The sequence below is a fragment of the Pseudomonas sp. GW456-12-10-14-LB2 genome (assembly GCF_002884345.1).
GTDB lineage: Bacteria > Pseudomonadota > Gammaproteobacteria > Pseudomonadales > Pseudomonadaceae > Aquipseudomonas > Aquipseudomonas paraglycinae.
On record NZ_POHV01000009.1, the window covers coordinates 1 to 171446 of the forward strand.

Below are 171446 nucleotides of genomic sequence, written 5' to 3' on the forward strand. Positions count from 1 at the left end.
TTCTTGCGCAGTACTGCGCAAGAAGTTGCGCACTCGGCTACAGGCGACGGTAACCGGGGGCTGTAGCGATATCGGGCGGCGATTTCGCGAAACAAGTGCGCAAGAAGTTGCGCACCATGGCACATGGCTACTGTGCCTGCAGATCATCTAAACCCGAAATGGCCAATCCATCGCCCCTTTTTTCCATTGCGTCACTGGCACGCCACCCTCCGATTCCTTGAAAGTCCCTGTCCAGAGCCCACCCCGTTTAATGCCGGAAGGCCAGAGCGCGGCAAACCGTCTTATAAATGAAACACCGCCCTCAGCTATACTCCCCCGCATTTCGACCCGCCCCGAGGACTGACTGTGAAGAACTGGACGTTGCGCCAACGCATTTTGGCGAGCTTTGCGGTGATTATCGCCATCATGCTGCTGATGGTGGTCGTCTCGTATTCGCGGCTGCTGAAGATCGAGGCCAGTGAAAACAGCGTCCGTGACGACGCGATTCCCGGCGTCTATTACAGCTCGATGATTCGTGGCGCGTGGGTCGACAGTTACCTGCAGACCCAGGAACTGCTGGGCCTCAAGGAGGGGCAGGGCGTCAGCAGTGAAGATGCGGCCGATTACAAGGCTTTCGAATCCCGGCTTCAGGAACAGATGGCCAATTACCGTGGCACGGTGGTGACGGACGAGGACAAGCTCGAATTCGCGGCGTTCGAGAAATATCACGACGCCTACCTGAAAATTCAGGATGCGGTGCTCGATCTGCACAAACGCAATCTGGAAGCCGACGCCGTCAAGCTGTTCCACGAACAACTGACTCCGACCTGGTACTCGGGTCGGATGAAGCTCAACGACATCATTGGCGAGAACAAGAAAGTCGCTGACAAGGCCATGGCCAACATTGATGAGGCCGTGGCTGCGGCCAAGGTCAGCATGTTCGTCTCGCTGCTGGTGGCCGTGCTGGCCGCCGGGTTCTGTGGTCTGCTGCTGATGCGCGCGATCATGGCGCCGATGAACCGCATCGTGCAGATCCTCGACATCATGCGCACCGGCGATCTGAGCAGCCGCTTGAACCTCGACCGCAAGGACGAGTTCGGCGCCGTGGAAACCGGCTTCAACGACATGATGACCGAGCTCACTTCGCTGGTGTCCCAGGCCCAGCGCTCGTCGGTGCAGGTCACCACCTCGGTGACCGAGATTGCGGCCACTTCCAAACAACAGCAAGCCACCGCCACCGAAACCGCTGCGACCACGACTGAAATCGGCGCTACGTCCCGCGAGATCGCCGCGACCTCCCGCGACCTCGTACGCACGATGACCGAAGTCTCCACCGCCGCCGATCAGGCCTCGGTGCTGGCCGGTTCCGGGCAGCAAGGCCTGGCGCGCATGGAGGACACCATGCACTCGGTGATGGGCGCGGCGGATCTGGTGAACGCCAAACTGGCGATCCTCAACGAGAAGGCCGGCAACATCAATCAGGTGGTGGTGACCATCGTCAAGGTCGCCGACCAGACCAACCTGCTGTCCCTGAACGCCGCGATTGAAGCGGAGAAGGCTGGTGAATATGGCCGTGGTTTCGCGGTGGTCGCCACTGAAGTGCGGCGTCTGGCGGATCAGACGGCTGTCGCCACGTATGACATCGAGCAGATGGTCCGCGAGATCCAGTCGGCGGTGTCTGCCGGGGTGATGGGCATGGACAAGTTCTCCGAGGAAGTGCGTCGCGGCATGGCCGAAGTGCAGCAGGTCGGCGAGCAGCTGTCGCAGATCATCCATCAAGTGCAGGCGCTGGCGCCGCGGGTGTTGATGGTCAACGAGGGCATGCAGGCCCAGGCCACCGGTGCCGAGCAGATCAACCACGCGCTGGTGCAGCTGGGTGATGCCAGCAGCCAGACGGTCGAGTCGTTGCGTCAGGCCAGTTTCGCCATCGACGAACTGAGCCAGGTGGCCGTGGGCCTGCGCAGCGGCGTTTCGCGATTCAAAGTCTGATGAGCGAAATCACCGCCAAACGCAGCGCTGCACCGGTGGCGAAGCAGGCATTGTTTCTGCTGTTTCGCATCGGCAGCGAACGCTACGCCTTGCGCGCCACGGAAGTGGCCGAAGTGCTGCCGCGCCTGCCGTTGAAGCCGATTGCCCGGGCGCCGCACTGGGTGGCGGGAGTGTTCGCCTATCGCGGCACGGTGGTGCCGGTGATCGACCTCAGTGCCCTGACGTTCGGCCATCCTGCGCAAGCGCGCACCAGCACGCGTCTGGTGCTGGTGCATTACCGCGCGGACGACTCGCAACCCTCGCAATGGCTGGGGCTGATCCTCGAACAGGCCACCGATACCCTGCGCTGCAACCCGGATGATTTTCAGCCGTACGGCCTCGACAATCGTCAGGCGCCGTACCTCGGCCCGGTGCGTGAAGACGCCCAAGGGCTGGTGCAGTGGGTGCGGGTCAACGACTTGCTGGACGAGTCGGTGCGTACGCTGCTGTTCCCGACGCCACCGCTGGATCCGGCGCGGCTTGAGGAGCAGCCATGAGCAGCGACCAGCGCTTCTTCGATTTTCTCAAGGAACGCATCGGCCTCGATGTCGCCTCGGTCGGGCCGGCGATCATCGAACGGGCTGTGCGCCAGCGCATCACCCTGTCGCAAACGGTGAATGCCAATGAGTACTGGCAGACCCTGCAAGGCTCGCGGGATGAACAGCAGGCGCTGATCGAAGCGGTGATCGTCCCCGAAACCTGGTTTTTCCGTTACCCGGAATCCTTCGCCACCCTCGGCAAACTGGCGCGCAAACGCTTGGGTGAACTGAGCAACATGCGCGCGCTGCGCATCCTTAGCCTGCCGTGTTCCACCGGTGAAGAACCCTATTCGATTGCCATGGCCTTGCTCGATGCGGGCCTCAAGCCCCATCAGTTCAAGGTCGATGGCATGGACGTCAGCCCGTTGTCGGTGGACAAGGCGCGGCGTGCGCTGTACGGCAAGAACTCGTTTCGCGGTCAGGAGCTGGACTTTCGTGAGCGGCATTTTTTCGCCGAGAACGAGGGTTATCGAGTAAATGAAATCGTCCGCGAGCAGGTTCGCTTGCATGTCGGCAACGTGCTCGATCCGTCATTGCTGGTCAACGAGCCGCCGTTCGATTTCGTGTTCTGCCGCAACCTGCTGATCTATTTCGATCAGCCGACCCAGCAGCAGGTATTCGCGGTGCTGAAGCGCCTGACCCATGTCGATGGCGTGCTGTTTATCGGCCCGGCCGAGGGTAGTCTGCTTGGGCGGTTGGGCATGCGCTCGATCGGGATTCCACAGTCCTTTGCTTTCAGCCGTCACAGCGATCCACAACCCGAACCGTTGCCGGCGCCGACCGCGATTCCGCTGCCGTTACCTGTGCGCCAACCGCTGCGCAGCACGCCACCACCGCCGGTGCGCAACCGTCCGTTTGCTGGCGTGACGCCGTTGCCCGCGACGGCTAAAAGCACCAACCCCGACGCCGCGACTTTGCTGGCCAACATCGCCGCCCTGGCCAACGAAGGCAGAAGTGCCGAGGCCCGGGCCGCGTGCGAACAGTATTTGCGCAGCCATGAGCCGGTGGCCCAGGTGTTCTACTGGCTCGGCCTGCTGAGCGATGTCGCCGGCAGCGCCCTCGAAGCCCAGGGCTTTTACCGCAAAGCGCTGTACCTCGAACCGCAACACCCCGAAGCCTTGATGCACCTGGCTGCGTTGCTGCAGGCCCAGGGCGACACGGCCGGCGCCAGACGATTGCAGGAGCGCGCCGCCCGCAGCGACCGCACCGCCGACAGTGAGCGTAAACGATGATCCCGTCCGACACCTTGAACGTCACCCACGAAGACGCCCGGGCCATCGACGATTGCTGGAACCGCATCGGCATCCACGGCGACAAGTCCTGCCCGCTGCTGGACGAGCACATCCATTGCCGCAATTGCTCGGTGTATTCCGCCGCCGCCACGCGTCTGCTCGACCGCTATGCATTGCAGCAGGACGAGCGCGACCCGGTGGCGACCCAGGTGGAAACCGAGCTGAAGACCCGTTCGCTGCTGATGTTCCGCCTCGGTGAAGAATGGCTCGGCCTGGCCACCCGCAGTCTGGTGGAGGTCGCGCCGTTGCAGGCGATTCACTCGCTGCCGCACCAGCGCTCCCGGGCCTTGCTCGGCGTGGCGAACGTGCGCGGTGCGCTGGTGGCCTGTCTGTCGCTGGTCGAACTGCTCGACCTCGACAGCAACGCGGCCCCGGTGACCGGCGCGCGGATCATGCCGCGCATGCTGATCATCTCGGCCCAGGGCGGGCCGGTGGTGGTGCCGGTCGACGAAGTCGACGGGATTCACGCCATCGACGAGCGAATTCTCGATGCCGCGTCGCGGTCTGGCGCACAGACCAGCGCCAAATACACCCGAGGCGTGCTGCCTTTCAAAGGTCGCAGCCTGCGTTGGCTGGATGAAGAACAGCTGTTGTCCGCCGTGTCCCGGAGCCTCACATGACCCCCGAGCAAATGCGCGACGCCTCCTTGCTCGAGCTGTTCAGTCTCGAAGCCGAAGCCCAGACCCAGGTGCTCAGCGCCGGGCTGCTGGCGCTGGAGCGCAACCCGACCCAGGCCGATCAGCTCGAATCGTGCATGCGTGCGGCGCACTCGTTGAAAGGCGCGGCGCGGATCGTTGGCATCGACAGCGGCGTCAGCGTCGCCCACGTGATGGAAGATTGTCTGGTCAGTGCGCAGGAAGGCCGGTTGTTCCTGCGCCCGGAACATATCGATGCGTTGTTGCAGGGCACCGACTTGCTGATGCGCATCGCCACCCCGGCCAGTGGCCCGCAACCGGCGGACATCGAGGCTTACGTGGCGTTGATGGGCTGTTTGCTCGACCCGGCGGCACCGGCCGTGGTGCCCGCCGCTCCGAGTGCGCCACCGATGGCCGAGTTGCAGCTTCAGCCACCGACAGTGGTTGAATCGACCCCGGTTGAAATTCCCGTTGAGGTTGCCGAGCCGGAACCCGCGCCGCGCAAGAGCAAGCGCACCACCGAAGGTGGCGAGCGGGTGCTGCGGGTCACCGCCGAACGCCTGAACAGCCTGCTCGATCTGTCGAGCAAATCCTTGGTGGAAACCCAGCGCCTCAAACCGCACCTGGCCACCATGCAGCGCCTCAAGCGCATGCAGAACAACGGCCTGCGGGCGCTGGAAAGTCTCAACGTTCATCTCAAGGAACACGCCCTGAGCCTTGAAGCTCAAGAGGCGCTGGAAGACGCGCGCCGTTTGCTCGCCGAATCCCAGCAATTGCTGGCAGAGAAAAACGCCGAGCTCGACGAGTTTGCCTGGCAAGCAAGTCAGCGCGCACAAGTGCTCTACGACACCGCGCTGGCCTGCCGCATGCGGCCGTTCGCCGATGTGCTGTCCGGGCAGGTGCGGATGGTGCGCGACCTCGGTCGCAGCCTCGGTAAACAGGTGCGGTTGGAGATTGAAGGCGAGAAGACTCAGGTCGATCGCGATGTACTCGAAAAACTCGAAGCACCTCTGACGCACCTGCTGCGCAATGCAGTCGATCACGGCATCGAAACTCCGGAAGAGCGCCTGCTCAAAGGCAAGTCCGAAGAGGGCCTGATCCGTCTGCGCGCCTCGCATCAGGCCGGTCTGCTGGTGTTGGAACTGAGCGACGACGGCAATGGTGTGGATCTGGAAAAGGTCCGCCGCAGCATCGTCGAACGTCAGTTGTCGCCCGCGGAAACCGCCGCCCAGTTGAGTGAAGAGGAACTGCTGACCTTCCTGTTTCTGCCGGGTTTCAGCCTGCGCGACAAGGTCACCGAAGTGTCGGGTCGTGGCGTCGGTCTCGATGCTGTTCAGCACATGGTCCGCCAGTTGCGCGGTGCGGTGGTGCTGGAGCAGACGGCGGGCGAGGGCAGTCGTTTCTATCTCGAAGTGCCGCTGACCCTGTCGGTGGTGCGCAGCCTGGTGGTGGAAGTCGGCGACGAGGCCTACGCCTTCCCGCTGGCGCACATCGAGCGCATGTGCGATCTGGCGCCGGAGGACATCGTGCAGGTCGAAGGGCGCCAGCATTTCTGGCACGAAGGCCGGCATGTCGGGCTCGTCGCGGCCAGTCAGTTATTGCAACGTCCGGCCAGCCAGAACAGCGGCGAGACCCTGAAAGTCGTGGTGATCCGCGAGCGCGATGCGATCTACGGCGTGGCGGTCGAGCGTTTCATCGGCGAGCGCACGCTGGTGGTGCTGCCACTGGACGAACGGCTGGGCAAGGTGCAGGACATTTCCGCCGGGGCCTTGCTCGACGATGGCTCGGTGGTGCTGATCGTCGATGTTGAAGACATGCTGCGTTCGGTGGACAAACTGCTCAATACCGGGCGTCTGGAGCGCATTGCCCGCCACGGTAATCAGGCCGCGGAAGCCGCGCGCAAACGGATTCTGGTGGTCGACGATTCGCTGACCGTGCGCGAACTGCAACGCAAGCTGCTGCTCAATCGCGGCTACGACGTGGCCGTCGCGGTGGATGGCATGGACGGCTGGAACGCCTTGCGTTCGGAGGATTTCGATCTGTTGATCACCGACATTGACATGCCGCGCATGGACGGCATCGAACTGGTCTCGTTGTTGCGCCGCGACAACCGTCTGCAATCGCTGCCGGTGATGGTGGTGTCGTACAAGGATCGCGAGGAAGACCGCCGCCGTGGACTGGACGCCGGCGCCGACTATTATCTGGCCAAGGCCAGTTTTCATGACGACGCCCTGCTCGACGCGGTGGTTGAGCTCATCGGAGGAGCGCGGGCATGAAGATCGCAATCGTCAACGACATGCCCCTGGCGGTGGAGGCCCTGCGCCGGGCGCTGGCTTTCGAGCCGGCGCATCAGGTGGTGTGGGTCGCCAGCAACGGCGCCGAAGCGGTGCGCCTGTGCGCCGAAAACACTCCTGACCTGATCCTGATGGACCTGATCATGCCAGTGATGGATGGCGTCGAGGCAACCCGCCGGATCATGGCCGAGAGCCCGTGCGCGATCGTCATCGTCACCGTGGACCGCCAGCAGAACGTGCACCGGGTGTTCGAAGCCATGGGCCACGGCGCGCTGGACGTGGTCGATACCCCGGCCATCGGCGGCGGCAATCCTCAGGAAGCGGCGGCGCCGCTGCTGCGCAAAATCCTCAATATCGGCTGGCTGATCGGCGAGAAAACCGCCCGCTCACGCCCGGCACCTGCGACACCGCGCAGTACCGCCTCGCGCCAGCGGCTGGTGGCGATCGGCTCTTCGGCCGGTGGCCCGGCCGCGCTGGAAGTCTTGCTCAAAGGTCTGCCGCGCCACTTTTCGGCGGCCATCGTGCTGGTGCAGCATGTCGATCAGGTGTTTGCCGCCGGCATGGCCGAATGGCTGGCCAGCGCCAGCGGCCTCGACGTGCGTCTGGCCCGCGAAGGCGAGCCGCCGCAGGCCGGCGCGGTGCTGCTGGCCGGCACCAACCACCATATTCGTTTGCTCAAGAACGGCACGCTGGCCTACACCGCCGAGCCGGTCAACGAGATCTACCGCCCCTCGATCGACGTGTTTTTCGAAAGCGTCGCCAGTTACTGGAACGGTGACGCAGTAGGGGTTTTATTGACAGGGATGGGACGCGACGGGGCGCAAGGGCTTAAGCTCATGCGTCAACAGGGTTATCTGACCATCGCGCAGGATCAGCAAAGCAGTGCGGTGTACGGCATGCCCAAGGCTGCCGCAGCCATCGACGCGGCCGTAGAAATCCGTCCACTGGAAAAGATAGCGCCACGATTGCTGGAGATTTTCCCTAAATGAACACATCCATCCGCAATCCTGGCCCCCGCAGCACTCAGGTGACCGCCCATGAATGACTTACAGATCGATGACATCAAAACCGACGAGAACGCCGCCATGGTGTTGTTGGTGGACGATCAGGCGATGATCGGCGAAGCCGTGCGCCGTGGGCTGTCGAATGAAGAGAACATCGACTTCCACTTCTGCTCCGACCCGCATCTTGCCGTGGCCCACGCGGTGCGGATCAAGCCGACCGTGATCCTGCAGGATCTGGTGATGCCCGGCCTCGACGGCCTGAGCCTGGTGCGCGAGTACCGTAATCACCCGGCGACCAAGGACATTCCGATCATCGTCCTGTCGACCAAGGAAGACCCGCTGATCAAGAGCGCGGCGTTCTCCGCCGGGGCCAACGATTACCTGGTGAAACTGCCGGACAACATCGAACTGGTGGCGCGCATCCGCTATCACTCGCGCTCCTACATGACCCTGCTGCAACGGGACGCGGCCTACCGCGCGTTGCGGGTCAGCCAGCAGCAATTGCTCGATACCAACCTCGTCCTGCAGCGACTGATGAACTCCGACGGCCTGACCGGGCTGTCCAACCGCCGGCACTTCGACGAATACCTGGAACTGGAATGGCGCCGCTCGTTGCGCGACCAGAGCCAGTTGTCGTTGCTGATGATCGACGTCGATTACTTCAAGTCCTACAACGACACCTTCGGCCACGTCGAAGGCGACGAGGCCTTGCGCAAGGTCGCCACGGCAATCCGCGAGGCCAGCGCCCGGCCGTCCGATCTGCCGGCGCGTTATGGCGGCGAAGAATTTGCGCTGGTGCTGCCCAACACCTCGCCGGGCGGGGCCCGACTGGTGGCGGAAAAGCTGCGCCAGACGGTCGCGGCGCTGAAGATTCCGCACATTGCCCCGGCCGAAGGCTCGAGCCTGACCATCAGCATCGGCCTGGCAACCATGGTGCCGGAGTCGGGCAGCGACTGCCGGTTGCTGATCTCGGCGGCGGACCGTGGCCTGTACCTGGCCAAGAACAACGGGCGCAATCAGGTCGGCATCGAATAGGTACGCGATACCCTTGTGGGAGCGGGCTTGCTCGCGAATGCGGTGGGTCATTCAGCAATGATGTCGACTGATACTCCGCCTTCGCGGGCAAGCCCGCTCCCACAGGGATCTGTGTCAGGCCATGTCAAGTGAATCGCCTTAACAGCCGCCAGACGGGCTGCCGTGACAGCTTGATTACGTTATACTCGCCGGCTTTCAAAAGTTCGCCAACGAGTGCTGCCCGTCATGGAAATCAACCCGATCCTGAACACCATCAAGGACCTGTCCGAGCGCTCCGAAACTATTCGGGGGTATCTTTGACTACGATCAAAAGCATGAGCGTCTGATCGAAGTCAATCGCGAGCTTGAAGATCCTGCAGTCTGGAACAAACCTGAATACGCCCAGGAACTGGGCCGCGAGCGCGCTGCGCTGGCGCAGATCGTCGATACCCTCGACGAACTGAACGGTGGCCTGGCCGATTGCCGCGAGCTGCTGGACATGGCCGTTGAAGAGAACGACGAGGGCGCGGTCAACGACGTCGTCGAAGTCCTTCAAGGTCTCGAAGAGTCCCTGTCCAAGCTCGAATTCCGCCGTATGTTCAGCCACGAGATGGACCCGAACAACGCCTACCTGGACATCCAGGCCGGTTCCGGCGGCACCGAAGCCCAGGACTGGGCCAACATCCTGCTGCGCATGTACCTGCGCTGGGCCGACAAACGCGGTTTCGACGCGACCATCATGGAGCTGTCGGCCGGTGAAGTCGCCGGGATCAAGGGTGCGACCGTGCACATCAAGGGCGAATACGCCTTTGGCTGGCTGCGTACCGAGATCGGCGTGCACCGTCTGGTGCGCAAGAGCCCGTTCGACTCCGGCAACCGTCGCCATACCTCGTTCTCCGCAGTTTTCGTCTCGCCAGAGATCGACGACAAGGTGGAAATCGAAATCAACCCGGCAGACCTGCGGATCGACACCTATCGTTCCTCCGGTGCCGGTGGTCAGCACGTAAACACCACCGACTCGGCCGTACGTATCACCCACGTACCGACCAACACCGTGGTGAGCTGCCAGAACGAACGTTCCCAGCACGCCAACAAGGACACCGCCATGAAAATGCTGCGGGCCAAGTTGTACGAGCAGGAAATGCAGAAGCGCAACGCGGCGTCCCAGGCGCTGGAAGACACCAAGTCGGATATCGGCTGGGGTCACCAGATCCGTTCGTACGTGCTCGATGCGTCGCGGATCAAGGATCTGCGCACCAACATCGAACGCAGTGACTGCGACAAGGTGCTCGACGGCGACATCGACGAATACCTGGAAGCCAGCCTGAAATCGGGCCTGTAAGAAACGCAATACAGGATCGGCTGATTCAACTCGATCTCTGTAGGAGCCAGCCTGCTGGCGATCCCCGGGCCGAAAGGCCCGGGGGCAACGAACCTGTGATGGAATATTTAAAGACATGAGCGACCAACAACTCGACCAGGCCCTGCAACAGGAAGAAAACTCCCTGATCGCCCTGCGCAAGGAAAAGCTTGCTGCCGAGCGCGCCAAGGGCAATGCCTTCCCGAACGACTTCCGCCGCGAAAACTACTGCGAAGCACTGCAGAAACAGTACGCGGACAAGACCAAGGAAGAGCTGGCAGAGGCTGCGATTCCGGTCAAGGTTGCAGGTCGCATCATGCTCAACCGTGGCTCGTTCATGGTGATCCAGGACATGACCGGTCGCATCCAGGTCTACGTCAACCGCAAGACCCTGTCCGAAGAAACCCTGGCCGCGGTGAAAACCTGGGACATGGGTGACATCATCGCCGCCGAAGGCACCCTGGCCCGTTCCGGCAAGGGCGACCTGTACGTCGAGATGACCAGCGTGCGCCTGCTGACCAAATCCCTGCGCCCGCTGCCGGACAAGCACCACGGCCTGACCGACACCGAACAGCGTTACCGTCAGCGCTACGTTGACCTGATCGTCAACGAAGACGTGCGTCAGACCTTCCGCGTCCGTTCGCAAGTGATCGCGCACATCCGCAGCTTCCTGATGAAGCGCGACTTCCTCGAAGTCGAAACGCCGATGCTGCAGACCATTCCTGGCGGCGCCGCGGCCAAGCCGTTCGAAACCCACCACAACGCGCTGGACATGGAAATGTTCCTGCGTATCGCGCCAGAGCTGTACCTCAAGCGTCTGGTGGTTGGTGGCTTCGAAAAAGTGTTCGAGATCAACCGCAACTTCCGTAACGAAGGCGTTTCGACTCGTCACAACCCTGAATTCACCATGTTGGAGTTCTACCAGGCTTACGCCGACTACGAAGACAACATGGACCTGACCGAAGAACTGTTCCGCGAACTGGCGCAGCTGGTTCTGGGCAGCACCGACGTGCCGTACGGCGACAAGGTGTTCCACTTCGGCGAGCCGTTCGTGCGCCTGTCGGTGTTCGACTCGATCCTCAAGTACAACCCCGAGCTGACCGCCGATGACCTGAACGACATCGACAAGGCGCGCGCCATCGCCAAGAAGGCCGGCGCCAAGGTGCTGGGCTTCGAAGGTCTGGGCAAGCTGCAGGTGATGATTTTCGAAGAGCTGGTCGAGCACAAGCTGGAACAGCCGCACTTCATTACCCAGTATCCGTTCGAAGTGTCGCCGCTGGCCCGTCGCAACGACGACAACCCGAACGTCACCGACCGCTTCGAGCTGTTCATCGGCGGCCGTGAAATCGCCAACGCCTACTCCGAGCTGAACGACGCGGAAGACCAGGCCGAGCGCTTCATGGCGCAGGTGGCCGACAAGGACGCCGGCGACGACGAAGCCATGCACTACGACGCCGACTTCGTTCGTGCGCTGGAGTACGGCATGCCGCCAACGGCCGGCGAAGGTATCGGCATCGACCGTCTGGTGATGCTGCTGACCAACTCCCCGTCGATCCGCGACGTGATCCTGTTCCCGCACATGCGGCCACAAGCGTAAGTGTTTCAATAAAAAAGCCGCCTGAAATGGGCGGCTTTTTATTGCCTGTCTGGTACAAACGTATCAAATGGTTAATTTTGAAGAAAACAACAGAGGTATGCCTGTCGTGATCGGTGCAATGGCTCAAGAGGGTGCAGCGGGAATCGCCACTGCGGTCGCTGAAAGTGTTCAGTACCAGGGCCGCAAGGCCAGCCGGCAGGGCAGTGAACAGCGTCGACAGGACATTCTCGATGCGGCGATGCGCATTGTCGTACGCGACGGCGTACGCGCCGTGCGTCACCGGGCGGTGGCGGCCGAGGCCGGTGTGCCGCTGTCGGCCACCACGTATTACTTCAAGGACATCGATGACCTGCTCACCGATACCTTCGCCCAGTACGTCGAACGCAGTGCGGCCTACATGGCCAAGCTGTGGATCAACAACGAAGGCCTGCTGCGCGAAATGGTGGTCAGCGGTGACGGCAGCCCGGAGTCGCGCTCACAACTGGCAGACGATATCGCGCGGTTGATGGCTGATTACGTGCATCGGCAACTGGTCAACCGTCGCGAGCATTTGATGGCCGAGCAGGCGTTCCGTCAGGAGGCGCTGCTCAACCCGCGTCTGGCGGAATTGGTGCGTTCCCATCAGCAGATTCTGTTGCAGGGCACCTGCCAGTTGTTCCAGGTATTGGGCTCGCGCGAGCCGCAGCAGGATGCCAAGGTGTTGACGGCGATTATCGGACGGATGGAATATCAGGGCCTGCTCAACGACGCCGAGCCTTTGGCTGAAGAGGACATGCTCGGCATTCTGACGCGCTATATGCACCTGGTACTCGCGTCGGTGTAATTCTCGACCCTGATCGTTCCCTCGCTCTGCGTGGGAATGCCGCCATGGACGCAAAGCGTCCACTGTGACGCAGAGCGTCACTGTATGCATTCCCACGCGGAGCGTAGGAACGATCAGAAGAAACGGGTGTTCTAGGGAGTGTCGAATGAAAGCCTGGCGTGGCGTGCTGATCGCCTTGTCGTTCCTGCTGCTCAGCGGATGTCTGGTGACCTTCAAGGAGCCGCTGCCCGCCAGTGAACCGGCGCCCAAGGGCTTGCTCGGCCAATGGTCGAGCACCAATGCCTGGGGCGAGCCGATGAATCTGGAATTGACGCGCCTGGGCAACGATCGCTATCAGGCGGTTGCGTACTTCAAAGCCAAACCCCGCGAGCGTGAAGCCTATCCGTTCACGGTGTCGCGCCACGGCAACCGCTGGTATCTGTCGGCGAAGGTGCCGGCGCAATACGGCGGGCACTTCACCATCGCCGGCTTCGAGATCACCGACAAGCGCGAACTGGTGATCTACAACCTCGACCTCGAACAGATCAACCAGGCCATCGCCCAGAAGACCCTCGACGGCCAGGGCTTCCAGACCGATGACGGCGAGGGCGTGCAGGTCGACAGCCCGCTTGAAAAGGTCTTTGCTTACCTCGACGACCCGGCCAATTCCGACGTTTTCGTCGAAGCGGCGCGCTATCAGCATCAGGCCAAAGCCAAATAATTCAGTTCGTCACGTTTTCTACAGGAGTTTCGGGTGGACGATTACCAGCAGACGATACGCATTCTGTCCGATCGCATAGTGCTGGCGCAGACGCCGATCCGCGTGCTCGACGCGGTCAAGTGGGACGAGAACATCCGCAAGGGCTTCCTCAAGGCCAAGGGCAAGGAATTGCCGGCGGTGGATCGTGACTACTACCTCAACCGGCCGCTGTCCTTTGATTCGAGCAAGGTCAAGCTGGAATTCCAGAACATCGAGCGGGACATCACCCGCCAGCTCGGCCAGTTCAACCCGGTTGGCCAGATCATGCGCCGCATGTGCAAGGAATACCGAATGGTGGTGCGCATGCTCGAAGCGCGCGGCACCGAAGATTTCGGCCTGATTTCCCAGGAACTTTACGGCGCCGCATCCGACGCGTTCCACGCCGGTGACCCGACCCTGGCCGATCTCGGCCTGATGATGTCGGACTATCTGAACAACATCGACGGCCGTGGCGACCTGAAGGACGAACCGAAGACCCTTACCGCCAAGGACGCCGTTCACCTGTTGCAAACCCGCCTGAACAAGGTGTTCGGCGAGGCTGAAGAAACCATCCGCGTGTTCGAGTCCGACGGTATCGTCGCCGATGCGGCGGCGGGTGCCGACTACATCAAGATCCGCACCGACGCGATGTTCAACGACCGCGACGTGCGTGCTCTGGAAGTCCACGAAGGCCTGGTGCACGTCGGCACCACGCTCAACGGCTTGAACCAGCCGATCTGCACCTTCCTGTCCAAGGGCCCGCCCTCGTCGACGGTGACTCAGGAAGGTCTGGCGATCCTGATGGAAATCATCACCTTCGCCTCCTACCCGAGCCGCCTGCGCAAACTGACCAACCGAACCCGCGCCATTCACATGGTCGAGGAGGGTGCGGACTTCCTGCAGATTTTCGAGTTCTTCCGCGAGCAGGGCTTCGAGATGGCGGAAAGCTACGGCAACGCCAGTCGGGTTTTCCGTGGCTCGACGCCGACCGGTCTGCCATTCACCAAAGACTTGTCCTACCTCAAGGGCTTCATCATGGTTTACAACTACATTCAGTTGGCCGTGCGCAAGGGCAAGCTCGAGCAGATCCCGTTGCTGTTCTGCGGCAAGACTACGCTTGAGGACATGCGAACCCTGCGTCAGTTGGTGGACGAAGGCCTGGTGGTGCCGCCCAAGTACCTGCCGGATCAGTTCCGCGACATGAACGCGTTGTCGGCGTGGATGTGCTTCTCCAACTTCCTCAACCACTTGAGCCTGGACCGGATCGAGGCCGATTACTCCAACATCCTGTAGGCCCATTGATCATTCCCGCGCTGCGCGCGGGAATCCGAACCCTGCGAGGTTTCACCGGATGAGAATCCTCGGCATCCTTTGCCTGCTCCTGACCCTCGGCGGTTGCAGCTCCTTGCTGTTCTACCCCGAACCGGGTCAGATCTTCACCCCGGAAAAGGCCAAACTCGAATACCGCACCGTCACCCTGACCACCGCCGACGGCCTCAAGCTGAATGCCTGGTGGCTGCCGGCCAAACCGGGTGTTGAGGTCAAGGGCACAGTGCTGCACCTGCATGGCAACGGCGGCAATCTGCCAATGCACCTGGGCGGGAGCTGGTGGTTGCCGAAAAACGGCTATCAAGTGCTGCTGGTGGACTATCGCGGTTACGGCTTGTCCGAGGGCGAACCGAGCCTGCCGGCGATCTATCAGGACATCGATGCCGCCTTCGCCTGGCTGGACAAGGTGCCTGAGGTCAAGGGCAAACCGCTGGTGCTGCTGGGCCAGAGCCTCGGTGGGGCGATGGCGGTGCATTGGCTGGTGCAACATCCGGAAAGACAAAAACAGCTCAAGGCGCTGGTGCTCGACGGCGTGCCCGCCAGTTACCGTAGCGTCGGCCAATACGCCCTCAGCACCTCATGGCTGACGTGGCCATTTCAGGTGCCGCTGTCGTGGCTGGTGCCGGACGGCGACAGTGCGATCAACGCGATGCCGCAGCTCAACGGCGTGCCGAAACTGATCTTCCACAGCCTCGACGATCCGCTGGTGCCCCTTTCCAACGGCATCCGTCTGTATCAAGCTGCGCCGCCACCGCGCGTGCTGCAACTGACTCGTGGCGGCCATGTGCAGACCTTCGGCGATCCGGTCTGGCGTCAGGTGATGCTGCGTTACCTCGACGACCCCGAACACTTCAACGGCCTGCGCCGCCTCGGCGAGATCCCGAATTATCCGACACCCCCGAATTCTGAAGACGAACCACCAGAGAGTCCGCAATGAGTGAAGAACGTAACGCCATCCCGCTGATCATCACCGGCATCTGCAGCATCCTCGGCACCGTCGGTGCCCTGTGGTACTACGGCTACCTGCACTTCGCCAAACCCGAGGATGCGTTGCTGCTCAACGAATTCACCATGCTCAAGACCGTTCCCGGCGAAGACTACAAAGTTTCCCTGACCCCGGCGCCGCAAGTGGCGCAGTGCATCGATGGCGTGCTGGTGCTGTTCGACACCGAACAGAAAGGCCTGACCGGGGTGCTGGTCAACAGTCAGAAAAAGGCTGTGCGCTGCATGGGCCAAGAGACGCCGCAGAAGCTCGAAGAGTAAATGTGCGACGGACAAAAAAGCCCCGCCTGATCAAATCAGGCGGGGCTTTTCATTTACCGCTCAGCGAATCAGTGCGCGGTCGAGCTCACGGCCGAACGCGGCATCACTGGCTGGTTGTCGTTGGAAATGGTCACTTCCACGCGACGGTTCATCGCACGGCCCGAGACCGAGGTGTTGTCCGCCACCGGGTATTCCTTGCCGTAACCTTGAGCGACGATGCGCGATGGGTCGACGCCCATCTTGATCAGTGCAACCTGCACCGAGGTCGCGCGGCGCTCGGACAGCGACTGGTTGTAGCTCGCAGTACCGGTGCTGTCGGTGTAGCCCTCGACGATCACTTTGCGATCAGGGTTTTCCTGAAGGAATTGCGCCAGTTTGTTGATGTTCACCAGACCGCTGGATTTCAGGTCGGCCTTGTTGGTGGCAAACAGCACGTCACCGAAGGTCACCAAAGTACCGCGATCGGTCTGCTTGGCGTTGAGGCTGTCCTGCAGCTGCTTGATCTGCTGATCGCGAGCGTCCAGACGGGCCTGGGCACGTTGGGCGGCGGCGTTCTTCAGATTGGCTTCAGCGGTACGCAGAGCGATGGTCTGCTTGGCCACTTCCACGCGCTGGTTGGTCAGATAGGCCAGCTGGTCGACCTTGTGCTGGTCTTCCTTGTCCAGATAAGCCTTGTCGGCCTTGTCCAGGTAATCACTGGCATCCTTGGTTTCCAGCGCCGCGACTTTGCTGGCCTGCGGGTTGGCCTGCAGCCCGGCGTAGTTGGTGCGCGCCTGTTCCAGGTTCGGGTTCGGCGGCGTCGAGCAGGCAGCCAGGGCAACGCTTGCGGCCAGGAGAGCGGGGATCATCAGTTGTTTACGCATAATCGTTCGTCCTTTCTATCGATAAGAGTTTCAGCCTTGCGGTCGGGATGCGCGCTTACTGCACGGTGCGCTGACTTTCCTGACGCAGTTCCTGAACACCTTTCTGGGAATCCTTCACAGCTTGTTCGGCTTTCATCGCCTGAGCCTTGCGTTCAGCGACGCGGGCGTCCCACTCGGCCTGTTCGGCGAGGGTGCGGGCCTCATCATATTTCTTGTCGTGCATGGCGATTTCGGCTTGCTTCAGCTTGTCCTGAGCTTGCTTCATCTCCACGGCGGCGAACTCGGTACCGCCGGCGCTGACCGCGCTGTTGACCGCCGATTGAGTCACGGCGTACTGCTCGGTCGGTGGATTGCCGGCGCAACCGGCCAGCACGAAGCTGGTGCCGATGGCGAGAGCGGCCAGTTTCAGACCGCGCAGGTGGGAAAACGAGGTTTGGGTCTTCATGGTCTTCAACTCCATTGGTTAACTCCTTGAAAGCTTCGAAATCCATCCTGGTAGCGGAGCCGCAACCTTCATGTGCAAGTGCGTTTTGAAACGCTCGTTCCAGGCGTGGTTACCTGTTCCGACCGAAGGCATTTTTCAAAAGTTCAGAAAAGATGGCTCATCGCCAAAAAATATTCTGACCAAACAGACAAGGCTCTAAACCGGGAACTTTGGCGGGGGAGAATGGTACGCGCGGGCGAAAAATGGCGTAAAAGCGGAGGGAAAATACAGTCCCTGTGGGAGCTGGCTTGCCAGCGATGAGGCCATCCAATTCAACCCGTTTGCGGCTGAACTGACGCCATCAAGGGCAAACCATTCCCACCGTTTTGAAGGGTCAGGGATCAGTGTTTTTGCTTGCCGGCAGCCGCCGACAAGTCGTGCAGATGACGCCGCGACAGCGCGAGAAAACGCGGGGTCGGGCCAACATCTTCATACAGCGGATCGCCTTCCTCGTCGGTGGCGACCACGGTCGAACCTTTCACATACGGCAGGCTCGCTTCGAACTCTTCGAGGGCGGCGCCGATCAGCTCGCCGAGCAGTTCTTCGGCGTGGCGTTTGGGGTACATCTCGGCGATTGCCGCCAGCCGTGCGGCAGCTTCCACATCCAGATGAATCGTGTAGCCGGTATCGGTCAGGCGACCCTTGGCGGTTTCTTCCCAATGCTGGGCGAGTTCACGGATTTTCATAAAAACCTCATGTCGCACCTGCTCATGGCAGGTCTTGGTGAGTGTCCGGCGTCAGCCGGCGGCAAGCCGTTGTGCGGCTTACTGTTGAGACTAGCTTCAACGCTCAAGGTTTAAAGTCCCTTCGTCGTCTGCTTGTAAGAAGCGTTCCAGAGCGGCACTCTCTGTTCATCCACTCACTTGCGATCCGTCACCGATTACTGCTGGAGAGATGCTGATGACCGATATTGATGCACGCTTGCGCGAAGACGTTCACCTGCTCGGTGAGCTGCTGGGCAACACCATTCGTGACCAGTACGGCGAGGCGTTTCTCGACAAGATCGAGCAGATTCGCAAGGGCGCCAAGGCCGACCGGCGCGGCTCGATGGACGCCGAACTCAGCGCCAGCCTCAATCAATTGAGCGAAGACGAACTGCTGCCGGTGGCGCGGGCCTTCAACCAGTTTCTCAACCTGGCGAACATCGCCGAGCAGTACCAGCTTATCCATCGCCGCGAAGAGACCCAGGCCGCGCCGTTCGAATCCCGCGTGTTGCCGGAACTGCTCGCCCGCCTGCGCAACGAAGGGCACAGCGCCGAATCACTGGCCCGGCAACTGGCGCGGCTGGAAATCGAACTGGTGCTCACCGCGCACCCGACCGAAGTGGCCCGCCGCACGCTGATCCAGAAGTACGACGCGATTGCCGCGCAACTGGCGGCTCAGGATCACCGTGACCTGACCACCGCCGAACGCGAGCAGATCCACAACACCCTGCAACGCCTGATCGCCGAGGCATGGCACACCGAAGAAATCCGCCGCACCCGCCCGACTCCGGTGGACGAAGCCAAGTGGGGCTTTGCGGTGATCGAACATTCGCTGTGGCAGGCGATTCCCCACCATATGCGCAAGGCCGACCAGGCGCTGTTTGCGGCCACCGGTTTGCGTTTGCCACTGGAAGCCGCGCCGATCCGCTTCGCTTCGTGGATGGGCGGCGACCGTGACGGTAACCCGAACGTGACCGCTGCCGTGACCCGCGAAGTGTTGTTGCTGGCGCGCTGGATGGCGGCTGATCTGTACCTGCGCGACGTCGATCATCTGGCTGCCGAACTGTCGATGCAGCAGGCCAGCGAAGCGCTCAAGGCCCGAGCCGGCGACAGTGCCGAGCCGTATCGGGCGGTGCTCAAGCAATTGCGTGAGCGGCTGCGCGCCACGCGCAACTGGGCTCATGCATCTTTGACGGCGACCACGCCGGCGTCTGCCGATGTGCTGCACAATAACCGCGACCTGCTCGATCCGCTGGAGCTGTGTTTCAACTCGCTGCATGAATGCGGCATGGGCGTGATCGCCGACGGGCCGTTGCTCGATTGCCTGCGTCGGGCCGTGACTTTCGGCCTGTTCCTGGTGCGCCTCGATGTGCGTCAGGATTCGTCCCGCCACAGCGCGGCCATGACCGAAATCACCGATTACCTCGGCCTCGGCAAATACGAGGAGTGGGACGAAGAACAGCGCATCAGCTTCCTGACTCGCGAACTGCAAAACCGTCGGCCGTTGCTGCCGGCGCATTTCAAACCCTCGGCCGATACCGCCGAAGTGCTCGCCACCTGCAAGGAAATCGCCGCCGCGCCGGGGGCTTCGCTGGGCTCCTACGTGATCTCCATGGCCGGCGCCGCTTCCGATGTGCTGGCGGTGCAACTGCTGCTCAAGGAGTCCGGCGTACTGCGGCCGATGCGCGTGGTGCCGCTGTTCGAAACCCTCGCCGACCTCGACAACGCCGGCCCTGTGATCGAACGTCTGTTGCTGCTGCCGGGTTACCGCGCGCGGCTGCAAGGCCCGCAGGAAGTGATGATCGGCTATTCCGACTCGGCCAAGGACGCCGGCACGACTGCGGCAGCGTGGGCGCAATACCGGGCGCAGGAACGGCTGGTGGAAATCTGCCGTGAGCAGCAAGTCGAACTGCTGCTGTTTCACGGTCGCGGTGGTACCGTGGGACGTGGCGGCGGCCCGGCGCACGCGGCGATTCTGTCGCAGCCGCCGGGTTCGGTGGCCGGACGTTTCCGCACCACCGAGCAGGGGGAAATGATTAGATTCAAATTCGGCCTGCCGGACATCGCCGAGCAAAACCTCAATCTCTATCTGGCGGCGGTGCTCGAAGCGACCCTGTTGCCACCGCCACCACCGACGCCTGAATGGCGGCATTTGATGGACGAACTGGCCGCTGACGGTGTCGCCGCCTACCGCGCAGTGGTGCGGGAGAATCCACAGTTCGTCGAGTATTTCCGCCAGTCGACCCCGGAGCAGGAGTTGGGGCGCTTGCCATTGGGCAGCCGTCCGGCCAAGCGCCGCGCCGGCGGGATCGAAAGTCTGCGGGCGATTCCGTGGATCTTCGGCTGGACCCAGACCCGCCTGATGCTGCCGGCCTGGCTCGGCTGGGAAACCGCATTGAGCAAGGCGCTGGAGCGCGGCGAAGGCGAATTGCTCGGGCAGATGCGCGAGCAGTGGCCGTTCTTCCGCACTCGCATCGACATGCTGGAGATGGTGCTGGCCAAGGCCGACGCCGACATTGCGCAGTCCTACGACGAGCGTCTGGTGGAGTCGGACTTGCTGCCTTTGGGTGTGCACTTACGCGACCTATTGTCGCAGGCGTGTTCCGTCGTCCTCGGCCTGACCGGTCAGTCGCAGCTACTGGCACATAGCCCGGACACCCTGGAATTCATCCGTCTGCGCAACACCTACCTCGACCCGCTGCATCTATTGCAGGCCGAGTTGCTGGCGCGTTCGCGGCAGCAGAATGTCGAGCAGGGCAGCCCGGTGGAACAGGCGTTGCTGGTGTCTGTGGCGGGGATTGCCGCCGGTTTGCGAAATACCGGCTAAGGTTTTCTGCGTGGGGCGGGGCACCCGGGGCGAACCTCGGGTGCCGTTTATTGACTGTAGGAAAAATGCGGTCAGGCGACAGTTAATGATGGGGTTGCGACTTGGGGAACCGCGTCGCAAGGTCGCGGCGGGCGCCGGTTTCTCCGACTTTTGGCGTCTTGTGTGGGCGCAGCCTGCTGTGTATCTTGATCAGCCTTTGGCCGTTTGGGCGGCCACGACCCGTTTTATGAGATTGGCCCCACGAGGCGAATCCGTTGTTTTTTATATAAAAAATTGAGGAGCACATCGATGCGCGTCATTCTGCTGGGAGCTCCCGGGGCCGGTAAAGGTACTCAGGCTAAGTTCATCACCGAGAAATTCGGCATTCCGCAAATCTCCACCGGCGACATGCTGCGTGCTGCGGTCAAGGCCGGCACCGAGCTGGGCATCAAGGCCAAGAGCATCATGGATGCCGGCGGCCTGGTGTCGGATGACCTGATCATCGCGCTGGTCAAGGACCGTATAGCTCAGGCTGACTGCGCCAACGGTTTCCTGTTCGATGGCTTCCCGCGCACCATTCCTCAGGCTGAAGCGCTGGTGACTGCCGGTGTCGAGCTGGACGCCGTGGTCGAAATCGCCGTTGAAGACGAAGAAATCGTTCAGCGTATCGCCGGTCGTCGCGTTCACGAGGCCAGCGGCCGCGTTTACCACATCGTCTACAACCCGCCGAAAATTGCCGGTAAAGACGACATCACCGGCGAAGAGCTGGTACAGCGCAAGGACGACACCGAAGAAACCGTGCGTCATCGCCTGTCGGTCTACCACTCGCAGACCAAGCCGCTGGTGGAGTTCTACCAGAACCTGTCCGCCAAGAACGGTGGCAAGCCGAAGTACAGCCATATCCCTGGCGTCGGTTCGGTTGAAGCGATCACCGCCAAGGTGCTTGAAGCGCTGAGCTGAAAAACCTGATCCGCTGCATCATCCACGGCCCGCTTGCGGGCCGTAGTTGTTTATACTGGCGCACTTTTCCCCACCTGATTTACGGACACATCGATGAGCACCTTGCTGGCCCTGGACACCGCGACTGAAGCTTGCTCCGTTGCCTTGCTGCATGACGGCAAGGTCACGAGCCATTACGAGGTGATCCCGCGCCTGCATGCGCAGAAACTGCTGCCGATGATCCAGCAACTGCTCGCCGACGCCGGCACCACCCTGCAAGCGGTGGACGCCATCGCCTTCGGTCGTGGCCCGGGCGCATTCACCGGCGTGCGGATTGCCATCGGCGTAGTGCAAGGCCTGGCGTTTGCACTGGATCGCCCGGTATTGCCGGTGTCGAACCTGGCGGTGCTGGCGCAACGGGCTTACCGCGAGCACGGCGTGAGCCAGGTCGCGGCCGCCATCGATGCGCGGATGGATGAGGTGTATTGGGGCTGCTATCGCGAGACGGCCGGGGAGATGCGTCTGGTCGGCACCGAGGCGGTGCTGCCGCCGGAAGTCGCCGCATTGCCGGACGATGCTTCGGGTGACTGGTTCGGTGCCGGCACAGGCTGGGGTTATGGCGAGCGTATCGCGGTGAATCTGAGCGGTTCCGATGCGGGCATGCTGCCCCATGCCGAAGACCTGCTGACCCTCGCGCGATTTGCCTGGGAGCGTGGCGAAGCGATTCCGGCAGATGACGCCCAGCCGGTTTACCTGCGCGACAAAGTGGCCACCCCGAAAGCCCGCTGAGGCCATTTACCCTGTGGCATTCGCCACAGGGTTCTGCCGTTCCTGCCAATCGTCCGTTTCTAACCCCGCGCTTTAAACCTTTTGTCTTTTATGTGTTCTAGTTATCACTCGGCGATTTGCTAAGTCGGTCAGGTGCCGCTAAATTGCCATCATTGATACCGAGCATGACTTTATGCGTATAGACGGCGTTTCCACTCATTCCTACCCCATCAAGCGCAAGCCTCGCAAAGGCAATCCGGCGCTGGATGAGTCCGTCGACGATATCGACGGCGAGCTGGAATTCCCGACCGAAGAGCAACTGGCTGCCCGTGCCGCCAAAGCCACCGCCCAACGCCTGAGCAATCTGCCCGCCCGTCAACAAGACATGATTTATCACCGCGCGATGAAGAAAAGCGTGGCCATGGCCCTGGCCAGCTACCTGAGCACCGCCGGTTTTGTCGATTGGGATGCAGACGTGCTGGGCCTCGATCTGTACATCTGATGGAACTGCCTTACTACCTCGGTTGCCCGTCCTGGAGCGAAAACGCCTGGCGCGAGTATCTGTATCCGGTAGACGCCAAGACCTCCGATTTCCTCGGACTCTATTCGCAAGTATTCAACGCTGTTGAAGGCAACACGACCTTCTACGCCAGCCCGTCGCCCGTCACCGTGCAGCGCTGGTCCGAGGTGATGCCGGAGCACTTTCGTTTCACCGCCAAGTTTCCCGGTGATATCAGCCACAGCGGCGACTTGCGCGATCAACTGACCGCCGCTGAAACCTTCCTCCAGTTACTCAAGCCGCTCGGTGAGCGCGTCTCGCCAATGTGGCTGCAACTGTCGAAAAGCTTCACGCCGCATCGCTTGCCGGAGCTCGCCGCGTTCATCGATGCGCTGGATTGTCCGCTGGCGGTGGAAGTGCGCCACGAACAATTCTTCGCCAAGGGCGAGAGTGAGCGACTGCTCAATCGGCTGCTGCTGGATCGCGGCGTGGAGCGCATCTGTCTCGATCCCCGCGCGTTGTTCAGTTGCCTGTCGACCGAGTCGTCGGTGATCCACGCCCAATCGAAAAAGCCCCGCGTACCGACGCGTCCGGCAGCATTCACTCAATTCCCGCAGGTGCGCTTCATTGGCCATCCGGAGCTTGAGGCCAACGATCCGTTTCTGGTGCCGTGGGTGGCGAAGATCGCCGAGTGGATCGAAGAGGGGCGCACGCCGTACATCTTCCTGCACACCGCCGACAACCTCCTCGCGGCGAAGCTGGCGCAACGTTTTCACGCACAACTGATGCAACGTTTGCCTGGCCTGCGACCTTTGCCTGAGCTATACAGAGAACCCGCCGCCGAGCAACTTGGCCTGCTCTGAGGCGGATTTCTTTCCTGCCCAGGAGCCTGCCGATGGATGCCCAAGCCCGTAAAGCCGAAACCTTCAAAGCCCTGCACGAGCGCCCCGGGATATTCGTGATTCCCAATCCGTGGGATGCCGGTTCCGCGAAGATGCTCGCCAGTCTCGGCTATCAGGCGCTGGCGACCACCAGCGCCGGTTATGCATTTTCTCAGGGCAGAGCCGATGGCGGCCTGAGTCTCGACGATACGCTGGCCAATGTCCGGGCGATTGTCGCGGCCACCGATCTGCCGGTGGCGGTGGATCTGGAAAACGGTTTTGCCGACGCCCCGGCCGAATCGGCGCAAAGTCTGATCCGCGCAGCCGAGGCAGGCGCCGTGGGTGGTTCGATCGAAGATGCCACCGGCCGGGAAGACACGCCGATCTACTGCTTCGAACACGCGGTGGCGCGGATCGAAGCCGCGGTCTCTGCGGTGCGCACCTTGCCGTTTCCCTTCATGCTGACGGCCCGTGCGGAAAACTATCTGCACGGCAATCCCGATCTCAACGACACCATCCGCCGCTTGCAGGCCTTTGCCGAAGCCGGCGCCGACGTGCTGTACGCGCCGGGCCTGCACACCGCCGAAGAAATTCTGGCGGTTGTGCGCGCGGTGGCGCCGAAACCGGTCAATGTGTTGATGTCCGGCGGCTTGAAACTGACCGTGCAGCAGCTGGAAGAAATGGGCGTGAAGCGCATCAGCACCGGTTCGGCGCTGGCCCTGGCGGCGTTCGGCGAGTTTTTCCGCGCGGCTGAAGAAATCCAGCAGTCCGGCACCTTCACTTTCACGTCCCGTTCGATGCCGTACGCCAAGGCCAATCAATTCTTCAAGGGATGAGCATGGGGCGCTGGCTGGTGTTGGCAGGCCTGCTGATCATCGGTGGCGGGCTGATCGGCGTCTGGCGCGGTTGGCTCGATGTGCCGCCGCAGTGGAATCCGTGGGCGCCGCTGGACGTGCAGGCGACGCCCAACTGGCTCACGGGCTACAAGTTGATGCGCCTGCGCAGCGATCCGGCTTTGTGCGAGCAGGCATTGGGTAGCTCCGGCCTGCGGGTTTCGCCACAGGCCGACAGCTCCGATGCCAAATGCCCGCTGATCGGCGCCTTGCGCGTGCAGGGCGGCGGGGTGGGGCTCAGCAGCAGCTTTCTCGCCAGTTGCCCGTTGGCCGTGGCGTTTGCGATGTTCGAGCGCCATACGCTGCAACCGGCGGCGCAGCAGGTCTACGGTCAATCGGTGGCTCGGGTCGATCACCTCGGCAGTTTCGCCTGCCGCAACGTCTACAACCGTGAGAACGGCGCCCTGAGTCGCCATGCCAGCGCCGATGCGCTGGACATCGCTGGCTTCCGTCTTGCGGATGGTCGTGCGATCAGCGTACTCAAGGACTGGCCGAAGCAAAATCAGGACGCGCAGTTTCTACGTCAGGTGCGCGATGGTGCCTGCGATGCGTTCAGTGTGGTGTTGAGTCCGGACTACAACACAGCCCATCGCAATCACTTTCATGTCGATGTCGGGCGCTGGAGCGTGTGTCGCTGAGGGATCAGGCGGCGATGCGCAGGTTCTGCTGAACGATCGGGCGCACCCAGCCGTTATCGAAGTCCAGGGCTTTCTGCTGCTCGACGATTTCTTCCGGCGGGAACGGCGGGTACGGCTGCAGCAGATCCAGATCGAATTCGGCAATCGGCAGGTACAGCGGTTTTTTCTGCGGGGCAGGGCCCGGCTCCGGAATCGGCTGACCGTTGTTGATCACGACCGGACGAACCCAGCTGCTGTCGAAATCCTGCTGCTTTTGCTGAGTCTTGATTTCTTCTGGCGGGAACGGAGGGTACGGCTCGGCCAGTGTCATGTCGATTTCGGCGATCGGCAGGAACAGCGGCTCCGGCGGACGCACCTCGGTTTCAACCACATCGCATTCACGCTGGCTGACGATGTGCGCGTGCAGTTCGCTGCCGACGGTCGGTTCTTCAGGGCTTTGCAGATCAACCGGCGGGAAAGTGCCGCAGGCCGGCACCACATCACTCGATTGCTCGGCCAGTGCCTGGGCAAAGAAATCCTGCCACAGGTGGCTGACGCCGCCCAATGCTTGAGTGTTATGACGGCTGAAGTCGCCTGTGGGCGAAAGGTAGCCAATCGATGTGGGAAGAATGCCTGACATTTTTTTCGGTTGACGCTCAGCTCTGGCAAAATGCGCGTTGATTGGGTTATCGGCGGATTTTGCCGATCCTTAACTTTTTTGAGCGTGTTTTCCATGATTGAGCAACCCGCGGCCTGCCGCATCCATGTCGAGGCCCTCGGCCCGACGTTCGAAGCGCAGGCCGAGCAGTGGGCGCAGCGCCTGAACCTGCCGTTGCAGGTGGCTGACGGCGAGTTTGCCCTGCAGGTCGGCGAGCAGGGTTTGCAGCTGCAACAACTGGGACCGGATGCGCCGGGCCCGGTACGGGTCGACTTCGTCGAGGGTGGCGCGGCCCATCGCCGGTTGTACGGCGGTGGCAGCGGACAGATGATCGCCAAGGCGGTAGGCATCGCCCAGGGCGTGCGCCCTCGGGTACTGGATGCCACGGCAGGGTTGGGCAAGGATGCGTTCGTGCTGGCCAGTCTCGGTTGCGAGATGAGCCTGATCGAGCGCCAGCCATTGATCGGCGCCTTGCTGGAGGATGGTCTGGCCCGTGCGGCGGAAGACTTCGAGGTGGCGCCGATCGTGGCGCGGATGAAGCTGCTCAAGGGCAACTCCATCGACGTGATGCGCAATTGGGAGGGCGAGCCGCCGCAGGTGATCTACCTCGACCCGATGTTCCCGCACCGTGAGAAAACCGCGCTGGTGAAGAAGGAAATGCGCCTGTTCCGCCCGCTGGTAGGCGATGATCCGGATGCACCGGCCTTGCTGGAAGCGGCGTTGGCGCTGGCCACACACCGTGTGGTGGTCAAGCGCCCGCGCAAGGCACCTTGCATCGAAGGGCCGAAGCCGAGCCATGCGCTGGATGGCAAATCCAGCCGTTACGACATCTACCCGAAGAAAGCGCTCAAGGCCTGAGCTGTCGCATAAGAAAATCCCACGCATGGCGTGGGATTTTTGTTTTCAGGGTCGATAGGCCCGCATGAACAGCCCGACCACTTCCTGCACATGACTTTCTGCCGCCTCGCCGGTCAGTGGCTCACCGCAGCCGTACAACAGACGGAAATTCCCGGCGCCCTTGATCAGGCAAAAGAAGTGCTCGGCGGCGTTGTGCGGGTTGTCGATGCTCAGCACGCCGGTTTCGTGAATCCGCCGCAGCAAACGTTCCATGCCCTGCACCATGCGCTGAGGGCCGGCCTCGAAGAAGATCAGTGACAGGTTGGGATCCTGACTGCCCAAGGCCATGATCAGACGATGCAGGTTCACCGATTCATCGCTGTTGATCAGGTGGTGAAAGCCTCGCGCAATGTTCAGCAACACATTTTCCACCGCGATGCCGTCCGGCAATTCGAAAAACAGTGGCGGCAATTGCTCCTCGCATTTGGCCACCACGGCGGCGGAGAACAGCGTCTCCTTGTCGTTGAAATGGCTGTAGACCGTCAGCTTCGACACGCCAGCCTCGGCGGCCACCGCGTCCATGCTGGTGTTGGCATAGCCATGACTCAGAAACAGGATTTTCGCCGCCTCGAGAATCGCCTGGCGCTTGGCCGGATCCTTCGGGCGGCCGGGGCCGTTTGGAGCTGAAAGATTGTTCGACATTCTTCGCTTTTAATACTGGACTGGTGAGTTTGCTATTAATAACATACCGGCCAGTATAATTATTCCAAGCCTCCTTAGCGAAAGGTCCTTCACCATGTTCCGCCATGCGTTGTCCTTTGCGGTGCCAGTCAGTCTGGCGTTTTTATTGTCGGCATGTGGCAAGGAAGAGGTGACGCAAGTCAGCGTGCGACCGGCCATGGTGGTGCAGCCAGAGCCTTCGGCGCAGGCGATGGAAAGTTATCCGGGCGAGGTTCGCGCCCGCTACGAACCCGATCTGGCGTTCCGCATCGGCGGCAAAGTCAGCCGACGACTGGTCGAGGAAGGCCAGCGCGTGAAGGCCGACCAACCACTCGCCGAACTCGATCCGCAGGATGTACGCCTGCAACTGGAAGCCACCCGGGCTCAGGTCGCGGCCGCCGAAGCCAACCTGAACCTGGTGCGCGCCGAGCGTGACCGCTACAAGACCTTGATGGAACGGCAGATGGTCAGCCGCTCGGCCTACGACAATGCCGAGAACCTCTACCGCTCCGGCGAAGCCCGCCTCAAACAGATCAAAGCCGAATTCAACGTCTCGACCAATCAGGCCAGTTACGCCGTGCTGCGTGCGCCCCAGGATGGCGTGGTGGCCAAGCGTTCGGTGGAAGTCGGGCAAGTGGTCGCCGCCGGGCAGACCGTTTTTACCCTCGCCACTGATGGCGAGCGGGAAGTGCTGATCAGCCTGCCGGAGCAGAGCTTCGGCCGCTTCAAGGTCGGCCAGCCTGTCTCGGTGGAGCTGTGGACGCAACAGAATCAGCGCTTCGCCGGGCAGATCCGCGAGCTGTCGCCGGCCGCCGATCCGAAATCCCGCACCTTCGCCGCACGTATTTCATTCACCGCCGGCAAGGTCCCGGCAGAACTGGGCCAGAGCGCCCGGGTCTTCGTGCAGACCGCCGATGTCATCCCGCTGTCGGTGCCGCTCTCGGCACTGACTGCCGAAAACGGCGCGACCTACGTCTGGGTCGTCAGCGCCAACAACACCCTGAAAAAGACCCCGGTGCGCACCGGCCCGTTCGGTGAGAAAACCGTGCCGGTGCTCGAAGGCCTGAACGCCAGCGACTGGGTGGTCGCCGCTGGTGTGCATGTGCTGCTGGAAGGGCAGCAGGTGCGTCCGGTGGATCGCTCCAACCGCGTGGTCAATCTGGCGGACAAGGAGTAATCCCCGATGGGTTTCAATCTTTCCGCCTGGGCGCTGCGCAATCGCCAGATCGTACTGTTCCTGATGCTTTTGCTGGCGATCGTCGGCGCCTTGTCCTACACCAAGCTCGGCCAGAGTGAAGACCCGCCGTTCACCTTCAAGGCGATGGTTATTCAGACCCGTTGGCCCGGCGCCACGGCTCAGGAAGTCTCGCGTCAGGTTACCGAACGCATCGAAAAGAAACTGATGGAAACCGGCGAGTACGAGCGCATCGTTTCGTTCTCCCGCCCCGGTGAATCCCAGGTCACGTTCATTGCCCGCGACTCGATGCATTCGGTGGAGATCCCGGATCTCTGGTATCAGGTGCGCAAGAAAGTCAGCGACATTCGCCAGACCCTGCCGCCGGGCATTCAGGGGCCGTTTTTCAACGATGAGTTCGGCACCACCTTCGGCAATATCTATGCGCTGACCGGCGACGGTTTCGACTACGCGGTGCTCAAGGATTACGCCGACCGCATCCAGATCCAGCTGCAACGGGTCAAGGACGTGGGCAAGGTTGATCTGCTCGGTTTGCAGGACGAGAAGGTCTGGGTCGAATTGTCCAACGTCAAACTCGCCACACTCGGCTTGCCGCTGGCAGCCGTGCAGCAGGCGCTGGAGGAACAGAACGCTGTGTCCACCGCAGGGTTTTTCGAAACCGGTAGCGAGCGTTTGCAGCTGCGGGTGTCGGGGAATTTTCAGACAGTCGACGAGATCAAGAACTTCCCGATCCGGGTCGGGGATCGTACGTTCCGCATCTCCGATGTCGCTGACGTGCGGCGTGGTTTCAACGATCCTCCGGCACCGCGCATGCGCTTCATGGGCGAAGACGCCATCGGCCTTGCGGTGGCGATGAAGGACGGCGGCGACATTCTGGTGCTGGGCAAGGCCCTGGAAATCGAATTCGCCCGGATCCAGAAAAACCTCCCGGCCGGCATGCAGTTGCGCAAGGTCTCCGATCAGCCCGCAGCTGTGAAAACCGGCGTCGGCGAGTTCGTCCAGGTGCTGGTCGAAGCGCTGGCCATCGTGTTGCTGGTGAGCTTCTTTTCGCTCGGCGTGCGCACCGGCATGGTGGTGGCGCTGACCATTCCGCTGGTGCTGGCGATGACGTTCGCCTGCATGTATTACCTCGGCATCGGCCTGCACAAGATTTCCCTCGGTGCGCTGGTACTGGCGCTGGGTTTGCTGGTGGACGACGCGATAATCGCCGTAGAAATGATGGCGATCAAAATGGAGCAGGGTTTCGACCGGATCAAGGCTGCCAGTTATGCCTGGACCAGCACCGCGTTCCCGATGCTCACCGGTACGCTGATCACCGCGGCAGGCTTCCTGCCGATTGCCACGGCGCAGTCGGGCACAGGCGAATACACCCGCTCGATCTTCCAGGTGGTGACCATCGCCTTGCTCGCATCCTGGGTAGCGGCCGTGGTGTTTGTGCCGTATCTGGGGGAAAAGCTCCTGCCGGATCTGGCGAAGATTCACGCAGCCAAACACGGTACGGCTGACGGCCAGACGGATCCTTACGGAACGCCGTTCTACCAGCGGGTACGGCGTCTGGTGGAGTGGTGCGTACGTCGGCGCAAAACCGTGATCGTGCTCACCGTGCTGCTGTTCGTGGCGTCGGTGGCGTTGTTCCGGTTTGTGCCGCAGCAGTTCTTCCCGGCTTCCGGGCGACTGGAGTTGATGGTCGATCTGAAGCTTGCCGAAGGCGCCTCGCTGGCCAATACCACGGGTGAGGTCAAACGGCTGGAAGCGATGCTCAAGGATCACGCCGGCATCGACAACTATGTCGCTTACGTCGGCACCGGTTCGCCACGTTTCTACCTGCCGCTGGATCAACAACTGCCGGCGGCGAGCTTCGCCCAATTTGTCGTGCTGGCGAAAACCATCGAGGAGCGCGAAGCGCTGCGCACGTGGCTGATCGACACGTTGAACGAGCAGTTCCCGTCCCTGCGCTCGCGGGTCACGCGTCTGGAAAACGGCCCGCCGGTTGGCTATCCGGTGCAGTTCCGCGTCACCGGCGAGCACATTGAGGAAGTGCGTGCACTGGCCCGGAAAGTCGCGGCCAAGGTGCGCGAGAACCCGCATGTGGTGAACGTGCATCTGGACTGGGAAGAGCCGAGCAAGGTCGTGTACCTGAACATCGATCAGGATCGCGCCCGGGCGTTGGGCGTGAGCACGGCGAATCTGGCGAAATTCCTCCAGAGTTCGCTGACCGGTTCCAGCGTCAGCCAGTACCGCGAGGACAACGAACTGATCGAAATCCTCCTGCGCGGCACCGTGCACGAGCGCACCGAGCTGTCGTTGCTGCCGAGTCTGGCGGTGCCGACCGACAACGGTCGCAGCGTCGCGCTGTCGCAGATTGCCACGCTGGAATATGGCTTCGAGGAAGGCATCATCTGGCACCGCAATCGCCTGCCGAACGTGACCGTGCGCGCCGACATCTATGGCAAGGAGCAGCCGGCGACGCTGGTGAAGCAGATCATGCCGACGCTTGATCCGATTCGTGCCGAATTGCCGGACGGCTATTTGCTGGATGTCGGCGGTACGGTGGAGGATTCGGAGCGTGGGCAGAAGTCGGTGAACGCTGGCGTACCAATGTTCATTGTCGTGGTGCTGACGTTGCTGATGGTGCAGTTGCGCAGTTTTTCACGCACGGCGATGGTGTTTCTGACCGCACCGCTGGGGTTGATCGGGGTGACGCTGTTTCTGCTGGTGTTCCGTCAGCCGTTCGGGTTTGTGGCGATGCTCGGGACGATCGCGCTGTCGGGGATGATCATGCGTAACTCGGTGATTCTGGTGGATCAGATCGAGCAGGATATCGCCGCCGGGCTCAAGCCGTGGCAGGCGATAATCGAGGCGACTGTGCGGCGGTTCCGGCCGATTGTGTTGACGGCTTTGGCGGCGGTGTTGGCGATGATTCCGCTTTCTCGCAGTGTGTTTTTTGGGCCGATGGCGGTGGCGATTATGGGGGGGTTGATTGTTGCTACTGCTTTGACGCTTTTGTTTTTGCCGGCGTTGTATGCGGCTTGGTTCAGGGTTCGCAAGGAGTCTTGATTTGGTTTGGTGAGCTTGGCGGCCTTTGGGCCGACCAGGCTCTTGGGGTTTTGGGTGAATATCCGTTTCTGCGGGTGTTGCCGCTGGCGGTTCCGCTCTTACAGCGGCTCACTTTTGCAAACGCCCAAAAGTAAGCAAAACGCTGGGCCCCGGCGTTCGGCCCCTCGCTGGGGCTCGGGGTTCCTTCGTTCCGGGATTCATCCGGGGGCATCGCCTACGGTTTGCTTCGCTGCACCTCCTCTCGATGTGTTCGACTTCGTCGAACGGCGCTACGCGCCTACCCCCGGATAAACCCCTCCACTCAGCCGGCCGATGGGGCCGGCACGTCAAAAGCGTTACTCGAGCTAACGCTCATTGTGGTTTACGCCTTTATTTGCTCGTTGTAGGAGGGGGGTGTTCTCTCCTACATGTTTTTCAGACGCCTCCGATATTGAGTCGCTGTGTTGGCGGTGCTGTACTCGAGGCTGTTTTTCAGCCTTGGTTGAGCAGCGTTGATGAAGAAACCGCCGGTATTGAAGGGTCGGGCCGATCCAGTCTTTGAGTTGTTGATGCGCGCGCCTCACAAGCAGCGTCTGGCGGATTATCTTGCGTTGCTCAAGCCGCTGGATGATCAGGGGCGGTATCTGCCTTTTGAGGATTTGCGGTATCGCTGGGCCAGCGGGCTGGATTCGCGTTTGTGTTGGGCGTTGGTCAAGATGGCACGGGTCGCTCAGTACATTCATCTTCTGCCTTTGGGGGAACCGGCGCAGTGGGGGAAGTTTGTGCCGACGCCCACCGCGCAGAAGGCACTTTCAGTGGTTGATCGGCAAACTACGACGGCGTCGCTGGAGTACATGACCAGCCAGATAGGCGAGCGGGCGCATTTCAGTTATTTGCTTAACGGTCTGATCGAGGATGAGGCGATCAGCAGCAGTCAGTTGGAGGGCGCCGCGACCACTACCCGTGTTGCCAAGGACATGCTCAAGCAACGGCGTCAGCCGCGTACGCCGGATGAGCGGATGGTCATGGGTAATTACCGGATGATGAATTTCGCCTGGGAAAAACGTTACGAGCCATTGAGCGTGGAGTTGATAGCGTCGATCCATCGAGTCGGTGTCGAAGGCATTGATGACGAGCGGTATGACCCCGGGCTTTTCAGGACCAACGATGAAGTGGTGGTGCAGGATGGCGAAGGGAATACCGTGCACACGCCTCCGCCTGCCGCCGGATTGGGGAGGCGGCTGGATTTGCTCTCGCAGTGGATCAATCAATCACAGGGCTCACCTAGGCAAAAAAACTACCTGCATCCGCTGATCAAGGCGATCACGCTGCACTTTGCCCTGGGTTACGAACATCCGTTTCGCGACGGCAACGGGCGGGTCGCCAGGGCGCTGTTTTACTGGTTCATGTTCAAGCATGATTTTTCGGCCTTCCGTTATATCGCGATCAGTCTTTTACTGCGCAACGCGCCGGTGAAGTACGGGCGGTCGTATTTGCACAGCGAAGCCGATGAGCTCGATCTGACGTACTTCATCGAGTTTCAGTGTTCGGTGATTCTGCGGGCGGTGGAGGGGTTTACCGAGGTGTATCGCAAGAGTGTGGCGTACAGCGAAAACTTCGAGCACTGGCTGACCTGTTCGGGCTTTTTTGATCGGCTGACAGAGCGGCAGCGAGCGATTTATCAGGTGGCCAGAAGTGGGGTGGCGAAGGAGTTCACAGCGGGGAACGTCAAGGAGCACCTTGGTTGTGCCTACAACACAGCGGTGTCGGCGTTGAGCGGGTTGGTTGAGCTGCAGGTTTTCGAGAAGAAGAAAATGGGGCGCGAGTGGGTGTACTTTTTACGTGTATCTGCTGGTGGCGGATTGAACAACGGGAGTGAGACAGCTCACTCCCGTGTCGTGTCGGCTTAGAGCGTACCAAACACTTTTTTCGCCAGACTCGTCGCTGCAGCGGCCGGGTTCTTGCGGATGGTTTCTTCCTGTTTGCCGATCATTTCGAACAGGCCGTTGAGCGCTTGTTCGGTCACGTAGCTTTCGATGTTGGCGCTTTTCGCATCCACCACGCCGAAGGTCGCGGCCTGGCCGGCGAAGGTGTTGTATTTCTGGGCTACGCCGACCTTGTCGGTTGCCTGTTTGACGATGGGCAGGAATTTGGTGCGGATCTGTTCGCGGCTGGATTTGTCCAGGTACTGGGTGGCGGAGTCGTTGCCGCCGCTGAGGATGCCTTTGGCGTCTTCCACGCTCATTTTCTTCACGGCGTCGACGAGGATCGGCTGGGCCTGGGTGACGGCGGTTTCCGCGGCCTTGTTCATGGCGGTTTCCAGTTCGTCGACCTGGGCGCCCATGCCGAAGGCTTTCATCTTGCCGGCGACTTTGCCGAGTTTGCCCGGCAGTTCGATCTTCACGTCCGGGTTGTTGCTGAAGCCGCCCGGGGTGCCGAGTTGTTTGACGGCCAGTTGCGCGCCCTGGGTCAGGGCGTCCTTGAGGCCGCCGGTGGCGTCGCCTTGCGACAGGTCGCTGAGGGACAGGGCCAGTGCGTTGGCGGAGATCATCAGGCCCGCGCACAGGCCGGCGAAGCGAAGGGTAGGGCGGAGCATGGCGGCTTCCTTGTTCGGAGAGAGTTAGCGGGCGGCGTCGACGCGGATCTTCAGCGGCTGCGGATCCTTGCCATCGAGCTGCACGGCATGGTTTTCGGTGGTGATGAACATCAGCTCGCCGTTGACTTCGATGCGTGCGCTGACCGAGTAGCGGTGGCCGGGTTTGACCTGGGCCGGATCGTAGCTCAAGTGGAACGGCAGCGGCACCTGGCCTTTGACCGGGCCTTTCTGTTCGTCGAGTACCACGGCTGGAGCGTCGGCCAGCGAAACGTCTTGCAGGCTCACGCTCAAGGTCGCACTGGGTGGCAGGGCGATGCGTTGCAGGTAGAACACTTCGCCGTCGAGGCTGACTTTGCCGGCCGGTGAGGTCGACTGGCAGGCGCTGAGCAGGGTAGCGGCGGCCAGCAGGGAAAGTTTTTTCATCGGAGATCTCCGTATCGACGGCGCCAGAAGAAGCCTGGCGCCTGTAGGAATTTAGTCGCTTTGCACAGGGGCGGCGACCTGATCGGCCGCATCTTCGCTGCGATGCAGGGCTACCTGACGGATCGACAGGCGAATCTCCGCCGGCAACACCCGTTTGGCCGCACCCTCGGCCAGTTCGCCGAGCAGTTCGTGGTAACTCAACTTGCCGGCTTCGTCGCGACGCAGCACGTCGAGGTCGAGCATGGTCTGAATGAAGTGGCGGAACAGGCTCTTGTCGAAGAACTCTGGCGCGTTCAGACCGTGCAGAATCGACAGGCGCTGGGCCATGACCGTACACAGGTCTTCCAGTTCTTCGGCGCTGATAGTGTTCTGGCCTGCGTTAAGCAGCAACGACACGGTCATGTAAAAGCGTTGCAGGGTCTGGGCGATGCTCTTCGACAGCAGGGTCAGCAGCACAAAATGCCGCGAGCTCGGCGCCGGGCGCAGGTACACGTCTTTCTCGAAACGCAGCAGGCCTTGTTCGACGAACGCTTCCAGCCACTGATCGATCACTGCATCCAGTTCGTCCAGGGTCCAGCGGATGAACAGTTCCGATTGCAGGTACGGATACAGCGCGCGGGTGTAGCGCAGGATCTGTTCGCGGCTCATGCGCGATGTGCTCTGGAAGAAACTTGCCAGCAGCGCCGGCAGGGCGAAGATGTGCAGCACGTTGTTGCGGTAGTAGGTCATCAGGACGGCGTTCTGCTCGTCCAGATACAGAATCTTGCCCAGCGCATCGTTCTGCTCGGACAGCAGATCCATGTCCTTCACATGCTCGATCAGCGCGCGGCCATCGCCTTCCGGCAAGGTGGTGTGCGGCGAGTACGGGACCTTGCGCAGCAACGCCAGATACAGATCCAGCACCCGCGCCATGGCCCGATCGTCGAGTGCCAGGCGCGTAGTCGAGAGCAGCGCCAGCGCCACCAGGTTGACCGGGTTGATCGCCGCCGCTTCGTTCAGGTGCTGCGCGACTTTTTCGCCGAGGCGATTGGTGGTTTCGTTGAGCCACGCCGGTTTGTACTGTGGGCCGAGTTCCTGCTGGCGCCAGTCCGGCTGTTCGCTGTCTAGGAATTCCGCAAGTTTGATCGGCTCGCCGAAGTTCACCGCCACCTGGCCGAAACGCTGCTTGAGCGCGCCGATGACTTTGAAGATGTCGAAGATCGATTCTTTCTTCTTGCTCGCGCCACGCAGTTCGCCGAGGTAGGTGCGGCCTTCGAGCACGCGCTCATAACCGATGTACACCGGCACGAACACGATCGGCATCCGCGACGAACGCAGGAAACTGCGCAGGGTGATCGCGAGCATCCCGGTTTTCGGTTGCAGCATGCGCCCGGTACGCGAGCGCCCGCCTTCGACGAAGTACTCGACCGGGAAACCTTTGGTGAACAGGGTGTGCAGGTATTCGTTGAACACCGAGGTGTACAGCGGATTGCCCTTGAACGTGCGGCGCATGAAAAACGCCCCGCCACGGCGCAGCAGACTGCCGATCACCGGCATGTTCAGGTTGATTCCGGCGGCGATGTGCGGCGGGGTCAGGCCGTTGCGGAACAGCAGGTACGACAGCAGCAGATAGTCGATATGGCTGCGGTGGCACGGCACGTAGATCACTTCGTGACCCTGGGCGACCTTCTGCACGCCTTCGATGTGGTTGACCTTGATCCCGTCGTAGATCTTGTTCCAGAACCAGCTCAGTACCACTTCCAGAAAACGGATCGCGGTGTAGGTGTAGTCCGAGGCGATCTCGTTGCCATAGCGCAGGGCCTGGGCCTTGGCTTTTTCCGGGGAGATGTTTTCGCGCTCGGCTTCGTCGAGGATCGCTTGCTTGACCAGCGGCTGGTTGAGCAGGCCTTTGACCAGGTTGCGGCGGTGGGAAATGTCCGGGCCGATCACCGCAGCCTTGAGGTTGCGGAAGTGCACCCGCAGGATCCGCTGGGCCATGCGCACGGTGCGCTCGTGGCCCTTGTTGTGTTCGATCAGTTCGCGCAGGTGGATCGGTGCGGAGAATTGCACGCGGGTCTTGCGCCCCAGAATCATGATGCTCAGCAGCCGGCGCAGGCGTCCGGTGACGGCCCAGCTGTCGGCGAACAGCAGTTTCCATGGGCTGTTCTCGCTGTCCGGCGACTGGCCCCAGAACACGCTGACCGGAATGATCTGTGCATCTTCGGCAGCGTTCTGGCTCAGGGCGCTGACCAGGCGGGTCAGGGTCGGCGGCGCGCCGCGCTTGTCCTGGCGGCCGAGCCAGTCCGGGTCCGGCGTCAGGTAGAAGAACGCCGCGGGTTCGATCAGCGAACCCACGGACACCGGCAGCACCGGGCGCGGCAGACCGGCCTTGGTGCACTCGGTGTCGACCACCGCCAGATCAGTCAGCGATGGGTTTTGCAGGACGTAGAACACCGGACGACTGCGGTCTAGGTTGAGGGTGAACGACGACTGGTTGATCGTCTCGGAGCGAACCCAGAGATACAACAGTCGGCGCAAGGTGCCAAACACAAGACGGCGGAACGGGGAACGGGTCATACGGCTTCTGCGTGAGTGGATAAACCGAGCGTTTGCTCGGGAGGGCGACAGTTTGCCGGATTACTCGAAAATCGGCAAAAAAGCGGCGAAGTAATCTCCTGTTGAGAGTTTTGCCGCCTGTCATATACTCGGCGATCTGTCGCCGGGGCCCTTTTATGGACGTCGGACGCAGGCTGACGTTCCGCAAAGGCTTTCCTGCGAAAAGCCTGTTCAATAATAAAAAAGGAGTATGAACAGATGGCAACACGTGAAACCGGCAACGTGAAGTGGTTCAACGACGCCAAGGGCTACGGCTTCATTCAGCGCGAAGACGGGGTGGACGTGTTCGTGCACTACCGCGCGATCCGTGGCGAAGGCCACCGTTCGCTGACCGAGGGTCAGCAGGTTGAATACGCGGTGGTGGAAGGGCAGAAGGGGTTGCAGGCTGAAGACGTTGTAGGCCTGTAACGCAAATCTTCAGAACACCAAAAGCACTGTGGGAGCGCGCTTGCTCGCGATGGGGTCCTTTCAGTCAACATTGATGTTGAATGTCCGACCGCAATCGCGAGCAAGCTCGCTCCCACAGGTTTTGTGCATTGTCTGTTACGCAGTTTTCCAGGTGATCTCTTCTTCACCATCGGCGCTGATCCGGATCCAGCGATCTGCCGTCTCTTCACCTTCTTCCTCGACCCACGTCCCCGGTGCGCAGCGCACTTCGACGTTCAGCGCGGCAAAGGCTGCGCGGGCGCAGGCGATGTCGTCGTCCCATGGGGTTGCATCACTTTCCAGATACAGGCTGTTCCACTTGCCCACGGCTTTCGGCAGCCAGGTCACCGGGATGTTGCCGGCCTTGCACTTGTAAGTCTGGCCTTTCTGTACCCAGTCGCTGCACGGGCCGAGCGCGGCGCCCAGCCAGGCGGAAATGGCCTTGTGGTCGACGTCGGCGTCTTTCAGGTAAATCTCGATGTCCGGTTGGCGCATGGATGTCCTCACTGCGGGTCTGAAAAATCCATTCGCGGATTTAGCCGGCCCCGGGTCGTTGCCCGAGACCAAAAGTTATTGAAGAACGAAATAATCGTAGCGCATCGAGACAGTGGTCACGAACGGCTCGGGCTGTTCGATCACCGCCGCGCGGCGCTCGGCACTGGCGCGCCAGCCGTGGGGCGTCATCGCCAGCAGGTTGGCGCGATCCTCGGGCTTGTCCAGCGTCAGTTTGAATTCCAGGGTTTCACTGTGCGCCAGCGCCATGCCTTCCGGCACCAGGGCCAGATGCTTGTCGTCGGTGTATTCGCGCACTTCGTCGTACAGGCGTTCGCGCAGTTCCATCAGATGGCCGCTGGTCGGGCCGACTTTCATCAGGCCGCCGCCGACGCTGAGCAGGCGCTTGGCTTCTTCCCAGTCCAGTGGACTGAAGACACTGGCCAGAAACTGGCAGCTGCCGGAAGCCAAAGGCACCCGGGCCATGCTGGCGATCAACCAGGTCAGCGCCGGATTGCGTTTGCAGGCGCGCTTGACCGCCTCCTTCGAGATATCCAGCGCGTAACCGTCAGCATCGGGCAAAGCCTCGGCGATTTGCGCGGTGTAGTAACCCTCGCCACAACCGATATCGACCCAACGGGCTGGCGCATAACTCGCCGCCAGTTCCGCCAGACGCTTGGCCACCGGCGCGTAATGCCCGGCGTTCAGGAAGTCGCGGCGGGCCTCGACCATCGCCTGATTGTCGCCGGGATCGCGGCTGTTCTTGTGTTGCACCGGCAGCAGGTTGAGGTAACCCTGGCGCGCACGGTCAAAGCGGTGGCCGGCAGGGCAGACCACGCCGTTGTCCACCGCGTTCAGCGGTTCACTGCAGATCGGGCACGCGAGCATCAGGCGAGCAACTTGATCAGGGTCTGGTAGTAGATCTCGGTCAGCACGTCGAGATCGGCCGCCAGTACGCGCTCGTTGACCTGGTGGATGGTCGCGTTGACCGGGCCCAGCTCAACAACCTGCGTACCCATGGTCGCGATGAAACGACCGTCGGAGGTGCCGCCGCTGGTGGATGCCTTGGTCTCGCGGCCGGTGATGTCCTTGATGCTCGAAGACACCGCGTCGAGCAGTGCGCCCGGTTCGGTGAGGAACGGCAGACCGGACAGCGCCCAGTCGATGTGCCAGTCCAAGCCGTGCTTGTCGAGGATGTCGGCGACGCGTTTCTGCAGGCCTTCGACGGTCGATTCGGTGGAGAAACGGAAGTTGAACACCGCCACCAGGTCGCCCGGAATCACGTTGGTCGCGCCGGTGCCGGAGTTGACGTTGGAAATCTGGAAACTGGTCGGCGGGAAGAAATCGTTGCCGTGATCCCAGTGCTCGGCAGCCAGCTCGGCCAGGGCCGGGGCGGCGAGGTGGATCGGGTTCTTCGCCAGGTGCGGATAGGCCACGTGGCCCTGCACGCCGCGCACGGTCAATTTGGCGCCGAGGGAGCCGCGACGACCGTTCTTCACCACGTCGCCCACCAGCGTGGTGCTCGACGGTTCGCCGACGATGCACCAGTCCAGACGCTCGTTACGGGCTGCCAGACGCTCGACCACGGCCTTGGTGCCGTGATGCGCCGGGCCTTCTTCGTCGCTGGTGATCAGGAACGCGACCTTGCCCTTGTGATCCGGGTAGTCGGCGACAAAACGCTCGGCGGCGACGGTCATCGAAGCCAGGCTGCCTTTCATGTCCGCCGCACCACGGCCGCAGAGCATGCCGTGCTCGTCGATCACCGCGTTGAACGGGTCGATCTGCCAGGCAGTCACCGGGCCGGTCGGCACCACGTCGGTGTGACCGGCGAAGCACAGCACCGGGCCGTCGCCTTTACCGTGAGTCGCCCAGAAGTTATCCACATCTTCGATGCGCATCGGTTCCAGCTGGAAACCGGCATCGCCCAGGCGCTGCATCATCTGCTTCTGGCAATCGGCGTCGACCGGCGTCACGGACGGACGGCGGATCAGGTCGATGGCGAGTTGGAGGGTCGGCGAAAGGTCGGCATGGGCCGTCATGGAAAACTCCGAAAGCTGGGGGCAAGGCGCGCAAAATGGCGGTTATCTTAAAGCAAAACGGCGACCATTGGCCGCCGTTTAGTGCATCCGGAAGGATTTAGACCACCGGTGCCGGTTCAGGCGCAGCCGCAGGTTTTGGCAGCGACGACAGGAACGCCATGATCAGCGCCGCCACGTACGGCAGCGACTGTACCAGCAGCATGGCCACCCAGAAGCGCATGTCGTTGCTCGGAATGCCCTGCACCAGGAAGATCCCCAGCGCCGCGCCCCACAACAGCAGCATGATGAACAGCTCTTCCCGGGCCTCGGAAATCGCCACCCAGAAACCATGGTTGTCGGCGTTTTTCGGGGTGCGGAAGAACGGAATGCTGCTGGTGAAGAAGCCGTACAGCACCGCTTTGGCGATGGTGTGCGACAACGCCAGACCGGCCAGGGCCGCGCAGAACGCATCCTTGAGGTTCACGCCCACGGCGCGACGGTAGAGGAAGATGATCTTGCCGACCTTGAACACGAACAGCGCCAACGGCGGGATCGCGAAAATCAGCAGCGGCGGATCGACCCGTTGCGGCACGATGATCATCGCCGCCGACCACAACAGCGCGCCGATGGTGAAGAAGATGTTCATGCCGTCCGCGACCCACGGCAGCCAGCCCGCGAGGAAGTGGTAACGCTGGCCGCGAGTCAGCTCGGTGTCCTTGCCGCGCAGCAGGCTGCGGGTGTGGCGCTTGATGATCTGGATCGCGCCGTAGGCCCAGCGGAAACGCTGTTTCTTGAAGTCGATGAAGGTGTCCGGCATCAGACCCTTGCCGTAACTGTCGTGGTAATACGCCGCCGACAGGCCTTTCTCGAATACCCGCAGACCGAGTTCGGCGTCTTCACAGATGCACCAGTCGGCCCAGCCCAGTTCTTCCAGAACCGAACGGCGGGTCATGGTCATGGTGCCGTGCTGAATGATCGCGTCACGGTCGTTGCGGGTGACCATGCCGATGTGGAAGAAGCCTTTGTATTCGGCGTAGCAGAGCTTCTTGAAGGTGCTTTCGTTCTGGTCGCGATAGTCCTGCGGCGACTGCACCACGGCGATTTTCGGGTCGGCGAAGTGCGGCACCATGTGCTTGAGCCAGTTCGGGTGCACGCAGTAGTCCGAGTCGATCACCGCGATCACTTCGGCGTCCTTGGCGGTGTGCGGGATCAGGTAGTTCAGCGCACCGCCCTTGAAACCGGCCAGGGGCGAGACGTGGAAGAACTTGAAGCGCGGGCCGAGGGTTTCGCAGTAGTCGCGCACCGGTTCCCAGACCGCCGGGTCTTTGGTGTTGTTGTCGATGATCAGGACTTCGAAGTCCGGATAGTCGAGGTTGGCCAGGGCGTTGAGGGTCTGTTTGACCATCTCCGGCGGCTCGTTGTAGCAGGGCACGTGGATCGAGACTTTCGGGCGGTAGTCCGAATCGCCGACCACCGGCAGGAATTCACGGCGACGCTTGTGAATCCACACCGCTTCGGCCAGTTCGTGGGCCTCGGTCAGCAACACGATGAACACCCCGAGCGCACCGAGCGCCAGCAGGAAACCCACCGTCAGGCTGAACCACGTGCTGTATTGCTGGCTGTAGTCGTAGCCGATCCACACCAGCACCGAGCCGCAGAGGAACGCGATAAAGGTCAGGAAGGTACGGCCGCGCTGACGCAGGGCCGAGCCGTCGATCATCAGCAGCGTCAGCGACAACAGCGCCAGCACCACCGAACCGATGGCCAGCACGCGCCATTGCGGGATCGCCACCACCGGGCCTTCGAAGTTGAATTTCTGCTGGCGCGCGGCGTTGAACACGCCCCAGTAAGCGCCGACCGAACCTTCATCGCTGGCCTTCCACGGCTGGTCAAACGCTTCGATCACGAAGTAGTTGAAGCCCTGGCGGTTGAGTTTGTTGACCAGCGTGCGCAGGTAGATCGCCTGATCCGCCGGCGACGCGTCGGCGCCACCGCGCATGCGGCCGTTGCTCGGCCAGCCCACTTCGGACAGTAGCAGCGGCTTTTTCGGGAACATCTTTTTCAGGTCGCGGGCGCGGTCGAAAACGAACTGCCCGGCCTTGTCCACCGGAATGAATTCCCAGTACGGCAGAACGTGCGCGGCGATCAGGTCGACGTGCTTGGCCAGTTCCGGGTGCTCTTCCCAGACGTGCCACTGTTCGGAGGTGGTCACCGGCACTTTCACCGCTGCGCGCACGCGGTCGAGCAGCACGCTGAGTTGTTCGGCGGTGATTTCCTTGCGGAAGATCGCTTCGTTACCGACGACTACGCGAACCACGCTGCGCGAAGTGTTGGCCAGTTCGATGGCGCGGGTGATTTCCCGCTCGTTGCGTTCCTGGTCTGGGCTGATCCAGATCCCGAGGGTCACGCGCAGGCCGAATTCTTCCGCCAGTTTCGGGATGTCCTGCAGAGAGCCGTCGACCGAGTAGATGCGGATGTTGTCCGTCAGCTTGCTCATGATCTCCAGGTCGCGGCGCATTTCATCGTCGGACGGATACTGATCCTTCTGTGGGAACTGTCCTTGCTGGAATGGTGAATAGGAAAAACCGGAGATCTGCTCCGGCCAGTTCGGCGCGGAGACGGGGCGGTTGATCAGCGCCCAGAAACCGGTGAACAGGGCGGCGATTGCCAGAACCACCACCAGGTTGAGTCCAAATTTACGCGATGACATAGCTGTGTCGGGTTCCAAAGGCTGTGGAACGGAGGGTCGGCTGGTTGACGCCAAGAGGGCGCGCATCCTACACCGGCAGTTCGCCGACTCCTACAAGAGACAGGGAAATGCCGGACGTTGGGCAATCCAACCCGACTTAAGTTCTTTCGTTTCAGCGTGTAAGACAAATCTTTGTTACGTGCAGCTTTAATTAAAGCAGGCGCGTTCGCCGTTCATAGCGCAAAGATGCTCTTGGCCGCCGACGGCCCTATAATGCGCGCCGGTTTTTAGGGTAATGGTCATGAGTACAGAAGATCCGCGGTTTGCAGGCATCGCCCGTTTGTATGGCATCGAGGGCCTCGAGCGTCTGCGCGCAGCCCATGTGGCGATTGTCGGCGTTGGCGGCGTCGGCTCCTGGGCGGCGGAAGCCATGGCCCGTTGCGGGGTGGGCGAGATTTCGCTGTTCGACCTCGACGACGTCTGCGTCAGCAACGCCAACCGTCAGTTGCATGCGCTGGACAGCACCGTCGGCAAGCCCAAGGTTGAGGTGATGGCCGAGCGTCTGCGCGGGATCAACCCGGACTGCAAGGTGCACGCCGTGGCGGACTTCGTCACCCGCGACACCATGGCCGAATACATCACGCCGAACATCGACTGCGTGATCGACTGCATCGATGCGGTCAACGCCAAGGCCGCGCTGATCGCCTGGTGCAAACGGCGCAAAATCCAGATCATCACCACCGGCGGCGCCGGCGGGCAGATCGATCCGACGCTGATTCAGGTCTGCGACCTCAACCGTACGTTCAATGATCCTTTGGCCTCGAAAGTGCGCTCTACGTTACGCCGCGACTACGGCTTCTCGCGTACCGTGACCCGCCATTACAGCGTGCCGTGCGTGTTCTCCACCGAACAGCTGCGCTATCCGAAACCGGACGGCAGCATTTGCCTGCAGAAGAGTTTTGTCGGCGACGGTGTGAAGCTGGACTGCGCCGGCGGGTTTGGCGCGGTGATGATGGTGACGGCGACGTTCGGCATGGTCGCGGCGACCAAGGCGGTGGACAAGATCGTGGCGGGCGTTCGGCGCCCGGCGGATCGGGTCAAGCCTCAGGCCTGACCAGTGACCGATCGTTCCCACGCTCTACGTCGCCGATCGTTCCCACGTCGAGGCGTCGAACCGTCTGCGTGGGAATGCCTCATTGGACGCTCTGCGTCCGCTTCGGCATGGGACGCAGAGCGTCCCGGGCTGCATTCCCACGCGGAGCGTGGGAACGATCAGTACGATCAGTCAGGGGCGAGTTCACGCATCCGCTGCAACACGGCATTCAGGCCATTGCTGCGCGACGGCGACAACTGCCGCGATAGTCCCAACTGATTGAACCAGTCCGGCAGGTCCAACTGTTGCAACTCGCCAGCGGTCAAACCGTTGACCCGCAACAGCAACAACGCCACCAACCCGCGAATCATCCGTGCATCGCTGCTCGCCGCGAATTGCCAGCGGTCGTCGCGCAATTCGCCAACCAGCCACACCTGACTTTCACAGCCGTGCACTCGATTGGCCTCGCACTTGTCCGCATCGCTCAACGGCGGCAGACGATCGCCAAACTGCATCAACAATCGCGCCCGCTGTTCCCAGCCGGCGGCGTTCTGAAACGTTTGCAGCGCCTCGGCGGCCTCGACCGGCAGGCTCATCGCAACAACTCCAGCGCCTGATCCAGCGCTTCAAAGAACCGCTCCAGATCCTCGGAATCGTTGTACAGCGCCAGCGACACACGAATCGCCCCGGCCAGTTCGAAACGCTTGAGCAGCGGCATCGCACAGTGATGCCCGGCACGTACGGCGATGCCCTGTTCGGTCAGCAAGTGCGCCAGATCGGCGTTATGCACACCCTCCACGACAAAACTCGCCAGCGCCAATTGCGGCTTGCCCAACAGACGAATGCCGTTGCGGGCGGCGAGGCCACGTAACAGGTAATCGTGCAGCGCCGCTTCGTGGGTGGACACCGCGTCCTGATCCAGACCCGCGAGGTAGTCGAGAGTCGCACCGAGGCCGATCACACTGGCAATCGGCGGCGTTCCCGCTTCGAATCCCAAGGGAGCGGGGCGGAAACGCGCGTCGTGGTAATTGGCTTCCAGCACCATCTCGCCGCCGAATTGCCACGGGCGCAGTTGTTCGAGCGCTGCGTTGCGCCCGAACAGCACGCCGAGGCCATCGGGGCCGTACAACTTGTGGCTGGAAAACACGTAAAAGTCGCAACCCAGCGCTTGCACGTCATGCCGGCCATGGACCACGCCCTGAGCGCCATCGACCACCGTCAGTGCGTTGTGCGCCTTGGCCATCGCCAGCAGCGCCGGCAACGGTTGCCAGGCACCGAGCACGTTGGATAACTGACTGACCGCCAGCAAGCGAGTGCGCGGGCCAATCAGGTGAACGGCAGCGGCGAGGTCGATCACACCGTCATCGTCCAGCGGCAGGATTATCAGCTTCAAGTCGCGACGTTGTGCCAGTTGCTGCCAAGGCAGCAGGTTGGCGTGATGCTCCAGGGCGCTGATGACAATTTCATCGCCCGGATGGAAAAGATGTTCCAGGCCATAGGCCAGGAGATTCAGCGCACTGGTGGCGCCGTGGGTGAAGATGATCTGCCCGCTGTCACCGGCATTCAGCCACTGGGCAACCTTCAGGCGACTGTCCTCGAACGCCTGCGTGGCGTGGGCACCGGGCAGATGTTGGGCACGATGCACGTTGGCCGCGCCATTGGCGTAGTAATGCGCCAGCGCGTCGAGCAGGGCCTGGGGTTTTTGCGTGGTGGCGGCGTTGTCCAGGTAAGTCTGGTCTTGCCGTTGCAGGGCGGCGATGGCCGGGAAATCGGCGCGCCAGGGGGAGGGAATCATCACGGTTTCAAGCCCTGGTGAAGATGGGCGGGTTAACGCCGAACCCTGTGGGAGCGGGCTTGCCCGCGATGGCGATCTTTCGAACGCCATGGCAAACAGGCCGGCTCCCTCAGGTGAGCTTCTGGCGCTTAGTTGTGAGCGTGCAGTGCTTCGTTCAGTTCGATCGCCGATTTGTGGGTCTTGCATTCCACAGCGCCGGTTTCCGAATTGCGACGGAACAGCAGGTCGGTCTGACCAGCCAGTTCACGGGCCTTGACCACTTTGACCAGTTTGTTGTGCTCGTCCAGCAGCGCCACCTTGGTGCCGGCGGTCACGTACAGGCCCGACTCGACGGTGTTGCGGTCGCCCAACGGGATACCGATACCGGCGTTGGCACCGATCAGGCAGCCTTCGCCGACCTTGATCACGATGTTGCCGCCGCCCGACAGGGTGCCCATGGTCGAGCAGCCGCCGCCCAGGTCCGAGCCCTTGCCGACGAATACGCCAGCGGAAACGCGGCCTTCGATCATGCCCGGGCCTTCGGTGCCGGCGTTGAAGTTGATGAAGCCTTCGTGCATCACGGTGGTGCCTTCGCCCACGTAGGCGCCCAGACGCAGACGCGCCGCGTCAGCGATACGCACGCCGGCCGGTACTACGTAGTCGGTCATTTTCGGGAATTTGTCCACCGAGAACACTTCCAGCAGCTCGCCGCGCAGACGGGCTTCGAGTTGCAACTCGGCCAGTTCGCTCAGGTCGATCGCGCCCTGGCTGGTCCAGGCCACGTTCGGCAGCAGCGGGAAGATCCCGGCCAGGCTCACGCCGTGCGGCTTGACCAGACGATGGGACAGCAGGTGCAGCTTCAGGTAAGCCTCAGGGGTCGAGGTCAGTTGCGCGTCTTCGGCCAGCAGGGTGGCGACCAGCGGCTTGTGGCTTTCAGCCAGACGGGTCAGCAGCTTGCCTTGTACCGCGTCGATGCCTTTCACGGCTTCGGCCAGTTGGGCGGCTTGTGCGGTGGTGAAGGTGATCGCCTGGTTGCCTTCGGTGTAGCCGAGGATCGGTGCAACAGCGGCAACCAGTTCGGCCGAAGGGTTCAACAGCGGCTGGGCGTAGAACACTTCCAGCCAAGCACCTTGACGGTTCTGGGTGCCGACGCCGAAGGCAATACTGAACAGGGAGTTGGACATGTGAATACCTCTACAAAAAGTGACGGGCTGCTTACTTGAGGGCGGCCGCGTAGATATCTGGCTTGAAGCCAATCAGGGTTCGGTCACCGAGATCGAGCACCGGGCGCTTGATCATCGAGGGTTGAGCGAGCATCAGTTCGATGGCTTTCGACTGGTCGAGATCGGCTTTGCGTTCGTCGTCGAGTTTGCGAAAGGTCGTGCCTGCGCGGTTCAACACCGTTTGCCAGCCATGTTCGTCGCACCATTGGGTCAGGTGCTCACGGTCAATGCCGGCGGTCTTGTAATCGTGGAAGTCATAGCTGACAGCGTGTTCATCGAGCCAGGTGCGCGCCTTTTTCATGGTGTCGCAGGCTTTGATGCCGAAAAGGTGCAACGTTTTGCTTGAAACGGTCAAGGAATTGCCCCCTTTACAGGTGCTGGAAAAAAATGGTGTCGGATTATGCCATGACCAGACGGTTTCGCGGCGCCGAGGTTGCTTTTACGGAGGGGGCCTGCGACATAGGTGCAACGGTCAGCCACAGCCTAAGCGGCTAATATGGCAGTTCAACGCTGTCGATTGTCCGGGATTTCCGCTTTATGCAAACCGCTTATACCGTCCTGATCCTGCTGATGCTGGTCAGTGTCTCGCGCCTGGTAGGACGGGTGATTCCGCTGCCGCTGCCACTGGTACAGATCGCCGCCGGCGCCTTGCTGGCCTGGCCGACCCTCGGCCTGCACGTGGCCCTCGATCCTGAACTGTTCCTGTTTCTGTTCCTGCCGCCGCTGCTGTTTTCCGATGGCTGGCGCATGCCCAAGCGTGAATTGTGGCGCCTTCGCGGGCCGGTGCTGACGCTCGCGGTCGGGCTGGTGCTGTTCACCGTGGTCGGTGCCGGCTACTTCATTCATTGGCTGCTGCCGACGATTCCGTTGCCGGTGGCCTTTGCACTGGCGGCGGTGCTGTCGCCGACCGATGCGGTGGCAGTTTCGGCGATTTCGCAGAACCGCTTGCCAACGCCGCTGATGCACATGCTGCAAGGCGAGGCGTTGATGAACGATGCCTCGGGCCTGGTGACATTCAAATTCGCCTTGGTTGCCGCGGTGACCGGTGCGTTTTCCCTGGCCAATGCCAGTCTGACCTTCGTGCTGGTGGCGGTCGGCGGGCTGGCTGTGGGTGTGGCGCTGAGCTGGCTGGTCGGCCGGTTGCGCGCCTGGATGATCGCCCGGGGCTGGGACGATCCGGCGACCCACGTGGTGTTCATGTTGCTGCTGCCATTCGCCGCTTACGTGCTGGCCGAACGGCTCGGCGCGTCGGGCATTCTTTCGGCAGTGGCAGCGGGGATGATGCAGAGCTGGCTTGACCTGCTGCCACGCCAGACCAGCACCCGGTTGCTCAACCGCAGTGTGTGGTCGCTGCTTGAGTTCGCCTTCAACGGCCTGATCTTCCTGCTGCTGGGGCTGCAACTGCCGGACATCATTAAAGCGGTGGTCAGCCACGAGACGTCGTTGTGGCCGACCCTGTTCTATCGCTGCCTCGATGTGGTGGCGATCTTCCTGGCGCTGGTGCTGTTGCGCTTTATCTGGGTGCAAAGCATCTGGCGTCTGTCGGTGCTGCTGCGCCGTCTGCGCGGCAAGGGGGATCTGACGCAAGTGCCGACCGCCCGTTCCTGCTGGCTGCTGACCGTCGGTGGCGTGCGCGGTGCGGTGACGCTGGCAGGCGTGATGTCGGTGCCGATGTTGATGGGCAGCGAGGCGTTCCCCGAGCGCGATCTGCTGATCTTCATCGCCGCCGGGGTGATCCTGTTGTCGCTGGTGGCGGCGTGTATTGCGCTGCCGTTGCTGTTGCGCGGCATCGAAAAGAGCCCGGACGACAAACGCCGTCAGGAAGTGCGCGACGCCTGGCGCAAGACCGCCGAAGCAGCGATTCATGCGCTGGAAACCGAAGAGGCCAACCCGCAGGACGCCGCGCAAGCCGCGCTGGCAGCGGAGCTCAAGGCACGGATCATGTCCGAGTATCGTCATCAACTGGAGGTGTTCAACGATTCGGCCGAAGCTCAGGCGCTGGCGTTCCAGATGGATCTGCTGGAGCGCCGTCTGCGGCTCAAGGCACTGCGCGCGCAACGCCTCGAGCTGTACAGCCTCAGCCGTCAGCACCAGATCGGCGATGACGTGCTGAGGGAAGTTTTGGGTGAACTCGACTTGAGTGAGGCCAACCTGGGGCAGGTCAAATAGGCAGCGCGTTACCTGGGATAGAGCAATCTCATCAGGCGTTTGTCTTTCTTGCTGATCGTGCGGTTGATCGGCACCTCCCAGTTGCCCACCGTCAAGGTGTTGGCCACGGGGTGGTGCATGATCGACCTGCGGTCGTAGGCGGTGTAGATCGCATCCAGCGTGTCGAAGGAAGCGAACAGGTTTCTGTCGACCTGCTCCTCGGTCAGCGGGTTCATCTCGCGATTTTTGTAGAACTCATACACCTTCGGTTTATCCCACGGAATTCTGGCCTGTGGGTGCTGGTGTTCATGCATTGCGCCCAGCGCATGCCCGAACTCGTGCATCACGATCACTTCAAAGTCCTGGTGATCCGGCTTTACGCCCAGATTCATGGTCGGATGGTCCGGATGAATCAACAGCGCATCGGTGCCGAGCATCGAGCTGTTGTCGTTGTTTTTAGTGGCAATACGGATGTCGCCCAGCAGGTCATCGACGAATTCGAACGTGAGGTTGACGTATCGCAGCCACTGGCTGGCGGCGCTGATGATTCTGGTCTTGTGATCGGCGTCGGGCGCGTCCAGGAAGGCGATTTTCAGCGTGCGGCCGTTGGCCCACAGCTTTGAATAGTTGACGACGGAGCGCTTGTGGCGAGTGCCGGTCGCGTTGCCGGCGTTGGTCGGGTTTTCGTTGATGGCGGCTGTGTAGGCCGCCTGATCGTCGGGCCATTGATTGAGTTGGCAATCGAGCAGTTCTGTCATTTTCACTTCTTCCATGAAGTCAAAGGGCGGTTTTTGGTGATGCGCAGCGAGCGGCGCCGCCCAAGACTAACGTCTGGCGGGCAGGGGCATGGGGTAGAAAAGGAGGGGAACTGTTACGTGATATTTGATCGCCCGTACCGGATTGCCCGGCACGGGCGTTCAGGCATTACTTGTGGCGCAAAACGAAATCGCGGATACGCTCGGCAGCCTCGACGCATTCCGCCAGCGGCGCAACCAGCGCCATGCGCACACGCCCGGCACCCGGATTGACCCCATCGACGTCACGGGACAGGTACGAACCCGGCACCACGGTCACGTATTCTTCGGCAAACAGATCGCGGCAGAACGCGGCATCGTCACCCTGCACATTCGGCCACAGGTAGAAGCTGCCATCGGGGCGCTGCACGTCCATCACCGGGCTGAGGATCGCCAGTACGGCATCGAACTTCTCGCGGTACAGCGCACGGTTGGCGCGTACATGCACTTCGTCATTCCACGCAGCGACGCTGGCCAGTTGGGTCTGAACCGGCATCGCGCAGCCGTGGTAGGTGCGGTACAGCAGGAAGCCCTTGAGGATGTCGGCGTCGCCGGCAACGAAACCGGAGCGCAGGCCCGGCAGGTTCGAGCGCTTGGACAGGCTGTGGAACACCACGCAACGCTTGAAATCCTTGCGGCCCAGTTCGGCGCAGGCGCTGAGCAGGCCCGGCGGCGGGGTCTGTTCGTCAAAGTACAGCTCGCTGTAGCACTCGTCGGCCGCGATCACGAAGTCGTATTCGTCGGCCAGGGCGATCAGCTTTTTCAGCACGTCGACCGGAATCAGCGCGCCGGTCGGGTTGCCTGGCGAGCACAGGAACAGGATCTGGCAGCGTTTCCAGATGTCCGGCGAAACCGCGTCGAAATCCGGGTTGAAGCCGTTCTCGTCCAGGCACGGCAGGTAATGCGGCTTGGCCCCGGCGAGGAATGCTGCGCCTTCGTAGATCTGATAGAACGGGTTCGGGCTGACCACCAGCGCGTCATCGCCACGGTTGACCACTGTCTGGGTGAAGGCGAACAGCGCTTCACGGGTGCCATTGACCGGCAGTACGTTGCGCGCCGGGTCGATCCAGCCGCTCGGCACGTTGAAGCGACGCTCGCACCAGGCGGCGATGGCTTCGCGCAGGGCCGGAATGCCGAGGGTGGTCGGGTACACCGCCATCTGATCCAGATTGTTCGCCAGCGCCTCGGCGACAAAGCTTGGCGAGCGGTGCTTCGGTTCGCCGATGGACAGCGCGATCGGGCGCTTGTCCGGGTTTGGCGTGACGCTGCCGAGCAGGGCGCGGAGCTTTTCGAACGGGTAGGGCTGAAGCTGGGACAGAGCGTTGTTCATCGGTGCTGGATCTCGTGCAAAGCGGTTGAATCCGGGCGCGCAATCAAATACTGATGCGCGACAGTTTGATATCGGGTTCCTGATTGACGCTCAGCTGTTCGACGATGGCATCCTGCAAACGGCTGCACAGCAGCGGGTCGGACAGCGGTTGATTGTGGGCGTCGGTGATGAAGAACACGTCTTCCACCCGCTCGCCCAGGGTGGCGATCTTGGCGTTCTGCAGTGACAGGTCGAACTCGAGGAAAATCCCGCCGACCCGTGCCAGCAGGCCCGGGCGATCTGGCGCGGTGAGTTCCAGCACGGTCACCGGACGCTGGGCGTCATTGTGGATCGTCACCTGCGGGGCGAATGCGAAATGCTTGAGCTGGCGCGGCACCCGACGCTGGATGATCGTCGGGTAGTCGGCCGGGTTGCGCAGCGCTTCGGTCAGGCCTTCGCGAATCTGTTTGACCCGGACCGGATTGTCGCCGATCGAGTCGCCATCGGTGTCGAGCACGATGTAGGTGTCGAGGGTGAACTGGCTGCTGGATGTGATGACCCGGGCGTCGTGAATGTTCAGGTTGAGCTGGTCCATCGCGGCCACGGTCACGGCGAAGAAATCGTGCTGGTCCGGCGCATAGATGAAGATCTGCGTGCCGCCCTCGAACTCGCGTTGGGTGGTTTCCTTGATCAGCACCAGCGGACCGCCGTCGGCCGGTTGCTGAAGGATGGCGTCGGTGTGCCAGGCCACGTCGCCGGCGGTGTGGCGCAGGAAGTAGTCATCGCCCAGTTGCGCCCACAATTGCTCGACGTCATCCGGATCGGTGCCGCCGCGCACCAGAATGTCCAGTGCCGCACTTTGGGTCTGGCGGATCTGCTCTTCGCGATCCACCGGATTCTCCAGGCCACGGCGCAGGGCGCGCTTGGTCTCGGTGTAGAGCTGGCGCAGCAGGCTGGCACGCCACGAGTTCCAGAGAGTCGGGTTGGTCGCGTTGATGTCGGCCACGGTCAGCACGTACAGGTAGTCTAGACGGGTTTCGTCACCGACTGCCTGGGCGAAGTCATGGATCACCTGCGGGTCGGACAAATCCTTGCGTTGGGCAGTGGTCGACATCACCAGGTGGTTCTGCACCAGCCAGACGATCAGGCGGCTGTCCCAGACCGGCAGTTGGTGCCGCTGGCAGAACGCCTCGGCATCGACCGCGCCGATCTCCGAGTGGTCGCCATGCCGGCCCTTGCCGATGTCGTGATACAGGCCCGCCATGTAAATGAGTTCAGGCTTGGGCAGTTTCGCCATGAGCTTGGCGGCCAGCGGGAATTTCTCCGACACCTGGGTGTACTGCAACTTGCGCAGGTGTTTGATCAGGTTCAGCGTGTGCGCATCGACCGTATAGATGTGGAACAGGTCGTGCTGCATCTGCCCGACGATGAAGCCGAACTCCGGCAGGTAGCGCCCGAGAATGCCGTAGCGGTTCATTCGCCGCAGGTTGCGGTGGATGCCGATCTTGCACTTGAACAGCTCGATGAACAGGCTGGTATTGCGGATGTCGTTGCGGAAGTTGTCGTCGATCAGGTGGCGGTTTTCCCGCAGCAGACGAATCGTGTCGGCGCGTACACCTTTGATTTCCGGCTGCTGGGCCATCAGCACGAAGATCTCGAGCATGGCAAACGGCGTGCGGCGGAATACGTTGTCGTTGCGAGCTTCGATGTAGCCGTCGTGCAGTTGGAAACGCGAGTTGATCGGCTGCGGCGGCGCTTCGTCTTCCGGGGCGAGGATGACTTCCTCGAAGTGCTGAATGATCAGGTCGCTGAGCTGGGCGATGCTCATCACCACCCGGAAGTACTGCTGCATGAAGTTTTCGACGGCCTGTTTGGCGTCGTCGCCTTCAAAACCCAGCAGCCCGGCGATGGTGCGCTGGTGATCGAACAGCAGGCGGTCCTCGGAGCGACCGGCGAGCATGTGCAGGGCGTAACGCACCTTCCAGAGGAATTCCTGGGAGGAGGCCAGCAAGGCGTTTTCGCTCTCGACCAGAAAGCCTTCGCCGGCCAGGGCCCGCAGGTTCAGGGTGCCGTACTGACGACGGGCCACCCACAGAATCGTCTGAATATCCCGTAGTCCGCCAGGCGAGCCTTTGACGTTGGGTTCCAGGTTGTATTCGGTGTCGTTGTACTTGTGGTGGCGAGCCTTCTGTTCGGCGCGCTTGGCCAGGAAGAAATCCTTGCTCGGCCACATGTGTGCGGTGCTGGTGACATCGAGCATGCGCTGGCGCAGGCGCTCGGGGCCGCAGATGGTGCGGCTTTCCATCAGGTTGGTGACCACCGTCAGGTCGGCGCGGGCCTCTTCGGCGCATTCGTCGACGGAGCGAACGCTCTGACCGACTTCCAGGCCGATGTCCCACAGCAGCGTCAGAAAACGCTCGATGGAATCGCGGAAAATTTCGTGGTCGGCGCTGTCCAGCAGGATCAGCAGGTCGATGTCGGAATAGGGGTGCAATTCGCCGCGACCGTAGCCGCCGACCGCGACCAGCGCGATGTCGGCGTCTTCGCTCCAGTCGAACTGGTCCCAGGCCTTTTGCAGGATGTTGTCGACGAACCAGGCCCGGTCTTCGATCAGCCGTCGGATATCGCGACCGGCCCGAAAGCGTGCATCGAGCACTTCGCGGGCCTGGCGGATCGCCTTCTTGAACGCCGCGATGGGACTCGCTTTCAGGGCCAGTTCAGCCTGGAACTGGCCACGGTCGAAGAGTTCGGGATCCACCTGCGGCATCGATTGGCTTTCCTTCTATAGGCTGGGAACGGTGTCTGGGTCAGGCCGAGATGCGCGGGATGGTGTCGTCGCTGCGCAGGGTGAAGATCTCGTAGCCGGTGTCGGTGACAAGCAAAGTGTGTTCCCACTGTGCTGACAGCTTGCGATCCTTGGTGATCGCGGTCCAGCCGTCGCCCAGTACTTTGGTGTCGGCCTTGCCCTGGTTGATCATCGGCTCGATGGTGAAGGTCATGCCGGCCTTCAGTTCCATGCCGGTGCCGGCGCGGCCGTAATGCAGGATCTGCGGCTCTTCGTGGAACACCTTGCCGATGCCGTGACCGCAGAACTCACGCACCACCGAGAAGCCGTTCTTTTCAGCGTGCTTCTGAATGATTTCGCCGATGTCGCCGAGGCGGCAGCCGGGTTTGACGATCTCGATCGCCTTGTACATGCATTCCTGGGTGACCTGCGACAGGCGCTCGGCCCAGACCGGCACGGTGCCGACGTGGAACATGCGGCTGGTGTCGCCGTGATAGCCGTCCTTGATCACGGTGACGTCGATGTTCAGGGTGTCGCCGTTTTTCAGCGGCTTGTCGTTCGGGATACCGTGGCAGACCACGTGGTTGATCGAGGTGCAGATCGACTTCGGGTAGCCCTTGTAGTTGAGCGGGGCAGGGATGGCCTGCTGCACGTTGACGATATAGTCGTGGCAGATCTGGTTCAGCTCATCGGTGGTCACGCCCGGCTTGACGTGTTCGGCAATCATTTCCAGCACATCGGCGGCCAGTTTGCCGGCGACACGCATGCCAGCGATGTCCTCGGGGGTTTTGAGGGTGACGGTCATACAGGCTCTCTCTGCGCTCGGCGGCGCTTGCTGATACGAACAGGGGCGCGGCTGTTGGTTTGGCGGCCCCGAAAAACGCGATTCTAACAGACCAAAGGCGCAAATCCGCGCCTGCGTGCATCGCTTCTCTCTATACAATGCGGTGCATTGTCCCGATTCCAAGGGGCTGGCGCGCATGTCCCTGACGCGATTGCAGATTCCGGGTTCCGTTTGCGTCGTCCCTGTGGTATAAAATGCGCCGCTTTCCGGGGATAGCTCCGGGAGCATTAACCCACACACGTGTCGACACGATGGCCTGGGTGCCTTTGATCCTCGGATCAATGGTTGGTCATTGGGATACGTGGAGGCCCAACCCGACTTATCAAGGAACTATCATGTCCCAAGTCAACATGCGCGATATGCTGAAGGCCGGTGTGCACTTCGGTCACCAAACCCGTTACTGGAATCCGAAAATGGGTAAATACATTTTCGGCGCGCGTAACAAGATTCACATCATCAACCTTGAAAAAACCCTGCCAATGTTCAACGAAGCTCTGACTTTCGTAGAGCGTCTGGCCCAGGGCAAAAACAAGATTCTGTTCGTCGGCACCAAGCGTTCCGCTGGCAAGATCGTTGCTGAAGAAGCAGCACGTTGCGGTTCGCCGTACGTCGATCACCGCTGGTTGGGCGGCATGCTGACCAACTTCAAGACCATCCGTGCTTCCATCAAGCGTCTGCGTGACCTTGAAGTACAAGCCGAAGACGGTACTTTCGCCAAGCTGACCAAGAAAGAAGCGCTGATGCGCACTCGCGATCTTGAGAAGCTGGATCGCTCCCTGGGCGGCATCAAGGACATGGGCGGTCTGCCAGACGCACTGTTCGTGATCGACGTTGACCACGAGCGCATCGCGATCACCGAAGCCAACAAGCTGGGCATCCCGGTCATCGGCGTTGTCGATACCAACAGCAGCCCGGAAGGCGTTGACTACATCATCCCAGGCAACGATGACGCAATTCGCGCTATCCAGCTGTACATGGGTTCGATGGCTGACGCAGTCATCCGCGGTCGCAACAACGTTGCTGGCGGTACTGTAGAATTCGCAGCTGAAGAAACTCAGGCTGCAGCTGAGTAATTGACGCCCTGGCGTTGACTCAGTAAGCAAAAAGGGGGCTTGGCCCCCTTTTTGCCACCTCGAAAACCATTTGTCGGCAGCGCAGCTACAGCATCTGTAACGTGCAGCGGCTACAAGGTGTCTCGGGAAGAATTGAACGCCCGTTCGATCGGGTGGAATGGTTGAAAACCTATCCAAGAGGAATTTGAAAATGGCAGCAATTACTGCAGCGTTGGTCAAAGAACTGCGCGAGCGTACCGGCGAAGGCATGATGGATTGCAAGAAAGCCCTGGAAAAGGCTGGCGGCGACATTGAAAAAGCCATTGATGACATGCGTGCTTCGGGCGCGATCAAGGCTGCCAAGAAAGCTGGCAACGTTGCCGCTGAAGGCGCTATCGCCATCAAGGACGACGGCAAGGCTGCCGTTCTGATCGAAGTCAACTCGCAGACCGACTTCCTGGCTCTGCAGGACGACTTCAAAAACTTCGTTGCTGCCAGCGTTGACAAAGCATTCGCTGACAAGCTGACCGACGCAGCTCCGCTGATCGCTGCTCAAGAAGCCGCGCGCGAAGCACTGGTTGCCAAAGTAGGCGAGAACGTCAACATCCGTCGCTTGGTGCGCGTAGAAGGCGACGTAGTCGGCACCTACCTGCACGGCAACAAGATCGGTGTTGCTGTTGTCCTGAAAGGCGGCGACGTCGAGCTGGCCAAAGACATCGCAATGCACGTTGCTGCAAGCAACCCTGAGTTCCTGCTGCCTTCGCAAGTCTCCGACGAAGCGATCGAGCGTGAAAAGGCTGTGTTCCTGCAGCTGAACGAAGAAAAAATCAAAGGCAAGCCAGAAAACATTGTTGAGAACATGGTCAAAGGCCGTATCAGCAAGTTCCTGGCAGAAGCCAGCCTGGTTGAGCAGGCGTTCGTCAAGAACCCTGAAATCAAAGTTGGCGAGCTGGCCAAGAAAGGCGGCGCTGAAATCGTTTCCTTCACCTACTTCAAAGTAGGCGAAGGCATCGAGAAGCCGGTCGACAACTTCGCTGAAGAAGTTGCTGCCCAGCTGGCTGCCGCCAAGCAATAAGACGGTTTTTCAACTGTCGCCCGAAAGAGGCTGCCCGCTCACGCGCGCAGCCTCTTTTCAGATAGGGTTACCAATTTTTAATTGGTTTCCCCTTGGAACTGACTTACAAAGCCATGTTCCGATGGCGCTGAAGCAGCGCCAAGCTAGAGTGAACGCCAGCTGTAAACAGCTCGCAAAGAATTTTTAAAATACGCCGCAGGAGAGATTCGCAATGGCTCAGCAGGGCAGTGGTTATCAGGCTCGCTATAAACGCATTCTACTCAAGCTTAGCGGCGAGGCCCTGATGGGCTCGGAAGAGTTCGGGATCGATCCTAAGGTGCTGGATCGCATGGCGCTGGAAGTCGGCCAGCTGGTCGGTATCGGCGTCCAGGTCGGTCTGGTGATTGGCGGTGGCAACCTGTTCCGCGGTGAAGCGCTGAGCAAGGCCGGCATGGATCGGGTCACGGGTGACCACATGGGCATGCTGGCCACTGTGATGAACGCCCTGGCCATGCGCGACGCGCTGGAACGTGCCAATATCTCGGCGATCGTGATGTCGGCCATCTCCATGGTCGGTGTGACCGATCACTATGACCGTCGCAAGGCCATGCGCCACCTGAACTCCAAGGACGTGGTGATCTTCGCGGCCGGTACCGGCAATCCGTTCTTTACCACGGATTCGGCAGCCTGCCTGCGCGCCATTGAAATCGACGCCGATGTCGTGCTCAAGGCGACCAAGGTCGATGGCGTCTACACCGCTGACCCGTTCAAAGACCCGCATGCCGAGAAGTTCGATCATCTGACTTACGATGAAGTACTGGATCGCAAGCTGGGCGTAATGGATCTGACGGCCATCTGCCTGTGCCGCGATCACAAGATGCCGCTGCGCGTATTTAACATGAACAAGCCCGGCGCCCTGCTGAACATCGTGCATGGTGGCGCAGAAGGGACTTTGATCGAGGAAGGCCAACAATGATCAACGAAATCAAGAAAGACGCCCAAGCGCGTATGCAGAAATCCCTGGAGTCTCTGAACCACGCGTTCGGCCAGATTCGTACCGGCAAGGCTCACCCGAGCATCCTCGGCAGTGTCATGGTGCCTTACTACGGCACTGATACTCCGCTGAGCGGCGTTGCCAACGTCACCGTGAAAGACTCGCGCACCCTGCAGGTCGTGGCGTTCGAGCGCAACATGCTCGCTGCTGTCGACAAGGCAATCCAAAGCGCTGGTCTGAACCTCAACCCGACCAACCTGGGTGAGTTGCTGTTGATCCCTATGCCGGCCCTCACCGAGGAAACGCGTAAAGGCTTCACCAAGCAGGCGCGTAGCGCTGCTGAAGACGCGCGTGTTGCCGTGCGCAATATTCGTCGTGATGCCTTGGGCGAGCTCAAGAAACTGGTCAAGGACAAGGAAATCAGCGAAGACGAAGAGCGTCGTGCCATCGCTGATATCGATAAGCTGACCAAAGAATCCGAGGCCCAGATCACCAAGGCCACGGACGAGAAAGAAAAAGACCTGATGGCCGTATAAGGGTCGAGTTTTAAATGGACAAGACCAAGCAGACTGCGCCGTCCGCGGTGCCGCGCCATGTCGCGATCATCATGGATGGCAATAATCGCTGGGCGAAAAAACGCTTTATGCCGGGTGTCGCCGGGCATAAGGCGGGCGTAGACGCTGTGCGGGCGGTGATCGAGGTGTGTGCCGAGGCCAAGGTCGAGGTGCTCACCCTGTTCGCCTTTTCCAGTGAAAACTGGCAGCGCCCGGCCGATGAGGTCAGCGCCTTGATGGATCTGTTCTTCAAGGCGTTGCGTCGCGAGGCAAAGCGCCTGAATGACAACAACATCAGTCTGCGCATCATCGGTGACCGTACGCGGTTCCATCCGGAGCTTCAGGCCGCCATGCGTGAAGCGGAAGCGATGACCGCCGGTGCCAACCGTTTCATCCTGCAGATCGCCGCCAACTACGGCGGTCAGTGGGACATTGCGCAAGCGGCGCAGCGTCTGGCGCGTGAAGTTCAGGCCGGTCATCTGCGGCCGGAAGACATCACGCCGGATCTGCTGCAGACCTGCCTGGTTACCGGTGATCTGCCGTTGCCCGACTTGTGCATCCGCACCGGCGGCGAGCACCGCATCAGCAATTTCCTCTTGTGGCAGCTGGCTTACGCCGAGCTGTACTTCTCCGACCTGTTCTGGCCGGACTTCAAACACGAAGCCATGCGCAATGCGCTGGCCGATTTCGCTTTGCGCCAGCGCCGCTTCGGTAAAACGAGCGAGCAGGTCGAAGCTGGAGCCCGGGTTTAATGCTTAAACAACGCATCATCACTGCACTGATTCTGCTGCCGATCGCCCTGGGCGGTTTTTTCCTGCTCGAGGGTTCCGGTTTTGCTCTGTTCATCGGGCTGGTCGTAAGTCTGGGCGCCTGGGAATGGGCGCGTCTGGCCGGCTTCACCGCACAGGCATTTCGTGTCGGCTACGCGGCGGTGGTCGCGCTGATGCTGTTCGTCATGTACATCCTGCCGGGGCTGGCGCCTTGGGTGTTGGGTGCTTCGGTGATCTGGTGGGCATTGGCGACCTGGCTGGTGCTGACTTACCCGCGCTCCAGCGAGCATTGGTCCAGCGCCGCCGCCAAGCTGGTGATCGGTCTGTTGATTCTGTTGCCTGCCTGGCAAGGGTTGGTGCAGATCAAGCAGTATCCGCTGGGCAACTGGCTGATCATGGCGGTGATGGTGCTGGTCTGGGGCGCTGATATCGGTGCCTATTTCTCCGGTCGCGCGTTCGGCAAGCGCAAGCTGGCGCCGCAAGTCAGTCCCGGCAAAAGCTGGGAGGGCGTGTATGGCGGTCTGGCGCTGAGCCTGGTCATCACCACCCTGGTCGCGCTGTTCCGTGACTGGACGGTGGCACAACTGTTCAAGGGCTTGATCGGCGCTGCGGTGATCGTCTTCATCTCGGTGGTGGGTGACCTGACCGAAAGCATGTTCAAACGTCAGTCCGGCATCAAGGACAGCAGTAATCTGCTGCCCGGTCATGGTGGTGTACTGGATCGCATCGACAGCCTGACGGCGGCGATCCCGGTCTTCGCGGTGCTGTTGTGGATGGCGGCGTCGTGAGTCGCCCACAGCAGATTACCGTCCTGGGGGCGACCGGTTCGATCGGTCTGAGCACCCTGGATGTCATCGCCCGGCATCCGGAGCGTTATCAGGCTTTTGCCCTGAGCGGTTTTACCCGTCTGAGCGAACTGTTTGCCCTGTGTGTTCGCCATCTCCCGAAATATGCGGTAGTGCCGGAAGCCGGCGCTGCCCGCAGCCTGCAGGATGATTTGCGTGCTGCGGGCCTGTCGACGCAGGTGCTGGTCGGCGAAGAAGGCTTGTGTCAGGTCGCTGCTGCGCCGGAGGTGGGTGCTGTCATGGCCGCCATCGTCGGCGCCGCCGGCTTGCGCCCGACTTTGGCGGCAGTTGAGGCGGGCAAGAAGATTCTTCTGGCCAACAAGGAAGCGCTGGTCATGTCCGGCGCCTTGTTCATGCAGGCCGTGCGCAAGAGCGGTTCGGTCCTGTTGCCGATCGATAGCGAGCACAACGCGATTTTCCAGTGCATGCCACAGGACTTTGCTCGCGGGTTGAGCAACGTTGGGGTCCGCCGGATTTTGCTCACGGCCTCTGGTGGCCCTTTCCGGCAGACGCCGATGGCCGAGCTGGCACATGTTTCACCCGATCAGGCGTGTGCGCACCCGAACTGGTCGATGGGTCGCAAGATCTCGGTCGATTCGGCCAGCATGATGAACAAAGGGCTCGAATTGATCGAGGCCTGCTGGTTGTTCGATGCCAAGCCATCGCAAGTCGAGGTGGTGATTCATCCGCAGAGCGTGATTCATTCGCTGGTCGATTACGTGGACGGTTCGGTGCTGGCGCAGTTGGGCAATCCCGACATGCGCACGCCGATTGCCAACGCCCTGGCCTGGCCTGAGCGCATTGACTCGGGCGTGGCGCCGCTGGATCTGTTCGCTGTAGCACGCCTGGATTTCGAAGCACCCGACGAAGAGCGCTTCCCGTGCCTGCGTCTGGCGCGCCAGGCTGCCGAGGCGGGAAACAGCGCCCCGGCCATGCTCAATGCGGCGAATGAAGTGGCGGTCGCCGCGTTTCTCGACGGACGGGTTCGCTACCTGGAAATCGCGAGTATCATCGAGGAAGTCTTGAACCTCGAACCTGTGGTGGCCCTGGACAATCTCGATGCGGTGTTCACCGCTGACGCGACTGCCCGGACATTGGCCGGGCAGTGGTTAAGTCGTCACGGCCGATAGGTCTTGCAACACATGGCTTCACGCGGCACTGGACAGGATTGCGGAGAAAGTAGATGAGCGCGCTCTATATGATTGCCGGCACCCTGATCGCTTTGGGTGTGCTGGTCACCTTTCACGAATTCGGCCATTTCTGGGTCGCGCGTCGCTGTGGCGTGAAGGTTCTGCGTTTCTCCGTGGGCTTCGGCATGCCGCTGCTGCGCTGGCACGATAAGCAGGGCACGGAGTTCGTGGTCGCGGCCATCCCGCTGGGTGGCTACGTCAAGATGCTCGACGAGCGCGAGGGCGAAGTACCGGCCGATCAGCTTCATCAATCATTCAATCGCAAGTCCGTTCGTCAACGCATCGCGATCGTCGCCGCCGGTCCTGTGGCCAACTTTCTGCTTGCGCTGGTGTTCTTCTGGGTGCTGGCCATGCTCGGCAGCGAGCAGATTCGCCCGGTCATCGGTTCGGTGGAGTCCGGCAGCATCGCTGCAACGGCCGGACTGAGCGCCGGTCAGGAAATCGTCGCGATCGACGGTGAGCCGACCTCGGGCTGGGCGGCAGTCAACCTGCAACTGGTGCGACGTCTCGGGGAAAGCGGTTCCTTGCAGGTGCTGGTGCGCGAGCAGGGCTCTACGGCTGATACGCCTCGTGAACTGGCACTCGATAAATGGCTCAAGGGGGCTGACGAGCCGGATCCGATTCGCTCTCTCGGCATTCGCCCTTGGCGTCCGGCATTGCCGCCAGTGCTGGCCGAACTCGACCCGAAAGGTCCGGCCCAGGCAGCCGGGCTGAAAACCGGCGATCGTCTGCTGACGCTCGATGGCAAGGCGCTGGATGACTGGCAGCAGGTGGTCGACACCGTTCGTACGCGTCCTGATACCAAAATCGTGCTGCGCGTCGAGCGCGACGGTGTTCCAATCGACGTCCCTGTCACACTGGCCGCGCGGGGCGAGAAGAAGTCACCAAGCGGTTACCTGGGGGCGGGCGTGAAGGCTGTCGACTGGCCGCCGGAGATGATCCGCGAGGTCAGCTACGGGCCTTTGGCAGCAATTGGCGAGGGTGCCCGTCGTACCTGGACCATGAGCGTCCTGACGCTGGATTCACTGAAGAAAATGCTCTTCGGCGAGCTCTCGGTAAAAAACTTGAGTGGACCGATAACCATTGCTAAAGTGGCGGGCGCTTCTGCCCAGTCGGGCGTCGCTGATTTCCTGAATTTCCTTGCTTATCTGAGTATTAGCCTGGGGGTTCTGAATTTGCTGCCCATTCCTGTACTGGATGGGGGGCATTTGTTGTTTTATCTGATCGAGTGGGCGCGTGGTCGTCCCTTGTCGGATCGGGTGCAAGGTTGGGGGATACAGATCGGTATCAGTTTGGTGGTCGGGGTGATGTTGCTTGCTCTGGTCAACGATCTGGGTCGACTGTAACGCTTCGCTGAATTGCGAATCTGCCGCATTTTGCGGCAGTTTGTTTATTGCCAGTTGGAATAAGAAAGGACTTCATGAAACGTCTGCTGCTAACTGCGGTTCTCACCGTATTGATGATCGCCGAAGTTCACGCCGAGTCCTTCACTATCTCTGATATTCGCGTCAATGGCCTCCAGCGGGTCTCCGCGGGTAGCGTCTTTGGTGCCTTGCCGTTGAACGTCGGCGAGCAGGCGGATGATCGTCGCCTGGTGGAATCCACTCGTGCGTTGTTCAAAACCGGTTTCTTTCAAGATATCCAGCTGGGCCGCGAAGGCAACGTTCTGGTGATCACCGTCGTCGAACGTCCCTCGGTCGCCAGCATCGAGATCGAAGGCAACAAGGCGATCTCCACCGAAGACCTGATGAAAGGCCTCAAGCAATCCGGTCTGGCCGAAGGCGAGATCTTCCAGCGCGCGACCCTCGAAGGCGTGCGTAACGAGCTGCAACGTCAATACGTTGCACAAGGTCGTTACTCGGCTACCGTCGATACCGAAGTGGTCTCGCAGCCGCGCAACCGTGTCGGCCTGAAAGTGAAGATCAATGAAGGCACCGTTGCTGCCATTCAGCACATCAACGTGGTGGGCAACACGGTTTTCCCCGAAGAAGACCTGACCGACCTGTTCGAACTGAAAACCACCAACTGGCTGTCGTTCTTCAAGAACGACGACAAGTACGCCCGTGAAAAACTGTCCGGTGACCTGGAGCGTCTGCGTTCCTACTACCTGGACCGTGGCTATATCAACATGGATATCGCTTCGACCCAGGTGTCCATCACCCCGGACAAGAAGCACGTCTACATCACCGTCAACGTCAACGAAGGCGAGAAGTACACCGTTCGTGACGTCAAACTCAGCGGTGACCTGAAGGTTCCTGAAGACCAGGTCAAGTCGCTGTTGCTGGTGCAGAAAGGCCAGGTGTTCTCGCGCAAGCTGATGACCACCACCTCCGAACTGATCACCCGTCGTCTGGGTAACGAGGGTTACACCTTCGCCAACGTCAACGGCGTACCGCAACCGCACGACGAAGATCACACCGTCGATATCCTGTTTGCTGTCGATCCAGGCAAGCGTGCCTACGTCAATCGCATCAATTTCCGTGGCAACACCAAGTCCGAGGACGAAGTGCTGCGTCGTGAAATGCGTCAAATGGAAGGTGGCTGGGCTTCGACCTACCTGATCGACCAGTCCAAGACCCGTCTGGAGCGTCTGGGCTTCTTTAAAGAAGTCAACGTCGAAACCCCGGCCGTGCCAGGTGTCGACGACCAGGTTGACGTGAACTACAGCGTTGAAGAGCAGGCTTCCGGTTCGATCACCGCCAGCGTCGGTTTCGCCCAGAGCGCCGGTCTGATCCTCGGTGGTTCGATCACCCAGAACAACTTCCTCGGTACCGGTAACCGCGTCAGCGTCGGCCTGACCCGCAGCGAATACCAGAGCCGCTACAACTTCGGCTACGTTGACCCCTACTGGACCGCCGATGGCGTGAGCCTGGGTTACAACGCGTTCTACCGTACCACCGACTACAAAGACCTCGACGTCGATGTGGCGAGCTATGCGGTAGACAGCCTGGGCGCCGGCGTGAACGTGGGCTACCCGATCAGCGAGACTTCGCGTCTGACCTTTGGTCTGTCCGTTCAACAGGACGAGATCAAGACCGGTACCTACACCGTTGACGAGATTTTCGACTTCGTTAACAGAGAAGGCGACAAGTACCTGAACTTCAAGGCCTCGGCCGGCTGGTCCGAGTCCACCTTGAACAAAGGTGTACTGCCGACCCGTGGTCGCTCCCAGAGCCTGACGCTGGAAACTACCGTTCCAGGCAGCGATCTGTCGTTCTTCAAGCTCGATTACCGCGGTCAGCTGTTCCAGCCGATCACCGATAACTACACTCTGCGCCTGCACACTGAACTGGGCTATGGCGACGGTTACGGTTCGACCGACGGCTTGCCGTTCTATGAAAACTACTATGCTGGTGGTTTCAACTCGGTGCGTGGCTTCAAGGACAGCACCCTTGGCCCGCGAAGCACGCCAAGTACGGGGAGTAACCCGGGCACGGCGAGAGACCCGGACCAGGATCCGCTGCCGTTCGGTGGTAACGTCCTGATCCAGGGCGGTGTCGAGGTTCTGTTCCCGCTCCCGTTCGTCAAGGATCAGCGTTCGCTGCGTACTTCGGTATTCTGGGATGTCGGTAACGTGTTCGACTCCAAGTGTTCCGATACTACGAACGCCAACGGTACGAAGTCGAATACCCAATGCAACGACATCAGTCTTAGCAACATGGCCAGCTCCGTCGGTGTCGGCGTGACCTGGGTCACCGCACTGGGTCCGCTGAGTTTTGCACTGGCTATGCCGATCAAGAAACCGGATGACGCTGAAACTCAAGTGTTCCAATTCTCCCTCGGTCAGACGTTCTAAGCGTTTGACCCAAGATAACGACAATGGATTTTGTAGGAGTGCATCGTGCGTAAGTTGACTCAATTGGTTCTCCTGGCCTCCGTACTGGTGGCAGGCCCGGCATTTGCCGACATGAAAATCGCCGTTCTGAACTATCAGATGGCGCTGCTGGAATCCGACGCGGCCAAGAAGTACGCCGTGGATGCCGAGAAGAAATTCGGCCCTCAACTGACCAAGCTCAAGACCCTGGAAAGCAGCGCCAAGGGCATTCAGGATCGCCTGATGGCCGGTGGCGACAAGATGCAGCAAGGCGAGCGCGAGCGTCTGGAGCTTGAGTTCAAGCAAAAGGCTCGTGACTTCCAGTTCCAGTCCAAGGAACTGAACGAAGCCAAGGCCGTTGCCGACCGCGAAATGCTCAAGCAACTGAAGCCGAAGCTGGATAGCGCAGTGGAAGAAGTCATCAAGAAAGGTGGTTTTGACCTGGTGTTCGAGCGTGGCGCAGTGATCGATGTCAAACCTCAGTACGACATCACGCGCCAGGTTATCGAGCGCATGAATCAGCTGAAGTAACCCATGACCGTGACTATCAAGCTCGGCCAGTTGGCCGAGTTCCTCGGCGCCACCCTGAGTGGCGACCCCGAGAAGCAAATCACTGGGCTAGCCACCTTGCAGGAGGCTGGCCCAGCTCAGTTGAGCTTTCTGGCAAACCCCCAATACCGTAAATACCTGGCAGGCTCGCAAGCCGCAGCCCTGTTGCTCAAGGCTGCCGACGCGGAAGGTTATGCCGGTGATGCGTTGGTGGTGCCGGATCCTTACCTGGCTTACGCGCGCATTTCCCATCTGTTCGATCCAAAGCCCAAGGCAACTGCCGGCGTTCATCCAACAGCGGTGATTGCCGAGGATGCCGTGGTTGATCCGAGTGCCAGTGTCGGTCCCTTCGTGGTGATCGAAGCCGGGGCTCGAATCGGTGCAGGCGTGACACTCGGCGCGCATTGCGTTGTCGGTGCCCGCAGCGAAATCGGCGAGGGCGGCTGGCTGGCCCCGCGGGTCACGCTGTATCACGATGTGCGGATCGGCAAGCGTGTGGTGATCCAGTCCGGTGCTGTGCTCGGCGGTGAAGGCTTCGGCTTTGCCAACGAGAAGGGCATCTGGCAAAAGATCGCCCAGATCGGTGGCGTGACCATCGGCGACGATGTGGAGATCGGCGTGAATACCGCCATCGACCGCGGTGCGTTGGCCGATACCGTGATCGGCAATGGCGTGAAGCTCGACAACCAGATTCAGATCGCCCACAACGTGCAGGTCGGTGACCACACCGCCATGGCGGCGTGCGTGGGGATTTCCGGCAGCACCAAAATCGGCAAGCACTGCATGCTCGCCGGCGGTGTTGGCCTGGTAGGGCACATCGATATTTGCGACAACGTATTCCTGACCGGGATGACCATGGTGACCCACTCGATTACCGAGCCGGGTGCCTATTCTTCCGGCACAGCTATGCAACCTGCGGCCGAATGGCGCAAAAGCGCGGCCCGTATTCGTCAGCTCGATGACATCGCGCGACGTTTGAAACAGCTGGAAAAGCGGTCCGGGGAAGTGACCCCCGACGGTAATGCTTCATCTGAAGGCTGATACCATTTCCATATCAAGTGTGCACAGCCTCTGGACTGCCTCCTTGATTTGCTAGAGGAGTGCGCGTCAGTCGCGCTCCCAATCTTTACATAGGCTTCCCCCCGAAATGATGGACATCAACGAGATTCGCGAATACCTGCCTCACCGTTACCCGTTCCTGCTGGTGGACCGGGTAGTGGAGCTGGATACGGAAGGCAAGCGCATTCGCGCCTACAAGAATGTCAGCATCAACGAACCGTTCTTCAATGGTCACTTCCCTGCGCACCCGATCATGCCGGGCGTGCTGATCATCGAAGCCATGGCTCAGGCTGCCGGGATCCTCGGTTTCAAGATGCTTGACGTGAAACCGGCCGACGGCACCCTTTACTACTTCGTCGGTTCCGACAAGCTGCGCTTCCGCCAGCCGGTGCTGCCGGGTGATCAGTTGATCCTTGAAGCCAAGTTCATCAGCTGCAAGCGTCAGATCTGGAAGTTCGAATGCCAGGCTTCGGTCGATGGCAAACCGGTCTGCTCGGCTGAAATCATTTGTGCGGAACGCAAGCTATGAGTTTGATTGACCCTCGCGCAATCATCGATCCGTCGGCCGTCCTGGCTGATGGCGTCGAGGTCGGCCCGTGGTCGATCATCGGTGCAGGTGTGGAAATCGGCGAGGGAACGGTCATCGGGCCACACGTGATCCTCAAAGGTCCGACCCGTATCGGCAGGCACAATCGCATCTACCAGTTTTCCTCTGTAGGCGAAGACACGCCGGACCTGAAATACAAGGGCGAAGAAACGCGCCTGGTGATCGGTGACCATAATGTCATCCGTGAAGGCGTGACGATTCACCGTGGCACCGTGCAGGATCGTTCCGAAACGACCTTGGGTGATCACAACCTGATCATGGCCTATGCCCACATCGGACATGACAGCGTCATCGGCAACCACTGCATCCTGGTCAACAACACCGCGTTGGCCGGCCATGTGCACGTTGATGACTGGGCGATCCTGTCCGGTTTCACCCTGGTGCATCAGTATTGCCACATTGGCGCCCACAGCTTTTCCGGCATGGGCACGGCCATCGGCAAGGACGTTCCGGCGTTCGTCACTGTATTTGGCAACCCGGCCGAAGCGCGCAGCATGAACTTCGAGGGCATGCGCCGTCGCGGTTTCAGCGAAGACGCCATTCACGCCCTGCGCCGTGCATACAAAACGGTGTATCGCCAGGGACTGACCGTCGAGCAGGCGCTGGCCGAACTCGCCGAACCGTCCGCCCAGTTCCCGGAAGTCGCGGTGTTCCGTGACTCCATTCAGTCGTCGTCTCGCGGCATCACCCGCTGATCATGGCCAATCTTCGTATTGCGCTGGTGGCGGGGGAGGCTTCCGGTGACATTCTGGGCGCCGGTCTCATGCGTGCGCTCAAGGCACAGCATCCCGCGGTGGAGTTCATCGGTGTCGGCGGTCCGCTGATGCAGGCCGAAGGCCTGACTTCCTATTTTCCGATGGAGCGTCTGTCGGTCATGGGGCTGGTGGAGGTCCTGGGGCGGTTGCGTGAGCTGCTCAAGCGCCGCAAGGACCTGATTGCTACCCTGATTGCCGAGAAGCCAGACGTATTCATCGGTATCGACGCGCCGGACTTCAACCTCAATATCGAACTCAAGCTACGTCAGGCCGGAATCAAGACCGTGCATTACGTCAGCCCGTCGGTGTGGGCGTGGCGGCAGAAGCGGGTCCTGAAGATCCGCGAAGGCTGCGACCTGATGCTTACGCTGCTGCCGTTCGAAGCCAGATTCTACGAAGAGAAGGGCGTACCGGTGCGGTTCGTCGGCCATACGCTGGCCGACACCATTCCGCTGGAGGCTGATCGCTCTGCTGCGCGCGCCGAACTCGGTCTGCCGGATGGTCCGCTGGTGGCTTTGATGCCCGGCAGCCGGGGCGGTGAAGTCAGTCGTCTGGGGGCGCTGTTCCTCGATACTGCCCAGCGCGTGCGGGCCATGCGCCCAGGCGTGCGTTTCGTCATACCGTGCGCCAACCCCGAGCGTCGTGCCCAGCTCGAAGAGCTGCTGGCCGGCCGCGACCTGCCGGTGACCCTGCTCGATGGCAAATCCCATCTGGCGCTGGCGGCGTGCAATGCGGTCCTGATCGCGTCGGGTACGGCAACCCTTGAAGCGCTGTTGTACAAGCGCCCGATGGTCGTGGCCTACCGTCTTGCTCCGCTGACGTTCTGGATTCTCAAACGCATGGTCAAGAGCCCGTACGTGTCCCTGCCGAACCTGTTGGCCCAGCGATTGCTGGTCCCGGAATTGTTGCAGGATGATGCCACGGTCGAGGCGCTTGCCCAGACCCTGTCGCCGTTGATCGACGGTGGCGAAGAGCAGACCCGCGGCTTCGACGAGATCCACCGCACCCTGCGCCTGGACGCTTCCAATCAGGCGGCTGACGCCGTTCTGAACCTGATCGGTCAAACACGATGAGCAAGACAAGCATGCAGATGGGCCTGGATTTCACCTTGGTCGCCGAAGTCGAAGAGCTGGTCGCCGGCGTCGATGAAGTCGGTCGCGGCCCGTTGTGCGGCGCGGTCGTTACGGCAGCGGTGATCCTCGATCCGAACCGTCCGATTCTCGGCCTCAACGATTCGAAGAAACTTACCGAAGCCAAGCGCGAAAAGCTCTACGACGAAATCTGCGAGAAGGCGCTGAGCTGGTGCATCGCCCGCGCCGAAGTCGAAGAAATCGACGAACTGAACATCCTTCACGCCACCATGCTGGCGATGCAGCGCGCGGTCGCTGGCCTGCATATCCAGCCGAAACTGGCAATGATCGACGGCAACCGCTGCCCGAAACTGCCGATGCGTTCCGAAGCGGTGGTGCAGGGCGACGGCAAGGTACCGGCAATTGCAGCAGCGTCGATTCTGGCCAAGGTCAGCCGTGACCGCGAGATGGCAGCGTTTGAGTTGATCTACCCGGGTTACGGCATCGGCGGCCACAAAGGCTACCCGACGCCCGTTCATCTGGAAGCATTGGCGCGCCTCGGACCGACGCCGATTCACCGGCGTTCTTTTGCCCCGGTTCGGCAGGCTTATGAAGCACTGGAAGGTCTCGCGCAGGTTTAGCGGCGAGGCTGATGTTTTGTTCGGGGCCCGGTACAATCCGGGCCTTGTTGTCTCTATGTAACTGGACAGGATCACTATGCCGGCTTCATTCGTTCATCTACGCCTGCACACTGAATACTCCCTGGTCGACGGGCTGGTGCGGATCAAACCGCTGGTCAAGGCCCTGACCGGCATGGGCATGCCGGCCGTTGCGGTGACCGACCAGAACAACATGTGTTCGCTGGTCAAATTCTATAAAAACGCCATGGGTGCCGGGATCAAGCCGATCTGCGGCGCCGACCTGTGGCTGTCGAACAAGGACCCGGACGGGCCGCTGAGCCGGATCAGCCTGCTGGTCATGAATGCCCAGGGCTATCGCAACCTGACCGAGCTGATTTCCCGTGGCTTCATCGACGGTCAGCGTAACGGCATGGTCATCATCGAGCGCGAGTGGGTCGCCGAGGCCAACGAAGGCCTGATCATGCTGTCCGCCGCGAAAGAAGGCGAGATCGGTATGGCCATGATCGGCGGCAACCCCGCCGAAGCCGAGGCGCTGGCCCGCGAATGGATGGCGGTGTTCCCGGATCGTTTCTATCTGGAAATTCAGCGTACCAACCGTCCGAACGACGAAGAACAGTTGCACGGTGCCGTGGCCCTTGCCGACAAGCTCGGCGCGCCGTTGGTAGCTACGAACGACGTACGCTTCATCAAGCAGGAAGACTTCGCCGCCCACGAAACCCGTGTCTGCATCGGTGAGGGCCGGGCCCTCGACGACCCACGGCGATCCAAGAACTACAGCGACCAGCAGTACCTGAAAAGCGCCGAGGAAATGGCCGAGCTGTTCAGCGACCTGCCCGATGCGATCGAGAACACCGTCGAGATCGCCAAGCGCTGCAACATCGACGTGAAGCTGGGCAAGCACTTCCTGCCCGACTATCCAATTCCCGATGGCATGACCATTGACGAATATTTCCGCAAGGTCTCGTTCGATGGTCTGGAAGAGCGCCTCAGCGTGCTGCTGCCCAAGGACACCACCGAGGACTACGAGGCCAAGCGTCAGGTCTACGTCGACCGGCTGAATTTCGAGCTGGATATCATCATCCAGATGGGGTTCCCCGGTTACTTCCTGATCGTGATGGACTTTATCCAGTGGGCCAAGAACAACGGTGTTCCGGTGGGCCCAGGCCGGGGGTCGGGTGCCGGATCGCTGGTGGCCTATGTACAGAAGATCACCGACCTCGACCCGCTGGAATATGACCTGCTGTTCGAACGTTTCCTCAACCCGGAACGGGTATCGATGCCCGACTTCGACGTCGACTTCTGCATGGACGGTCGCGACCGGGTGATCGACTACGTGGCCGAAAAGTACGGCCGCAACGCGGTGAGCCAGATCATCACCTTCGGTTCCATGGCGGCGAAGGCTGTGGTGCGGGACGTGGCGCGGGCCCAGGGCAAGTCGTTCGGCCTGGCGGATCGCCTGTCGAAGATGATTCCGTTCGAAGTCGGCATGACCCTTGAAAAAGCCTACGAGCAGGAAGAAATCCTGCGCGACTTCATCAAGGTCGATGAGGAAGCGGCGGAAATCTGGGAGATGGCGCGCAAGCTCGAAGGCGTGGTGCGTAACGTCGGTAAACACGCCGGTGGTGTGGTGATCGCGCCGACCAAGCTGACCGACTTCTCGCCGATCTATTGCGACGAGGCCGGCGACGGTCTGGTGACCCAGTTCGACAAGGACGACGTCGAGGCGGCCGGTCTGGTGAAGTTCGACTTCCTCGGTCTGCGGACCCTGACGATCATCGACTGGGCGCTGAGGACCATCAACCGCGACCGCGCCAAGGTCAACGAGCCGCCGCTGGACATCGCTTTCATCCCGCTGGATGACAAGCCGACCTATCAGCTGCTGCAAAAAGCTGAAACCACCGCTGTGTTCCAACTTGAATCCCGCGGGATGAAAGAGCTGATCAAAAAGCTCAAGCCCGACTGCCTCGAAGACTTGATCGCACTGGTGGCCCTGTTCCGTCCGGGGCCGCTGCAGTCCGGCATGGTGGATGACTTCATCAACCGTAAGCACGGTCGCGCAGAACTTGCTTATCCGCACCCGGATTACCAATACGAAGGTTTGCAGCCGGTATTGGCGCCGACCTACGGCATCATCCTGTATCAGGAACAGGTGATGCAGATCGCCCAGGTCATGGCCGGTTACACCCTCGGTGGTGCGGACATGCTGCGTCGGGCGATGGGTAAGAAGAAACCCGAGGAAATGGCCAAGCAGCGCGGCGGTTTCATTGAGGGTTGTGCGTCGAACAATATCGACGCGGATCTGGCCGGTAACATTTTCGACCTGGTGGAAAAATTCGCCGGTTACGGCTTCAACAAATCCCACTCCGCCGCCTACGGCCTGGTGTCGTACCAGACTGCCTGGCTGAAAGCCCACTACCCGGCGCCGTTCATGGCCGCGGTACTGTCGGCGGATATGCACAACACCGACAAGGTTGTGACCTTGATCGAGGAAGTGCGCACGATGAAGCTGCGCCTCGACGCGCCGGACGTGAACACCTCTGAGTTCAAGTTTACGGTGAACGACGAAGGCCGCATCGTGTACGGCCTGGGCGCGATCAAAGGCGTCGGCGAAGGCCCGGTGGAAGCGATCACCGAAGCCCGTCAGGCCGGTCCGTTCAAGGATTTGTTCGACTTCTGCGCCCGGGTCGACCTCAAGCGCATCAACAAGCGCACGCTGGACGGTCTGATCCGCAGCGGCGCGCTGGATCGCCTCGGCCCGTACTTCCATGACGAGCAAAAGGCTTATCAGGCCAACATCGACCGCAACCGCGCCGTGCTGCTGGCGGCGATGGAGGAGGCGATCAAGTCGGCCGAGCAGACCGCACGCACCCGTGACAGCGGCCACGCCGACCTGTTTGGCGGGCTGTTCGTCGAGGAAGACGCGGACGTTTACGCGATCCACCGCAAGGCGAAGGAGCTGACGCTCAAGGAGCGCCTCAAAGGTGAAAAAGACACCTTGGGCCTGTACCTGACCGGTCACCCGATTGACGAGTACGAAGGTGAGATCCGCCGTTTCGCCCGTCAGCGCATCATCGACCTGAAACCGGCCCGGGATACCCAGACCGTGGCGGGGATGATCATTGCCCTGCGGGTGATGAAGAACAAAAAGGGCGACAAGATGGGGTTCATCACGCTCGATGATCGCTCCGGACGGATCGAGGCGTCGCTGTTCGCCGATGCGTTCCACTCCGCGCAATCGCTGCTTCAGACCGATGCGATGGTGGTGGTCGAGGGCGAGGTCAGCAACGATGACTTCTCCGGTGGTCTGCGGCTGCGGGTCAAGCGGGTGATGAGCATGGAAGATGCGCGCACCAACCTGGCCGAAAGCCTGCGCCTGAAGTTGCAAACCCAGGATCTGAAAGGCGATCAGCTACGCTGGTTGGGTGATTTGCTCAAGCGTCATCGCGGGGCGTGCCCGATCACCATGGAGTACACCAGTCCCGATGCGAAGACCTTGCTGCAGTTTGGCGAGACCTGGCGGATCGACCCGGCGGATGCCTTGATTCAAGCCCTGCGTGACCAGTTCGGGCGAGACAACGTCTTCCTCCAATACCGTTGACCGGGAGGTGCTATCAAAGCGCCTGCCCACAACCTGAATTTTTAATCTCGACCTCAGCGCGCCTCTCCCTTAAGGTAGGGCGCGAATAGACAACCGGCCGGCCCAAGCTCATTTGGGACACGACCCAAGACGGACGCCTATGAACCCGAATTTTCTAGATTTCGAACAGCCGATCGCCGACCTGCAAGCCAAGATCGAAGAGTTGCGCTTGGTCGGTAATGACAATTCGCTGAATATCGGCGATGAGATCTCCCGCCTGCAGGACAAGAGCAAGACGCTGACCGAAGACATTTTCGGCAAGCTGACCAGCTGGCAGATCGCTCGTCTGGCGCGTCACCCGAAACGTCCTTACACCCTGGACTACATCGAGCACATCTTCACCGAGTTCGACGAACTGCACGGTGACCGTCACTTCTCCGACGACGCGGCCATTGTGGGCGGCGTGGCACGTCTGGAAGACCAGCCAGTGATGGTGATCGGTCACCAGAAGGGCCGTGAAGTGCGTGAAAAGGTACGTCGCAACTTCGGCATGCCGCGTCCGGAAGGCTACCGCAAGGCTTGCCGCCTGATGGAAATGGCCGAGCGTTTCAAGATGCCGATCCTGACCTTCATCGACACCCCGGGTGCCTACCCTGGTATCGACGCCGAAGAGCGCAATCAGAGCGAAGCGATCGCCTGGAACCTGCGCGTCATGGCTCGCCTGAAAACCCCGATCATCGCCACCGTGATTGGTGAAGGTGGTTCCGGCGGTGCACTGGCGATCGGCGTGTGCGATCAGTTGAACATGCTGCAGTACTCGACCTACGCGGTGATCTCGCCGGAAGGTTGCGCGTCGATTCTGTGGAAAACCGCAGAGAAAGCGCCGGATGCTGCTGAAGCGATGGGCATCACCGCCGAGCGTCTGAAAGGCCTGGGCATCGTCGACAAGGTGATCGGCGAGCCTCTGGGTGGCGCTCACCGCGATCCGGCTGCGGCCGCTGCCTCGATCCGCGCCGAGCTGAGCTCGCAACTGGCGATGCTGAAGAAGTTCGACAACGAAGCGCTGCTCAAGCGTCGTTACGATCGTCTGATGAGCTACGGCCTCTAAGTCGAGCCGTTTCGGCCAACGATGCAAAACACTGTGGGAGCGGGCTTGCCCGCGAATGCGATGTAACATCCAACGACTGTGTTGGCTGTTTCAGCGCTTTCGCGAGCAAGCCCGCTCCCACATTTGGTTTGTGAAAAGGTAGAAAAATGGGTCAGCCCTCGATTGATTTGCCTTCCAGGCTTCTGCGCAATCTCAAGCCCTGGCTCGGCGCTTCCCATTGGCGCATCGCCTTCTCCGGTGGCCTCGATTCCACCGTTCTGCTGCACCTCCTCGCCAATCTTGCCAAAACCCATTCCCTTCCCGCGCTAAGTGCCATCCATGTCCATCACGGCCTTCAGACTGTGGCCGACGCGTGGCCGGCGCATTGTCAGGCTGTCTGCGATGAACTGGCGGTGCCGTTGCAAGTGGTGCATGTGCAGGTGCAGCCGGGGGCGAGTCTGGAGCGGGCGGCGCGGGATGCGCGCTATGCAGCGTTCATAGCGGCGACTCAGGCCAGTGATGTGCTGCTGACCGGGCAGCATCGCGATGATCAGGCTGAAACGCTGTTGTTTCGCCTGTTGCGTGGCGCTGGCGTGCGTGGGTTGTCCGGTATGCCAGTTCAGCGCGTGCTGGGGCAGGGCAGTCTGGTTCGGCCGTTACTCGATGTTACGCGGGCCGAGCTGGAAGCCTATGCGCACGACCATGGTCTGCGTTGGATTGAGGACCCTTCCAATCAGGATCGACAGTTCTCGCGCAACTATCTGCGCCATCAGGTCATGCCGTTGCTGACCGGCCGCTGGCCTCAGGCTCACGCCAGCATGGCCCGCAGTGCGGCGCATCTGCGTGAGGCGCAAGGTTTGCTCGATGAGCTGGCTCAAATCGATCTGGCTCAAGCAAGCTTGCCCGCCGAGTTCGAATGGTCGGGATTGCCATCATTGGAGTTTGCGGCCATCGCGGGGTTGTCCGATGCCCGTCAGCGAAACGCACTCAGTCACTGGCTTGAACCTTTGACCCGACTGCCGGATACCGACCATTGGTCGGGTTGGGCGGACCTGCGCGATGCCGGCAACGATGCCTCGCCGATCTGGCGTCTGGCGGATGGCGAGTTGCATCGAAGCGCCGGTCGCTTGTGGTGGCTCAGCGGGCAATGGCTACGCGCACCGGTGGTCAGCGGCGACTGGCACGAGCCGTCGCTGGCGCTACGCTTGCCCGATAACGGACGTGTCATGTTCATCGGCCAGACTCCCGCCGGGCCGCTGCAAATCCGCTATCGGCAGGGCGGCGAGGTGATGCATCTGGCGGATCGCGGTCATCGTGATCTCAAGCGCCTGCTCAATGAGCGCGCGGTGCCGGGCTTCGTGCGTGGCAGATTGCCGCTGCTGTTTCGCGGTGAAGAATTGCTCGCCGTGGCGAACCTGCCGGGGCTCGACGGCAATGCGCTGGAAGGCTGGCGATTGCATTGGCAGCCTTCGGACGAAGATCAAGGTTTGAGATGAAGGGGGCATTCCGGTAGACTACGCTCCCTTCTTGATACAACTTCTGTGGATTCGCCTGAATTGCAGGAGTTGCCGATTACCAAGCAGTCTTTGCTGGGCGATTCCAAAAAATGTGTAGCGAGCAACGTACCGGTGTTTTCACTTCCGGTCTGTCCCAACGCGGCGGTTTTTTTGAAAGGTGCACTGTGATTAATGCAGGTGATCGGGGGCTTCGGCCTTCCTTCGCTTTCCCCGGCGGCTCGGACCGCTTTAACGCAGACTTCTAGGGTTTTTCATGACGCGCTACATATTCGTCACGGGCGGTGTTGTTTCTTCTTTGGGGAAAGGCATTGCATCGGCTTCATTGGCGGCCATCCTGGAGGCGCGGGGGCTTAAGGTCACCATGCTGAAGCTGGATCCGTACATCAACGTCGACCCGGGCACCATGAGCCCGTTCCAGCACGGTGAAGTGTTCGTCACCCACGACGGCGCCGAGACCGACCTGGACCTGGGCCACTACGAGCGGTTCATCCGCACGACCATGACCCAGAACAACAACTTCACCACCGGCCGTGTCTACGAACACGTGCTGCGCAAAGAGCGCCGTGGTGACTACCTGGGTGCAACCATCCAAGTGATTCCGCACATCACCGACGAAATCAAGCGTCGCATCATCAAGGGCGCCGGCGATGCCGACGTGGCCCTGGTGGAAATCGGTGGCACCGTTGGCGACATCGAATCGCAACCGTTCCTCGAAGCCATCCGCCAGCTGCGTGTGGAAGTCGGTTCCAAGCGCGCGATGCTGATGCACCTGACCCTGGTTCCGTATATCGCCACCGCAGGCGAAACCAAGACCAAGCCGACCCAGCACTCCGTGAAGGAACTGCGTTCGATCGGCCTGCAGCCAGACGTTCTGATCTGCCGTTCCGACCATCCGGTGGATGTGTCGTCGCGTCGCAAGATCGCGCTGTTCACCAACGTTGAAGAGCGTGCGGTGATCTCCCTGGAAGACGTCGACACCATCTACAAGATCCCGGCCGTGCTGCACGCTCAGGGTCTGGACGATTTCGTCGTCGAGCGTTTCGGTCTGCAATGCAATGGCGCCGACCTGTCCGAGTGGGAAAAGGTCGTTGATGCCAAGCTCAATCCAGAGCACGAAGTCACCATCGCGATGGTCGGCAAGTACATGGAGCTGCTGGACGCCTACAAGTCGCTGATCGAAGCGATGAGTCACGCCGGCATCACCAACCGTACCAAGGTCAACCTGCGCTACATCGATTCCGAAGACATCGAGAACCAGGGCACCGCGCTGCTGGAAGGCGTCGACGCGATCCTCGTACCGGGCGGCTTCGGTCTGCGTGGCGTGGAAGGCAAGATCACTGCCGTTCAATACGCTCGCGAAAACAAGGTTCCATACCTGGGGATCTGCCTGGGCATGCAAGTGGCGGTCATCGAGTTCGCCCGTAACGTGCTGGGCTGGAAAGACGCCAACTCCACCGAATTCGATCGTGCCAGCGGCCATCCGGTTGTCGGTCTGATCACCGAGTGGGAAGACGCTACCGGTGCAGTCGAAACCCGTACCGAAGCGTCCGATCTGGGCGGCACCATGCGCCTCGGCGCTCAGGAATGCCTGCTCGAAGCCGGCTCCAAGGTGCACGACTGCTACGGCAAGGATGTGATTGTCGAGCGTCACCGTCACCGTTACGAAGTGAACAACAACCTGCTGCCGCAAATCATCGAGGCTGGCCTGAAAATCTCCGGTCGCTCTTCCGATGCTGCGCTGGTTGAAGTGGTCGAAGCTCCGGATCATCCATGGTTCGTCGCTTGCCAGTTCCACCCAGAGTTCACCTCGACGCCACGCGATGGCCATCCGCTGTTCAGCGGCTTCGTCAAAGCGGCATTGGCTCAACACCAGAAGAAGGCGTAACCCCGATGGCACAGAAGATCATCCGCGTCGGCGACATCGAGATTGCCAACGACAAACCCATGGTGCTGTTCGGCGGCATGAACGTGCTGGAAAGCCGTGACATGGCCATGCAGGTTTGCGAAGAGTACGTGAAGGTCACCGAAAAACTCGGCATCCCTTACGTGTTCAAGGCCAGCTTCGACAAGGCCAACCGTTCTTCTGTGACCTCCTATCGCGGTCCTGGCCTGGAAGAGGGCATGCGCATCTTCCAGGACATCAAACAAGCCTTCGGCGTGCCGATCATCACCGACGTCCACGAGCCTGACCAGGCCGCGGTCGTCGCCGAGGTCTGCGACATCATCCAGCTGCCGGCCTTCCTGTCGCGCCAGACCGACCTCGTGGTCGCGATGGCCAAGACCAATGCCGTCATCAACATCAAGAAAGCCCAGTTCCTCGCGCCTCAGGAAATGAAACACATCCTGAACAAGTGCGTGGAAGCGGGTAACGATCAGTTGATCCTCTGCGAGCGTGGTTCGAGCTTCGGCTACAACAACCTCGTGGTCGACATGCTCGGCTTCGGCATCATGAAGCAGTTCGAGTACCCGGTATTCTTCGACGTGACCCATTCGCTGCAAATGCCTGGCGGTCGTTCCGACTCTGCCGGCGGTCGCCGCGCCCAGGTCACCGACCTGGCCAAGGCTGGCATGAGCCAGTCGCTGGCGGGCCTGTTCCTCGAAGCGCACCCGGATCCGGACAACGCCAAATGCGACGGCCCTTGCGCCTTGCGTCTGGACAAACTGGAGCCATTCCTGGCCCAGCTCAAAGCCCTGGACGAACTGGTGAAGAGTTTTCCGACGGTAGAAACCGCGTAAACCTCAATTCTCCGGTAAAGTACCGCACGATTTGTCGCTCATGCCCTCGGGTATGAGCGTTGTCGTCTGCAAGCTGCCCGCTGCACACCACTTGCCGACGGTAAAAAGATTTCCTCTAGCTGCGTCGTTTTCGTCAACTTTGGAGTGTTTACAACAATGGCAAAAATCGTCGACATCAAAGGTCGTGAAGTTCTCGACTCCCGTGGCAATCCCACCGTGGAAGCGGACGTGCTTCTCGACAACGGCATCATCGGCAGTGCTTGCGCGCCGTCCGGTGCATCCACTGGCTCGCGTGAAGCGCTCGAGCTGCGTGATGGCGACAAGAGCCGTTACCTGGGCAAGGGCGTGCTCAAGGCGGTAGCCAACATCAACGGTCCGATCCGCGATCTGCTGCTGGGCACCGACCCAAGCGACCAGAAAGCGCTGGATCACGCGATGATCAAGCTGGACGGTACTGAAAACAAAGCGACCCTGGGCGCCAACGCCATCCTCGCCGTCTCCCTGGCTGCGGCCAAGGCGGCTGCACAGGATCAGGATCTGCCGCTGTACGCTCACATCGCCAACCTGAACGGCACCCCGGGTGTGTACTCGATGCCGGTTCCGATGATGAACATCATCAACGGTGGCGAACACGCCGACAACAACGTCGACATCCAGGAATTCATGGTTCAGCCGGTTGGCGCCAAGTCTTTCTCGGAAGGTCTGCGCATGGGCACCGAGATTTTCCATCACCTGAAAGCTGTTCTGAAGGCCCGTGGCCTGAGCACTGCTGTTGGTGACGAAGGCGGTTTCGCGCCGAACCTGGCTTCCAACGAAGACGCACTGAAAGTGATTTCCGAAGCAGTCGCCAACGCCGGTTACAAGCTGGGCACCGACGTGACCCTGGCTCTGGACTGCGCGGCCAGCGAGTTCTTCGAAGACGGCAAGTACAACCTGTCCGGCGAAGGCCAGGTGTTCACCGCTGAAGGTTTCGCCGACTACCTCAAAGGTCTGACCGAGCGTTACCCGATCATCTCGATCGAAGACGGTCTGGACGAGTCCGACTGGGCTGGCTGGAAGATCCTCACCGACAAGATCGGCGAGAAGACCCAACTGGTCGGCGACGACCTGTTCGTGACCAACACCAAGATCCTGAAAGAAGGCATCGATAAAAAGATCGCCAACTCGATCCTGATCAAGTTCAACCAGATCGGCACCCTGACCGAAACCCTGGAAGCCATCCAGATGGCCAAGGCAGCCGGTTACACCGCCGTGATCTCGCACCGTTCGGGCGAAACCGAAGATTCGACCATTGCCGACCTGGCTGTGGGTACTTCGGCTGGCCAGATCAAGACCGGTTCGCTGTGCCGTTCCGACCGCGTTTCCAAGTACAACCAACTGCTGCGTATCGAAGAGCAGTTGAATGGCAAGGCCAAGTACAACGGTCGTAGCGAGTTTCGCGGCTGAGCAGTAAATGTTAGAAAGACACCGGATTGTGTCGGAAAAGTCGTGACAGCGATGGATTTGCCACTAATCTGATGCCTTATATGCACAAGCCTGGATATTCCAGGCTTCGTGCTATCAGATGCTTCAAAGTTTTGGCGTGGCTGTCTTTTTTCACTGGATACCTGATATTCGATGCGCAGTCCTTACTGGTTGTTTCTCGTTTTGCTCTTGCTGCTGGCCGGTCTGCAGTACCGCCTGTGGGTGGGCAATGGCAGTCTGGCGCAAGTCGCCGAACTGAATCAGCAGATTGCTGATCAACACGCCGAGAACGAAGCCCTGCTGGAGCGCAACCGGGTGATGGACGCTGAAGTCAGCGAGTTGAAAAAAGGCATGGAGACCGTTGAAGAGCGGGCTCGTCACGAACTGGGCATGGTCAAGGACGGCGAAACCCTTTACCAGTTGGCCCAATGATCGATTCCCTGCCGGCCTTCTGGGCCGTGATTCCTGCCGCGGGCGTCGGTGCCCGTATGGCCGCGGACCGTCCCAAGCAATATCTGCAACTGGGCGGGCGCACAATTCTCGAACACAGCCTCGGCTGTTTCCTCGATCACCCGAGCCTCAAGGGCCTGGTGGTCAGTCTTGCCGTTGATGATCCTTATTGGCCGAACCTGGCCAGCGCCAGTGATCCGCGCATTCAACGGGTTGACGGTGGTGCCGAACGTTCCGGCTCGGTGCTCAACGCCTTGCTTCATTTGCATGCCCAAGGTGCCGACGACGAGGACTGGGTGCTGGTGCACGATGCGGCGCGGCCTAATCTGAGCCGTGACGATCTCGACAAACTGCTCGCTGAGCTGGCGAACGATTCGGTCGGCGGCCTGTTGGCCGTGCCGGCGAAGGACACTCTTAAGCGGGTCGACAAGCACGGTCGTGTGGTGGAAACCGTTGATCGCAGTGTGATCTGGCAAGCCTATACGCCGCAGATGTTCCGCCTCGGTGCACTGCACCGCGCGCTGGCAGACAGTCTGGTGGCGGATGCAGTGATCACCGATGAAGCCTCGGCGATGGAGTGGGCCGGCATGGCGCCACGCCTGATCGAAGGCCGTGCGGATAACCTGAAAGTCACCCGCCCCGAAGACCTCGAATGGTTGCGCCAGCGCTGGGCCAACCGTCGTTAAGCTCGATATTCCGGCCGCTCGGCCAAACCTTCCCTGAGAAAGTCCACCAGTTTGCGCACCTTCGGCGACAAGTGCCGCTGCTGTGGGTACAGCGCCCACACCGCCGTATTCGGCGGTTGATGCGCTTCCAAAAGCGAAACCAACGCACCGCTGTGCAGATGTTCCAGCACGTAATAGTCCGGCAACTGACACAAGCCGACGCCTTGTAGTGCCGCATCCAGCACCGCTTGCCCACTGTTGCAGCGCCAGTTTCCCTGCACCCGCTGGGAAAATTCCCGCCCATTTTGTTCAAGCTGCCAGATGTCCGAGCTGCCGATCAGGCAATTGTGCCGTCCCAGTTCCGACAAACTGTGTGGGCGCCCGTACCGTTCAAGGTAGGAAGGCGATGCACACAGATACATGCGTCGCGGTGCCAGCCGGGTCGCCACCAGCCGGGAATCCTGAAGCCGGCCAAGACGGATCGCCAGGTCCAGGCCTTCATGCACCAGATCGAGTTGCCGGTTGGTCAGTTCGATATCGATGCGCAGTTGCGGGTAATGCCCCATGAAACGGGTCACCAGCGGCACGATGAAGCGTTCGCCGTAAGCCACGGCACAGGTCATGCGCAGCATGCCTTTGGGTTCGCTGGTCAGGTCGCCGACTGCGCGCAACGCTTCTTCGCGACCGTCCTGCAGACGCTGACAATGTTGCAGAAAGGTCTGGCCAGCCTCGGTCAGGGTGACGCGCCGGGTACTGCGATACAGCAAACGCGTCTGCAGACGCTCTTCCAGCCGTACGATTTGTCGACTGATGTGTGAGGAAGAAACGCCCAGGCGTTCGGCTGCCGCGGTGAACTGGCTGCATTCGGCAACGGCGACGAACTCGTCGATGCCTTCCCAGCGGTTTTCGGACATGGGGATTATCCCTGTATGGCAATAATGTTTTGCTTTTGCCAGGATTATTCATCAAGCAGCGCTGAACTACACTGACTGTCTGGTTTTTTATTCAATCGATTCACTGGAGAGTCAGCATGATCAAGTCGCGCGCCGCCGTTGCCTTCGAGGCCAAGAAGCCGCTGGAAATCGTAGAAGTCGATGTCGCCATGCCCAAGGCCGGTGAAGTGCTGCTGCGCGTGGTGGCTTCCGGGGTTTGCCACACTGACGCTTACACCCTGTCCGGCGCTGATCCGGAAGGTATCTTCCCGTCGATCCTCGGTCACGAAGGCGGTGCCATCGTCGAAGCGATCGGCGAAGGCGTGACCTCGGTGGCCGTCGGCGACCACGTGATTCCGCTGTACACCCCGGAATGCGGCCAGTGCAAATTCTGTAAGTCGGGCAAAACCAACCTGTGTCAGGCGATCCGCGCCACCCAGGGCAAGGGCCTGATGCCGGACGGCACTTCACGCTTTTCCTACAAGGGCCAAACGATTTTCCACTACATGGGCACTTCGACGTTCTCCGAGTACACCGTGCTGCCGGAAATCTCCGTGGCCAAGATCTCCAAAGATGCCCCGCTGGAAAAGGTCTGCCTGCTCGGTTGCGGCGTGACCACCGGTATCGGTGCGGTGATCAACACCGCCAAGGTCAAACCGGGTGACACCGTGGCGATCTTCGGTCTCGGCGGCATCGGTCTGTCGGCCGTGATTGGTGCAGTGAAGGCCAAGGCCGCGCGCATCATCGCCATCGACATCAACCCGGCCAAGTTCGAAATCGCCAAACAATTGGGTGCTACCGACTGCGTGAACCCGAAAGACTTCGATCGTCCGATCCAGGAAGTGATCGTGGACATGACCGATGGCGGCGTCGACTTCTCTTTCGAATGCATCGGCAACGTGCAACTTATGCGCGCAGCCCTCGAGTGCTGTCATAAAGGCTGGGGCGAGTCGGTCATCATCGGTGTGGCCGGTGCCGGCCAGGAAATCTCCACCCGTCCGTTCCAGCTGGTGACCGGTCGCGTCTGGCGTGGTTCGGCGTTTGGTGGCGTGCGTGGTCGTACCGAATTGCCAAGCTACGTCGATATGGCGCAAAGCGGCGAAATCCCGCTGGATACTTTCATCACTCACACCATGGGCCTGGAAGATATCAACAAAGCTTTCGACCTGATGCACGAAGGCAAGAGCATCCGCACCGTCATTCATTTCTGATCAGTCGCGATGCCACGGCTGCCGATATGTAGCCGTGGCTGCGTAGGAGTCCTACATGAGTCTGGAAAACATCTCCTGTCAGAAAAGTTTCGGCGGTTGGCACAAGCGCTATCGCCATCGCTCCGAAGTGCTGGGCTGCGACATGGTGTTTGCCGTGTATCTGCCGCCGCAGGCAGAGCAGGGCGGCAAGTTGCCGGTGCTGTACTGGCTGTCGGGCCTGACCTGCACGGACGAGAACTTCATGCAGAAGGCCGGCGCGATGCGCATGGCGGCCGAACTCGGTCTGATCATCGTGGCGCCGGACACGAGCCCCCGTGGCCCCGACGTACCGGGTGATCCTGACGGGGCCTGGGATTTCGGCCTAGGTGCCGGGTTTTATCTGAATGCCACGCAGGAACCCTGGTCGCGGCACTATCGGATGCATGACTACGTCGTGCAGGAATTGCCTTCACTGGTTGAGGCGCATTTCCCGGCCTCGGACAAGCGCAGCATCAGTGGCCACTCCATGGGCGGCCACGGTGCATTGGTTTGTGCGTTGCGCAATCCGGGTCGTTACCAGTCGGTTTCGGCGTTTTCGCCAATCAACAATCCGATTGATTGCCCGTGGGGCCAGAAGGCATTCACCCGCTATCTCGGCGAAGACCGTTCGAATTGGCGCGAGTGGGATGCCTGTGCACTGATCGCCGAAGCGGACGAGAAACTGCCACTGCTGATCGATCAGGGTGACCGCGACGATTTCCTCGCCACCCAGCTCAAACCGGAAGCCCTGCAACAAGCGGCAAAACAAGCGGGCCACCCGCTGACGTTGCGCCTGCAACCGGGCTACGACCACAGCTATTTCTTCATCGCGAGCTTCATTGACGACCACTTGCAGCATCACGCACGCGCTCTGAAGAGTTAATGCAGGTAGAATCACGCCCTGACAAAATTCGGGGCGTTTTTTTATGCGTATTGGCCACGGCTATGATGTGCACCGTTTCGCTGAAGGCGATTTCATTACTCTGGGCGGGGTGCGAATCGCACACGGCTTCGGGCTGCTCGCTCACTCCGACGGTGACGTCCTGCTGCACGCCTTGAGCGACGCTTTGCTCGGTGCGGCTGCGCTGGGTGATATCGGCAAGCATTTCCCGGATACCGACCCGCAATTCAAGGGCGCCGACAGCCGTGCGCTGCTGCGTCACGTGGTCAGTCTGATCCACGCCAAAGGCTGGAAGGTCGGCAACGTCGACAACACCATCGTTGCCCAGGCGCCGAAAATGGCCCCCCATATTGAATCGATGCGCGCGCTGATTGCCGCGGATCTGCAAGTAGAACTGGATCAAGTGAACGTGAAAGCCACCACCACCGAGAAGCTCGGCTTCGTCGGTCGCGAAGAAGGCATCGCCGTGCATTCCGTTGCCTTGTTGCTGCGCGCATGAACGAACTGCAACTGCTCGGCCCGCGGGCCTATGGCGACGCCCTCGGCACCGCGGTACTGAAAGCCATCGCCGAAGATTTCCAGGTTGATGAAGTCCTCGACATTCCGTTCAGCGGTGACGGCGAGCACCTGTGGATCTGGGTGGAAAAGCGCGGTCTGAATACTGAAGAAGCCGCGCGCCGTATCGCCAAGGCCGCCGGTGTACCGCTGCGCACGGTGAGCTATGCCGGTCTGAAGGATCGTCAGGCGCTGACCCGTCAGTGGTTCAGCGTGCAACTCCCGGGCAAGGCCGATCCGGATCTGTCGGCGGCGGAAAACGACACGCTGAAAATCCTCAAGACCACCCGCCACAAACGCAAGCTGCAGCGCGGTGCGCATTCGGCCAACGGTTTCACGCTGCGCCTGACCCAGTTCAATGGCGACAAGGCCGCCATCGACGAGCGCCTGCAACTGATCGCCAAACAGGGCATCCCGAATTATTTCGGTGCCCAGCGTTTCGGCCATGACGGTGGCAACGTGGTCGATGCCCGTTCGTGGGCCGCGCGCAAGGCACTGCCGGAACAACGCAATGTGCGCTCGCGCCTGCTGTCGACCGCGCGCAGTTTTCTGTTCAATCAGGTGCTCGCAGCGCGGGTCGCCGATGGCACCTGGCAGCGCGCCCAGGTCGGCGATCTGCTGGCCTTCACCGACAGCCGCAGTTTTTTCCCGGCCGGTGAAGCCGAGTGCAGCGACCCGCGAATGGCCATCCTTGATCTGCATCCGACCGGTCCGCAGTGGGGCGAAGGTGACTCGCCGGCGGCCGGGGTTGTCCATGATCTGGAGCAGGGGATTGCCGCACGCGAGGCGGATCTGCGCGATTGGTTGATTAATGCCGGTATGAGCCACGAACGTCGCATCCTGCGGCTGCCCATTGGCGGGTTGACGTGGCATTATCCCGAGCCTGACATTCTGCAACTGGAATTCGTCCTCCCGGCCGGATGCTTCGCCACCGTATTGGTGCGCGAACTCGTTGATCTGGTGCCGGTGGGGCAGACGGACAGCCCATGCGTATTCTGATTTCTAACGACGATGGGGTGACTGCGCCCGGTCTTGCCGCGCTTTATGCTGCGCTGGCGGATTACACCGAGTGCGTGGTTATCGCCCCGGAACAGGACAAGAGCGGTGCCAGCAGTTCGCTGACACTCGACCGTCCGCTGCACCCGCAATACCTGGCCAACGGCTTTATCAGCCTCAATGGCACACCGACCGACTGCGTTCATCTGGGACTCAACGGCTTGCTCGAACGCCAGCCGGACATGGTGGTTTCGGGTATCAACCTGGGCGCCAACCTGGGGGATGACGTGCTGTATTCCGGAACGGTGGCAGCCGCCCTTGAGGGCCGCTTTCTCGAGCGCCCGTCGTTTGCCTTCTCACTGGTTTCGCGGCAGGTCGACAACCTGCCCACGGCCGCCTACTTTGCGCGCAAACTGGTCGAGGCCCACGCCGGGCTTGATCTGCCACCGCGCACGGTGCTGAACGTGAACATTCCGAATCTGCCGATCGATCACATTCGCGGCATTCAACTGACCCGTCTCGGCCATCGCGCCCGTGCGGCTGCACCGATGAAAGTCGTCGACCCGCGTGGAAAGGCCGGCTACTGGATCGCAGCGGCAGGTGATGCGGAAGATGGCGGGCCTGGCACCGATTTCCATGCGGTGATGCAAGGTTACGTATCCATCACTCCGTTGCAGCTCGATCGCACCTTCAATGATGCCTTCCGAAGTCTCGACGGCTGGCTGGAGGGGCTCAACTGATGGCTCGTGAACAAGACGACAGGCTGCGCAGCGGCATCGGGATGACGTCCCAGCGAACCCGTGAGCGCCTGATCCAGCGTCTGTACGAAGAGGGCGTTTCCAACGCCAGCGTGCTGGAAGTGATCCGCCGCACCCCACGACACCTGTTCGTCGATGAAGCGCTGGCGCACCGTGCCTATGAAGACACCGCGCTGCCGATCGGCAACAACCAGACTATTTCCCAGCCTTATATGGTGGCGCGTATGAGCGAGCTGCTGCTGGAGGCCGGGCCGCTGGATAAAGTACTGGAGATCGGCACCGGTTCCGGTTACCAGACGGCGGTGCTGTCGCAACTGGTCGAGCGGGTGTTTTCGGTGGAGCGCATCAAGGTTCTGCAGGATCGGGCCAAGGAACGCCTGGTCGAGCTCAACCTGCGCAACGTGGTGTTTCGTTGGGGCGATGGCTGGGAAGGCTGGCCGGCGCTTGCGCCATACAACGGCATCATTGTCACGGCAGTCGCCACCGATGTGCCTCAGGCTTTGCTTGATCAACTGGCACCGGGCGGGCGGATGGTGATCCCGGTCGGCTCGGGTGAAGTGCAGCAATTGATGCTGATCGTGCGCGAAGAAAACGGCTTCTCCCGACACGTTCTGGGGGCGGTGCGTTTCGTGCCATTGCTCAACGGTCCGCTGGCCTGAGCATTTGTTTCACGATGCTGAATTCCTGTCGAGTGCGCCTGTCTTACAGCGGCAGCGAATGTTTAAACAGGATGGATCGTCTACAAGCAAACGTGTGCGCCGAGCCATAGCGCTTCTATAAAGGTAAAGCCGGTTGCGCCCGTTATACTTGCGAAGTTTTATGCCGGAATCGGCATTCCACATTTTTCAGCCACCACAAAGGGAGCGGCGGGTGAGTCTCACAGTCATTGCGCAGCGTATGGGTAACACGAGCTTTCAGCGCCTGGTGACTGGCCTTGTCTTGAGCACCTTGCTGGTCGGTTGCTCCAGCACAAAATCGAGCAACGTTCGGGTCGTCGATCGCAACAATGCGGTGGCCCAGCGTCCGGTCGTGACGACCGGGCAGTATGTAGTCCGTCCGGGCGATACTTTGTTTTCCATCGCTTTTCGCTACGGCTGGGACTACAAAGCCCTCGCTGCCCGGAACAACATTCCTACGCCATACACGATCCATCCGGGTCAGACGATTCGCTTCGACGGACGCACCGGTTCAACGTCGACGGCGGTCGTCACCAACTCCGGCTCTTCAGCGTCTTCGTCCAGCAAAACCACGGTTATCCGGCGCCAGGCAAATGGCACGACAACCACCACGACCACGGGTTCCGGTGCGGTTTCCACGGCGGTTGTACCGTCCGTCGCCAACAAGCAAACCCCCGCTCCGTTGCCTCCACCGGGCCCGGCCCCGACCGGCTGGGGATGGCCATCTAATGGCATTCTGATTGGAAAATTCTCTTCAAACGGTAGTTTGAATAAAGGAATTGATATCGCCGGAGATTTGGGACAGCCTGTTTTAGCTGCGTCTGATGGGACGGTGGTATACGCCGGGAGTGGCTTAAGGGGCTACGGCGAATTGGTCATCATCAAACACAGCGAAACCTACGTCAGTGCTTACGGACATAACCGTCGGCTGTTGGTACGGGAGGGGCAGCAGGTCAAGGTCGGACAGACAATTGCCGAAATGGGGTCAACGGGTACAGACCGGGTGAAACTGCATTTTGAGATTCGCCGACAAGGTAAACCTGTAGATCCGCTGCAGTTCCTGCCAAGACGTTGATTTGCAGACCAGCCTGTTCCGTCGCGTAGAGGGGACAGGCTCCAGCGTTGCCAAGGATAAAGGCGCCGCTTGAGCTTGGGGTCGAACTCACCAAAGGACTATAACAATGGCTCTCAGTAAAGAAGTGCCGGAGTTTGACATCGACGATGAGGTTCTCCTGATGGAGACCGGCATCGATTCGGATTCGATGTCGAATGATGAAGGGGCTGCTCCACCTTCCGTTCGTGCCAAATCCAAACACTCCGCTTCACTTAAACAACATAAGTACATCGATTACACTCGGGCACTCGATGCCACGCAGCTGTACCTCAACGAAATCGGCTTTTCCCCACTGCTCTCCCCGGAAGAAGAAGTTCATTTTGCGCGCTTGTCGCAAAGTGGCGACCCTGCCGGGCGCAAGCGCATGATCGAAAGTAACCTGCGGCTGGTGGTCAAAATCGCCCGGCGTTACGTCAATCGGGGGCTGTCGCTGCTGGATCTGATCGAAGAGGGCAACCTCGGATTGATCCGCGCGGTGGAAAAGTTCGATCCGGAGCGTGGCTTCCGCTTCTCGACCTACGCGACCTGGTGGATTCGTCAGACCATCGAACGCGCGATCATGAATCAGACCCGGACCATCCGGTTGCCGATCCATGTGGTCAAGGAGCTCAACGTGTACCTGCGGGCTGCACGGGAGCTGACGCAAAAGCTCGACCACGAACCTTCACCCGAAGAAATCGCCAACCTGCTGGAAAAACCGGTGGGCGAAGTCAAGCGCATGCTGGGCTTGAACGAGCGGGTTTCTTCGGTCGACGTCTCGCTGGGTCCGGATTCGGATAAAACCCTGCTGGACACCCTGACGGATGACCGTCCGACCGATCCATGTGAACTGCTGCAGGATGACGACCTGTCGCAGAGCATCGATCAATGGCTCTCGGAGCTGACCGACAAGCAACGCGAGGTGGTCGTGCGCCGCTTCGGCCTGCGCGGCCATGAGAGCAGCACGCTGGAAGATGTAGGCCTGGAGATCGGCCTGACCCGGGAACGGGTGAGACAGATCCAGGTAGAAGGCCTCAAGCGCCTTCGGGAAATTCTCGAGAAAAACGGCCTGTCGAGCGAGTCGCTGTTTCAATAAGCCACCCGCATGACCGCTATACAGAAAGCCCCGACTGGTTCGGGGCTTTTTGTTGGCGCACTGAAAGCGGGAGGCGTTCCCACCTTGTAGGTTTGCGTTGTAAGCCTTTGCTGACTGTATCGTAAGTGTTCGTTATTTTTACACTGCCGCTGAAGGCGATTGGGCTCATGGACGAATCGTAACGCAATGATTTATATGGTTATTTTTTAATGTGAAGGGCTTATGACAGCAGGTTAGTGCGCTGGAGGCCAGTTGCCCCCGGCGGGGAAATCTCTAGTATCTGGGTTGTGTCGACGGATAGACACGCCCTTCAAGGAAGAGGGGAACGGACATCGCAGGAAGCGATTCATCAGGACGATGAAAAGGAACACAGGGAATAGGGAAAAAATGTGGGCGGGTCAAACCGCCCCTTTTTTTTGCCTGAAATAAAGCAAAACCCGAAAAAGCAAAAAGGCCCGCAAGGGGCCTTTTCTTCAAACGCGGGACAGATCAGCGTTCGAGGTCTTTGATCTTGCCTTTGACGCCATCCCACTCTTCGGCATCCGGCAGCGATTCTTTCTTTTCGGTGATGTTCGGCCAGATCTCGGCCAGTTCTACGTTCAGCTGAATGAATTCCTGCATCTCTTCCGGAACTTCGTCCTCGGAGAAAATGGCCACGGCCGGGCATTCCGGCTCGCACAGGGCGCAGTCGATGCACTCGTCCGGGTGAATCACCAGGAAGTTCGGGCCTTCGTAAAAGCAGTCCACCGGACAGACTTCTACGCAGTCGGTGTACTTGCACTTGATGCAGTTGTCGGTGACGACGAAGGTCATTTCTAATTTTCTCCTCAGGCGGCGGCAGCGTTGCCCCTTCACGGTTGGGGTCGCCAGGTTCGGGAGCGATGTCTGCCAGCCAGGCTATTAGCTAGCAGCATCCCAAACCGCGCGAGATTCTAACAGCTTGAAGCCGTTTGCGTTATATCCGGTTCGTCGGTGCTTAGATCCGGTTCTTTAGTGCATAGAGCATTTCGAGTGCACGACGCGGTGTCACGTCATCCAGATCCAGCTTGGCCAACTCATCCAGCACCGGGTGCGGCAGGCTGGCGAACATGTCGCTCTGCTGCGGCGTCGCCGGTTTGCCCTTGACGGCCGGTTTTGGCGCCTCATGCGGCAGCGCGGTATCTTCCAGGCGGCTCAAGTGCTCACGAGCACGTACGATCACTTCGCTTGGCACACCGGCCAACTGCGCGACCGCAAGGCCGTAGCTCTGGCTCGCGGGCCCTGGCAACACATGGTGCAGAAACACGATGCGCTCGTTGTGTTCGGTGGCGTTGAGGTGCACGTTGGCCACCAGCGGTTCGGCTTCCGGCAACACGGTCAGTTCGAAATAGTGCGTCGCAAACAGAGTATAGGCGCGCAGCTGCGCCAGACGCTCCGCCGCCGCCCACGCCAGGGACAGACCGTCGAAGGTGCTGGTGCCGCGACCGACTTCGTCCATCAGCACCAGGCTGCGCTCGGTGGCGTTGTGCAGGATGTTCGCGGTCTCGCTCATTTCCACCATGAAGGTCGAGCGCCCGCCGGCGAGGTCGTCGCTGGAACCGATCCTGGTGAAAATCCGGTCCACCAGCGACAGTTCGCAACTGGCCGCCGGCACGAAGCTGCCGATGTGTGCCAGCAGCACGATCAGAGCAGTCTGGCGCATATAGGTGGATTTACCGCCCATGTTCGGACCAGTGATCACCAGCATGCGGGTGTTGTCGTCCAGGCTCAGGTCGTTGGCCACGAACGGCGTGGTCAGCACTTGCTCGACCACCGGGTGACGGCCCTGGGAGATACGCATGCACGGTTCGCTGACGAATGTCGGGCAATTCAGGTCGAGATTCAGCGCACGTTCGGCGAGGTTGCTCAGCACGTCCAGCTCAGCCAGGGCGCCAGCGGTGTCCTGCAACGGCGGCAACTGGCTGATCAGGTCTTCCAGCAACGCCTCGTAGAGCATTTTCTCGCGAGCCAGAGCGCGGCTCTTGGCCGACAGTGCCTTGTCTTCAAACTCTTTCAGTTCCGGGGTGATGAAGCGTTCGGCACCTTTGAGGGTCTGACGGCGGATGTAGTCTGCCGGCGCCGATTCAGCCTGCTTGCTTGGCAATTCGATGAAGTAGCCATGAATGCGGTTGTAGCCGACTTTGAGATTGGCGAGGCCGGTGCGGGCCTTTTCACGGGCTTCCAGATCGATCAGGAACTGGCCGGCGTTCTCGCTCAGCGATTGCAGTTCGTCTAGCTCGCTGTCGTAACCGGTTTTCAGCACGCCGCCGTCACGGATTACCGCTGGCGGGTTGTCGATGATGGCTTTTTCCAGCAGCGCCGCCAGTTCCGGGTAAGTGCTGGTGGTGGTCGCCAGACGTTGCAGGTGCGGCGCCTCGAGATCCATCATCGCCACTTGCAGTTCAGGCAGCGCACCGAGCGCATCACGCAGGCGAGCGAGGTCGCGAGGGCGAGCATTGCGCAGGCCGATCCGCGCCAGAATCCGCTCGATGTCGCCGATCTCCTTGAGTTGCGGTTGCAGGTTTTCAAAACGATAGCGGTCGAGCAGGCAAGTGATCGAGGTCTGGCGAGCCAGCAGCACAGTCAGGTCGCGCAGCGGACGGTTGAGCCAACGGGTCAGCAAACGGCTGCCCATGGCCGTCTGGCAACGGTCGACCACCGATTGCAGGGTGTTGTCGCGGCCACCGGCCAGGTTGGTGTCGAGTTCGAGGTTGCGGCGGCTGGCGCCGTCCAGCACCACGGTGTCGTCCAGCCGCTCATGGCGCAAGCTGCGCAAGTGGGGCAGGGCGGTGCGCTGGGTTTCCTTGGCATACGCCAGCAGGCAACCGGCGGCGCCGATTGCCAGGGTCAGGGTTTCGCAGCCGAAGCCTTTCAGGTCCTGGGTGGAGAATTGCTGACAGAGGCTTTTCAGCGCCGAATCGCGCTCGAAATCCCACGGTGCACGACGACGTACCCCACGGCGTTTTTCTGCCGGCAAGTCTTTTGGCCAATCATCCGGGATCAACAACTCGACCGGATTGACCCGCTCCAGCTCCGCCAGCAGGTTTTCCCAGCCCTTGATCTCCAGCACGGTGAAATTGCCGCTGGTGATGTCCAGCACAGCCAGGCCGAACAGGCGCTCGTCGCCCAGCACCGCCGCGATCAGATTATCGCGACGCTCATCCAGCAACGCCTCGTCACTGACCGTACCCGGGGTGATGATCCGCACCACCTGACGTTCCACCGGGCCTTTACTGGTGGCCGGGTCGCCGACCTGCTCGCAGATCACCACCGACTCGCCGAGCTTGACCAGCTTCGCCAGGTAGCCTTCCGCCGCGTGATACGGAATCCCGCACATCGGAATCGCCTGCCCAGCCGACTGCCCGCGCGCGGTCAGGGTGATGTCCAGCAACTTGGCCGCCTTCTTCGCGTCCTCGTAGAAGATCTCGTAGAAGTCGCCCATGCGGTAGAACATCAGCTGGTCCGGGTGCTGATTTTTCAGGCGCCAGTACTGCTGCATCATCGGAGTGTGGGAGGACAGGTCGGAGACGGCTTTATTCATCGGATTGTCAGGCAACTCGTTCAAAGGTGTGGGGCAAAAGCGCGGCAGTGGCCGGGCTTTTCCGCGATGGGCGCAAGGTTACCATGGGCGGTCTGTCGGACGCAGGCATCGCGGTCGGGTGACATGCATCGGTGGTAAAAAGGTCGACTATGCACGATTTATGCAAATCAGCATTTGTCTTCCCGAAAAACTTCAAGCACTATGCGCGTTATGCAAAAACGCAACGTATCTACCGTCTTAAGAGCACTGCTCGACCAGCACGGGATCTCCCCAACGGAGCTCCACCGTCGCACCGGCGTGCCTCAATCCACGCTCTCGCGGATTCTCAGCGGGAAGATCGTCGATCCTTCGGATAAACACATCTCGAAGATCGCCGAGTACTTCGCCGTGAGCACCGATCAGTTGCGCGGGCGCGCGGATGTTGCGCCTGCCGCCAACGGCGGACGCGACGAGTTGCATTCCGAACTCAAGGACATAAGCCTGTGGGACGACGACACCCCCGTCGATGACGATGAGGTGTCGGTGCCCTTTCTTCGCGAGGTTGAATTGGCTGCTGGATCAGGAAGATTCGTCATCGAAGAGAGCGAACGCTCCAGCCTGCGCTTCGGCAAGCGCAGCCTGCGCCATAACGGTGTGCAGTTCGATCAGGCCAAATGCGTGACGGTACGGGGCAACAGCATGTTGCCGGTACTACGCGACGGTGCCACGGTTGGCGTCAACGCCGGCAAGTGCGGGATCGGCGACATCATCGATGGCGACCTCTACGCCATCAACCACAACGGTCAACTTCGGGTGAAACAGCTCTATCGCCTGCCTACCGGAATCCGTCTGCGCAGCTTCAACCGCGATGAACATCCGGACGAGGACTACAGCTTCCAGGATATGCAGGAAGAGCAGATCGTCATCCTCGGTCACGTCTTCTGGTGGGGCATGTACGCCCGGTAACCTGATTTCTTTCTGACAAAACCCGCCTCGGCGGGTTTTTTTTCGCCTGCGCAAAACCCTCTGACCCTTGAACTGTGGGGGCTTCCATGCGCCTGCGCATTTCTTGCGCATAAATAAATGCATTTACGCATTGACTGTGTATGCATCCATGCATATTCTTGCCACCAAGCCGCTCGACAAAGCGGCTGGCAACAACAGCTCTTTAGTTCCACAAGAACAGGCAGCGATGAACCGGCCTCAACGGTTCAGAGGGTTGGCAACTGACCCGGGTGTGCAGCGTAAAGCGCCAGAAGCAGTTATCCGGCGGGCAGGGACCGCGGTCGGAAAAACAATTTGAATGGACTCGTACCGCGCCAGTAGCGCCGAAAAGTCAGCTTCCTTCACGAACACAGGATTGAAGGAAGGCAAAGGAGTGCATTACTGAAAAGCCCGGCGGATTGCCGGGCTTTTTGGAATGCCTTCTGGGCAGAAACAGAAATGCCGGGAGGCCGGCAATCAAAAAGGATGATGACCATGAAGAAGTACGTGCGTGTTGTGGATGGCAAAGTCGACAACATCTTCGAAACCAACAACCCGATCACCGACGATTTTCCGGCGAGTCAAGTCTGGGTGGATGTCACCGCATTGCCAAAGATCGACTACTCCTGGAACGCGGTGAATACCGATGGCGTCTGGACCTTTACCGACAGCGATATGTGGGGTCAGCCATCGCAGTTGTCCATGCAGCTGCGCGCCGAACGCTCCCGCCGATTTGATCGAGTCAACGCCACTCTGCTGGCTACCGCCCTGGAGCAGAAGGTTGAGCTGGGTCTGGCGACGCCTGCCGATATCGCGGGGTTGCAGGCTTACAAGCAGTTTTTCGTTGATATGAGCAACGTCAACAAACAGCCAGGTTACCCGCTGGCAATCACCTGGCCTGAAGTTCCATAAATCACCGTTTCATGACTCTGCATAAGGACCGCATGACTGAATGACCCGGCGTATAGCCGGGCTTTCTGGATTGCCTGTCCGGCAGGAACGGAAATGCCGGGATTCCGGCAATCAAAAAGGACGATAAGAATGAATCGATACGTTTTCATCACGATGCCCAATTCCAAGGTATATCGGGTGGTTGATACCGACGAAGGGATGCCGGTCAGCTTTCCTGACGGATTGGGGGGGCTGTGGGTGGATGCCACAGGAAACACGGAAGTCGTGGTCGGATGGAATGCCCGACTGGTCAACAACCAGTGGGAGTTGCATGCGCCCACTTTCGAAGAGGTGGCAAGCCAGGTCAAGTTCCTCGCCACTGAGAAGCTATCGAATGCCAAAGGTTGGCTGACGTTCAACCCGCTGGATTACAAGCAGGATCTGGGCATCGCAACGCCGGAGGAAGAAGCGGCGTTGCTGGCTTACAAGCAATACGTCATCGCCGTGTGCGATTACAGGAATCAACCGGGTTACCCGTACACCATGATTTGGCCGACAGAGCCTTTTTCGCTGGTTTGAATCGACGACCCGATTGTTCTGGTCTGTATGACCGAAAAGCCCGGCCCCTGCGCCGGGCTTTCTGGAATGCCTGCCTGAGGCAGGCGCTTCAACAAGGTTTCGCGGCATGAGCAAGGCCACGCAGAGAATCAAAAGGATTTGTCGATGTTGAAAGAGTGCCGCTGCGGCCATTGCAAAAGACTGCTCGCCCGGGTGGGCGAGTACACAGAACTCCAGATCAAATGTTCCCGCTGCGGAACGTTGAATCATGTGAAGGCCGCGAGCCCCGAGCGATCGCCTGTGAGCGACATGCGTGCTGCATCGTCAGCACAACCTGATCAATCTCCTCATAGGTAAAGACATGAACATTCTCAAGAAATACGTAGCACCGTTTCTCGCTGTTGCACTGCTGGGCAATGGCGGCAGCGCAATTGCCGCCAACCTCCTGGTGAACGGCAGCTTTGAACAATCGACATGCGGTGGTGGCTGCATTCTGGACACCCCGGCAAAAACCAATGCCATCACAGGCTGGACGACGTTCCTGTCCGGTGCCGAATACTTCAACATGCCCAATGCCATCGGCGGTTCTGTGGCAGCAGATGGCGTGATGATCGTCGACCTGGCCAACTACGTTTATGGCAACGGTGGCGGGATTCAGCAGAATTTCGCGACCACTCCGGGCGCCAAGTACCGTCTGACTTTCAGTGCCGGCAACTCCCGATTCGCCAGCCGCTCCGGCGACGGTGTCATTCAGGTGAAAGTGGCCGGGCAAACCGCTGCGTTCAACACACCGACAGCCAAAGGCGTCGCGGTCGAGTGGAGCACCGTCACTTACGAGTTCACCGCGATTACCGCGCAGACAACTCTGGCGTTTTCCAACGAGCAGAACCCGTACGCCAACTACGCCTTCATCGACAACGTCATTGTCGAGCGCCTGTAACTGCTGCATGCGCGGAACCTTTCGCTGTTCTTCCCCGCATCAGAGGCGACACCCGTCCGGTGTCGCCTCTTCACTTTCTCTTCATTCATCAACGCTTTCAGGAGGCGTGACATGACAAACGAGCAACAAGCGTTGCTGGACATGCCAATCTGGCTGGTCATCCTCCTTGCCGTGGCGGGCGGGGTGTCCGGCGAAATGTGGCGCGCCGACAAGGAGGGCGCCCGCGGCTGGCCGCTGCTGCGGCGGCTTGCCTTGCGCTCCGGTGCCTGCATGATCTGCGGCGTGTCGGCAATCATGCTGCTGTACGCCGCCGGCATGTCGATCTGGGCCGCCGGGGCATTTGGTTGCCTCACTGCAATGGCCGGTGCCGACGTCGCCATCGGCCTTTACGAACGCTGGGCTGCCAAGCGCATCGGCGTCTGCGAAGTTCCGCCGCGCGACCCGCAATAACCCATTCACTTTCCTGTCTCGCTGCACGCCGTGCGGCAGGACTTCGCGTGGACATCAGAAAAAGGAGGTCAAGCATGCCCACACCGATCCAGCAGCCTTCGCAGTTGTTCACGGCGATGGCGACAGCCTTGCGCAACAGCTCCGATCTGAACGTGCAGGTCGGTAATCACGATGACTTCACGGCCCCCGGCGACAAGGCCTGGGTGTTGATCGATATCGAACGCAATGCATCGGGAGAGCGCGCCGCCAACGGACGGATTGCCCATGTGCTGACGCTGTCGCTGCAAGTCATTCCGGCGCTGTCCGCCACGGCATTTGCCGCCTGTGATCTGATCGCCGCGCTGAAGAACCTGATCACCGACAACCGCTGGGGCTTGCCCGGCGAGCAATGCGATCTGCCGATGAACATCGATGGAATGCCGTCATTGCTCGTCCGCGCCGATCAGCCGAACAAAGCCTGGACGCTGTCGTTCAACCAGACCCTCTACCTGGGCCCGACCCTGCTGGACGACCCGCTCGGCACACCGAAATTCGCCCGCACCTGGGAAGTCAGCGACATCGACGATCCCGACCAATACACCTCGCTGGAGGCCTGATCGATGTTCGACGCATTACTGCGAATGCACATGGCACCGATCATCGAGCGCCTGGCGGAAATGGAAGCGGAGATTGAAGACCTGCACCGGCGTGCCGAGAGTTATTGCCGCATCGGCATCTGTCAGGAAGTGGATGCCGCGAGCAACACCTGCCGGGTCAGTCACGGTGGTTTGCTCACCCCGGCCATCAAATTCTTCAACCCCAGCGCCGGCGCGCAGAGCGAGTCGCGGATCCCGACGGTGGGCGAACAGTGTCTGCTGTTCAACTACGGCAGTGGCGAAAGCGGTGCGCAGAGCGTGGCGTTGTTCGGCCTGAACAGCGACCGCTTTCCGCCTACCTCGACGGTGCCGACGTTGACTCGTCGCGTCCATCAGGACGGCAGCGAAAGCGGCTACGACGACGCCACGCACACCCTGCACTGGCAAAACGGTCCGGCAGCTTTCAACGGTTCTCGCGAATCGCTTGAGCTGAGCATCGGCCCCGCGCGGCTGGCGATGACGCCCCAGTTGATCAACCTGCAACTGGGTGCTGTCGGGCTGACCATCGACGCCTCGGGCGTGCATTTCAGCGGCCCGCTGGTGGATCACCAGGGTCGCGTCATCAGCCCCTGAATCAAGAGCTTCCCATGATCGGAATCGATAGAGACAGCGGGGCCACGGTCGACGACTGGCTGCAATTCGTGCAGCGCGCGACACGAGCCCTGACCACGCCGCTGGGCACCCGGCAAAAAAGGCCCCTTTATGGTTCGTTGATACCCACGCTGCTAGGGCAAAACCTGGGCGACGACATCCTGTTGCTCGCCCAGAGCCACGCAGCTCAAGCGTTCTACAACCCGCAAAACGGCATCAGCGATTTTCAGCCCGGCGTGATCGTCGCCACCCGACAGGGCGCGGGTTTGCTGTTGCGATTTGCCGGCACCTGGAAAAACCGCCAACAGACTTTCGAGGTCGTGACATGAGCATGTTGATCCCTGGCCAGAACCAGTTGGCCGAACCGTCGCTGATCACCGTCGACGTTTTCGAAGACTTGCTCGCCGAGTTCAAGACGTTCGTCGTCGAGTATGTCGGCGCGCGTTCGCCGCAGAGCGCGGCCAAACTCAAGGCCAGCCTGGAGAACGAAAGCGAACTGCTGACACTGGCGCTTGAGGCTTTCTGCGTTCGGTTGCAAACCCATGAACGCAAATACAACGCCCGGATCAAGCAGATGCTGGCGTGGTGGGCAACGGGCAGCAACCTTGATGCGCGGTTGGCTGACATGGGCCTGGAGCGGCAGTTGCTCGACCCGGGCGATCCGGCGGCGTTCCCGCCAGTGCCAGCGATTTACGAAAGCGACGACGACGCGCGGCTGCGTTATTACCTGGCGCCCCACGCTCCGGCGGCGGGTTCGCGGATGCAATACCGCCGCGAGGTGTTCACCTTGGGCGAACGTCCGACGGTAAAAGTCGAATCCACCGATGCCGGTGTCGTGAACGTCACTTATACCTTCGCCCGGGACGGACTCGCCGCGCAGGTCAAGGACGGCAACGGTCGCCGCACGGCGCCTGGCGAAGTGCAAGTCACCGTGCTTGCCCGCGAGGGCGACGGTACGCCGTCCCCGACCTTGCTTGAAGGCGTGCGCCAACACTTTTCCCGGCCCGACGTCTGTCCGGAAACCGACAAGGTCACGGTCAAAGGCGCAGAGATTCAGCGCTACAAAATCCGCGTCGTGGCGAAGATCAATTCCGGTCCGGATTCGGGCCTGACCAAGGTCGCCGCGCAGCAACACCTGCAGGCCTACGCCGACAGCTGCCATCGCCTGGAGGGCCGGGTCGATCCGAGCTGGATCGACTACACGCTGCACAGCGCCGGCGCCGTGCAATTGCAGATTCTTGAACCGCTGACGCCCATCGTCTGCAGCGCATTTCAAGCGCCGTACTGCACGGCGGTCGAAGTCGAGGTGCAGACGCTATGACCGATCAGACACCGCGTCCGACCCTGCTGCCAGCCAACAGCTCGGCGCTGGAACGGGCACTCGACGTCGGCTTTGGCGCGTTGCTTGACCGCATCGCACCGCCGTTTCCCGAACTGATGAATCCGGCTTCGACACCCGTTGCGTTCCTGCCGTATCTGGCGGCGGATCGCGGTGTTGCCGAATGGAGCACCGATGCGCCGGAAGCCGAGAAACGCCTGACCGTCGAACTGGCCTGGCCCACCGCGCGCCAGGCCGGCACTCGCAAGGCGCTGGAGAACGCCGCCAAGGGTTTGCAACTCAGGCCGGAAATCCGCGCCTGGTACGAACAGACCCCGCCCGGCGAGCCTTACAGCTTTTCCGTGCGGGCCTTCACCGAACAACCCTACAGCGAAGCCATCGACGCCCGTCTCGACCGACGCCTGGCCGATGCCAAGAGCGAGCGGGACGTGCTGTCGGTGTCGGTCGGCCTCAGCGCCTTTGGCAATCACGTCATCGGTGCCGCGACCTTCTGCGGTGAGCTGACCACGGTGTATCCGGTGTTCCTCGAAGGGCTCGAGACATCCGGTGAGGCCTTCATGGCGGCGGCGCTATACACCGTCGAAACATCCACTATTTATCCTCAGGGGGCCTGAATGGCTGACTATTACACCCTGCTCACCAACGCAGGGATTGCCTACGAAACCGCCTGCAAGGCGGCGGGCGTGCCGATCAAGCTGACGCAGATTTCCGTCGGCGATGGCAATGGCTCGGTTTACAACCCGGCCGCGACGGCTACCGCGCTGAAGCGCGAAGTCTGGCGCGGTCCGCTCAACGCGCTGTTCCAGGACGAGAAAAACCCGAGCTGGCTGCTCGCCGAAGTCACCATCCCGCCGGACGTCGGCGGCTGGTATGTGCGTGAAGCCGGTCTGTGGACCGACACCGGCATTCTCTACGCGATCGTCAAATACCCGGAGTCGTTCAAACCGGTGCTGGCCACGTCCGGCTCGGGCAAAGAGTTCTACATCCGCTCGATTTTCGAGACCAGCAATGCCTCGCTGGTGACGCTGCTGATCGACGACACCGTGGTCAAGGCGACTCGCGCCTGGGTCATGAGCTACCTCGCCGAAGAACTCGGCAAACTCGACGGCAAACAGTCGGTGCGTGTCGCCGCCACCGCCAACGTGGTGTTGAACGGTGCGCAGCAGATCGATGGCGTGGCGGTGATCGCCGGCGACCGCGTGCTGCTGCCGAACCAGACCCTGGCCAAGGACAACGGCCTGTGGATCGTCGCCAACGGCGACTGGGTTCGGGCCAACGATGCCAGCGTCAGCGCCAAGGTCACACCGGGCCTGACGGTGATGGTGGAGGAGGGCACGCTCAACGGCGATTCGCTGTGGCACCTGACCACCAACGCGCCGATCACCCTCGGCACTACTGCGCTGACATTCAAGATGCTGGCAGGGCGCACCGGGATTGCTGCCGGCACCTACAAAAGTCTGAGCGTCGACGAATACGGCCGTGCGACGGCCGGCTCGAATCCCGACACGCTGGCCGGTTTCGGCATCAAGGACTCCTACACCAAGGCTGAAGTCGAAGCGCTGATTGCCAAGGCGTCCGTTTTGCCGGTGGGTTCGATTGTGGCGTTCCCTGTCGATACGCCGCCACCGGGTTTCCTGGAGCTGGACAACAGCGTCAAGAGCAGCGCGACCTACCCTGACTTGAGCGCCTATCTGGGCGGCAAGTTCAACAAGGGGGATGAGGGTGTCGGAAATTTCCGGTTGCCGGAGGCGCGTGGGGAATTCTTACGTGGTTGGGATCATGGGCGGGGTGTGGATGCCGGGCGTGCATCTGGCAGTACTCAGTCAGACAGTCTCAAGGCTCACTACCATTTTCTTCCGACAGGTTCGGGAGGTGGACAGGCCGTTGACCCGAATGGAGAGATTCCGACAGTAGTGTTGAAGGATACGGCTGCTGACTGGGTATTGCGTACGGAAGGTGACAATGCTGAGCTGAGTATCGGTCGTGTAAGAACCTATAACTTCGGCGCCGCTACAGAAACCCGCCCCCGCAACATCGCCGTCATGTGGTGCATCAAGGCCTGGAACGCTCCGGTCAATCAGGGAAACATCGACGTAGCAGCATTGGTCAAGGAAGTCTCCCGGCTGGGGTCGGCCGTACCGGTGGGGGCTGTCATGGCGTTTCCAACGGGGATCGTGCCGCCCGGCTTTCTTGAGCTGGATGGCAGTGTGCAGACCATTGCGACTTATCCGGATCTGGCGACTTACCTCGGTACGACCTACAACAAAGGCGATGAGGGTACGGGCAATTTTCGCTTGCCGGATTCGCGCGGTGAATTCCTTCGGGGCTGGGATCATGGTCGAGGTGTGGATGCAGGCCGCAACGTCGGTACCGTACAGGCCGACATGCTCAAGGCGCACAACCACTCGATCTCGTCCACCGGCAGCGAAATTGTTCAGGGCAATGCCTCCGGGCTGGCCGTTACCAATTGGCGCGTCTCTCAGGGGGTGACTGGAAGTGCCGGTGGAGCTGAAACCCGTCCGCGCAACGTCGCCGTCATGTGGTGCATCAAGGCCTGGAACGCCCCGATCAATCAGGGAAGCATCGATGTAGCTGCACTGGCCAAGGAAGTCTCGCAGCTGAAATCGTCTGTTCCGGTGGGTGCTGTTCTGTCGTTTCCAATGGGGGTCGTGCCTGCCGGTTATCTGGAGCTGGATGGCAGCGTGCAGAGCATTGCGACCTACCCGGATCTGGCGGCGTATCTCGGAACAAAGTTCAACAAAGGGGACGAAGGCGCGGGCAATTTCCGCTTGCCGGAATCTCGCGGCGAGTTCTTGCGCGGTTGGGATCACGGACGCGGTGTGGATGCAGGCAGGGAAATCGGCAGTTATCAACTCGACTCACTCCAGAACATCACAGGGCAGTATGCCGCGAACAATGGTGTTCAGCTTGCAGCAACTGGCACGGTCGGCGGCGTTTTCAGCGCGACAGCAACAGGTGGGACTCAACTCCCCGCAGGCACAGCCTCCACCGGTGTCATCAATATGTCGTTCGATGCCTCAAAGGTGGCACGCACTTCGACAGAGACCCGGCCACGCAACCTGACGGTGATGTGGTGCATCAAGGCCTGGAACGCGCCGGTCAATCAGGGAAGCATTGATGTCGCCTCCTTGGCGGTGCTGGCGCAGCAAGCGACCGAAAGCAATCAAGGCACAGCAAAAGTCGCGACGTCGAATCAGTTGAATACTGGTTCAGACGACAGCGTCATGGTGACACCGAAGAAGTTGCGACTGGGTTTTGAGATCAGTCTCGCCCCGAATGGATACGTAGTGTTTCCGTCCTGGTTGGGCGGGGTGATGTTTCAATGGGGCCAGGCGCTGATGTCGGGCACCACCGGGAACTTCAACTACCCGACTGCCTTTCGCTCTCAGGTTTACCAGATGGTGGTTTCAGACGGGGGCAGTGGCGCCCATTCTGTCGGTGCAACGGCGACTTCATTGTCCGCGTTTACTGCCTACAGCACTCTGGCCACGACAAATTTCCGTTATTTCGCAATAGGTTGCTGACATGCGTTACTACAGCAAAACAACTGGCACCACCTATCTGGACAGCTTGCATAGCGTGATGCCTGACGACGTGGTCCCGATATCGGAGGCTCGTTATCTTGAGGTCATTGCCAGCCCACCGCTGGAAAAGGTTCGCGGTCATGATGAAGACGGATTGCCTGTCTTGCTTGACCCGCCTGCCCGGACGCCGGAAGAGATAGCCACGGTGGAACGTGCTTGGCGTAATTCGCAGATTCAGCAGGTGCAATGGTTGCGCGATCGTCATCGAGATCAGCTCGATATGAATCAGGCAGCAACCCTGACCACAGAGCAATTCATTGAGTTGTTGGCCTATATCCGGGATCTGCGTGACTGGCCTCAGTCACCGGCCTTTCCATCGCTGGAGCATCGTCCAGCAGCGTCTGCCTGGATCGATAGTCAAATTCGATAAATGCCCCGTCTAGGGGCATTTTCTTGTCCGCCCAACACACTCAACACCCGCCAAGCCCCTCCCTTTGAGGGGCTTTCCCGTTTATGGAGAAACGAAAAATGGCAACCCGCCAAACCTACACCGTGCTCGTTCCATTCCCCACCGGCGGTGGGCACTGGTCGAGCGTCGGCCAGGAACTCGATCTGCTCGATGTCGAGGCCAGTGCCCTGCACAGCGCCGGTCGACTGGAGCTGAAAACATCTACCACCAAGGCCGTGAAGGCCGCTGCCAAGAAGGCTGACTGACTATGGCTGAGGTTCTGAACTTCGAGCACAACGGCATTACCGTCAATGCCACCGAATCCCCCGAGGCCATGGGTGGCCTGGGTGACAACGTCATCGGTCTGGTCGGCACCGCGCCGAAAGCCGATCCGCTGATTCCGCGTAACGCACCGTTTCGCATCAACAGCTTCACCACCCATGCGCTGCTTGATCCGACCGGTTCGGAAGAGGGCACCCTGTACCACGCGGTCTACCAGATCCTCAAAGTGGTCAAGGTGCCGGTCTACGTGGTGATCGTCGAAGCGGGCGCGACCCCGGCTGACACCGTTAACGCGGTGATCGGCGGTGTCGAACCGGCCACCGGCCGCAAGCTCGGTCTGGCGGCACTGGGCAGCGTCCCGGAAGACCTGACCATCATCGGCGCGCCGGGCTTCACCGGCACCAAGGCGGTGGCCAGCGAGTTCGCCTCGTTCGGCAAGCGCATCAAGGCCCGTGTGGTGCTGGACGGCAAGGACGCCTCGGTCGCCGATCAGGTGCTGTACAGCCAGGAACTGGGCGGTGCGGATCTGGGTTTCGACCGTTGCCTGGTGGTGCACAACATGCCGGCCGTGTACTCGAAAGCCGCGAAGAAGAACGTATTCCTCGCGCCATCCAGCCTGGCGATTGCCGCGCTGGCCAAGGTCAAGCAATGGGAGAGCCCGGGCAACCAGGTGACCTACGCCGAAGACGTGTCGCGGGTCGTTGAGTACAACATCCTCGACACCTCCACCGAAGGCGATCTGCTCAACCGCTACGGCGTTAGCTATTACGCCCGCACCATCCTTGGCGGCTTCTCGCTGCTGGGCAACCGCTCGATCACCGGCAAGTTCATCAGCTACGTCGGTCTGGAGGACGCCATCAGCCGCAAGCTGGTGAAAGCCGGCCAGAAAGCCATGGCCAAGAACCTGACCAAGTCGTTCATGGATCAGGAAGTCAAACGCATCAACGACTGGCTGCAAACCCTGGTCGCCGACGAAACCATTCCCGGCGGCAGCGTCTATCTGCACCCGGAACTCAACAGCGTCGAGAAGTACAAGAACGGCACCTGGTACGTGGTCATCGACTACGGCCGCTACGCGCCGAACGAACACATGGTTTATCAACTCAATGCCCGCGATGAAATCATCGAGCAGTTCCTGGAGGACGTTCTCTAATGTTTACCAACCGCGTAAGACAGGCCATCGCGGCCACCCTGCAAGGTCTGCCGCTGTCGGCGACCGTGGAAGAGTTCACTCCGCCGAAGATTGATTTCGAGATGGAAAACATGACGGGCGGGCGCTTCATCGTCGAGGAGATGGCCAAGAGCGCCAAGGCGCTGAATGCCACGCTCAAGCTGCAAGGCACCGGCGCTGAAGTGCTGCTGGCGATGGGTGTGAAACTGGGCGACGACATTCTGCTGAACGTGCGTGAAGCCGGTCAGGACCAGGACGGCAACACCTGGTTCACCTATCACACCATTGGCGGCAAGCTCAAAACCATGAGTGAAGAAGCAATCAAAATGGGTGGCAAGGCCCTGACGACTCTTGAATTCTCCTGCCGCACCTACAACCGCCTGGAAAACGGCGTGCCGGTGATCGACATCGACGTGCGCACCCAGAAGTTCGTGCTCAACGGCGTCGACATCCTTGGTGATGCGCGTCGTGCGGTGCTGATGCCGTAAGCCTTTCGGCAGATCAGGCACAAAACCTGTGGGCGTTCATGCCCACAGGAATCTTCAAGAACACCCAAGGAATTCCTTTCATGTCGTGGATGCCACCCAAGCATGACTTGTTGTCGCCGATCACCGGTGACGACGGCTCTCAGATCGAATCGATCCAGCTCAAGCCGCTGTTCTACGCCGCCCAGAAAGAAGCGCTGGAACGCGCAGGCGACGATGAAGACAACCAGTTCTTCGAACTGGCGCTGCTGGCCACCGGCTTGTCGGTCAAGGAACTCGACCAGCTCAAGCGTCCGGACTACGTGACCATCTCGCAGTACGTGCACGAATTCTCGACCCGTCCGGCGTCGTTCTTTCTCGACCAGGTCGAAGACGCGGAACAGTCCGACGATCCCGATCAGGTGCAACTGCTGTTGCCGCTCGCCGTCACCGGCCGCACCGTGACTTCGCTGAGCCTGGAAATGCCGGCGCTGCGGGCCACCAAAGTAATGAAGAAACTGAAAACGGCCAAGGAACGCGCCGAGTTCATCACCGCCCATTGCACCGGCCTGATGATCCCCGATCTGGCCCTGTTGAGCGTGCCGGACTGGACGCAATTGCAGGTGCGCATCGACGATTTTTTAAACCAGCCGGCGGCCTTCTTTCAGAACGCGACATCGAAGTAATCCTCGATATCGTGCCGCTCATTTACCCGGTAAGTGAGGCGGAGATTCTGGAGTGGGACGCCGAAAAGGCGTTGCGCCGCTACGACATAGCGATCACTCGCCTTGGCGTGAAACAGGAGTAGAGCGGCATGGCAGAGAGCAAAAATACGCTCATGAATGCCGGTGACAGCACAAGCGCAGGATTCGGCAGTATCACCCTGAGCACTGCCGCGCTAAACGCAGGAGCCGGGCAGTTTGCCGTGGAACAGACCAGCGGCCTGCGCCAGGCACTGCTGACGGCCAGCGGTAAAATCGAGCTGCTGACGACGGCAATCGATGCATTGAGCGTGACACTGTCCGCCTTGCGTGCGTTGCCACAGGCTGCGAGCTCCGGAGCGAAGAGTGAGTCATCCGGCGGGCAGAAAACACCGGAAAAATCCTCCGGGGGCGCTGAGCCTCCCGAGACGCGCAAGGCCGCGATGGCCATGGATTCGGCGGCGGCCACTCTTGCCAGTGTGGCGCAGCTTTCCCGCGATGGCGGGAAAGACATGGCGCTCACGAGCCTGAAAATGGCCAGTGCCACCCTGGTGGCTGCCGGAGGTACGACCGGGGTCGATCTGGTCAGGATTGAAACCCTGGCAGCCAAGGCGGGAATCGGCAGCGAAGCGGTAAACGAGGAAGGAAGGAAGCACGAGTTGCTGACATTTGCCAGCGATGCGGCCATCACTGCATCGGCATTCAAGGTTTCGGGGCTGGAAGCCGGCGAAATGTTGAAGGTCTGGCGCACCTCGATGAAGCTCTCGCGCGATCAAGCCCTTGATCTGGCGGATGCGGCCAACCATCTCGGCAAAATGCCCGGCGATGTGCAGACAGCGGATATCGGTACTGTCTTGCAGCAGTCGGGCGAGGCGGCAATCAGCGCAGGCTTGCAGCCTGAACAGGCTGCGGCGTTGACGGCAGCGTTGCTCAACAGCGGCACGAAAAAAGACGATGCCGGCAATGTACTGAAGAACATTTCCAGTGCACTGGGCAAGGGCGATCAAGCATCCATGGCCGAGAAAGGTGCCTGGAAGCAGTTGGGCCTGGATCCCAAGGCAGTGGCCGAAGCCATGCGTGATCCTGACAAACAGAATGCCCAAGGCGCCGTGCTATCGGTGCTTGCGGCGCTGAATGCCAAACCGGTGGAACAACGCTCGACATTGGCCCGGACCTTGTTCGCGGATAGTGGAGACGCCGCGTTGTCGCTGTCCCAGGACTTGGGCAAGGTGAATGAAGCCTTTTACCTCGTGAGCGACAAAAGCCAATACGCGACATCGAAGCTGGGTGATAAAAGCTCGGTGAGGCAGTCCGCACTGGCACTTGCCGAGACTCAGCAGGGGCAGTGGAATATCAAGAATGCCCGTGAGGAACGTTTGTCGGTCGCCAAAGGCAATGCACTGGCGCCGGATATCGAAAAACCCGGTGAGAGCCATTCGGTAGACACGCTGAGCGATCTGGCGGAAACCTACCCGAAAACTACGGGTGCTGTTCTGACGGCGACGGCCTGGATCAAACCGGTGTTCGACGCCGTGACCGATGCGGTGGTCGGTGAGCTGAAAGACCGGGGAGGCAAATGGATCGTTGATAAAGCTGCCAGTTACCTTCCCGGTCGTTCAAAGCTCGGCTTGTCTGCAGCAACCTCTGCGACGGCCGTGGCTGAAACTCAGGGCCTGGCTCTGGCCAGTCGCAGTGCCAGCGCTGGCAACGGTCTGAAAATATTCGAACAGACTGCAAGGGTTGCTGCTCCGCGGCTGGAGCCTGTGCTCGCATCGGTGCAGCCGGCCTCGCGCTGGATGCCTTGGCAGGCGAAGGCGGCGATTGGTGCTTCGGCTGTAGCCGCAGGTATTGCCAGCGATGACAAGCATCAGATCGCGCAAGGTCTCGGTGCCGCTGGTGGCGCCTGGGCCGGCGCAGTTGCCGGCAGCTCGATCGGCGCCTCCATAGGAAGTGTGGGGCTGGCGCCGGGCATTGCTCTTGGCGGTTTGATTGGTGGACTGGTCGGGGGATGGCTGGGCGCTGAAGGAGGGGAGTTTTTAGGTGAGAAACTGATGTCCAGCGCACCAGACAAACTCGCCCCGCCGGCCGAAGTCGCCAAAGACCTGGCTGGCGCACAGACTCAAAGTCAGCAGGTTTCCTTCTCTCCGACGATCCAGGTCACCTGTCCTGCCCCCGACACTGCCCAACAGATTCAGTCGATTATCGAACAACAGATTTCCGGTCAATTCCATGGCCAATTCATGCCGCTGCTGATGGGCGGCAATCCACTCGGGACGCGTCGTGATGCAGCCCTGACTGACGGAGCCGGTACATGAAACAACAAATGGCACTGGGCAGTTTCATCTTTGGCCTGTCACGCGGTTTTGCCTACAGCAGTTTTCTGCGCAAGTCTGACGGTGGCTGGACGGAGCTGCAGATTCTCACCAGCAAACCCAAGTCCCACCAGACGGGACAGAAACCCGAAACCCTGACCATCACCGGTAAATCAATGTACGCGGTAGCCATGGACCGGCTGGATGAGCTGCGGGCCCTGCAATCGCTTCGAGTCCCCCTGCCGCTGATCGATGGGATCGGCCGCAACTGGGGGCTCTGGCGAATCAACAATGTTCAGGAAACCCAAAGCTGCGTCATCGATGACGGCACGGCGATGGTGGTCGACTGGGTCATCGAACTGGCGGAGTTCAACAATGCGTAAGGTACGAAGCCTGGCCGGTGACTCGGTGAATCTGTTGCTGTACCGCGAAACCGGTCGCAGCGATGACAGCGCCGAAGAAGCCCTGTGGACACTCAACCCGACCCTGGCCGAGCACGGCCCGATACTGCCGGCCGGTGCCTGGGTGACGTTACCCGAGCTCGACTCGAAACCCGCCGCAATCAAACCGGTTCTGGCCTGGGATTAAGGAGGCTGCATGGCACAGGGATTTACGCCGGCGATCGAAATCTACGGCGCCAACAAGGAGCTGCTGAACCAGCGCCTGATCAGTTGGGAACACATCGATGCCGCCGGCATGGAATCCGATCAACTGACGCTGGTGCTCGATCTGGAAGGCCTTGAAGGCTTGCCGACCCTGGGCGGAACCATCGGCCTGCGGGTGGGCTATCTGGAGACCGGACTGGTGGAAAAGGGCCAGTTCAAGGTGACCCGACTGACGCCGACGCTGTTCCCGCTGCGCCTGACGCTGGTCGCGACCGCCGCACCTTTCAGCGGCAAGGACGACACCGGATTCAAGGAACGGCGCACGGCCAGTCATGGCCCTACAACCCTTGGCGGACTGTTTCGCGAGCTGGTCTCGAGACACGGATTCTCGCCGCGCGTCGACCCCGAGCTGGCGCTGATCAGGATCGCCCATGTCGACCAGTCGAACGAAACCGACATGGGCTTCATCACACGCCTGGCGAAAAAGTACGACGCGGTGGCCAAGCCGTTCAACGACCTCTACGTGCTGGCGAAACCGGCGCAACTGAAAAACCTGTCGGGACAGGTCATACCGGACGTCAGGCTGTCGGTCACCCACAACAATCGACCGGGCGATCACGCCTTCATCAGCGCCACGCTGGAAGAAACCGCCCGAACCCAGAATCAGGGTTGCAAAACCTCCTTTTGGGACAGTGCGCTCGGCAAACTGCGCGAAGTGGTCACCGGTTCCGAACCCTACAAGGTCATCCGCCAGAGACTGGCCAGCGAAGAAGAAGCCAAAGCCATCGGCGAGGCCGAAGTGCGCAAGATGCTGCGCGAGAAATACAAGCTGAAGGTCACCTGTCCGGGCGATCCGTTGCTGGCGGCCGAAGGTCTGCTGGTGCTCGACGATACCTGGCCGGACTTCATGCGCGGTCGCTGGTCGATCGAGAAGGTCACCGCCAGTGGCAAGCGCGAAGAAAGCTATCGCTGTCTGATCGAAGCGACCGGTCGGGATCCCGAGGCAAAAGCCAGGGACTGATCCCCCGATCTCACCGCCACACACCTCACTGTGGCCACTCACACCTCCTGGAACGCTCCCCATGAAGATCTCCCCGATCCTCACGCAGCTGCGTGCGCAATGCCCAAGCCTTGCCGGCCATATCGCGACAGGTGTCGACCTGGTGCTTCTGCAAGGCGACCCGAATCTGCCGATGCCCTCGGCCCATGTTTTACCGCTGGCTGACGTAGCCAGCGCCAGCACCGCACAGAACTCCCTCAGCCAGCCGATCCGCGACCGCTTCGAAATCATCCTGGTACTGGATGCCACGGACGCCACAAAAGCGCTGGATCTGTTGCACGACCTGCGCGCCGAACTGTGGCGTGCGCTGGTGGGGTTCAAACCCGATTCCAACTACAGCGCCATCGTTTACGACGGCGGCGAAACGGTCTCGATCAACAGCAGCCGCGCGTTCTACCGGCTGCGCTTTTTTGCCGAGTTCCAGCTGGGCCGCAATCTGCCAAGTCAGCCTGCGGAGAGCTGGCACGAACGCGAACTGGACGGTTTGTCGTCCTTTACCGGGGCCACCGTGCGGGTCGATGCGATCGACCCGGCCGACCCCAACCTGAAACGCCCGGGCCCTGACGGGCGCGTGGAACTGACTTTCTCTGGAGACGTAACCCCATGAGCAACCGCATCACCGTAGTGCCGGCCGCCGGCCGTGCCGTGCCGGACCCGGAAGCAGGCGACCTGCTGCCACTGGAAGGCCGTGAAGTGCTGGACAGCGCCTGGTGGCGCCGGCGTCTGGCCGACGGCGATATCACCCTCAAAACCGCAACAGCTAAACAAAAGGGAGCCAAATAATGGCGATCGGATTCAGCAACATCCCTGCGGACATTCGTGTACCGCTGTTCTATGCCGAAATGGACAATTCGGCCGCCAATAGCGCGACCTCGTCCATGCGTCGCCTGATCGTGGCGCAGGTCAACGACGACATCGCTCCGGGCGAAGTCGGCAAACTGGTGCTGGTTTCCAGCGTGGCGCTGGCCAAGAGCATTGGTGGCCAGGGCTCGATGCTCGCGTCCATGTACGAAACCTTCCGCAAGGCTGACCCGATCGGCGAGATCTGGTGCCTGCCGCTGCACAACGCTACCGGCGCCATCGCCAAAGGCGTCGTGACCCTGACCGGCACCGCGACCCAGGCTGGCGTGCTCAACCTGTATGTCGGCGGCGTCCGCGTACAGGCCACCATCGCCAACGGCGCCACCGCTGCACAGGCTGCAACTGCTTTGGCGCAGAAGGTCAACGCCACCGCCGATCTGCCGGTGAGCGCGACGGTCGCAGAGGGTGTGGTAACGCTCAACGCCAAATGGACTGGCGACAGCGGTAACGACATCAGTCTGCAATTCAATCGCCTGGGCAAGAGCAACGGCGAAGAAACGCCGGCCGGCCTGGTCACCGCGATCACGCCGATGATCGGTGGCGTCGGCGTGCCGGATCAGGTGGCAGCGGTTGCTGCGCTGGGTGACGAGCCGTTCGAGTTTATCGCTCTGCCATGGTCCGACCTGGCCACCCTCAACACCTGGCAAGCGGTGATGGACGACAGCACCGGTCGCTGGTCGTGGGCCAAGCAACTGTTCGGTCATGTGTACAGCGCCAAGCGCGGCACCGTCGGCACTCTGGTGGCAGCCGGTCAGGCGCGCAACGACCAGCACGTGACCATTCAGGCGCTGGAGCAGGGCGTTCCGCAACCGGTCTGGGTGCAAGCCGCCGCATTGACTGCGCGCACCGCCGTGTTCATCTCCGCCGACGCCAGCCGTCCGACCCAGAGCGGCAGCCTGCCGGGTGTCGATCCGGCCCCGGCCAGCGAGCGCTTCACCCTGACCGAGCGTCAGTCGCTGCTCAACTACGGCATCGCCACCGCGTACTACGAAGGCGGCTCCGTGCGCATTCAGCGCTCGATCACCACCTACCAGAAGAACGCCTACGGCCAGGCCGACAACTCGTACCTGGACAGCGAAACCATGCACCAATCGGCGTTCATCGTGCGTCGTCTGCAAAGCGTGATCACCAGCAAATACGGTCGCCACAAACTGGCTTCCGACGGCACCCGTTTCGGCGCCGGCCAGCCGATCGTCACCCCGGCAACCATTCGCGGTGAGCTGATCGCCCAGTACGCCAAGCTCGAACTCGAAGGTCACGTGGAAAACGCCGAGCTGTTCGCCGAGCACCTGATCGTCGAGCGCGACGTGCAGGACCCGAGCCGTGTGAACGTGCTGTTCCCGCCGGATTACATCAACGGTCTGCGCGTGTTCGCACTGCTCAACCAGTTCCGACTGCAGTACGACGACGTCGCCTGATCGGCGCGTTTGACACTGTGATTTCAGCCCACCTTGCGTGGGCTTTTTATTTGAAGGGAGTAACACCATGGGTCAACTGATTGCAGGCACCTGCTACGTCAAGGTCGACGGTGCACAACTGACTATCAATGGCGGCTGCGAAGCCCCGCTGATGGCCGTCAAACGCGAAACCGTCGTGCCGGGTTTCTACAAGGAAACCGACGTCGCGCCGTCGTTCAAGGTGACCGCGCTGCACACCGCCGACTTCCCGCTGAAGAAGCTGATCGAAGGCACCGATATCACCGTCACCTGCGAATTCAGCAACGGCAAAGTCTACGTACTGGCCGGTGCCTACCTGGTCGAAGAGCCAGTCTCCAAAGGCGATGACGCCACCATCGAACTGAAATTCGAAGGCATCAAGGGGACCTGGCAATGAGCGGCGCCGTGAAGCTTCAAGTTGCGATCGAAGCTCACGGCGAGCCCCTGACCGAACTCGTCCTGCGCCGTCCGACGGTGCAGGAGGTGCGAGCGATCAAGGCGCTGCCGTACAAGATCGACAAGAGCGAAGAGGTCAGCCTCGACATGGACGTGGCGGCCAAATACATCGCCGTGTGCGCCGGCATTCCGCCGTCGTCGGTCAACCAGCTGGATCTGGCTGACCTCAACGCGCTGAGCTGGGCCGTTGCAGGTTTTTTCATGAGTGCGGCGTCGGAACCATCACCGACCTGATTTCGGTCGCCTATGACCTGGCCTGGTTCTGGAAGGTTGACCCCGAACAGATGATGGCCAGGCCACTGGATGTGCTTCGCGAATCGCTGGAGCACGCGCAACGGATCAATGCGATGCAGCAGGTGCAGTGATGGCTAATACACAATTGAGCCTGATCCCGCAGAACTTCCCCGTCACGGTCAACATGCTCGTGGTGCTTAAGGGCGCCGAGAAAATGGAGGCCGAGATGAAGGGGCTGCGCGGCAAGGTCGCAGCATTCAAGAAAAGCATGGAAGACAGCGGCCTGGAGCCGCTGGATGTCGCCGGATTCATTTCCGAAGGTGGCCTGCTCAAGCCGTTTCAGGACGGCATCAAGAAGGCCATCGAAGCGCAGGATGCGCTGGCGAAGAAAGTCCGGGCGAACAAGGGGCTGAAAGTGCCCAAGGTTGTGCACGGAGAAACCTCGGCCAACCTTGAGAAGTTCAACAAGGCACTGGACAAGGTATCGCTGAAGATCGGTCAGGCGCTGTTGCCGGCAGTCAACAGCATCGTCACCGCTATCACGCCGGTGATCACCTCGATTGGTCAGTTCCTCGCGAACAATCCGTACCTCGTCGAGGGACTGGCTGCCGCGGCGGTGGCGTTCACGGTGGTGACGGTCGGTGCAATGGGGCTCGTCGCAGTGCTGGGCATCCTGGCTTCACCGATCGGCCTGGTTGCTGCGGCCATCGCCGGGGCTGTGGCGCTGATTGTGATTGGTGCGCGCCTGATCACCAACAACTGGTCTTCGATTTCCGGGGTCTTCAGCAAGATGTGGGCGTTCACCCGTGAGGCCTTCGATAGCGGAGTCACATCCGTGAAGGAGGGACTGGCTTCGATGGGCGCCTCTGTCGGCAAAACGTGGGATGAGACAGTTGAGCTGTTCTCTGCGGGCGTCGACAGCGTCACGAAGTTCTTCGACGAGACCGTGGCGAGTGCGACGGCGGGTATCGAGGCACTCAGTACGAAGTTCTCTTTCTCGCCGCGTGAGGTGATGGATAAGGCCTTGGCAACCGCCGGTACGGTCATCAGTGACTTCTTTGACAGTACGATTGCCAGGGCGAAGGCGGGTATCGAAGCACTCAGTGCGAAGTTCTCTTTCTCGCCTCGCGAGGTGATGGACAAGGCGCTGAAAACCGCCAGTACGGTCGTCAGTGATTTCTGGGACAGTGCGGTCGCCAATGCAACGACCGGCATCGAAAAACTCAAGGCCACGTTTTCGTTTTCGCCCCGTGAAGTGCTGAGCCAGGCGCTGGCCACTGCCAGTGGCGTGGTCGGTGATTTCTACAACGGCGTGGTAGCCAGCGCAGGGGCGGGTGTGGAGTCGCTCAAGGCGCGGTTCAGTTGGTCGCCGATCCAGACCATCAACGAAGCCTGGCAGCCGGTCACTGATGTGTTTTCGGCGCTGCGGGATGTCGTTGGGGCTTCCATGGCCTCGTTGCAGGACAGCTTGCGCCGCGTGTTCGACGTCTTGCCTGTGGAGTCCGCAACGGCGGCCTGGGCTGGCGTGACAGGGTACTTTTCCGGTTTGTGGGCATCGTTGACCACGGATGCGCAATCGGTGAAGGGCGTGTTCGGTGACCTTTTCGGCCAGTCTCCGCTGGACTCGATCAAACAGAAGTGGGAGCCCGTCATTGTCTGGTTCAGTGATATGTGGACGAAGCTGCAGAGCATCTTCGGACAGGTCAAGGAGCTGCTGGGTGGCCATTTCTCCGGATTCTTCGAAACCGTAACCGGTAGCGCTGCGACACCTGCGGGCACGTCCGGGTTGAACAGTCCGTTGCCACAGTCCTCCAGTAACCTGATCCAGCAAAGTGCCGCCAACAGCCGCACGCAACTCGAAGGCGGCCTGACGGTGCGCTTCGAAAATGCGCCGGCCGGGCTGCGTACCGATCAACCGCAAACCAATCAGCCGGGCCTGGCGCTGTCTTCGCGCATCGGCTATCGCTCGCTGTCCATGGGAGGTTCCAATGAACTGGCGTGACCGTTTGGTGCCGGCGTCCTTTCGGGGGGTCGGTTTTTGGGTCGATCAGGCGAAAACCCCGGTCGGCCGCAACGGGCAGTTGCACGAATATCCGCAACGCGACCTGCCGTTTTTCGAGGATCTCGGCCAACAGGCCAAGACCCACGATCTGACGGCTTTCATCGTCGGCCCCGATTGCCTCGAGCAGCGCGACAAGCTGCTCAAGGCGCTGGAGCAAGGCAGCGGCGAACTGGTGCATCCGTGGCTGGGACGCCTGCAGGTCAAGGTCGGCGAATGCGATATGACCCACACCCGCCAGGACGGCGGGCTGGTGACTTTCGCACTGAAGTTCTATCCCGACCGGCCCCTGCCGTTTCCGACTGCCACTGTCAGCACGCAGAAAGTGTTGCTGGCCAAGGCTGACACCTTGCTGGGTTCTGCGGTGGCACGTTTCGAACAGGCCATGACCCTGATCAAGGCTGCGCGGATCGGCATCGCCAATCTGCGCAATAGCCTCACCGGGGTCTATGACGTGATCAAGGAACAGCTCAAGCCACTGATCGAGCAGTACAAAGAGATCACCGAGCTGGTCAAGGCCGTCAAGGAACTGCCCGAGGAAGTGGCGGCGGAGTTCAAGGGGCTGCTGGGCGATATCAAGGAGCTGAAGGCATTCGCGAAGGAGGGCTATCGTGGCGTGATTGCCGACGTGTCCCAACAGATCGAAGCCATCCGCAAGGCCGATGCGCCGAAACTCACCACCGGCAAGGACACCACGGCTGCGGCGCAGGCCATGGCCGATCTGGTGCAGGACACGCTGATCGTGAAAGTGGCGCAGTGGGTCGCCTCGATGCCGGTGGCTTCGACACCGGTGAAACTGACGTCGACGCCCACGGTGGCGCAACAGGCGATTCAACCGGTTACCCGCCAGGAAGTGCCGGTCACCGACGATCTGCAACTGCTGCAAAAAGAGCTGGTCGAGGCGCTCCAGCTGGCGCAGAACAAGGCCGATCCCGCGCACTATCAAGCCATCAGCGATGTGAAGGAAGCGCTGATCGCGCACCTCAAGGCTGTGGCGTCGTCCGGTGTGCGACTGGTCAGCAAGTCGTTTCAGGAAAGCCTGCCGGCGCTGGTCGTGGCCTACAAGCAATTTGCCGATGCGACCCGGGTCACGGAAGTGACCCAGCGCAACGGCATCGCTCATCCGGTGTTCTCACCCAACGATGTGAAAGTCTCCAGGGAGTGAGCCATGGACGAGATGGACAACCACGTCACACTGACGGTCGGCGACATGGAATATGGCGGCTGGAAAAGCGTGGAAATCAGCGCCGATCTGGAGCGCCAGTTCCGCACCTTCAAACTCGATATCACCTGGCAATGGCCGGGACAGACCGTCGATCAGCGGATCAAGGCCGGCGACCCGTGCGAGGTGCGGATCGGCAAGGATCTGGTCCTCACCGGATACGTCTTCAAATCCCCGATCAGCTATGACGGGCGGCAGATCAGCCTGAGTGTCGAGGGCAGTTCCAAGACCCAGGATCTGGTGGATTGTGCGGCGCGAAACATCCCCGGCCAATGGCAGGATCAATCGCTGTTGAACATCGTCCAGGCCCTGGCCGGGGAATACACGCAGTTTGTGGTCAACGAGATTCCCGAGACTGCACGCCTGAGCAAGCACACGATCGTCCCGGGTGAAACGGTGTTTCAGTCGATCGATCGTCTGCTCTCGCTGTACCGGGTGTTTTCCACCGATGACGCCGAAGGTCGACTGGTGCTGGCCAGACCGGGCAGCGGCGGCCGCGCCAGCGATGCGCTGGAGCTGGGCAAGAACATCCTGTCGGCCAACGCGCCGATGGATTACAGCCAGGTGTTCTCCGAATACCGGGTGATCGGCCAGCAAAAGGGCAACGACAAGAAGAGTGGGGCGGCGGTCAGCGAGGTTGAATCCAGTGCGACCGATCTGACATTCAAGCGTCGACGCACCACCATCATCAACGAAGGCTCGCAACTCACGTTCGAACTGGCCCAGCAACGGGCCCAGTGGGAAAGCGCCACGCGCATGGGCCGGGCGCTGACCACCACCTATCAGGTGCAGGGCTGGCGCCAGTCCAACGGCGATCTGTGGCGCCACAACACGCTGGTGAAGGTCAAGGATCCGGTACTCGGGTTCGATGAAGACATGCTGATTTCCAAGGTCACGTACTCGTTGTCGGCGCAAGGCTCGGTGACCACCCTGCAAGTGGCGCCGCCGCATACCTTCGACGCCAATCCGATCCCACCGAAAAAAGCCTGAGCCGGCACCTCCCTCCAAGGAAACCCTATGAGCCTACTGACACGCCTGCTGGCGCGCGGCACTGTCGTGCTCGCCAGTTCGGCCTCCAAGCTGCAATCGCTGCAAATGCGCCTCACCGCCGGTGAAGTGAACGACGACGTGGAGCACTTCGAACCCTACGGTTTCACCAGCCATCCATTGGCCGGTGCCGAAGGCGTCGTCACGTTTCTCGGCGGTGACCGCTCTCATGCCATCGCCCTGGTGGTCGCTGACCGCCGTTACCGCCTGCAATCGCTGGCGGCCGGCGAGGTGGCGATCTACACCGACGAGGGCGACAAAATCCACCTCAAGCGCGGGCGGATCATCGACATCGAAACCGCCACGCTCAACATCCGTGCAAGCACGGCCGTGAACTTCGACACGCCGGTGATCAACCAGACCGGCAAGATCGTGTCCACCGGCGATCAGGTGGCTGGCGGCATCAGCCAGATCAAGCACGTGCACGTCGGCGTGCAGGCCGGTAGCGGCCAGACCGGTGCGCCGGCGGGAGGCCAGTGATGTTTATCAGTCAAAACCTGCACGCCGCGCTGACTCGCGCGGTGTTGATCAGCCTTTTTACCTGGCGCCGCGCTGCCGACGACGATGCCCTCGACGACGAGGAACGTTACGGCTGGTGGGGCGACACTTTTCCCACCGTGGCCAATGACCGCATCGGTTCGCGGCTGTGGCTGCTGCGTCGGGTCAAGCTGACCCGCCAGACACAGATGGACGCCGAGTTCTACGCCCGTGAAGCCTTGCAATGGCTGATCGACGACGGCCATTGCAGCGCCATCGACATCATCAGCGAACGCCTCGACGCCCAGCGCCTGAACCTGCGCACGGTCCTGACCCTGGCCGACGGCGAGCGTCTGGACATCAACCCTGAAAACAGTTGGCAGGTGATCTATGCCGTTTGAAACCCCTTCGCTGCCGGTGCTGATCAAGCGCACCCAAAGCGACCTGGCCGGCGATTCGCTGCGCCAGTCCGATGCGCAAGTCCTGGCCCGCACCCTCGGTGGTGCGGTCTATGGACTGTATGGCTATCTCGATTGGATCGCCGAGCAGATCCTGCCCGACACGGCCGATGAGTCGACCCTGGAACGGATCGCCGCCCTGCGCCTGAACCAGCCGCGCAAATCCGCGCAGGTTGCCACCGGCAGCGTCAGCTTCAGTGCCAGCGCCGGAGCGGTATTGGATGTCGATACGTTGTTGCAATCGAATGACGGCCGGACTTACCGGGTCACTGCCGCACGCACCACCAGCAACGGCGTCAACAGCACGACCATTGCGGCCCTGGATCCCGGTAGCCAGGGCAATGCCGATGCCGGGCTGACACTGGTGCCGGTGCAACCGATTCTGGGCATTGCCGGTAACAGCTTTACCGTCCTGGCACCCGGGCTGACGGGCGGCATCGCCCGGGAAAGTCTGGAGTCCCTGCGTTCGCGGGTGATCCGCTCCTACCGCCTCATTCCTCACGGCGGTTCGGCCCAGGACTACGAGACATGGGCGCTGGAGTGCCCCGGGATCACCCGGGCATGGTGTCGCGGCAACTTCCTGGGGCCGGGCACGGTCGGCGTATTCGTCATGCGGGACGACGATGCGCAGCCCATCCCCAATGACGAGCAGCTCGCTGAAGTACAGGCCTATATCGAACAGTTGCGGCCGGTGACGGCGGATGTGCGGGTGCTCGCCCCGGTGCAAGTGTTGGTCAACTACAAGCTGCGCATCACCCCCGATACCAGCGCAGTGCGGGCAGCGATCGAAAGTCAGCTGCGTGATTTGCACAACCGAGAAGCCGGGTTGGGGGAGACCTTGTTGCTCAGCCACATCTCCGAAGCCATCAGCAGTGCAACCGGCGAGACCGACCACTCGCTCTCCTCTCCGAAAGCCGACGTGACAGCCGCCAGCAATGAGCTGCTGACCTTTGGAGGTTGCGAATGGCTGTCCTGAGGAACGCCGAGCAATACCGCAGTCAACTGCGCAGCTTGCTGCCCAGCGGTCCGGCCTGGGAACTGGAGCGTCTGCCGGAACTGGGCCAGGTGCTCGATGGCATCGCTGCGGAGCTGGCACGACTGGATGCGCGCGCCATCGTCCTGCTGAACGAGATGGATCCGGCTGGCGTCAGCGAGCTGGTGCCGGACTGGGAACGGGTCATGAACCTGCCGGATCCGTGCCTTGGCGCTACGCCCCTGTACGACGATCGACGCCTTGCCGTACGCCGGCGATTGCTGGCGGTGGGCGGACAGACGGCCGCGTATTTCATTCAGATCGCTCGCAGCCAGGGCTATCCGGACGCCACCGTCACCGAACTTCGGGCACCCCGCATGGGGCGCTCAAGGTTTGGTCAGGCGCATTTCGGGACCTGGAAGGCGCAGTTCATGTGGGTACTCAACACCGGTGGGCGCCTGTCGCTGGGCCGTCGTTATGGCGCCAGTTACTGGGGCGAACGTTTTGGCATGAACCCGGGCTCTGCCCTGGAATGCCTGATTCACCGCAGCGCACCGGCTCATACGCAGGTGCAGATCAATTATGACTAAGGAATGAATAATGGATTATCCAAAGAGTGTGCCCAGCGTTGGACTGGTCAATGGCAAGTTTGTCGATGAAAACCCGGTGGCGGGAACGCCCGGTTCGCTGATTCCGGCGATCTGGGGCAACTCCGTCACCGATGAATTGCTGGGCGTGATCAAGGGCGCCGGTGTGACTCCCGACGAAGTCGATCTGGGGCAACTGTTGCTGGCTGTGCGCAGGATCAATCAGACCGGGCTGGTCGATTACGCGATGGACACGGGCACAGCCAATGCCTATCGCGCCAACTATGCGCCGGTCGTTCTCAATGTGGTGGACGGGTTGGTGCTGCGTTTCAAGGCCCTCAATGCCAACACCGGTGCCAGTACCTTCTCGGCCAACGGACTGGCGGCCAAACCGATTGTCGGTGTTGACCACAACGCGGTTCAGGAAGGGGAGATCACGGCATCCGGCGACGTGTGGGTGCAGTGGAACAGCACCATTGCCGGTGGCGTATGGGTGATGATCGCGAGCACCGGCATGGTCAAACAGACCGGCAGTGACATTGGTGATATCAAAACCGTAGCCACGGCAGAGCCGCCCAAGGGATGGCTCAAATGTAATGGTGACATTGTTTCCCGCACGCAATATGCGGCGCTCTTTGCGGCGATCGGCACGCGATTCGGGGCCGGTAATGGCAGCACGACTTTTGCCCTGCCGGATCTGCGCGGCGAGTTCGTGCGGGGCTGGGACGATGGTCGCAAGGTCGATAATGCTCGAGTTCTGGGCAGTGCCCAGGCCGGTCAGAACCTTTCGCATACCCACGGCGCTTCGGCGGCGGCGGCAGGGGCGCATGCCCACGGTGCTTCGGCGTCCGTTGCCGGCAATCACGCCCACTCCGGTATCACCAATGAATCCGGGGATCACCAGCACGGCATTCTGGCTTCGGGTAACAACACTTCCTATGGCCGTCAGGGTACGGGCAGTGGCCCTGGTGACTATGCCGCCGTCACGGCTCCAGGCGGTAATCACGCGCACGGTCTCTATATCAACGCGGCCGGTGATCACTCGCACGCGATCACGGTCAACGCTGTGGGTGATCACACCCACGCGGTGACGATCGCTGCAGACGGGGGCAATGAAGCACGCCCACGAAACGTCGCGCTGCTTTACGTCATCAAGTACTGAACCGAGTACCGCAGGCAGCACAGTGCGTGCCTGCGGATCACTTCGGTTTCGCCTTTCCATTTGTCAGTCACGGGAGCGAACGACGGTACTCCTGAAAATTCTGGCAAAAAATGGCTGGCTGGCATCAGCCTGCAGCCATGGTTCAATCGGAGCATCCAGGGAGGACCGAGCATTATGCAAATTACTGAAGACAACCTACTCAACATCATGCCCAACGCCCGCCGCCAAGCGGGCGTTTTTGTTTCACCGCTCAACGACGCCATGGCCCGCCATCGCATCGATACACCGAAACGCATCGCTACGTTTCTCGCCCAGATCGGACACGAGTCCGGGCAATTGCAGTACGTACGTGAGCTGGGCAACAACCAGTACCTGAGCAAATACGACACCGGTACGCTGGCCTTGCGCCTGGGCAACACGCCCGAGGCTGACGGCGACGGGCAGAAGTATCGCGGGCGCGGGCTGATCCAGATCACCGGGCGCAGCAATTATCGTCAGTGCAGTCTCGGACTTTTCGGTGACGAGCGCCTGCTGGCCTTGCCTGAGTTGCTCGAACAACCGCAATGGGCGGCGGAGTCCGCGGCGTGGTTCTGGGAGAAGAATGGCTTGAACGAACTGGCGGATCAGGATCAGTTCAACAGCATCACCCGGCGGATCAACGGCGGGTTGAACGGTTTGCAGGACCGCCTCGACATCTGGGCGCGGGCGAGGGCGGTGTTATGCCAGCCTTCGGTCTGAAGTTCTGGTGTGTCATCGGCGCTTTGCTGCTGGCCGGTGGTTCGGCGGCGCTGGCCTGGCAGGTCCAGGACTGGCGCTACGAAGGGCGGCTGGCCGAGCAGGCCCGGCTGCATGCCGAAGCCCTCAATCAATTGACTCTGACCGCCGCCACCGCGCAACAGGCCGAGCAGGACAAGCGCCTGGCCCTGGAGCAACGGCTCACGGCCGGTGAACAAACCCATTATCGAGCACTGAACGATGCCCAACGTGATCAGGATCGCCTGCGCGATCGTCTTGCCACTGCTGATCTGCGCCTGTCAGTCCTCATCGACGCAGGCGACGCTGCCCAAGGCTGCGGTGTGCCAGCCACCTCCGGCGCCGGCGGCGTGGATCATGCAGCCGTACGCGCCCGACTTGACCCGGCGCATGCTCGACGAATTGTCGCCATCACCGGCGAAGGCGACCGCGGACTGATTGCCTTGCAGGCCTGTCAGGCCTATATCAGAGCGCTGGCGCCTGCACATTTTGAATAAGCTTGTGTATTGAAAGCGCAACCGGCTCGTGTACGGTGGTACCCATTCCATCCGATCCGGAGCGCGCCGTGAAAGAAATCACCCAACTGGCGGCCGAACTTGGCCGACGTCTGCAATTGCTCAATGCCCACGTCACGACGGCCGAGTCCTGCACCGGTGGCGGGATTGCCGAAGCCATCACCCGCATTCCGGGGAGTTCGGCATGGTTCGAGGCGGGTTACGTGACCTATTCCAACCGCCAGAAAACCCAGCAGCTGAATGTACCGACGGAGCTGTTCGGCACCGTGGGCGCGGTCAGTCGCGAAGTGGTCGAGGCCATGGTGCGCGGCGCCCGGGAAAAAAGCCTGGCGCGGTTTGCCGTGGCGGTCAGCGGTGTGGCCGGGCCGGACGGTGGTTCGCCGAACAAACCGGTGGGCACCGTCTGGCTGGCGTGGGGTGTGGGCGACACGGTTTCCAGCGAGGTCCAGCACTTCCCCGGCAACCGCGACGAAGTCCGCCGACAAACGGTGAAGGCCGCGCTAGAGGGCTTGCTGCGACTAGCGGCACGAGAAATCGAAAATCAGGGGTAGGCGATCCGTGAACGCTGTGGAATAATACTGGCTACTTATACAGGTGTTGGCCGTCAGGCCTTATTGATTACGTGAGGACTTTAATGGACGACAACAAGAAGAAAGCCTTGGCTGCGGCCCTGGGTCAGATCGAACGTCAATTCGGCAAGGGTGCCGTAATGCGTATGGGCGATCAGGACCGTCAGGCGATCCCGGCCATTTCCACCGGCTCTCTGGGTCTGGACATCGCACTCGGCATCGGCGGCCTGCCAAAAGGCCGTATCGTTGAAATCTACGGTCCTGAATCTTCCGGTAAAACCACACTGACGCTGTCCGTGATCGCCCAGGCTCAAAAAGCCGGTGCGACCTGCGCCTTCGTCGACGCCGAACACGCCCTCGACCCTGAGTACGCCGGCAAGCTGGGCGTCAACGTCGACGACCTGCTGGTTTCCCAGCCGGACACCGGCGAACAGGCCCTGGAAATCACCGACATGCTGGTGCGCTCCAACGCCGTTGACGTGATCATCGTCGACTCCGTGGCCGCACTGGTGCCAAAGGCTGAAATCGAAGGCGAAATGGGTGACATGCACGTGGGCCTGCAAGCCCGTCTGATGTCCCAGGCGCTGCGTAAAATCACCGGTAACATCAAGAACGCCAACTGCCTGGTGATCTTCATCAACCAGATCCGCATGAAGATCGGCGTGATGTTCGGCAGCCCGGAAACCACCACCGGTGGTAACGCGCTGAAGTTCTACGCTTCGGTTCGTCTCGACATCCGCCGTACCGGCGCGGTGAAGGAAGGCGACGAAGTGGTCGGCAGCGAAACCCGCGTCAAGGTTGTGAAGAACAAGGTAGCTTCGCCGTTCCGTCAGGCCGAGTTCCAGATTCTCTACGGCAAGGGTATCTACCTGAACGGCGAGATGATCGACCTGGGCGTGCTGCACGGTTTCGTCGAGAAGTCCGGCGCCTGGTATGCCTACGAAGGCACCAAGATCGGTCAGGGCAAGGCCAACTCGGCCAAGTTCCTGGCGGACAACCCGGAAGTCGCGGCCAAGCTCGAGAAGCAACTGCGTGACAAACTGCTGTCGCCAGCAGTAATCGCTGACTCCAAGGCTTCTGCGGTCAAAGAGACCGAAGACGACCTGGCTGACGCTGATATCTGATTGCACCGATGACAACCGCCGTACTCGATACCCTCGTCGCGGTGCGGCGAACCGCCATGGACCTGCTCGCACGCCGCGAGCATGGTCGAGTTGAGCTGACGCGCAAACTGCGTCAGCGTGGCGCTCCCCCCGAGATGATCGAAACAGCCCTCGACCGTTTGACGGAAGAAGGGCTGCTTTCCGAAGCCCGTTATCTTGAAAGCTTTGTTTCCTATCGCGCCCGCTCCGGTTACGGCCCACTGCGGATTCGTGAAGAACTGAGCCAGCGCGGTTTGCAACGCGCCGATATCGAACTCGCCTTGCGCGAGAGCGGTATCAACTGGCAAGAACAGCTAACAGACACGTGGCAACGGAAGTTCTCCGGACAGCTTCCTGGCGATGCCAAGGAACGCGCCAGACAAGGTCGATTCCTGGCGTACCGGGGATTCTCGATGGAGATGATCAACCGCTTGTTCAGCGGCAGAGGGATGGACGATTAAATTGTTCCAGCTTCAGCTCAGCTTCATCTGAAAAATAAAAACGGCCCGCTATTTCGATAGCGGGCCGTTTTTTTTTGCCTTCACGTTACCTTCGACGGTTCGCGAGTGCGTTGCGCGGTTTGGGGTTTTGAGTGGGCCCAGTTTTCCGGCAGGTTGATGTAGTCCACCAGCTCCCGCAGACGCCCGTGATCCCGGGCATTGAAGGCGAATGCCAGGCGCGTCAGGTGGCTGAATTGAGCATCGTCGTGCTCTTCGCCGGCGTAGGCGTGTTGATGGAACTGGTCACTCAGGCACAAATCGGCAAACGCTTCCTGCATATGCTCCAGGGCCTGATCGCTCAACTTGTGGTTCATGCGAATGACAAACTGGCGCTTGAGCCAACGGCTGGAGTGGAAGTTGCCGTAGAACTGGTTGATCTGCTCCACCGCCTCTTCAACGTTGTAGACCAGGCGCACCAACTTCAGGTCGGTCGGCAGAATGTAACGGTTTTCCTCCAGTTGCTGGCGAATGAAGTCCAGCGCGCCTTGCCAGAAAGTCCCGCCCGGTGCGTCCAGCAGCACCACCGGCACCAGAGGGCTTTTGCCGGTCTGGATCAGCGTGAGCACTTCCAGCGCTTCGTCCAGGGTGCCGAACCCGCCGGGGCACAACACCAGCGCATCGGCTTCCTTGACGAAGAACAGCTTGCGGGTGAAGAAGAAGTGGAACGGCAGCAGGTTGTTGGTACCGTCCACAGTGGGGTTGGCATGTTGTTCGAAGGGTAGGGTGATGTTGAAACCCAGGCTGTGATCGCGGCCGGCACCTTCATGGGCGGCGGCCATGATTCCGCCGCCGGCACCGGTGATGACCATCATGTTCGAGCGGGCCAGCGAGGCCCCGAGTTCACGAGCCATGGCGTAAAGGGGATGTTCGACCGGGGTGCGGGCCGAACCGAACACCGTGACCTTGCGTCGCCCCTTGAACTGTTCAAGGGTTCGAAAGGCCTGCTCCAGTTCGCGCAGGGCTTGCAGGGTGATCTTGGCGTTCCAGCGGTTGTGGTCTTCCTGGGCCATACGCAGAACGGTCAGGATCATGTCGCGGTAGATGGGGGAATTCGGACTGTTGGGTGACACCAGGTTGAGTTGTTCTTCGACCTTGCTGATGAGGTCGTGGCCGCTTTCCTGAAAATGACGGCTGAGCAGGTCATTCGGTTGGTAAGGCATGCAACTTCTCCTTCTGCACAGAGCTTTCGGCCCTGACGTGCGGCGTCAGTGCCGCGCTGCAAGAAAACAAACAGCCGGCAGCTCCTTTCCTGCCGTTAATAAAAGATCGGGAATACGTTGAATCTAGACCCTCAAAGCATTTTTCGCTCATTGAGCATTGCGCCGCAAAGTCTTTCCTGGCAACTGCTTATTGCCGCTTTTCGAAGTGTTTTCACCGCTCGTCCGATGCCACGTCGAGGGCTGAATGCTCTGATTTACTAAGTTAAAGGCGCCGTACGACAACTTTGCGTCAACGACCGTACGCAAGGTGCACGCTATTCAAGGATTTGCGGGTGGCAAGGAGGCAGGACACATGACCAGAGTCATTCTGGAGATCGATACGCAGCTGTATCGGTTGTTGAAAGCATCGGCCGAGACCAACCATGTGAGTCTCGAAGAGGAGTGCTGCCGACGCCTGGCGGGAGGGGAGCGCCGCTCGCGTTACTTGCAGGCCTTGCTGGCCGAACTGCGCGCCGAGGATGAACAGCGGCGCGCTACGTCGCGATGATTACTTCTTCTTCGCTGGAGCCGCTTTCGGGCAATCCGATTCCTGGTAGCTGGCGGAGCCGATCGCCTTGTTGCTTTTCACTTCGGTGAATTCATAACGCATGATCGCGCCTTTGGCCATCAGCTTGCGGTACGACGGATTGTTGCAGACCGAGGCGCCCAGCTGGAAATACACGGCTTTGGGATCGGCGCGCATTTTGTCGGCGTGGCTCTTTTGCACGCTCAGGTGATTGACCAGCGTGGTGCCTTCGACGGTGTAGCCCTGATCAAGAATGTCTTCGTTGATCGCCCGTGGCGTGCCGACGCTGCTTTGTGCGGCGACATTGCGCAGCTCTCGGTTCAGATTCTGCTCACTCAGGGATGCAGCCTGAGCGCTGAAGGACGAAGCCAGCAGAATGGCAGCGGTGGGAACGATAAGGCGCAGCATGAAACTCTCCTGGTTCAGTGACTGGTGGTTCGACCAGCCACGTGACTGTGCGTTCAGTGGCGGCGAATTATAGGGGAGCCGGTCGGGAGGGTACAGGCTTGTGCCCGTCGCTCTGGTAAACTGCCGCCCTTTATTGCCCTGCCGAGTGTCGTTCGTGTCGAGTTTTCCTGTCTGCCGGTGCCGCCTGCGATGAATCATGCCCCCAACGCCGTGGCCCGCCTGCGCGATCAGCGCGAGGACGAAGGCATCAAACCGATCCAGGCCCGTGGCTTTCGCTCCCCGCGCTGCCGCGATTGCCGGGTGATCATCAGCCATTGCCTGTGCGCCTGGCGGCCAACCGTCGATACACGCTCGGGCGTTTGCCTGATCATGACCGGCAAGGAAGTGTTCAAGCCAAGTAACACCGGTTGGTTGATCGCCGACATCGTGCGCGACAACCATGCCTTCATCTGGTCGCGGACCGAACCCGACGAGCAACTGCTGGCGCTGCTGAACGACCCGCAATGGCAGCCGTATCTGGTATTCCCCGGCGAGTACGTCGAACCTTCGCGGGTGACCAACACCGTGGATCTCGATAGCAGCAAGCGCCCGCTGTTCATCCTGCTGGACGCGACCTGGACCGAGGCTCGCAAGATCTTCCGCAAGAGCCCGTATTTCGATCGTTTGCCTATCCTGAGCTTGTTGCCCGACAAACTCTCGCGCTATCGCCTGCGCCGCTCGACCCGCAGCGAGCACCTGTGCACCGCCGAAGTGGCGGCGCTGTGTCTGGAACTGGCCGGCGATTCGGACGCGGCGTCGGCGCTGGATGCCTATTTCGATGTGTTCAGCCAGCATTACCTGGGGGCCAAGCAGCAACTGGACGTCAATGTGTCGACGCCGGCCCACGCCGAATTGCTGCCCTATATCCGAAACGCGGCGCCAGTACCGGCCTGATCCTGGCCCATACTGCTAAAGCAGTGGCCGTGCGGCTTGACCACCCCGGCTTCGCTGGTCATGCTTGGCGCCGATTGGGGTGCGGCCAAGGTTTGAAACGCCGTTTTTGTTCGTGATTGGCGTTGAACGTGCCCCTGTGGATGCCGCTGCCGGGCGGTGTCTGGATTTGCTTTGGTGAGGCCCGAATGCGCGGGCCCGCCATCAAAAACAGGATCATTTGAAAAATGGCCACATACGACATCCTGATTGCCGATGATCACCCTCTTTTTCGTAGCGCACTGCACCAAGCGGTGACGATGGGCCTTGGCCCGGACGTACGCATGGTGGAGGTGGCGAGCATCGCGGAGCTGGAAGCCCGCCTGACCGAAAAGGCTGACTGGGATCTGGTGCTGCTGGACCTGAACATGCCGGGCGCCTTCGGGTTTTCCGGGCTGGTGATGCTGCGCGGTCAATACCCGCAGATTCCGGTGGTGATGGTTTCGGCCCAGGAAGAAGCCTCGGTGATGGTCAAGTCCAGGGAGTTTGGCGCCAGTGGCTTCATTCCCAAGTCCAGCGACCTGAGCGTGATTCAGGAAGCGGTGCGCAAAGTGCTGGATGGCGACGTGTTCTGGCCGCCCCAGGCATTCGAAGCGGTCAGCGTTTCGGATGAAGCCAAAGCCGCCAGCGATGGCCTTGCGAGCCTGACGCCGCAGCAGTTCCGGGTGCTGACCATGGTCTGCGAAGGTTTGCTGAACAAGCAGATCGCCTACGAGCTGAGCGTGTCCGAAGCGACCATCAAGGCCCACGTCACGGCGATTTTTCGCAAGTTGAACGTGCGGACCCGGACCCAGGCAGCTTTACTGCTGCAACAACTTGAGTCAATTCCGAGCCAGTAAGCGCTGGCGTCTTCACGCTTTTTTGACTTTCGTTGATCTAGCTTCCCCACTTCCTTTCGGTCGGTTATCTACTTTATGTCACCTTTCAAGGGCCAGACGGGCCTGAAACGCATCCTCAACGCTTCCGGTTACTCGCTGGACGGCTTGCGCGCCGCCTTCACTGGCGAAGCCGCATTCCGCCAGTTGGTGCTGCTTAACGTGGTACTGATTCCGCTGACGTTTTTCCTCAATGTCAGCCGGGTCGAGCAGGCGCTGCTGATCGCCGTGTGCCTGCTGGCGCTGATCGTCGAGCTGTTGAATTCAGCGGTGGAGGCGGCCATCGACCGTATCTCGCTGGAGTTGCACCCGCTGTCCAAGAACGCCAAGGACATGGGCAGCGCCGCGCAATTCGTGGCACTGAGCATGATCGCCCTGGTGTGGGCGGTGATTCTGCTCTAAGCGATGCTCGGCAGAACGATCTCGTCGCTGCGCTGCACCCCGGCGGTGAAGGCGCGGCACAGATCGAGGAATTCGCGCATGGCGGAGGTCTGGTACTTCTGCTTGTGCCAGATGAAATAGAACTGCCGCGCCAGATCCAGATCCGGCGTCTCCACCGGCACCAGGCTGCCGCGACGGAAGGCGTCACGCAGCGCCAGACGCGAAATACAGCCAATCCCCAGACCTGATTCCACCGCGCGTTTGATCGCTTCGGTGTGTTCCAGCTCCAGCCGGATGTTCAGCGCACTGCGGTGATGCCGCATCGCCTGATCGAAGGTCAGGCGCGTCCCCGAACCCTGTTCCCGCAAAATCCACGCTTCGTGCGTCAACTCTTCCATGGTCGCGCTGCCGCGCTTGGCCAACGGATGTTGTGGGGCGCAGAACACCACCAGTTCATCCTCGACCCAGCTCTGCACTTCGATGTCCGGGTGGCTGCAATCGCCCTCGATTAGACCCAGATCAATTTCGTAATGAGCCACTTGTTGCACGATATTGGCAGTGTTCTGCACATGCAGCTTCACCTGGCTTTCGGGGTGGCGCTGCATGAAACCGCCGATCAGCAGCGTCGCCAGGTAATTGCCGATGGTCAGGGTCGCGCCCACCGACAGCGAGCCGAAACCGGATTTACCGTTGAGCAGGTCTTCGATTTCCTTGGCCTGATCGAGCATGGCCACCGCTTGCGGCAACAACTGTTTGCCGAGGGCGTTGAGGCTCAGGCGTTTGCCGGCGCGGTCGAACAGCTGGCAGCTGGACTGGCGCTCCAGTTCGGTGATGGAAGTGCTGGCGGCCGATTGCGACAGGTTGAGCAGACCCGCAGCACGGGACACGCTTTCCTGCTGAGCGACAGCGACGAAGACTTGCAGTTGACGAAGAGTAAATCGCATATCGATATAACCGATAACCCTTATCTTAATAATCCAGTTAACAGATATTGTCGGCGCTATTAGAATGCGATGCAATTGCGCACCGTCGGCATTCTTCAACACGAGCCGGGCAGGCGCAGATCAATCTCCAGGAGTCCCACGTACATGAGCAACATGAACCACGAGCGTGTCCTCAGTGTTCATCACTGGAACGACACTCTGTTCAGCTTCAAGTGCACCCGCGATCCGGGCCTGCGCTTCGAGAACGGTCAGTTCGTGATGATCGGCCTGCAACAGCCAAACGGCCGCCCGCTTATGCGCGCTTACTCGATCGCCAGCCCGAACTGGGAAGAGCATCTCGAGTTCTTCAGCATCAAGGTGCAGGACGGTCCGCTGACCTCCCAGCTGCAGCACCTGAAGGAAGGCGACGAGATCATCATCTCGAAAAAACCGACCGGCACCCTGGTGCTGGACGACCTGAACCCGGGCAAGCACCTGTACCTGCTGAGCACCGGCACCGGTCTGGCGCCGTTCATGAGCGTGATCCAGGACCCGGAAACCTACGAGCGCTTCGAGAAAGTGATCCTGGTTCACGGTGTTCGTTACGTCAACGAAGTCGCCTACCGCGAATTCATCACCGAGCACCTGCCGCAGAACGAGTTCTTCGGAGAGGCGCTGCGTGACAAGCTGATCTACTACCCGACCGTGACCCGCGAACCGTTCGAGAATCAGGGCCGTCTGACCGACCTGATGCGCAGCGGCAAGCTGTTCAGCGACATCGGCCTGCCACCGATCAACCCGCAGGACGACCGCGCGATGATCTGCGGCAGCCCGAGTATGCTCGACGAGACCAGCGAAGTGCTCGACAGCTTCGGCCTGAAGATCTCGGCGCGGATGCGCGAGCCGGGTGACTACCTGATCGAGCGCGCATTCGTCGAGAAGTAAGCTGTTTATAGGTGACGCAGAGCGTCACTGGATGCATTCCCACGCAGACGGTTCGACGCCTCGACGTGGGAACGATCAGCCCGCGTTGCCTGAGAAGGCAGCGCGGGCTTTTTCGTTTTCGCGATTCAGTCAGCGGCGGGGATGACTTCCAGGACGCGGATCTGCTCAGGCACAGGGTAATGCCAGCGCACGTCCAGATCCCAGAACTGCGCGCCGTATTCGCGTTCGGGCGCGGGCGTCTGATAGGCCGGGCGCGGATCCTGGGCCAGGCACTGCTCGATCAGCTCGACCAGCGGCTCGGCCAGGCGCTGAGCGTGCGTGTGCGCCTGTTGCAGCGCCGCGTCCGTCCACTGCACGTCGATCAGTTGCGGCGCGGCACTGGCGATGCTGTTGGAAGCGTCAGCAATGATGTCGGCGTACGGCACGTAGGGTTTGACGTCGAGAATCGGCGTGCCGTCCAGCAAGTCGATGCCGGAGATGAACAGGCGGTTGGCCTCGACCTTGTCCAGTTTCACCACCGACTGACCGATGCCGTTCGGCCGGTGCGTGGCGCGGGTGGCGAACACGCCCATCGACTTGTTGCCACCGAGGCGCGGAGGGCGGACCTTGAGGCGCGGCTTGTCTTCCAGCGCCTGATGGAACAGGAACAGCAGCCAGACATGACTGACCTGCTCCAGTCCCTGCACCGCGTCGCCCTGATCGAACGGTGCCACCAGTTCCAGCACGCCACGGGCGGCGGGTGCCAGTTGCGGCTGGCGCGGGATGGCGAACTTCTCCTTGAAGCAGGAGCGGACGAAGCCGATGGGGGAGACGCTGTAAGTCATGGTTTGCATTCGAAGCGGAGCAGGGCGGGCATGATAACCCGTCCGGCCGCCAGTCTGGTGCTGGCAGACCTGACGCTATCGCCGGCAAGCCAGCTCCCACAGGGTTCGCGGGAGTTCGCATCATGTGTGTACACCAAAAGACCTGTGGGAGCTGGCTTACCAGCGATAGCCTCACCGCCGATATCAGAGACTAAACCCGCCATCCAGCGGAATGATATTCCCGGTCATGTACGCCCCGGCGGTACTCGCCAGGCTGATCGCCAGCGCTGCCATCTCTTCCTCACGCCCCCAGCGTTTCATCGGGATCAGCGCAGTGTCTTCGGCCAGCGCCTGCTGGTCGCTGCCGATGTGCTGGGTCATTTTGCTCGGGAAGCGTCCCGGCGCGATGACATTGACGTTGATGTGCTGGCTCACCAGTTCCCGGGCGAGAATCCGCGACAGTTGATGCAGGGCCGCTTTGCTCGGTCCGTAGGCATAGGCCTGTTCACCGAAAGACGAGATCCCCGCTACCGAGCCGATGTTGATGATCCGCGCCGGATTGGCCACCGACCCGGATTGGCGCAGCAACGGCAGAAACTGCTGGATGCAACTGAACACCGAGGTCACGTTGAGTTGCATGACTTTCTCCCAGCCCTTGACCGGGTAGCTCTCCAGCGGCGCGCCCCAAGTGGTGCCGGCGTTGTTCACCAGAATGTCCAGATGAGTGATCTGCTCGCCCAGTCGCGCGGCCAGCTCTTTCACGCCTTCTTCTGTTGCCAGATTCGCCGCCATGCCATGACACGTGCCCAGGGCACTGAGTTCTTCAGCGGTTTGATGACAGGCTTCCGCGTCACGGGAGCAGACGTACACGCGGGCGCCTGCTTCGACAAACGCCTTGGCGATCATTTTGCCGATACCACGGGTGCCGCCGGTCACCAGGGCGGTGCGGCCTTGCAGGGAGAAATACGGGTGCATGGCGAATCCTGAGGGCTAGGGTTCAGTACACCCTAGTCGCCGGCTGCGAAAAGCGGAGCCACTATTTTTGGAAGGAATGGGAGGCCATAGGGCCAGCTTCAAGTTGCGAGCGTCGAGCTACGAGTAAAAGCTTGCAGCTCGACGCCTGTCGCTGCTTTACGCTCTCACGCGGAGCGTGAGCCCCTTGAGGAAATTGCGCAGCAACTGATCGCCGCACGGGCGGTAGTTGGTGTGGCCGACCTTGCGGAACAGCGCACTCAGCTCAGGCTTGGACACCGGGAAGTCGGCAGCCTTGAGGATCGCGTGCATGTCGTCTTCCTTCAGTTCGAAGGCCACGCGCAGCTTTTTCAGGATGATGTTGTTGGTCACCGGCAGTTCGATCGGCAGCGGCGGACGGCTTTCGTCCTTGCCGCGCTTGAAGATCACCAGACCGTCGAGGAAGTGCGCGATGACTTCGTCCGGGCAGCGCACGAAACCTTCTTCGTCTTCTTCTTTCTTGTCGAGGTACGTCACGACATCGGCAAGTGTGACGTCCAGGCCGCCGAGTTTGATGATCTCGACCACTTTCTTGTCGCTGATGTCGAGCATGTAGCGCACGCTGCGCAGAACGTCGTTGTGAACCATGTGTGCAATCCTGATTGTTCGCTGTGGGCACCGAGCGGGGCGCGATGCCGGAATGTAGGGTGGCTTGCGAGCCTTAGAATTTCTCTTTGCCGGACAGGTAGCGCCATTGGCCGACCGGCACCTTGCCGATGGACACGCCGCCGATGCGGATCCGGCGTATGCCGATGACCTTCAGGCCGACCGCTTCGCAGAACTGGGCGATGATCCCCGGCTGCGGGTTTTTCATGGCGAAGCGCAGACGGTTTTCGTTCTGCCAGCTGGCCTTGACCGGCGGCAGTTCCTTTCCCTTGTGGGTGAGGCCGTGCTGCAGGCGATTGAGGCCGTGGGCAACCATGTCGCCTTCGACTTCGACCACGTATTCCTGCTCGATCTTGGCCGCGTCGGCGGTGAGCTTGCGCAGCACCTTCCAGTCCTGGGTGAACACCAGCAGGCCGCTGGCCTTGGGTTGCAGGTCGGCGCTGGCGGTCAGGCGCAGGAAGTGCCCGCGCAGCGGACGCTTGCCGTAGCGGTGTTCTTCGCTGAGGGTTTCGGCGTTCAGCGACTGCATGGCGCTGTCGACATCCACGCCGGCCGGCACGTTGAGCAGGATGGTCACCGGCTCCGGCGCGGTGGCCTTGGCGTCCTTGTCGAGCTCGACCTTTTGGTCGCCGACCTTGAACTGCGGCTCGTCGATGACTTCGCCGTCCACGGTGACCCAGCCGCCCTCGATGAACAGCTCGGCTTCCCGGCGGGAGCAACCGACCAGCTCGATGAGGCGTTTGGAGAGGCGAATCGGGTCAGTCATGACAGGGGCCGTAACAAAAAAGGGGTGGGCATTGTACCTGCCTGGGGCCGGTTAAGCCCGATTGCATTTGCGCCGTGTGGCTTTTAGCCGCGTACGGCGCGCTGCTCCGGTTGTTTCAGGCGCATGTGCAACAGCGGATACGGCTGGCCCATGCCATCGACTTCCGAGCGGCCGATCACCTCGAACCCTTGCTTGAAGTAAAACCCCAGGGCCTGCGGGTTTTGTTCGTTGACGTCCAGTTCGTCGGCGTTCAGGTGCTCCATCGCGTACTTCAGCAGTTTCTTGCCAAGGCCCTGACCGCGATGGGCCGGGTCGATGAACAGCATTTCGATCTTGCCCGCCGCAACCCCGGCAAACCCGGTGATGCGCTGGTGGCTGTCCCGGGTGCAGATCAGCATCACCGCATCGAGGTAGCGGGTCAGCACCAGATTCTTCAGCAGCTCGATGTAGGATTCCGGCAGGAAATCATGAGTCGCGCGGACCGAGGCCTCCCAGACCCGGGTCAGTTCCTGATAATCGCTGAGTTTCGGCGTGTGGATGACCGAGTGGTGACGCATGCCCGATAGCCTCTTTGTCATGGATGAGGGAGTCCTTCCCCTCACAAACTCTAGCCGTAAAAAAGCCCCGCATCTCGTAAAAGAGAGCGGGGCTTTCTGTATTTTTCGCGCTTAGATCTGTTCGGCCCAGAGGTCGTATTCGTCGGCGTCGGTCACCTTGCACCAGACCTTGTCGCCCGGCTTGAGGTTGCTGCCGTTGTCGATGAACACGTTGCCGTCGATTTCCGGGGCATCGAAGAAGCAGCGGCCGACCGCGCCCTGCTCGTCGACTTCGTCCACCAGCACTTCGATTTCACGGCCGATGCGCATTTGCAGGCGCGCCGAGCTGATGGCCTGCTGGTGCGCCATGAAGCGTTCCCAGCGATCCTGCTTGACGTCGTCCGGAACCACTTCCAGATCCAGATCGTTGGCTGGAGCGCCTTCGACCGGCGAATACTGGAAGCAGCCGACGCGGTCGAGCTGGGCTTCGGTCAGCCAGTCCAGCAGGTACTGGAAGTCTTCTTCGGTTTCGCCGGGGAAGCCGACGATGAAGGTCGAACGGATGATCAGGTCCGGGCAGATTTCGCGCCAGTTCTTGATCCGCGCCAGGGTCTTGTCTTCGAACGCCGGGCGTTTCATCGACTTCAGGACTTTCGGGCTGGCGTGCTGGAACGGGATGTCCAGGTACGGCAGGATCTTGCCAGCGGCCATCAGAGGGATCAATTCGTCGACGTGCGGGTACGGGTAAACGTAGTGCAGACGGACCCAGACACCGAGGGTGCTCAGCGCTTCGCACAGTTCGGTCATGCGGGTTTTCACCGGCGCGCCGTTCCAGAAACCGGTGCGGTATTTGACGTCAACGCCGTAGGCACTGGTGTCCTGGGAAATCACCAGCAGTTCCTTCACGCCGGACTTGACCAGACGCTGGGCTTCGTCGAGCACGTCGCCAACCGGACGGCTGACCAGTTTGCCGCGCATCGACGGGATGATGCAGAAGCTGCAGCTGTGGTTGCAGCCTTCGGAAATCTTCAGGTACGCGTAGTGGCGCGGGGTCAGCTTGATGCCTTGCGGCGGCACCAGGTCGATCAGCGGGTTGTGATCCTGCTTCGGCGGCACGACTTCGTGCACCGCGTTGACCACTTGCTCGTACTGCTGCGGACCGGTGACGGCCAGCACGCTCGGGTGCACGTCACGGATATTGCCTTCTTCCACGCCCATGCAGCCGGTCACGATGACCTTGCCGTTTTCCTTGATCGCTTCACCGATGACTTCCAGCGATTCGGCCTTGGCCGAGTCGATGAAGCCGCAGGTGTTGACCACGACCACGTCGGCGTCCTGATAGGTGGACACCACGTCATAGCCTTCCATGCGCAGCTGGGTCAGGATGCGCTCGGAGTCGACCAGTGCTTTCGGGCAACCCAGAGAAACGAAGCCAACCTTTGGATTGGCCGGCGCAGGAGTGGTGGACATGTCTAACCTCGGTGTTTTGTGACGTCGCTTGCCTGATGGCAGAAGCCGACGGACGGGCGCTTGAAGTGCGCCTCTGATCAAAAAGTGCGCAATTCTAGCGACGAGCAGCGCACTTGACCAGCTTTATGCAGGGAAATACGACGAGTGCTGCGCTATGCTTCGCGCCGTTGCGCTTTACTGAATTTTTACAGTCAAGAAAACGTCTGTTACAGGGCGTAAAAACGCGCATGCTGCACACAAAGCATAGTGCTTCATCTAAGAAGCCGGTCTGGGAATCAGGAGTGTTGGATGGGTCAGGCAAGTAGTCACGCGGCAGGCGCCGAAGGTTCGGCCACCAAGCCGCTGAGCATGCTGGTCGCGGCGGTCGGGGTAGTTTACGGCGACATCGGCACGAGCCCGTTGTACACCCTCAAAGAAGTGTTTTCCGGCGCTTACGGCGTGCCTGTCAATCACGACGGAGTGCTCGGCATTCTGTCGCTGATTTTCTGGTCGCTGATCTGGGTCGTTTCAATCAAGTACATGATGTTCGTCCTGCGCGCCGACAACCAGGGCGAAGGCGGGATCATGGCGCTCACCGCGCTGGCCCGTCGGGCGGCGGCGGGGCGCAAGCGGTTGCGTACGTTGCTGGTGGTCTGCGGGCTGATCGGCGCGGCGCTGTTCTATGGCGACAGCATGATCACCCCGGCGATTTCCGTGCTCTCGGCCATTGAAGGTCTGGGCCTGGCCTTCGACGGCATCGATCACTGGGTGGTGCCGCTGTCACTGGTGGTGCTGGTCGGGTTGTTTCTGATCCAGAAGCACGGAACGGCGCGGATCGGCATTCTGTTCGGGCCGATCATGGTCACCTGGTTCCTGGTCCTCGGCGCCCTCGGCGTCTACGGTATCAGCCACTACCCGGAAGTGCTGCACGCGATGAACCCGGTCTGGGCAGTGCGCTTTTTCATGGTTCATACCGGCATGGGCGTGGCCATCCTTGGCGCCGTGGTGTTGGCGCTGACCGGTGCCGAAGCGCTGTACGCCGACATGGGCCACTTCGGCCGCAAGCCGATTGCCCGTGCTTGGTTCCTGCTGGTGCTGCCGGCGCTGGTGCTCAACTACTTCGGCCAGGGCGCCTTGCTGCTGGAGAACCCGGACGCGGCACGCAACCCTTTCTACCTGCTGGCGCCGAGCTGGGCGTTGATTCCGCTGGTCGGTCTGTCGACCCTGGCCACGGTGATCGCCTCCCAGGCGGTGATTTCCGGCGCATTTTCCCTGACCCGCCAGGCGATCCAGCTCGGTTACATCCCGCGCATGTACATCCAGCACACCTCCAGCGACGAGCAGGGCCAGATCTATATCGGCGCCGTGAACTGGTCGCTGATGGTCGGCGTGGTGTTGCTGGTGATCGGCTTCGAATCCTCCGGCGCCTTGGCCTCGGCCTACGGCGTGGCGGTGACCGGCACGATGCTGATGACCACGATTCTGGTCTCGGCAGTCATGTTGCTGCTGTGGAAATGGCCGCCGATTCTGGCGGTGCCGGTGCTGCTCGGCTTCTTGCTGGTGGACGGTCTGTACTTCGCCGCCAACGTGCCGAAGATCGTCCAGGGCGGTGCCTTCCCGGTGATCGCCGGTATCGCGCTGTTCGTGCTGATGACCACCTGGAAGCGCGGCAAGCAACTGCTGGTCGAGCGCCTCGACGAAGGCGCGCTGCCCCTGCCGATCTTCATCAGCAGCATCCGAGTGCAGCCACCGCACCGTGTGCAGGGCACAGCCGTGTTCCTCACCGCCCGCTCCGACGCCGTGCCGCACGCGCTGTTGCACAACCTGCTGCACAACCAGGTCTTGCACGAGCAAGTGGTGCTGCTGACGGTGGTCTACGAAGACATCCCGCGCGTCCCGCCATCGCGACGCTTCGAAGTCGAGGCTCACGGTGAAGGCTTCTTCCGGGTGATCCTGCACTTCGGCTTCACCGACGAGCCGGACGTGCCGCAGGCACTGAAGCTGTGCCATCTCGACGACCTCGACTTCAGCCCGATGCGCACCACCTACTTCCTCAGTCGCGAAACGGTCATCGCCTCGAAACTCGAAGGCATGGCCCGTTGGCGTGAAGCGTTGTTTGCGTTCATGTTGAAGAATGCCAATGGGAACCTGCGGTTCTTCAATCTGCCGCTGAACCGGGTGATTGAGTTGGGGACGCAGGTGGAGATGTAAACCCCCGTCTCAACTGAAAAGCCCCCGTCAGCCTTGTGGCTGGCGGGGGCTTTTTTGTATCCGTGTCCAAACGTTTCCAGGCGCCCATCCTCTCTGGTAGCTGGTAGGCTGCCTCTCATAGAGTCATTACGGTGCACGAGGACGATTTGCATGACGGAGTTACCGGAGCAAGAAAGGCTGGATGAACTCGAGAGTCTTCGGGTTCAAGCGGCAGTCGAGGCGCGATTGAGCAATTTCGATCCTGCTCAAGCGATCAGTCACGACGACATGCGGGCGAGGTATGGCCAGGAAGCGCTGACATCTAACTGAGTCCTGTGCTTATCGTGGGAGTCCTCGAAATGAAAAAGCCCCCGCAACTGCGAAGTTGCGGGGGCTTTTCGTTGGTGCGCTTCAGATCACTCTTCCGCCACCTGCGCCGTGTTCTGACGCTTCTCGATCAAATCCACCAGACGCTTGGCCAGCGCCGGGTAGTTCTCGTCGAAGTGGTGGCCACCAGGCAGCTTCACTGCTTCGCCCACCGCGGTCTTGTCAGTGCAACCGCTTTCATCCGTCTCTTCTTCACCGTAGATGCACACGACCTTGGCCGGTGGCAGCTTGGCCATTTCCGGGCCGGTGGCGGCTTCTTTGCCGGCGTTGCCGAGCCAGCCTTCGACTTCGATTTCGAAGCTGCCGGTGCGGGCGAAGGCCAGCAGGATGATTGCGTCGACGCGCTGCTGCTCGGTTTCCGGCAGGCGGTTGTAGATGGCCGGGAGGACGTCGGCGCCGAACGAGTAGCCGGTCAGGATGAAGCGCTTGGTGCCCCATTTCTGGCGGTAGTGCTGCATCAGTTCGGTCAGGTCCAGGGCGCTCTGTTCCGGGCTCTTGTGCTGCCAGTAGTAGCGCAGGGTGTCGATGCCGACCACCGGATAACCGATCTTGGCCATTTCACCGGCCACGTCGCGGTCGAGGTCGCGCCAGCCGCCGTCACCCGAGAGGAACAGGGTGACGGTGTCCTTGGCCTGGCCGGCCGGGACTTCCACCACCGGGATCTGCAGGCCGCCGTTGGCCTTGTCGCCGCCGACGAGGATCTTGCGCAGTTCGTTGTTCAGCACTTGCGGCAGGTTGATGTCGTAGTCGCTGATGCTGGTTTCGGCGTTCGGTTGATCGCGCACGAAACCGGCGCTGGTGTCGTCCGGGTTGTCGTTCCACGCCACCAGCCAATGGCCGTGGGCGGCAGACTTCGGCAGCAGGTGAGTGCAGCCGGGTTTTTCCAGGGCCAGGTCGACCGATACGGCTTGAGCCTTGTCGTCTTTCTGCTCGGACAGCCAGCGCCACGCCAGCACGGCGCCGGGGCCGATGCCGCTGACCAGGGTCGCCGGGCCGTTCAGTTCACGCAGGCCGGCTTGCAGGGCGCGGCTTTGCAGCAGGCAGTCCTTGGGCAGAATCACCTGAACGATCTGCGCCGAAGCGCTGCGGCTCAGGGTGCTCAGTTGCTTGTCGCTGAGTTTCTGGTCGTCGTTGACCGCCACCAGCACCTGCGCCTTGGGCTTGGTGCCGGGGATGACCCGGGTCATGGCGGCGCCATCGGCCGGGGTGAGCTGTTCGAGGGTCGGTTCCGGTGCCGGGCGTTTGAGGTACCAGAAACCGCCGCCGGCAATCGCGGCCAGCACCAGCAGTGCGACCAGGATGTACTTCAGGGAGCGTTGAATCATCAGCGTTTCACCAATCCAGTCAAGCCGCCCGCGATCAGGGCAGCAGTGTCGGCCAGCGCCACCAGCGGATCGAGTCCGGCGGGCACGGCCATATAACGGGGTTCCCAGTCAGGCTGGAACTTGTCTTTGAAGCGGCGCAAGCCTTGGAAGTTGTACAACTGCTCACCACGGCGGAAAACCATCGAGCCCAGACGCTGGGTCAGCGGTGCACCGCGCCGGGGTTGCAACCCCGACAGCGGCACCATGCCCAGGCTGAAGCGCGCGTATCCGTGACTCTTATAGTGTTGAATCAGACCGACCATCATGAATTCCATGGTCAGCTTGGGGGCGTCCGGGTGCGCGCGCATCAGGTCGAGACTGGCCAGGTCATGGCTGTAGGTCTCGAGCAGGTTGGCGAACGCCACCGGGCGACCTTCGAAGCGAATCACCGCAATGCGGAAATGCTTCAGGTAATCGTCGCTGAAACGGCCGAGGGAGAAGCCTTTCTCGCGCACGTTCTTGCCGGTCAGCCAGGCATCGGAAATCACCTTGAGCTCATCCATCGGCGCCTGGCCCGGCTCATGGATCTCCAGCGACAGGCCGTCACGGGTGCCACGGTTCCAGGTGTAGCGCAGGTCCTTCATCTCCTTTCCCTTGGCTTCCAGGTCAAAGCGATGCAGATCGACCCGGGCTTCCTCGCCCAGCTTGATTGCGGTCAGGCCGATGTCCATGTAGTACGGCAGGTTCTCGGCGCGCACCTGATAGAACACGGGGCGGGCGTGATGGATGTCGCACAGGTCGCGGAACTGCCAGATCATCTCGGCCCGTTGCTGGCCGGGGCCGATCGGGTCGTACAGGGCCACCAGACTGCGGCCGCGGCGGGCGTACATCAGGAAGGCTTCGTCGTTGGGATGAAACAGCAGCGCCTTGTCGCCGGTCAGGGCCAGGCCGCCGTCCGGTTGCGAGGAGGCCATCAGAATCTTCGAGGCGCGTTCCAGTTCATCCGGTGTCGGCAGATGGATCACCGGGCGAGCGGTGCGCAGCAGCCAGGTCAGTGCGATTACCAGCAGCAACACGGCGGCGCCGAGCAGCGAGCGCAGGCCGCGCGGGGCGTCGGCGTCGAGAGTGAACTGCCACCACAGTTGATGGCTGTACGGAACGTCCTGATAAGCAAACAGCAAAAGCCACGTCGAGGCGCCGAGTACGCACAGACTGGCCACCAGATACAGCGGCGAGAACGGCAGTTCGGTCAGGCGGCTCGGGCGGTAGAACGAGCGACGGAACACCCCCAGCAGCGCGGCGGTGAGGGTCATCAGGGTCGCTTCTTCCCAGTCGAAACCCTTGAGCAGTGAGAGCAGGGCGCCCACCAGCAATAGAATGGTGGTCAGCATCCACGCCGCCGACAGCCGGCGACGCAGGCCCTGAGCGAGCATCAGACACAGCACGCCGATCAGGCTGGCGCCAAAGTGCGAGGCGTCGACCAGACGGTGAGGAATCAGAAAACCGATGTGTTCCAGACGGGTGTCGATCTCTGGCGTCGCGCCGGAAAACAGCAGCACCACGCCGGACAGGAACACCAGCACCGCGAGAATCGGTGCTGCCAGACCGGAAGCCGCACGCATGGTCTGCGACTGAAACAGGCGCTGGCCTTCGTTGATCAGCAACAGCACGCAGGCCACCAGCAACGGCAGCACCACATAGATCAGGCGATACAGGAGCAGGGCGGCCGCCAGTGGCGCGGCGCCGAGTTTGTCGGCAAACGCCGCGAGCAGAATGGCTTCGAAGACACCTACGCCACCTGGAACGTGACTGAGTACACCGGCGGCCAGTGCCAGCAGATAAACCAGCAGGAACGCACCGAAGGGCGGCGCTTCCGGTAGCAGCAGATAAAGGACGGTCGCAGCGGCAGCCACGTCGAGGGCGGTGATGACCAGTTGCAGGAACGTCAGCCGACGACCCGGCAGACGCAGGGTGCGACGACCGGCCCGGACCAGCAGGTTGTCCGGATAAGGTTGTTCCGGCAGGCGCCGGCGATAGATGCCGATGGCCAGGATCGCGCCGAGCAGCAGCACCACGCCGGCAACCGTCCCCAACAAGGTCTCGGAGAGCCCCAGTGCCTGCGACGCAGCAGGCAGGTTGCTCAGGGTCGCAAGCGCGGCCAGCGGCGGCAGGGCGCAGCCCAGCGACAGGCTGGCGAACAGGGTCATGTGCGCGACTTCGGAAGCGCCCAGGCCATGCCGTGCATATAAACGGTATCGCACCGAGCCACCGGACAGCATCGACAGGCCGATGGCGTTGCCGATGGCAAACGCGGTGAAACCGCCCAGTGCCAGCACTTTCGGCGCCAGCGTCACGCGGGCATAACGACTGGCCGACCATTCATAGCCGAGCAGGATAATGAAGCCGACGACCGTCGCACCGAGGGCACCGAGCAGGGCCGGTTTCGGCACGTCGAGAATCGAGTCGTGCAAGGCGTCGAGATCGAGTTCGCTGAGCAGATGGCGACAGGCAATCAGCGCAATGGCGAATAGCAGCAAAGTGACCGCCAGACCGATCGGTTGCCGGTATTTGCTGATCCGATCCAGCAGGCGCAGACGCTCAGGCTTGATCGGTGGGTTCGCTGTGACGGTGTCTTGTGAATCAGACGAGTTGGCGCGCATCAATCACCTCTTGGATTGTGCGCGACAGGATGGAGGTATCCAGCCAAGTTACCAATCCCTGTAGAAAAAAATAATCACAAAATACTACGCCTCTCATCGGGTATCGGCGAGGGCAGCTCCTGGATTGCAGACGCCGTGCCTGCGACTTCAAGCATAGTTGCAACTTGGCGGGCCTTCAGATCCTGAACGGTTCACTGCACAGTGACAGATCATTGTTGCGAAAGGACTTTTTCCACAGATACAAAAAAGGCCACTCTTTCGAGTAGCCTTTTTTGATGTTTGGTTGCGGGAGCCGGATTTGAACCGACGACCTTCGGGTTATGAGCCCGACGAGCTACCAGACTGCTCCATCCCGCGTCTGTGTGGCGGCATTCTACAGGCGAACGGCGGGGTGTCAACCGATAATCCCGAGAAGGGTCAAATAAGTGTGCAATCGCGGCAAACGGTCGCAGGGGAGCGCTAAGTTTCGGAATCGGAACGATTTCCGGAATATGCGGCTGGATCCGAAAAAACAGACGCGCACAAAAAAGGCCAATCTTTCGATTGGCCTTTTCTGATGTTTGGTTGCGGGAGCCGGATTTGAACCGACGACCTTCGGGTTATGAGCCCGACGAGCTACCAGACTGCTCCATCCCGCGTCTGTGTGGCGGCATTCTACAGAGGAACGCCGGGGTGTCAACCTTCAATTTGGATAAAACCTCTTCAGCTTCAATCGGTTAGCGCTGACGGACGGTCTTTTCGGGGGCTGCAGGTCAGGCAGGGCAAGGGTTTCAGCTCTATTGGAGGTTGGTTTTCGATTGAGAAAATAAATTCAAGGTCCGTTTCCTACAAACTGAAAAGAACATTCATACCACTGGTGCTATATACAGGTGTCAGTGAGATACTGCCGGTCCGGCTCGCCATGTTTCCTTTTCTGTCATGACTCAGCGAAAAATCATCCACGTCGACTGTGACTGTTTCTACGCCGCCATCGAGATGCGAGATGACCCGAGTCTCGCCGGCAAGCCGTTGGCGGTGGGTGGCTCGGCGGACAGGCGCGGGGTGATCGCCACCTGCAACTATGAGGCGCGGGCTTATGGCGTTCGTTCGGCGATGTCGTCCGGGCATGCCTTGAAGCTGTGCCCGGACCTGACCATCGTCAAGCCGCGAATGGATGCCTATCGCGAGGCCTCGAAGGAAATTCATACGATCTTCAGCGATTACACCGACCTGATCGAGCCGCTTTCCCTGGACGAGGCCTATCTTGATGTCTCGGACAGCGCGCATTTCGGCGGCAGCGCCACGCGCATTGCCCAGGACATTCGTCGCCGGGTTTCCAATCAGTTGCACATCACCGTCTCCGCCGGCGTGGCGCCGAACAAGTTTCTGGCCAAGATCGCCAGCGACTGGAGAAAGCCCAACGGCTTGTTCGTGATCACCCCGGATCAGGTCGAAGACTTTGTCAGTGGTCTGCCGGTGAGCAAGTTGCACGGGGTGGGCAAGGTCACCGCCGACAAGCTGAGCAGGCTCGGTATCAATGACTGTCTGCAATTGCGCGAGTGGGACAAGCTGGCGCTGGTGCGGGAATTCGGCAGTTTCGGCGAGCGCTTGTGGAGTCTGGCCCGTGGGATTGATGAGCGGTTGGTACACAACGACAGTCGCCGTCAGTCGATCAGTGTCGAAAACACCTACGACGTCGATCTGCCGGACCTGCGCAGTTGCCTCGACAAGCTCCCGGAATTGCTGGAAACCCTGAAAACCCGCATGGCGCGGATCGACAGCAGCTACCGGCCGGGCAAGCCGTTCGTCAAAGTGAAGTTTCACGATTTTACCCAGACCACGTTGGAACAGGCGGGGGCAGGGCGGGATCTGGGCAGTTACCAGTTGATGCTGACGCAGGCGTTCAATCGCGGTGGCAAACCGGTGCGGTTATTGGGAGTGGGCGTGCGGCTCGAGGATTTGCGCGGCGGGTTCGAGCAGATGGAGCTGTTCGAGCGATAGACGAGCAAAAAAATGCCCGAAGCAGGTTCGGGCATTTTTTCAGGGGTTTCAGTTCGGCCCCGGATCCGCCACCAGACGCCCCGCATCCCGGGTCAGGGACTTGAGGAATTCGGCCTGCAACTCGGGATCGTTGCGGGTCAGTTCGATCAGGCTTTGTTCCAGCTCACTGGCTTCTTCTTCCAGACCCAGTTCCGACAGACGCTTGACCCGGTGCACCCACTGGCTCACTTCGTCGTCTTCCAGATCGTCGTAGATCAGCCCGTGAGCTTCGAGCAGCTTGCCGCGCAGGTGAGTGCTGATCGCCAAAGACGAGTCGGAATGCACGTCATCCTTGCCGTCTTCGACGCTGATCTGCAGTTTGCCCACATGATTGAGGTCGTTTTCGGCGAACGGGCTGTCCAGCAGGTTCAGACGCAACACGCCGTTGCGATCGGTGGTCATGTCGAAGGTCTGCTTGCCAACCTTGACCTGAACCGGGCGCTCGCTCCACGGCAGGCTCGAATATTCCGTGCGCTTGTCGCGCTGGACTTCGTCGATGCCGGCCAGGTTCTGTTGCGCGCGACCGTTGGATTGCACGTTCATGAACGGGTTGAGGCCGGCGAAACCGTAGCTGAGCCAGTCCCGTGTCACGCTGTCGGGCAGATTGCCGAGGGCAAACACGTTGACCACGTTGGCGCCGACGCCGCCGACCACCGCCACTGCGCCCAGCGGAATCTCGTAGATCTCCCGCCATGGCTGGTAAGGCGTGTAACGGTCGTAATGGCGCGTGACCTCGAACTCGGTGACTTCGAAAGTCTTCTGTTCGTTGATCTTCACGCGCCGTTGCGGCAGCTCAAGCACCTTGGGCTCGCCGACATCGATCTGCAGGCTGTGATCGAGCAGTTTGCGCTCGACACGTTCCTCGTGCTCGCTGCGTTGTGACATGTGATTGGCACAGCCGCTGACCAGCAGGGTGCCGCACAGGGCGGCACCACCGAGGCCTAAGGTGTTTCGCTTGAACATGACGTCTCTATCTGGTTTCAGCGGCGGATACGGGCCTGAAGGAAGGACAGCACGTCGGCAACCGGCAGCGCTTGCGCCTGGCCTTCGGTACGGCTCTTGTATTCCAGGTTGCCTTCGGCGAGGCCGCGGTCGCTGACCACGATCCGGTGCGGAATGCCGATCAGCTCCATGTCCGCGAACTTGATGCCCGGGCTGGTTTTCTTGTCGCGGTCGTCCAGCAGCACTTCGAAGCCGGCCGCGGTCAGTTCCGCGTACAGCTTGTCGGTGGCTTCGCGCACCAGCTCGGTTTCATAGCGCAGCGGCACCAGGGCGATCTGGAACGGCGCCAGGGTGTCGCTCCAGATGATGCCGTTTTCGTCGTTGTTCTGCTCGATGGCGGCAGCCACCACGCGGGAAACACCGATACCGTAGCAACCCATTTCCAGGGTCACCGGCTTGCCGTTCTCGCCGAGCACTTCGCACTTCATCGCCTTGCTGTACTTGTTGCCCAGCTGGAAGATGTGCCCGACTTCGATGCCGCGCTTGATTTCCAGGGTGCCCTTGCCGTCCGGGCTTGGGTCACCAGCTACAACGTTACGCAGGTCGGCCACGGTCGGAACCGGCAGGTCACGCTCCCAGTTCACGCCGAAGTAGTGCTTGTCGTCGATGTTGGCACCGATGGCGAAGTCGCTCATCAGCTCGACCGAACGGTCGATGATGATTGGCAGCGGCAGGTTCAGCGGGCCGAGGGAGCCGGCACCGGCGCCAATGGCGTCACGCAGTTCGGCATCGGAGGCCATGACCAGCGGGCTGGCAACACCAGGTTGCTGGGCAGCCTTGATTTCGTTCAGCTCGTGGTCGCCACGGATGATCAGTGCAATCAGCTTGCCTTCTTCTTCCGCGTGCACGATCAGGGTCTTGATGGTCTTTTCAATCGGCAGATTGAATTTCTCCACCAGGGCCGCGATGGTCTTGGTGTCTGGTGTGTCGACCAGGCGCAGCTCTTCGCTTGGCGCGGCGCGCGAGGTTTCACGCGGCACGGCTTCGGCCTTCTCGATGTTCGCCGCGTAGTCGGAACCGTTGCTGAAGACGATGTCGTCTTCGCCGGACTCGGCAAGCACGTGGAACTCGTGGGAACCGGCGCCACCGATCGACCCGTTGTCGGCTTCCACCGCACGGAACTTCAGGCCCAGGCGGGTGAAGATGTTGCAGTACGCTTCGTGCATGCGGTCATAGGTGATCTGCAGCGACGCCTGATCCGCATGGAAGGAGTACGAGTCCTTCATGATGAATTCGCGACCGCGCATCAGGCCGAAGCGTGGACGGATTTCGTCACGGAATTTGGTCTGGATCTGGTACAGGTTGATCGGCAGCTGTTTGTAGCTGCTCAACTCGTTGCGCATCAGATCGGTGATCACTTCTTCGTGGGTCGGGCCCGCGCAGAAATCACGACCGTGGCGGTCTTTGATGCGCAGCAGCTCAGGGCCGTATTCTTCCCAGCGTCCCGATTCCTGCCACAGCTCGGCCGGTTGGGTGCTCGGCATCAACACTTCCAGAGAGCCGGCGGCGTTCATTTCTTCGCGAACGATGGCTTCCACCTTGCGCATCACTCGCAAGCCCATCGGCAGCCAGGTGTACAGGCCCGAGGCGAGTTTGCGGATCATGCCGGCGCGCAGCATCAGCTGGTGGCTGATCACGACCGCGTCGGAAGGCGTTTCTTTCTGTGTGGCGAGCAAAAATTGACTGGTGCGCATGGTTGGCCGTTGTCGGTTGCTATGACTGGAAATGACGGAGCAGTGTAACGGCGAGATCCGCCGACGTACAGAAGTGCAACCCCGGCGCGAAGCCTCTCGCCGGGTGCGAGATGTCTTACGATTCTTCCACGACGGAGGTCGGTGCAGGTTCCGGGGTCGGCGTCGGGCCTTCGCGGCGGCTTTCCTGGAACCAGTGCAGGGCGATCAGCACCAGGGTCGGAACACCGAGCAGCGCGGTGATGAGGAAGAAGTTGTGATAACCGAATTTCTCCACCATCACCCCGGAGTAGCCGCCGATCAGGCGTGGCAGCAGGAGCATGATCGAGCTGAGCAGGGCGTACTGGGTGGCGGAGAACTTCAGGTTGGTCAGGCTCGACAGGTAGGCTACGAACGCCGACGTGGCCAGGCCCGAACTGAAGTTGTCGAGGGAAATCGTCACCACCAGCATTTGCAGGTTCGGGCCCATGTCGGCCAGCATCAGGAACAGCAGATTGGTGCCCGCCGACGCGGCACCGCCGATGAACAGGATCGGCAGGATACCGAAGCGCACGATCAGCAGACCGCCCATGCCGGCGCCGACGAGGGTCATGATCAGACCGAAGATCTTGCTGACGCTGGCGATCTGGTCCTTGGTGAAACCCTGGTCGATGTAGAACACGTTGGCCATCACGCCCATCACCGTGTCGGACATTCGATAGGTGGCGATCAGGCCGAGCAGCAGCAACGCCTGCCAGCGGTAGCGCAGGATGAAGTCGTTGACCGGTGTCAGCACCGGCGCCAGACCGCGACGGCCCATGGCCGAGAGGCACAGGCAGGTCAGCGTGGTGTAGAGAATCGCGCGCAAGAACGCCCGGTCTTCCAGCAGCAGGTCCAGCGGGCTCATGTCGCCAAACAGCACGCTGGCGAAATCGGTGTTGTAGAGCTGGGTGAACATGGCCGGCACGGAGACCAGCAAAATGATCAGCACGAACACCGACATCAACTGATGCATGAAGGTGTAACGCCCCGCCTGCAACTGGGTGCGCAACGGCACCGGCGGCTCGCGCATCAGCAGGGTGGTGAGCAGGGCAGGCACCATCAGGGCACCGAACAGCACGTAGGTGCCGGTCCAGGCCGAATGCTGGTACTTGAAGCCTGTAGAGCCGAAGCCCTCGGCGAAGAACAGCGCACCCGCGGTCGCGAGCAGGGCGGCGATCCGATAACCGGACATGTAACTGGCGGCCAGTGCGGCCTGGCGGTTGTCTTCGGCGATTTCCAGTCGATAGGCGTCGACGGCGATATCCTGGGTGGCGGAAGCGAAGGCGACAACCACAGCGATAGCGATCAGCCAGGACAGGTGTTTTTGCGGGTCGCAAAAGCCCATGCCGATCAGACCGAGGATCACCAGCGTCTGTGAAAGTACCAGCCACGAACGGCGACGACCCAGCTTGCCCAGCAGCGGCAGGCGCCATTGGTCGAGCAGGGGCGACCAGACCCATTTGAAGGCGTAGGCCAGACCGATCAGGCTGGCGTAGCCGATCGTCTCGCGGGCCACACCGGCTTCACGCAGCCAGACCGAAAGTGTCGAGAACACCAGCATGTACGGCAGGCCGGCGGCGAAACCCAGCAACAACAGCACGAGCGTCGAAGGACTGGCATAGGCGGCGAGCGCGGCGCGCCAGGTTTTACGGGGCATGGGCTGAAGTCTGCCTCAAGATTGCGAAAACAAAGCGCGCACTCTAACCGCTGTGCTCTACCGGACGCCAGCCATGGCGCCGAATATCCACACGATTGTTCAGGACGGTGATGCCTTCCATGCGCAATCGAGCCCGCTGTTCGTCCCCGGACGGGCTGCCCGCCGGCAGGCTGATCCGACCGCCGGCGCCGAGTACGCGGTGCCAGGGCAGTTTGGTGTCGCCGGGCAATTGGCTCAGGGTCCGGCCGACCCAGCGGGCGGCGCGCCCCAATCCCGCCAGTTCGGCCAACTGACCATAGCTGACGACTTTGCCCTCAGGCACTTGGGCGAGGGTGGAATAGAGTGCCGTGCGTCGGATTTGCGGATCGTTTTCGCAGGCATGCATCGGGTCTGTCACGTGCGCGGTTCCTGAGCTTGATCGCGTTATGCCCTTAAGCGTAATCGGTGGAGGGGCAATTGAGAAATGAACTCAACAGAATTAGCCGGGTCACTCCTTGTCAGGGAATTATTCCTACGGATAATGCCGACCCTTTTTTCGCAAACTTGAGTCTTCGATTCGCTTATGTTGTCCAGAACCCTGCTGTGCCTTGCTGTCTTCAGTGCGTCCACACCTTTGCTTGCCGACACCGTCTGGTTGAAGAACGGTGACAAGCTGAGCGGTAAAATCACGCTGTTCGACGGCGGCAAGCTGCTGGTCCAGACCCAGTACGCCGGGGCCGTCACCATCGACTGGAAGCAGGTCAAGACCCTGGAGAGCGATCAGGAACTGCTGGTCAAGCAGGACGCCTACAACGGCGAGAAGGCCAAGTCGCTGACCGCTGCCGAAGACGGCAAGGTCATCCTTGCCAACGGCGAAGCGCCGAAAACCGTGGAGCTGGCGAGCATTCAGCAGATTCTCAAGCCCAAACCGGTGGTCGAGGATCTGGTGTGGAAGGGCAATGTCGACCTGGCGCTGGATTACCAGCGTGCGGAAAAGGACACCGACGACTACGACATCGGCTTCAAGACGTCCGCCCGCCATGGTCGCTGGCGGCACACCGCCGAGGGCGAGTACAACCGCGAAGTGCAGGACGACGTGACCACCACCGACAACTGGCGCGCCGAGTACGCACTCGACCGCTTCCTGACGGACAAGTGGTTCTGGCAGGGCCGCCTGAACTACAAGCGCGATCACATCGAAGAGCTGGCGCGCCAGCGCGTGGTCGGTACCGGTCCGGGTTACCAGTTCTGGGATGACGAGCTGGGGGCGTTCTCCCTCGGCTCGCTGCTCAACCGCACGGACTACCAGTATCGCGATGGCAGCAAGGACAACTTCTATTCAGTCGCCATGAAGTGGGACTACAACCGCTACCTGATCGGCAAGAAGGTCGAGTTCTTCACCAATGGCGAAGTCGGCAAGCCGTTGTCCGGCGTGGCTGACTACGCGCTGGATGCGGAAATGGGCCTGCGCTACAAGGTCACCGACTGGGCATCCCTCAACCTCAAGGCTGAGCGCGACATCATCAGCGGCACCGAGGATGCGGACTTGAGCAAGACCCGCTACACCGCCGGCTTCGGCGTCGCTTGGTAAGCAACAAAAAAGATCGCAGCCTTCGCAGGCTGCGATCTTTTTTTTGCGCCTGGAAAAACAGACGCCCACAAAAAAGCCCCGCTTTTGAGGGCGGGGCCTTTTACTAAAGAAGCTACAAGTTAGATAACTTGTACTTCCTCAGCTTGCATGCCTTTCTGACCGCGGGTAGCGATGAAAGAAACCTGTTGGCCTTCTTTCAGGCTTTTGAAGCCGTCGGATTGGATAGCTTTGAAGTGAACGAACAGGTCGTCACCGGATTGTGGAGTGATGAAGCCGAAGCCTTTTTCATCGTTGAACCACTTAACGGTACCGGTTTGGCGATTAGACATGGTGTAACTCCTTGAACAAAGATAACTGCGACTCAGGAAGAACCCTGGCCGAGACTGAGTGCAAAGAGCAGGAAAAATTCTTGTAGATGGTTGGATCGAAATTCAACATATCGTGTAGAGATTCTCAGTGACACAAGCAGCACAGTGGCGCCACCTTAACCCTTTTTCCGGAACGTGCCAATGCTTCTTGCGAAGGTTTCTCTGTTTTAGGGATCGGCGGTGTGACGGTTCGTCGCCAGGGCGCGTAATTCCTGCACGTTCGGCGAGATTTGCAGCCCGGACTTTGAACCCGGCGGCGCGCCCGGTAAGATGCCGGACAGATTTTTTCCACCTCGCTATTCAGGACACCCGCCATGAGCATCAAATCGGACAAGTGGATTCGCCGCATGGCGCAGGAACACGGCATGATCGAGCCGTTCGTCGAGCGCCAGGTACGTGGCAGCGACGACAGCCGTGTGATCTCCTACGGTGTGTCGAGCTACGGCTACGATGTGCGTTGCACCAATCATTTCAAGGTGTTCACCAACATCAATTCGGCCATCGTCGATCCGAAAAACTTCGACGCTGGCAGCTTCGTCGATGTCCACAGCGACGTCTGCATCATTCCGCCAAACTCCTTCGCCCTGGCCACGACCGTTGAATACTTCCGTATTCCACGCAACGTCCTGACCATCTGCCTGGGCAAGAGCACTTACGCTCGCTGCGGCATCATCGTCAACGTCACTCCGCTCGAGCCCGAGTGGGAAGGCCAGGTGACCCTGGAGTTCTCCAACACCACCAACCTGCCGGCGAAGATCTACGCCAACGAAGGCGTGGCGCAGATGCTGTTCCTCGAATCCGACGAGGAATGCGAAGTCTCCTACAAGGATCGTGCGGGCAAGTACCAAGGCCAGCGTGGCGTGACCCTGCCGCGCACCTGATCCGTCCATCCGGCAGTTACCGGGAATTCTTCGGCGGGTAGACACTCTATGGGGTGTACTGCCCGTTTCGCGAACAGCGGGACGGGCCTTCGCCGAGGAGTGCTCCATGAAGATCGATCCGCAAATCACTGCCGAACTGGCAAGGCTCGAGCCCAATCAGATTGGCGTATTGGCCTGGTCCTTGTTGGCACACCCGCCCATCGCCATGGCTGGCGGAATTCCTCACCAGCCCGATCCCGATACCCCCAACGAAGAACCGACCGAGCCCGGCGAGCCTACGCTGCCGGACAAACCGCCACCTGCGCCTGTCGCTTGATTGACTGTATGGCCCGTCGGCTGAATCCTGGACAGGACTTCAGCCGACGGGCCATATTTCGTTGTCGCCAATGACAAAGATCCGACAGCTGTCTTCCTTCTCCACCGGATAACCGCCGGTGAAGGCGCCAAACGCCGGCAGCAGGCTGATGCGTTCCCCCAGCCTGAAGCAGGCCAGCCGCAAACGCTGACGCCCCTTGCCGTTCAATCGATAGACCGGGTGAACGTGGCCTGCAAGCACGTGGCGTTCCGGGTACGGATCGGGTTCGTGCTGCAACGCGAAGGGCCCGAGCAGCATCGGCTCCGGCACCACCCGAATGTTCAGCGTCGCTGGCGGATCACCGGCGCGTTTATCGTGATTACCGCGAATCAGCGTGATCGGCAGATCGGCGTGGCGTGAGCGCCACTCAGACAGAGCACTCAAAGTGCCCGGGGCATGCGAACCGGGCCCGTGCAGAAAATCCCCAAGAAAGATCAGTTGCCGACACGGCAGTTTCGCCAGCAACTGCTCGATCACGGCGATGTTGCTCGCTGTCGTGCCCTGCGGCACCGGCTGCCCCAGGCGCCGGTAAGCGGCAGCCTTGCCGAAATGCACATCGGCAATCAGCAGCGCCTGTTGCGCCGGCCAGTACAGTGCCTTTTCCGGCAGCAGCCAGAGGTCTTCGCCTGCCAGACGCACCGGGTAGGGCGCGTTCATCAGGATTGGCCCTTGTCGGCAGTTTGTTCCAGATCGCCGACCATTCGGCGGATGCGGTCGGCGAGTTTTTCCGAACTCATGCTTTCGCGCATGCGTTCCACCAGCAATGGAAACCCGAGCGGTGTAGGACGTTTGATCAGGTGCATGTCCAGTTTCATCCGGTTGATCCGCTCCAATGTCTGTTCCAGTCGACGAATATCCAGTTCTTCCCGCAGGACTTCTTCCCCGGCCTGCGCCAGTAGCAGGTTGTCGGCGTCGTATTGTTTGAACACTTCGAAGAACAGCCCGCTGGAGGCCTGCACCTGACGGGTGCTTTTCGGCGCGCCGGGGTAACCGGCAAACACCAGCCCGGCAATCCGCGCGATTTCCCGAAACCTGCGCAGTGCCAGTTCCCCCGCATTGAGGCTGGCCAGCACATCCCTCAATAAGTCCTCGGGACTGAGCAGGGCGCCATCCAGTTGCACAGGCCAGTCAACGGGCGTGGCGCTGAGCAATTCCAGTCCGTAATCGTTGACCGCAATCGAGAAAGTCACAGGCAAACGCTGACTGACCCGCCACGCCAGCAGGCTGGCCAGCCCCAGATGCACCTGGCGTCCTGCAAACGGGTAGAGGAAAAGGTGCCAGCCTTCGCGGGATTTCAGCACTTCGGCCAGCAGATTGTTGACGGTCGGCAGGCCTGACCAGCGTATCTGCGTTTCCAGTAACGGGCGCAAGGCCTGCATTTCCGGGCCGGCAAACTCGCCTTGTGCCGCCGCGCTGAACCGGCTGACCACCGCTTCGGCCAATTCATTGGAGAGCGGCATGCGCCCGCCATTCCAGCGCGGCACCGCGGCTTTTTTCGCCGTGCTGCGTTTGACATAGGCGGTCATGTTTTCCACCCGCACCAGCTCCAGCAAGCGACCGGCGAACAGAAACCCATCGCCAGGTTTGAGGCGAGCGATAAAGCCTTCTTCAACGCTGCCCAGCTGTTTGCCGCCTCCGCCCTTGCTCCAGAACTTCAAATGGATCGCGGCATCACTGACGATGGTGCCGATGCTCATGCGATGGCGGCGCGCCAGGCGGACATCGGGGACGCGCCAGATCCCGTGCTCATCCGGCTCGACCCGGCGGTAATCCGGGTACGCCGTCAGCGACATCCCGCCGTGGCGTACGAACGCCAGCGCCCAGGCCCAGTCCGCGAGCGTCAGGTCACGATAGGCCCAGGCGCCACGGACTTCTTCGTACAGCTCATCGGGAATAAAGCCACCGCCCAGGGCCATGCTGACCAGATGCTGCACCAGCACATCCAGCGGTTTGTGCGGGGACAGTCGCGGTTCGATCCGCCGCTGTGCCACGGCATCGCCAGCGGCCGCGGCTTCGATCAGCTCCAGGCTGTGGGTCGGCACCAGGGTGACCCGCGACGTTCTGCCGGGCGCATGCCCCGAACGCCCGGCACGCTGCATCAGTCGCGCCACGCCTTTGGCCGAGCCAATCTGCAGCACCCGCTCCACCGGCAGGAAATCCACCCCCAGATCCAGGCTTGAAGTGCAGACCACGGCTTTGAGTTGACCGTTCTTCAGCGCCTGCTCGACCCAGTCGCGGGTGTCACGGGACAGCGAGCTGTGGTGCAGCGCGATCAACCCGGCCCAGTCCGGTCGCGCTTCCAGCAAGGCCTGATACCAGATTTCCGATTGCGCCCGGGTGTTGGTGAACACCAGGCTGCTGGCGCAGACATCCAGTTCGGCGACCACCTGCGGCAACATCTTCAAGCCGATATGCCCGGCCCAGGGAAACCGTTCGATCGCCGGTGGGAGCAGGGTGTCGACCTTGAGCGACTTTTCGCTTTGCCCCTGAATACTGATTCCGTCGCCGTGTGGGATCAGCACCTGTTCGGCGTGGGACTGATTGCCAAGCGTTGCGGAAACGCCCCAGACGATCAGCCCCGGCTGCCAGCGGCGCAACCGGGCGAGGGCCAGTTGCAGTTGCACACCGCGTTTGTTGCCGAGCAATTCGTGCCACTCATCCACCACCACCATGCGTAGCGTCGACAGCGCCGTTTGCGCGTCGGCACGGGCGAGCATCAGGGTCAGGCTTTCCGGGGTGGTGATCAGTGTGGTGGGCAGGCGCCGGTTTTGCCGGGCGCGTTCACTGCTGCCGGTGTCGCCGGTGCGCAGGCCGACGCTCCAGGGAATCTGCAGATCATCAAGCGGCGCTTGCAGGGCGCGTGCAGTGTCGGCGGCCAGCGCCCGCATCGGCGTGATCCACAAGACGGTCAGCGGTTCGGCGGGTGGAGGGCGTTTGCGAGTGGTTGCAGCAACAGGCCCGGAGCGGGCAAAGCGATTGAGCGCGGCAAACCACACCGCGTAGGTTTTACCGGCGCCGGTGCTGGCGTGCAGCAGGCCGGATTCGCCACGTTTGACTGCCGCCCACACTTGTTTCTGAAAGGCGAACGGCTTCCAGTCGCGGGCGCTGAACCAATGTTTGGCGAAGTCGGTGGAAGTGCCCATGCCGGCGACGTGTGCTCTGAAGGTGTTCCTTCAATGACCGCGCCGGCCGGGCAATAGTTTTACTTGAGATTGCCGCTGAGGAATTGCTTCAGGCGTTCGCTTTTCGGATTGCCCAGCACTTCTTCGGGTGCGCCTTCTTCTTCCACCAGTCCCTGATGCAGGAACAGCACCTGGCTCGAGACCTTGCGCGCAAAGCTCATTTCATGGGTGACCATGATCATGGTCCGGCCTTCTTCGGCCAGGCCCTGAATCACCTTGAGCACTTCGCCGACCAGTTCCGGGTCCAGCGCCGAAGTCGGTTCGTCGAACAGCATGACTTCCGGCTCCATGGCCAAGGCCCGGGCAATCGCCACCCGTTGCTGCTGGCCGCCGGAAAGGAATGCCGGGTATTGATCCGCCACTCGCGCCGGCAAACCGACCTTTTCCAGATAACGCCGGGCGCGGTCGTCGGCTTCCTGTTTGCTGCAGCCCAGCACCCGGCGCGGGGCCATGGTGATGTTTTCCAGCACGGTCATGTGGCTCCACAGGTTGAAGTGCTGGAACACCATGGCCAGGCGGGTGCGCAGGCGTTGCAGTTCATCGGCGTCGGCCACGTGCATGCCGTGGCGGTCGGTGACCATGCGGATCGCCTGGCCGTCGAGGCTCATTGCGCCGTCGTTGGGTTGTTCGAGAAAGTTGATGCAGCGCAAAAAGGTGCTTTTACCCGAGCCGCTGGCGCCGATCAGGCTGATCACGTCGCCGGTCTTGGCCTTGAGCGAGACGCCTTTGAGCACCTGATGGTCGCCATAGCTTTTGTGCAGGCCTTCAACGGTCAATTTGTACATGGGACAGGCATCCTCAAGGCGAAAGTAGATAGCCGCTGCGATAGGCTTCGGCGCCCGCGACGTGGGCGATCACCATCCCGGCAGTGGCCATGCGCCGCAGCGAGCGGGCATAGAGCAGACCGGAAGCGGTGCAATGGACTGGCGTGACCCGCTCGCTGATCGGGTCGATGATTTCGGCGATTTTCTGCCCGGCTTCCAGAAGCTGGCCGGGTGTGGCGCTGTACACCAGCAGCCCGCCGACGGGAGTGGCCACCGGTTCCACACCGGCCAGCGGTGTGGCGGGATGTGGCAGGGCCGGCAAGGCTTTGGGTTCGCCGACAATGGCGCCGAAGTGGATCAGGTAATCGATCAGCGCCTGGCAATCGCGACTGGCCAGCGGATGGGTGACATCCCCCTGACCGCGCAACTCGACGGTGACCGAAAAGCTGCCGAGCGGAATCTCGAAGTGTTCGCCGAAGCGCTCCTTCAATTGCCACCACAGCAGGGTGAAGCACTCATCGAATGACTGTCCGCCGGAGTCGGTGGCCAGCAGGCTCGCCTGGGATTCGATATAGCGCGCCAGCGGCTCGACCTGCGGCCAGGCCTCGGGCGTGGTGTAAAGGTGAACCACGGATTCGAAATCGCAATGCAGGTCGAGCACCATGTCCGCATCACAGGCCAGCCGTTGCAGGGTCAGGCGCTGGGATTGCAGCTGAGTCGTGGCGGTGTGGCGGGCGAGGGCGTTGCGCAGGCTCGAACGGATCAGCTCGAGGTTGCGCTGCGGGTCGTCGCACAGCTGCGCTTCGATTTCGTTGCCGATTTCTTCGCTGAGGTCGACGAACCAGCGGTTGAAATTCTGCCCGCTCTCCAGCTCGTAGCGGCCCAGCGGCACATCCATCAGCACCTGTTCGAGGCCGACCGGGTTGGCTACCGGCACCAGCACGATTTCGCTGCGCAGGCGGCCGGCGGCTTCCAGCTCCGCCAGACGCTGCTTGAGGTGCCAGGCCACGAGCATGCCGGGCAGTTCGTCGGCATGCAGCGAGGACTGGATGTAAATCTTGCCCTGGGCCTTGTCCGGGCCGAAGTGAAAACTGTGGATCTGTCGTGCGGTCCCCGGCAGCGGGGCCAGCAGGTCGTGTATCTGGTGGCGCATCTCAAAAGGGTCCTAGTGGGTCGGGCCAAGGAAGGCCAGCCATCGGCGTTCGGCAAGGCGGAACAGGCCGACCAGCGCAAAGGTGATGGTCAGGTAGATCAGCGCGGCGATGCCGAACGACTGGAAGGTCAGGAAGGTCGCCGAGTTGGCGTCCCGTGCAACTTTCAGGATGTCGGGGATGGTCGCGGTAAAAGCCACGGTGGTCGAATGCAGCATCAGGATCACTTCGTTGCTGTAGTACGGCAACGAACGGCGCAGCGCCGACGGCATGATCACGTAGGCATACAGCTTCCAGCCGGTCAGGCCGTAGGCCTTGGCCGCTTCGACTTCGCCGTGGTTCATGCTGCGGATGGCCCCGGCGAAAATCTCCGTGGTGTAGGCGCAAGTATTAAGGGCGAAGGCCAGGATCGTGCAGTTCATCGCATCGCGAAAGAAACTGTCGAGCAGCGGTTGTGCACGCACGGCGGCCAGGCTGTAGATCCCGGTGTAGCAGATCAGTAACTGGATATAGAGCGGCGTGCCACGGAACAGGTAGGTGTAGAACTGCACCGGCCAGCGGATGTAGAAGTGCGGCGAGACCCGGGCAATCGACAGCGGTATCGACACGAGGAAACCGAAGAAGATCGAAGCGCTGAGCAGCCACATCGTCATCGCCAGCCCGGTGATGTTCTGGCCGTCGGTATAAAGGAAGGCTTTCCAGTATTCCTGCAGGAGTTCGATCATCGTACGGCCTCCCGGGCACCGGCGGCGTAGCGGCGTTCGAGCCAGCGCAGGATGAAGTTCGAGGCACTGGTGATCAGCAGGTAAATCAACGCGGCGAGGACCAGGAAGTAAAACAGTTGATAGGTGCTCTTGCCGGCGTCTTGCGCAGCCTTGACCAGATCGGCCAGGCCGATGATCGAAACCAGCGCGGTGGCCTTGAGCATCACCATCCAGTTGTTGCCGATGCCCGGTAGGGCGAAGCGCATCATTTGCGGAAACACCACGAAACGAAAGCGCTGACCGCGCTTGAGGCCATAGGCGGTGGCGGCTTCGACCTGACCGCGCGGCACGGCGAGAATCGCCCCGCGAAAGGTTTCAGTGAAGTACGCGCCATAAATGAAGCCCAGGGTCAGGACCCCGGCGCTGAACGGGTCAATCTCGATGTATTCCCATTCCATGTAGTCGGTGAGCGTCGTCAGCCAGGTTTGCAGGCTGTAGAAGATCAGCAGCATCAGCACCAGGTCCGGCACCCCGCGAATCAGCGTGGTGTAGAGCTGGGCGGGCAGGCGCAGCAGTTTGACTTTTGACAGCTTGGCACTGGCGCCGAGCAGGCCGAGCAACACGGCCACCAGCAGCGACAACGCCGATAATTTGATGGTCATCCAGGTGCCTTCCAACAGCAAAGGGCCAAAACCCTTGAGGCTGAAGGCGGAGAGCCCCAGATTTTGTAAGAGGTTTTCGAACATAAATCAGCAACCTGACTGAATGAAAAAGGCGCCCATCGAGGATGGGCGCCGGGGCATTATTTGCCGCTGTACAGATTCAGATCGCCAAAGTGTTTCTTTTGAATCTCGGCGTATTTGCCATCATCGTGTAACGCTTTGATACCTTTATCCAAAAGCGCTTTCAGCTCGGTGTTACCTTTCTTAATACCGACAGCGGTCTTGGCTGGCAGCAAGTGGTTGTCGACCGGCTTGCTGACTTCATAATCAGCGCCTTGCGGCGACTTCAGAAAGCCCAGTTCGGCCTGCAGCATGTCCTGAATGCCCGCATCGAGACGGCCGGAAGTCAGGTCGGAATACACCTGGTCCTGATTCTGATAGGCCTGGGTTTTCACGCCGGCCTTGTCCAGCACGGCTTTGGCATAGGCTTCCTGGATGGTGCCTTGCTCGTAACCGACGGTTTTGCCTTTCAGCGAGGCGACGTCGTCGGTGATACCCGAACCTTTTTTCGACACGTAGGCCGTCGGGCCGGAGAACAGCTCGCTGGAGAAGTCGATGACTTTTTCGCGGGCTTCGGTAACGGTCATCGACGAGATCACACCGTCGAATTTATTGGCCTTGAGGCCCGGAATCATACCGTCGAAGTCACTTTCGACCCATTTGCACTTGACCTTCAGCTCGGCGCAGATCGCGTTGCCCAGATCGATGTCGAAGCCAACCAGGCTGCCGTCTGCCGCTTTCGACTCGAACGGTGCGTAGGAAGGGTCAACGCCAAACCGCAGTTCTTTGTATTCCTTGGCCAGCGCGGAGCCGGCGGCCATGCACAACGCCAGTGCAGAAAGGGTCAGCAATGCTTTTTTCATTATTCAATCCCTAAGAACCAATATGAGCGCTTGTGGCGCGGAATGATTGTTACTGGAGCGCTTACGACTTATAGAAAGTAGCAATTTCCGAACCAGAGTCCCGAACAAGTGTTTTAAAAGGTGCAGGAAGTGCATGCCGGGGCCGGTCAGTGCACGAAAACGGGCGCGACGGAAAAGCTGCACCAAGTTGGTTCGGAGGTGATCGTTCCCACGTCGAGGCGTCGAACCGTCCGCGTGGGAATGCAGCCCGGGACGCTCAGTCCCAAAGCGGACGCAGAGCGTCCATTGAGGCATTCCCACGCGGAGCGTGGGAACGATCGGGGTTAGGGGGGAGTATCGTTGGGAAGGAGTCAGACCAACAGGTTTTGCAAGGTCGCCAGGCTGTCGGCCTCGTCCACGGTCTTGTCCTGGCGCCAGCGCAGCATGCGCGGGAAGCGCACGGCGATGCCGCTCTTGTGTCGACGGGAGAGGGCGATGCCTTCGAAGCCCAGTTCGAATACCAGGCTCGGCTTCACGCTGCTGACCGGGCCGAATTTTTCCACCGTGGTCTTGCGCACGATGCTGTCGACCTCGCGCATTTCCGCATCGGTCAGCCCTGAATAGGCCTTGGCGAATGGCACCAGTGACCTTGCACTGGATCCCGGCGGGCCGTCCCACACCGCAAAAGTGTAATCGCTGTAGAGGCTGGCGCGCCGGCCATGTCCGCGCTGGGCGTAGATCAACACCGCGTCGACGCTGAACGGGTCGACCTTCCATTTCCACCACACGCCCATGTCCTTGGTGCGGCCAACGCCGTACATCGCGTCGCGAGCCTTGAGCATCATGCCTTCGACCCCCAGGCGCCTGGAGGCCTCGCGCTGGCGGGCGAGGTCGAACCAGTCGTCACCCGTCAGAATCGGCGAAGGCAGCAGTACCGGGTTGTTGCAGTGGGCGATGACCTGCTCCAGTTGCTCACGACGTCTGGCCTGGGGCTGGTTGCGCCAGTCTTCGCCCTGCCATTCGAGCAGGTCGTAGGCGAGTATCACCACCGGCGCGTCTTCGAGGATTTTGCGGTCCAGCGACTTGCGGCCGATCCGTTGTTGCAACAGTGCGAAGGGTTGCACCGCCGGGGCTTCTGTCGACTGCGGATCGAACGCGTCTTCGGTGATCGGGCGGTTGTTCTTCCAGACTACGATCTCGCCGTCGATCACCGTGCCGTCGGGTAAACCGTGCAGCAGCGTGTCGAATTCGGGAAAACGCTCGGTGACCAATTCCTCGCCGCGCGACCAGACCCACAGTTTCCCGTCACGCTTGACCACCTGTGCGCGGATGCCGTCCCACTTCCATTCCACCTGCCAGTTGCTCGGCGGCCCGAGCAGGGCCTCGAAGGTCTCCACCGGTTGCGCCAGCGCGTGGGCGAGGAAGAACGGGTAGGGCTGGCCGCCGCGCTGGGCGTGCTCGTCGCTGGATTCGGGGGCGATCAGTTTCAGGTAACTGGCAGCGTTCGGCCGGTTGGACAGGTCGGTGTAACCCACCAGCCGTTGCGCCACTCGCTTGCTGTCGAGCCCGGCCATGGAGGCCAGGGCGCGGGTCACCAGCAGCTTGGATACGCCGACCCGGAAGCTGCCGGTGATCAACTTGATGCACAGCATCAGGCTCGGCCGATCCAGTTGCGCCCACAGTGCGGGCAACTGATGGGCGAGGTATTCCGGGGTTTCACCGCGCAGGGGCAGCAGTTTGTCTTCGATCCATTCGGCGAGGCCGGCCTCGGAGGTGTATGGATGTTCCGGCAGCACCAGCGAAATGGTTTCCGCCAGATCGCCGACCGCTTGATAGCTTTCCTCGAACAGCCATGGCTCAAGCCCGGACGTTTCAACAGCGAGTTCGCGCAGAACTCTCACCGGAACCAGTTGCCGTGGCCGCCCGCCGGACAAAAAGTAAACGGCCCACGCGGCATCCTGCGGTTGCGCCTGGGCGAAGTAGGCTTGCATGGCCGCCAGTTTGGCGTTGCTGGAGGTGGTGGCGTCGAGTTCTGCGTACAACCCGGCGAAGTCTTTCATGGTTGCACCTCGGCAACCGCAGGCGTGGCGCTGGAAAGCTCTTCTTCATCGTCACCGTATTCGGTGTTGAAACCTTGTGCGTCCAGCCCTTTTTCACGCAGGTGGCGCACCAGCACGCCAATCGAGCCGTGGGTGACCATCACCCGCTCGGCGCCGGTCTGTTCGATGGCCCACAACAGGCCGGGCCAGTCGGCGTGATCCGAAAGCACGAAACCGCGATCCACGCCGCGCCGCCGACGGGTGCCGCGCAGGCGCATCCAGCCGCTGGCGAAGCTGTCGCTGTAATCGCCGAACCGGCGCATCCAGCTGCTGCCGCCGGCCGAGGGCGGGGCGATGACCAGCGCCTGGCGCATCATCGGGTCGTTCTTTTTCACCTCGCCGGCGTAGATCGTTGGTGGCAGGTAGACGCCGGCCTCGCGGTACACGCGGTTCAGCGGCTCGACTGCTCCGTGGCTGAGGATCGGCCCGAGGGTCTCATCGATGCCGTGGAGAATCCGCTGGGCCTTGCCGAACGAATAGCAGAACAACACGCTGGCCTTGCCGGCCTCGATGTTGGCCTGCCACCACTGATTGATTTCGGCGAACACCTGCGCCTGCGGCTGCCAGCGGTAGATCGGCAGACCGAAGGTCGATTCGGTGATGAAGGTATGGCAACGCACCGGTTCGAAAGGGGCGCAGGTGCCGTCGGGTTCGATCTTGTAGTCGCCGGACGCGACCCAGACTTCGCCGCCGTATTCCAGCCGTACCTGAGCCGAGCCGAGCACATGGCCGGCGGGATGAAAACTTAAGGTGACACCGTGATGGGTCAGGCGCTGGCCGTAGTCGAGGGTTTGCAAGTTGATGTCCGCGCCCAGACGCGCACGCAAAATCCCTTCGCCGGCGCTGGCGGCCAGGTAATGCTGATTGCCGCCACGGGCGTGGTCGCCGTGGGCATGGGTGATCACCGAACGCTCGACGGGCCGCCACGGGTCAATGTAGAAATCCCCGGCAGGGCAGTAGAGGCCTTCGGGGCGGGCGATAACAAGGTCCATGGCGTTACCGGAATGGAGGGACTTGTTAGCTATGAGGTTGGCGCGAAGTCAGAAGTTCTATTGATTTTCTGAACTGTCGCATGATCGTTCCCACGCTCTGCGTGGGAATACAGCCCGTGACGCTCCGCGTCACTGGACGCGGAGCGTCCCTTGAGGCATTCCCACGCAGAGCGTGGGAACGATCATGGGGGGTTACTTGCCGGGGGTAAGCGTCAACCGCGTCTTGCCATACACCCGGTCAAAGTTCTGCGGCTGCATCGGCAAGCCGATGTACTGGCCCTTGAGCCACGGATCGATGCCGTTCAGGTAGTTCGGGCTCACCGGGTTCCCGGATTGCCCCGTCCCGTTCTGTCCCATCAACGGCTCGCTCTGACCGAAGTCGACGATGAAGCGCATCGACGGTGCACGCGTGGTGTTGAAGTCCTGACCCCAGGCAAAGGCCGCCGTATTGAGCGTGGTGTGGTCACCGCCCGCCGCGATCGGGCCGCGAACGGTCTGGCCGTTGGCATTCTTCCACTCGTAACGGTGCAGTTTGCCCCACTGCCAGGCCCGGCGGTCGCCGCCCAATTGGCTGTCGCCGGCGCTGATCGCTGCCGCCAGACTGCGGGCGAGGATCGCCGGTTTGTCTTCTTTTTGCGCGGTGCGGGCGTCGTCCCAGAACGGACTGTCTTCGCGGCCCAACAGGTGATCGGCCTGGGCGGCGTAGGACAGATCGCCGTTGGCGATAAACGCTTTCCACGCCGGGCTGTTTTGCGGGCCGAGTTCGTCGAGGAAAATCTGTTTCATACTTTCCTGCAGGAACAGCTCGTAAATCGCCGCGTCGGCGGAAGTCGGGCTGAGCTTGCCGTCGAAGGCCATCAAGCGGGTATAGGCTTCGCGGGCCTTGCTGCGCTCGGCCTCCGGCAGAGCGTCGATCGCCTGTTTCAGCGGCTGCGACATGCCCGGTGCCTCGAACATTTTCTTCAGTTTGGCGGCGAAGGTGGTGGTCTGGTCGTACTGCATGGCGATCACGCTGCGACTGTCATGCTTGCCGCTGCCGGCCAGTTCGGCCAGGCGCTCGCCACGCTCCGGCGCCGCCCAGGAATTGGACAGTTGCATGCCGTAGCCGTGAGGAATGACCCGCTGGTTGGCGGTGCCGAGCCAGCCCTGGGCCGGATCCTGATCGTAGGGGTGCAGCATCGGGTCGGCGTAACCGTCCCAGTCGTAGCGACCTTCCCAGCCCGGCGACGGCAGCAGGCCTTCACCTTCGCGGCGGTTGGGGAAGCGCCCGGTAACTTGCCAGCCAATGTTGCTGGCGTCAGCGAACACCAGATTCAGCGCGATGGCGCGGATTTCCCGGCTGGCGTCCGAGGCGCGCTCAACGTTCTGTGCACGGCTCAGATCGAAAAATGCATCGAGGGATTTGTCGTCGGTGAAGCTCGGCGTCTGCAAGGCCAGGCCAAAACCTGCGCCCTGAGCGGCAGCCTGGGTGCTGTTGAGCAGCGCGCCATGGCGGGTTTCGTACACCGCTTCGCGAATCGGCCGCTGGCCTTTGACGAAGTAGGTTTCGTTGCGCACGGCGACCGGTTGCCATTTGCCGTTGACCTCGTAGGACAACGTGCTGCCCTGACGACGGATTTTTTCCAGGAACAGGTCCTGGTTATCGCCGAGCACGCTGGTCAGGCTCCACGCCACCTTGCCGTTGAAACCGCCGAGCACCATCGGCAGACCGGCCACGGTCACGCCGGCGGCCTGGTATTTCGGTGCACGAATCTGCACGAAACTCCACAGCGACGGCGCGGCCAGCGGGCCATGGCTGTCGCTGGCCAGCAGGCTCTTCCCGCTGCGGCTGCGTTGCGGGGCGATGGCCCAGTTGTTCGACGACTGAGTGCCCAGCAGGTTGAGGGCGGCCAGTTGTTCAGTGGCGTTGCTCAGCTCTGTGAGCCCCGGAATCTGCCCGTTGAGCTTGATGCCTTGCAGCTTGTCGGCTTCGGCCAGCGGCAGGTTTTCGTCGGGAGCGGACGGGGTCAGCCACGCCAGTTTGTCGTTGGTCACAGTCTGCGCCAGCACCAGCGAGGCGATTTCTTCCGGCAGGTTGGCCGACTGGCTGAAGTTCAGCAGACAGAAGATCAACGCCGAATCTTCCGGTTTCCAGTATTCAGGCTTGTAGCCGCTGGAAGCCAGATCCCCCGGCAGTTTGTCGGCGTAGCGGAACAGGTAGGCGTTGACGCCCCGGGCATAGACCTCGAAGAAGCGCTTGAGCCGTGGCGACGAAGCCTTGTACAGCTCGCCGGCGCTTTTCTTCAGGTTGACGGCGCGCATGTAGCGGTCGGCGTCGAGCATCGATGAACCGGACATTTCCGCCAGACGGCCCTGGGCCAGCAGGCGCAGGGTGACCATCTGATTGATCCGGTCGCTGGCGTGCACGTAACCGAGGGCGAACAGTGCGTCGTGGAAGCTGTTGCTTTCGATCAGCGGCATGCCCATGGCATTGCGGCGTACCGAAACGTTCTGCGCCAGGCCCTTGAGCGGCTGCACACCGGAGGTCGGCGGGAGGGTGTCCTGGGCGTTCCAGGTCTGACAACCGGTCAGGCTCAGAACACCGGCCACTGCTGCGGCAACGCCGAACCGGGGAAGAAAATGTGAAAGGGCTGGCGAGGCCATGGCAAAGCTCCTGCGGGGGTGTAGAGGCTGGGGGCGCAATAAAGCCGCTACGTTAGTGAGCAGGAGGGGGCCGCGCAAGCGGGGCGAGCGGTTATTTCTTCCCGTTGATCGTTCCCGCGCACGGGAACGATCAGGCCGGGTGACTCAAGCCTTCGGCGGATTGATCTTCTGCACCAGCGCGTAGGCCTTCACGGTCGCCGGGCGATCCTTGATGTGGTTGAACCAGCGTTGCACGTTCGGGAAGTCTTCCAGGTTCTGGCTCTGCCACTTGTGGGAGACGATCCACGGGTAGATCGCCATGTCGGCGATGCTGTATTCGGCGCCGGCAACGAACTCGTTGTTGGCCAGTTGCTTGTCCAGCACCCCGTACAAACGGGCGGTTTCATCGACGTAGCGCTTAATCGCATAGGGGATTTTTTCCGGGGCAAACTGGCTGAAATGATGGTTCTGCCCGGCCATCGGTCCCAGCCCGCCCATTTGCCAGAACAGCCATTGCAGCGCCACCTGGCGGCCACGCAGATCCTTGGGCAGGAACTTGCCGGTCTTTTCCGCGAGGTACAGCAGGATCGCCCCGGACTCGAACAGCGACAACGGTTCGCCACCGTCAGCCGGTTCATGATCGACGATCGCGGGGATGCGGTTGTTCGGGGCGATTTTCAGAAAGTGCGGCTGGAACTGCTCGCCCTGGCTGATGTTGATCGGGTGCACGTCGTAGCGCAGGCCCGCTTCTTCGAGGAACAGGGAAATCTTGTGGCCGTTGGGCGTGGTCCAGTAATACAGGTCGATCATGGAAAGCTCCAAATCAGAAAAATGGCTTACGTGCGGACAGCAAACGCCGGCTTCAGGTTGTCCTGTGTGCGTTCGATAGCTTGCTTAGTCACAGGAGGTGATGCTCAAGTACGGGAAATTCAATGACCCCGCGTGAGAAAAATCGCCATGGAGCTCAAGGCCAACGCTGCACTGATCATCATCGACCAGCAAAAAGGCATTCTGGAACCGCGTCTGGGGCGGCGGAACAATCCGTCGGCCGAGGAGCGGATTCTTGATTTGCTGGGCTTCTGGCGACGCAGCGGGCGGCCGGTGATCCATGTGCAGCACCTGTCGCGCTCGCCGGATTCGGTGTTCTGGCCCGAGCAGTCAGGGGTGGATTTTCAGGAAAGGTTTTTGCCGCAGGACGGCGAGTGGCTGATCCAGAAGCAGGTACCGGATGCGTTTTGTGCCACAGGGCTTGAGGCGAAGTTGCGTGAGTCGGCGATCGGGCAGTTGATCATTGTCGGCGTGGCGACGAACAACTCGGTGGAATCCACGGCACGCACGGCGGGCAATCTGGGGTTTGACGCGTGGGTGGCGGAGGATGCGTGCTTTACCTTCGACAAGGCCGACTATTTCGGCACCTTGCGTTCAGCTGAAGAGGTGCATGCGATGTCGCTGGGGAATTTGCACGGGGAGTATGCGACGGTGGTCGGCACCGGGCACATTCTGGCGGCAGGCTGAAAAGCTTCCGGTGAATGGGCCGGTGCCTTCGCGAGCAAGCCCGCTCCCACATTCGACCGTATTCCTTCTGACGGAATGCAGGCAAAGGTGGGAGCTGGCTTGCTCGCGAAGGCGGTGTCTCAGGCGAAGATGCTCTCCGCCCAAGGCATCAAGCGCCGTGGCACTTCTTGAATTTCTTGCCGTTGCCGCATGGGCAAGGGTCGTTGCGGCCAACGTCTTTCAGGGCGTTGCGCACCGGTTCCTGGTGGGCGTGGCCGCAGTTCGGGCCGTGGACATGGCCATGGTCGTGATCATGGTGGTGATGGTCATGATCGTGGTTGCAGTCTGGGCCATGGACATGAGGTTGCTGGGTCATCGGGGTCACTCCGTAATCAAATCGGCGGGGATTATCACGCCATTGCGCGCCAGGTGCACGTAGTGAGCGATGAATAAACCGGTTTCCATCTCGCCCTCCAGTCGATAGGGAATCTGCTGGTGCGGGTTTTTCAGCATTTTCACCACCTCTTTCACCTTCGGCCACAGGTTGGTACGGATCGGTACGTTGTAAAACGCGCTGCTTTTGGGGTTCACCGTGATCCAGTGTTCGTGCTCGCCTTCGGCCAGGAGCATGTCGGCCAGGTGTATGCGGTATTCCAGGCCGCGCACGGTCAGGTCGCTGTCGTTGGGGTTGTCGATGCGAAAGTGCAGGATGAATTTCTGTTCCAGCAACTTGGCGCGCACCACTTCGACTTTCACCAGGTGCACGGCGGGGTCGCGGGAATCGTCGGTAAACCATGACGCGCAGCCGCCAAGCCCGAGAAACACGAACAGTGTGAAAGCCTGAAATGCGCGCCAATGACCGAGCATGGTTTAACTCCCTTTGCTGCCCAGTCTAGCTTCAGCTGCCGAAATACCCCGCACAGCATTTCTTGAACTTCTGGCCGCTGGCGCACGGGCAGGCGTCGTTGCGGCCCAGCTTCAGTTGCACGGTCGGGTCGATGAAGTACCAGCGTCCGTTGTTCTGCACGAACGACGAGCGCTCGCGGTGGCTGTGCTCGCCCTGACCGTCATGCCAGCGCGCGGTGAACGTGACGAACGCGTGTTCCGGCTGGCCGCCGAGCACTTCCGAACTTTCCACGTCCAGGCCAAGCCAGGTGCTCTGGGCGCTCCAGTTGCTGATCGACTGGCGATCCAGCCCCGCCTGCTGGGCGGGCAGGGTGGTCGCCACCAGATAATCGATCAGGCCCAGCACGTAGGCGCTGTAGCGCGAGCGCATCAGGGCTTCGGCGCACGGGGCCGGGTGGCCGGCGTGATAGTGACCGCAGCAGGCATCCAGCAGGTTGCCGCTGCCGCAAGGGCAAATGGCTGTACTCATTGCATTACCACCAGTATTTCCCGAAGTTTTCCGGATTGGCCCAGAATCGCGAGTTGAGCCAGTCGGGGACTTGTTTGTAGTCAAGCAGATCGTAGGTGAACAGGGTCAATACCTGCTCATCCCGGGCGAAGCGTTCGCTGGCTTGCAGGGCCAGGGAATAAAAATCGGTTTCCTGCCAGCCGCTGGCCGGCAGGTCTGCCATCACGGCGATGCGGCTGGCGTTGAGGTTGCGGATCCCGCCCAACAGATTCAGGCCGTCGCGCTTGGGCAAATGTTCCAGGCAGTCGACTACCAGCGCCAGGTCGAAACGGCGGGCCGCCAGTTCCGCCGGCAACGCACCGGGGGCGGCGTGCGCGACGTAGGTGTCCGGGTGCGCTTCCTTAAAGGCAGCCAGCGCCGGGAACTCGCTGGCGCCGATCAGCAGCAGACGTGCCGGAGCGTAGCGGTCGAGCAGGGCGGCCAATGCCTGCTGCGGCGTGCGGGAAGAAATGGCGACGTTCATCGAAGCTCCTCAATCAGAGCGCCAAGACTAGCCTGCCCGGACGCCAAGGCCTAGATCTCTGTCCTGCGGGTTTGCGGCAAATTCGTCGAAGTCCCGTGAACAGGCGCACAAACAGCAATGGCCTATTGCTGGCGGAGATTAAAACTCCGGTCTTTACTCCCTGAATCGGTTCTAAGCCGATCCCTCAGGAGAAAACTAGATGAGCATAGTTCGGACAGCATTACCCTTGGTTCTGCTAACCAGTGTGTTGACTGGTTGCGCAGGTTTGCAGAAAACCGACTGGCCGACCTGTGCGGCAGTCGGTGGTGTCGTCGGTGCGGGGCTCGGTGCGACCGAAAGCTCCGCATGGGCGGGGTATGGCGCGTTACTCGTCGGCGGTACGGCAGCAGCCTATTGCTGGGTTCACGGTGATGGCGATGAAGACGGCGATGGTGTGCCGGACAGTCGCGACAAGTGCCCGGGCACGCCTAAAGGCGTACAGGTCGATGCTGACGGTTGCCCTCCACCAGCCCCTGCACCAGTGGTCGAAGAAGCTGTAGTGGTCAAGGAAGAAACCATTGTCATCCGCGATGTTCACTTCCAGTTCGACAAGGCCACGCTGACCCCGGCCGACAAACTGGTCCTGGATAAGGTCGCTTCGCGCCTGAAACAGGAATCCAGCACCGCGCAACTGACCGTGACCGGCCACACCGACAGCGTCGGCAGCGATGCCTACAACCAGAAACTGTCGGATCGCCGCGCGCACTCGGTGGTCAAGTACCTGGTCGAGAGCGGTGTACCGCAAAGCAGCTTCGTGTCGGTGACCGGTGCCGGTGAAAGCCAGCCGGTGGCAGACAACAAAACTGCTGAAGGTCGTGCGCTGAACCGTCGTACCGAAATCAAAATCAACCGCTAGCCCCCTCGCATCCGCGGCTTGTGCAGTCGCGGATGCGGGTCTTTACTCCTGTGTAACCGGTATGGGCCGGTGACACAGGAGCTTTAACGATGAGTGTTCTTACAAGATCCGTCTTGCCGGTTCTGCTGCTGGGCAGCCTGTTGACCGGTTGCGCCACCCACAGCGATGGCACCGCTCCCCTCAATCAACGTACCTGGCCGATCTGCAGCCTTATTGGCGGACTGGTCGGCGGCGGTCTCGGCGCGCTCGAAAGTGGCGGCTGGGCCGGCGGTGGCGCTGCGCTGGGGATCCTCACCGGCGGATTGATCTGCTATGCCCAGGATGGCGATGAAGACGACGACGGCGTGTTCGATCGCCGCGACCGTTGCCCCGATACCCCGGCCAATACCCCGGTCGACCACCGCGGCTGTCCGCTGCCGCAATACCCGGTTACCGAGAAACTCGCCGAACCGGCCCCGCAAACTGAAGTCATCACCCTTAACGATGCCGGCAACGTGCTGTTCGATTTCGACAAGTCCGATCTGAAACCGGCCGCGAAAAGCCAGCTGGACACATTGATGGACAAACTGCGCAATGCCGATGTAGTGAGCATCAAGGTCATTGGCCACACCGACAGCAAGGGTTCGGATGCCTACAACCAGGCACTTTCGGAACGTCGCGCCAGCAGCGTGGCGGAGTATTTGCTGAGCCAGGGCCTGGCACCGAACAAACTCACCAGTGAAGGGCGCGGCGAGAGTGAACCGGTCGCCGATAACAACACGGACGAGGGGCGTGCGCAAAACCGTCGGGTGGAACTGCACATCAATCGTTAGGATGCGTCTGTAGTCCGCAGGCTAGAGCTGTCGGTCGATGATCATCGTCGAACCGGCAGCCATCCGGCGGTGGATCGGTTTTTTTCATTTTTCCCTCTGGCTTATCCCCTGCAGAAGCCGTTACTGTGCGCCCAAAGAATAATTCGCAACACGGGGGAGCGTATGAAGGTGTTCTGTGGGCTGGGGCGATTGTTGACCCTGCTGTTCTGCTGCGTGGTGCTGGCCAATCAGCTGGTGCCGTTTGTTCATCCGCTGCACCTGCTGGTCAATCTGGCCGGCGGTCTGCTGCTGTCGATCCACGTGCTCGAAGTGCTGCTGTGCAACCGCAGCCTCAAGGGTCGTCCGCACCCTTGGCGTGATCGTGGCCGCATCCTGTTGTTCGGCGTTTTCCACCTGCAAACCATCCCGGCCCCGGCCGCTCCGGAGGCTTCCCATGCGTAATCTCTGCCTGCTTGCTGCATTCATCAGTCCCCTGGCCTGCGCCCAGGTGGTCAGCGTCGAAACCAACTCGCTGATGCGTCTGCCCAACACTGCCAGCACTCTGCAACTGGAGAAACTGGTGGTCGCCGATTACGGCACTTTGCTGATTCCTTCGAACGTGACCGAGCTGAGTGTCGGCGAATTGCAACTGGGCCATGAAGCGCGCATCGCCATCGTGCCGAGCGAACAGGCGCTGGAGATGAAAGTCATCCGCGCTCAACTTGCCGAAGGCAGCCAGATCACCGCCCGTGGTGCACCGGGCACCTACGAAAAAGCCGCCCGCGCCGGGCGCAATCTGAATCTGCAATTCAAGGCGTTGAATGCGCCGAAGCTGGTGGTCGATGCCCGTGGCGGCACCGGTGCGCCGGGTTTTGTCGGGCTCGATGGCGCCAACGGTCAGGAGCCGGGTTGCACCTGGGGCCAGGCGGGACACGGTTTTGATGGCAGCAACGGCAGCGATGGCCAGCCGGGTGCACCGGGCGCGCTGGTGCGTCTTGAAGTGCCGCGCGAGTTTCCGGCCGAGCTGATCAAAGTTGAAGTTGCCGGCGGTGCCGGTGGCCCGGCCGGTCCTGGCGGCAAGCCGGGGGCGGGTGGCAAGTCCAAGGGCTGCCTGGTCTATCGCGCCGACGGCGGCAAGAGCGGCAAGCCGGGGGCCGACGGGCAGCCGGGGCC

Annotated in this window: 167 protein-coding genes, 2 tRNA genes and 1 pseudogene; 113 read left to right on the forward strand and 57 right to left on the reverse strand. The window is 61.0% G+C overall.

Annotated elements, in window-relative coordinates:
• Window positions 1–345: 345 nt before the first annotated feature.
• Genes C1X29_RS07805 through C1X29_RS07835 form a run of 7 tightly spaced genes read left to right on the forward strand, consistent with a single transcriptional unit; the run spans window position 346 to window position 8806 of the window.
• Window positions 346–1968 (forward strand): methyl-accepting chemotaxis protein, encoded by a 1623-nt coding sequence (locus C1X29_RS07805; RefSeq protein WP_039769604.1) that lies wholly within the window; start codon window positions 346–348, stop codon window positions 1966–1968.
• Window positions 1968–2504, forward strand: a complete 537-nt coding sequence (locus C1X29_RS07810; protein ID WP_102717176.1) for a chemotaxis protein CheW — start codon at window positions 1968–1970, stop codon at window positions 2502–2504. Before C1X29_RS07805 ends, C1X29_RS07810 begins: the two co-directional genes overlap by 1 nt.
• Entirely contained in the window at window positions 2501–3778 is a 1278-nt protein-coding gene (locus tag C1X29_RS07815) for a protein-glutamate O-methyltransferase CheR (protein ID WP_102717177.1), read from the forward strand. The genes C1X29_RS07810 and C1X29_RS07815 overlap by 4 nt, the downstream gene beginning before the upstream one ends.
• Window positions 3775–4458, forward strand: coding sequence for a chemotaxis protein CheW (locus tag C1X29_RS07820; RefSeq protein ID WP_085748079.1), 684 nt, complete (start codon window positions 3775–3777; stop codon window positions 4456–4458). Before C1X29_RS07815 ends, C1X29_RS07820 begins: the two co-directional genes overlap by 4 nt.
• Window positions 4455–6749, forward strand: a complete 2295-nt coding sequence (locus tag C1X29_RS07825) for a hybrid sensor histidine kinase/response regulator (protein WP_102717178.1) — start codon at window positions 4455–4457, stop codon at window positions 6747–6749. Before C1X29_RS07820 ends, C1X29_RS07825 begins: the two co-directional genes overlap by 4 nt.
• Window positions 6746–7756: a chemotaxis response regulator protein-glutamate methylesterase gene (locus tag C1X29_RS07830; protein WP_085748081.1), complete on the forward strand. Its 1011-nt coding sequence runs from the start codon at window positions 6746–6748 to the stop codon at window positions 7754–7756. Before C1X29_RS07825 ends, C1X29_RS07830 begins: the two co-directional genes overlap by 4 nt.
• 48 nt (window positions 7757–7804) lie before the next feature.
• A complete protein-coding gene (locus C1X29_RS07835) occupies window positions 7805–8806 on the forward strand; it encodes a PleD family two-component system response regulator (protein ID WP_102717179.1) in 1002 nt (333 codons plus the stop codon).
• A gap of 13 nt (window positions 8807–8819) precedes the next feature.
• Here the strand turns inward: C1X29_RS07835 and C1X29_RS29640 are convergent.
• Window positions 8820–8924 (reverse strand): annotated as a pseudogene (locus tag C1X29_RS29640) (metal ABC transporter ATP-binding protein); the annotation flags it as partial.
• Between the two features lie 107 nt (window positions 8925–9031).
• Here C1X29_RS29640 and prfB point away from each other — a divergent pair.
• The 7 genes from prfB (at window position 9032) to C1X29_RS07875 (ending at window position 15875) form a co-directional block, all read left to right on the forward strand.
• Window positions 9032–10127, forward strand: a protein-coding gene (prfB, locus tag C1X29_RS07845) for a peptide chain release factor 2 (protein WP_102621447.1) whose coding sequence is annotated in 2 segments (ribosomal slippage) — window positions 9032–9103 and window positions 9105–10127 — 1095 coding nt in all. Because the reading frame shifts where the segments join, the coding sequence is not laid out codon by codon here.
• Between the two features lie 115 nt (window positions 10128–10242).
• Complete coding sequence (gene lysS, locus C1X29_RS07850; protein WP_085748082.1) at window positions 10243–11742, forward strand: lysine--tRNA ligase; 1500 nt, start codon at window positions 10243–10245, stop codon at window positions 11740–11742.
• 118 nt (window positions 11743–11860) lie between these two features.
• Entirely contained in the window at window positions 11861–12565 is a 705-nt protein-coding gene (locus tag C1X29_RS07855; RefSeq protein WP_011332647.1) for a TetR/AcrR family transcriptional regulator, read from the forward strand.
• Between the two features lie 145 nt (window positions 12566–12710).
• Entirely contained in the window at window positions 12711–13265 is a 555-nt protein-coding gene (locus C1X29_RS07860; protein WP_102717180.1) for a hypothetical protein, read from the forward strand.
• Between the two features lie 33 nt (window positions 13266–13298).
• A complete protein-coding gene (locus C1X29_RS07865; protein WP_011332649.1) occupies window positions 13299–14576 on the forward strand; it encodes a flavohemoglobin expression-modulating QEGLA motif protein in 1278 nt (425 codons plus the stop codon).
• Between the two features lie 58 nt (window positions 14577–14634).
• On the forward strand, window positions 14635–15549 hold the full coding sequence (locus C1X29_RS07870) for an alpha/beta hydrolase (RefSeq protein ID WP_102717181.1): 915 nt from the start codon (window positions 14635–14637) through the stop codon (window positions 15547–15549).
• Window positions 15546–15875: a hypothetical protein gene (locus C1X29_RS07875; protein ID WP_085748084.1), complete on the forward strand. Its 330-nt coding sequence runs from the start codon at window positions 15546–15548 to the stop codon at window positions 15873–15875. The genes C1X29_RS07870 and C1X29_RS07875 overlap by 4 nt, the downstream gene beginning before the upstream one ends.
• 68 nt (window positions 15876–15943) lie before the next feature.
• On the opposite strand, the gene C1X29_RS07880 is transcribed toward C1X29_RS07875, so the two are convergent.
• The 3 genes from C1X29_RS07880 to C1X29_RS07890 form a co-directional block, all read right to left on the reverse strand.
• Complete coding sequence (locus tag C1X29_RS07880) at window positions 15944–16738, reverse strand: OmpA family protein (protein WP_102717182.1); 795 nt, start codon at window positions 16736–16738, stop codon at window positions 15944–15946.
• A 55-nt stretch (window positions 16739–16793) separates the two neighbouring features.
• Window positions 16794–17198 carry a DUF4398 domain-containing protein gene (locus tag C1X29_RS07885; RefSeq protein WP_085697302.1) on the reverse strand — a complete coding sequence of 135 codons (405 nt, stop codon included), beginning with the start codon at window positions 17196–17198 and terminating at the stop codon, window positions 16794–16796.
• 365 nt (window positions 17199–17563) lie between these two features.
• Entirely contained in the window at window positions 17564–17908 is a 345-nt protein-coding gene (locus tag C1X29_RS07890; protein ID WP_011332654.1) for a hypothetical protein, read from the reverse strand.
• Between the two features lie 214 nt (window positions 17909–18122).
• On the opposite strand from C1X29_RS07890, the gene ppc reads away from it, so the two are divergent.
• From ppc to C1X29_RS07925, 7 genes are all read left to right on the forward strand, one after another.
• Window positions 18123–20753: a phosphoenolpyruvate carboxylase gene (ppc, locus tag C1X29_RS07895; protein WP_102717242.1), complete on the forward strand. Its 2631-nt coding sequence runs from the start codon at window positions 18123–18125 to the stop codon at window positions 20751–20753.
• 288 nt (window positions 20754–21041) lie between these two features.
• Window positions 21042–21692 (forward strand): adenylate kinase, encoded by a 651-nt coding sequence (gene adk / locus C1X29_RS07900; protein WP_085748086.1) that lies wholly within the window; start codon window positions 21042–21044, stop codon window positions 21690–21692.
• 93 nt (window positions 21693–21785) lie between these two features.
• Window positions 21786–22460, forward strand: coding sequence for a tRNA (adenosine(37)-N6)-threonylcarbamoyltransferase complex dimerization subunit type 1 TsaB (tsaB, locus tag C1X29_RS07905; RefSeq protein ID WP_085748087.1), 675 nt, complete (start codon window positions 21786–21788; stop codon window positions 22458–22460).
• A gap of 172 nt (window positions 22461–22632) precedes the next feature.
• Complete coding sequence (locus C1X29_RS07910; protein ID WP_007954720.1) at window positions 22633–22941, forward strand: hypothetical protein; 309 nt, start codon at window positions 22633–22635, stop codon at window positions 22939–22941.
• On the forward strand, window positions 22941–23801 hold the full coding sequence (locus C1X29_RS07915) for a DUF72 domain-containing protein (protein ID WP_102717183.1): 861 nt from the start codon (window positions 22941–22943) through the stop codon (window positions 23799–23801). Before C1X29_RS07910 ends, C1X29_RS07915 begins: the two co-directional genes overlap by 1 nt.
• A gap of 32 nt (window positions 23802–23833) precedes the next feature.
• The gene (locus C1X29_RS07920) at window positions 23834–24655 is read left to right on the forward strand and encodes an oxaloacetate decarboxylase (protein ID WP_102717184.1); all 822 of its coding nucleotides are present in this window, start codon (window positions 23834–23836) and stop codon (window positions 24653–24655) included.
• Window positions 24656–24657: 2 nt separating this feature from the next.
• Complete coding sequence (locus C1X29_RS07925) at window positions 24658–25350, forward strand: extensin family protein (RefSeq protein WP_102717185.1); 693 nt, start codon at window positions 24658–24660, stop codon at window positions 25348–25350.
• 4 nt (window positions 25351–25354) lie between these two features.
• Here the strand turns inward: C1X29_RS07925 and C1X29_RS07930 are convergent, their stop codons facing one another.
• Window positions 25355–25969, reverse strand: a complete 615-nt coding sequence (locus C1X29_RS07930) for an energy transducer TonB (RefSeq protein ID WP_102717186.1) — start codon at window positions 25967–25969, stop codon at window positions 25355–25357.
• 96 nt (window positions 25970–26065) lie between these two features.
• On the opposite strand from C1X29_RS07930, the gene C1X29_RS07935 reads away from it, so the two are divergent.
• Window positions 26066–26845, forward strand: coding sequence for a class I SAM-dependent methyltransferase (locus C1X29_RS07935; protein ID WP_172829516.1), 780 nt, complete (start codon window positions 26066–26068; stop codon window positions 26843–26845).
• A gap of 45 nt (window positions 26846–26890) precedes the next feature.
• Here the strand turns inward: C1X29_RS07935 and C1X29_RS07940 are convergent, their stop codons facing one another.
• Entirely contained in the window at window positions 26891–27526 is a 636-nt protein-coding gene (locus C1X29_RS07940) for a TetR/AcrR family transcriptional regulator (RefSeq protein WP_102686543.1), read from the reverse strand.
• A gap of 94 nt (window positions 27527–27620) precedes the next feature.
• Here C1X29_RS07940 and C1X29_RS07945 point away from each other — a divergent pair, with 94 nt between their 5' ends.
• The 3 genes from C1X29_RS07945 to C1X29_RS07955 all read left to right on the forward strand — a co-directional run bounded on the left by C1X29_RS07945 (window position 27621) and on the right by C1X29_RS07955 (window position 33685).
• A complete protein-coding gene (locus tag C1X29_RS07945; RefSeq protein ID WP_102717187.1) occupies window positions 27621–28721 on the forward strand; it encodes an efflux RND transporter periplasmic adaptor subunit in 1101 nt (366 codons plus the stop codon).
• 6 nt (window positions 28722–28727) lie between these two features.
• Complete coding sequence (locus tag C1X29_RS07950) at window positions 28728–31796, forward strand: efflux RND transporter permease subunit (protein ID WP_102686544.1); 3069 nt, start codon at window positions 28728–28730, stop codon at window positions 31794–31796.
• A 494-nt stretch (window positions 31797–32290) separates the two neighbouring features.
• On the forward strand, window positions 32291–33685 hold the full coding sequence (locus tag C1X29_RS07955; protein WP_102686545.1) for a Fic family protein: 1395 nt from the start codon (window positions 32291–32293) through the stop codon (window positions 33683–33685).
• Here the strand turns inward: C1X29_RS07955 and C1X29_RS07960 are convergent.
• From C1X29_RS07960 to plsB, 3 genes are read right to left on the reverse strand one after another with little or no spacing between them, the layout of a single operon-like run.
• Window positions 33682–34371 carry a DUF4197 domain-containing protein gene (locus C1X29_RS07960; RefSeq protein ID WP_102717188.1) on the reverse strand — a complete coding sequence of 230 codons (690 nt, stop codon included), beginning with the start codon at window positions 34369–34371 and terminating at the stop codon, window positions 33682–33684. The genes C1X29_RS07955 and C1X29_RS07960 overlap by 4 nt on opposite strands.
• Window positions 34372–34395: 24 nt before the next feature.
• Window positions 34396–34794 (reverse strand): YbaY family lipoprotein, encoded by a 399-nt coding sequence (locus tag C1X29_RS07965; protein WP_085605193.1) that lies wholly within the window; start codon window positions 34792–34794, stop codon window positions 34396–34398.
• 51 nt (window positions 34795–34845) lie between these two features.
• Window positions 34846–37350, reverse strand: coding sequence for a glycerol-3-phosphate 1-O-acyltransferase PlsB (gene plsB / locus C1X29_RS07970; protein WP_102717189.1), 2505 nt, complete (start codon window positions 37348–37350; stop codon window positions 34846–34848).
• A gap of 237 nt (window positions 37351–37587) precedes the next feature.
• Here plsB and C1X29_RS07975 point away from each other — a divergent pair, with 237 nt between their 5' ends.
• The gene (locus C1X29_RS07975) at window positions 37588–37797 is read left to right on the forward strand and encodes a cold shock domain-containing protein (protein WP_007954750.1); all 210 of its coding nucleotides are present in this window, start codon (window positions 37588–37590) and stop codon (window positions 37795–37797) included.
• Window positions 37798–37932: 135 nt separating this feature from the next.
• Here the strand turns inward: C1X29_RS07975 and C1X29_RS07985 are convergent, their stop codons facing one another.
• From C1X29_RS07985 to C1X29_RS08000, 4 genes are all read right to left on the reverse strand, one after another.
• Window positions 37933–38310 carry a hypothetical protein gene (locus C1X29_RS07985; RefSeq protein ID WP_039769649.1) on the reverse strand — a complete coding sequence of 126 codons (378 nt, stop codon included), beginning with the start codon at window positions 38308–38310 and terminating at the stop codon, window positions 37933–37935.
• Between the two features lie 75 nt (window positions 38311–38385).
• Entirely contained in the window at window positions 38386–39195 is an 810-nt protein-coding gene (locus C1X29_RS07990) for a putative RNA methyltransferase (RefSeq protein WP_096819640.1), read from the reverse strand.
• Entirely contained in the window at window positions 39195–40346 is a 1152-nt protein-coding gene (gene dapE / locus C1X29_RS07995; protein WP_011332670.1) for a succinyl-diaminopimelate desuccinylase, read from the reverse strand. Before dapE ends, C1X29_RS07990 begins: the two co-directional genes overlap by 1 nt.
• A gap of 97 nt (window positions 40347–40443) precedes the next feature.
• A complete protein-coding gene (locus tag C1X29_RS08000) occupies window positions 40444–43035 on the reverse strand; it encodes a glycosyltransferase (protein ID WP_102686548.1) in 2592 nt (863 codons plus the stop codon).
• A gap of 274 nt (window positions 43036–43309) precedes the next feature.
• Between C1X29_RS08000 and tcdA the strand changes: the two genes are divergently transcribed.
• On the forward strand, window positions 43310–44128 hold the full coding sequence (gene tcdA, locus C1X29_RS08005) for a tRNA cyclic N6-threonylcarbamoyladenosine(37) synthase TcdA (RefSeq protein WP_039769652.1): 819 nt from the start codon (window positions 43310–43312) through the stop codon (window positions 44126–44128).
• 167 nt (window positions 44129–44295) lie between these two features.
• Here the strand turns inward: tcdA and C1X29_RS08010 are convergent, their stop codons facing one another.
• The 4 genes from C1X29_RS08010 to C1X29_RS08025 all read right to left on the reverse strand — a co-directional run bounded on the left by C1X29_RS08010 (window position 44296) and on the right by C1X29_RS08025 (window position 47459).
• Entirely contained in the window at window positions 44296–44703 is a 408-nt protein-coding gene (locus C1X29_RS08010) for a SufE family protein (RefSeq protein ID WP_102717191.1), read from the reverse strand.
• Window positions 44700–45905 carry an aminotransferase class V-fold PLP-dependent enzyme gene (locus C1X29_RS08015; RefSeq protein ID WP_102717192.1) on the reverse strand — a complete coding sequence of 402 codons (1206 nt, stop codon included), beginning with the start codon at window positions 45903–45905 and terminating at the stop codon, window positions 44700–44702. Before C1X29_RS08015 ends, C1X29_RS08010 begins: the two co-directional genes overlap by 4 nt.
• A gap of 125 nt (window positions 45906–46030) precedes the next feature.
• The gene (gene dapD / locus C1X29_RS08020) at window positions 46031–47065 is read right to left on the reverse strand and encodes a 2,3,4,5-tetrahydropyridine-2,6-dicarboxylate N-succinyltransferase (RefSeq protein WP_085748103.1); all 1035 of its coding nucleotides are present in this window, start codon (window positions 47063–47065) and stop codon (window positions 46031–46033) included.
• 31 nt (window positions 47066–47096) lie between these two features.
• A complete protein-coding gene (locus C1X29_RS08025) occupies window positions 47097–47459 on the reverse strand; it encodes an ArsC family reductase (RefSeq protein ID WP_003222107.1) in 363 nt (120 codons plus the stop codon).
• 182 nt (window positions 47460–47641) lie between these two features.
• On the opposite strand from C1X29_RS08025, the gene C1X29_RS08030 reads away from it, so the two are divergent.
• Entirely contained in the window at window positions 47642–49273 is a 1632-nt protein-coding gene (locus C1X29_RS08030) for a Na+/H+ antiporter (protein ID WP_102717193.1), read from the forward strand.
• 8 nt (window positions 49274–49281) lie between these two features.
• On the opposite strand, the gene C1X29_RS08035 is transcribed toward C1X29_RS08030, so the two are convergent.
• The 4 genes from C1X29_RS08035 to map all read right to left on the reverse strand — a co-directional run bounded on the left by C1X29_RS08035 (window position 49282) and on the right by map (window position 54945).
• Window positions 49282–50010 carry a M12 family metallopeptidase gene (locus C1X29_RS08035; RefSeq protein WP_102717194.1) on the reverse strand — a complete coding sequence of 243 codons (729 nt, stop codon included), beginning with the start codon at window positions 50008–50010 and terminating at the stop codon, window positions 49282–49284.
• 166 nt (window positions 50011–50176) lie between these two features.
• Window positions 50177–51376: a succinyldiaminopimelate transaminase gene (dapC, locus tag C1X29_RS08040; protein WP_102717195.1), complete on the reverse strand. Its 1200-nt coding sequence runs from the start codon at window positions 51374–51376 to the stop codon at window positions 50177–50179.
• 43 nt (window positions 51377–51419) lie between these two features.
• On the reverse strand, window positions 51420–54122 hold the full coding sequence (locus C1X29_RS08045; RefSeq protein ID WP_102717196.1) for a [protein-PII] uridylyltransferase: 2703 nt from the start codon (window positions 54120–54122) through the stop codon (window positions 51420–51422).
• Window positions 54123–54162: 40 nt separating this feature from the next.
• A complete protein-coding gene (map, locus tag C1X29_RS08050; protein WP_039769663.1) occupies window positions 54163–54945 on the reverse strand; it encodes a type I methionyl aminopeptidase in 783 nt (260 codons plus the stop codon).
• Window positions 54946–55319: 374 nt separating this feature from the next.
• Here map and rpsB point away from each other — a divergent pair, with 374 nt between their 5' ends.
• The 23 genes from rpsB (at window position 55320) to ispD (ending at window position 81455) form a co-directional block, all read left to right on the forward strand.
• Complete coding sequence (rpsB, locus tag C1X29_RS08055) at window positions 55320–56057, forward strand: 30S ribosomal protein S2 (RefSeq protein WP_008052780.1); 738 nt, start codon at window positions 55320–55322, stop codon at window positions 56055–56057.
• 190 nt (window positions 56058–56247) lie between these two features.
• Window positions 56248–57111: a translation elongation factor Ts gene (gene tsf, locus C1X29_RS08060; RefSeq protein ID WP_011332682.1), complete on the forward strand. Its 864-nt coding sequence runs from the start codon at window positions 56248–56250 to the stop codon at window positions 57109–57111.
• Window positions 57112–57322: 211 nt separating this feature from the next.
• Entirely contained in the window at window positions 57323–58066 is a 744-nt protein-coding gene (pyrH, locus tag C1X29_RS08065) for a UMP kinase (RefSeq protein WP_003222124.1), read from the forward strand.
• A complete protein-coding gene (gene frr / locus C1X29_RS08070) occupies window positions 58063–58620 on the forward strand; it encodes a ribosome recycling factor (protein WP_007954771.1) in 558 nt (185 codons plus the stop codon). The genes pyrH and frr overlap by 4 nt, the downstream gene beginning before the upstream one ends.
• 14 nt (window positions 58621–58634) lie before the next feature.
• A complete protein-coding gene (gene uppS, locus C1X29_RS08075; RefSeq protein ID WP_007954779.1) occupies window positions 58635–59390 on the forward strand; it encodes a polyprenyl diphosphate synthase in 756 nt (251 codons plus the stop codon).
• Window positions 59390–60196: a phosphatidate cytidylyltransferase gene (locus C1X29_RS08080; RefSeq protein WP_102686554.1), complete on the forward strand. Its 807-nt coding sequence runs from the start codon at window positions 59390–59392 to the stop codon at window positions 60194–60196. The genes uppS and C1X29_RS08080 overlap by 1 nt, the downstream gene beginning before the upstream one ends.
• The gene (gene ispC, locus C1X29_RS08085; protein ID WP_102717197.1) at window positions 60193–61383 is read left to right on the forward strand and encodes a 1-deoxy-D-xylulose-5-phosphate reductoisomerase; all 1191 of its coding nucleotides are present in this window, start codon (window positions 60193–60195) and stop codon (window positions 61381–61383) included. Before C1X29_RS08080 ends, ispC begins: the two co-directional genes overlap by 4 nt.
• A gap of 53 nt (window positions 61384–61436) precedes the next feature.
• Window positions 61437–62789: a sigma E protease regulator RseP gene (gene rseP / locus C1X29_RS08090; RefSeq protein WP_085748109.1), complete on the forward strand. Its 1353-nt coding sequence runs from the start codon at window positions 61437–61439 to the stop codon at window positions 62787–62789.
• Between the two features lie 74 nt (window positions 62790–62863).
• Window positions 62864–65239 carry an outer membrane protein assembly factor BamA gene (gene bamA / locus C1X29_RS08095; RefSeq protein WP_085748110.1) on the forward strand — a complete coding sequence of 792 codons (2376 nt, stop codon included), beginning with the start codon at window positions 62864–62866 and terminating at the stop codon, window positions 65237–65239.
• A gap of 45 nt (window positions 65240–65284) precedes the next feature.
• Complete coding sequence (locus tag C1X29_RS08100; RefSeq protein WP_003222140.1) at window positions 65285–65788, forward strand: OmpH family outer membrane protein; 504 nt, start codon at window positions 65285–65287, stop codon at window positions 65786–65788.
• A gap of 3 nt (window positions 65789–65791) precedes the next feature.
• Window positions 65792–66847 carry a UDP-3-O-(3-hydroxymyristoyl)glucosamine N-acyltransferase gene (gene lpxD / locus C1X29_RS08105; protein ID WP_085748111.1) on the forward strand — a complete coding sequence of 352 codons (1056 nt, stop codon included), beginning with the start codon at window positions 65792–65794 and terminating at the stop codon, window positions 66845–66847.
• Between the two features lie 106 nt (window positions 66848–66953).
• Complete coding sequence (gene fabZ / locus C1X29_RS08110) at window positions 66954–67394, forward strand: 3-hydroxyacyl-ACP dehydratase FabZ (RefSeq protein WP_003222142.1); 441 nt, start codon at window positions 66954–66956, stop codon at window positions 67392–67394.
• Window positions 67391–68167: an acyl-ACP--UDP-N-acetylglucosamine O-acyltransferase gene (lpxA, locus tag C1X29_RS08115; protein ID WP_085748112.1), complete on the forward strand. Its 777-nt coding sequence runs from the start codon at window positions 67391–67393 to the stop codon at window positions 68165–68167. Before fabZ ends, lpxA begins: the two co-directional genes overlap by 4 nt.
• Before the next feature lie 2 nt (window positions 68168–68169).
• Complete coding sequence (gene lpxB / locus C1X29_RS08120) at window positions 68170–69300, forward strand: lipid-A-disaccharide synthase (RefSeq protein WP_085748113.1); 1131 nt, start codon at window positions 68170–68172, stop codon at window positions 69298–69300.
• Between the two features lie 11 nt (window positions 69301–69311).
• Window positions 69312–69938: a ribonuclease HII gene (gene rnhB, locus C1X29_RS08125; protein ID WP_102717198.1), complete on the forward strand. Its 627-nt coding sequence runs from the start codon at window positions 69312–69314 to the stop codon at window positions 69936–69938.
• Between the two features lie 76 nt (window positions 69939–70014).
• Window positions 70015–73536 carry a DNA polymerase III subunit alpha gene (gene dnaE, locus C1X29_RS08130; RefSeq protein ID WP_102717199.1) on the forward strand — a complete coding sequence of 1174 codons (3522 nt, stop codon included), beginning with the start codon at window positions 70015–70017 and terminating at the stop codon, window positions 73534–73536.
• Between the two features lie 139 nt (window positions 73537–73675).
• Window positions 73676–74623: an acetyl-CoA carboxylase carboxyltransferase subunit alpha gene (locus tag C1X29_RS08135; RefSeq protein WP_085748116.1), complete on the forward strand. Its 948-nt coding sequence runs from the start codon at window positions 73676–73678 to the stop codon at window positions 74621–74623.
• Between the two features lie 146 nt (window positions 74624–74769).
• Entirely contained in the window at window positions 74770–76098 is a 1329-nt protein-coding gene (gene tilS / locus C1X29_RS08140) for a tRNA lysidine(34) synthetase TilS (protein WP_102717200.1), read from the forward strand.
• Window positions 76099–76372: 274 nt separating this feature from the next.
• The gene (locus C1X29_RS08145) at window positions 76373–78004 is read left to right on the forward strand and encodes a CTP synthase (protein ID WP_007954805.1); all 1632 of its coding nucleotides are present in this window, start codon (window positions 76373–76375) and stop codon (window positions 78002–78004) included.
• Window positions 78005–78009: 5 nt separating this feature from the next.
• Window positions 78010–78855 carry a 3-deoxy-8-phosphooctulonate synthase gene (kdsA, locus tag C1X29_RS08150; protein WP_007954807.1) on the forward strand — a complete coding sequence of 282 codons (846 nt, stop codon included), beginning with the start codon at window positions 78010–78012 and terminating at the stop codon, window positions 78853–78855.
• A gap of 156 nt (window positions 78856–79011) precedes the next feature.
• Window positions 79012–80301, forward strand: a complete 1290-nt coding sequence (gene eno / locus C1X29_RS08155; protein ID WP_007954808.1) for a phosphopyruvate hydratase — start codon at window positions 79012–79014, stop codon at window positions 80299–80301.
• Between the two features lie 171 nt (window positions 80302–80472).
• Entirely contained in the window at window positions 80473–80751 is a 279-nt protein-coding gene (gene ftsB, locus C1X29_RS08160) for a cell division protein FtsB (RefSeq protein WP_003222158.1), read from the forward strand.
• A complete protein-coding gene (ispD, locus tag C1X29_RS08165) occupies window positions 80748–81455 on the forward strand; it encodes a 2-C-methyl-D-erythritol 4-phosphate cytidylyltransferase (protein ID WP_085748118.1) in 708 nt (235 codons plus the stop codon). The genes ftsB and ispD overlap by 4 nt, the downstream gene beginning before the upstream one ends.
• Here the strand turns inward: ispD and C1X29_RS08170 are convergent.
• On the reverse strand, window positions 81452–82348 hold the full coding sequence (locus C1X29_RS08170; RefSeq protein ID WP_102717201.1) for a LysR substrate-binding domain-containing protein: 897 nt from the start codon (window positions 82346–82348) through the stop codon (window positions 81452–81454). The genes ispD and C1X29_RS08170 overlap by 4 nt on opposite strands.
• A 116-nt stretch (window positions 82349–82464) precedes the next feature.
• Here C1X29_RS08170 and C1X29_RS08175 point away from each other — a divergent pair, with 116 nt between their 5' ends.
• From C1X29_RS08175 to rpoS, 8 genes are all read left to right on the forward strand, one after another.
• The gene (locus tag C1X29_RS08175; protein WP_085748120.1) at window positions 82465–83577 is read left to right on the forward strand and encodes an S-(hydroxymethyl)glutathione dehydrogenase/class III alcohol dehydrogenase; all 1113 of its coding nucleotides are present in this window, start codon (window positions 82465–82467) and stop codon (window positions 83575–83577) included.
• A gap of 55 nt (window positions 83578–83632) precedes the next feature.
• Entirely contained in the window at window positions 83633–84478 is an 846-nt protein-coding gene (fghA, locus tag C1X29_RS08180) for an S-formylglutathione hydrolase (RefSeq protein WP_102717202.1), read from the forward strand.
• Between the two features lie 43 nt (window positions 84479–84521).
• The gene (gene ispF, locus C1X29_RS08185; protein ID WP_102717203.1) at window positions 84522–84995 is read left to right on the forward strand and encodes a 2-C-methyl-D-erythritol 2,4-cyclodiphosphate synthase; all 474 of its coding nucleotides are present in this window, start codon (window positions 84522–84524) and stop codon (window positions 84993–84995) included.
• Entirely contained in the window at window positions 84992–86050 is a 1059-nt protein-coding gene (gene truD / locus C1X29_RS08190) for a tRNA pseudouridine(13) synthase TruD (protein WP_102717204.1), read from the forward strand. The genes ispF and truD overlap by 4 nt, the downstream gene beginning before the upstream one ends.
• Entirely contained in the window at window positions 86038–86787 is a 750-nt protein-coding gene (gene surE, locus C1X29_RS08195) for a 5'/3'-nucleotidase SurE (RefSeq protein ID WP_085748122.1), read from the forward strand. Before truD ends, surE begins: the two co-directional genes overlap by 13 nt.
• Window positions 86788–86828: 41 nt before the next feature.
• The gene (locus C1X29_RS08200; protein ID WP_170844894.1) at window positions 86829–87464 is read left to right on the forward strand and encodes a protein-L-isoaspartate(D-aspartate) O-methyltransferase; all 636 of its coding nucleotides are present in this window, start codon (window positions 86829–86831) and stop codon (window positions 87462–87464) included.
• A gap of 211 nt (window positions 87465–87675) precedes the next feature.
• A complete protein-coding gene (locus C1X29_RS08205) occupies window positions 87676–88557 on the forward strand; it encodes a peptidoglycan DD-metalloendopeptidase family protein (RefSeq protein WP_102717205.1) in 882 nt (293 codons plus the stop codon).
• 106 nt (window positions 88558–88663) lie between these two features.
• Window positions 88664–89671, forward strand: coding sequence for an RNA polymerase sigma factor RpoS (gene rpoS / locus C1X29_RS08210; RefSeq protein WP_007954831.1), 1008 nt, complete (start codon window positions 88664–88666; stop codon window positions 89669–89671).
• A 489-nt stretch (window positions 89672–90160) separates the two neighbouring features.
• On the opposite strand, the gene fdxA is transcribed toward rpoS, so the two are convergent.
• Together fdxA and mutS are read right to left on the reverse strand one after the other, a co-directional pair.
• Window positions 90161–90484: a ferredoxin FdxA gene (gene fdxA / locus C1X29_RS08215; RefSeq protein WP_007908827.1), complete on the reverse strand. Its 324-nt coding sequence runs from the start codon at window positions 90482–90484 to the stop codon at window positions 90161–90163.
• 163 nt (window positions 90485–90647) lie between these two features.
• Entirely contained in the window at window positions 90648–93230 is a 2583-nt protein-coding gene (mutS, locus tag C1X29_RS08220; RefSeq protein ID WP_102717206.1) for a DNA mismatch repair protein MutS, read from the reverse strand.
• Window positions 93231–93440: 210 nt separating this feature from the next.
• On the opposite strand from mutS, the gene C1X29_RS08225 reads away from it, so the two are divergent.
• From C1X29_RS08225 to recX, 39 genes are all read left to right on the forward strand, one after another.
• Window positions 93441–94175, forward strand: a complete 735-nt coding sequence (locus C1X29_RS08225) for an XRE family transcriptional regulator (protein WP_085666844.1) — start codon at window positions 93441–93443, stop codon at window positions 94173–94175.
• 513 nt (window positions 94176–94688) lie between these two features.
• Window positions 94689–95105 (forward strand): tail fiber assembly protein, encoded by a 417-nt coding sequence (locus C1X29_RS08230; RefSeq protein ID WP_085748125.1) that lies wholly within the window; start codon window positions 94689–94691, stop codon window positions 95103–95105.
• A 129-nt stretch (window positions 95106–95234) separates the two neighbouring features.
• Window positions 95235–95663: a tail fiber assembly protein gene (locus C1X29_RS08235; protein ID WP_085748126.1), complete on the forward strand. Its 429-nt coding sequence runs from the start codon at window positions 95235–95237 to the stop codon at window positions 95661–95663.
• Between the two features lie 144 nt (window positions 95664–95807).
• Complete coding sequence (locus C1X29_RS08240; RefSeq protein WP_085748127.1) at window positions 95808–95999, forward strand: Com family DNA-binding transcriptional regulator; 192 nt, start codon at window positions 95808–95810, stop codon at window positions 95997–95999.
• A gap of 4 nt (window positions 96000–96003) precedes the next feature.
• Complete coding sequence (locus tag C1X29_RS08245; protein WP_102686563.1) at window positions 96004–96582, forward strand: DUF642 domain-containing protein; 579 nt, start codon at window positions 96004–96006, stop codon at window positions 96580–96582.
• Between the two features lie 111 nt (window positions 96583–96693).
• Window positions 96694–97032, forward strand: a complete 339-nt coding sequence (locus C1X29_RS08250) for a phage holin family protein (RefSeq protein ID WP_007954843.1) — start codon at window positions 96694–96696, stop codon at window positions 97030–97032.
• Between the two features lie 74 nt (window positions 97033–97106).
• Entirely contained in the window at window positions 97107–97628 is a 522-nt protein-coding gene (locus C1X29_RS08255) for a hypothetical protein (RefSeq protein ID WP_102717207.1), read from the forward strand.
• 3 nt (window positions 97629–97631) lie between these two features.
• Window positions 97632–98240, forward strand: a complete 609-nt coding sequence (locus tag C1X29_RS08260) for a phage baseplate assembly protein V (protein WP_085748130.1) — start codon at window positions 97632–97634, stop codon at window positions 98238–98240.
• Between the two features lie 14 nt (window positions 98241–98254).
• A complete protein-coding gene (locus tag C1X29_RS08265) occupies window positions 98255–98587 on the forward strand; it encodes a phage baseplate protein (RefSeq protein WP_085683341.1) in 333 nt (110 codons plus the stop codon).
• Complete coding sequence (locus tag C1X29_RS08270) at window positions 98584–99579, forward strand: baseplate J/gp47 family protein (RefSeq protein ID WP_102686566.1); 996 nt, start codon at window positions 98584–98586, stop codon at window positions 99577–99579. Before C1X29_RS08265 ends, C1X29_RS08270 begins: the two co-directional genes overlap by 4 nt.
• Window positions 99576–100211 carry a phage tail protein I gene (locus C1X29_RS08275; RefSeq protein ID WP_102717208.1) on the forward strand — a complete coding sequence of 212 codons (636 nt, stop codon included), beginning with the start codon at window positions 99576–99578 and terminating at the stop codon, window positions 100209–100211. The genes C1X29_RS08270 and C1X29_RS08275 overlap by 4 nt, the downstream gene beginning before the upstream one ends.
• Complete coding sequence (locus tag C1X29_RS08280) at window positions 100212–103142, forward strand: tail fiber protein (RefSeq protein WP_256584331.1); 2931 nt, start codon at window positions 100212–100214, stop codon at window positions 103140–103142.
• Between the two features lies 1 nt (window position 103143).
• Window positions 103144–103572, forward strand: a complete 429-nt coding sequence (locus C1X29_RS08285; RefSeq protein WP_102717209.1) for a phage tail protein — start codon at window positions 103144–103146, stop codon at window positions 103570–103572.
• Between the two features lie 98 nt (window positions 103573–103670).
• Window positions 103671–103856 carry a hypothetical protein gene (locus C1X29_RS08290; protein WP_085612311.1) on the forward strand — a complete coding sequence of 62 codons (186 nt, stop codon included), beginning with the start codon at window positions 103671–103673 and terminating at the stop codon, window positions 103854–103856.
• 2 nt (window positions 103857–103858) lie between these two features.
• Entirely contained in the window at window positions 103859–105025 is a 1167-nt protein-coding gene (locus tag C1X29_RS08295) for a phage tail protein (RefSeq protein WP_074691321.1), read from the forward strand.
• Window positions 105025–105531, forward strand: coding sequence for a phage major tail tube protein (locus C1X29_RS08300; protein WP_102717210.1), 507 nt, complete (start codon window positions 105025–105027; stop codon window positions 105529–105531). The genes C1X29_RS08295 and C1X29_RS08300 overlap by 1 nt, the downstream gene beginning before the upstream one ends.
• Before the next feature lie 80 nt (window positions 105532–105611).
• The gene (locus tag C1X29_RS08305; RefSeq protein WP_102717211.1) at window positions 105612–106193 is read left to right on the forward strand and encodes a phage tail assembly protein; all 582 of its coding nucleotides are present in this window, start codon (window positions 105612–105614) and stop codon (window positions 106191–106193) included.
• Between the two features lie 128 nt (window positions 106194–106321).
• Window positions 106322–108523 (forward strand): phage tail tape measure protein, encoded by a 2202-nt coding sequence (locus tag C1X29_RS08310; RefSeq protein WP_102717212.1) that lies wholly within the window; start codon window positions 106322–106324, stop codon window positions 108521–108523.
• The gene (locus tag C1X29_RS08315; RefSeq protein WP_102717213.1) at window positions 108520–108903 is read left to right on the forward strand and encodes a phage tail protein; all 384 of its coding nucleotides are present in this window, start codon (window positions 108520–108522) and stop codon (window positions 108901–108903) included. Before C1X29_RS08310 ends, C1X29_RS08315 begins: the two co-directional genes overlap by 4 nt.
• Window positions 108896–109108 carry a tail protein X gene (locus C1X29_RS08320; RefSeq protein WP_102717214.1) on the forward strand — a complete coding sequence of 71 codons (213 nt, stop codon included), beginning with the start codon at window positions 108896–108898 and terminating at the stop codon, window positions 109106–109108. The genes C1X29_RS08315 and C1X29_RS08320 overlap by 8 nt, the downstream gene beginning before the upstream one ends.
• Window positions 109109–109117: 9 nt before the next feature.
• Window positions 109118–110146: a phage tail protein gene (locus C1X29_RS08325; RefSeq protein ID WP_102717215.1), complete on the forward strand. Its 1029-nt coding sequence runs from the start codon at window positions 109118–109120 to the stop codon at window positions 110144–110146.
• A gap of 61 nt (window positions 110147–110207) precedes the next feature.
• Window positions 110208–110792 (forward strand): hypothetical protein, encoded by a 585-nt coding sequence (locus C1X29_RS08330; RefSeq protein ID WP_102717216.1) that lies wholly within the window; start codon window positions 110208–110210, stop codon window positions 110790–110792.
• Entirely contained in the window at window positions 110789–110968 is a 180-nt protein-coding gene (locus C1X29_RS08335) for a DUF2635 domain-containing protein (protein WP_007954893.1), read from the forward strand. Before C1X29_RS08330 ends, C1X29_RS08335 begins: the two co-directional genes overlap by 4 nt.
• The gene (locus C1X29_RS08340; RefSeq protein WP_102717217.1) at window positions 110968–112464 is read left to right on the forward strand and encodes a phage tail sheath subtilisin-like domain-containing protein; all 1497 of its coding nucleotides are present in this window, start codon (window positions 110968–110970) and stop codon (window positions 112462–112464) included. Before C1X29_RS08335 ends, C1X29_RS08340 begins: the two co-directional genes overlap by 1 nt.
• Window positions 112465–112531: 67 nt before the next feature.
• Window positions 112532–112879, forward strand: coding sequence for a phage tail tube protein (locus C1X29_RS08345; RefSeq protein WP_085697365.1), 348 nt, complete (start codon window positions 112532–112534; stop codon window positions 112877–112879).
• Complete coding sequence (locus C1X29_RS08350) at window positions 112876–113172, forward strand: phage tail assembly protein (RefSeq protein WP_085748142.1); 297 nt, start codon at window positions 112876–112878, stop codon at window positions 113170–113172. Before C1X29_RS08345 ends, C1X29_RS08350 begins: the two co-directional genes overlap by 4 nt.
• A gap of 145 nt (window positions 113173–113317) precedes the next feature.
• On the forward strand, window positions 113318–115174 hold the full coding sequence (locus tag C1X29_RS08355; RefSeq protein ID WP_256584332.1) for a hypothetical protein: 1857 nt from the start codon (window positions 113318–113320) through the stop codon (window positions 115172–115174).
• Entirely contained in the window at window positions 115161–116396 is a 1236-nt protein-coding gene (locus tag C1X29_RS08360; RefSeq protein ID WP_102717219.1) for a DNA circularization protein, read from the forward strand. Before C1X29_RS08355 ends, C1X29_RS08360 begins: the two co-directional genes overlap by 14 nt.
• A gap of 3 nt (window positions 116397–116399) precedes the next feature.
• Entirely contained in the window at window positions 116400–117443 is a 1044-nt protein-coding gene (locus tag C1X29_RS08365; RefSeq protein ID WP_102717220.1) for a phage baseplate assembly protein, read from the forward strand.
• 27 nt (window positions 117444–117470) lie between these two features.
• Window positions 117471–117980 (forward strand): phage baseplate assembly protein V, encoded by a 510-nt coding sequence (locus C1X29_RS08370; RefSeq protein ID WP_102717221.1) that lies wholly within the window; start codon window positions 117471–117473, stop codon window positions 117978–117980.
• Complete coding sequence (locus tag C1X29_RS08375; RefSeq protein WP_085748147.1) at window positions 117980–118378, forward strand: phage GP46 family protein; 399 nt, start codon at window positions 117980–117982, stop codon at window positions 118376–118378. The genes C1X29_RS08370 and C1X29_RS08375 overlap by 1 nt, the downstream gene beginning before the upstream one ends.
• Window positions 118368–119411, forward strand: coding sequence for a baseplate J/gp47 family protein (locus C1X29_RS08380; protein ID WP_102717222.1), 1044 nt, complete (start codon window positions 118368–118370; stop codon window positions 119409–119411). Before C1X29_RS08375 ends, C1X29_RS08380 begins: the two co-directional genes overlap by 11 nt.
• A complete protein-coding gene (locus tag C1X29_RS08385) occupies window positions 119399–119998 on the forward strand; it encodes a YmfQ family protein (protein ID WP_085748149.1) in 600 nt (199 codons plus the stop codon). Before C1X29_RS08380 ends, C1X29_RS08385 begins: the two co-directional genes overlap by 13 nt.
• A 10-nt stretch (window positions 119999–120008) precedes the next feature.
• Complete coding sequence (locus C1X29_RS08390; RefSeq protein WP_085748150.1) at window positions 120009–121157, forward strand: tail fiber protein; 1149 nt, start codon at window positions 120009–120011, stop codon at window positions 121155–121157.
• A 174-nt stretch (window positions 121158–121331) separates the two neighbouring features.
• Window positions 121332–121895 carry a glycoside hydrolase family 19 protein gene (locus C1X29_RS08395; protein WP_085748151.1) on the forward strand — a complete coding sequence of 188 codons (564 nt, stop codon included), beginning with the start codon at window positions 121332–121334 and terminating at the stop codon, window positions 121893–121895.
• Window positions 121877–122407, forward strand: coding sequence for a lysis system i-spanin subunit Rz (locus tag C1X29_RS08400; protein WP_102717223.1), 531 nt, complete (start codon window positions 121877–121879; stop codon window positions 122405–122407). Before C1X29_RS08395 ends, C1X29_RS08400 begins: the two co-directional genes overlap by 19 nt.
• 68 nt (window positions 122408–122475) lie before the next feature.
• Window positions 122476–122976 carry a CinA family protein gene (locus C1X29_RS08405; protein WP_085748153.1) on the forward strand — a complete coding sequence of 167 codons (501 nt, stop codon included), beginning with the start codon at window positions 122476–122478 and terminating at the stop codon, window positions 122974–122976.
• Window positions 122977–123059: 83 nt separating this feature from the next.
• The gene (gene recA / locus C1X29_RS08410; RefSeq protein ID WP_003222269.1) at window positions 123060–124118 is read left to right on the forward strand and encodes a recombinase RecA; all 1059 of its coding nucleotides are present in this window, start codon (window positions 123060–123062) and stop codon (window positions 124116–124118) included.
• 8 nt (window positions 124119–124126) lie between these two features.
• On the forward strand, window positions 124127–124597 hold the full coding sequence (gene recX, locus C1X29_RS08415; RefSeq protein WP_039771298.1) for a recombination regulator RecX: 471 nt from the start codon (window positions 124127–124129) through the stop codon (window positions 124595–124597).
• Between the two features lie 80 nt (window positions 124598–124677).
• Here recX and C1X29_RS08420 read toward each other — a convergent pair whose 3' ends face one another.
• Window positions 124678–125796 carry a TIGR00730 family Rossman fold protein gene (locus tag C1X29_RS08420; protein WP_102686581.1) on the reverse strand — a complete coding sequence of 373 codons (1119 nt, stop codon included), beginning with the start codon at window positions 125794–125796 and terminating at the stop codon, window positions 124678–124680.
• Between the two features lie 352 nt (window positions 125797–126148).
• Here C1X29_RS08420 and C1X29_RS08425 point away from each other — a divergent pair, with 352 nt between their 5' ends.
• Window positions 126149–126343 (forward strand): hypothetical protein, encoded by a 195-nt coding sequence (locus C1X29_RS08425; RefSeq protein ID WP_085748155.1) that lies wholly within the window; start codon window positions 126149–126151, stop codon window positions 126341–126343.
• Here the strand turns inward: C1X29_RS08425 and C1X29_RS08430 are convergent, their stop codons facing one another.
• On the reverse strand, window positions 126344–126769 hold the full coding sequence (locus tag C1X29_RS08430) for a PA3611 family quorum-sensing-regulated virulence factor (RefSeq protein ID WP_085748156.1): 426 nt from the start codon (window positions 126767–126769) through the stop codon (window positions 126344–126346).
• Window positions 126770–126958: 189 nt separating this feature from the next.
• Here C1X29_RS08430 and C1X29_RS08435 point away from each other — a divergent pair, with 189 nt between their 5' ends.
• The 3 genes from C1X29_RS08435 to C1X29_RS08445 all read left to right on the forward strand — a co-directional run bounded on the left by C1X29_RS08435 (window position 126959) and on the right by C1X29_RS08445 (window position 129015).
• A complete protein-coding gene (locus C1X29_RS08435; protein WP_007954936.1) occupies window positions 126959–127702 on the forward strand; it encodes a tRNA-uridine aminocarboxypropyltransferase in 744 nt (247 codons plus the stop codon).
• Window positions 127703–127926: 224 nt separating this feature from the next.
• Complete coding sequence (erdR, locus tag C1X29_RS08440) at window positions 127927–128577, forward strand: response regulator transcription factor ErdR (RefSeq protein WP_085647827.1); 651 nt, start codon at window positions 127927–127929, stop codon at window positions 128575–128577.
• Window positions 128578–128652: 75 nt separating this feature from the next.
• Complete coding sequence (locus C1X29_RS08445; protein ID WP_003222276.1) at window positions 128653–129015, forward strand: diacylglycerol kinase; 363 nt, start codon at window positions 128653–128655, stop codon at window positions 129013–129015.
• On the opposite strand, the gene C1X29_RS08450 is transcribed toward C1X29_RS08445, so the two are convergent.
• Complete coding sequence (locus C1X29_RS08450; protein WP_007954941.1) at window positions 129012–129938, reverse strand: LysR family transcriptional regulator; 927 nt, start codon at window positions 129936–129938, stop codon at window positions 129012–129014. The genes C1X29_RS08445 and C1X29_RS08450 overlap by 4 nt on opposite strands.
• A 144-nt stretch (window positions 129939–130082) precedes the next feature.
• Between C1X29_RS08450 and fpr the strand changes: the two genes are divergently transcribed.
• Window positions 130083–130862 (forward strand): ferredoxin-NADP reductase, encoded by a 780-nt coding sequence (gene fpr, locus C1X29_RS08455; protein WP_007908723.1) that lies wholly within the window; start codon window positions 130083–130085, stop codon window positions 130860–130862.
• A 125-nt stretch (window positions 130863–130987) separates the two neighbouring features.
• Here fpr and tsaA read toward each other — a convergent pair whose 3' ends face one another.
• From tsaA to rimO, 6 genes are all read right to left on the reverse strand, one after another.
• Window positions 130988–131686, reverse strand: a complete 699-nt coding sequence (gene tsaA, locus C1X29_RS08460) for a tRNA (N6-threonylcarbamoyladenosine(37)-N6)-methyltransferase TrmO (protein WP_165369569.1) — start codon at window positions 131684–131686, stop codon at window positions 130988–130990.
• Window positions 131687–131869: 183 nt separating this feature from the next.
• Complete coding sequence (locus C1X29_RS08465) at window positions 131870–132640, reverse strand: SDR family oxidoreductase (RefSeq protein ID WP_102717224.1); 771 nt, start codon at window positions 132638–132640, stop codon at window positions 131870–131872.
• A 156-nt stretch (window positions 132641–132796) separates the two neighbouring features.
• Window positions 132797–133264: a DUF1456 family protein gene (locus C1X29_RS08470; protein WP_085748159.1), complete on the reverse strand. Its 468-nt coding sequence runs from the start codon at window positions 133262–133264 to the stop codon at window positions 132797–132799.
• 73 nt (window positions 133265–133337) lie between these two features.
• Entirely contained in the window at window positions 133338–134048 is a 711-nt protein-coding gene (locus C1X29_RS08475; RefSeq protein WP_102717225.1) for an rRNA pseudouridine synthase, read from the reverse strand.
• Window positions 134049–134131: 83 nt separating this feature from the next.
• A complete protein-coding gene (locus C1X29_RS08480; protein ID WP_041475157.1) occupies window positions 134132–134605 on the reverse strand; it encodes a GNAT family N-acetyltransferase in 474 nt (157 codons plus the stop codon).
• A 111-nt stretch (window positions 134606–134716) separates the two neighbouring features.
• Window positions 134717–136054, reverse strand: a complete 1338-nt coding sequence (gene rimO, locus C1X29_RS08485; RefSeq protein ID WP_085748160.1) for a 30S ribosomal protein S12 methylthiotransferase RimO — start codon at window positions 136052–136054, stop codon at window positions 134717–134719.
• A 288-nt stretch (window positions 136055–136342) separates the two neighbouring features.
• Here rimO and C1X29_RS08490 point away from each other — a divergent pair, with 288 nt between their 5' ends.
• Window positions 136343–138244 carry a potassium transporter Kup gene (locus tag C1X29_RS08490; RefSeq protein ID WP_102717226.1) on the forward strand — a complete coding sequence of 634 codons (1902 nt, stop codon included), beginning with the start codon at window positions 136343–136345 and terminating at the stop codon, window positions 138242–138244.
• Window positions 138245–138639: 395 nt separating this feature from the next.
• Here C1X29_RS08490 and C1X29_RS08495 read toward each other — a convergent pair whose 3' ends face one another.
• The 4 genes from C1X29_RS08495 to C1X29_RS08510 all read right to left on the reverse strand — a co-directional run bounded on the left by C1X29_RS08495 (window position 138640) and on the right by C1X29_RS08510 (window position 143212).
• Window positions 138640–139935 carry a virulence factor family protein gene (locus C1X29_RS08495; RefSeq protein WP_102717227.1) on the reverse strand — a complete coding sequence of 432 codons (1296 nt, stop codon included), beginning with the start codon at window positions 139933–139935 and terminating at the stop codon, window positions 138640–138642.
• Window positions 139935–142574 carry a bifunctional lysylphosphatidylglycerol flippase/synthetase MprF gene (mprF, locus tag C1X29_RS08500; protein WP_102686587.1) on the reverse strand — a complete coding sequence of 880 codons (2640 nt, stop codon included), beginning with the start codon at window positions 142572–142574 and terminating at the stop codon, window positions 139935–139937. The genes C1X29_RS08495 and mprF overlap by 1 nt, the downstream gene beginning before the upstream one ends.
• 280 nt (window positions 142575–142854) lie before the next feature.
• Window positions 142855–142931, reverse strand: a tRNA-Met gene (locus C1X29_RS08505).
• A 204-nt stretch (window positions 142932–143135) separates the two neighbouring features.
• Window positions 143136–143212, reverse strand: a tRNA-Met gene (locus C1X29_RS08510).
• A 280-nt stretch (window positions 143213–143492) separates the two neighbouring features.
• Between C1X29_RS08510 and dinB the strand changes: the two genes are divergently transcribed.
• Window positions 143493–144554, forward strand: a complete 1062-nt coding sequence (dinB, locus tag C1X29_RS08515; protein ID WP_102717228.1) for a DNA polymerase IV — start codon at window positions 143493–143495, stop codon at window positions 144552–144554.
• A 48-nt stretch (window positions 144555–144602) separates the two neighbouring features.
• Here dinB and C1X29_RS08520 read toward each other — a convergent pair whose 3' ends face one another.
• From C1X29_RS08520 to C1X29_RS08535, 4 genes are all read right to left on the reverse strand, one after another.
• The gene (locus C1X29_RS08520) at window positions 144603–145556 is read right to left on the reverse strand and encodes a hypothetical protein (RefSeq protein WP_085748166.1); all 954 of its coding nucleotides are present in this window, start codon (window positions 145554–145556) and stop codon (window positions 144603–144605) included.
• Between the two features lie 17 nt (window positions 145557–145573).
• On the reverse strand, window positions 145574–147289 hold the full coding sequence (locus C1X29_RS08525; protein WP_102717229.1) for a proline--tRNA ligase: 1716 nt from the start codon (window positions 147287–147289) through the stop codon (window positions 145574–145576).
• Between the two features lie 115 nt (window positions 147290–147404).
• Window positions 147405–148964, reverse strand: coding sequence for an AmpG family muropeptide MFS transporter (locus tag C1X29_RS08530; protein WP_085748168.1), 1560 nt, complete (start codon window positions 148962–148964; stop codon window positions 147405–147407).
• 43 nt (window positions 148965–149007) lie between these two features.
• On the reverse strand, window positions 149008–149349 hold the full coding sequence (locus tag C1X29_RS08535) for an MGMT family protein (protein ID WP_011332761.1): 342 nt from the start codon (window positions 149347–149349) through the stop codon (window positions 149008–149010).
• Between the two features lie 177 nt (window positions 149350–149526).
• On the opposite strand from C1X29_RS08535, the gene C1X29_RS08540 reads away from it, so the two are divergent.
• The gene (locus C1X29_RS08540; protein ID WP_085748169.1) at window positions 149527–150534 is read left to right on the forward strand and encodes a DUF481 domain-containing protein; all 1008 of its coding nucleotides are present in this window, start codon (window positions 149527–149529) and stop codon (window positions 150532–150534) included.
• 119 nt (window positions 150535–150653) lie between these two features.
• Here C1X29_RS08540 and C1X29_RS08545 read toward each other — a convergent pair whose 3' ends face one another.
• Window positions 150654–150863 carry a cold-shock protein gene (locus C1X29_RS08545; protein ID WP_002554837.1) on the reverse strand — a complete coding sequence of 70 codons (210 nt, stop codon included), beginning with the start codon at window positions 150861–150863 and terminating at the stop codon, window positions 150654–150656.
• Between the two features lie 353 nt (window positions 150864–151216).
• Between C1X29_RS08545 and dcd the strand changes: the two genes are divergently transcribed.
• Together dcd and C1X29_RS08555 are read left to right on the forward strand one after the other, a co-directional pair.
• Window positions 151217–151783, forward strand: a complete 567-nt coding sequence (dcd, locus tag C1X29_RS08550; protein WP_007954988.1) for a dCTP deaminase — start codon at window positions 151217–151219, stop codon at window positions 151781–151783.
• A gap of 106 nt (window positions 151784–151889) precedes the next feature.
• Entirely contained in the window at window positions 151890–152099 is a 210-nt protein-coding gene (locus C1X29_RS08555; RefSeq protein WP_085605329.1) for a hypothetical protein, read from the forward strand.
• A 39-nt stretch (window positions 152100–152138) separates the two neighbouring features.
• Here the strand turns inward: C1X29_RS08555 and pdeM are convergent, their stop codons facing one another.
• From pdeM to C1X29_RS08610, 11 genes are all read right to left on the reverse strand, one after another.
• Window positions 152139–152795, reverse strand: coding sequence for a ligase-associated DNA damage response endonuclease PdeM (gene pdeM, locus C1X29_RS08560; protein WP_102717230.1), 657 nt, complete (start codon window positions 152793–152795; stop codon window positions 152139–152141).
• The gene (locus C1X29_RS08565) at window positions 152795–155281 is read right to left on the reverse strand and encodes a ligase-associated DNA damage response DEXH box helicase (protein WP_102717231.1); all 2487 of its coding nucleotides are present in this window, start codon (window positions 155279–155281) and stop codon (window positions 152795–152797) included. The genes pdeM and C1X29_RS08565 overlap by 1 nt, the downstream gene beginning before the upstream one ends.
• Window positions 155282–155340: 59 nt before the next feature.
• A complete protein-coding gene (locus C1X29_RS08570; protein WP_007954993.1) occupies window positions 155341–156105 on the reverse strand; it encodes an ABC transporter ATP-binding protein in 765 nt (254 codons plus the stop codon).
• Window positions 156106–156118: 13 nt separating this feature from the next.
• Window positions 156119–157237 carry a succinylglutamate desuccinylase/aspartoacylase family protein gene (locus C1X29_RS08575; RefSeq protein WP_102686592.1) on the reverse strand — a complete coding sequence of 373 codons (1119 nt, stop codon included), beginning with the start codon at window positions 157235–157237 and terminating at the stop codon, window positions 156119–156121.
• Between the two features lie 12 nt (window positions 157238–157249).
• Window positions 157250–157960 carry an ABC transporter permease gene (locus C1X29_RS08580; RefSeq protein ID WP_039771337.1) on the reverse strand — a complete coding sequence of 237 codons (711 nt, stop codon included), beginning with the start codon at window positions 157958–157960 and terminating at the stop codon, window positions 157250–157252.
• The gene (locus tag C1X29_RS08585; protein WP_102686593.1) at window positions 157957–158685 is read right to left on the reverse strand and encodes an ABC transporter permease; all 729 of its coding nucleotides are present in this window, start codon (window positions 158683–158685) and stop codon (window positions 157957–157959) included. Before C1X29_RS08585 ends, C1X29_RS08580 begins: the two co-directional genes overlap by 4 nt.
• 56 nt (window positions 158686–158741) lie before the next feature.
• Window positions 158742–159524 (reverse strand): transporter substrate-binding domain-containing protein, encoded by a 783-nt coding sequence (locus C1X29_RS08590; protein WP_011332769.1) that lies wholly within the window; start codon window positions 159522–159524, stop codon window positions 158742–158744.
• Between the two features lie 350 nt (window positions 159525–159874).
• Entirely contained in the window at window positions 159875–161563 is a 1689-nt protein-coding gene (locus C1X29_RS08595) for an ATP-dependent DNA ligase (RefSeq protein WP_102717232.1), read from the reverse strand.
• Window positions 161560–162594: a ligase-associated DNA damage response exonuclease gene (locus C1X29_RS08600; RefSeq protein WP_102717233.1), complete on the reverse strand. Its 1035-nt coding sequence runs from the start codon at window positions 162592–162594 to the stop codon at window positions 161560–161562. Before C1X29_RS08600 ends, C1X29_RS08595 begins: the two co-directional genes overlap by 4 nt.
• A gap of 192 nt (window positions 162595–162786) precedes the next feature.
• Entirely contained in the window at window positions 162787–165237 is a 2451-nt protein-coding gene (locus C1X29_RS08605) for a penicillin acylase family protein (protein WP_102717234.1), read from the reverse strand.
• Between the two features lie 144 nt (window positions 165238–165381).
• Window positions 165382–166026, reverse strand: coding sequence for a glutathione binding-like protein (locus C1X29_RS08610; RefSeq protein ID WP_102717235.1), 645 nt, complete (start codon window positions 166024–166026; stop codon window positions 165382–165384).
• Window positions 166027–166173: 147 nt separating this feature from the next.
• Between C1X29_RS08610 and C1X29_RS08615 the strand changes: the two genes are divergently transcribed.
• Entirely contained in the window at window positions 166174–166731 is a 558-nt protein-coding gene (locus tag C1X29_RS08615) for a cysteine hydrolase family protein (protein WP_102717236.1), read from the forward strand.
• A gap of 148 nt (window positions 166732–166879) precedes the next feature.
• On the opposite strand, the gene C1X29_RS08620 is transcribed toward C1X29_RS08615, so the two are convergent.
• From C1X29_RS08620 to C1X29_RS08635, 4 genes are read right to left on the reverse strand one after another with little or no spacing between them, the layout of a single operon-like run.
• Window positions 166880–167086 carry an SEC-C metal-binding domain-containing protein gene (locus tag C1X29_RS08620; protein WP_007955014.1) on the reverse strand — a complete coding sequence of 69 codons (207 nt, stop codon included), beginning with the start codon at window positions 167084–167086 and terminating at the stop codon, window positions 166880–166882.
• A 5-nt stretch (window positions 167087–167091) separates the two neighbouring features.
• A complete protein-coding gene (locus tag C1X29_RS08625; RefSeq protein WP_085748178.1) occupies window positions 167092–167577 on the reverse strand; it encodes an LEA type 2 family protein in 486 nt (161 codons plus the stop codon).
• A 31-nt stretch (window positions 167578–167608) separates the two neighbouring features.
• Window positions 167609–168085: a YchJ family protein gene (locus tag C1X29_RS08630; RefSeq protein ID WP_102717237.1), complete on the reverse strand. Its 477-nt coding sequence runs from the start codon at window positions 168083–168085 to the stop codon at window positions 167609–167611.
• A gap of 4 nt (window positions 168086–168089) precedes the next feature.
• Complete coding sequence (locus C1X29_RS08635; RefSeq protein ID WP_102717238.1) at window positions 168090–168587, reverse strand: DUF6231 family protein; 498 nt, start codon at window positions 168585–168587, stop codon at window positions 168090–168092.
• Window positions 168588–168786: 199 nt separating this feature from the next.
• On the opposite strand from C1X29_RS08635, the gene C1X29_RS08640 reads away from it, so the two are divergent.
• The 4 genes from C1X29_RS08640 to C1X29_RS08655 form a co-directional block, all read left to right on the forward strand.
• Window positions 168787–169482 (forward strand): OmpA family protein, encoded by a 696-nt coding sequence (locus C1X29_RS08640; RefSeq protein ID WP_102717239.1) that lies wholly within the window; start codon window positions 168787–168789, stop codon window positions 169480–169482.
• 89 nt (window positions 169483–169571) lie between these two features.
• A complete protein-coding gene (locus C1X29_RS08645) occupies window positions 169572–170294 on the forward strand; it encodes an OmpA family protein (protein WP_102717240.1) in 723 nt (240 codons plus the stop codon).
• A gap of 162 nt (window positions 170295–170456) precedes the next feature.
• Window positions 170457–170735, forward strand: a complete 279-nt coding sequence (locus tag C1X29_RS08650) for a DUF1145 domain-containing protein (protein WP_085748180.1) — start codon at window positions 170457–170459, stop codon at window positions 170733–170735.
• Window positions 170728–171446: hypothetical protein (locus C1X29_RS08655; protein ID WP_102717241.1), on the forward strand; the 719-nt coding region annotated here is incomplete at its 3' end. The genes C1X29_RS08650 and C1X29_RS08655, both read left to right, overlap by 8 nt.

Coding starts and splice junctions, on each gene's coding strand:
- C1X29_RS07810 (WP_102717176.1), top strand. CDS start 1,968: ATGAGCGAAATCACCGCCAAACGCAGCGCTGCACCGGTGGCGAAGCAG.
- C1X29_RS07815 (WP_102717177.1), top strand. CDS start 2,501: ATGAGCAGCGACCAGCGCTTCTTCGATTTTCTCAAGGAACGCATCGGC.
- C1X29_RS07820 (WP_085748079.1), top strand. CDS start 3,775: ATGATCCCGTCCGACACCTTGAACGTCACCCACGAAGACGCCCGGGCC.
- C1X29_RS07825 (WP_102717178.1), top strand. CDS start 4,455: ATGACCCCCGAGCAAATGCGCGACGCCTCCTTGCTCGAGCTGTTCAGT.
- C1X29_RS07830 (WP_085748081.1), top strand. CDS start 6,746: ATGAAGATCGCAATCGTCAACGACATGCCCCTGGCGGTGGAGGCCCTG.
- C1X29_RS07835 (WP_102717179.1), top strand. CDS start 7,805: ATGAATGACTTACAGATCGATGACATCAAAACCGACGAGAACGCCGCC.
- lysS (WP_085748082.1), top strand. CDS start 10,243: ATGAGCGACCAACAACTCGACCAGGCCCTGCAACAGGAAGAAAACTCC.
- C1X29_RS07855 (WP_011332647.1), top strand. CDS start 11,861: ATGGCTCAAGAGGGTGCAGCGGGAATCGCCACTGCGGTCGCTGAAAGT.
- C1X29_RS07860 (WP_102717180.1), top strand. CDS start 12,711: ATGAAAGCCTGGCGTGGCGTGCTGATCGCCTTGTCGTTCCTGCTGCTC.
- C1X29_RS07870 (WP_102717181.1), top strand. CDS start 14,635: ATGAGAATCCTCGGCATCCTTTGCCTGCTCCTGACCCTCGGCGGTTGC.
- C1X29_RS07875 (WP_085748084.1), top strand. CDS start 15,546: ATGAGTGAAGAACGTAACGCCATCCCGCTGATCATCACCGGCATCTGC.
- C1X29_RS07880 (WP_102717182.1), bottom strand. CDS start 16,738: ATGCGTAAACAACTGATGATCCCCGCTCTCCTGGCCGCAAGCGTTGCC.
- C1X29_RS07885 (WP_085697302.1), bottom strand. CDS start 17,198: ATGGAGTTGAAGACCATGAAGACCCAAACCTCGTTTTCCCACCTGCGC.
- C1X29_RS07890 (WP_011332654.1), bottom strand. CDS start 17,908: ATGAAAATCCGTGAACTCGCCCAGCATTGGGAAGAAACCGCCAAGGGT.
- ppc (WP_102717242.1), top strand. CDS start 18,123: ATGACCGATATTGATGCACGCTTGCGCGAAGACGTTCACCTGCTCGGT.
- adk (WP_085748086.1), top strand. CDS start 21,042: ATGCGCGTCATTCTGCTGGGAGCTCCCGGGGCCGGTAAAGGTACTCAG.
- tsaB (WP_085748087.1), top strand. CDS start 21,786: ATGAGCACCTTGCTGGCCCTGGACACCGCGACTGAAGCTTGCTCCGTT.
- C1X29_RS07910 (WP_007954720.1), top strand. CDS start 22,633: ATGCGTATAGACGGCGTTTCCACTCATTCCTACCCCATCAAGCGCAAG.
- C1X29_RS07915 (WP_102717183.1), top strand. CDS start 22,941: ATGGAACTGCCTTACTACCTCGGTTGCCCGTCCTGGAGCGAAAACGCC.
- C1X29_RS07920 (WP_102717184.1), top strand. CDS start 23,834: ATGGATGCCCAAGCCCGTAAAGCCGAAACCTTCAAAGCCCTGCACGAG.
- C1X29_RS07925 (WP_102717185.1), top strand. CDS start 24,658: ATGGGGCGCTGGCTGGTGTTGGCAGGCCTGCTGATCATCGGTGGCGGG.
- C1X29_RS07930 (WP_102717186.1), bottom strand. CDS start 25,969: ATGTCAGGCATTCTTCCCACATCGATTGGCTACCTTTCGCCCACAGGC.
- C1X29_RS07940 (WP_102686543.1), bottom strand. CDS start 27,526: ATGTCGAACAATCTTTCAGCTCCAAACGGCCCCGGCCGCCCGAAGGAT.
- C1X29_RS07945 (WP_102717187.1), top strand. CDS start 27,621: ATGTTCCGCCATGCGTTGTCCTTTGCGGTGCCAGTCAGTCTGGCGTTT.
- C1X29_RS07950 (WP_102686544.1), top strand. CDS start 28,728: ATGGGTTTCAATCTTTCCGCCTGGGCGCTGCGCAATCGCCAGATCGTA.
- C1X29_RS07955 (WP_102686545.1), top strand. CDS start 32,291: ATGAAGAAACCGCCGGTATTGAAGGGTCGGGCCGATCCAGTCTTTGAG.
- C1X29_RS07960 (WP_102717188.1), bottom strand. CDS start 34,371: ATGCTCCGCCCTACCCTTCGCTTCGCCGGCCTGTGCGCGGGCCTGATG.
- C1X29_RS07965 (WP_085605193.1), bottom strand. CDS start 34,794: ATGAAAAAACTTTCCCTGCTGGCCGCCGCTACCCTGCTCAGCGCCTGC.
- plsB (WP_102717189.1), bottom strand. CDS start 37,350: ATGACCCGTTCCCCGTTCCGCCGTCTTGTGTTTGGCACCTTGCGCCGA.
- C1X29_RS07975 (WP_007954750.1), top strand. CDS start 37,588: ATGGCAACACGTGAAACCGGCAACGTGAAGTGGTTCAACGACGCCAAG.
- C1X29_RS07985 (WP_039769649.1), bottom strand. CDS start 38,310: ATGCGCCAACCGGACATCGAGATTTACCTGAAAGACGCCGACGTCGAC.
- C1X29_RS07990 (WP_096819640.1), bottom strand. CDS start 39,195: ATGCTCGCGTGCCCGATCTGCAGTGAACCGCTGAACGCGGTGGACAAC.
- dapE (WP_011332670.1), bottom strand. CDS start 40,346: ATGACGGCCCATGCCGACCTTTCGCCGACCCTCCAACTCGCCATCGAC.
- C1X29_RS08000 (WP_102686548.1), bottom strand. CDS start 43,035: ATGTCATCGCGTAAATTTGGACTCAACCTGGTGGTGGTTCTGGCAATC.
- tcdA (WP_039769652.1), top strand. CDS start 43,310: ATGGTCATGAGTACAGAAGATCCGCGGTTTGCAGGCATCGCCCGTTTG.
- C1X29_RS08010 (WP_102717191.1), bottom strand. CDS start 44,703: ATGAGCCTGCCGGTCGAGGCCGCCGAGGCGCTGCAAACGTTTCAGAAC.
- dapD (WP_085748103.1), bottom strand. CDS start 47,065: ATGTCCAACTCCCTGTTCAGTATTGCCTTCGGCGTCGGCACCCAGAAC.
- C1X29_RS08030 (WP_102717193.1), top strand. CDS start 47,642: ATGCAAACCGCTTATACCGTCCTGATCCTGCTGATGCTGGTCAGTGTC.
- C1X29_RS08035 (WP_102717194.1), bottom strand. CDS start 50,010: ATGACAGAACTGCTCGATTGCCAACTCAATCAATGGCCCGACGATCAG.
- dapC (WP_102717195.1), bottom strand. CDS start 51,376: ATGAACAACGCTCTGTCCCAGCTTCAGCCCTACCCGTTCGAAAAGCTC.
- C1X29_RS08045 (WP_102717196.1), bottom strand. CDS start 54,122: ATGCCGCAGGTGGATCCCGAACTCTTCGACCGTGGCCAGTTCCAGGCT.
- map (WP_039769663.1), bottom strand. CDS start 54,945: ATGACCGTCACCCTCAAAACCCCCGAGGACATCGCTGGCATGCGTGTC.
- rpsB (WP_008052780.1), top strand. CDS start 55,320: ATGTCCCAAGTCAACATGCGCGATATGCTGAAGGCCGGTGTGCACTTC.
- tsf (WP_011332682.1), top strand. CDS start 56,248: ATGGCAGCAATTACTGCAGCGTTGGTCAAAGAACTGCGCGAGCGTACC.
- pyrH (WP_003222124.1), top strand. CDS start 57,323: ATGGCTCAGCAGGGCAGTGGTTATCAGGCTCGCTATAAACGCATTCTA.
- frr (WP_007954771.1), top strand. CDS start 58,063: ATGATCAACGAAATCAAGAAAGACGCCCAAGCGCGTATGCAGAAATCC.
- uppS (WP_007954779.1), top strand. CDS start 58,635: ATGGACAAGACCAAGCAGACTGCGCCGTCCGCGGTGCCGCGCCATGTC.
- C1X29_RS08080 (WP_102686554.1), top strand. CDS start 59,390: ATGCTTAAACAACGCATCATCACTGCACTGATTCTGCTGCCGATCGCC.
- rseP (WP_085748109.1), top strand. CDS start 61,437: ATGAGCGCGCTCTATATGATTGCCGGCACCCTGATCGCTTTGGGTGTG.
- bamA (WP_085748110.1), top strand. CDS start 62,864: ATGAAACGTCTGCTGCTAACTGCGGTTCTCACCGTATTGATGATCGCC.
- lpxD (WP_085748111.1), top strand. CDS start 65,792: ATGACCGTGACTATCAAGCTCGGCCAGTTGGCCGAGTTCCTCGGCGCC.
- fabZ (WP_003222142.1), top strand. CDS start 66,954: ATGATGGACATCAACGAGATTCGCGAATACCTGCCTCACCGTTACCCG.
- lpxA (WP_085748112.1), top strand. CDS start 67,391: ATGAGTTTGATTGACCCTCGCGCAATCATCGATCCGTCGGCCGTCCTG.
- lpxB (WP_085748113.1), top strand. CDS start 68,170: ATGGCCAATCTTCGTATTGCGCTGGTGGCGGGGGAGGCTTCCGGTGAC.
- rnhB (WP_102717198.1), top strand. CDS start 69,312: ATGCAGATGGGCCTGGATTTCACCTTGGTCGCCGAAGTCGAAGAGCTG.
- dnaE (WP_102717199.1), top strand. CDS start 70,015: ATGCCGGCTTCATTCGTTCATCTACGCCTGCACACTGAATACTCCCTG.
- C1X29_RS08135 (WP_085748116.1), top strand. CDS start 73,676: ATGAACCCGAATTTTCTAGATTTCGAACAGCCGATCGCCGACCTGCAA.
- tilS (WP_102717200.1), top strand. CDS start 74,770: ATGGGTCAGCCCTCGATTGATTTGCCTTCCAGGCTTCTGCGCAATCTC.
- C1X29_RS08145 (WP_007954805.1), top strand. CDS start 76,373: ATGACGCGCTACATATTCGTCACGGGCGGTGTTGTTTCTTCTTTGGGG.
- kdsA (WP_007954807.1), top strand. CDS start 78,010: ATGGCACAGAAGATCATCCGCGTCGGCGACATCGAGATTGCCAACGAC.
- eno (WP_007954808.1), top strand. CDS start 79,012: ATGGCAAAAATCGTCGACATCAAAGGTCGTGAAGTTCTCGACTCCCGT.
- ftsB (WP_003222158.1), top strand. CDS start 80,473: ATGCGCAGTCCTTACTGGTTGTTTCTCGTTTTGCTCTTGCTGCTGGCC.
- ispD (WP_085748118.1), top strand. CDS start 80,748: ATGATCGATTCCCTGCCGGCCTTCTGGGCCGTGATTCCTGCCGCGGGC.
- C1X29_RS08170 (WP_102717201.1), bottom strand. CDS start 82,348: ATGTCCGAAAACCGCTGGGAAGGCATCGACGAGTTCGTCGCCGTTGCC.
- C1X29_RS08175 (WP_085748120.1), top strand. CDS start 82,465: ATGATCAAGTCGCGCGCCGCCGTTGCCTTCGAGGCCAAGAAGCCGCTG.
- fghA (WP_102717202.1), top strand. CDS start 83,633: ATGAGTCTGGAAAACATCTCCTGTCAGAAAAGTTTCGGCGGTTGGCAC.
- ispF (WP_102717203.1), top strand. CDS start 84,522: ATGCGTATTGGCCACGGCTATGATGTGCACCGTTTCGCTGAAGGCGAT.
- truD (WP_102717204.1), top strand. CDS start 84,992: ATGAACGAACTGCAACTGCTCGGCCCGCGGGCCTATGGCGACGCCCTC.
- surE (WP_085748122.1), top strand. CDS start 86,038: ATGCGTATTCTGATTTCTAACGACGATGGGGTGACTGCGCCCGGTCTT.
- C1X29_RS08200 (WP_170844894.1), top strand. CDS start 86,829: ATGACGTCCCAGCGAACCCGTGAGCGCCTGATCCAGCGTCTGTACGAA.
- rpoS (WP_007954831.1), top strand. CDS start 88,664: ATGGCTCTCAGTAAAGAAGTGCCGGAGTTTGACATCGACGATGAGGTT.
- fdxA (WP_007908827.1), bottom strand. CDS start 90,484: ATGACCTTCGTCGTCACCGACAACTGCATCAAGTGCAAGTACACCGAC.
- mutS (WP_102717206.1), bottom strand. CDS start 93,230: ATGAATAAAGCCGTCTCCGACCTGTCCTCCCACACTCCGATGATGCAG.
- C1X29_RS08225 (WP_085666844.1), top strand. CDS start 93,441: ATGCAAAAACGCAACGTATCTACCGTCTTAAGAGCACTGCTCGACCAG.
- C1X29_RS08230 (WP_085748125.1), top strand. CDS start 94,689: ATGAAGAAGTACGTGCGTGTTGTGGATGGCAAAGTCGACAACATCTTC.
- C1X29_RS08235 (WP_085748126.1), top strand. CDS start 95,235: ATGAATCGATACGTTTTCATCACGATGCCCAATTCCAAGGTATATCGG.
- C1X29_RS08240 (WP_085748127.1), top strand. CDS start 95,808: ATGTTGAAAGAGTGCCGCTGCGGCCATTGCAAAAGACTGCTCGCCCGG.
- C1X29_RS08245 (WP_102686563.1), top strand. CDS start 96,004: ATGAACATTCTCAAGAAATACGTAGCACCGTTTCTCGCTGTTGCACTG.
- C1X29_RS08250 (WP_007954843.1), top strand. CDS start 96,694: ATGACAAACGAGCAACAAGCGTTGCTGGACATGCCAATCTGGCTGGTC.
- C1X29_RS08255 (WP_102717207.1), top strand. CDS start 97,107: ATGCCCACACCGATCCAGCAGCCTTCGCAGTTGTTCACGGCGATGGCG.
- C1X29_RS08260 (WP_085748130.1), top strand. CDS start 97,632: ATGTTCGACGCATTACTGCGAATGCACATGGCACCGATCATCGAGCGC.
- C1X29_RS08265 (WP_085683341.1), top strand. CDS start 98,255: ATGATCGGAATCGATAGAGACAGCGGGGCCACGGTCGACGACTGGCTG.
- C1X29_RS08270 (WP_102686566.1), top strand. CDS start 98,584: ATGAGCATGTTGATCCCTGGCCAGAACCAGTTGGCCGAACCGTCGCTG.
- C1X29_RS08275 (WP_102717208.1), top strand. CDS start 99,576: ATGACCGATCAGACACCGCGTCCGACCCTGCTGCCAGCCAACAGCTCG.
- C1X29_RS08280 (WP_256584331.1), top strand. CDS start 100,212: ATGGCTGACTATTACACCCTGCTCACCAACGCAGGGATTGCCTACGAA.
- C1X29_RS08285 (WP_102717209.1), top strand. CDS start 103,144: ATGCGTTACTACAGCAAAACAACTGGCACCACCTATCTGGACAGCTTG.
- C1X29_RS08290 (WP_085612311.1), top strand. CDS start 103,671: ATGGCAACCCGCCAAACCTACACCGTGCTCGTTCCATTCCCCACCGGC.
- C1X29_RS08295 (WP_074691321.1), top strand. CDS start 103,859: ATGGCTGAGGTTCTGAACTTCGAGCACAACGGCATTACCGTCAATGCC.
- C1X29_RS08300 (WP_102717210.1), top strand. CDS start 105,025: ATGTTTACCAACCGCGTAAGACAGGCCATCGCGGCCACCCTGCAAGGT.
- C1X29_RS08305 (WP_102717211.1), top strand. CDS start 105,612: ATGTCGTGGATGCCACCCAAGCATGACTTGTTGTCGCCGATCACCGGT.
- C1X29_RS08310 (WP_102717212.1), top strand. CDS start 106,322: ATGGCAGAGAGCAAAAATACGCTCATGAATGCCGGTGACAGCACAAGC.
- C1X29_RS08315 (WP_102717213.1), top strand. CDS start 108,520: ATGAAACAACAAATGGCACTGGGCAGTTTCATCTTTGGCCTGTCACGC.
- C1X29_RS08320 (WP_102717214.1), top strand. CDS start 108,896: ATGCGTAAGGTACGAAGCCTGGCCGGTGACTCGGTGAATCTGTTGCTG.
- C1X29_RS08325 (WP_102717215.1), top strand. CDS start 109,118: ATGGCACAGGGATTTACGCCGGCGATCGAAATCTACGGCGCCAACAAG.
- C1X29_RS08330 (WP_102717216.1), top strand. CDS start 110,208: ATGAAGATCTCCCCGATCCTCACGCAGCTGCGTGCGCAATGCCCAAGC.
- C1X29_RS08335 (WP_007954893.1), top strand. CDS start 110,789: ATGAGCAACCGCATCACCGTAGTGCCGGCCGCCGGCCGTGCCGTGCCG.
- C1X29_RS08340 (WP_102717217.1), top strand. CDS start 110,968: ATGGCGATCGGATTCAGCAACATCCCTGCGGACATTCGTGTACCGCTG.
- C1X29_RS08345 (WP_085697365.1), top strand. CDS start 112,532: ATGGGTCAACTGATTGCAGGCACCTGCTACGTCAAGGTCGACGGTGCA.
- C1X29_RS08350 (WP_085748142.1), top strand. CDS start 112,876: ATGAGCGGCGCCGTGAAGCTTCAAGTTGCGATCGAAGCTCACGGCGAG.
- C1X29_RS08360 (WP_102717219.1), top strand. CDS start 115,161: ATGAACTGGCGTGACCGTTTGGTGCCGGCGTCCTTTCGGGGGGTCGGT.
- C1X29_RS08365 (WP_102717220.1), top strand. CDS start 116,400: ATGGACGAGATGGACAACCACGTCACACTGACGGTCGGCGACATGGAA.
- C1X29_RS08370 (WP_102717221.1), top strand. CDS start 117,471: ATGAGCCTACTGACACGCCTGCTGGCGCGCGGCACTGTCGTGCTCGCC.
- C1X29_RS08375 (WP_085748147.1), top strand. CDS start 117,980: ATGTTTATCAGTCAAAACCTGCACGCCGCGCTGACTCGCGCGGTGTTG.
- C1X29_RS08380 (WP_102717222.1), top strand. CDS start 118,368: ATGCCGTTTGAAACCCCTTCGCTGCCGGTGCTGATCAAGCGCACCCAA.
- C1X29_RS08385 (WP_085748149.1), top strand. CDS start 119,399: ATGGCTGTCCTGAGGAACGCCGAGCAATACCGCAGTCAACTGCGCAGC.
- C1X29_RS08390 (WP_085748150.1), top strand. CDS start 120,009: ATGGATTATCCAAAGAGTGTGCCCAGCGTTGGACTGGTCAATGGCAAG.
- C1X29_RS08395 (WP_085748151.1), top strand. CDS start 121,332: ATGCAAATTACTGAAGACAACCTACTCAACATCATGCCCAACGCCCGC.
- C1X29_RS08400 (WP_102717223.1), top strand. CDS start 121,877: ATGCCAGCCTTCGGTCTGAAGTTCTGGTGTGTCATCGGCGCTTTGCTG.
- recA (WP_003222269.1), top strand. CDS start 123,060: ATGGACGACAACAAGAAGAAAGCCTTGGCTGCGGCCCTGGGTCAGATC.
- recX (WP_039771298.1), top strand. CDS start 124,127: ATGACAACCGCCGTACTCGATACCCTCGTCGCGGTGCGGCGAACCGCC.
- C1X29_RS08420 (WP_102686581.1), bottom strand. CDS start 125,796: ATGCCTTACCAACCGAATGACCTGCTCAGCCGTCATTTTCAGGAAAGC.
- C1X29_RS08425 (WP_085748155.1), top strand. CDS start 126,149: ATGACCAGAGTCATTCTGGAGATCGATACGCAGCTGTATCGGTTGTTG.
- C1X29_RS08430 (WP_085748156.1), bottom strand. CDS start 126,769: ATGCTGCGCCTTATCGTTCCCACCGCTGCCATTCTGCTGGCTTCGTCC.
- C1X29_RS08435 (WP_007954936.1), top strand. CDS start 126,959: ATGAATCATGCCCCCAACGCCGTGGCCCGCCTGCGCGATCAGCGCGAG.
- erdR (WP_085647827.1), top strand. CDS start 127,927: ATGGCCACATACGACATCCTGATTGCCGATGATCACCCTCTTTTTCGT.
- C1X29_RS08445 (WP_003222276.1), top strand. CDS start 128,653: ATGTCACCTTTCAAGGGCCAGACGGGCCTGAAACGCATCCTCAACGCT.
- C1X29_RS08450 (WP_007954941.1), bottom strand. CDS start 129,938: ATGCGATTTACTCTTCGTCAACTGCAAGTCTTCGTCGCTGTCGCTCAG.
- fpr (WP_007908723.1), top strand. CDS start 130,083: ATGAGCAACATGAACCACGAGCGTGTCCTCAGTGTTCATCACTGGAAC.
- tsaA (WP_165369569.1), bottom strand. CDS start 131,686: ATGACTTACAGCGTCTCCCCCATCGGCTTCGTCCGCTCCTGCTTCAAG.
- C1X29_RS08465 (WP_102717224.1), bottom strand. CDS start 132,640: ATGCACCCGTATTTCTCCCTGCAAGGCCGCACCGCCCTGGTGACCGGC.
- C1X29_RS08470 (WP_085748159.1), bottom strand. CDS start 133,264: ATGGTTCACAACGACGTTCTGCGCAGCGTGCGCTACATGCTCGACATC.
- C1X29_RS08475 (WP_102717225.1), bottom strand. CDS start 134,048: ATGACTGACCCGATTCGCCTCTCCAAACGCCTCATCGAGCTGGTCGGT.
- C1X29_RS08480 (WP_041475157.1), bottom strand. CDS start 134,605: ATGCGTCACCACTCGGTCATCCACACGCCGAAACTCAGCGATTATCAG.
- rimO (WP_085748160.1), bottom strand. CDS start 136,054: ATGTCCACCACTCCTGCGCCGGCCAATCCAAAGGTTGGCTTCGTTTCT.
- C1X29_RS08490 (WP_102717226.1), top strand. CDS start 136,343: ATGGGTCAGGCAAGTAGTCACGCGGCAGGCGCCGAAGGTTCGGCCACC.
- C1X29_RS08495 (WP_102717227.1), bottom strand. CDS start 139,935: ATGATTCAACGCTCCCTGAAGTACATCCTGGTCGCACTGCTGGTGCTG.
- mprF (WP_102686587.1), bottom strand. CDS start 142,574: ATGCGCGCCAACTCGTCTGATTCACAAGACACCGTCACAGCGAACCCA.
- dinB (WP_102717228.1), top strand. CDS start 143,493: ATGACTCAGCGAAAAATCATCCACGTCGACTGTGACTGTTTCTACGCC.
- C1X29_RS08520 (WP_085748166.1), bottom strand. CDS start 145,556: ATGTTCAAGCGAAACACCTTAGGCCTCGGTGGTGCCGCCCTGTGCGGC.
- C1X29_RS08525 (WP_102717229.1), bottom strand. CDS start 147,289: ATGCGCACCAGTCAATTTTTGCTCGCCACACAGAAAGAAACGCCTTCC.
- C1X29_RS08530 (WP_085748168.1), bottom strand. CDS start 148,964: ATGCCCCGTAAAACCTGGCGCGCCGCGCTCGCCGCCTATGCCAGTCCT.
- C1X29_RS08535 (WP_011332761.1), bottom strand. CDS start 149,349: ATGCATGCCTGCGAAAACGATCCGCAAATCCGACGCACGGCACTCTAT.
- C1X29_RS08540 (WP_085748169.1), top strand. CDS start 149,527: ATGTTGTCCAGAACCCTGCTGTGCCTTGCTGTCTTCAGTGCGTCCACA.
- C1X29_RS08545 (WP_002554837.1), bottom strand. CDS start 150,863: ATGTCTAATCGCCAAACCGGTACCGTTAAGTGGTTCAACGATGAAAAA.
- dcd (WP_007954988.1), top strand. CDS start 151,217: ATGAGCATCAAATCGGACAAGTGGATTCGCCGCATGGCGCAGGAACAC.
- C1X29_RS08555 (WP_085605329.1), top strand. CDS start 151,890: ATGAAGATCGATCCGCAAATCACTGCCGAACTGGCAAGGCTCGAGCCC.
- pdeM (WP_102717230.1), bottom strand. CDS start 152,795: ATGAACGCGCCCTACCCGGTGCGTCTGGCAGGCGAAGACCTCTGGCTG.
- C1X29_RS08565 (WP_102717231.1), bottom strand. CDS start 155,281: ATGGGCACTTCCACCGACTTCGCCAAACATTGGTTCAGCGCCCGCGAC.
- C1X29_RS08570 (WP_007954993.1), bottom strand. CDS start 156,105: ATGTACAAATTGACCGTTGAAGGCCTGCACAAAAGCTATGGCGACCAT.
- C1X29_RS08575 (WP_102686592.1), bottom strand. CDS start 157,237: ATGCGCCACCAGATACACGACCTGCTGGCCCCGCTGCCGGGGACCGCA.
- C1X29_RS08580 (WP_039771337.1), bottom strand. CDS start 157,960: ATGATCGAACTCCTGCAGGAATACTGGAAAGCCTTCCTTTATACCGAC.
- C1X29_RS08585 (WP_102686593.1), bottom strand. CDS start 158,685: ATGTTCGAAAACCTCTTACAAAATCTGGGGCTCTCCGCCTTCAGCCTC.
- C1X29_RS08590 (WP_011332769.1), bottom strand. CDS start 159,524: ATGAAAAAAGCATTGCTGACCCTTTCTGCACTGGCGTTGTGCATGGCC.
- C1X29_RS08595 (WP_102717232.1), bottom strand. CDS start 161,563: ATGAAAGACTTCGCCGGGTTGTACGCAGAACTCGACGCCACCACCTCC.
- C1X29_RS08600 (WP_102717233.1), bottom strand. CDS start 162,594: ATGGACCTTGTTATCGCCCGCCCCGAAGGCCTCTACTGCCCTGCCGGG.
- C1X29_RS08605 (WP_102717234.1), bottom strand. CDS start 165,237: ATGGCCTCGCCAGCCCTTTCACATTTTCTTCCCCGGTTCGGCGTTGCC.
- C1X29_RS08610 (WP_102717235.1), bottom strand. CDS start 166,026: ATGATCGACCTGTATTACTGGACCACGCCCAACGGCCACAAGATTTCC.
- C1X29_RS08615 (WP_102717236.1), top strand. CDS start 166,174: ATGGAGCTCAAGGCCAACGCTGCACTGATCATCATCGACCAGCAAAAA.
- C1X29_RS08620 (WP_007955014.1), bottom strand. CDS start 167,086: ATGACCCAGCAACCTCATGTCCATGGCCCAGACTGCAACCACGATCAT.
- C1X29_RS08625 (WP_085748178.1), bottom strand. CDS start 167,577: ATGCTCGGTCATTGGCGCGCATTTCAGGCTTTCACACTGTTCGTGTTT.
- C1X29_RS08630 (WP_102717237.1), bottom strand. CDS start 168,085: ATGAGTACAGCCATTTGCCCTTGCGGCAGCGGCAACCTGCTGGATGCC.
- C1X29_RS08635 (WP_102717238.1), bottom strand. CDS start 168,587: ATGAACGTCGCCATTTCTTCCCGCACGCCGCAGCAGGCATTGGCCGCC.
- C1X29_RS08640 (WP_102717239.1), top strand. CDS start 168,787: ATGAGCATAGTTCGGACAGCATTACCCTTGGTTCTGCTAACCAGTGTG.
- C1X29_RS08645 (WP_102717240.1), top strand. CDS start 169,572: ATGAGTGTTCTTACAAGATCCGTCTTGCCGGTTCTGCTGCTGGGCAGC.
- C1X29_RS08650 (WP_085748180.1), top strand. CDS start 170,457: ATGAAGGTGTTCTGTGGGCTGGGGCGATTGTTGACCCTGCTGTTCTGC.